Source organism: Propionibacterium acidifaciens, from assembly GCF_003798325.1.
Classification (GTDB): domain Bacteria; phylum Actinomycetota; class Actinomycetes; order Propionibacteriales; family Propionibacteriaceae; genus Propionibacterium; species Propionibacterium acidifaciens.
Genome location: NZ_CP033719.1, coordinates 921,424 through 1,151,292, shown reverse-complemented (window position 1 = coordinate 1,151,292; position 229,869 = coordinate 921,424). Strand labels below are relative to the sequence as shown.

Genomic DNA, 229,869 nt, shown 5'->3' with positions numbered 1-229,869 from the left:
GAGGGGAACACGACCCGGCTGGTACGGGACCCGGCCGGGCGTGTCAACGCTGTGGTGCGGCCGTCGGGGGCTGTCACCCGGTACGGCTACGACGTCTGCGGCCGGCTCGCGCGGGTGACCGACCCGGCGGGCGGGGTGGCCTGTTTCGTCTATGACGGGGATTCGAGGCTTGTGGAGGAGGCCCGCCCTGGTGGGGAGCGGGCCTGGTGGTCCTACGACGAGTGCGGGCGCGTGACCGTGAAGCACGCCCCCGGGTACGGCACGACCCGGTACGCCTATGACCGGTCGGGCCGTGTGACGGGTCTCGCCGATCCGGTGTGCGGGCGGCGCCGGTTCCGGTACGACCGGGCCGGGAACCTCGTCGAGGCCGTCTCCGGGACGGGCGGGGTGACCCGGTACGGCTACGACACGGCCGGGGCCCTGGTGCAGGTCACGGACCCGGCCGGCGGGGTGACCCGGTACGAACGCGACGAGCTCGGCCGGGTGGTCAAGCTGGTGGACCCGTTGGGCAGGGTCACGGTCGGCGAGTACGACGCGGCGGGCCGGCAGACGTCCCAGACCGGCCCGGACGGGCATGTGACCGGCTGGTCCTACGACCGCACGGGCCGGTTCGAGGCCCTGTCCTGGGACGGGGCCGTGCACCACCGAGTCGTGCGCGACTTCGTGAACCGCTTGATGCGGGTGACCGAGACCGGCGGTGTCACCCACACGGTCCGGTGGGATCATGCGGGCCGGCTCGTCGAGCGGGCCCGGGACGGCCGGGCCGTGTCCTGGGGCTATGACGCCGACGGGCGCAGGGCGTGGATGCGCACCCCCGACGGCCGGTCTGTCCGTTACGGGTACGACCCGGCGGGCAGGCTCACCCAGGTCACCAGTTCAGCGTTCGGGCGGGTGGTCTACGAGTACGGCCCGTCCGGGCGGATGGTCGCCGCGACCGCCGGCGGTACCCGCCAGGAATGGGAGCACACCGACGGCTTCGTCACCGGCCACATCGTCCGCCACGGCGGTGTGGTGTCGCACACGGCCGTGGGCCGCGACGAACAGGGCCGGGTCGCATGGACCAGCCGGGACGGGGCCCACACCGCCTACACCTACGACGGCGCGAACCAGCTCACCGCCACCACCGGCGACGGCGGCACCACCGCCTTCACCTGGGACCCGGCAGGTCGACTCGTCGCCGAAACCACCCCCGACGGCGGTCGCGTCGACTACACCTGGGACGCGGCCGGACAACTCACCCGGGTGGACACCACCGGCCGGGACACCGGCCGGGATGACGGCGGCCGGGACGCCAGCCGGGATGGTGACGGCCGGGATGGTGACGGCGGGGAGGGCCTGTCGGTCTGGTTCTCCTATGACGCGGCCGGCCGCAGGGTCCGCGAGGAGCACGCCGACGGCACCATCCGCACCTACGGGTGGGGGCCCCTGGCCCGCCTCGAGACCGTCACCATCGACTCGGCCTTGGAACGGGCCCGCACATCACTGTTCACCGACGCGCTCGGTGAACTCGCCGCCCTCGACGGCCGGCCCCTGGACTGGGACACCGCCGTCGGGTTCCCGTCCCTGCTGTCGGCCGCCGACACCAGCATGATCAGCGTGCCGGGGTTCACCGCCACCACCGGCGCCGGCTGGCAGACCCCCGGCTGGCGCACCACCCGCACCACCGGCGGCACGGACCCGTGGGCCGCCGGCGCCGGCACCCCACTCGACACCACCCCGGCCGCCGGCGGTGGGCTGCTACTGGGCAGGGCCGGTGAGTTGGTGCTGCCCGGAGGCCTCGAGCTGCTGGGCGCCCGCGTCTACGACCCCACCACCCGGGCCTTCCTCAGCCCCGACCCGCAGGACCCCACGACCGGGGCCGGCTGGGCCGGCAACCCGTACGCGTACGCCGCCAACAACCCGGTCGCCTTCACCGACCCGTCCGGCCTGCACCCGCTCAGCGACGCCGACATGAACGCTTGGCGCGACGCCCACAAGACCGGGGTCGCGGCCGCCGGGGACTGGTTGAAGGACAACTGGGAATACATCGCAGCCGGGGCCGCAGTCGTGGCCGGTGTCGCCCTCATGTGCACCGGCGTCGGCGGGCCCGCCGGGGTCGCGCTCATGAGCCTGTCCGGGGCCCTCACCTCGGGCGGGATCAGCATCGCGCAGCAGAAAGCCACCAACGGGTCCGTGGACTGGGCCCGCGTCGGCACCGAGGCCGCCATCGGCGCCATCCCCGTCCCCGGCGGCGGAGGAGCCGCGGCCGGACGCGAAGCAGCCGAAACAGCCGGCCGCGAAGCCCTCGAGGCCACCGGACGCGAAGTGGCCGAGACCACCGGACGCGAAGCAGCCGAACAAGCCGCCCGCACCACCGGCGAACACGAACTGTCCACCATCGGCACAGACGCCGCCGAAAACGTGGGTGAGCACGCCAGTCAGACGAATTACATATACTCGAGTCGAGTTCTTAATCGTTCTGCTGAAGCGGGTGATTCATTTCATAATTTCCCTCAGAGTTTCGATGAAGAAATCATTTTGCAAGGTCAAAGAAAAGTAACCCCAGGTTTCTGGGAAAAAGATGTACCCAACCTAAGTAATGACAATGTCATGTATCGATTAAGCGGAGAGATTAATGGCCATCCAGGAATATATGAAATTGCAACAAGGCCATCAGTAAGCGAGAGAACCGAAGTTATCATGCACCGATTTTTCAATACGAGGTAATCGATGAACGAAAAAAATTTTGACTCTGATTTCGACGCTACACTTATCGATTTCGCCGACGGTAGAACCGAATATATTATTGGCACTGAGTCACCATTCTCCACTCGACGTAGCGTTCTCATCGACGACCATCGCGGGAACACTTGGGTTGCAACTTTCATATGCCCAGACATGGGAAGAAAGACACTGACTAGACTTGTCGCCATGCCCAATCCAAGAAGACTAGCAGCGGTGATCCGAGGAGTTCTTTTTCTCGGCAACGTGGATGACCCAGCAAGCTTTGAACAGATAGCAGCTAGCGGATCAATCCAGGATATTCGCTCTTATCCAGAAGAGAATGTCGTGGTCGTTACCACTCCGTTGAGGATTCTATGCCTGGACGAAAATGGAGTTCGATGGAGAAGTCATCGACTTGCCCTTGAAGGGGTTTCACTCGGAGAAGCATCAGGAAATCTACTTCACGCAACAGTCGATAATGAAGAAACTCATCAGATAGATTTATTCATCAACAACGGAAAAATAGCACATTCAACATTCACTCTACCGGAAAGTTTTTACACCGGTTGAGGAAAGTTTTATATCAGCTGACATTATGGCCACCATGAAACAAAACTGTGTTTTTCGTGGATTTCCTGTGCCGTTTCGGATATGATTGGAGCATGCAGGTTGAGGTCACCCCGGAAGAAACCGCCGTCCTGATCAGATGGAAGAAGCGTTCCGACAATCATGTGCTGGTTCGGATGAAAGCAGAAGCGATCCTGTACGCCTCTGAAGGAGTCGGAATCGACATCATCGCGAAGAGGGTCGAGCGCACTGAGAGGACAGTGCAGGAATGGCTGGCCGAGTGGCAGGCCACGCGGGTGTGCTCGGTGCTGACCGGCCATGCCGGGAACCAGAACGCGGCGAAACCCGCCCGCGCACAGAAGGAAGAACTCAAGGCCATCCTGGCCCAGCCGCCCTCCCGGACGGGCGTCCACGCCGAGTTCTGGGACGTCCCAGCGATACGTGACGTCGTGAAGACCCTGTCCGACGCCGAACACCAGTCGGACTCCTCGTACCAGCTGCTCCTGCGCTTCTGCGGGCTGAGCCTCGAACTGCCCGACCCGTTCGACAAGCACCGCAACGAGAAAGCCATCACCAGACGCATGACCGAGGTGAAAACCCAAGTCAAGAGCTTGCTGGATCAGGGCTGGGAGGCCCACACCGCAAGGCGAGATCCGCTTGGAGCACGAGGCCGAGACCCACCGCATGTGGCTCCCGAAAGGACAACGCACCAAGCTGTCCGTGAACCGGCAGAGGACGTCCCAGTCCTTCTTCGGCGCCCTCTCGCTGACCAGCAAAAAAGTCAAACTGTACCCGATCGAGGGCAACCAGAACACCGAGCAGACAATCCTCGCGCTGGAACGACTCCAACGCGAAACCGAGACAGAGCAGATCGCGGTCGTCCTGGACAACGTCCGATTCCACCACGCGAAAGCGTTGACCGGCCTCCACGAGCCGGGTCAGCTGCTGGAGCGCATCACCCCTGTTTTCCTGCCGCCGTACGCGCCCGACCACAACCCGGTCGAGCACGTCTGGAACGCGGCCAGGAACAACATCGCGAACATTCAGCACGAGACCCCCGAAGAAACCTTCGGCGCGTTCGCCTCATACATCGCCAGCCGAACATTCGACTACGACTTCGAAAACCTCCCACCCCGCGAAACCAGAAACGATTTTGTTTCATGACGGCCATATGCAGCGACTCGCCTCGATGGACCAGATGGTCCGATTGAAGTTTTTCGCTCTAATAAAGACTGGCACGCCGAGCAGGGGGCTGTCAAACAATATGGTGATCGAATTGTCGAGCTGTACACTGAACGTCAACCCTGTTCGTCTCGATGTGATCCAATGCTCCGAGGAAGAAATATCGATACAACGTATTCTTATCCGTGGACATCAGGAGCAAATGAAACTGCACAAGCAATTAGAGATACGACAAATAGCGCACTTGGCGATGCCGTACGAAATCTGTTCGGGAGGTAACAACTGTTATGGTAGCGATGATCGACAGAAGCCCATGGGGGTTCAGGGCTCAGGATATTTGGGGAAAATTTTGCCCCGACGAAACTCTTAGAAAAATTCCTAAAAGGGTATATGGCGTTTTCGATCGGATTGACGAGCCTGTGATCCGTGGAGATTTTCCAGATAGATTGGTGATTGGAAATCCGAATCGTTGCATTTATATCTGTGAGGGGGATGGATCTGTTATGAGAAGTGGCATCGATAGCCCCGAATTCATCAATTCGGATGTAAATAAGTTTATTTGGTCACTCGAAACTTTTGCCCAATTTTATCCATATTATACAGACGACACTGAAATAGAGTCCATACGCAGAAAAGAAGGTGAAATCAAGAAAGCTTTAGTGAGTATCGATAAAGCTGTTTCTCGCGATACAGATTTTTGGTTTGGGCTCCTAGAGGACTTTGAATCGTATGGCGAATTTTCTACAGAATTTCTTTTTGATGAATATGGGGTTGACGCCGCAACGGACTAACCCCCACCGGTCTTGTAATGGATTGGGGAGTTATCCAAAACTATGGTTGACATGAAACGAAACCGTATTTTTCGTGGATTTCCTGTGTTGTTTCGGATATGATTGAGGTATGCAGGTCGGGGTCATCCCGGAAGAAACAGCCGTCTTGATCAGGTGGAAGAAGCGTTCCGACAATCATGTGCTGGTTCGGATGAAAGCAGAAGCTGTCCTGTATGCCTCTGAAGGAGTCAATATCAGCATCATTGCGAAAATGGTTGAGCGCACGGAGCGGACAGTGCTGGAATGGCTGGCCGAGTGGCAGGCCACCAGGATGTGCTCGGTGCTGACAGGGCATGCCGGGAACCAGAACGCGGCGAAACTCACTCGCACCCGGAAGGAAGAACTCAAGGCCATCTTGGCCCAGCCGCCCTCCCGGTCTGGTGTTCATGCCGAGTTCTGGGATGTCCCGGCGATACGTGAGGTCGTGAAGATCATGTTCGATGTCGAGTACCAGGCGGATTCTTCGTACCAGCTGCTCCTGCGCCTGTGCGGGCTGAGTCTCGAGCTGCCCGACCCGTTCGACGAGCACCGCAACGAGAAAGCCATCACCCGGCGCATGGCCGAGGTGAAGATCGAAGTCAAGGCCCTGTTGGACCAAGGCTGGGAGGTCTACACGGCGGACGAGGTCCGCTTGGAGCACGAGGCCGAGACTCGCCGTATGTGGCTCCCCAGAGGGCAGCGCACCAAGCTGTCCGTGGACCGGAAGAAGACGTCCCAGTCGTTCTTCGGTGCGCTCTCCCTGACCAGCAAGAAGGTCAAACTGTACCCGATCGAGGGCAACCAGAACACCGAGCAGACAATCCTCTCCCTGGACCGGCTCCAACGAGAAACCGAGACAGAGAAGATCGCAGTTGTCCTGGACAACGCCCGCTTCCACCACGCGAAAGCATTGACCGACCTCTACGAGCCGGGTCAGCTGTTGGAGCGCATCACGCCGATTCATCTGCCGCCGTACGCGTCCGACCACAACCCGGCCGGGCACGTCTGGAACGCGGCCAAGAGCAACATCGCGAACATCCAGCGCGAGACCCCTGAAGAGTCCTCGACGTGCTCGCCTCCCACGTCACCGGCCGTGCCTTCGACTACGACTTCGAGCACCTCCCACTCCGCGAAACCAGAAACGATTTTGTTCCATGACAGCCATAGCTAGATCTGGAGGTGGAGGCCACGCTGAAACCAATGCGATAAATCAATATGGCGATAGAATCATTGATCTTTACACAGAAAGACGCCCTTGCTCCAGCTGTATGGATGAGTTAAACAAGATGAAAAACCCACCAGGAATAACATATTCATTCCCATGGACCTCTGGTGATGCAGGAGTTCAAACAGTTTCAAATCAGGCCTTGGGAAATGCTGTACGAGGATTATTTGGGAGATGATTGTGACCCTAATTATAGATAAAACTCCTTGGAGCTCTACTTGCATCAACCCCGAATGGGAAAAATTTTGCCCTCTCGCTGAATTAGAAAGGATTCCCAATGAAGTTTATGGAGTCTTCACTCGTGCTGCAAAGCCTAGTCAGACGGAAGACTCTACGTGTTTAATAATTGGAACACCGCCATACGACATTTACGTAGAAGAGAACAACAATGGCGTGTGGAAGAGACGGGTAACTTCACATGTTTTCGTCAATTCAAGTATTGAGTCGTTTATCTATTTTCTTAACGTATTCGCAGACTCGTACCCCTATTACTCAGATGACGATGATTCAGAGTTCATACAGCTGAAAGCAAAAGAGATTGCCGAAACTTTAAAACCTGTCGATCCACCCGCTTTTTCCCGTGCAGATTATTTCTGGCCGATGCTTCTGGAAGATTTTGTCTCTTATGCCGAATTTTCTACAGAATTTCTTAAAGCCGAATATGGCGTTGATGGAATCGATGGATGATTGCCGGCGGTCGGTTTGGGTTCATCCGTATGACGAAGTCTACGCAATAATGGTATCGGCTGGTGAATTTCTCACCTGTTTCGGCAAGTATGGTTGACACGAAACGAATCCCATTTATAGCGAAACCCTTTTATAAGTTTGCTGCGCTGTTTCGGATGCAATAGAGATATGAGGTTTAGGCCACGCCGGAAGAAATCGCCGTCCTGATCAGATGAATGAAGCTGCCCGGCAGTCACGTGCTCGTCAGGATGAAGGCCGAAGCGATCCTGTATACCTCTGAAGGAGTCGGAATCGACATCATCGCGAAAATGGTTGAGCGCGCTGAGAGGACAGTGCAGGAATGGCGGGGCACGCGGATGTGCTCGGTCCTGACTGGGCACGCCGGGAACCAGAACGCAGCGAAACCCACTCGCGCGCAGGAGCAAGAACTAAAGACCATCCTGACCCAGCCGCTCTCCCGGTCTGGTGTCCACGCCGAGTTCTGGGACGTCTCGGCGATACGTGAGGTCGTGAAGATCCTTGTTCGACGCCGAACACCAGACGGACTCCTCCTACCAGATGCTCCTGCGCCTGTGCGGGCTGAGCCTCGAACTGCCGAGAACCAGTTCGACAAGCGCTGCGACAAGCCGGCCATCACCCGGCGCATGACCGAGGTGAAAACCCAAGTCGAGGCTCTGCTGGACCAGGGCTGGGAGGTCCACACCACAGACGAGGAGTACCTCGAGCACGAAGCCGAGAACCGCAGCATGCAGCTCCCCGAAGGGGTAGCGAACCGAACTTCACGTGGACCGGCAGAGGACGTCCCAGTCCTTCTTCGGCGCCCTCTCCCTGACCAGCAAGAAGGTCACGCTGTACCCGATCGAGGGGAACCGGAACACCTGGCAGACGATCCTCGCGCTGGACCGGCTCCAACGAGAAACCGAGGCCGGCGAGATCGCGGTCGTTCTGGACAACGCCCGCTTCCACCATGCGAAAGCGTTGACCGGCCTCTACGAGCCGGGCCGGCTGTTGGAGCGCATCACACCGGTTTATCTGCCGCCGTACGCGCCCGACCACAACCCGGCCGAGCACGTCCGGAACACCGCCAAGAACAACACCACCACCACCCAGCACGAGACCCCCGAAGAAACCATCATCGCATCCGCCCCACACGTCACCGGCCGCACCGTCGACCACAACTCCGAACACCTCCCACCCCGCGAAACCAGAAACGATTTTGTTTCATGACGGCCATAGTCAGAGCCGGGTTTGTCAAGAGTCTTGAATAGGCTTCCGGGAATTGGGATAACCAACTCGTGAACATCAGACCGACCACGCGTCGTACGACACGCCGCGCCCCGACACCCGGCAACGGTCAGGCGTCCCCATGCAACCAGCACGGGGCGCCTGACCCTGCCATCTGACAGGGGACCCCCACGTATCAGTCGAGCCTGCGGCGGGCGGCGCCCTTGTCGGCGCTCTGGGCGAGCAGGGCGAAGACCCTCAGCGCGTTCGAGACCTCGCGGTCGCGGTGGCGGGGCCGCCAGCCGGCCTCGTCCTGCTCGGCGCGGCGCGCGGCGAGCTCCTCGTCGGGTACCCGCACGCTGATCGTGCGGCCGGGGATGTCGATGTCGATGATGTCGCCGTCGCGCACGAGGCCGATCGCCCCGCCCGCGGCCGCCTCGGGGCTGATGTGGCCCAGCGACAGGCCCGAGCTGCCGCCCGAGAAACGGCCATCGGTGATGAGCGCGCACTGCGGCCCCAGACCCACGCCCTTGAGATAGCTCGTGGGGTAGAGCATCTCCTGCATGCCGGGGCCGCCCTTGGGGCCCTCGTAGCGCACGACGACGACGTCGCCGGCCTTCACCTTGCCGCCGAGGATGTGCTCGACGGCCTCCTCCTGGGACTCGGTGACGTGCGCCGGGCCGCTGAACACGAACTGGTCTGCGGGCACGCCGGCCGACTTCACGACGCAGCCGTCGACGGCGATGTTGCCGTGCAGCACGGCCAGACCGCCGTCGGCGGTGTACGCATGGGCGATGTCGTGGATGCAGCCGTTCACCGGGTCGGTGTCGAGCTCGTCGTAGCGGTTCGTCGAGCCGAACATCTCGGTGGTGCGCACGCCGCCGGGCGCGGCGTGGAACAGCTCGACGGCCTCGGGCAGCGCCGAGCCGCCGCGCACGTCCCAGTCGTCCAGGAAGGAGGCCATCGAGTCGTGGTGCACCGAGTGGACGCCGAGGTCGAGCAGGCCGCCGCGGCGCAGCTCGCCGAGGATCGCCGGGATGCCGCCGGCCCGGTGGACGTCCTCGAGGAAGAAGACGTTGCTGTTCGGGGCCACCTTGCACAGGCAGGGCACGTGGCGCGAGAGCTCGTCGATGTCGTCCTGGTCGAAGTCGACGCCGGCCTCCTGGGCGGCGGCCAGCAGGTGGAGGATCGTGTTCGTCGAGCCGCCCATGGCGATGTCCACCGTCATCGCGTTGGCGAAGGCCTCACGGGTGGCGATCGAGCGGGGCAGCACGGAATCGTCGCCGGCGTCGTACCAGCGGCGGGCGTTGGCGACGACGAGCCGGCCCGCCTCGGCGAAGAGGGCCCGGCGGGCGCTGTAGGTGGCCAGCGTCGTGCCGTTGCCGGGCAGCGCCAGGCCGAGGGCCTCGGTGAGGCAGTTCATCGAGTTCGCGGTGAACATGCCCGAGCAGGACCCGCAGGTGGGGCAGGCGTTGGCCTCCATGCGCGCCAGCTCGGCGTCCGACACGGAGTCGTCGGCCGAGGCGGTCATCGGGTGGATGAGGTCGAGCCGGGAGCTCGTCGTGCCGTCGTCGTTGGTGATCGGCCTGCCGGACTCCATGCCGCCTCCGGAGACGAAGACGGTCGGGATGTTCAGCCGCAGGGCGGCCAGCAGCATGCCGGGGGTGATCTTGTCGCAGTTGGAGATGCACACGAGCGCGTCGGCCTGGTGGGCGTTGCACATGTACTCGACGGAGTCGGCGATGATCTCGCGGCTGGGCAGCGAGTAGAGCATGCCCCCGTGGCCCATGGCGATGCCGTCGTCGACGGCGATCGTGTTGAACTCCTTGGCGACGCCGCCGGCCTCCTTCACCGCGTCGGCGACGATCCGGCCGACCTCGCGCAGCCCGACGTGCCCGGGCACGAACTCGGTGAACGAGTTGGCGACGGCGACGATCGGCTTCCCGAAGTCGTCGTCGCCCATGCCGGTGGCGCGCCACAGGGCGCGGGCACCGGCCATCGGGCGCCCCTCGTACGTGATGCGTGAGCGCAGTGTTGGCATTGCCGGGTCCTTTCCTCGCCCCCAAGAGTAGGGCTCCCCAGGATTACGGACCGCTGCCGACCACAACGTGTCCGGGCGGTCCGACGGGACGATCCCGCCGGGCGCCCGCCGTCCTCAGCCCTGGCCGGCGTCGGCCACCCTCCATCCGGCGCCGTCCCTGACGAGGATCCACTCCCAGCTGCACCTCGTGGTGCGGGTGAACGAGGGATGCGCCCGGCGCCCCGTGGTGAACCTCGAATCGAGCACGAGGACGTTCTCGGCGCCGTACTCGTCCTGGTACTCCGGCTCGCGGTCCGCTCTCCCGTCGAACCACAGATCGGTCAGCGTGCAGTCCTCGTAGCCTCCGGCGAACTCCCGCTCGACGGCGTCCATCGCGGCATCGATGTCCTGCCGGCTGCGGCCCCCGGCGTCGACCACCCGCCTGCTGACATGGCTCGTGTCCCCGTTCCCGGGCGGCAGCAGGAGGAACAGGGCCCCCGCCAGCAGCGCCAGGACGCCCACGGCAGCGGTGACGGCGACCACGATTCCTCTGCGGCTCACGGTTCTCCTTCTCAGCCGTCGCCCCGACCCGGGGCCCCGGCGCGGCTGCGTCCTCGTCGTCCCCGCCTCAGGGCTCCAGCAGCACCTTGATGGCGCGGCGCTCGTCCATCGCCCGGTAGCCCTCGGCCGCCCGCTCCAGCGGCAGGCGCATGGTGAAGACCCTGCCGGGGTCGATCTCCTTCCTCAGGATCCGGTCGATGAGGTCGGGCAGGAAGCGACGCACCGGTGCGGGGCCGCCGTGCAGGTGCACCTCGGAGAAGAACAGGGCGCCGCCGTCGATCTGCTGGTCGTGGCTGACGCCGACGAAACCGATGTTGCCGCCGGGGCGGCAGCAGGCGATGGCCTGATCCATGGACACCTGGTTGCCGACCGCCTCGACGACGCTGTGGGCGCCCAGGCCGCCGGTGAGCTCCTTGACCCTGGCCGCGCCCTCGTCGCCGCGCTCGGCGACGACGACATCGGCGCCGAACTCGCGCGCCAGGGCCGCGCGGTCCTCGTGGCGGGACATTGCGATGACCCTCTCGGCGCCGAGCGTCTTCGCGGCGAGCACCGCGGACAGGCCCACCGCGCCGTCCCCGACGACGGCGACGGTCCGGCCCGGGCCGGCCTCGGCGGCGACCGCACCGAACCAGCCGGTGCCGAGCACGTCGGAGGCGGCCAGCAGGGAGGCGAGCAGCTCCGGGTCGTCGGGTCTGCCGCCGGGCACGACGACGAGGGTGCCGTCGGCCTGCGGCACCCGGGTGTACTGGGCCTGCGTGTCGCCCATGAAGCCGCCGTTGACGCAGCGGGACTGGTATCCGGAGGCGCAGATCTCGCAGCTGTTGTCGGACAGGCAGAAGGAGCCGACGACGAAGTCGCCGACCGCGACGTTCTTCACCTCGGAACCGACCTCGACGACCGTGCCGATGTACTCGTGGCCCATCGGGGACTCCTCGACGGGCTGGAGGCCGCGGTAGGGCCACAGGTCGGAGCCGCAGATGCAGGCGATCTCGACCCTGAGGACGGCGTCGGTCGGTTCGACGACGTGGGGGACCGGGCGGTCCTCGACGGTGACGTCGCCGGGAGCGTGCATGATGACGCCGCGCATGGTCTCGTCCATGTGGTGGTCTCCTCTGATCATGGAAGAAGGGCATGTCACCCGGGACAAGGGATGACGTCTTCCAGACTAGGTCTCATGGGCAAGCCGGGTCCGCAGCCGCGCGGCCGCCGGGCCCGGCGCGCAGCCGGCTGCGCATGCCGGGGCCGGCGGCTCGCGTGCAGGACGCCCGGCCTCGGCGGGGCCGGGCGTCCGGTTTGTCCTCGCGCTCACTCCTGCACGCGCAGCGCCTCGCCCGGCGGGATCCGGCGCACGTGGAGCAGGTGGAGGGCGGCCACCAGCAGATAGGCGCCGAGGGCGATGGCGATCTCCTCGGCCACCATGACCGGGGGCACGGCGAGCACGAAGTTCGCGTCGTAGCCGATGAAGACCCGCGCGATGCCCCACGCGAGGAACCGGACGACGAGCACGGGGCTCACGAGCAGGGAGGCCATGACGGTCAGCGTCACAGTGCGCACGTAGACCGCCGAGACCTCGTCGTCGCGGTACCCGAGCACCTTGAGCAGGGAGATCGTGCGGGCGCCCCGGTCGATGACCGTCTTCGTCAGCAGGTGGACGACGATGACGAAGACGAGGATCGCGAGGACGGCGGCCATCCGCATGATCGTGGAGGCCGAGGCCGAGACCTGGTCGGCGGCGGTGCGCACGTCCTGCTCGGTCATGACCGAGGCGACGGCCTCGGACGGCAGCTCGAGCGCGCTGTCGGACAGATAGCCGTTGAAGGCGTCGGGCGCCTCGCCCAGCATCCCGTTGAGTTCGGCGCGCGACAGGTAGACGCGCACATCGGTGCTGTTGCCCCGGGTGCCCGCGACGGTGAACCGGTACTGCGTGCCCGTGTACCTGTCGGTGAGAGTGAGCTCGTCGCCCACCCGGACGTCCGTCTTGTCCAGCAGACCCGCGCCGACGACGACGCGGCCGTCGGCCACGTCGAGGCCGCCGAGGTGGGGCGAGTCCGGGTCGACGCCGAGGAGCTGCACGTCCATCGGCCCGGCGTCCCAGCGGCGCTCGACCCGCAGGACGGTCGTGGTGATGCGCTCGGCCGAGGCCCCGGCGCCGGGGTCGGGGCCCGCGTCGGCCGGGTCGACCGGCGCGCTCAGCGCGTAGGTGTAGGCGGCGGGCAGATCGGCGATGGTGTCCTCGGTGTAGTTGTCGACGATCGGCAGGAAGGACAGGCCCGCCATGAGGAGGAAGCTGGACAGGACGATGCCGGCGAAGAGCGTGGCGAAGGCGGCCCTGGCCTGCAGCAGCAGGCGCAGGCGGAATCTCGTGCGGAAGGGCAGCCGCGCGGGCAGGTGCACCGCGCGGTGTCCGCGGCGGCGGTGCTCGTGGCGCAGGAACTGGAGCGGGGTGCGGCGCAGCGCGCGGACCAGGCCGAGGGCCGTGATGCCGATGAGGAGGACCAGCGGCAGCACCGTCGTGAGCAGGAGGGCCCGCACCGAGAAGCTCGCCGTGCAGGGCGGCAGGCTGTACATGTCGTAGTAGATGCTCCGCATCGGGGCGGTCAGCACCGTGTGGCCGAGGATGTTGCCGGCCAGGCAGGCGGTCGCGCCGACGAGCGCCGGCAGGGCGAGGTAGTGGCGCAGCAGCTCGCCGCGGCGCCAGCCGGAGGCCAGCAGCGTGCCGATCACCGAGCTCTCGGACTCGATCGTCGCCGAGGAGATGACGATGACGATGAAGGCCACGACGACGACGAGGACGATGAGCAGCCAGGTGATGAAGACCGAGTCGTGGTCGACGTCGTCGATCCCGTAGGTGATGCCCATGTTGTCGTCCGCGTCGATGAGCGAGGTCACCCGGGCCCCGGCGGCGACGAGACGGGCCGCCGCGTCGGTCTCGACGTCGTGGCGCTCGCCGGCGGTGAGGGTGCCGTCGCCGTCGGTGAGCGCGGAGCCGTCGAGGCCGACGTGCGCGGTGGTGTCGGCCGACAGGGCGTCGTCGAGGAAGAAGGAGCCGGTGAAGGCGGTCGGGACGCCGCCGACGCCGTCCAGGCGCTTCCAGCCCTCGGGGGTCACCGTGCCGACCCCGAAGGTCAGGGTGTTCATGACGATGCCCGAGTTCGTCTTGAACAGGGCCGTGTAGTCGGGGAGCGTGACGAGGCCGCTGATCGTCCAGCTCGTGCCGGCGGCGGTGACGGTGTCTCCGACGCCCAGCCGGTGCGCCCTGGCGAAGGTCGTGTCGAGGGCGAGTTCGTCGTCGGCGGCGGGCATCGCGCCCTCGTGGAGCGCTTCGAGGTCGAAGCCGTCGCGCGGCGTGTGGAGGCGCAGGGTGACCGTCGCGTCCGGGTCCTCGCCGTCGGCCAGGTGGGCGGCGTCGATGACCAGGGGCGTGTCGCGGGAGCGGTTGTCGTGCATCTCGAGGCCGGCGTCGGAGAGCACCCGGGACTGCTCGTCGGTGAGCTCCGCGGCCGTGGTGATGCGCCCGTCCTCGACGGCGTAGTCCGCGCGGAGCGTGTGCGTGGTCTTCGTGATGGAGGCGGCCGCGGACAGATAGCCGGTGCCGGTGGCCGAGACGGCGAGCAGGAGCACCAGGATCGCCGCCCAGCGGCCGGCGTTGGCGCGCAGCTGGCGGGGCAACCGGTGACGCAGCGGGCTGCGCGGGCGGGCGGCGGGGGATCCGGTCACGGCGCTCACCACTCGAGCTCGGACGCCGCCACCGGATGCTCGGCGACCTCGTTCTGCACGAGCCGGCCGTCGCGCAGCCGCAGGGTGCGGTGCGCCATGGCGCCGATGGCGTCGTTGTGGGTGACGATGACGATGGTGCAGCCGTGGATGCGGTTGACGCGCTCGAGGACGCCGAGCACCTCCTTGCTCGTCTCGTGGTCGAGGGCGCCGGTGGGCTCGTCGCACAGGAGCAGATCGGGCTTCTTCACCAGGGCGCGTCCGATGGCGCAGCGCTGCTGCTGGCCGCCGGAGACCTGGCGGGGCAGCTTGTCGCGGTGCTCCCACAGGCCCAGGTCGCGGAGGAGCCCGTCGACGTCGAGGGGCTCGGGGACGAGGCAGGCGCAGACCTCGATGTTCTCGCGCACGGTGAGATCGGGGATCAGGTTGTAGAACTGGAAGACGAAGCCGAGCTCGCGGCGTCGGTAGTCCACCAGGCGGCGACCGGTCAGCGCGGTGACCTCCTCGCCGTCCACGGCGACGGTCCCGGAGTCGGCCGGTTCCAGGCCGCCCACGAGGTTGAGGAAGGTCGACTTGCCCGAGCCCGAGGGGCCCAGCAGCACGCAGATCTCGCCCCTGCCCAGTTCCAGGGTGACGTCGTCGAGGACGGTGGTGCGTGCCCCGTCCCGGCCGAAGCTCTTCGTCAGATGCTCCACGCGGGCGAGGTCGGGCGCCTCCCCGCGGGGTGCAGGATCCGGGGCGGTGCAGGATACGGTGGACACGGCGGGCTCCTAAGTTCAGGCTGCCCTAAGCATAGGAATGAACGGGGCCTTCCGACAGGGGAGCGGTCCTCCGTCAGGAGGGGCGATCCTCCGCAGGGAGTGTACCTGTCAGCGGTCGGCTGGCGCCGTCAGGCCCGGTGGCGGCGCTTCCCGGATCATTCGTGCCGGATCGTTCGTGGCTTCCCGGGCCGCGAGGACGTGATCGGCGCTCTCGAACAGGGCGTGGCGGCACTTCCCGGATCGTTCGTGGTTTCCAGGGCCGCGGACGGCGAGACCGTTCTCACCGTGCTGCGCGTGGCGGCACTTCCCGGATCGTTCGTGCGACAGGGGCTGTACGTCATGCCGGGTCCGGCGACCGGCCGTGGCCCCTCCCGACGGGGCCACCACCAGGATGAGGGGACGGGGAGTCTCTGACCGGCTCGGCTCTTGGGTCCTCCGCGCTTCGTCCATCGGCCCGCACTTCGTCCGTCGGCCCGTACCTCGTCCGTCGGTTCGCACCTCGCTTTTCGGTTCGCACCCGGGTTATGTCCGAGGTGCGAGCACAAAGGTGAGGTGGGAATGGTGGGGGCGCCCGTGTCGGTGGGCGCCCCCTCACCCGTTCGAGGGGTCGATGCGGAGCCCGAGCTGGGCGGCGACGGCTTCGAGGGCCTCGTCCTCGTCGATGCCGTCGGCGAGGACGAGCACCTCGTCACCGGGGCCGATGCCGAGCGCCATGACCCTGAGCTGGTTGGTGAGCGAGGCCCGCCCGTCGTGGCAGCTCAGCCACACCGACGACTTGAAGCGCCCGGCGGTTCGCGCCAGGAGCGCCGCCGCCCGCGCGTGCACCCCCAGCGGGTCGCCGATGGTGACGGATCTGCCGATCATCGGCTCAGTTCTCGATGGAGATCGTTGAACCGATCGTCAGCGCAGGGGCCTCGCCCTGCACATGCAGAGTGCCCTCGAGCTGGGCCCGGGCGGCGCCGTCGAAGTTCAGCGTGATGTGGCCCAGCCCGTCCAGGTTCTTGCGGACGAGGCCGCCGACCGCGGTGATCGGGTAGGCGGTGCCGTCGATGACGAGCCGGTCGCCCGGCCTGATGTCGTCGGCGGACCGGTTGATGTCGATGGTGAAGCAGAAGTCTGCGAGTGAGGCGGGGGCCCCGTCGCCGAACAGGACGTACATGCCCTGCTCCGCGAACGAGGCGGCCTCGGGGCCGATCCCCCTGACGGTGGTGGTGTAGATCTGAGCCATGTCGGTCTCCTTGTCGTTGCGCTGCGCCGGGCGCAGCATGCGATCGGGTGGATGAGGTCGGTCGGGTCGGTGAGGGGCGCCGGGGCGTCCCGGCGGGGTCAGGCCGCGTAGAGGCCGACGGAGGCGAGCCAGGCGACCGCCACGCGCGGCACGCCGTTGACGAAGCGCGAGTAGAGCACGGCCGGGACGCCGATCTCGACCGTCTCCGCCTCGGCCTCTGCCAGGCCCAGGGCGACCGGGATGAAGTCGCAGCCGTTCTGGGTGTTGATGGCGAACAGGGCCGGCAGGGACAGGCTCGGGCTGACGGCGCCCTTGCCGATCTCGACGCCGATGAGGGTCCCGATGATCTGGGCGATGACCCCGCCCGGGCCGAGCAGCGGCGACAGGAACGGCAGCGAACAGATGAGGCCGAGCACCAGCAGACCCGGGCCGGAGCCGACGAGCGGGGTCAGGAAGTGGGTGAACCAGTTGCCCAGGCCCGAGGCCTTGATGATGCCGATCAGCATGGCGACGAAGCCCATGAACGGCAGGATCGTCGTGATCATCGTCTGGATGGCGTCGCGGCCGGCCTGGTAGAAGATCGCGATGACTCTGCCCGCCCCCAGGCCGATTCTCTCGAGCAGGTTCTTCCTCCTCTTCTGCGCCAGCGCCTCCGAGACCTTCATGTCGGACGAGTAGTGCACGGCGTCGTCGGCGTCCTGTGCCGCGGGCCCGGCCGGAGTCGTGCTCTCGGCGCCGTCCGGCACCGCGGCCCGTCCGGCCGGGGTCGCGCCCGGGTCGGCGAGGCTCACCTGGTCGGGGCCGACGGCCGAGACGTAGATGGACTCGTTGATGAACTGGGCCAGCGGGCCGGCCCTGCCGGTCGGCATGACGTTGACGGTCGGGATGCCCTTCTTCGGATAGAGCCCGCAGCGCAGGGTTCCGCCGCAGTCGATGACGACGACGGCCGTCTCCTCGTCGGGGACCGAGGTGCCGAAGCCGTTGACCGACTCCATCCCGGACAGCTCCTCCATCCGGTCGACGACCTCGGGCTTGGCGCCGCCGCCGACGATGTAGACGATCTTGTTCCTCGTCCCGCTGGCGCTGACGGTCAGGGGGCCGCCGTAGCCGGAGTTCCCGCGCGTGATGGTGATTGCCTGGTGTGTCATGTGAAGGGTTCCTCTCTTCTCGCGCGGCTACGCGGCGGCCCGGAGTTCGCGGCGGAGCCTGACGCCCTGCTGCCTCTCGACCCACCGGGTGATGAAGTCGGTGCTCCAGCCGCCCAGGAAGTTCATGAGCAGGCCGACGAGCAGATAGCGGATGGCCAACGGCATCGTCGGCAGACCGAGCTGGTCGATGCCGTTGGCGATGCCGAGCCAGACGAACAGCTCGCCCGGGTTGATGTGCGGGAAGACGCCGTTGCTGGTGTGGCAGAACTGCATTCCGGCCGCTGCGTAGGAGGGCTTGTAGAACTCGGGCAGGAAGCGCCCGAGCGACAGGGCCATCGGGTTGCCCAGCATGAAGGCGCCGAGGAACGGCAGAACCATGTAGCGGGTGACGGGGTTGCCGGCGGCGTGCCGGGCCAGGCCGTTGATGCGGTCCTCGCCGATCATGCCGATGATGGAGTTCATGAAGATGATGAGCACGAGGACGAGGGGGACCGTCGTGCCCATCCATCCGATGAAGGTGTTGGCGCCCTCCTGGAACAGGCCGATGAACCATTCGGCCGCCTTGACGATGACGTTCATGAGATCACTCCTTCCAGTCGAGTGGGTGGGGTCGACCGCACGACTCTCCTGCGGGCCGTGGCGGTGGTGGCGGGCCGGCCGGGGGAGCCCGCCCGGCGGCGGGCCCGTCCCGTCCCGGCGCGGCCGGGAAGCCTTTCGAGCAGCCGGCCGAGCGGGCCGGGCGGATCCTCGGGCACGCCCCCGTTCCGGGCCGTCGCCCAGTTCTCCTGGGCGTTCGCCACGGCGAGCCGCAGTCCCCTGGGGCAGCGGCGCAGCGCGGCCGGGTCGAAGTCGTCGATGCGGCGCCCGGTGACGCCGTCCAACGGTTTGAACCGGGCCATGACGGTCAGGCCCGACATGGCCCTGGCGTCGATGACGGTGCCGTCCCCGTCGAGGAGCAGCATCGCGATGGCACCGGCGCTGAAGGCGTTCTTGCGCTTGCCGATCGCGACCCTGCCGCGCCTGCGCAGCGCGCCGTAGGACGATGAGAAGTCCTTCATCTGCACGGCGGCCAGGTGCATCTGGGCCAGACAGGCCGCGCCGAGCGCGGTGAGGACGAACCAGTAGTTCATGTCAGTTCTCCTTGAGGTGGGCCGGATCGTTCGTCATGTGGAAGAAGAACTGCTCGTACGAGGTGAGTCGGCAGATCCGGTCGAGGCCGGGCCGGTCGGCGGCCAGCCGGATGACCTCGTCGTAGATGTCGACGAGGACCGTGTCGTCGTAGTCGCCCTTGTCGGGCACTCCGAGCAGGATGAGGAGGCGCAACCCGTCGGAGTCCCCGCTGCGCGGGACGACGCCGACGGCCAGGACGATGCGGTCCGAGCCCTCGGGCAGGGTGGCGTGCGGGAAGGCGACCTGCGGGCTGAGGAGCATCGACGCCCGCTCCTGGCGCTCTCGGACGCGTTCGCGGAAGCCGGGCGGCACTTCTCCGGCGGCGACGAGCCGGTCGAGCATGCTCGCGAGCAGCTCCTCGTGGTCGTCGGCCGGGTCGAGGACCACGAAGCGCTCGGCGGTGAGCAGACCGGCCAGCAGCGAGCGGGTGCCGGCGCCGAGCAGGACGTCGACGCCCTTGTCGAAGCGCAGCCGGTTGATGTGGTGCAGCAGCTCCTCGCGGTCGAAGACCTCGGTCAGGCGGATCAGCGGGGCGTCCGTGCGCAGCGGCCGGTCGGTCGTCGCGACGACGAGGTCGAAGCCGTCCAGGCCGTCCTCGTCCGCCTCGTCGAGGCTGAGCAGCTCGTAGCGCGTGGACGGGGCCATCACCGTGGCGAGCTGGAGCTGCACGAGCCGGGCCGAGACGCCGCCGCCGCGGGTGACGACGCCCACCCGGTAGTCGGGGCTGGTCAGCGTGCGGTGCTCCTCGATGAAGACCTGGAAGTACCCGGTGAGCAGCTGCATCTCCTCGTCGGGGAGCCGCAGGCGGAGCTCGCGGTCGATGATCCCGGCCGTGATGGCGGCCATCTGCGCGGCGACGGGGTAGGCGCTGCGCAGATCGCTGGTGGGCGCGGCGGGGATGCGGATGCCGAAGCGCAGCCTGTTGACCATGAAGGCCAGGTGGTGGGCGAAGTTCGTCAGCATCTCCGAGGAGGGGATGTCGATGCCCATCTCGGCGGCGATCTCGGCGAGGATCACGTCGAGCAGGGGGCGGACCTCTGCCGAGGTGGGGAACCGGGCGAGGCGGCGCTCGTCGTGCGGGGTGTGCATGCCGATGACCGGCAGCGTCATGAAGACCGCCTCGTTCGGGTGGACGGGCAGCTGCAGCTCTGCGCCGACCGCGGCGATGAGCTCCGCGCCGAAGGCGTGGGCGCTGCTGGCGCGGACGGCCCCGTACTCCGCCGGCAGCGTCTCGAGGGGATGGCCGGTGAGCGTGCGGTCGAGCATGACCGTGTACCAGCGGGTGATCTCCTGGGCCGCGAGGATCGAGATCGAGAAGTCCTCGACGACCCGTTCGACGACCGCCACGAGGTTCTCGTCGAGCGGGTAGCCGGAGTAGACCGCGGGGTAGTGGTGGTCGAGGATGAACAGCCGCTCGCTCAGTTCGTCGCCGTGCCATTCGATGCCCCGGTTGGGGCGCCCGACGATGGTGATGCCGTAGGCGGCGGCGCGCTCGCGCAGCGTGCCCAGGTCGCCGAGGACGGTGGAGCGTCCGACGGACATCTCGTGGGCGAGGTCGTCGACGAGCAGGGGGCCTGCGGCCCGGGCCAGGCGGGCGGTGATGTGCCCGCAGCGGGTGCCGGGATCGTTGAAGGACGTGGAGCCGTCGACGAGTTCGGCGCGCAGCCGCGCGTAGCGGTCCCGGTCGATCACCCACAGGCGGTAGCGGCCCCGGTCGAGACGCACCTGGGCGACCCGGTCGAGGACGGAGTTGAGCTCGCGGACGTCGTTCGTGATCGTCTTCGCGCCGACCCCGAGACGGTCCTGGAGGGCCTCGGGATCGGCGGAGAGATGTCGCTCCAGCTGGAGGAGTATCTCTGCTCGTCTGTTCACGATGATCCTGGTGATGAGAGCGATTCGTGCAACGGTGCATGGGTCGGGCCGGCGGTGGACCGGCGCGGATCGTACGGGGTCGGCGACGGCTCAGCCCCGGGACTTGCCTCCGGTGACGGTGACGGTCGTGCCCGTGATGTAGGCCGAGCGGTCGGAGGCGAGGAAGCACACGACATCGGCCACCTCGTCAAGGGTGCCGGGCCGGCCCAACGGGATGGTCCTGCTGTAGTCGGGCGACAGCCGGTCGACGGTCGTGCTGCGCGTGTAGGCGAGCGCCTCGTTGTAGGCGGGGCTGCGCAGGCCGGTGGGCTCGAGGATGCCGGGGGCCGCGCCCACGACGCGGATGCCCAGCGGGCCGAGCTCCTTGGCCCACGACAGGGTGAAGCCGTTGAGGGCGCCCTTGGTCGCCGAGTACGCCGACTGCCCCTTCGAGCCCTCGGCGCCGGCCTCGGAGGTGATGTTGATGATGGTGCCCGCGCCGGCCCGGACGAGTCGGCGGGTGACGGCCTGGGCCATGAGGAAGGCGCCCTTGACGTTGACGTCGAACATGAAGGCGAAGGACTTCTCGTCCAGCTCGTACTGGGGGGCCTCGCCCCTCGCGTCGACGAGCAGGCGGGGCTGGTTGACGCCGGCGTTGTTGACGAGGGTGGTGATGCGGCCGAAGTGCTCCTCGACGGTGGCGACGGCGGCCTCGACGGCCCCGGCGTCGGTGATGTCCACGCCGACGTCGAGGACGCCGGAGACGTCCACGCCGTCCTCGACGGTCAGGTCGAGGCAGGCGACCTGCGCGCCCGCCGAGCGCAGGCCCTCGACGATGTGCCTGCCGATGCCGGAGTCGCCTCCGGTGACGATGACGACCTTGTCATCAAGATCCAGCCATGTGTTCGACATTGACGACTCCGTTCCGACGGTTCCCGGGTGGTTGCGGAATCGACGCTATTTCGGGCATCCGCTGTTGTGAACGGATCGTTCTGCTGCCGGTTCTCCGGTTCGGGGAAAAAGATCGCACGAATGCCCCGTGGGCTCCCGCGGCGCCCGGCCCCCGCCGGCCCGCTCGTCCGGTTCGCGTCCGGGGCGCGCGTCGTCCCGTCCCCGTCATTGGTTCGCACCTCACTTTTTGGTTTGCACCCGGGTTATGTCCGAGGTGCGAGCACAAAAGTGAGGTGGGAACGGTGGGCCGGGGCGTGGGACGGGTGAGGGGTGCGGGATGGCCGGGCGTGGGACGGCCGGGGGCGAACGGTGGGTCGGAGCGCGGGACGGCCGGGGCCGTGGCGCGAGGGCGTCGACCGCGCGGGCTCAGAGGCGCACCGGGTACTGCGGCCGGGGCACCTCGGGGGTCACCGTGCCGGCGACGAAGATGTCGTACCAGAGCATGAAGCAGACGATCGTCCACACGCGGCGGGAGTGGTCGGCGACGCCGGCGCGGTGCTCGTCCAGCAGCCTCATGGCCGCCTTCGGGTCGATGAACTCGTCGGTGGGGGAGCTCTCGATGATGTCGCGCGCCCAGGCGTAGGAGTCCCCCCTGAGGTAGACGCGGGTCGGCACCGGGAAGCCGAGCTTGCGGCGGTGCAGCACATGCTCGGGGACGATCCGCTCCAGCGCCTTGCGCATGGCGTACTTCGTCGTGCCGCCGGCGAGCTTCTCGCTCATCGGGATGCGGCGGGCGATCTCGAAGACCTCCTTGTCGAGGAACGGCACGCGCAGCTCCAGCGAGTTGGCCATCGTCATCCTGTCGGCCTTGACGAGGATGTCGCCGCGCAGCCAGCTGAACAGGTCGACGTGCTGCATCCGCTGCACCGGGTCCCAGGAGCGGGAGGCCTCGTAGAGCGGGTCGGTGACGTCGTGGAAGCTGATCGACGGGTCGTAGGTGCGCAACAGACCCGGAAGCTGCTCCTCGCGGAAGATGCGGGCGTTGCCGTAGTAGCGGTCCTCGAGCCGCAGGGCGCCACGGCGCAGCATGTCCTTGCCCCGCATGCCGTTCGGCAGTGCCCGGCTGACCGCCCCCAGCCCGCGGCGCAGCGCCATCGGAAGATGCTCGAAGCCGGCCAGCGAGACGGGCTCATGATAGATCGTGTAGCCGCCGAAGAACTCGTCCGCGCCCTCGCCCGACAGGACGACCTTGACGTGCTTGCGGGCCTCGTTGGCGACGAAGTACAGCGGCACGAGGGCCGGGTCGGCGACCGGGTCGTCGAGGTACCAGATGATGAGGGGCAGCGTCCGGGTGAGCTCCTCCTCGGTGACCCAGCGGGTGATGTGCTCCACCCCGATGGCCCTCGCCGACTCGTCGGCGACGTCGTTCTCGGAGTAGCCCTCGGCCCGGAAGGCCGCGGTGAAGGTGAGCAGATCGGGGTTGTAGCGCTTGGCCAGGGCGGCGATCGCCGTCGAGTCGATGCCGCCGGACAGGAACGAGCCGACGGTCACGTCGGCGCGCATGTGCTTGGCGACCGAGTCGTCGAGGACGGCGGCGATCCGGTCGTAGAGGGCCTCCCGGGACTCGGGGCCGGTGACCGGCCGGGAGTCGAAGACCGGGTGGAAGTAGCGGGTCTGCTCCAACCGGCCGTCCTCGACGGTGAACGAGCAGCCGGACTCGATCCTCGTGAGCCCGGCGTCCATCGACTCGGGCTCGGGGACGTACTGGAGGACGAGGTAGTGCTGCAGCGCGCGGGCGCTCACCCGTGCGGTGCCGGTGAGCTCGCGCAGGCTCTTGGCCTCGGAGCTGAACGCGACGCCGTCCGGCGTCGCGGCGGTGTACAGCGGCTTGATGCCGAACCAGTCGCGGGCGCCGAAGGCCCGCTGCTCGCGGGCGTCCCAGATGACGAAGGCGAACATGCCGCGCAGCCTCTGCACCCAGTCGGCCCCGTGGTAGTGGTAGCCGGCGACGATGGCCTCGCCGTCGCCCTCGGTGTGGAAGACGGCGCCGTCGGAGGAGGCCAGCTCGGCGCGCAGCTCGAGGTAGTTGTAGATCTCGCCGTTGAAGACCATCCAGTAGCGGTCGGGGTCCTCGGGCGGGCCCCAGCGCAGCGGCTGGCCGGAGTTCTCGATGTCGATGATCGACAGGCGGTTGAAGCCCAGCACCGCGCGGTCGTCGTGCCAGACCTCGGTGTCGTCGGGGCCGCGGTGCCGCTGGAGGGCCATCCCCGCCCGCACCTGGTCGACGCGCTCGGCGCGCAGGGCGTCGGTGGAGATGAACGTCATGAAACCGCACACGGGATGATGCCTTCCTGAAGATGGCGCGACGACGGGCGGGAGGCCGCTCCCCCAGTATGGCCGATGCCGGCGTCCGGCGCCGTCCAGGGTGCGCACGCACGATCCGCGCCCGCGGGACGATCGCCCGCGGCGGAAGACCTGTCCGCAGCGCTTTCCGTGCCGGGGGCGGACTGGCGGTCGTCCCCCGGCCCACAGGTCATCATCGGGGCCGGGCGGCCGAAGCATGTTCTCCTCGTGGTCGCCGATCCCGCTCCCGCGGCGGGAAGGGTACCGATGATGAAGGATTTCTCGGTGTCACGTCGCTGGTCCCGCGCCCGCGGCGGGAAAGGCGCCGCCGAGGGCGGCTCTGACGCCCCGCGGGATGGATCGTCCGGTACGGGCGGGGCACAGACCCGCGGCACAGGCGGTGGGCGTTCCCGCCCGTGCCCCGCGGATGCGACGGGCTGTCGTCATTTTCGGGACTCACGTTCTCGTTCCGGCAGGGCCTACTATGCCCGCGTGCGCATCCAAGTCATCGGTGTGGATCACCGGACCGCCCCGCTGGCGGCGCTGGCCACCCTGTCCGACGGCGAGGGGCTGTCCCGCGTCCTCATGGCCCGGCAGGCCGATGTCGCCGGGGCCGTCCTGCTGTCCACGTGCAACCGCTTCGAGCTGATCTGCGACACGGACGACTCCCTCGAGCCCGGGCGGCTGCGCGAGCGCGTCTGCGAGCTGGCCCGGGAGCTCGCTCCGGACGTCGACGAGCGCGCCCTGTCCGGCCTGCGCGCGGACGTCGGCGACGCCGCCGTCCAGCACGTCTTCGAGGTGGCCGCCGGGATGCGCGCCGCGGTCATCGGCGACAAGCAGGTCGCCGGCCAGCTGCGCCGGGCCTACGAGCTGGCCTCCGAGCGCGGCCAGTGCACCGGCCGCCTCCACCGCCTCTGCCACGACGCGCTGACCAGCTCGCGCGCCGTCGCCAGCCGCACCTCGCTCGGCGCCGCTGGCCGCTCCGTCGCCGGCGTCGGCCTCGACATGACGGGCCTGCCGGGCGGCCTGCGCGGCCGGCGGGTGCTCCTGGTGGGCACCGGCGCCTTCGCCCGCGTCGTCCTCGCCGAGCTCGGCACGCGCCGCGCCGGCCGGATCAGCTGCTGGTCGGCCTCGGGCCGGGCCGAGCGGTTCGCCGCCCACCACGACGTCGTCCCGCTCGACGACGACGGGCTCGCCGGGGCCGTCGCCGAGGCCGAGCTGGTCGTCACGTGCAGCGGCAACGGCGCCGTGCTCGGCGCCGGGCCACTGCTCGCCGGACGCCCCGAGCTGGCCGCGCCCGGCGCGTTCCCCGTCCTCGACCTGTCCCTCGGCGGTGATCTCACCGAGGAGGCCAGGGCCCTGCCCGGCGTCCGCGTCATCGGTCTGGAGGAGGTGCGCGACCGGGCCGACGAGACCCAGCGCGAGGTCATCGAGCAGGCCCAGCAGGTCGTCGACGAGGGCGTCGCGCGGCACCTGGCCAAGGAGCGCTCCCGCGGCGCCGATCCGGCCATCGCCGCCATGCGCGCCGAGGTGGGCGTCCTCGTCGACCGCGAGATCGCCCGGGTGCGGGCCCGCGAGTCCGAGGAGGTCTGCGCCGCCGTCGAGCGCTCGCTGCGCCATCTCGCCGGCGTCATGCTCCACACGCCCACCGTCCGCGGCAACCAGCTCGCCGAGGAGGGGCGCGGCGAGGAGTTCTTCGCGGCGCTCACCCTGCTGGGGATCGAGGTCGACCGGTGACCGGCACCGGCGGGCCGCTGCGCCTCGGCACGCGCGGCTCCGAGCTGGCCGTCTCGCAGACCCTCACGGTCGCCGGGCGGATCGAGGAGCTCACCGGTGCGGAGACCGAGCTCGTCCGCGTGCGCACCGAGGGGGACGATCTGTCGATCCCGCTGTCGGCCCCGCCGCGTCCGGGGGCCTTCGCCGCCCGCCTGCGCGACGTGCTGACGGACGGCGGGGTCGACGTCGCCGTCCACTCCTTCAAGGATCTTCCCTTCGCGCCGGTCCCGGGCCTGCGGGTCGTCGCCGTGCCCGAGCGCGCCGCCGCCCAGGACGCCCTCGTGAGTCGCGACGGCTCCGGGCTCGCCGCCCTGCCGCCCGGCGCACGGGTCGGCACCTCGAGCCCGCGCCGGGCCAGCGCCCTGCTGCGCGCCCGCCCCGACCTGCGGATCGTCCCGATCCGAGGCAACGTCGGCACCCGCGTGCGCATGGTGCGCACCGGCGAGGTGGACGCCGCGGTGCTGGCGGCCGCCGGTCTGGAGCGCATCGGCCGCGGCGACGAGATCGCCGAGCTCGTCGATCCGCGGATCATCGTCCCCGCGCCGGCGCAGGGGGCCCTGGCCGTCGAGATGCGCGCCGACCACCCGATGGCCGAGGCGGTGGGCCTCGTCGACGACCCCGGCGCCCGCCTGCGCGTGGCCGCCGAGCGGCAGGTGCTCACCGGCGTCCGCGCCACCTGCACCACCGCCGTCGGCGCGTATTGCGAGCTCGAGGGCCCCGGGCTGCGCCTCGTCGCCGATCTCACGGACCACTTGGGCGTCGACCACGCCCACGTCGAGATCGACGCGGAACTCGGCGAGGACGCCCTCTCCGCCGCCCGTGCCGCCGGCGCCCGGGCGGCCGCCGAACTCCTGGAGGTCGCCCGATGAGTCAGCCGGACCGCAGGCCCGTCCTGCTCATCCGCCCCGACGGCAACGAGCGGGACGCCCGGGCGCTCGACGACCACGGCATCGCCAGCGCCACCGACCCCTATCTCGTGACGCGCCCCTGCGACGATCCGATGCCGGCCCACCGGTTCGTCGGCCTGCTCGCCGCGGCCGGCCCCCAGACCGCCCTCATCATCACCTCGCCCCGCACCTGGGGGCATCTCGAGTCCGTGGCCGGGAGGGGGCCCCTCGAGCGGGCGCTGTCGTCGGCCCTCGACCAGCGGATACGGGTCCTCGTCACGGGGCGCGGCACCCGGGGGGCCCTGCCCGGGCCGCTGGCGGAGCGGGCCGAGACCGCGCCGAACGCGGAGGCCCTCGTCGAACTGCTCAACGGCACCGTCCTGCCCCGGCTGCGCGCCCTGCCGGTGCCCGCCGTCGACCCGGTGGCCCTCCTGCCCGGCAGCGCGATCGCCCGCGCCGAGCTGCCCGAGGGCCTGCGCGCCGGGGGCTGGCGCGTCCTCCGGCTGCCCGTCTACACCACCGTCGCGCGCCCCGAGCCGCCGGCCAGCGTCGGGCCCCTGGCCCGCGGCGCCTACTCCGCCGTCCTGCTGCGCTCCTCGAGCGCGGCCCGGGCCCTGGCCGGGTTCGCCGGGCCGGACGGCGTGCCCGCCGGCACCCTCGTCCTCGGCGCCGGCCCCACGACGAGCGCCACCGCCCGCGCGCTGGGCCTCGACGTCGTCGAGTGCACGGCCACCGACCCGACGGCCCTGGCCGTCGAGGTGGCCGCCGCCCTCGGCGCGCCCGGCCCGAGCGGCGGGGCCGCTGATGAACTCGGCCCCGAGCATCCGAGCCGGCGGGCCGACATCGCCGGGAGCGCCTTCCTGCGCGCCGCCCGCGGCGAGCGCCCCGAGCGCACGCCCGTGTGGTTCATGCGCCAGGCCGGCCGCTCACTGCCCGAGTACCGCGCCGCCCGCGAGGGCACGACGATGCTCGAGAGCTGCCTGACCCCGGCTCTCGCCGCCGAGCTGACCCTCCAGCCCGTGCGCCGCTACGGGGTGGACGCCGCGATCCTCTACTCCGACATCATGGTCCCGCTCGGGCTGGCCGGGGTCGGCGTCGACATCGTCCCCGGCGTCGGGCCGGTGCTCGACCGGCCGGTGCGCACCGAGGCCGACGTGGACGCCCTGCCCGCCCTGACCGACGAGGCCCTCGAGCCCATCCGCGAGGCGGTGCGCCTCGCCGTCGCCGAGCTGGGCGCCACCCCGCTCATCGGTTTCGCCGGCGCCCCGTACACGGTGGCCTCCTATCTCGTCGAGGGCGGCCCCTCCCGCGGGCACGAGCGCACGAGGGCCCTCATGCACGAGCGGCCCGAGGTCTTCGCCCGGCTGCTCGACCGGGTCGCCGAGCTCGACATCGCCTTCCTGCGCGCCCAGGTGCTCGCCGGTGCGAGCGCCGTGCAGCTCTTCGACTCCTGGGTCGGGGAGCTCGCCGAGGACGACTACCTCGCCCACGTCCAGCCCGCCTCCGGCAGGGTGCTGCGCGCGATGGGCCGTCTCGGCGTCCCCCGCATCCACTTCGGCACGGGCACGGCGGCGCTGCTGCGCGCCATGCGCGACGCCGGCGCCGACGTCATGGGGGTGGCCCGCGATCTCACGCTCTCCCGGGCCGACGAGCTCCTCGGCGGGGCCACCCCGCTGCAGGGCAACCTCGACCCGGCCCTGCTGTCGGGGCCCCTCGCCGACCTCGACGCCGCCCTGGCACGGATCCTCGAGGAGGGGCGCCGGGCGCCCGCCCACATCGTCAACCTGGCGCACGGCGTCCCCAAGGACGCCGACCCGCAGGTGCTCGCCCGCATCGTCGACGCCGTGCACGCCGGCCCCCACAGGAAGGAGGGGCACTGACCATGCCTCGACCCGCAGGAATAGGTTCCGTCAAGCCCGTCGACTGGGCCTACGACCGCGCGCCCATGATCATCTACTGGGAGCTCACGACGGCCTGCGCCCTGGCCTGCCGCCACTGCCGCGCCAGCGCCCAGCTCGAGCCGCCGCCCGGCGAGCTCACCCACGACGAGGCGCTGCGCATCCTCGACCAGGTGGCCGACTTCGGCAGCCCCATGCCGCACGTCATCATGACCGGCGGCGACCCGATGCGCCGCTTCGACCTGGACGGGCTCATCGCCGGCGCCCGCGACCGCGGCATCGGCGTCTCGCTGTCCCCGGCCGTCACCCCGCTGCTCACGAGGGAGCGCATCGCCGACATGGCGGCCCTCGGCGTCCAGGCCATGTCGCTGTCGCTGGACGGCTCGACGGCGGCCCACCACGACGGTGTCCGCCAGGTGCCGGGCACCTTCGACGCCACCCTGCGGGCCCTCGCCGACGCCAACGAGGTCGGCATGCCCATGCAGATCAACACGCTCGTCACCGACACCACCGTCGCCGACCTCGACGACACCTACGAGCTGCTCAAGGGCTACGAGCTGTTCCAGTGGAGCCTGTTCTTCCTCATCTCGGTGGGCCGCGGCGCCCAGCTGCGCGAGATGAGCCCCGGCGACGCCGAGCGCACCCTCATCAAGTGGAACAGGCGCCGCCCCGACGCGCCCTTCCGCATCAAGACGACCGAGGCCATGCAGTACCGGCGCATCGCCGCCCAGCAGATGCTGCGCGCCGGCCGGACCGAGCAGGAGATCCTCGACTCGCCGGCCTCGCGGGGCTTCGGCATCCGCGACGGCAACGGCATCATGTTCATCTCCCATCTCGGCGAGGTCATGCCGTCGGGCTTCCTGCCGATGAGCGTCGGCTCCGTGCGCGAGCACTCGATCGTCGAGCTGTACCGCGACACCGAGCTCATGCGGGCCCTGCGCCGCCCCGACGGTTTCAAGGGCGACTGCGGCCTCTGCGAGTTCAGCAAGTGGTGCGGCGGCTCGCGCTCGCGGGCCTACGCCTGGACGGGCGATCCCCTCGAGTCCGACCCGCTGTGCCCCTACAAGCCGGCCGAGGCGAGGGCGGGTGTCCACGCGGGACGCCCGGCCGTGAGCGGGGTCGGGGCGTGAGCGGGGCGGACGACGACGGCTGCGCCGGGCCGCGCCTCGTCGTGGTCGGCGGCGGTATCACCGGCCTGTCCGCCGCCTGGCAGGGCGCCGCGCGCGGTGCGCGGGTCACCGTGCTGGAGGCCTCCGGGCGCTTCGGCGGCAAGATCGTCACCGAGCGCCGCGACGGCTTCGTCATCGAGGGCGGCCCCGACTCGTACGTCGCTTACCGGCCGGCGCTGGCCCGGCTGCTCGACGAGCTCGGCATCGCCGACGAGGTCATCGCCCCCGGCGGCGGCCGCCGGGCGGCGCTGCTGGCGCGCGGGGCGCTGCGCCCGATGCCCGCCGGCATGGGCATGGTGCTGCCCACCAGGCTGTGGCCCTTCGTCACGACCCGGGTGCTCGGCTGGCCCGACAAGCTGCGCGCCGGCCTCGACCTGGTCATCCCGCGCCGGCTCCGGGACGGCCGGGACGTCTCCATCGGCGCCTTCCTGCGCTCCCGGCTGGGCGACGGCATCGTCGACCGCTACGCCGAGGTCATGGTCGGCGGCATCTACGGCGCCCGGGTCGACGAGCTGAGCCTCGACGCGGTGCTCCCGTCGCTGCGCCGCAACGAGCGGGAGCACCGCTCCCTCATGGTCGCCTCCCTTGCGCAGGGCCGGGCGGCGCGGCGCGGGCGCGCGACTGCCCGCGGCGCCGTCGGCTCGCCCTTCCGCAGCCTGCGCGGCGGCCTGGGCCGCGTCGTCGAGGCGCTCGTCGAGGGACTCGGCGCCCGCGGCGTCGAGCTGCGCGCCGGCGCCGCCGCGGCCCGGCTCACCGACGCCGGCGTCGAGCTGGCCGACGGCTCCCTCGTGCCCGCCGACGCGGTCGTCCTCGCCGGCGGGGCCGCCTGCTCGGCCCTCCTGCTCGCCGGGCCGGCGCCCGACGCGGCCGCCGTCCTCGACGCGATCCCGCTGGCCTCGACCACCGTCGTCTCGCTCGGCTTCCGCGTCGACGACTTCGACCGGCCCCCCGACTCGCAGGGCTGGCTCGAGGTGGACCCCGGCCCCGTCTCCGGGGTGACGACCAGCTCCGTGAAGTACGCCGGCCGCGCCCCCGACGGGCAGGCGCTCGTGCGGGTGTTCATCCCCGACAAGCGCGGCCCGCTCACCGGCGCGCCCGACGACGAGCTGCTGCCGGCGGTGCTCGACCACGTGCGCCCGCTGCTCGGCGTGCACGGGGAGCCCACCGTGACGCGCATCGACCGCTGGCACGCGGTGATGCCGAAGTACACGGTCGGCCACCTCGACCGCGTCGCCGCCGTCGACGGCTGGCTCGCGGCGCACCGCCCGACGTGGGCCGTCGCCGGCTCGGCGCTCCACGGGGTGGGCCTGCCCGAGTGCGTCGCCGACGGCCGCGCCCGAGCCGACGCCGTGCTCGACGCGGCGGCCGGCCGCGCGCGGGGCGAGGGGCCCTCCGGCGCGCCCGAGGCCGGGACGGTCCCGGCCGATGGATCCGGGGCAGCCGTCCCGGCAGCGAAGGGAGCATGAGATGACCACCCACTACGACGCCCTGCTCGTCCTGGGCTTCGGCGGCCCGGCCTCGGCCGAGCAGGTCGGGCCCTTCCTCAGGCACATCACCGGCGGGCGCATCACGCCTCAGCGGATGGCCAGGGTGAGCGCGCACTACGCCCACTTCGGGGGCGTCAGCCCGCTCAACGGGCAGAACCAGAGGCTCGCCGACGAGCTGGGCGCGCGCCTGCGCGCCCGGGGCGTCGACGTGCCGGTCGCCGTGGCGCACGCCCATGTGGCGCCCTTCCCCGACGAGGTGCTCGCCGACCTGGCGGCCCGCGGGCACCGGCGCGTCCTCGCGCTCGTGCCGGCCGTCTACTCGTCGTACGTGGGCTGCCGCTCCTACCGCGAGGCCCTCGCCGCGGCGATCCCCTCCGGCCCGGACGGCGCCCCCCTCCTCGAGGTCGCGAAGATCAACCCGTTCCACGACATGCCGGCCTTCGCCGACGCGCAGGCGGGGCTGCTGGAGCCCGTCGTGCGGGCGCACCCGGACGCGACGGTGCTGTTCACCACGCACTCGCTGCCCACGGGGCTCGCCGAGAGCTCGGGCGTGGGCGGCGGCGCCTACCTCGCCCAGCACCGGGACGTCATCGACCGCATCCTCGCCCGGCTCGCCGACGGCGGGCTGCGGCCCGACTGGCGGCTCTGCTACACCTCGCAGGGCGGCGCCCCCGGCGACTCCTGGCTGACGCCGGACGTCAACGACGTCATCGACGCCCTCGCCGGCGAGGGCGTCGGCGGGGTCGTCGTCGTGTCGATCGGCTTCCTGTCGGACCACATGGAGGTCATCTGGGACCTCGACAACGAGGCCGCCCAGACCGCCCGGGGCCACGGCATGGACTTCCGGCGGGTGCCGACCGTCGGCACGGAGCCGGTCTTCCTCGACGGCCTGACCGAGCTCGTCGCCCGGGGACTTGCCGAAGAGGACCGCAGGGGCGACGATGACTGCGGCGGTGACGACTGCTGCCCCAACCCCGGCGGCGCAGCGCCCGCCGTGAAGGGGGTCACTCCGTGAGCGGGAGCCAGTACCGCATCGTCCAGCGTCCGCGCAGGCTGCGCCGCACCGCGGCCATCCGGGAGCTCGTGGCCGAGACGCGTCTGCACCCGGCCGACCTCATCGAGCCGATGTTCGTCGTCGAGGGCCTCGACGCCCCCCGCGAGATCGGCTCGATGCCCGGCGTGCGCCAGCACACGAGGGCCTCGCTCCAGCGGGCCGTCCACGAGGCGGCCGATGCGGGCGTGGGGGCCGTCATGCTCTTCGGCACCCCGGCCGAGCGCGACCCGATGGGCTCGCAGGCCTGGAACCCCGACGGGGTTCTGGCCAACGCGGTGCGCTGGGCGCTCGAGGCCGAGCCGCAGTTGCCGGTCATCGCCGACGTCTGCCTCGACGAGTTCACCGACCACGGTCACTGCGGGGTGCTCGACGCCGACGGCGAGGTCGACAACGACGCGACGCTGCCGCTCTACGCGAGGATGTCGGTGACGCTGGCCGAGGCGGGCGCCACGATGCTCGGCCCGTCGGGCATGATGGACGGCCAGATCGGCGTGATCCGCGAGGCCCTCGACGGGGCCGGGTTCACCGGGACGGCGCTCATGGCCTACTCGGCCAAGTACGCGTCGGGCTTCTTCGGGCCGTTCCGCGAGGCTGTCGACTGCCGGCTGACCGGCGACCGGCGCGCCTACCAGCAGGACCCGGCCAACGCGGTCGAGGGCCTGCGCGAGATCGAGCTCGACCTGGCCCAGGGCGCCGACATCGTCATGGTGAAGCCGGCCCTGCCCTACCTCGACGTGCTGGCGAAGGCGGTGCGCATCGCGAACGTGCCGGTGGCCGCCTACGTCGTCTCCGGCGAGTACGCGATGATCGAGCTGGCCGCCCGGGCCGGCGCGATCGACCGGGAGCGCTGCATCATGGAGGCCCTCACCGGCGTCAAGCGCGCCGGGGCGTCGATGATCGTCACCTACTGGGCCACCGAGGCGGCCCGTCGGCTGGCGCGGTAGAACCGAACCGTCGGAATCCGATCACGAACCGCCGCCGGCGCGCGGCGGAGGAACCCGAGGAGCCCTGATGACCCGTAGCGAGGAACTGTTCGCGCAAGCCTGCACGGTGATGCCCGGGGGCGTCTCGAGCCCGGTGCGGGCCTTCGGCCGGGTGGGCGGTGCGCCCGTGTTCGCCGCGAGCGGCCGCGGCAGCCGCATCACCGACGTGGACGGGCGGCAGTACCTCGACCTGGTCAACAGCTGGGGGCCGCTCATCGCCGGCTACTCGCACCCGGCGATCGTGGCGGCGGTGCAGGCCGAGGTGGCCCGGGCGACGAGCTTCGGGGCCCCCTGCGAGGTCGAGCTGCGGCTGGCGCAGAAGGTCGTCGAGCGGATGGCCGGGGCGATCGGGAGGATCCGGTTCACCTGCTCGGGCACCGAGGCCGTCATGACGGCGGCCCGCATCGCCCGCGGCGCGACGGGGCGCCCGCTGCTCGTGAAGTTCGTGGGCTGCTACCACGGGCACGCCGACTCCTTCCTCGTGGCGGCCGGCTCGGGCGTGGCGAGCCTGGGCCTGCCCGACTCGCCCGGCGTGCCGTCCGAGATCGCCGCCGACACGCTCACCGTGCCCTACGGCCGCCTCGACCTGGTCGAGCGGGTCTTCGCCGAGCGCGGCGACGAGATCGCGGCGGTCGTCACCGAGTCGGTGCCTGCGAACATGGGTGTCATCGTGCCGCCGGAGGGCTTCAACAAGGGCCTGTACGAGATCGCGCACCGCCACGGGGCGCTCATGATCCAGGACGAGGTGCTCGCCGGCTTCCGGGTGAGCCCGACGGGCGGCTGGGGCCTCCAGGGCCGGCTCGAGGGCTGGACGCCCGATCTGTTCACCTTCGGCAAGGTGATCGGCGGCGGCATGCCGCTGGCGGCGGTCGGCGGGCGCGCCGAGCTGATGGACCGGCTGGCGCCGGTCGGCCCGATCTACCAGGCCGGGACGCTCTCGGGCAATCCGGCGGCCTGCGCGGCGGGCCTGGCCACCCTCGAGCTCATGGACGACGCCGCCTACCAGAAGCTGTACGACATCGCCGACCGGGTGTCGGGCATCGTCTCGGCCGCCCTGGCGCGCGAGGGCGTCGCCCACCGGCTCAACAAGGTGACGAGCCTGTTCAGCTTCTTCCTCACCGACGAGCCGGTGGTCGACTTCGCCTCGGCCTCCCGGCAGGACCACGAGGCCTTCGCCCGGTTCTTCCACGCGGCGCTCGACGAGGGCGTCTGGCTCCCCCCGAGCGGCTTCGAGGCGTGGTTCTGCTCGACCGCCATCACCGACGACGACCTGGAGCACCTGGAGCGGGCCATGGCGGTGGCGGCGCGGGCGGCGGCGCAGGCCTGAGGGGCCAGAAGGCGCCGGGATCGTGACCAGTCGACGGCTCAGATCGTCGATGCCGTGCGGGAGAGCCGCCGGTGATCGTCGTTGACGCGTCCGCCGTGGCGGGACAGCTTGTCGGAGGGGATCCTGCCCCGGTCTCTGGCGGGAGCTCGAGGGGGAGCTCGCGGTGCCCCATCTTCTCGACATCGAGGTGCTGTCCGCCCTGCGCGGCCTGGTCCGTGGCGGGGCCCTGGGCCTCGACCGCGCCGGGGAGGCTCGCCGTGCCTGTGCCGATCTCACGATCACGCGCTACGGGCGGCGCCCGCTGCTGACCGCATAGGGGGCCCTGCGCGCCCAGTGCACCAGCTGTGGCGCGGCATATCTGGCTCTGGCTGAAGGCCTCGGCGTCCCGCTTGTCACCTGTGACGGCGAGTTGGACGCCGGTGGGCACCGTGCTGAGGCGGGGGTCTACTCGCGAGGGGCCTGAGAGCGGGTCTTCGCGGCCGGACGGGCGCCCTCGACCGCGGACAGCCAGCCGATGAGCTCTTCGACGCCCTGGCGCACAGGGAGCAGGTCGGCGCGCCCGCTCGGCCCAGTGGTAGCGGCCGTCGATGTCCTGGCGCACAGGGAGCAGGTCCTCGCCGGGTCCCGCGTCGTACCAGTTGCGCAGGGCCGCCGCGGCCCGCCCCGGTCCGCAGCCCCCGTTGTTCGGTCGGGCGGAACAGCTGGGCCAACCGGACGGGTGAGCGGGATGGAGCGACGGAGGCATCCGGGAGGGGTTTCATCCGCGGCCCCGATGTGTCAAAACCGCACACATGGAGCATGCCGACGTGGGACGGCGCATCCTCGAGGCGAGGATGACGAAGGGTCTGAACCAGACGCAGCTGGCCCAGGCGCTGGGCATCGACCGCACGGCCCTGGTGCGCATCGAGAAGGGGGAGCGGCGCGTCACCGCGCTGGAGCTCCTCGACATCGCGGGGGAGCTCGGGCGCCGTGTCGAGTGGTTCCTGACTCCACGGGCGTCCGCCATCGTGCGGCACCGCGGCACCGACCCCGAGGATCTCGCGGCGGTGCGTCCCATCGACGTCGAACTCGAGACGCTGTCCGGCGACGTGGCGCTGCTGGAGGAGCTCGGCCGTCTTCAGCTGGACGACCGGCCGACGGTGCTCGCGCGTCCCGGGACGTCCGCCGAGGCGGAGGAGCTGGGGCTGAGGATCCGTGCTCTCGCGGGGGTCGAGGACGGTCCTGTCAGTGACCTGGTCGGGGTCGGGCAGCGGCTCGGCCTGTCGGCCTTCTCCCTCGATCTCGGGCGGGTCGATGCGGATGCAGCGTCGATGGTGCAGGGCGGGCACGGCATCGCCCTCATCAACGGCTCGTCCGCGGTCGGGGTCGGGCGGCGCAGGCTGGCGCTCGCGCACGAGCTGGCCCATTTCATGGTCGACGACCAGTACCAGACGGACTTCCGGGTCGACGCGCGGGCCGAGGCCGACAGGCACGAGAACCGCATGGACAGGGCCGCCCGTGCGGTGCTTCTTCCCGAAGAGGCTCTTCGCAGCGCCTGGGAGGAGGCGCGGGGGTTCGGGCTCCGGGGCGCCGCGGTGCGGACCGGGAGTCGGTTCCGCGTCGACATGACGACTCTGGCCGGGCGTCTCGGGGAGCTCGGGCTCGTGGACGGCGCGGAGTCCGATGCCGTCCGTGAGGTACGGACGCGCAGGGCGGACATCGTTGAGCTGAACCTCCACGTTCCCCACGATCTGGAGGGGACCAGCCTGCCTCCGGCCTTCACGAAGGCGGTGATCGGCGCCTACGACGCCGAGGACATCACCATCGAGCGTGCGCTCGGGCTCATGAGGGGCCTCTTCGACGCCGACGACTTCGCCCCCAGGCGCGAGCTCGACCCGGATGCCCTGTGGGGCGTCGTGTCGTGACATGGGTCGTCGACACCGGCCCGCTCAGCCATTTCGCGAAGGCCGGATGGCTCGGGGTGCTGAAGATGCTGGCGCCCGAGCATCGGATCATGATCCCCGACGTGGTCGATGCAGAACTCGGGAGAGGGGCGGCGCAGCAGCCCGGTCTGAGCAGCAGCCCGGTCTGACGCATGTGCATGCCCAGGACCGGATCGAGGTCAGGGCGATCGAGTCGGATGCCGAGCTCATCGCCTTCGGTGAATGCCACGGATCGCTCGTGGGCGACAATGGCCGGGACGTGGGGGAGTGCGGGGTGCTCGCCCCTGCCGAGGCTCATCACCGGACTGCTGTCATCGATGACCAGGAGGCCTGCAAGGCTGCCAGGAGAACTGGATCGGTGAAGGTCCGTCGCACCCTGGGGTGCTGTGCGATGCGGTCCGTCAGGGTCTGCTGACGAGGGAGACGGTCTCGGCCGTGGCCGATGATCTTGTGCGGAGCAAGTACCGGGTCCCCTTCGAGCCGGGTGCCTTCATCCGGTGGGCGGAGGAGAAGGGGCTGCTCTGATTCCCGTAGCGGCGAGGCCTGCCCGCGACATCGACGGATGGGGGCATGACGAGGAGGAACGCTTCCGAGTGGGCCCCTGCGGACAGGCCTCGGTGAGTCGTCGTCCAGTTTGCTTCGGTTCTGGCCCTCTCCTGTTCGCGTGTTCGTGCCCCGCCATGGATTTCAGGTTGTTGCACTCGGCGTTTCCGTTCCCATGCATTGCAGTGCACGGTGCGCTTTCCGATCCGCGTGTCGGTCCGATCCGCCACGCGCGGAACACCGGCAGGGCCGTCGGCACCGCGATGCACGCGACGTCGATGGCGTGCCGGGGCGCGGTCGTGCGGGCCGGCCGGCAGGCCCCGGCGTCCGGCTCCTCGTCGCGCGCCCCGGCCCTCCGGAGCGGCTGCAGGGCGATGACGACGGCGACGGTCGGCGGATGGGCGGTCACGACGCCTCCGGACGGGGCGCCCGCAGGGGCGCGAGGCACGAACGCAGGTACTGACCGGCGCGCAGACGCTCGTCGCCGAGCCTGCGGCGGTCGAAGAGGAGGGGGCCGAAGCGCAGGGGGAGGACGTCCGTCTGCTTCGCGGAGCGGATGAGCCTGCTGCGCGTCCCCAGCAGGCCGAGGACGGAGGCGAGGCAGCCGCCGTACTGCGGGGGCGGCGCGGCGATGAACTGCGTGGCGAAGACGTGCGAGAGAGCGACACCGTGGAAGGAGTCGGTGACGACGAGGGAGGCGTCCCTGATGAGGGCGAGGAAGTCCTCGACGGTGGGCAGGACGATCCGGCGGGCGAGGGGCATGCGGGCCGTCGGCCAGTGGCCGATCCGCACGACGGGCAGGCCGGTGCGGGCGGCCAGCCGTGAGACCGCCTGGGTCAGCAGCGGGTTGCGGTTGAGCTGGTGGACCAGCAGGTACTCGTGGTTCAGCACGGCGTCCGAGGCGAGACCCCGCCAGTAGGCCGGCGGGATCGCCAGGGTCGGGTCCACGTGCTGCTGGACGTCGAGGCCGAGGCCGGCGAGGTAGTCCCGGGCCGAGGGCTCCCTGACCGAGAGCGCGTCGAAGGCCGACAGGGCGCGGACGGCGCGCTCCTCCTCGAGGGCCGGCAGCGTCGGCGTCCCGGGGGAGGACGCGAAGGAGAAGCGGTGGACGCCGGGCGGCAGGAAGGAGAGGTAGAACGGTCGGTTGTCCAGGTTGCGGGCGATGTTCCAGACCTGGTCGGAGCCCACGCAGAAGGAGTCGTACTGGTCCGCGGTGCCGCGGAGGCTCTCGTAGGAGTCGTAGTGCCTCCGGGTGAGGTTGATCCGCCGCGCGAGGAAGTCCTGGAAGACCAGTGCCCGTCTGCGGGCCTCGCGTTCGTGCACGAGTCCGTACGCCCGTCGCATGAGCGGTCCCCGGCCGTGACGGCTCCCGGCGAGGCGGTGGAGGGCGTCGTCACCGGCGTTCTCGCGGCGGAAGTCGAGCACCGTGCAGCGCGCCCCCGCGCTCTCGAGGAGCACCTGGGTCGCCAGCGTCTGGAGGACCGATCCGTAGTCCCGGACGGCGTGCAGGGTCAGCAGGGCGACGCTCGGTGACCCGGGACCGGCGGGTCGGCCGACGCTCGGTGACCCGGGACCGGCGGGTCGGCCGACGGCGCTGGGGAAGGAGGGGGAGCCGAAGGGCCCTGCCTGCTGCTCCGGGGCGCGGATGTGATCGGACATGGTCTTCTTCTCGCCGGGCCGCTCCACCGCTTCGCGATGGCACGGCGACCGACCCCGCAGGGGGTGCGGGAGGGGTTCTTCCAATGCCGTGATCATACGCCCCTGAAACCCGCTTCGACTAGGGTCGTCCGTGCCTGGGTGGGGCCTTTCAGGGCGCTGTGCCGGGGCTGTGCCGGGGCCCGCCGCAGGGCGTCTTGCTGAGTCCCCGCCGTGCGTCGTCCCCGCCGTGCGTCGGCGGACCCGGCGCCGGGCCCGCCCGGTTCGCCGCGGCCCCGACCCGGTCACGGGCCCGCCACCCGACCGCTCAGCCGGCCCGCCCGGGTCAGCGAGCCCGGGGCCGCCCGGCGCGGTGTCCGCGGGCCGTCGACGGCCGCATCGCGCGAGCCGCCGGCGCGGGGCTCCCGGCGCGGGGTCCCCGGCCCGCACCGACCGGGGCTCAGCGCGCGCCCGCGACCCTGTTGACCAGCTGCCCGGCCGCGTCGCGCAGGAACTTCGCCGGTCTGCGGTGGTGCAGGTTGAGCTCCCTGCCCGCCCGGGCGACGAATTCGCCGCGCGGGGCCCGCCAGAACCAGGAGCCCCCGTCGCTGACGACGCCGAACAGCCGCTGGAAGCCGAAGTCCTTCTCGGCCGGCAGGTGCCACAGGCTCAGCCGGTCCTCGCGGCCGGTGACGGTGCGCACGCGCGAGGTCGTCCAGATCCGCTGGCACCAGGGCGCCAGATCGGTGGTGGGCAGGCCGCGCAGGGCGTAGCTCAGGAGGTGCTCCTCGGTGACGAAGTGCGGCAGTCCCGCCGCGTGCCGCTCCAGCGCGAGGCGCCAGGCCCGTTCGACCCGTTCGCGCAGGGGCCCGACGAGGTCCCGGCGCACCAGGTAGACCTCGCCCCCGTAGTAGGTCCACGGCTCCTCCGGCTCTCCCAGCAGGCGGTGCAGCTCATCGCTCTGGGCGATGGTGAGGCCGTTCATCGCCTCGTCGGGGCGCAGCTCCAGCCCGAGCGCCCCGAGGCGTCCGGCGGCGCCCTCGTCCAGACCGGTCAGGGCGTCGACGCACAGCACGTCGGGGTCGATGAACAGGACGTCGTGCCGGGCGGCGAGCTGCAGGGCGTCGAGCAGGTACAGGCAGCCGGAGAAGGTGTTCATGAAGCCCTCCGGCGCCCGGTGCCCGAAGGGGACGTCCTCGGTGCGGACGCCGCAGCGCTCGAACACGGGCCGCACCTCGGCCGGCACGTCGGCCCCGGTGACGAGCGTGAGCCGCAGGTCGGGGTTCCACCGGCGCACGGAGGAGAAGGCCACGGCCATCGCGTGGAAGTAGGTGAGCAGCTGCGTCTCCCGTGCTCGGGTGTTCGGATTCTGGCCGGGGTCCGAGACGGCGAAGACGACGGCGATCTCTTCAAGTCCCATGAGGGGCTCCTGGACTGGGATAAGGGGACTGTCCTGGTGCGGGCAGCGCGTACACCCGCCAGGGGTCACAGTAGCCCTCGAAGAGTCATCGAAACCGCGGTGACAAGTGATTCCTTCCGAATCCCGGGGGTGTTCCGGGGGCGCGGACGCGCAGCACCCCGGCTCGGTCCCCAGGGGTCCGAGGCGCACCACGGCGTCCTCCGGGCGCGGACGCGCAGCACCCCGGCCCGGCCCTCGGGCCGGCCATCGGGGCCCGAGCCGCTGCCGCGGGTGGCCGCGGCCCCGGTTCCCCGGATGCGAGGACGGTCTTCGCTCGGGGCCGGTTCCAGCCCACCGCCTCCTCCGGGCTCCCCCCGGATGCAGGACGGATCTCGGCGGGCCCGATCGCTCGTCCTCGTCCCGCCGGAGTGCCGGGGCTCCGCCGTAGCCTGGAAGCATGAGCACCGAGGACGCCCCCGCACTCTTCGACGCCCCGGCGACGGGCGATGGCCGCCCCGTCCCGGACCGTCCCTTGGCCGACCGGCTGCGTCCGCACGCCCTGGAGGAGGTGGTCGGGCAGGGCCACCTGCTTGCCCCCGACGCCCCGCTGGGGCGGATGGTGGAGGCCGGTCGGCTGTCCTCGATCATCCTGTGGGGCCCTCCCGGCTGCGGCAAGACGACGATCGCCCGGCTGCTCGCCGCGCGCGTCGGACTCGACGTCGAGCAGGTCTCGGCGACTTTCTCCGGGGTGGCCGATCTGCGGAGGATTTTTGCCGCGGCTGGGAGACGCCGCCGGGGCGGCCGGGGCACGCTTCTGTTCGTCGACGAGGTGCACCGTTTCAACCGCGCCCAGCAGGACTGCCTGCTGCCCTACGTCGAGGACGGCACGGTCGTGCTTGTGGGCGCGACCACCGAGAACCCCAGCTTCGAGCTCAACGGTGCGCTCCTGTCGCGCTGCCAGGTCCTCGTCCTGCACCGCCTCGACGGCGTCGGCCTGGCCGAGCTCCTCGAGCGCGCGCAGCGACTCACCGGCAGGCGGTTGCCGCTCACCGAGAGCGCTCGCGCCTCGCTGATCGCCATGGCCGACGGCGACGGACGCCACCTGCTGGGCATGGTCGAGCAACTCCTCGAGGCGCCGTCGTCCGCACCGCTCGACGAGACGGGTCTCGCCGCCGTCGTCGCCACTCGCGTCCCCTCCTACGACAAGTCCGGCGAGGAGCACTACAACCTCGTCTCCGCGCTCCACAAGTCGATGCGGGGCTCCGACCCGGATGCCGCCCTGTACTGGCTGGCCCGGATGCTGGCCGGCGGCGAGGACCCGCTCTACGTCGCCCGCCGTCTCGTGCGCTTCGCCAGCGAGGACGTGGGTCTCGCCGACCCCGGCGCGCTCCAAGCGGCGTTGGGCGCCTGGACGGCCTACGAGCGGCTCGGCTCCCCGGAGGGCGAGCTCGCCATCGCCCAGGCGGTCGTTCACCTGGCCACCGCGCCCAAGTCGATCAGCATCCACCGGGGCTTCGCCCGGGCGCGGGCCGCGGCGCGGCGAACGGGTTCCCTCCGTCCGCCGGCCCATGTCCTCAACGCGCCCACCGAGCTCATGAAGGACCTCGGTTACGGGGCCGGTTACCAGTACGACCCGGACACCGCCGACGGATTCTCGGGCGCCGACCACATGCCCGAGGGCTACCCGCCCCCGGACGAGCGCGAGCGCTTCTACGAACCGACCGGCAACGGCGTCGAGCGCCTGGTCCGCGAGCGCCTCGACCACTGGGATCGACTGCGCCGCCGCAGGCGGGGCGACACCGGCTGCTGAGCCCCGAGTCCCGGTGCGCCGCCGGGCGGTCCCGGTGCGCACCGAAGCGGCGCCGACGAGGCCGTCCCGTTATCTTGCTGGTGGCCCCGTTGGGAGGGGTCATGCGGGCGACGGCTTCCTTCCTCCGCCGGTGCGCACTCAGGGCAACGGATCGGATGCCCGGGTCCGCGCCGGAGTGCCGTCGGCGGACCGCCCCTCAGCGGTGCCGCCGCCGCTTGGCGAGGAGGACCGCGATGGCGAGGAGGACGCCGATGATGAGGGGGGCGGCGGTCCTCCGCCGACGGGCCGGCCCTGGATCGTCCCGGGCGGGCCTCCCGCCCTCCGCGCTCGTCGAACCGCGGGCCTCGGTCGCACCGGACCCGTCCCCGGGCTCCCCGGAGGGGGGCTCCTCGGCGGCCCCGCCGATCGTTCGCCCGTCGGCCCTCTCCCCGACGGTCCCGGCCTCGACGGCGGTGGTGGGGGAGGGCTCCTCCGGCCCGGCCGGTTCGCCCCCGGCGGTCTCCTCCGACGGGGCTCCCGCGGCGGTCACCTCCGCCTCGACGATCCCGTCCTCGGCCGGTCCGGCCCCGCGGGGCTCCCGCGGCTCCGCCCCGGTCCCCTCCGGTTCCGTTCCCGCGGGCCCCTCCGGCCCGGCCGGTTCCGCGTCGTCGTCCGGCGCCGTCGAGCCCCCGGCGGCGGCGGTCCCCGCCGGCCTCTCCCGGGCGGCGGTCTCGGCGGCCTCGGCCTCCTCGACGATCACCTCGGCGGCCTCGGCGGGTTCCGCCTCGTCGGCGATGATCTCGGCGCTCTCGACGACCCTGGCCTCGTCCTCGATCCGCTCGGCCTCGGCGACGACCTCCTCGGCGGATTCCGCCTCGTGCGCCTCCTCGGAACCCGCCTCTTCGGCGTCCGGCTCCTCGACGGGCAGCTCCTCCTGGGCGGGCCGCTCGGCCCCGACCGGTTCGGCGGGGGCCTCGGCCCGCTGCACCAGGACGGCGAGCCCGTCCTGGGCGTCGGCGACGCCCTTCTCCTCGCGGCGGGCGACGGCCTCGGGCGTCCACAGCGAGGCCCACACCCTGCGGACCAGCTCCCAGGTCGCGTCGGCTCCCCGGACCGGGCCGAGCACCTCGCGGCTGACGCCCAGGTCGCGTCCGGCGGGGGAGGCCTGGACGCTCACCCAGGCGTCGCGGCCCAGCGCGGCGATGCTTCCGGCCAGGTCGTCCACGAGATCGGCGGGCAGCTCGGCGGCCCCGATGACCTCGGCCGCGATGGCGGCGGCCTCCTCCGGGGACGCGCCCTCGAGCCGCGCCGGGAGCTGCTCGCGCTCGGCGAGCTCGGCCAGGTCGTCGGCCGTGACGACGAAGCCCGGAGCCACCTCGACCCCGTTGCGCAGGCGCTCACCGAGGCGGGCCGCTGTTCTGCCGACCGAGTCGGTGTCGCTGGAACGGATGTAGGAGAGCTCGACGATCATGACCCCAGTACACCGCATCGCCCCGACCGGACGCGACCCCGTGCCAGGCGCGGCGTCGCCGGACGACCGGGCGCGACTCCTCTCGCCGGGGCGCCCGCTCCCGGCCGCCGCTCGGCGCAAGCGGGGCCCCGATGCTGCCGGAACGATCGGGACGTGGAAGGATGAGCCCATGAGTCCGCGAGAAATTGAGGTTTCCGAGCCGCGCGAGATCGGTGTCACCGAGCTCGTGCTGCGCGATGCCCATCAGAGTCTGTTCGCCACCCGTATGGCCATGGAGGACATGGTCGATGCCTGCGCCGACATCGATGCGGCCGGCTACTGGTCCGTCGAGTGCTGGGGCGGCGCCACCTACGATTCCTGCATCCGCTTCCTCAACGAGGATCCGTGGGAGCGTCTGCGCACCTTCCGCACGCTGATGCCGAACACCCGCCTCCAGATGCTGCTGCGGGGCCAGAACCTGCTCGGGTACCGCCACTACAACGACGAGGTCGTCGACCGCTTCGTGGAGAAGTCGGCCGAGAACGGCATGGACGTCTTCCGCGTCTTCGACGCCATGAACGATCCGCGCAACATCGAGCACGCCATGGCCGCCGTCAAGAAGGCCGGCAAGCATGCGCAGGGCACCATCTGCTACACGATCAGCCCCGCCCACACCACCGAGGGCTACGTGAAGCTCGCCGGTCAGCTCCTCGACATGGGCGCCGACTCCATCGCCTTCAAGGACATGGCCGCGCTCCTCAAGCCCCAGCCCGCCTACGACATCGTCAAGGGCATCAAGGACACCTACGGCACGGACGTCCAGATCAACGTCCACTGCCACTCCACCACGGGCGTCACCCTGGTCTCGCTCATGAAGGCCATCGAGGCCGGCGCCGACGTCGTCGACGCCGCCATCAGCTCCATGTCCCTCGGCCCGGGCCACAACCCGACCGAATCGGTCGTCGAGATGCTCGAGAACACCGGCTACACCAGCGGCCTCGACATGGACCGCCTCCTCAAGATCCGCGACCACTTCCGCGACATCCGCCCGAAGTACCGCAACTTCGAGTCGAAGACGCTCGTCGACACCAACATCTTCAGCTCGCAGATCCCCGGCGGCATGCTCTCCAACATGGAGTCCCAGCTGCGCGCCCAGGGCGCCGAGGACCGCATCGACGAGGTCATGGCCGAGGTCCCGAAGGTCAAGGAGGCCGCCGGCTACCCGCCGCTGGTCACCCCGTCCAGCCAGATCGTCGGCACCCAGGCCGTGTTCAACGTCCTCATGGGCCCCTACAAGCGCATGACCGGCGAGTTCGCCGACCTCATGCTCGGCTACTACGGCGCCAGCCCCGCCGAGCGCGACGCCGACATCGCCAAGCTCGCCGCGGAGCAGACGGGCAAGAAGCTGATCACCTGCCGCCCCGCAGATCTGCTCGAGCCCGAGTGGGACAAGCAGGTCGAGGAGGCCTCGAAGCTCCCAGGCTTCAACGGCACCGACGAGGACGTCCTCACCTACGCGCTGTTCCCGGGGGTCGCCCCGACCTTCTTCGAGCACCGCTCCGAGGGCCCCAAGAACGTCGGCCTGTCCGAGGCCCAGCTCAAGGCCGAGGCCGAGGGCACCACGTCGGCAGCAGTCTCCGGCCCCATCAGCTACAGCGTGACCGTCGGTGGCACCAGCCACGAGGTCACCGTCGAGCCCGCGTGAAGGTGATCGCCAACCATGGCTAACAACAACATCAAGCTGGCCGATACCATGGCCGGGCGTGTGGAGCAGCTCGCCGAGCAGCGCCGCACCATCGAGCTCGGCGGCGGCGAGTCCCGCTTGCAGAAGCAGCGCGAGCGCGGCAAGCAGACCGCTCGCGAGCGCATCGACAATCTGCTCGACTCCCATTCGTTCGACGAGGTCGGCGCCTTCCGCAAGCACCGCACCACGTTGTTCGGCATGGACAGGGCCGTCGTGCCCGCCGATGGCGTGGTCACCGGTCGCGGCACGATCTTCGGCCGTCCCGTCCACGTCGCCTCCCAGGACTTCACCGTCATGGGCGGCTCGGCCGGCGAGACCCAGTCGACCAAGGTCGTCGAGACGATGGAGCAGGCGCTGGTCACCGGCACGCCGTTCCTGTTCTTCTACGACTCGGGCGGCGCCCGGATCCAGGAGGGCATCGACTCGCTGTCCGGCTACGGCAAGATGTTCTTCGCGAACGTCAAGCTGTCCGGCGTCGTCCCGCAGATCGCCATCATCGCCGGCCCCTGCGCCGGCGGCGCCTCGTACTCACCGGCGCTGACCGACTTCATCATCATGACGAAGAAGGCCCACATGTTCATCACGGGCCCCGCCGTCATCAAGTCGGTCACCGGCGAGGAGGTCACGGCCGACCAGCTCGGCGGCGCCGACGCCCACATGACCACCAGTGGCAACATCCACTTCGTGGCCGAGGACGACGACGCGGCGGTCCTCATCGCCCGCAAGCTCCTGAGCTTCCTGCCGCAGAACAACACCGAGGAGGCCGAGTTCGTCAACCCGAACAACGACGTCTCCCCGTGCGAGGGGCTGCGCGACATCGTCCCGATCGAGGGCACGAAGGGCTACGACGTCCGGGACGTCATCGCCGAGATCGTCGACTGGGGCGACTACCTTGAGGTCAAGGCCGGCTGGGCGACGAACATCGTCACCGCCTTCGCCCGCGTCAACGGCCGCACGGTCGGCGTCGTGGCGAACCAGCCGAAGGTGATGTCGGGCTGCCTCGACATCGACGCCTCCGACAAGGCCGCCGAGTTCATCAACTTCTGCGACTCGTTCAACATCCCGCTGGTGCAGTTCGTGGACGTCCCCGGCTTCCTGCCCGGTGTCCAGCAGGAGTACGGCGGCATCATCCGCCACGGCGCGAAGATGCTGTACGCCTACTCCGAGGCCACCGTACCGAAGGTCACCGTCGTGCTCCGCAAGGCCTACGGCGGGTCCTACCTGGCCATGTGCAACCGCGACCTGGGCGCCGACGCCGTCTACGCCTGGCCCACCGCCGAGATCGCGGTGATGGGCGCCGACGGCGCCGCCAACGTGATCTTCCGCAAGGAGATCGCGTCCGCCGAGGATCCCGAGGCCATTCGCGCCGAGAAGATCGAGGAGTACCGCGATGCGTTCAACACGCCGTACGTGGCCGCAGCCCGAGGCCAGGTCGACGATGTGATCGATCCGGCCGACACCCGCCGCAAGATCGCCGCCGCGCTGGAGATGTACGCCACCAAGCGTCAGCCCCGTCCGGCCAAGAAGCATGGCAACATGCCCTGCTGATCGGAAGGAGTTGAACATGTCTGACAGTGAGAAGGACCTCGTGATCGCGACGCTCACCAAGCGTCTGTCCGCTCTCGAGGCCGAGGTGCGTTCGTTGAAGGCGGCCAGCCCGGGGGTCCCGGAGGACGTCTTGGTGGCCATCTCGGCTGCCGTGTCCGCCTATCTCGGCAACGACGGATCGGTCCAGGCCGTTCGTTTCGCCCCGAGCCCGAACTGGGTCCGCCAGGGCCGCAGGGCTCTTCAGAACCATTCCATTCGTTGATCCGGAAGAGACTGACATGAAGCTGAAGGTAACCGTCAACGGCGTCGCGTACGACGTCGATGTCGACGTCGACAAGACCCAGAACAATGCGATGGGCACGATCCTGTTCGGGGGCGGCGCCGGCGGCCCGGCCTCGGCCCCGGCCCCGGTCTCGGGAGGCGCCGCAGGCGCGGCCGGCGAGGGCGAGATCCCCGCGCCGCTGGCCGGCACCGTGTCCAAGATCCTCGTCGAGGAGGGCGACGCGGTGAAGGCCGGTCAGGTCGTCGCGACGCTCGAGGCCATGAAGATGGAGACCGAGATCCAGGCCCCCACCGATGGCACCGTCGAGAAGATCCTCGTCGAGGTCCGCCAGGCCGTCCAGGGCGGCCAGGGTCTCATCAAGATCGGCTGAGTCCGAGCCGCGGCGGAGGAGGGGCCCCGCACCGAACCGGTGCGGGGCCCCTCCGTTGTTCATGCCTCCCGCCCCCTCCTCGCCCCGGTCCGTACCGCGTCGTGGCGGGCTCCGAGGGGACTCCCCGCGCTCCGCGCCCCGCCGGGAGGTCGTCACGCCGGACGGGACGACCGTCGGCCGATCCTCGGGGATCCCGGGCCGTGGTGGGCGCTCGGCGCGTCGCAGGGGCACGACGCCGACGGACGCGGGGGACGGGCCGCGGGCGCTCAGCCCCGCTCGGACTGGTCCCTGTGGACCGTGAAGTTGTTCACCTGGGCCCGGGGGCGGATGATCATGCGGTCGATGTTCACATGCGGGGGGCGGGTGACCGCCCAGGCGATCGCGTCGGCGATGTCCTCGGCGAGCAGGGGCTCGGGCACGCCGGCGTAGACGTCGTCGGCGGCGGATCGGTCGCCGCGCAGGCGCACGAGCGAGAACTCCTCGGTGCGGACCATGCCCGGGCAGATCTCGAGGACGCGGACCGGGCGGCCGCCCAGTTCGAGGCGCAGCGCCCCGGCGATGTTGCGCTCGGCGGCCTTGGCCCCGCAGTAGCCGGCGCCGCCGGGGTAGGGGTACTCCGCGGCGGTCGAGGTGACGACCATGATCGTGCCCTCGGCCCGTTCCAGCGCGGGCAGGAGGCCCTGGATGACGCGCGCCGAACCGGTCACGTTGATGGCGTACATGCGCTCCCAGTCGGCCATGTCGGCGTCCTCGACGCGGTCGACGCCGAACGCGCCGCCGGCGTTGTTGACCAGCACGTCGAGACGGCCCCCGACCGCCTCGACGAGGCCCGCGACGGATTCCGGCGAGGTGACGTCGCACTCCACGGCGGTGCCGCCGATCTCCTGCGCCAAGGCGGTGAGGCGATCGAGGCGGCGCGCCGCGCAGAGGACGTGGAGGCCCTCGGCGGCGAGCCTGCGCGCCGTGGCGGCGCCGATACCGCTGGATGCTCCGGTGACGACTGCTGTCTTCGTGGTACTCATGCCCTCATCGTGGCACGCCCCGCGCGGTCCGGTCCGCACCGACCGCCCGCTCGTCCCGGTGATCCGGGTCGGTCGTCCGGGCGGGCGCCCGGTCCTGCGCCGGACTCACGCCGGTCGCCCGCCCGCCCCGATGATCGGGGGCAGCGGGCGGGCGCCGGCGGGCAGCGTCATCGGATCGGTCAGCCAGGGGCCCACGACCTGTTTGACGAGTGCGAACGACTGCTCGTTGATGTTGGCGGCGCCCGCCCCCGGGAAGGGCGGGGCCAGGGCGTGCATGATCATGCTGCCCTCGAGCGCCTCGGCGAGCAGCTCCGGCGAGGCCTCGGGGCGCAGCCTGCTCGTGACGTGGGCGTCGCCCAGCAGGATGCGCAGGCCGTTGCGGAACCGCGAGAGCGTCCCCTTCCAGATCTCGCCGACCTCGTCGGGGCCGCAGTGGTGCTCGACCTGGAGGCGGATGATCGCCGTGCCGGTCGGCGTCGTGTACGTGTAGAGGCGGCGCTGGACCATCGTGAGCAGCTGCTCCTGGAAGGGCAGCCCGGCGACGCGGCTGTCGTCCAGCTCGAAGAGCAGGGCCGTGCGCTCGAAGGCCGCCGTGAGCAGCTCGACGCGGTCGGGCCAACGGCGGTAGATGGACGACTTGCCCACGCGGGCCAGCATCGTCACGCGGCCCATCGTGAAGCCGGACCAGCCGTGCTGGCCGTAGATCTCGAGGGCGGCGGTGAGCGCGCGCGGCTCGACGAGCGGGTCGCGGGGGCGCCCCGGGGAGTCGTGGCCGGTGGAGCGTGTCACCGGCGACATCTCGCCCTGCGTCATGACTCTCCCCGCTGCCTGTCGCGTGCCGATGGCGCCGCGCCGGGGGCGCCGCGCCATGATTCATCCCAAGGGTAGTACGGGCCGAGGGTCCGTCCCGGGTCGTGGACGCCCCGATTCGGGGTCTCGGACGAGGGCCCGGCCGCTAGACTCGGGCCATGACCTCGAAGCTGATCCTGCTCCGCCACGGCGAGAGCGAATGGAACTCGAAGAATCTGTTCACCGGCTGGGTCGATGTCGATCTCAACGAGAAGGGCGTGGGCGAGGCCACTCGCGGCGGCGAGCTGCTCGCCGAGCAGGGCCTGCTGCCCGACGTCGTCCACACCTCGCTGCTGCGTCGCGCGATCCACACCGCCTGTCTCTCGCTCGACCGGTGCGATCGCCACTGGATCCCCGTGCGTCGCAGCTGGCGCCTCAACGAGCGCCACTACGGCGCCCTCCAGGGTCTCAACAAGGCCGAGATCCGCGAGAAGTACGGCGAGGACCAGTTCATGGCGTGGCGCCGCAGCTATGACGTGCCGCCGCCCCCGATCGACCCCGACGGGCAGTGGAGCCAGTTCCACGACGCCCGCTACGCCGACGTGCCCGAGGCCGAGCGTCCGCTCAGCGAGTGCCTCAAGGACGTCGTCGCCCGCATGCTCCCCTACTGGGAGTCCGACATCGTCCCCGACCTGAGGGCCGGGCGCACGGTCCTCGTCGCCGCCCACGGCAACTCGCTGCGCGCCCTCGTGAAGCACCTCGACGAGATCGACGACCAGACCATCTCGGGCCTCAACATCCCCACCGGCATCCCGCTCCTCTACGAGCTCGACGACGCCCTGCGGCCCGTCGTCGAGGGCGGACGCTACCTCGACCCCGAGGCGGCCGAGGCCGGTCAGAAGGCCGTCGCCAACCAGGGCAGGAAGTAGCGCCGAGGTCGCGGCGCTCCGGCGGGGCCGGCGGTGCGGGCGCCGACCGGCCCCGCCCCCTGCTCGTCCGGCCCGCGCCCGTGCGACGCGCATCCCCTCCGGGGCGCGGGGCCCGTCCCGAGCGCTCGGGGAGGGACGCGGGGAATCGCTCGAAGTCGCCGAGCACGCGCACCGTGCCGCGCGCGTTGTCCCGAGCGCCCCGGGGAGGGATGCCCGGGAATGCGCGCATCACCGGGCGCGGGGCGTCGGCGCGGTCGGGACGCCTGCCGTCCGGGCGCATCGCCGGGCCCGGGGTCAGTGGTTCGCCGCGAGCAGCGCCTGCGCGAGCACGTCGTCCACGACGAGGATGTCGAGCGCCCCGGTGCGCAACGCGCCGAGGGTGCCGGTGGTCTTCGCCCTGCCGGTGGCCAGGCCGATGACCGTCCGGATGCGCCTCAGGTCGTCCAGGTCGATGCCGATGACGCGCTCCGAGGCGGGCGGGCCGAGGGGGACGCCCTCGATCGTGAAGTAGCGGCCGAGCATGTCGCCGACCGGGTGGGCCGCCTCGACGGCCGACTTCTCCTCGAAGCTGAGCCGCATGGCGCTCATGACGGCCCGCGAGGTCTGCACCTCGTAGTTCCCGATGCCGACGAAGCCGAGGTCGCAGGAGCGGGCCTCGGCCAGCGAGGCCTGCACCGAGGACTCGCTCATCATGGCCTGCTGGGTGAGCGCCGACTCCACGATCGCCGGCGCGTCGAAGCGCCCGGCCACGGCGCCGCACTTGTCGGCGAGGATCTGCAGGTGCGAGTTGCCCGAGGGGGCGCTGTCGAGCGTCGGCATGCCGCCCACGAGCGGAACGATCCGGGTGTCGGGGCGAAGCCGGGTGTCGGGCAGCAGGTCGATGAACCGGGCGACGGTGAGGCCCCAGCTGAAGCCGATCCGCGAGGCCCCCGAGGCCAGCCGGGGGAAGGCCTCGCCGGCCAGCCGGGCGACCGAGGCGCCGGGGTCGGCGCTGGTCGAGGTGTCGGCGACGAGGGCCTCGCGCAGCCCGAAGGTGCGCACGAGGCGCCGCTCCAGCTCGCCGTCGCGCACCGTGCGGTCGTCCCCGACGATGTGGATCTGCACGAGGCCGCTGGAGCGCGCCTCGTGGAGGATGCGGGAGACGCTCGAGCGCGAGAGGCCGAGCCGCTCGCCGACCTGGCCCTGGTCGAGCCCGTCGACGTAGTAGAGCCGCGCGGCGTCGATGAGCAGCTGCTGGTCTCTCTTGGCAGGCATGGGCTCTTCCTCATCCCCGTGGGCTCGGGCGCCGGTGGGGAGGTCCGGCATGGACGATGGGGCCGGGACCGTGCGGGTCCCGGCCCCATCATTGTAGGGAGAGGATCGTCCCCGGCGAGGACCGTTGGACACGACCGGCCGCCCCGACGAGGGCCTTCTCCCGTCGGCGGGGCGGCCGGTTCGGCGAGGGGGGCGTCGGTCAGCCGAGGACGCCCCGGGCGACCATGGCGTCCTGGAGGAAGCGCATGGCGACGAGCGGGCGGGCGCGGTCGAGCTCGATGTCGTCGTAGAAGATCATCTCGTCGACCTTCTTGCCGACCTTCAGCTTCGAGTGCTGCAGCAGGCCGATCGGCACGAGATTCAGCTCACGGGCCTTGTCGGCGGGCATGGCGTAGCCGTAGAAGTGGTGCCCGCCCATGCCCTCGAAGGTGAGGCCGGCCGCCAGATCGGTCTTGGCCCGGCCGACGACCTCGGTCGTGACGTGCGTGGACTGGAAGTCCGGACGCCCGGTCGTGACGGCCTCGTAGATCGACAGATGCGCCTCGATCGAGGCGATGTGCCATGGACGGTGGAGGAGGTAGTAGGGACCGTGGCCGAGCCTGAGGTAGTCGAGCTCGGCGGTGACGACGTCCGAGGTGGACTTCACGATGCAGAAGACGCCCGGGGCGACATCGCCGGTGACGTACTCGACGCACGGGCCCTTGTCGAACTCGAGGATGCCGCCGTCGGCCCTGGGGACGAGCTTCGTGGCGAGTTCGGCCAGCGGGATCTCCCGCCCGTGCATGCCGTCCACCTCGATCGGGATGCCCGTCGCGTTCGACAGGGCGGTCATCTCGAGCTGGGTCTTCGTGCCGTCCGTGAACTCCGTGAGCATGCGCGGGTTCATCCCCTTGCGGCGGGCGTCCTCGATGTTGTCCTCGGGCATGCCGTGCGGGATGTTGACGTTGTTCTTGCCCTTGCCGACGCACACGACCTCGAGGCCCAGATCCTGGGCGTACTCGACGAGCTTGAGGCACTCGACCGGCTCGTCGCCGCGCATGACGGTGTACACCGAGCCGCCGGCGTTGGCCATCGACGACAGGAGGGGGCCGACGGTGATGTCGGCCTCGACCGTCATGAGGGCGACGTCCGTGGAATGCGTGATGCACGTGTAGGCGATCTGGGCGGCGATCCCGGGCACCCCGGAGACCTCGACGACGATGTCGACGGGCAGCCCGGGCATCCGCAGGCCGTCGGAGACGACGGCGGCCCGGCCGTCCCGGATGGCCTGCTCGGCCGCCGCCAGGTCGGTGTCGGCCACGACGACGTCCTCGCGGCCGGCGTTGCGCAGGGCCGAGACGGCCTTGTCGATGACGATGTCGGCGACGGCGACGACGGCCAGGCCCGGCGCGCGCTCGATCGAGGCGATGAGGCCGGAGCCCATCTGGCCTGCGCCGACGACGCCCACCCGGACCGGACGGCCCAGTTCCTGCTGGCGTTCGAGAAGAGCCTTGGTGTAACCCATGTCGGTTTCCTTTCGGGATTCATGCGTCCCGGGCCCTGTCCGGGTTCGGGACGGTGGTGCGGGGGACGCGCCTGCGGAGCGGCCGTGGCCCGGCTGCGAGAACGGGCGCGTTGCTCGTGGTGGATGTGGTGGTGGACGCGGGCCCGACCGCCGGGGCGGAGGCGCCGACCTGGGCCAGCGCCATCTCGACGGCCGCCCTCAGCTGCCTGCCCCGGACCCGGTCGACGGCCCCGTCCAGGTCCCCGACGAGGCCGGGCGCGTCGTGGAAGCGGGCGAAGACGCTCCGACCGGCCAGGGCGCGCGCCCGGATGATGCGCCGGGCGGCGACGTCGATGATCGCGATGACGATCGCCCCGCCGCCGATGGAGCGGCCGCGGCCGGAGACGAGCACGAGGTGCTCGCCCCGGACGGCTCGCAGGGCGCGGTTGAGCTCGGCGTTGTAGGAGCGCATCTGGACCCAGGTGAGCAGCAGCCCGAGCATCATGGCCGCCACGAGGATCGCGGGGAACCGCCAGTCGAGGGCGTTCATGGCGGTCAGGCCTCGAGGAACTCGACGGTGCCGCCGACGGCCGGGGGGACGAGCTGCGGGCCGGTCGCCAGGACGGCGCCCGGCAGGAGCTCCTGCTCGGGCTGGTTCACGTAGATGACCACGTGGCCGAGCTCGGTGAGGTTCGCGCAGGCGCGTTCGCCGATGGCGTCGACGGTGTACTCCCGGCCGGCGATCCGGAGGACATCGCCCGCGGTGATGTCGCGGGTCGGGGCCGTCGTCGTGCGGTGCACGATGCTGACCTCGGCCAGCGCCTCGGGGACGGGCTCGCCGAACAGGATGACGACGCCGCCGTCGATCATGTCGCTCGCGTCGGGCCCGATCGCGGTGATGTCAGCGCTCCACAGGGTGGACATTGTCCCTCCTCCTGGGTAGGGGTGGGGCGGCCGGGCCGCCCCACCCGGGGGTGTCGGTCAGATGAGCAGGAACGAGGCGAGGTAGGCGATGATGACCGCCACCGGCGAGGTCACGAGGCGGGTGAACAGCACGGCGGAGACGCCGACGGAGATCGTCTCGGGCTGGGCCTCGCCGAGGGACAGGCCCACCGGGACGAAGTCGCAGCCGACCTGGCCGTCGATGGCGAACAGGGTGGGCAGCGCGTACTGCACCGGCAGCGCGCCGGCGCCGATCTGCTGGCCCATGAGCACGCCGATGACCTGGGCGATGGCGGCGCCGGGGCCGAGCACCGGGGACAGGAACGGCAGGGCGACGATGATGCCCAGCAGGACCAGACCGATCGGGTTGCCGGCCAGCGGCGTGACAGCGTGGGCGATCAGGTCCGAGACGCCCGTGTAGTTCACGATGCCCATGAGCAGGCCGACGTAGGCCATGAAGGGCAGGACGGTCTTCAGGATGATGTCCAGCGCCTGGCGGCCCGACGACAGCAGCGTGTTGATGATGTAGCCGACCGCGTTGCCGAACTTCACGATGACCGACATGAAGCCGCCCTTGTCGGCCTGCCGCTGCGAGACGGTCCTCGGGCGCTCGGTCCCGGCCCGCGCCGCGGCCGCCTCGTCCGCCTGGGCCGCGGTCGCGGTCGCAGCGGCCCGGTCGACGGCCTCGGCGTCGGCCGGACCGATCTGGTCCAGTCCCACCGCCGAGACGAAGATGTCCTCGGTGATGTACTTGGCCAGCGGTCCGGTCGGCGAGCCGGGGTAGATGTCGATCGTGTTGATGCGCTTCTTCGGGTAGACGCCGATCCGGGCGGTGCCGCCGCAGTTGATGACGGCGGCCAGCACCTTGTCGTCCTCGACGCTGTTCGTGAAGCCGTCGACGGCCTCGGCGCCGCTCAGCTCGGCGATGCGCGCCGCGACCGGGTGGATGCCGCCGCCGGTCACCGACAGGACGATGTTCTTCTCGTCGGTGGGGGTCAGGATCATGTCGTCGCCCCAGCCGCCGTTGCCCTTGACGACCTTGACGCTCTGGTGACTCATGCCACGCCTCCCTGGATCTGGCCGGCGGCGTACGCCTCGTCGTACTTCGTGAAGGTCTCCCGGTGGCCGCCGCGGCGGATCAGGATGGCGGTCATCCACTGGGTCGCGAAGCCGCGGATGAGGATGACGACCAGGCCGACGAGGAAGTACAGGACCGCGAGCAGTGCGTACTCGTCGGGGGCGACCGCCGTGACGCCGGCCGAGACGCCGGTCCAGACGAAGACCTCGCCCGCGTTGGCGTGCGGGAACAGCGAGGTGATCGGGTGGCAGACCGACACGGCGGCGTCGTAGAAGGCCGGCTTGTAGCGCTCGGGCAGGAAGCGGCCGAAGGTGTAGGCCATCGGGTTGGTCAGCAGCAGCATGGCCAGGAAGGGCATGACCGTGTAGCGGGTCACGGCGTACCTGCCGGCCCACCGCACCGCGTGGTTGACGCGCTCCTCACCGATCCAGGTGGTGATCGCGTACATGGCGGTCAGCATGACCATGAGCAGCGGCAGGATGCCGGAGGCCAGGCTCAGGAACTGCTCGGCCGAGGCGTTGAACAGCCCGATGAAGTGTTCGGCGAACCAGGTGATCGCCTTCATCACGGGATTGTCGTCCACGATGACTCCTTGTCTGCGTGTGGTTGGTGCGGCGACGGACGGGTGCCGCCGCCGGGTGCGCTCCATCGCGCGAGGTCCTCAGTCGAGGGACATGGCCTCCCTCACCCGGGGGTCGAGCAGCTCCTGGACGGCCGAGACCGCGGCCGCCGCGTCGGGGGCGTCGATGGCCGCCCGCGCCATCGCCCGGCAGGTCGCCAGCGAGGTGTGCCGCAGGGCGAAGCGGACGGCGGGCACGGCCGGGGTCGACATCGACAGCGACGTGATCCCCAGCCCGCACAGCACGAGCGCCATGAGCGGGTCGGAGGCCGACTCGCCGCAGACCCCCACCGGGGTGCCGGAGGCGGCGCCGGCCCGGGCCGTGGCCTCGACGAGCCTGAGGACGGCGGGCTGCCAGCGGTCGATGAGGTCGGACAGCGCGCCGAGCTCGCGGTCGGCGGCCATCGTGTACTGGGCCAGGTCGTTCGTGCCGATCGACACGAAGTCGACGTGCTGCAGCACCTGGTCGGCGCACAGCGCGACGGCCGGCACCTCGACCATGACGCCGATCCTGGCCCTGGCGCCGAGCCCCGCCTCGTCGGCGCGGCGGCGGAAGTCGGCGGCCTCGCCGGCGGTGGAGATCATCGGCGCCATGACCCACGCCTCGGTGTCGGGGCAGTCGTCGATGGCGGCCGCCAGGGCCCTCAGCTGGTGCTCCATCAGGTGCGGCACGGAGCGGACGAGACGGTAGGCGCGCTGGCCCAGCGCCGGATTCGACTCGTGCGCCGGGTTGGCGTAGGCCAGCGGCTTGTCGGCGCCGGCGTCGAGGGTGCGGACGACGACCTTGCGGCCGGTGAAGGCCTTGAGGACCTCCCGGTAGATCCCGGCCTGCTCGGCGACGCCCGGCTCGGCGGCGGCGTCGAGGAAGACGAACTCGGTGCGGAACAGGCCCACGCCCTCGACCGCCTTGCCGGCCGCCGACCGGGCGTCCGCGACGCCGCCGATGTTGGCCAGCAGCTGGATCGGGTGGCCGTCGGACGTGGCGCCGGGCGCGGTGTCGGTCGCCAGCGCCCGGTGGCGCTCCATGCGGCGGACGATGGCCTCGCGGGTGGCCTCGTCGGGGGCCACGACGACCGAGCCCCGGGCGCCGTCGACGGCGACGAGCGCTCCCTCGGGGATCTGCGTGGCACCGGCCGCCCGCACGACGCAGGGCAGGCCGAGCTGGCGGGCGATGATCGCGGTGTGCGAGGTGGGGCCGCCCACCTCGGTGACGAGGGCGATCACCTTCGTCATGTCGAGGCTCGAGGTGTCGGCCGGGGTCAGCTCGTGGGCGATGACGACGGCCGGCTCGTCGATCGTTCGCAGGCCCGGCGTCGCCGGGCCGAGCAGCCTGGCCACCGTGCGGTCGCGCACCGAGTTCAGGTCGGTGACGCGCTCGGCCAGGTAGCCGCCGATCCCGGTGAGCGTCGCGGCGAACTCGGCGACGGCCTTCGTCATGGCGTTCGCCGGGCCGTTGCCCTCGGCGATGATCTGGGCGGCGCGGTCGGCCAGGGCCGGGTCGTCGGCCATCTCGGCGGTGGCCGAGAGCACGTCGCCGAGCGTCTCGCCGGGGTGCTCGGCGGCCGCGGCCCGCAGTTCGGCCGAGACCTGCTCGAGCGCCTCGGCGAGTGCGGCGCCCGCCGCGGCGATCGCCTCGGCCCCGGACGGGACGGGCTCGTCGGCCGGCGCCGCGGGCGGTGCCGCGAACCGTGCGCACGGGCCGACGGCGGCGGTCGAGCCGACCCCGATGCCGGGGTACTCCCGGGGCTCGGGCATCACTGCGCCTCCGCGAGGACGGCGACCAGCGCATCGAGAGCCGCCTCGGCGCCCTCGCCCTCGGCGCTCAGGACGACGGTGTCGCCGCAGTGCGCGCCCAGGCCGAGCACGGACAGCATCGAGGTGGCGGGGACCGGGCCCTTGTCGCCCATGGAGATCTGGACGGGCACGCCGCACTTCTTGGCGGCCTGGACGAAGGTCGCGGCGGGGCGGGCGTGCAGGCCCTCGGTGGCGGCGACGACGGCTTCACGGGTGGACATCATTGGCCTCACTTCGGTGGATTCTCTGGACGGCGGTGTCTGCCCGGTGAGCCGGGCCGACGGCGTGGGGAGCGGTGTTCGATGGACTGGACGCCAACCGGTCGGTCGCCGGACTCGGCACCGGGTCCGGACGACTCGGCTCATGGTGACATGAGCGCCACAGTATATGCAATTAAAGGTCAAATGAATGCAATTATTTGCATTTCATGGCAGGGGTTCGTCCTTTCACTCGCCGATGACCGTGACCCGGCAGGTCCGTGTGCGGGGCCGGTCGCGGTCCCAGTCGACGAAGAAGATGTAGCCGGTGACGCCGAACCCGAGTTCGCCGTCGATGAGCGGGAAGGTCTGCGAGGAGCCGACGATCGACGCCTTGAGGTGCGCGTCGGCGTTGAGCAGGGCGCTGCGGTCGCCGCCCGGCAGGTACTCCTCGGCGCTCGGCCAGCTCTCGACCTCCTCGAAGTGCCTGGTGCCGGGGTAGGAGTAGCCGTCGGAGGGCGGGAACCGCGTCTGATCGGGGCAGATGAGGCCCAGGACGCGGTTGAGGTCGTGCTGGAGGAAGTCCGAGCCGTCCTCGACCGTGTCGTGCGCCCACTCGTCGTAGTACACCGAGCAGGTCGTGTGGGGGCTCATCACCGCGACGATGCCGTTGCCGATGCCCGAGGCGGCGATGGCCCCGCGCACCTGGCCGGTGACGTCGAGGAAGCTCGGCGTCCCGCCGTGGGACTCCAGGGCCAGCGCTGCGTGGAAGACGGTCATGGTGCTCCTCCTCGTGGTTCCGGGGGTTCAGGCCGTGGCCCTGAGGACGTCGATGAACCTCTGGGCGTCCTCCTCGACGGCTCTGCGCGCCGCCCGGGCGAGATCGGAGAAGAGGATGACGTCGGGGTCCTCGACGAGCGGCGGGCAGGCGTCGTAGGCGGCCTTCGCCGAGTAGGTGTAGTAGTTGATCTTGCGCACGCCGTGACGGATGCACTCCTGGTACTCCTGCGGTTCCAGCCCCGACCCGCCGTGCATGACGATCGGCACCCCGGTCGCCTCCCGCAGCCGGGTGATGAGCTCGTAGTTCAGCTTCGGCTTGCGCCGGTAGACGCCGTGGACGGTGCCGAACGAGGCGGCCAGTGCGGTGACGCCGGTGGCCCGCACGAAGTCGGCGGCCGCCTGCGGGTCGGTGTACAGGGCGGCGTCGGCGACGCCCTGGTCGGGGTCGCCGTTCTCGTTGCCGGTCATGACGCCGATCTCGCCCTCGACGCCGGCGCCGCGCTCGGCGGCCAGCTCGACGACCTCGCGGGTGACGCGGACGTTCTCGTCGTAGGCGAGCTTCGAGCCGTCGATCATGGCCGAGGTGAAGCCGATGTCGAGGCCCTTGCGGATGTAGTCGATGTCGAAGCCGTGGTCGACGTGCAGGACGAACGGGGCGCTGGAGCGGCGGGCCAGCTCGACCATCGCCGGGCCCATGTCCTCGATGGCGACGATGGACTCGTGCACCTGGGCGAACTGCAGAATGACGGGGACGTCGGTGCGCTCGGCGACGTCGATGACGCCGAGCAGTCCCTCGAAGAAGGGCGTGTTGATGGCGGCGAGGCCGATGCCGTTCCGCTCGGCGTACTCGAGCGCGGCGGGAAGACCGATGATCATGAGGATTCCTTGGGTGAGGCGGGTCGCGGCCCCTGCCGGGCCGGGTTCAGGGGAGGGCGTCCCTGTGCGCGGCGAGGGCCGTGAACATCTCGGTGAGCACCCGGCGCCAGTCGGGGTGCTTGACGATGCCGCTCGTGCCCCCGGAGCCGTCGGCGCCCTGGTCGAGCACGCGGGCGATGTCGGCTGCGCCGGTCACGCCGGCGGCCTGGATGACGAGGATGCCCGGGTCGGCGTCCTTGACGATCCGCGTGGTGCGCTCGACGTAGTCGCCGGCGTCCATCCGGCCGGTGCCGATCGAGGCCGTCGGCTCGCAGATCATGACATCGGGGCCCATGGCGGCGACGGCCCGGCACTGGGCGTCGGTGTCGGCGCAGACGACCGTGGCCAGGCCGACCTGGCGGGCCCTCTCCATCGTGGCGTCGAGAACGGCCAGCGGGAGCGGGTGCTCGGCGTGGTTGAGGACGACGGCCCGGGCGCCCGCCTCGACGAGCGATTCGGGGAGGATGCGGCCCATGCCGCGGCCCGGGGTGATCGGGTCCATGTGCTGGGCGGTCACGCACAGGCGCCCGGTGCGCCCGGCGACCATGCGCAGGTCGACGTGCTGGGCGGTGAAGAGGACGTCGATGTCGAACCGGGCGGCCAGCTCGTCGGTGAGCAGGGCCAGCCGGAGGGTCTCGGAGCCGCCGAGGTGGGCCTTCGGGTTGACGATGAGGAACGGTCCGGTGACGGGCTGCGTCGTTGCTGCGCTCATGGTCCTGCCTTTCCATGTGTGCAAAAAGTTGCATAAAATTGAGAAAGTATGCATATGAACGACCCGATGTTCTCACAACGCACAAAGTTTTGCAATAGCGGGATTGTGTGCAGACGCGGTTCCTCGCCGGGCCGTGATCGCCGGTGCGGCCGGTGGGCGGGCCCGTCCTGTGGCAGACTCATGGCCATGTCACAGCCGGTGGTCGCCGTCATCCTGGGTGCGGGCCTGGGGGTCCGGTACGGGGGGTCGGTGTCGAAGCCGGCGCTCAAGATCACGGGCCACGCGCTGATGAACATGTCGATCGAGGCCATGGCCGCCGGCGGCTGCACGCACGCCGTCGTCGTCGTGAACGACAAGGCGGCCAGGGAGCTGGGGCTGACGAAGGCGGCCCTGCCGATCCCCGTCGTCCAGGTGCCCGGCGGTGCGAGCCGTCAGGAGTCCGCCCGCAACGGGCTGAGATTCATCCGCGACGACCCGGAGCTGAGCGGCGCCGAGGTCGTCCTCATCCACGACGCCGTGCGGCCCATGGTGCCCGCCCATGTCGTCGAGGCCGTCATCGGGGCCGTCCGGGGCGGCGCCGAGGCCGTCGCCCCCGTCGTCGACGTCGTCGACTCGATGCGCTCCGTGGACGATCCGGGCCGCAGCGCCCCGATCGACCGCTCCACCCTGCGCGCCGTGCAGACGCCCCAGGGCTTCCCCCTCGACGTCATCCTCGCCGCGCACGAGCGCATGGCCGCGGCCGGCGAGCGGTTCACCGACGACGTCTCCTGCGCCGAGCTCGCCGGCGCCGAGGTCGTCCTCGTGCCCGGTTCGCGCATGTCGATGAAGGTCACCGAGCCCGCCGACATGACGATCGCCGAGGCCCTGTGGAAGGCGCGCGCGACGCTCGGCCGTCACAGCGGCCGCCGCGTGCTGCGCCACGTCCCCGGCGGCCAGTACCTCGAGAACCAGATCGTCGAGATGGAGCGAGAAGTCATCGAGAAGGAGCGCGAGCGGAAGTTCCGGCCGCGCGAGTCCTGAGGGGCCCGGGGGGATGGCGGCCCCCATGTCATGCATCGCGAGGCGTGGCCACGACACCGGCGGACGAGGCTGCGACAATGGATGGCGCCTCCGGAGGGCTCCTCGGGGCGGGCCTCCGCTCCTCGTTGCGTCCTCGCGGTGGGGCGATGCGCTCGCGGGACCCGAGACGTCGGCGGATCCGCATTCCGGATCACCCGGCAGGACACGATGCGGCGAGACCGATTCACGGGGATCCGGTTGGGGTGCCGTTCGTGGATGATCCCGATCTGCTCGCCCGCGTCCGACGTTGCTCGTGGGAGGTCATGAGGAGCATTCACGATCCTCGAGGAGGGCGTTCTGGCCGGGGGGACGTCCTCCTCGGGCCAGTTTCCTGGGAACAGGCCTCGGCGTCAAGCGCACCGCACGCGACGTGCAACGGGCCGGCCCCGGGGACCTGGAGCATCGGTCCCATGCTCCAATCCTCTGTCGTCGACACTCGATGGAGGGCATGATGAGGTTCAGCGCTGAGCAGGACATCCACGATGGGTCAGCCGAGGCTGATGAGAGTTTCGTCAGAAAGGAGATCGAACGGATCCGGGGATTCGTCGGAAACCTCTCGATGGGCGATCCGCGTCAGGGTACATGGTTCGTCAAGCTGTTGGCGTTCTCCCTCGACGGGTACGTGCAGGAGGTGGATGCTGCATGTTTCCGGGAGAAGTACCCTGATCTTTCGGCTGATGCTGTCGTCGACGCTCGTGTCCGGATGGCGGCCAATTATGCCGGCATTGAGGGCGGCCTCAGCGCCGCGGCCTACAACGGTGCGGTCGCGGCGACCATCGGGTCCGGGGGTGCGGCTTCGCCGCTGACTCTTCCGACGGGTGGGGGTCGGCTTCGTGGTGGACATGTCGTACACGACGTATCTTCAACTGCGCATGGCCCATGACATCGCTGTTCTCCACGGAGTCCCTCTCGACATCGAGGATCCTGATGACATGTGGAAACCCGTCAGGATCGCCTTCGCGATCAGAGTCGGCGAGACGGGTGGCAACGCGACTCTCAAGTTCACGCCCGCCGTGGTGCGTCCGGTCCTGAAGAAGATGTTCAGTGGACAGAGATTGGCGATGGTCAAGGGTCTGCCGATCGTCGGGAAGCACCTGCTTCAACGGAACATCATCAAGTTCGGCATTCCCATTGTGGGCGTGCCGACGGCAGTCCTTGTGAACCGCTGGACGACCAGGGTCGTGGGCGACCAGGCCAAGGAGATCCTCAGGAAGGAGGCCAGAATCCGCGAGGCGGCCTCGCGTCTGGTCTCCAGTACGGATGCACGCGAGGAGTTGGTCTGGGTGCTCTGGCTGGTCATGCGAGTGGACGGGTGCGCCAAGGATGATGAGCTCCTGCTTCTTCACCACGTCACCGAAGCCATGAAGAAGGCGGGTTGCGACGAGTCCCTGCTGAAGGAGCTCCGCGAGCCCGTCGAGCTCGATGAATCGATGGTGTGGAGGAGGATCGACTCCCTCGAGGGCGCGAAAAAGGCTCTCCACGATGCTGCCGTGGTGGCCGCTGCTGTGGACGGGAGGATCGTTTCCTCCGAGATCTCTGCGCTGAAGGAGCTCGCCGTCCGATGCGGGGTTGAATACGATTCGGAGGGCATCGAGGACTGTGAGAATTCCTGGAGACGACTGCGCGGCTGGTTCTTGCGCCTGCGATGCGACCCGTGGGGCGTGGGTCCGGGCCGGCCGCCCGTGCCGGTTCGTGGGGAGGGACCGCAGGATTCTTGAGGCCCCTGGCTCATCGGGTTCCCGTGAGCCATTTTCAGGGGCCGGGGCCCGCTCTCGTCCCCGCCGCTCCTGCTCGTCGGAGTGGGACGGGCGGCGCGCCGCCCTCAGGTGGTGGGCCAGTCCTCGCCCTCGGGCGCCTCGCCGGTGATGACGTAGATGATGCGCCCGCCCATCGCCACGGCGTGGTCGGCGATGCGCTCGTAGTAGCGGCCGAGCAGGGCCGTGTCGACGGCCGTCTCGGCGCCGAACGTCCAGTCGTCCGAGGCGATGAGGCGGAACTGCTCGTTGCGCAGCTCGTCCATCTCGTCGTCCTCGCCGGCCAGGGTCGCCGCGGCGTCGGTGTCGCGCTCCAGCAGCGTGCGGCCGGCCTTGCCGACCATCTCCTGGGCGACCTGCGACATGCGCGTGAAGTTCGGCACGAGCGGCTCGGGCACGGCGTGCTCGGGGTAGCGCATGCGCGCGATCTCGGCGACGTGGGCCGCCAGGTCGCCGGTGCGGCCGATGTCGGCGATGACCTGCATGGCGGCGACGATGGTGCGCAGCTCGCCGGCCACCGGCGTGGAGCGGGCGAGCAGGCTGAAGCAGCGGTGCTCGAGCCGGTCGTGCATGGCATCGATGCGGGCGTCCCCGCTCATCACGCGCTCGGCGATGGAGGCGTCGGCCTCGAGGAGGGCCCTGGTGGCGTCGCGCACGGCGACGCGCACCGAGTCCGACATGGTCACGAGCTCGTGGACGATCTCGTCCAGCTCGGAGTGGTAGGACTCCGCCATCATCCCTCCTCCGCGCGTCGGGCCGCCCGCTCGGTCGCGCCGTACCCCGCCAGTCTCGCATTCCCCGCGGGCGCAGCCAAGACGGCGGCCGGGCGCGGCGCCACGGCGCTCCCGTAGAATTCCACGCGTGGGTCCCGTGGTGACAGTGCTCCTCGGCTTCGTGCTGGGCGCGATGGTGGGAGCGGCGCTCGCGCTCGTCCTCGCCTGGGGCCACCGGGCCAGGGTGCGCATGGCCGAGCCGCCGCCCGTGGTCGATCCCGAGGTGCCCGAGGTCCTCGACGCCTTCCGCCAGCCCGTCGTCGTCGCCGGCCCCCACGACGAACTGCTCTACGCGAACGCCCCGGCCCGCACCATCGGGCTCGTGCGCGGCACCCGCATCGGCATCGCCGAGGTGCTCGAGGCCGTGCGCGCCGCGCGGCGCACCGGCGAGGGCGCGGACCGGGAGGTGATGCTGGGCGCCGCCGACGACGCCCCCTCCCGCCAGCTCCAGGTGCGCATCCGGCCCCTGGCTCGCGAGGCCGTCCTCGTCGTCGGCGACGACCGCAGCGCCCTCATCCGGGTGGACGAGTCCAAGCGCGATCTGGTCGCCAACATCTCCCATGAGCTCAAGACCCCGGTCGGGGCCCTCCAAGTGCTCGCCGAGACCGTCCAGGAGGCGGCCGACGAGCCCGAGGCGGTGCGCCACTTCGCCGGCCGCATGCTCGTCGAGAGCACCCGCCTGGGCGAGCTCGTCCAGCAGATCATCGAGCTGGGCCGCCTGCAGTCTGACGATCCGCTCGGCGACGCGGCGCCGGTCGACATCGACGAGATCGTCCAGACCGCCGCAGGGCGCGCCAGGGAGGCCTGCCAGGCCCGCCGGATCAGCTTCTCGATCGCCGGCGACGAGGGGCTGCGCGTCATCGGGGACCGGCACCAGCTCCGCGTGGCGCTGTCGAACCTGGTGGAGAACGCCATCAGCTACTCCGACCCCGGGGCCCGCGTCGCCGTCACGGTGAGGGACGTCGACGAGGACGGCGATCGCTGGGTCGACATCGCCGTCACGGACAACGGCATCGGCATCGGAGAGGAGGACCAGGAGCGCATCTTCGAGCGCTTCTACCGGGTCGACTACGCGCGCTCGCGCGAGAACGGCGGCACCGGCCTGGGCCTGTCGATCGTCAAGCACGTCGCCGTGGCGCACGGCGGCGGCATCCGCCTGTGGAGCCGCCCCGGCCGCGGATCGACCTTCACGATGAGACTGCCCGCGCTCGTGGACCCCGTCGAGCACAATGACGGCACCGGGCACGACGACATGGTCGGGCGCGGTGACGGCGCCGGGCGGCGGGAGGAGGTCGCATGACGAGGATCCTGGTCATCGAGGACGAGCAGTCCTACCGCGAGGCGATGGCCTTCATGCTCTCCCGCGAGGGCTTCGAGGTGGGTCGGGCGGCCGACGGCCGGCTCGGGCTGGCCGACTTCGAGGCGCACGGCGCCGACCTCGTGCTGCTCGACCTCATGATGCCCGGCATGAGCGGCACCGAGGTGTGCCGCACCCTGCGCCGCCGCGCCGACGTGCCGATCATCATGGTCACCGCCCGGGACGCCGAGATCGACAAGGTGCTCGGCCTCGAGCTGGGCGCCGACGACTACGTGACGAAACCGTTCAGCCACCGCGAGCTGGTGGCGAGGATCCACGCCGTCCTGCGCAGGCGGCACGGGGAGGGGCCCGTCCCCGAGGTCCTCGAGTCCGGCGGCGTGCGCATGGACGTGACGCGGCACGAGGTCACGGTCCGCGGCGGGGCGGTGAAACTGGCCCTCAAGGAATTCGACCTGCTCGAGGAACTCATCCGCAACGCGGGGCGCGTGCTGACCCGGGCCCAGCTCATCGACCGGGTGTGGGGCTCCGACTACGTGGGCGACACGAAGACGCTCGACGTCCACGTGAAACGGCTGCGCGGGAAGATCGAGCGGGACCCCGCCCATCCCGTGCTCCTCGTCACCGTGCGCGGCCTCGGCTACAAATTCTCGGAGGCCTCTTCGCGGCACCAGTGAGGCTTATTCACAGGAGTCGTCCGCAGGGGCGCCTCCCCTTGTCAGGTCTTCGTCCTGTCGTGCTGTGAATAAGCCTCGATGAATCAGGCCTGACCAGGGATCGCGTCTCCCGCCGGGCCTCCTGCGGAAGCCCCTCGGAGGGGATCTCCCCGATGAATTCGTCGAAGCGGGCCCGGGACGGCCCGTCGAGGAGCGCCTCCCCTCATCGGGGTCATGTGCGCCCACGCCGTGGGCGAACCTCATGGAATTCATCGGCCCTTCTCTGGCGCGGCATTCCAGGAATTGCTCCGAATGGTCCGGGGATTCATTCCCGGACCGAGAATTCCGTGGTGTGGTAGAATGCTCCCCAGGAGAGGGGTTGTACACATGGATTATGCAGTCGGTGAGACCGTCGTGTACCCGAATCACGGGGCGGCTGTCGTCGAGTCCACTGAGACGCGCACGGTGAAGGGCGAGGACCGGCTCTACTTGGTCCTGCGCATCCTCGGCCAGAGCGACCTGGTCGTCCGCGTCCCCGCCGACAACCTCGACCTGGTCGGTGTCCGCGACGTCGTCGACGAGGCGGGCCTCGAGAAGGTCTTCTCGGTGCTGCGCGCCCCGCAGGTCGAGGAGCCCGCGAACTGGTCGCGCCGCTACAAGGCCAACGTCGAGAAGCTCCACTCCGGCAACGTCCTCAAGGTCGCCGAGGTCGTCCGCGACCTGTGGCGCCGCGAGAGGGATCGCGGCCTGTCCGCGGGCGAGAAGCGCATGCTCGCCAAGGCCCGCCAGATCCTCGTGAGCGAGCTCGCCCTGGCCGAGAAGGTCGAGGAGGAGCGCGCCGAGGTCATGCTCGACGAGGTTCTCGCCTCCTGAGCGAGGTCGGGAACCGGAGCCGCTGAGCACCGTGCGCCCGCCTCCGGGCGCGCCGCGACGACATCCTGTGCCAGGAGGACGCATGACCATCGACCCGTCCGGCCTCCGCACCGGCATCGGCACCGACGTGCACGCCCTGCGCGAGGGCGTCGAGATGCACTGCGCCGGGCTGCACTTCCCCGACGAGCCCGTCGGCCTGGCCGGCCACTCGGACGGCGACGTCGCCGCCCACGCCCTGTGCGATGCGCTGCTGGGCGCCGCCGGGCTGGGCGACATGGGCTCCAACTACGGAACCCGGGAACCCCGGTGGTCCGGCGCGAGTGGCGTCTCGTTCCTCGCGGAGACCGCCCGCCGCCTGGCGTCGGCGGGCTGGCGCCCGGTGAACGCCGGCGTGCAGGTCATCGGACAGCACCCCCGCATGACGGCCCGCCGCGCCGAGGCCGAGTGGGTGCTCTCGGAGGCCCTCGGCGCCCCGGTGTCGGTCTCGGCGACGACGACCGACCGCCTCGGCGCGCTCGGTCGCGGCGAGGGCGTCGCCGCCGTCGCGACCGCGCTCATCGTCCGTGCGCAGCGGGAGTGAGCGGTCCGGCTCGTCCGGCGCAGCGATCCGGCCCGGCCGGCCCTGATGGCCCGGCGGGAGCGGGCCCGTCGCCCCTCGTTCGCCCGCGATGCTCGGGGCCCTTCCGCGCAGTCCGCCGCGTCGGTGCTCCCGTGCTCCACCGCCCGCGCGAACGACCCCGGCCCGGGCTCACCTCACTCGCGAGTCGGCCGCGGTGAACGCGTTGCAGGTGGCGAGCGAGCGGTCGTCCAGGCCGTCCTGGAACCACTCCCGACGGTTCGTGCCGTGCCCGTGGCTGCCCCTGTAGGAGCTGTCGCCGGTGAGGACGTCGTCTCCGAAGGCGTAGAACATCTGCGAGAGGCCGTCGGTGTCGGAGGGCGTGAGGGCGAGCGACTCGGAGACCGAGCCGATGAACTCGCCGGCGAAGCAGTCGGCCTGCACCTCGGTGCGCCGGCTGAACTCGTCGGCCTGGGACGAGCCCACTCTCGACTCCCACGCCTTCTCCGAGTAGAGGATGCCGGTGCGGGCCTGGACGGCGTGGCCGAACTCGTGGGCCATCACGGCGTCGGCGGTGTACGGCACGCCGCTCAGCTCGTCGGGCACGACCTCGGCCAGGTCGGTGGCGTAGTAGACCTGCTGGTCGACCATGCAGTAGGCGGCGTTGCCCATCGGCATGTCGCCGCACGGGGTCGAGATCTCGCTGTCGTAGACGGTGACGGTCGGGCGGACGGCCTCGTAGCCGGCGTCCCGGAGGGTGGGGCCCCACACCCGCATGAGGCAGGCGGTGAGCTCGTTGAGGTGGTCCTCGAGCTGCGCATCGGTCGCGGTGGACATGTCGAGCGCATCCAGGTCGCAGCGCACCGGCTCGGCGACCGAGGCGCCGTAGACGGGGTTGTCCTCCATCCACTGCGTGGCCTCCGAATAGGTCTCGGGCTGGGGGATCTCGGACGGGCTCGTGTCGGCGGGGGGCACCTCGTAGTCCTCGTTGGCGTAGCTGCCGTTGCGCGAGCCGCTGGAGCCGTCGGAGCTCGAGCCGTTGCCGCCGTAGCTCAGGAGGACGTAGGCGAGCACCATGATGGTGAAGGTGCCGAACAGCGCGGCGAGGAACTTCAACGGGCTCGGCCGACGACGCCTCGGCGGGACGGGCGCGCCGCCGTACTGCGGGAACGGTCCGCCCTGCTGCGCCGCGTAGCCGAAGGGCCCCGCCTGCTGGCCGAACCGGCCGTCCTGGCCGGGCCACTGGCCGTAGCCCGCGCGTCCGGACGGTGCGGGCCAGGACTGGCCCGGCCACTGCTGGTTCGGCTGACCCCATTGACTCACAGGCCACAGACTAACGGACGCCCGCCGGCCGGGCGCCGGGCCTCGGCCCCCGAGGCCTCCCGCCGTGCTCCTCCCGGCGCCGGCCCCGCCGTGGGATAGTTTTTCCACGGGGCTCCCCGCCGTCCCGGGCGGCGCCCCCGGCCCGTCCCGCACCCGCGCGCCGGGTCGTCCACGCAGCGCCGAACGGATCGGCGGAGCAGAAAGGTGCCCCCATGGCTCACAACCGCAACGCCCGCGTCGCGCGCTCCGTGCGGCGCGGTGCGGCGGCCGCGCTCGCCGCGGTCCTCGCCGGGCTCGGCCCGCTCGTGCCCGGCACGGCGCGGGCCGACGACCGGGCCTCCTCGCTCGACGTCTCCGCCGTCGTCTCCGGCGACGGCTCGCTGCGGGTCACCGAGGAGTTCGTCTTCGACGACGGCGCGCTGCCCGATCAGCTCACCCAGCGCCTGGCCACCACCCGCGACGGCCTCAACGACACCGTCTACTCCTACGAGATCACCGACGTCACCGTCGACGCGGGCGGCTCCCGGGTGGGCGTCTCCGGCGCCGACGACGGCGACTACCGGGTGATCACGGTCGACGCCTCGCAGGCGAGCGGCGACCGCATCACCGTCGCCTACACGGTGCGGGGAGCCTCCCTGGCCGGCGCCGAGGTCAAGGGCGCCGACACCCTCACCACCGTCCAGTGGCGCATGGTCCAGGGCCTGTCCATCGGCGTCGGCGAGGTCAACGGCAGGTTCACCGTCGACTCCGACACGCCCGCCGCGCTCGCCGACGTCGACTGCGAGGCCGGCGCCCCCGCCGCGCTCACCAGCTGCGCCAGCGTCCGGGGCGGCACGGCCGAGAACCCGTGGCCGGTCTTCACCCACGGCGCCCTCGGTGCCGGCCAGGTCCTCGAGCTCACCGTCAAGGTGCCGGCCTCGGCCGTCTCGCCCGACCAGGTCCTCGCGCAGCGCTGGAGCCTCGACCGCGCCTTCACCGTGCGCCCGCTCCAGCTCGTCGTCGGCCTGGGCGCCCTCGTGCTGGGCGCCGCCCTCCTGTGGGGCCTGCACCGCCAGCTCGGCCGCGACCAGGTGAACGCCACCAATGCGACCTCCGTCGTCGCCCGCTGGAAGCCGGTCGCCGCCGGCCAGGTGCGCTTCTCGCTCGAGGAGGACGTGCGACCCGGCGAGATCGGCACGGTCGTCGACGAGCACGTCGACCCGGTCGACCTCACCGCCAGCGTCCTCGACCTGGCCATCCGCGGCCACCTGCGCATCACCCAGCTGCCCGACGAGGGCCCCAACAGGCCCACCGACTGGCTGCTCGAGCGCACCAGCCCCTCCGGCGAGTCGTCGGGCCCCGACGAGCTGCGGCCCTACGAGCGGAAACTGCTCGACGTCCTCGTCACCGAGGACGCCGCCGCCATCCGCGTCTCCGAGCTCGCCCCCGCGATGGGCTCGGTCGTCCACGCCATCCAGGACGACCTCTACGACGACGTCGTCGCGAAGGGCTGGTTCTCCGGCCGGCCCGACGCGGCCCGGAGCCGCTGGGGCATCGCCGGCTGGGTCATGCTCGTCCTGTCCCTCGCCGCCACTGTCCTGCTCGCGGCCCTCACCACCTTCGGCCTGCTGGGCCTGTCGCTGACCATCGTGAGCCTCGGCCTCATCTACACCGCCCAGAGGATGCCGCGCCGCACGCTGGCCGGCGTCCGGGTGGTCCGGGGGCTGGAGCTGCTGGCCATGGAGCTCACCACCGAGCCCACCGACTCGTTCGCTAAGCAGGACGCCTACGACCAGATCTCCTCGGTGCTGCCGTACGCGGTCGTCCTGGGCGGCTTCGGCCGCTGGCTCGACGCGCTCGCCGCGGCCGATGACGACCCCGGCGTGCCCGACCCGGAGGACCTGTCCTGGTACCGCGCGCCCGAGGACTGGAACCTGTCCGACCTGCCCGATTCGCTGCGCAACTTCGTCACGACGATGCAGGGGCGCCTCTACTCGCGGGGCTGAGCGATCCCGGCCGTCGAGCCGGGCGTCACCGGCCAGGGGCGCCTCTCCCCGCGGGTCCGTCACCGTCCGCCCGCGCCGGCGGGCTCGGCGGCCGGCTCGGCGGCGGGGCCCTGCTCGGTCGTGCCGACCCGGGCGTCGACGAAACGGCAGCCGGTGAGCAGGCCGCTCATGCCGCGGACGTCGACGAGGGCGGCGACGACCGCGGCCGTCGCCCACAGGCACGCCAGCGCGGGCAGCGGCACCGTCAGCAGGCACTGGAGGCCGCCGACCGCCATGGCGCGGGCGACCAGCCGCGGACGGGCCGCGGGCGCAGGACGGAGGTAGACGGTGCGCTGGCCGAGCGAGGCGCCGCTGCCGACCAGCGCGGGGACGACGATGACGCCGAGCTCGGCCGCCATCGCCCCGACGAGACCCCAGGGCACGACCTGCTCCGGGTGGACGAGGCGGGTGTTCATCGGCAGGCCGTGCACGCCCGTCCAGGCGACGGCCCCGCAGGCCATGCCGAGCAGGGCCGCCCACGTCCAGTAGAGGCCGTCCAGCGCCATGCCCAGCAGACGGCGCCCGCGCGTGACGGGGCGGGCCTCGCCGCGGTGCGCCGCGAGGTGGTCGGCGCTTGCGACCAGGCGCGGGGTCAGGGCCGCGATGCCGATGCCCACGCCGGTGCCGACCGTGTTGGTGATGAGATCGTTGATGTCGGCCACGCGGTACTGGCAGGGCGCGAGGCCCCAGTTGCCGGTGTACTGGGTGAGCTCGATGGCCAGCGAGACGCCGAAGCCGGTCGCGAGGCTGCGCAGGGCGCCCCATTCCAGGAAGTCGCCGCAGAGGAGGCCCAGGGGCGCGAACAGCGCCACGTTGAGGACCATCTGGCGCACGTCCCAGCTGGCCAGGGCCGTCTGGAGCGGCTGGCCCGCCAAGTGCCGGGCCATGTCGGAGAAGTAGGCCGTCGGGTCGAGCAGGAACTCGTGCGGGCGGTGCGCGCAGTACTCGGCCGACATGTCGGGCAGCGGGAAGAGGGTGTAGGCGATGAGCGCCGTGAGGTAGACGACGGCGCCGACGGACCAGGCCGCCCGGCCGGCCGAGAAGCGACCGAAGCGGCGGTACTGGTGGATGACCAGGGGCGCCGACAGCGCGAGGGACAGGGCGCCGCCGATGACCACGGACAGGATCGCTTGGTTCACCATGACTCGATTCCATCGTCCCGCCTCGTCATCGGGCATCCCTCGCGGGGCGGAGACGACGGTGGACGAGTCTGCCACGCGATCCCGGGCGGGTCCACGGGCACCCCGCCGCCCGCCGCTCACCGGCCGATCCATCCCCATGGGGCCGTGGAGGCCTGTCCGCAGGGGGCTCAGCGGCGCAAGCAACCCCTGGTCATGGCCTGTCCATCGGTGTCGCGGACTGGCCTCGCAGTGCACGGAAGTCGTGGAGCGCTCCGGTTCCACCCGACCTGCGGGAACCGGCCGTCCATCGCATGCTCGTGGCCGGCGTCCCCGATCGGTGCGGCCGGCGGGCCGGTCCCAGGACCATGACTCCGGCGTCCTCTCGGCCGTCGACCGGGACGAAGCCCTCGGAGGAGTAGGGGCGTTCGGCCCGATTGCCCTGCTCCACCGACAGTGAGAGCGAGGCGAGGCCTCGCTCGCGCGCCTCGCCGATCATCTGCCGTGTCAGCCGCCGCCCGATCCCCCGGCCCAGGAAGGGCGCGTCGACCCACACGCTGACCTCGGGGGTCGCGTCGTCGACGAAGCCGTACCCCGGCCGCCGGGCAGGAGGACCGCCCGGACGACCCCCACGGGCGCACCATCGACCGTCGCGACGACTCCGAAGTCGCCCCGGGCCGGGTCGACGGTCGTGTAGTGGGCGAAGCCGGCGTTGGCGTGGAGGTCGGGGACGGTGAACCGCTCCCCGCACCAGTTGAGGTCGTCCGGAGCCGCTCGTTCGAGCAGCGCTGTCTCGTCGTCTGCGAGGGGGGCGGAATCCGGGCGTCATGGCATGCGGCCTTTCGGCGAGGATCGGACGGACGGTCTGACAACGTGCGGCGCGTCGTCGGAGGGGCGTGGGGGAGGTCGTCTCCGCAGCGGCTCCGGGATGCTCGAGCAGGGTGTGGGCATCGGCGTCGCGGCCCTGGCCCCGCGCTTGGTCGCCGGCGTGGACCGCCTCGCGGCGCGCCGCGGCGAGGTCCGCCCCGTCACGCGCGGGCGCCGTCTGCTGGGCATGGCGCCGGATGGCGTCCACTGGACGTGGGCGTCCCTGCTCGGCATGGCCTGCGGGGCCGTTCGAGCCGGGCCGGGCAGTTCGCACGACCGGGCGAGGTGCCGACCCGAGCGGGGGCCGTCCCCGTTTGCGCGGGGTCAACGAGGTTGAACACGGCGAGGTGCGGACCCGCGCGGGGCCGTCCTCGGTCCCGTGGTCCGGGCCGGTCACAGGATGATGGGCGCCCACAGGAAGCCGAGTGCCACGATGACGGCGATCGACACGGTTCCCGGCACGACGAACGGGTGGTTCAGCACGAATTTGCCGACCCTCGTCGAGCCGGTGTCGTCCATCTCGATGGCGGCGACCGTGGTCGGGTAGTTCGGCAGCAGGTAGTAGTTGGCCACGGCCGGGTAGCAGGCCAGGATCGTCGTCGCGCCGAGCCCGATGGACACGGCCATCGGCATGAAGACCTTCGTCGTCGCGGCGTGCGAGAACAGGATCGGCGAGGCGAAGTAGAGCACCACGGCGAACAGCCATGGCACCGCGTGGAGGGCGTCGCCGGTGGCGTCGACGATCGTGCCCTCGTAGGCGTGGAAGAAGACATTGCCCATCCAGGCGACGCCCATGATGCAGATGGCGGCGCTCATGCCGGCGCGGAAGGTGGGCTCCGTGGCGATCTGCGCCACCTGGTGGCGGGAGACGAGGCAGATCACGGCGGCGCAGGTGAGCATGATGAGCATGATGGCGGAGGTCGCGTCCATCGGCGGGTCGCTCATGATGCCCAGCTGCTTGGAGCTGATCGTCGCGTAGACGATGATGAGCAGCACCGCGGCGAGGAAGATCCACAGGCTGGAGATGGCGCCCTTGGCGGGCCGGTAGTCGGCGCCCAGCGTCGAGGCGGAGCTGTGGGAGACCAGCCCCTTGGCCTCGCGCTCCTTGTACACCGGGTCGTCCTCGAGCTCGCAGCCCTGGCGCGAGGCGACGACGGCGCCGGCGACGCAGCCGAGGAAGGTCGTGGGGATCGTGATCGCGAGGATCTGGAGGTAGCCGACGCCGATCTTCTCGACCGAGGTGAGCAGGGCCGCCGTGGTGGCCGAGATCGGTGAGGAGGCGACGGCGATCTGCGAGGCGACGACGGCGATCGACAGGGGCCGGGAGGGCCGGATCCTGTTCTCCTTGGAGACCTCGATGATGACCGGCAGCACCGAGTAGGCGGTGTGTCCCGTGCCGCACAGCAGCGACAGGAGGAAGGTCGACAGGGGCGCCAGGTAGGTGATGTACTTCGGATGCCTGCGCAGCATCACCTCGGTGAGGTGGACGAGATGGTCCATCGCCCCGGCGGCCTGGAGGGCTGCGATGGTGCAGATGACGGGCATGATGATGCCGATCACCGTCCACGGCACGTCCTTGTCGACGTCGGTGGACAGCCCGGTGGCGATGAGGACGAGGGTGCCCGCGCCGCCCGCCAGGCCGACGCCGACGCCGCCCAGCCGCGATCCCGCGAACAGGAAGACGAGCAGGATGACGAGATGAATCCAGATCATGGGGATCTCCGTGAGGTGTGCGCCGGGCGCCTCTTCGCGCCTGTCAGAACGACTTTATCCCTCAGCGGGGCGCGGCGCGGGGCCGGTCCGCACTGTGTGCGCCCCGCGCATCCTCGCCCCGGGCCCGGCGGCACGCGGGTCCGTCACCCGCCCCTGCCGCCCGTCACCCGCCCCGGCGGGCCGATCGCCTCGGTGCGACGGGGCCGGGCTCACAGCTCCAGGCCCGGGTACAGCGGGTTGGCGCCGAGCAGCTCATCGGCCTCGGCGTGGACGCGCGCGGCCAGGCCGTCGGCCATGTCGTACTTGGCCTTGCCGGGCGCGCCCGCGCTCGTGGTCGCCGGCCTGGTGCCCGTCAGGGCCTCGCAGATGAGCCCGGCGACCTTGTCCATGTCGTCGGGGGAGAAGCCGCGGCTCGTCAGCGCGGGAGTGCCCAGCCGGATGCCCGAGGTGTACCAGGCGCCGTTCGGGTCGCGGGGGATCGAGTTGCGGTTGGTGACGATGCCGGCGTCCAGCAGCGCCGACTCGGCCTGGCGCCCGGTGAGGCCGAAGCTGGTGGCCGCGTCGAGGAGCACGATGTGGTTGTCGGTGCCGCCGGTGACCAGCGTGGCGCCGCGGCGCAGGAGGCCCTCGGCGAGCGCCCTGGCGTTGGCCACGACGCCCTCGGCGTACTGCCGGAACGCGGGCGTCCTCGCCTCGGCCAGGGCGACGGCCTTGGCGCTCATCATGTTGCCGAGCGGGCCGCCGAGCACCATCGGGCAGCCGCGGTCGACGTCGGCGGCGAACTCGTCGTCGACGAGCACCATGCCTCCGCGCGGGCCGCGCAGTGACTTGTGGGTGGTCGTCGTGACGACCTGCGCGTTGGTCACGGGGTCCTCGTCGCCGGTGAGGACCTTGCCGGCGACGAGGCCGGCGAAGTGCGCCATGTCGACCATGAGGGTGGCGCCGACCTCGTCGGCGATCTCGCGCATCGTCGCGAAGTTCACGCGGCGCGGGTAGGCGGAGTAGCCGCCCACGAGGATGAGCGGCCTGAACTCCCGGGCCTGCTCCCGGACGGCGTCGTAGTCGATGAGCCCGGTGACCGGGTCGGTGCCGTAACTGCGCTGGTGGAACATCTTGCCGGAGATGTTGGGCCGGAAGCCGTGCGTGAGGTGGCCGCCGGCGTCGAGGCTCATGCCCAGCAGACGCTGGGAGCCGAGGCGGCGGCGCAGGTCCTCCCAGTCCTGCTCCGACAGGTCGTTGACGGTCCGGGCGCCCAGCTCGGCCAGGCCGGGGGTCTCGACGCGGTGCGACAGGATCGTCCAGTAGCCGACGAGGTTGGCGTCGATGCCCGAGTGGGGCTGGACGTAGGCGTGGTCGGCGCCGAAGAGCTCCTCGGCGTGCCGGGCCGCGACGGCCTCGACCGTGTCGACGTTGCGGCAGCCGGCGTAGAAGCGGTGCCCGACGGTGCCCTCGGCATACTTGTCGGAGAACCACGTGCCCATGGCGAGCAGCGTCGGGAGCGAGGCGTAGTTCTCCGACGCGATGAGCTTCAGCGAGTTGCGCTGATCGGCCAGCTCCTGGCGGATGGCCTCGGCGATGGCGGGCTCGGAGGCCTCGACGACCTCGAGCATGGCCTGGTAGGCGATGCTCGCCTGCTGCATGACGTCGGTTCCGGTCACTGGGACTCCTCGGGTGGTGGTTCGGTCCGGTGCGCGCGCCGGATCCGTTCGCCCGGCCCCGCCCCGGAGATGCTCTCCGAGCCCCAAATCTAGCGGAGCGCACTCATCCGGCGGGGGCGCTCCTGACCGGTGAGCGCCGCGTCATCCTGCTGCTCGGCCGGCTCGGGCGCGGCGCGGGCCGCGCGGGCCGGACCCGTCCCGGCCTGCGGGGCCGGGGCCGGGGACACGGGGCGGTGGGGCTGCGTCAGGGGCCTGGGGGACGGGGACTGCGGGCCGTCGGGGCGCGTCTGCGCCGCGGCGGATCGGCCCGCCCCCGGGGCCGGCTGCTCGTCCGCCGGCGCGGGCCGGGGGTCGAGCCGGAGGAGCTGCGCGGCGGGCCGTTCCGGCTCGTCCTCGGGCCGTGGCGGCCCGGCCTGCGGCCCGGCGGGTGCGGTCTGCGGCCGGGGGGAGCGCGCCCCGGTGTCGGCGGGTCGGTCCTGCCACCGGGAGGGCTGCTGGCCCGTCGGCGCGTTCGGCTCCGGCCGGTCGTCCGCAGGGGCCGAACGCCCCTGGGCCGGGACGGGCCGGAGCGTCCGGTCGGGCCGCCGCTCGCCCTCGGCGGACCTCTGCTGCGGCGCGGAGGGCCGCGCCTCGGGCCGGGACGCCTGCGGCGGCGGGGGCTCGACCGGCGTGGGTGCGGTCTGCGGCCGGGGGGAGCGCGCCGGCGGCATGGTCGGCCGCTCCGGGGCCGTGGCGGACTGGGTCGGGGCGGGGGCCGGCCGCGTCGTGAACCCGGCGGTCTGCTCCGGCCCCGCCGACGTCGGCGGGGCCGTCTGCTCCCGGGTCGTCTCCGGTGGGGGCGCCGTCCCCTGGGCCGGGGAGGGCCGGGCGCCGTCGCGGACCGTCCGGGTGATCCCGGTCGGCCAGCCCTCGTCCGGCGGGGCCTGCAGCGCGAGCAGCTCGCCCAGACGGGTGGTGACCAGCTCGAGCGTCGGCGCCAGGACGCGGTCGGCCGGGTCCGGGCGGACCGGCCCGTCGGCGCCGAGGACGGGGGAGCGGGGCAGTTCGATGTCGGGGCGCAGGATCGCGCGCGCGGTCTCCCCGTCGCGCCGCCGCGCGGCGGCCGTCGTGTTCGCGACCACGAGGATCCGGCGGCGGGCCTGGGGGCCGAAGCGCTCGAGCAGGCCGGCGAGGGCCGCCCGCCCGCCCTCCGCCTGGGCGATGCCGGAGCCGCTCACGAGGCACAACGCGAAGTCGGGCACCTCGAGGGCGTCGGCGATGGCCGTCGTCATGCGGCCGGCATCGGTGACCCGCACCTCGTCGACGCCGGCGATGCGGCGCGTCGCGGGCCCCTCGTCGTCCGCGAGGTGCCCGCCGAGCGTGCCGTCCGAGTGGTCGCAGGCGACGACCCGGATGCCGCGGGAGCGCAGCAGGGCGACGACGAGCGCGGTGACGACGGTCGTCCCGGCGCCCCCGCCGGTGCCCGCCACGAGAAGGGACCTGGTGCTCATGCCGCCTCACCCCTCCGGCGCTCGCCCGACGCGGTGCGCGGCTCGTCCGCCGCCTGGACGACGACCGGTCGCCGGCCGCGGCGCAGCAGCTGGCCCCGCCCCGGCGGCATGGCCTGCGCGTAGACGCGCGGCATGATCTGTCCCTCGGAGCGGTCGCCGGACATGAGGAAGGTCGTGCCGCCGGTGTCGCGCAGGGCCTGCATCGTCTCGCCGTACATGGCCCTCGTGACGCCGGCCACCGTGCGGGTGAGGACGACGTTGAAGCCGAGGTCCCTCGCCGAGGGGAGGTAGGGGACGATCGGGTGCAGCGGCTCGGAGCCGCCCGCGTTGAGGATGTCGTAGTCGTCGACCATGAGGACGACGCGCGGCGAGCCGGCCCGCTCGGCCGGGCTCATCGCCGAGCGCGACTCCAGCTCCCGGGCGATCGAGGCGGCCAGGCCGGCGGCGTCCCGGTTGCTCCTGGCGTGGCCCGCGAGGTACTCCTCGGGGATGGCCGGCGGGACGGTGCCGCGCGGGTCCATGACCGCGATGACCAGCTCGTCGCTGCTGAACCGCTTCGTCAGGCCGCGGGCGAGCGTGCGCAGCAGGGTCGACTTGCCGCACCGGGCGTCGCCCAGGACGAGCAGGTGCTGGTCGTCGTCGAGCGGCTCCCAGAAGGCGTCCTCCATGGAGTCCTGGCGGATGCCGAAGGGGACGGCGTCGGGCTCCTGCTCCGGGCCGGTGAGCTGGTCCGGGTCGAGCGAGGTCGGCAGCAGGCGGATGGGCGCCGCGGCGGGGCCGCCCCAGGCCCCCGCCACGCGCTGCGCCAGCTCGGACAGGGCATCGCCGAGGTTCTCATCGGCGGTGTCGTCCAGGACGGGCAGGCACAGCTGGGCGAATCGCCGGTCGTCGGTGAGCATGCGGCCGTGCTGCTCGGTGCCGATCGTCTGCGAGAGCCTGCGGTCGATGACCGAGTCGATCGGGTCGTTGAGCCGGAACTCCAGGCGGGTGCCGAAGCGGGACTGCTGGTTGACGCGCAGCTCGTTCCAGCGCCCGAGCGCGATGACGACGTGGATGCCGTAGCTGCCGCCGCGCACGATGAGGTCGTTCACCTGGTCGGCCAGCTCCTCGAACTCGGTGCGCAGCAGGCCGAAGCCGTCGACGAGGACGACGACGTCGGCGCTCGGCAGCTCGCGCAGACCGCCCTGGCCGTGCAGCCGGCGCAGGTGCGTCATCGACTCGATGGCGTGCTCCCGGAAGAGTCGCTCGCGCCGGGCGAGCATGCCCGTGAGCTCCTCGACGAGGCGGTGCAGCCGGTCGTGGTCGCCGCGCGTGGCGACGCCGCCGACGTGGGGGAAGCCCTCGAGGCGGGCCAAGCCGCCGCCGGTGAGGTCCATGCCGTAGACGCTCACCTCGTGAGGGGTGTGCGTGAGCGCCAGCGAGGCGGTGAGTGTGCGCAGGAAGGTGGAGCGGCCCGAGCCGGGCGCCCCGATCACCGCGACGTGGCCGCCGCTCCTCGTGAGGCCGAGGCGCCACGGCTGCTGGGACTGGTGCGCGGGGTCGTCGAGGAGGCCGATCACCGCCGACAGGCCCGGGTCGGGCTCGGCCTGGGTGAGGACGTCGTTGAGGGTCAGGCGGTCGGGCAGCGGCGGCAGCCACACCGGGCGGACCGCGCGGGCGTCGTCCCGCAGGCGCGCGACGCAGGCGTCCACGAGGCTCTGGCCCACCTCGGGCTCGGTGAGCCGGGGCGAGTCGTCGCTGTCGTCGCCGCTGCGGCCGGCGGCGATGGTGTTGTAGACGGGCAGCGCGAAGGGCTCGGCGGCCTCGGGCTGGTCTCCGGCGGACCCCTCGTCCTCGGCGACCGGGCCGGAGACGCGGCCCGCGCGGAAGCGCCGGTAGACCGAGGTGTCGACCTTCAGGTAGCCGTAGCCGGGCGCGGCGGGCAGGTGGAAGGCGTCCTTCGTGTCGAGGACCACCTGCGACTCGCTCTCGGAGAAGGTGCGCAGGCCCAGCCGGTAGGACAGGTAGGTGTCCAGGCCGCCGCGCAGCCTGCCCGACTCGATGCGCTGGCTCGACAGCAGCAGGTGCACGCCGATGGAGCGCCCGATGCGGCCGATCTGCAGGAAGAGCTCGCCGAACTCGGGCTCGGCGGTCAGCAGCTCGCCGAACTCGTCGATGACGACGAACAGGTGCGGCATCGGCGCCAGCGCGGCGCCCTGACGGCGGGCCTCCCGGTAGTGTGCGATGGACGCCGGGTGACCGGCGTCCCTGAGCATCTGCTGGCGGCGCACGATCTCGCCCTGGATGCTTGCGCGGGCGCGCTCGGTCAGGTGGGGGTCGTCGGCCAGGTTGTCGATGAGGCCCGCCAGGTGCGGCAGATCGGCGAAGGGCGAGAAGGCGCCGTCGCCCTTGTGGTCGACGAGGATCATCGACAGGTCCTCGGGCGGGTGCGTCATGGCCAAGGCCAGGACGAGGGTCCGCAGCATCTCGGACTTGCCCGAGCCGGTGGCCCCGATGCAGAGGCCGTGCGGGCCCATGCCGAACTGGGCGCTCTCCTTGAGATCGAGGAGCACGGGGGCGCCCTGGTCGTCCAGGCCGATCGGTACGCGCAGGAAGTCGGCGGGCGGGCGCGGGGCCCAGCCGGTGTTCTTGTCGATGTCGTCCGGCGTGCGGATGCCGAGCAGCTGGTGGACGCTCATGGCGGGCGTCTCCTGCTCCTCGTCGCGTTCCTCGGGACGCAGCCGCAACGGGCACAGCGTGCGGGCCAGCGAGGTCATGCGGGCCGGGCTCGTGCGGTCGACGGCGATGGCCTCGACCGGTTCGGCGCCGGAACCGACGAGCTCGAGGCGCGCGCCCGTCCCGTCGAGTGTGAGACGGGCCGAGACGTCGTCCGGCTCGTGCAGCCGGTCCGACAGCAGGTGGATGACGGTGATGCCCGCATCGGCGGCCGAGAAGGCGCTGTCGGGCAGCGGCAGCGGGACGGCGGTGGAGCCCCACTCGTCCATGAGGACGAGCATGCGGGGCGTGTGCGCCGGCGCCGCGCTCATCGGGCGGCGGTTCAGCCCGGCCTGTGCGACGCGGTCGGTCAGCTCGGCTCCCAGCACGCGGGCCAGGGCGGCGCCGTCCGGGGCGATGCGGCGGGCCGGCACGGGCCCGTCGAAGAGACGGGCGTTGACCATGTGCGGCAGTTGATCGACGCCGGCCCAGTCGTCGATGCGCGGGCGCGGGCAGGCCAGCGCGATCTGCAGGTCGTCGGGCGAGTGGAGCGCCGCCGCCTGCGACAGCAGCGACCTGGCCGCGTCGAGCACCTCGTCGCGGCCGCCGATGACGGAGATGTCGCCCGCCGCGTCGGCCGGCAGCAGGACGGGCATGCCGGCGATGACCCGGTGCTCGGCGACGAGCCGCTCGGCCTCCCCGGAGAGCACGGGGTCGGCCGGGTTCATGGGCGAGGCCGTCCCGTCCATCTCCAGCCTGATCCACGGCAGGTCGGCCGTGCCCACCCGCAGCGACAGGAAGTCGGGGTCGCTCATGCGGCGCTCCCACAGGCGTGTCGGGTCGGTGATGATCGACATGAGCCCGCCGGGGGTCGGGCAGCTCGTGACCGCCTGCTCGCGGGCCCGCTGCACCTGCGCGTCCAGCTCGGCGTGCATGCCCTCGAGGTAGTCGAGGTAGAGCTCGCGCTGGTGGGCGCGCTGCCGGATGGCGTGGCCGCGGCTGCTGAAGGTGATGACGACGCCGCTGATGACGGCCACGAGCAGCACGACGGCGGCGATGAGCATGTACACCGGCTGGCCGTCGCGCATGACGACCATCATGAGCGTGGAGCTGAGGGCCCCCACCATCGGCAGCAGCAGCTGGGTGGACATGCCGCCGCTGGGGGCGTCGCCGGCGGGTGGCGGCGTCGAGATCGTGCGCGGCCTGGGCCGGGTGGGCGGCTCGGTGATGCGGGCCGGGCGGTGGACGATGCGCAGACTCATGCCGGTCGCCCCCGTCCGTCCGCGGGCGGCCCCTGTCGGCAGGCCCGCATGAGGGCTGTGGTCAGCGCCAGGACGGCGCTGCGGCTGCGCTGGGCCAGGACGGCGCTGCGCGCCGGCTCGGGGCCGAGGCGCGCCGGGTCGTGGGGCACGAGGACGGCCGGGCGGGCCAGGGCCCGGCTCAGCAGGCGGAGCTGGCGCCTGCTGGCGCCGCCGGCGACGTCGTTGATGCAGACGAGCGGCGCGGCGCCCTCGTCGGCGAGCCGGGCGGCCAGGGCGATGGCGCGGGTGAGGCGCTCGCGCGAGGTGCCGGCGACGATGCACGTGGCGTGGTTCGACGCGGCGATCGTGCCGAGCTCGTCCCGGTCGCGCACGCCGAAGTCCGTGACGACGAAGTCGGGGAAGCGCGCGACGGGCGCCAGCGCATCGGCCCAGCCGTGCACGCCGAGGCAGCCGGGGGAACCCTCCCGGGTGAGGTCGAGGCAGGCGAGCCCGGAGGCGGTGCGGGGCAGGCCGGTCATGGCCTCGGCGAGGGTGGCCGGCGGGCGGGGCCCGCCGTCGGCGTCGCGGGCGCGGGCCGCGGCGAGCTCCTCGGCGGCGGCCCGGCGCGCCTCGTCGGTGAGGCCGGCGCGCGTGCAGGCGTTCGGCCCGTTGCGCCCGGCGTCCACGAGCATGACCGGCCCGCTGCGGCGCCCGGCCATCGTCGTGGCCACCGAGGCGGCGATCGTCGAGCACCCGGTGCCGCCGTCGGCGCTCACGATGGCGATGCGGCGCGCCAGCGGGACGGCGTCGTGCAGGGTCCGGTCGGCGTCGAGGAGGAAGTCGAGGTGGGCCCCGGAGACCGGGACGAGCAGTGCGGTGGCCATCATCGGGAGAAGACCTCCAGCAGATCGGAGAAGACGCCGAAGTAGCCCAGCAGCAGCGGCACTGTGGCGATGACGGCGACCAGCTCGACGAGGTTCGCCCAGGTGCGCGCCCGCGCCTCGACGTGCTCGGGCACCGGTTTGACGAGGACGAGGGCGAGCGCCGCCGCGATGACGGCGATGACGGCTCCGCGCACCGGGGCGGTCACCGGCATGCGGACGAGCAGCGCGGCGACCAGCGCGACGATGACGCCCGCCAGCGCGATGACCTCGGCGGTGAACGGGAAGAAGCGCGCGCGGCAGATGACGATGACGCCGACAGCGCAGGCCAGACCCCAGCCCCACTGCGAGGGGTGCGATCCGACGAGCAGGCACAGGGACCCGGCGGCGAGGACGGACAGCGCCAGCGTGAGGCCGGTCATCGCGCGGAAGGAGTCGTCGATGGCCTCCTCGGCGATGCGGCGGCCCGGGGGGCGGCCGGCGACCGCGTCGTCCTCGAGGGCGGTCAGGCCCGACAGCGACAGGGCTCCGGCGGGCACCAGGCCCAGCCCGAAGGCGGCGGCGGTGGCGATGACGGCGCCCGCCCCGGGGGCGCCCATGCCGGCGGCCAGGAGGAGGGGCAGGAGCTCGGAGCCGACGGCCCCGACCACCCCGGTGGCGAGCATCGGGCGCCTCCCGCCGGCCAGCCCGCCGGTGAGGGCGATGACGAGCCAGGCGCAGGCCAGGCCCGTCGCCACCGGGACGAGGGCCGGGTGGGACTGGGCGATGCCGTGGCCGGACACGGCGCCGGCCCCGACCATCGCGGAGGCGCCCGCGGCCGCGGAGACGACCGCCGTGGCCGGCCAGGCGCGCCAGATGCGGCAGGCGATGATGGCCAGCAGCACGAGGATGACGGTCGCAGTGGCCGTCGCGGCGGGGAAGGACGAGCCGAGCTGCCAGGCGGCGAGCCCGGCGAGCGGGGCCTCGAGGAGCACCGCGCACCGGCGCGCCGTGCCCGTCGTCCAGCGTCCGCTGTGGGAGCCGCGGCGCTCGGCGAGGGCGCCGACCAGGTCGGAGACCTGCGGGGGCGGCGGGGTCTGGTCGGCGGGCACGACGAGCAGGAGCTGGCCGTCGCGCACCTCCTGCTCGGCGAGCGAGCGCTCCAGGTCGAGCTGGAAGCCCTCGGGGGTGGTGAGCGCCACTCCGGCGCCGCCCGGGCAGGTCTCGGAGAGCATCTCGAGCAGACGGGGGAGGACGGCGATGAGCGGCTCGGAGCTGGGCACGACGAGATCGCCGCGGTGCGCCGAACCGTGCACCGTCACTCGCGTGTAGTCCATCAGCGGCGCTCCTTCGGGTGGACCTGCAGCGTCTGGGGGTCGATCTCGTACTTCGTGGTGGGGTCGATGAGCCGTCCGGTGCCGGTGTCGACCTGCCAGCCGCTCCTCGGGTCGTAGGCCGTCCCGTCGGGGGCGACGGCCCAGCCGGTGTCGGCGTCGAGGGGGTAGCCGGTGCGGGGGTCGGCCGTGGCGCCCGCCTCGAGCTCCGCCGCGCCCTGGACGGCCGAGCGGTAGTCGTTGGAGGTGGTCGTCATCCTCTGCTCCTGCAGCGTGTCGACGATGAACGAGCCGCCGAGGCAGCCGGCGCCGATCGCCGCCGCCAGCACGGCCGAGCCGACGAACCGGCCGATGTTGTCGGTGACGGTGCGTCGGTCGGGCAGCCCGCCGAAGGTGAGGGCCGACATGAGGCGCTGGCGGCGGGTACGGGTGGCCTCGACGAGGATCTTGTCGCGGTCGATCATGCGGCGGCCCTCCTGCCATCGGTGATGAGCAGGCTCTGCTCGCCGCAGTCGATGCGTGTGCCGAGGACGACCGGCATCCGCAGGCGCGCCGTCATCGTCACCGACGGCTCGCCGGGGCGCTGGATGCGGGTGCCGTTGCCCGACCCCAGGTCGGTGGCCCACAGGCGCCCGTTCTCGTTCTCGAGCAGGACGTGCGTGCGGCTCATCGTGCGGGTGAAGTCGGGCAGCTCGAGCGTGGGCAGGGGCTCGGCGCCGAGCTGGCGCACCGGGTAGCGGCCCACGAGCAGGGTGCCGGTGAGCGGGGTGAGGCTCTGGCCGGCCGCGACGAAGCAGTCGTGGGGGCGCGGGGCCGGCGGGGGCTGGGGCGCCCGGACGGGCGCGGGCTGCGGCGCCGGCCCCGCGCCGGTGCCCGGCTCGGCCGGCCGGGGGACGGCGATGACCAGGGGGTCGGCGCCGTTGCGGGCGTCGGCGACGAGCAGCCGGTCGGGGGTCACGAAGCGGTCTGGGGCCAGACCGGTGAGGCCGTCGAGGGTCCGCAACCCGAGCAGGGCGCCCCCGGCGAAGCGCCCCCAGCCGCGCAGGCACCACAGGCCGAGGGCGACGAGCAGGCCGAGGATGACGAGGCAGACCAGGACGACGGCCCACGCGTGCCAGCCGCCGAGCGCCGTCGCGACGGCGAAGGCGGCGGTCGGGACGACGAGGCACAGGGTGTCGGCGACGGCGGCGCCCAGGACGCGTCCCCGCTCGGCGGGGCGCAGCTGCGCGCGCCATGCCCCCGTGTCGAGGGGCCGGCTCGTCGCGGTCGGATGGCCGCAGTTGCCGCAGACGGCCGTCCCGATGAAGGGCGTGCCGCAGCGTCCGCACACGATGGTGGGGACGGGGACTGGCATGAACGACCTCATTCCTGGTCTGCCTGGGGGGACCTCCCCAGACTAACCGGTGCCCGCCCGCCCGGGGCGCGCGCCCGTGCTCCCCGCGGGGGGCGGCCGCCGGGGCGGAGACGCCCACCGGCCCTCTGGCGAGCGGTTGCACGGTCTCCGGAGAACTGGTCTCAGGGTGTTGCCTCGGGGTTGTCTGGGGGCGGATGTCGGGGTCCGGGCGCTCTCGGGAAGGGCGCGAGGGCGGGAACGTGCGATCCGTTGCGTCCGACTCGGAAGGGATCGTGCACGCCCCGGCGGGGAGGATTCATCGACGGAGGAGTTCGTGCCGTGGGTGTGAAGTTCTCGATGCGGAGTGCGGCCCCGTCGGACCATGCGAGGCGGACGGAGTCGTCCGGCGTCGACCCGGGGGCGATGGCGGCGCCCTTTCCCGAGGCCGCCGAGCCTGTGGCGACGAGCACGAACGGGCCGGTGAGCCGCGTCCAACAGCATCGGGCAGAACGCCGATTCCGTGACCGGCGCCCTGAGCACGTCCTCGCAGGGCATCGTGAACCCCACGAACGAGCAGCGGAGGGCCTTCTTTTGTGCACATCGGGCGGGCTGCCAACAGCTTCGCCGCCGGCTCCGAGGCGGCGCGATTCCCGACACTGCCGCGCCCCGTGACGGTTGATCGCTTCCCAGGGTTCTCCTCGGTTCGTCTTCCCGACCGGGTCCGCTCTTCGTGGTGCTGCCCAGGTCTCCGATCCTCGTCAGTATCTGTTCCGTGGTCGTCCGGGGTGTGTCGTCATGGATCGCTCGGGTTCTGGCGATGCGAATGATGCTGGCCGCAATGATTGCGGCACGCTGATTCCCGGGCGGTCGGGGTGAGCGGGAGGGCTGCTGCTCGGCTGGTCACGGTGCGCGACTCCCGCGATGATGATGCGAAGTCGCCCATGACGGACCGTGACGCCGACGAGATGTCTGCCCGTGCCCCGGCCCCGATGATCGTCTGCTGCCGGCATCAACCCCCGCCCGCCGGCGCCCCTTCCGGACCGCCTCCGGGGTCCCGGCGCCGAGCGGCCCGGCGACCCTCGACATCGCCGCCCACTCCGACTCGTGACCGGCCCGGATCTCAGCGACCATCCGGATCGCCCGCTCACCCGGCTCGACCGGGCACCCCTTCGGCGCACTCCCCGGCATGACCCCGTCCTCCCGAGGAACGGAGTCTCCGGACATGCCGGGGCCTCCGGACGTATCGGGACGGTTCATGACGTCTCACTGCTCGAGTGCGACGCGACGTCGCATGCGGCACTGTGCTCATGCGGATACGACGGCTTGCCGAGCTGACCGGGACGACCGTCAGGGCAGTGCGCCGCCACCGTTCTGTCGGCCGCTCGACGTGCCGGAGACGCGGGACGCTTGGCGCGACTACACCCTCGAGCATGTGGCCGAGCGGGGCGAATCCGGTGGCTGCTGGGCGCCGGTCTCCCGCTGTTCGCGATCGGGGAGATCCTCGACGCGACGCCGGCGAGCGTGGTCGACGACCTGCGCAGCACCCTGGCGGGGATCGACGAGCAGATCCTCGGGCTCCAGGAGCAGCGACGCGGACTCCGCGTGCTGCTGGACGCCGCCGAGCAGGGGCACGCGCTGACGCCCATGCCGGACGCGGCGGCGACGTGTTGCGCACGCATGGGGGCTGATGCCCCCCGACGAGCGGACCGCACGCGCGATCCGAGCCGAGAGGGACTTCGTGGAACTGGCCTGCTACCGGGGGGATGCCCGAGGGCGCCGAGTTGATCTTCGCTCACCTGGACCCGGCCACGACGGCCGAGGCGCTGGCGGCCTGCGGACGCGGCCTCGACGCGATGGACGTCAGCAGATCGAGGAGACGGCCAGGCACATCGTCGCCCGCATGGTGACGGCTCTGGGGGAGCGGGCGGGCTCCATGGCACGTGAGCTCACTGCGGGCGACATCGACAAGGTCCATGACCTGTTCGGGGCGACCAGTTCCCACGGACGGAGGGAGCTGGGAGAAGCGGTTCGGCGCCACCTCAAGGCCGCTCTCGGCGAGAGGCAGGCGTCATGACCGAGGGCGGCAGGCTCGTGGACAGCGGGGAGGTTCAGGCCATGAAGCACCTGGCGGCCTCGACGATCACCGCCTCGCTCGCGAGCCGCGAGATGCCGACGGGCATGCCGCCCTCGGCGCGGCTGGACGGCGGCCGATTCACCGTCCAGGCCCAGGCCGTGGAGGCGCCCGTGGTGCTGCAGGCCCTGCTCGCCTCGGGGGCGAGCAGCACATCACCTGCACCCCCGCCGGCCTCGACGAGCTCTTCCTGCGGCACTACGAGGTGGGGGCACGATGGGGCTCTTCGGCCTGGTCATCCGCGACACCGTGCTCCGGGTGCTGGCCTGGCTGGTGGTGCTGGGCGCCATGTGCGGGGCCGCTCCGGGCCTCCTACCGGACGAGCTTCCCCTCGGCCGTCCTGCGTGAGGCCGCCGTCGAGCACTCCTTGGCCAGTGATCTCGGTTTCCTGGGGCTGCATGACGTCGTCGCCCCCTTCACGGACCGGCGCTTCTGGGTGCTCGGCGCCTGGCTGGGCGTCTGCCTGCTCCTGCGCGTCCCGGCCTTGCTGCTGCAACGAGGACGAGAGTACGGCTCGGCCCTGCCGCGCCCCCGGGGCGGCGCGTCGCGACGGATGCGGGTGCGCGGACCGTGGGGCCTGGCCGTCCGCCCGGGATGGATCTCGGGGCTGACGTGGCTGCTCGGGACGGGCGTCGCGGCCGCCCTGCTCACCGGCATGGGGCGCGGAGCGGTCGGGCGGGCGCGGTCGGCCCCGCTGGACGGCGGCGTGCTCGGAGCCTCGCTCGGCGGTGATGACCCGGCCCTCAGCCATGTCCACTTCCGAGGGCTGTTGATGGGTGCGCTCATCGCCGTGGCGGGCATCCTCGTCCTGCAGGCCGTCGTCGCCGACGAGCGCTCGGGACGCGCCGAGGTCGTCCTGGCAACGGGCCGTCGGCGCTGGGAGGTGGTGCTCTCCCGCGCGGGATGGTCACTGCCGGTGACCCTGGTCCTGTGCGCGACCACTGCGCTGGTTGTCGGTCTGGTTGCCGAGAGCGAGCTCGGGGGCGAGGCCAACCTGTCCGCCGCGGCATGGCGCGACGTGCTGGGGCAGTGGCCCGCCGTCGCCCTGGTCGTGGCGCTCGCCACGCTGCTGGTCGCCCTGGGCACGAGATTCTTCCCCGCGGCCTGGTTCATCTGGGGGCCGCTGCCTTCGTCTCGCTCCCGGGCGAGGCCGTCGATCCCCCGGACCGTGTCATCGGGGTCGGTCCCTTCGAGCACTCACCCGCCGGGAACGCCCTGGTCGACTTCCAGGGTTGTGCCATCCTCACGGGCCTCGCCCTGGTCGCACTGATGGTCGCCGTGATCGTGTACGCGCGACGGGACCTCCACGTGGGGTGAGGGCGTCCTGTCGGCCCGCCATGGTCCGTCGTCGCGGCCCGAGAGGCCCGGTCGGGGGTGTTGTGATCCCGCCCATGCCGGTCGCGGCGCCTCCCGTGGCCCCGGTCAGGGCCGGGGTCCTCGTCCGCCGAGCAGGGCTTTGCCCAGTGGTAGCAGTGAGAGTGCCATCATGACGGCGCCCCAGGTCGGTTCGCTGCCGCGCAGCACGATGCCCCCGACGAGCAGCCCGGCGAACACGACGGCCGCCGTGACCCGTCCCTGGGCCCGTTCGGAGCGGCGGATCTCGCGGAGCGCGTCCGGCGTCTGCACGCTCAACTGGCCCCGTTCGATCATCGTGAGCACACGGTCGATGCGTCGCGGCAACCCGACGACGAGCGAGGCCAGTGACTTCGACTCATCGAGCACCACACCCAGTTGCGAGCCGGGCGTGCCCTCCACGAGACTCCGGGCGTAGGGCTCCACCGAGTCCCACAGGTTGTACTGCGGGTGGAGCTCGACGCACAGCCCGTTCATGAGTGAGGCCGCGCGGATGAGCAGCAGGAAGTTCTCGGGCAGCTGGAACGGCATCGATGCCATGAGTTCGCGGAACTGCATGCCGAAGGCCACGAACTCCTTCGGGTCGACGGTGCGCATGTCGGCCAGGCTCATGCCGCCGAAGCGGTCGAAGAGCTGGCTTACCGCGCGCTCGACAAGCGCCAGATCGGCGGAGGGCAGGAGCATGCCGAGGTTCTTCATGCAGCCCAGCAGCCGGTGGCTGTCGCGCAGTCCCACCGCGACGACGACTTCCTTCAGCTCGTCGCGCAGGTTGTCGGGCACCTCGCCCATCATCCCGAAGTCGATGAAGGTGAGTCGCCAGCCCCGGCCCGCCTCGGCGGCCTGGGCGGGCGGCAGGGGAGTGATGAACAGATTGCCGGGGTGGGGGTCGGCGTGGAAGAAGCCCTGGTTGAAGACCTGCTCGATGTAGGCGTCGGCCACGGCGAAGGCGGCCTCCCTGCGGTCGATGCCGGCCGCCTCGATGGCCTCGACGTCGCTGATCTTGATGGCCGTCACGTCGGACAGGGTGAGGACGCGCCGGCTCGTCCGTTCCCACACGACGGACGGGCAGCCCACCTGGGGGCTGTCCTGGAAGGACTCGGCGAAGCGCTCGGCGTTGCCGGCCTCGTTGAGGTAGTCGAGCTCCTCGGCGGTCGTGCGGGCGAACTCCTCGACGAGTGCGGGCATGTCCGTGCGCTCGGCGATGGGCCGGTAGCGGGCGATCCAGCCGGCCGCCCTGCGCAGGGCCGCCAGGTCGACGTCGGTCACCTCCTTGATGGCGGGACGCTGGATCTTCACGACCACGTCCCGGAAGCCCACGTCGCGGGCCTCGGAGCGCGCCAGCCGCGCCCGGTGCGCCTGCCCGAGCGAGGCGGCCGCCAGCGGCTCGGCCTCGAACTCCTCGTAGGCCTCCGACAGGGGCAGGCCCAGCTCCGCCTCGGCGACCCGCCGGATCGCGTCGAGGGGCACCGGCGGCGCCTCGTCCTGGAGGCCGGAGAGCTCGTCGGTGACGGTGGCCGGCAGCACGTCGAGGCGGGTCGACATGAACTGGCCGAGCTTGATCATGAGCCCGCCGAGCTCGGCGGCCAGCGCGTGGAAGCGCACCGCAGCGGTGCGCAGGCGCTTCTCGCGGCCCCGTTCGGCCAGTCTGCGCAGCCCCAGGCGCGGCAGCACTGCGTCGAAGAACCACAGCTGCGCGGTGAGCCGCGCGAAGTAGCCCAGGATGCGCCGGTAACGGGCCCGAAGGCTTCTGCTGCCACTCATGCGACCTCCGCTGGCGCCGGCCCCCGGGCTCGGCCCTCCACTAGTCCTCGGCAAGGATGGTGTAGATCTTCCGGCGCGCCTCGTCGATCACATCGGTGACGTTGCGGGCCTGCACCGCCGTGCCGCTCGTCGCGACCTGGGCGACGGCCTGCACCAGACGGATCGTGGCCCGCGGAAGCACCATGGACTCGGGGACGTCCTGCTCGGCCGCCGTCCTCCAGGGCGCCGGCCTTCCGCTCGCCGCCTCCGCCTGGCTGCGGCCCTCCTCGGTGAGGCTGTACACCTTCTTGCCGTCCTGCTCGCTCACCTCGACGAGCCCCTCGTCGGCCAGCATCTGCAGCGTGGGGTACACCGACCCGGCGCTCGGCTTCCACACGCCGGCGCTGCGCTCGGTGATCTCCCGGATGATCTGGTAGCCGTGCATCGGCTCCTCGGACAGCAGCGCGAGCACGGCCGCCCGGACGTCGCCGCGCCCGGCGCGTCCGCCCCGCGGGGCGGCGAGACCCCTCAGCTGCTCCTCGATCGCCTCGAAGGGGGACATTCTGTCGTCGCGGCGGCCCCGGCGCCCCGGACGCCCACCCGTGGGGAATGTCGAGTACATGATGGCTCCTCTCCTCGTCCGGCTCTGGGACAGCCGGATCACGCCACCGACGATACATCGAAAGCTATCGTTGGTCGAGGGGCGGTGGCTCGCCGCACCATGGGCGCGCGGAATCAGACGTCCTCGCCGAAGACGCGGAACATCACCTTCAGACGTTCGGCGCCGGTCTCGCGCATCACCTCGAAACCGGCCGCCGCCTCGTCGAGCCCGAACTCGTGGGTGACGATGCTCTCCGGCGGGGCCGGGGCATTCGCCAGCACCCGCACCGCATCGGTCCACTCCCGGCCCGGGAACGGGCTGGAGTACGACAGCCATGACCCCCTGACGGTGAGCTCCTTGCGCAGGATTTGCTCGAAGGCGTCGACGTCCATCTCGAACGGCCGGGTCGGTTTGCCGACGTGGACGATCCGCCCGCGCCCGGCCGCCAGCCGGGGGGCCTGACGGATCGTGGCAGCAGCGCCGGCCGTCTCGATGACCAGCTCGGGGGCGGGCTCGCCCGAGAGGGCCTCTGCCACGTCCTGTTCCGCCGAGTTGATCGTCCGGCTCGCACCCATCGTGCGGGCCACGTCGAGCACCCACGGGTTGATGTCGACGACGGTGATGTCGTCGTCGACACCCCTGTCGCGCAGCGACAGCACCGTCATCAGGCCGATCACGCCGCTGCCGAGCACCACTGCGCGCATGCCGGAACCGGCGTCCGCCTGGTCCACCGCGTGCAGGGCCACGGTCAGTGGTTCGACGAGTGCCGCCGATCTCAGCGAGAGCACGCCGGCCGGCACCAGGTTCTCGGCCGGAGCGAGCACGTACTGCGCCATCGCCCCCGGCCCGCGGGAACCGATGAACGAGTGGTTCTCGCACAGCGTCGGGTTGGCGTCACGGCACTGCCCGCACCGCCCGCACGGGATGTGCGGGGCGACCGCCACGCGCGTGCCCACCGGTGTGCTGCAGCCCGGGCCGGTTGCGGCGACCGCCCCGGAGAATTCGTGGCCGAGTACCTGCGGGAAGGCGTGCACCGCGCCATCGAAGTAACGGGGCACGTCGGAGCCGCAGATGCCGCAGTAGGCCACTCGGACGAGCGCCTGCCCCGGGCCAGGAGCAGGCACCGGGGCTTCGACGGCGGTGAGACTCTCCGCGCCCGTCACGGCGATGGACGTCATGGCTGCGGTCATCGTGGTCCTCTCAGTCGTTGTTCCTCACAGGACGGCGACGGAGACCCGAGGCAGCAGCTGTTCCGCCACCTCGAGGTCCAGTTCGCCCGTTCGCAGGGTGAGCACCGCGGCGGCCGAGACGGCTGCCGTCCATCGCGCGGTCCCGGTCCAGTCGTCGCCCAGCGCCCGGCGCCAGGCCACGGCCGACGAAGCCGAGTCGCCGGCTCCTGCGGCGTTGACCGCGAGCTGCCGTGGGGCGACGGCCCGCACGATCTGGTCCTTCGTCGCGATGAGCAGGCCCTCCGCCCCGCAGGTGACGATGAACGCCGAGCAGCCCGACCGGGACAGCCGTTCCCGCAGGTCCGTCACCACGGCCTCGATGCCATGACCGGATGCGGACGCCAGGCCGAAGGCCTCGGCGTACTCGTCGTCATTGCACTTCACGACGGCATCGGTCGCCGTTGCGCGCTCGACGAGCACCTGCCCGGAGCAGTCCACGAGGGCGGGCACCCCGGCCTCGCCGGCCAGGTCGACGAGTTGCTCGTACGCCTCGGGCCCCAGGCCCCTCGGCAGGCTGCCGGAAGCGATGAAGAAGGCGGCGCCGTCGAGTGCCCGCCGCAGCGTCCTGGCGAACTCCTCGAAACCGGTGGCCGTGGTCTCGAGCGTCCCGCAGGTGATGTGGCTCATCTCACCGGTCGCCGTCTCGACCACGACGTGCGACTCACGCGTCGAGCCGCCGACTCGCACGGGGCGCACGTCGATGCCGTAGCCCTGCCCCAGGGCGATCACCCGGTCGCCGGCCGGCCCGGCCACGTTGACCACCCCGGTGGCCTCCTGCCCCATGCAGGTCAGGGCGACGGCACTGTCCATGCCCTTGCCCCCCAGGCACTCGACGACTGCTGGACCGCGCATGTCGATGCCTGGTGTCCACCGCTCGATCCGGATGATCCGGTCGATCGCGCTGTTGAGGGTGGCGGTGACGAAGCGGGCCATGACCTCACCTCCCCGCGCGCAGCTGCTCGACCAGCGGTCTGGCCAGCAGCACCATGGCGTTGGTGTTCAGCCGTTCGACCGAGTCGATGAGGGTGTCGAGATCCAGGCCGATGATGAACACGCCGTGCCCAGGAATCAGCACCGGCGCGCCGTGCTCGCCGATGCGCTCGCGGTGGCGGTCGACGAGCCTGATGATCTCGTCGGACTGTTCCTCCGAGTACGGCTCGACCTCGGGAATGATCTCAAGGGCGCCGAAGGTCTGCGTCGACTTGAGCACGGCCTCCATCGGCAGGCCGAAGGTGGCGAAGGGGAGCGTCCACGGCGAGTGCGCGTGGATGATCGCGGTGGCCTCGGAGAAATGACGGTAGGCGTGAACATGGGAGACGCCTTCGCGAGTGAAACGGGGGTTGTCGAAGATCTGCTCGTCCCACAGGGAGCCGGCCATGATGTCCTCGGGCTGCAGGTCCCAGTGCCGGCGGGCGCCGGCGTAGCGGGGGGTCGTGTAGATCGTGTCGCCCTCGCGCACCGAGATGTTGCCGCCTGCGAGGTCCGTCAGGTGCCGGTCGAACATGAGGTGGGCGATCTGGACGATCTTCTCCTGGGGTGTCATGGTCATGATGTTCTCCGTTCGGTGTTTCGGAGGTTCATTCACGGCGCCGACAGACACGGCCATGACAAGGGTGGCGCTTCTGCTGAAGGGTCCTGTGAACAAGTTCTCGGGTACGGGTCGGGTGGTTCTGCGGTGTCTGCTCGGCCAAGGGTCGAGCGGTGACCTGGGGAGATCGGATGGCCCGTCGGGGTGTTGTCCGTCCGGTCAGGGGTCGAGCACTGCCCGGGTGCGTTCTACGATGCCCGGCGTCGAATCGGAGGCCAGGAGCTCTTCGACGAAGTCGGTGTTCCGCAGGTTCTTCATCATCTGCTGAAGCACCGTCAAGTGATCGTCGGATTCGTGCAGGGCGAGCATGAGCACCAGCCGTACAGGAATCTCCTCGTCGTCGCCGCCCATCTGGCCGAACGGAACCGGGGACTTCAAGGTGGCGATGGAGATGCAGCTGGAGCGGACGTGCTCGGGGTCGGTGTGGGGGATGGCGACGCCGCCGCTGATGGGCAGCCCGGTGGGGAACCTGCTCTCACGGGCCAGCAGCCCTTCCAGGAAGGTGCTGCGTATGTAGCCGAGTCTTTCCAGCTGCGCGGCCATGGTCGTGAAGAGTTCTTCTCGGCCCGCGACCGACAGCCCGACGTGCACGAGCTCTGAGGGGATGGAAACAGTCACGATGGTGGAATCCTTCATCTCGATGTCAATGATTTTCTCCGGGTCGGGCTCGGGGAACACTGCTCCCCGAGCCCGACGATGTCCGTCAGCCGAAGATCTGGTGCAGGGTTGCGATGATGACATTCGGCAGGCTGAAGCCGAAGTAGGCATCGGTGACCATGCCGTTGACATCCACGCCCATCGTCGACATCATGGCGGTCGCCTCGGGGGCGAAGATGTTCGCCAGCCATTCGACGATGAACAGGAACAATGCACTGATCGTGACCGTGCGGAACAGATTGCCCTTGCCTGCCAGCGAGATGAGCGGAACCATGTAGACGATGTTCGTCAGCACGCCCACCGGGAAGTAGGTCATGTTCGGGATGATGAAGGCGAACACTATCGACAGCGGGATCATGAGCACGGTCGTCGTGATCGCGGCCGGATCACCGAGGGCCAAGGCGATGTCCATGCCGATGTTGAGCTCCCTGTCCTTGCCGAGATGACGCTTCATGAACTCCTGGGCGCCATCGCCGACAATGCTCAGGCCCTCCATCATGACCGAGACCATGCGCGGCAGCAGCACGAGTGCGGCGGCAATGCCGATGCCCATGGTGAGCACGCCCTGCCAGCCCCGACGTGTGAGCAGACCGAGGAAGACCCCGACGATGACACCGATGAATGCCGGATCGCCGAAGAAACCGAGTCTCGCGCCGACCTTCTCCATGGACAGGTCGATCTTGCGCAGTCCGGGGATGCGGTCGATGAGCCTGTTGAGAAGGATGCCGAATGGCCAGGCGAACGAGATGAACGACAGGGTCGAGCAGGTCGTGCCCTCCAAACCGTAGTACTCCTGCCAGTACGGGGCGATGACCTGGGCCAGCAGCAGCGTGATGACGGCCAGGACCAGCACGATACCCAGCCCGATCCACAGGTTCCCGGTCAGGGCGTAGGTCATGGAGCCCGGGATGAGGAAGTGGATGTAGTTCCAGATGTCGACGTTGAGCACGTTCGTCCACTTCAAGGCGATCATGATGATGTTGATGACCACGATGATGAGGACGGCGGGCGCCGCGAAGGGGGCCGCCCACGAGGCCGCGCCGACCGCGGCCCAGCCGACGTCGACGGTGGTGAACCCGCCGCCCTGCAGGCCGCGGTAGTACCCGATGGCCGGTTCGACGGTGGCCATGAGGGCATTGATCACCATGACCAGGCCCGAGAATCCGATCCCGATCATGAGGCCGGCGCGGACCGACTTGCCGATGCCCATGCGGAAGATGAGGCAGAGGATGCACATGACGATGGGGAGCATCACTGCCGCACCGAGGTTCATGATCCCCTGGACGACGCTGAGCATGGTTGTTCTCCTCCGTTCCGATCAGAATTCGTGCGAGCGGTTCAGGCGTCGAGGGCGGCCCGGCAGACGTCGACGACCTGCTGCGCCACCTTGTCCTCGTTGATGCCCGAGATGAGACCGAAGACCTGCACGACGGGCTTGTCGATCGTGCCGGGGTACTTCGTCGTCACCATGACGACGTCCACGCCGTTCGCCAAGGACTGGATCTGCGAGACGGTGCCCTTGGTGATCCTGGCCGGGATCCCCGCCTCGGCGAGGATCCTTTTCACCTTCTCCTGGGCGACGGTGCTCGTGGCGATGCCGCTGCCGCAGGCGATGAGGATCCTGATCTCCTTGCTCATTGCTTCACTCCTTCTCGGGGTTGGGTTGCAGGACGACCTTGAGGGCCTCGCCGGAGCGGGCCAGGTCGATCGCCTCGTCGATGCTGCCCAGCGGGAGGACATGGGTGATGAACTTCTCGGCGGGGAACACCGGGTCGATGGCGAGTTCGAAGGCGCGCTGCACCTGCATGCTGTTCGCGCCGTAGTGGCCGCGGATCAACAGGCTGTTGTAGTGCACGGCGTTCGAGTCGATCTCGGTCAGCGCCCCCTCGGGGACCCCGCCGAAGAAGACGACTGCGCCGCAGGGCCGGGTCATGGCCAGCGCCTGCTGCTGTCCGGCCGTCGTCGGATTGGCCGAGATCGCCTTGTCGGCGCCCAGGCCGCCGGTGAGGCGCTTGACCTCCTCGACGGGGTCGACCGTGTCCGAGTCGATGCGGTGGTCGATGTCGAAGGCCAAGGACCTGTCCAGACGCTCCTGGGCCACGTCGATGAGGATGATCTTCGAGGCGCCGCGCATCCTCGACAGGACCGCCAGGAAGACGCCGATCGGGCCGGCTCCGAGGATCGCCACGGTGTCGCCGAGCCGCACGTTGATGTTCTCGACGCACGCGTAGGTGCTCGACAGCGGCTCGGCCAGGCTCGCGCGCACCGGGTCGACGCCCTCGGGCAGGGTGAAGGTGGCGCCGCGCTCCACCCGTTTGGCCGTGTAGGCGATGTACTGGGCGAAACCGCCGGGACGTGTGGTGTACGACTCGACGTCGGTGCAGTGCTCGTGGTGGCCGGCACGGCAGTAGTCGCACCTCAGGCAGTGCGCCTCGGGATAGACGTAAATGCGCTGGCCGGGCTCGTACGCGGTGACCCCTGACGACACCTCGGCCACCGTGCCCACGACCTCGTGCCCGTAGATGTGCGGGTAGTCCCCCCTGCGGGAGTCGGTCGTCAGGTTCCTGATGTCGGAGCCGCACAGGCCGACCGCGTCGACCCTGAGGACGAAGCCCCCGCCAGGACACTGCGGCCTCGGCACCTGCTCGAACCGGATGTCGCCGGGGCCGTGCATGACGGCCGCGTCCATCACGTCACTCATCGATGAGCTCCTCCTTGTCCTGCGGCGCTCGCCCGGTGGTGAGTCGCCGCGCTGAGGGCCGGTCTCCGGTGGCCGGTCCGAGTTTCCCCGGGACGAGTTCAGTCTTGCGTGCACCCCGAGCCGGGGGCACTTGACTTCTGCCGCATGTGTTGCAACGACCCTTTGCCTGACCCGTGGCAAGCCGCCCTGCCCAGCTGGACGGCAGGAACCAGGTGCCGGATCCGCCGGGTGCGCTGTTATGGTGCTGGCACCTGGAGGTGTCAGAGATGATTCTTTTCTCCGAGCGTCAGTCTCTTCTCATCGAATTGCTCAGCGAGCTCGACCACGTCATCACGGGCCGTGAACTGGCTGATCTGCTGGGAGTCAGTCCCCGGACCCTGCGCTACGACATCTCGAGGATCAACGGCATGGCCAAGGCGGATGTCATCGAGGCGTCCCCGAAGGGGTACCTGCTGAACCGCCCCATCTACAACGACCTGGTCGCCAGGAATTCCTTGCTGGGTACGGAACTCGGGCACCAGGAACGCATTCTGCTGTATTTCTTCAATTCCCCGGTCACCGATGTCTACGACATCATGCGCGACTGTTATCTCAGTGAGTCGGTCACCAGGGCCGCGCTCCAGCGCCTGGTCCCCAGGGCGGCGGAGTACGGGCTCCTGCTGAAGACCGCCGGGGCCCGCGTCGAGCTCATCGGCGACGAGCTCGACCTGCGGCGGCTGCTCGGCGAGCTCGTCCACAACGCGATGGACGTCGCCGTCGGCCGCGCCGAGAAGATGAGCCGCTACCTGCCCGACGTCGATCTGGGCGTCGTCGCGCGGGAACTGCGCGCAGCCGTCGAGGAGTCCGGGGCCGACATCAATGACATCCGGCTCTCGAACACCGTCGTCGGCCTGGCGATCTGCCTGCAACGCTTCGACCACCCGCCGGCCGGTTCGCAGCTCCCGCACGCCAGCGGCCCCGGGGCGGACGAGCTGACCGAGCGGCTGCTCGCCGGGCTCGAGAAGGCCTATCCGGACAGGATCTTCGCCCCGTCCGACCGCGAGTACGTGCGTGCCCTCCTCGGTCTTGCCCTCAACCATGGGACGGCCACGCCGGGCGGGGGGCCGAGCACGGACGAGAGCGGCACGACCGAGGCCGTCCGGGCCTGTCTCGACGAGACCATCAACCACTTCAACCTCGACGCCGACTACGGGAGACTGTCCCGGAGCATCCACGACCACGTACTGCGCCTGGTGGCCCGGCCCCGCAAGCCGCCCTACTTCCGCAACAACCTGCAGGAATCACTGCGGGCCCGTTCGCCCTTCCTGTACGACGTGGCCGTCTACCTGGCCGACAGGCTCTCGAAGGCGCTGTCCATCAGCTTCTCCGACGACGAGATCGGCCTGCTCGTCATCTACCTGGGACTGCACGCCGCACAGCCGACGACCAACGAGCGCGCCGTCTCGGCCGTCGTGGTCTGCCCGCGGTACCACGCGCTCCAGGACCGGCTGCTGGCCGAGCTCGTCGAACGGTTCCCCGACCGGCTGCGGATCGTCGACGTCGTGGCGAGCAACCGGGAGGCCGACGACATCGCCTGCGACATGGTCATCACCGCGACCGACGAGGCGCCCGGCGCGCACCCGAGCGTGCGGATCAGCGCCGTGCTGTCGGATCTGGACTGCACCGCCATCGACGCCGCGATCCTGCGCGAGTTCTCCGCGAAGATGAGAGCACGCATGGCGGCGATCATCTCGAAATTCCTCGACCCCGACCTGTTCTTCGCCGGCCAGTCCTTCCCGGACGCGGAGAGCACGATCCACTTCCTCTCCGGCGCCCTGCACGACAAGGGATGTGTCCCCGACGAGTTCGAGGACAGCGTCCTGCTGCGCGAATCCTACTCCCCGACGGCCTTCGCCCGCAGATTCGCGCTGCCGCACTCCATGGATTTCATGGCGTACGAGACGAAGGTCGCCGTGCTCATCCCGTCCTCACCCATTCCATGGGAGACGGCCGAGGTCAGCCTCGTCTTCATGCTCGCCATCAACGGCGCGGACTACGACGAGTTCATCCAGTTCTACCAGCCGCTCATCAGCCTCCTCTACGATCCGCGGCTCTTCTCCGAATTGAAACGGGTCGCCGACTTCGAGGCATTCACAAAATTGCTGGGCAACCAACTCGTTGCCCCCGACAGGGATCAGCTGGGCTGATCCGAGGAAGGGAGGACCATGATTCTCGGGGAAGAACGTCGCGCCGTCGTACGGACCTGCCGTCAGATGCAGCGGCTCGGCCTGGTCGTCGGGACCGCGGGGAACGTCTCGGTCCGGGTGGGCGACCGGGTCGTCATCTCCCCGTCGGCGATCGACTACCAGGACCTGACGCTCGAGATGGTCGGCGTGCACGACATGGCAGGCGCCGCCGTCGACGCCGAGCTCGAACCGTCGAGCGAGCTGCCCCTGCACCTGGCCGTCTACAAGGGCACCGGCGCCACGGCCATCACCCACAACCATGCGCCGGCCTCCACGGCGCTCGGCCTGGTCGTCGACGAGGTGCCCTGCTCGCACTACTACTCGGGCATGTTCGGCGGACCGATCCGCGTCGCGCCGTACGCCCGCTTCGGCACCGACGAGCTCGCCGGCAACGTCTGCGCCGCCCTGCAGGGACGCCTCGGCGCGCTCATGTCGAACCACGGGGCCGTCACGATCGGCCCGAGCCTGCGGAAGGCCTTCTCGCTGCTGCCCTACCTGGAGTACGTCTGCGAGATCCAGCTGCGCGCCATGAGCACCGGGCTGCCGGTCAAGACGCTGGACGAGGGCCGGATGGCCCACGTCCTCAACGGGCTGAAGACCTATGTGCCGACGCGAATTCGATGAGCTGGAGCCGGGCGCTCCGGCGTTGCGCATGCGGAGGCCGGAGGGGCCGCGGCGCCGTCCTCGGCGCGGCTACTGGGTGAGGGGCTGGTCGGGGTCCGTCGTGAGCTCCCCGGCGATGTTGCGGCCCATCGCCTCGACGAGTCCGGCGCCGCTGAGCCCCTGGCACAGCAGGAAGACGAGCTTGGCGTAGAGCGCCTCCAGGGTCATGTCGTGGGCCCCGATGGCGCCGGACTGCGCCAGCGCGTAGCCGGCCTCGTAGTGGCCGAGCAGCACCTCGGCCTGGACGCACTGGGAGGCGACGGCGATCGGGACGCCGGAGGCGATGGTGCGGGCGAGCAGATCGGTGAGCCCGGGCTCCTCGCTGGGCACGTTGCCGGTGCCGAAGGCGCGCAGCACGACCGCCTCGGGCGGCGGGTCGAGCGCCGCGGCCAGGCGCGCCGCGGTGACGCCCGGCACGAGGTCGAGCACGAGGACGTCGTGACGGCGGTACGGCGCGGGATCGGGCCAGCCGGTGGCGCCTTCCGCGGGCGGCGTCCACTGCCACGGGGCCCCGGTGAGCGCCAGCGCCGGCACGGCCGGGGAGTCGAAGCCCTGGTAGGACCACGACGAGGTCTTCGTCACGCGGGCCCCCGCCAGCAGCTTGTGGCCGAAGAACACCGCCACCCCGCCGACCTTGCCGCTCGTGGCGGCGCGCAGCGCCCCGGTCACGTTCGGCGCCGCGTCGGTGCCGACGACGCCCAGCGGGTACTGGGCGCCGGTCATCACGACCGGCTTGCCGAAGCCGGTGAGCGCGTACGAGAGGGCGGCCGAGGTGTAGGCCATCGTGTCGGTGCCGTGCAGGACGACGAAGGCGTCCGCCGAGTCGTGGTGGGCCCACAGGTCCTCGACGATCGCCCGCCAGTCGTCCGGCGTCGCATTGGACGAGTCGATGAGGTGCTCGAAGCTCGTCATCTCGACCGTGCCGGCCATCTCGGTGCCGTCCAGGAGGCGGTCCAGCCAGCCGGCCAGGTCGGCGCCCGGCGCGAGGCCCTGCGGGGTCTCGACCATGCCGAGCGTGCCGCCGGTGTACAGGATGTGCGTGCGCATCTCAACCCTCCTCGTCCCCGTCGGCGATCATGCTCTCGAGCAGGTCGGCCCTGATGCTGCCGCGCACGGCGAACCAGCCGCCGATCATGGCGACGACCACGACGGCGAACAGCGCGAGCGTCCAGCGTCCGGAGGCCGAGGTCAGGTTCGAGGCGACGACGACGATGAAGAAGGCCAACGACAGGTAGTTCGTGAACGGCGCGCCGGGCATGCGGTAAACCGGGCGCTGCTCCTTCCCGGCCCTCACCCTCCGCAGGAAGCTCAGGTGCGTCACGAGGATCATGGCCCAGGTCCCGGCGATGCCGATGCCGGCTAGGTTCATGACGATCTCGAAGGCGTCCTCGGCGAGGAAGGCGTTGAGGGCCACGCCGAACAGACCGAGCGTCGAGGTGATGATGATGCCGCCGTAGGGCACGTGGTGGCGGTTGAGGCGGGCCGCGAAGCCCGGGGCCTCGCCCGCCACGGCCATCGAGCGCAGCGTGCGGCCGGTCGAGTACAGGCCGGCGTTGAGCGAGCTCAGGGCCGCGGTGAGCACGACGACCTGGATGATGTCCCCGGCGTGCGGGATGCCGATGCCGGAGAAGAAGGTGACGAACGGCGACTCGTTGGACGAGTACGCGGTGTAGGGCAGCACGAGGGCCATGAGGATGACCGAGCCGACGTAGAAGACGAAGATGCGCAGGATCATCGAGTTGATCGCCTTGGGCAGGACCCTGCTGGCCTCGGCCGCCTCGCCGGCCGCGACGCCCACCATCTCGGTGCCGCCGAAGGCGAAGATGACGCCCAGCGTCAGCGCGAAGACCGGGGCGATGCCCAGCGGGAAGAAGCCCCCGCCGTCGGTGATGTTGTGGAAGCCGGCGGTCGTGTCGGCGACCGGGGCGCCGACGATGATCGCCCAGATGGCGATGAGCATGAAGGCGACGATCGCCGCGACCTTGATGAGGGCGAACCAGAACTCCGCCTCGCCGAACATGCGCACGCTGAGCATGTTGAGCACGAAGACGATCGCCAGCGCGACGAGCGCCAGCACCCACTGCGGGACCGGCCGGAACAGCGACCAGTAGTGCAGGTAGAGCGCGACGGCCGTGATGTCGGCCATGACGGTGACGGCCCAGTCCAGGAAGAAGAACCAGCCGGTGACGTAGGCGCCCCTCTCGCCCAGGAACTCGCGGGCGTACGAGACGAACGCGCCCGAGGAGGGGCGGCGGATGGCCAGCTCGCCGAGCGCCCTGACCATGAGGAAGGCGAAGACGCCGCAGATCGCGTAGGCGATCGCCAGGCCCGGGCCGCCCTGGGCGAGGCGGCCGCCGGCGCCCAGGAACAGGCCGGTGCCGATCGACCCTCCGATGGCGATCATCTGCAGATGGCGGTTCTTCAGGGCCTTGTCGTACCCGGCATCGCCCTTGTCGGCCAGCCTCCCGGGGCTCTCGGCTGTGGTGGCGTCGTCCACGGTGCGTCCTCTCCGCGCTGAGGGGCCGCGGCGGGCCCGCGATCCCCGTTGAGGGGCCAGTATTGCACCGGGGCCCGGCGCCCGCGCCTCAGCCCATCCCCGACCCGAGCAGGTGCAGCGCGGCGACGAGCCATTCCGCAGCGCCCCGGCCGGGTCGGTCATGAGGGCGCGCGGCGGCGGCGAAGGGCGGTGACGGGCGCACGCGCACGTACGAGGCGGCAAGCCCCGGGCGCACGCGGCGGCGGAACGGCCCCGCCGGTGCAGACGATGCGACATGGGGCTCCCCGCCGCACGACTGGATCGCACGTCGTGCATCTGCCCGATGCGCATCCCGTGTCTGCGCATCTTTTGTCGAGGGGCGTTCCCTCAGCCGCGCGACCGGCTCACCTCGTACAGCGCGATCGCCGCCGCGACCGAGGCGTTGAGGCTCTCGACCAAGTCGGTGACAGGCACCGCCACGAGCACGTCGCAGTGCTCCCGGGCGAGTCGCGACAGGCCCTGGCCCTCAGAGCCGACGACGAGGGCCAGCGGGCCGTCCGCGCCCGGCACGCCGGCCACGTCGGTGTCGCCCTCGCCGGCCAGGCCCGCCACGGTGAAGCCCGCGTCGGCCATCTGCCCGAGGGCCCGGTTGAGGTTCTTCACCCGGGCGACCGGGATGCGCGCGGCGGTGCCGGCCGAGGACTTCCAGCTCGCCGCGGTCATCGCGGCGCTGCGACGCTCGGGGATGACGACCGCGTCGGCGCCGAAGGCGGCGGCCGAGCGGATGATCGCACCGAGGTTGTGCGGGTCGGTGATGCCGTCGCAGGCCACGAGCAGGCCGTGGTCGTCGTCGCGGCCGAGCGCCGCGGCCATGACCTCCGCCAGGTCGGCGTACTCGAACTCCGGCAGCTGGACGGCCACGCCCTGGTGGGCGACCCCGCCGGTGAGCCGGTCGAGCTCGGTGCGCGGCACCTGGAGGAGCGTGAGCGAGTGCCCGGCGGCGAACGCGAAGATCTCGCGCAGCCTGTCGTCGCGCTCGGAGCCCTCGGCCACGAAGGCGCGGCGCACCGGCAGCCCGGCCCGCAGCGCCTCGAGCACGGGGTTGCGGCCGACGACCCAGTCGGGGCCGGCGCCGCGTCCGGAACCGGCCCCGACTCCGGGGCCGCTCGCCCCTGCCCGCCTCCGGGGCCGGGCGACGTCACGGGCGAGCCTCTCCTGCTTGGCCCTGCGGGCCTTGTGCCAGACGCGGTCCTCCGCCTTGGGCGTGGGCCCGCGGCCGGCCAGCCTGCGGCGGCCCTTGCCGCCGGATCCCTTGGTCGTCGCCATCAGCGGTTCACGCTCCACCGCGGCCCGTCGGGCGTGTCCTCGATGCGCACGCCGACCCCGGCGAGCGCATCGCGGATCCGGTCGGCCGATGCGTAGTCCTTGCGGGCGCGGGCCTCGGCCCGCTGCTCCAGCACGAGCCGGACGAGCCCGTCCAGCACGGCCGGGTCGGCGCCGCCCGTCCCGGCCCACTCCGGGTCGTGCGGGTCGAGGCCGAGGACGTGGAGCATGGCGCGCACCCGGCGGAGCGCCTCCTCGGCCGCCCCCCGGTCCCCGGCGTCGAGGGCCCTGTTGCCCGCGGTGATCGTCTCGTGGAGGACGGCGAAGGCGCCCGGCGTGCCGAGGTCGTCGTCCATGGCCTCGACGAAGGCCGTGGGCAGGTCGTCGACGGCGAACGCGACGGGTCCCGCGGCGCCGGCGCGCGCGCAGAAGGCGTCGATGCGCTCGAGCTGGGCGGCGGCCTCGGCCAGCGATCCCTCGGAGTACTCGATGGTGGAGCGGTAGTGCGGCTGGGCCAGGTAGAGGCGCACGGCGCGCGGCGGGAAGCGCGTGGTGACCTCGGTGACGATCGTGCCGTTGCCGAGCGACTTGCTCATCTTCTCGCCGGCCATCGTGACGAAGGCGTTGTGCATCCAGTAGCGGGCGAAGCCGTAGCCGGCGGCCCGGGACTGGGCCTGCTCGTTCTCATGGTGCGGGAAGCGCAGGTCGAGGCCGCCGCCGTGGATGTCGAAGCTCTCGCCGAGGTACTTCAGGCTCATCGCGGAGCACTCGAGGTGCCAGCCGGGCCGGCCGGGGCCCCACGGGCTGGGCCAGCCGGCGGTGGCCGGCTCCCCGGGCTTGGCGCCCTTCCACAGGGCGAAGTCGCGGCGGTCGTGCTTGCCGCGCCCGTCGGACGACTCGTCGGAGGACATGTCCTCGGGGCGCTGGTGCGACAGGGAGCCGTACTCGGGCCAGCTGCGCACGTCGAAGTAGACGTCGCCGGAGCCGTCGTCGGCCGGGTAGGCGTGGCCCCGGTCGATGAGGCGCCGGGTGAGCTCGATCATCTCGGTGATGTGGCCGGTGGCCCGGGGCTCGTAGCTGGGCGGGATGCAGCCGAGCGCGGAGTAGGCGCGGTGCAGCTCGAGCTCGACGGCGTAGGCCAGCTCGTACCACTCGAGGCCCGCCTCGGCGGCCCGGGCCCAGATCTTCTCGTTGATGTCGGTGATGTTGGCGACGACCCTCACCTCGTAGCCGCTCGCCGTGAACCAACGGCGCAGGACGTCGAAGACGACCTCCTTGCGGATGTGCCCCAGGTGCGGTGAGCTCTGCACGGTGAGGCCGCAGTGGTAGATCGACACCCTGCCCTCCACGAGCGGGGTGAAGGGTACGACGGCGCCGGTGGATTCGTCATAGACGTGGAAGGACACGCCGGCAGTCTACCGAGCGCCCGGGCTCCCCACGAGAGCCCCGGGCGGGGCGGGTCAGCCGTGCGTGCCGCTTTCGGCGGGGGCGGCGCCGTCGGGCAGGAGCACCTCGTAGGAGTGGCGGATGTGCTTCTCGACGAGCTCGGACGCCAGGTTCGCGTCGTGCACCCGGACGGCCTCGAGGATCGCGCGGTGCTCCGCCACGAGCCCGGAGCGCACCTCGTCCCAGTCGTCCAGGCGCTCCTCGGCGCGGCGGATCGGCGCCGACAGCGTGTGCCGGATGGCCGCCGAGAGCATCGACAGCATGTGGTTGCCGCTCGCCTCGATGACGGCGATGTGGAAGGAGGTGTCGAGCTCGTTGAACGAGTCGGGGTCGGTGCGGCGCTCCATCCGCTCCACGAGCAGCCCGGCGCGGCGCAGCGCCGCGTTCGGCCCGTGGTGGGCGGCCGCGACGGTCGCCGCCTTCTCGACGACGATGCGCGTCTCGGTGAGGTCCTCGACCGAGGTGATGTCCAGCGCCAGCTGGAGGCGCAACATCCGGCCGAGCGCGTCGCCAGGGGTTGCGCGGATCCGGGTGCCGTTGCCCGGGCCCGTGCCCGAGACGACGATGCCCTGGGCCTGCAGGACGCGGATGGCCTCGCGGACGGCGCCGCGGCCGACCGACAGCCGCGCGGCGAGCTCCCGCTCGGGGGGCAGCTGCGTGCCGGCCACGTAGTTGCCGGCGAGGATCTCGGACTCGATGTGGTGCAGCGCCACGTCGAAGCCCGACATGCCCTTGGCCTGCATGATGGCGCAGTCGTGGCAGCGCTCGGGCCGGTCCAGCCCGACCCCCGCGTCGCGTGTCCTGGGCATGGGCCCATTGTGGCCGACGTGTCAAGACCGCGGACGGTGCCGCAGAGGCCTCCCCGGACGGCGCCGGGCCGCGGCGGTCCCGGAGTCCTTCCTTGTCGGAAAAGGTTTCTTGACCCCGATAATTGGTAGGACCTATTGTCGTCCCAGAATGGTGGCCGTCTCGCCGGAGAGGCATTCATCACTCATCGTCCAAAGAACATCGAACGGGGGGTTCTCGTGGTACTGCTCGAAGCGTTCACGCCCAGCACCAACCCACTTGGCCACCAGTGGGCTTCCGCCCTCGTGGCTCTCATTCCGATCGCCTGCATGCTCATCACCCTCGGCGCACTGCGCTGGAAGGCGCACTGGGCCGGCCTCGCCTCATGGGCGCTGGCCCTCGTCGTGGCCATCACCGCGTACCACATGCCCGTCACCATGGCCGTCTCGTCCAGCGTCGAGGGCTTCCTGTACGGCCTCTTCCCGATCGGCTGGATCCTGCTGGCCGCCATCTGGATGTACCAGGTCACCGTCATCTCGGGTCGCTTCGACGACCTGCGGCGTACCTTCTTCCTCATCTCCGACGACCCGCGCGTCCTGGGCATCCTCATCGCCTTCTGCTTCGGCGGTCTCCTCGAGGCCCTCGCCGGCTTCGGCGCCCCCGTCGCCATCGCGGCGGCCATGCTCATCGCCGTGGGCTTCGGCAAGCTGCGCGCCGCGGTCACCGCGCTCGTCGCCAACACCGTCCCCGTCGCCTTCGGCGCCGTGGGCCTGCCCGTCCTCATGGCCGCCCGCACCGGCGGCCTCGAGGTCTCCCAGGTCGCCCCGGTGACCGCCCGCATCTGCGCCATCCTCTGCCTCGTCGTGCCCTTCCTCATGCTCGGCATCATGGACGGCAGGCAGGGCATCAAGCAGTGCTGGCCCTTCGGCCTGTTCGTCGGCTTCATCTTCGGCGCCGTCAAGTGGATCGTCGCCGGCACCGGCCTGTACAACCTCACCGAGATCTTCGCCGCCGTCATCTCCGTCGGCCTGGCCATGGTCTTCCTGCGCTTCTGGAAGCCCAGGGGCGGAGCCGAGGCCGCGGAGCGCATCGGCATCCCGATGGACCCCTCCCTCGAGACCGGGCCCGCCGGCAGGACCGAGGAGGGCGGCGACAAGCTCACCGCCGGCCGCATCGTCATGGCCCTCGTGCCCTACATCCTCGTCATCGTCATCTTCGGCATCGCCGCCGTCCCCTCGGTCCAGGCGCTGCTCAAGAAGGCCGACGTCAAGATGGCCTGGCCGGGTCTGGGCGAGCTGCTGAGCACCACCGGGAAGGCGAGCGCCCACCAGAGCTACACGTGGCCGTGGCTGAGCACGCCGGGCTTCCTGCTGCTCATCGTCGCCCTCCTCGTGGGCATCATCTACAGGGTCTCCATCCGGGACCTGTTCGGCGAGCTGCTCGTCAACCTCAAGAAGATGAAGTTCTCGCTCATCACCATCGGCTTGGTCGTCGCCCTCGCCTACGTCATGGGCGACTCCGGCCAGACGATGGCCCTCGGCCTGTTCATCGCCGGCGCCGGCGCCGTCTACCCGTTCCTCGCCCCGATCCTCGGCTGGATCGGCACCTACGTGACCGGCTCGGACACCTCGGCGAACATCCTGTTCTCCGGCCTGCAGTCGGGCATCGGTGAGCAGATCGGCGATCCCGCCAACCTCGAGGCCATGCGCTCCCTGCTCGTCGGCTCCGGTGCCGCCGGCGGTGTCGTCGGCAAGATGATCTCGCCCCAGTCCCTGACCGTCGCGGCCACCGCCATCGGCCTGGCCGGCGGCGAGTCCACGATTCTCCGCAAGGTGTTCAAGTACTCGATCGTCCTCATCGTGTTCATGTGCATCATCGCCGGCCTCATGTCGACCCCGGTCCTCGGCTGGCTGCTCCCCTGAAACCGATTCCTCGCCCATCATCGTCAACGGAGGTTCTTCCATGACCACCACCACCTCGCCCGGCACCCGGGCCGGTGCACCGGGTCTTCCCGGCGCCGGTCTGGACGTCGCGGTGTTCATCACGTGCATCAACGACATCCTGTTCCCGCAGACCGGCATCGCCATGACGAAGCTGCTGGAGCGGTTGGGCTGCAGGGTCCACTTCCCCAGGGAGCAGACCTGCTGCGCGCAGATCACCACGAACACCGGCTACTTCACGGAGTCGATGGACATGGTGGAGTCGTACGTGAAGGCCTTCAGCGACTACGACTACGTCGTCGCCCCGTCGGGCTCCTGCATCGCCGCCGTGCGCGACCAGCACCCCATGCTGGCCGAGCACGCCGGCGACCAGGGCCTGATGCGCGACGTCGAGCACACGAGCAGCATCTCGCTGGACATCAGCGAGTTCCTCGTCGACGTGCTCGGCGTCACCGACGTGGGCGCCTACTTCCCGCACCTGGTCACCCTCCACCCGAGCTGCCACGGCATGCGCCTGCTCAAGCTGGGCGACCGCCCCTACCGCCTGCTCGAGAACGTGCGGGGCATGACGACCGTCGACCTGCCCGCCGCGGAGCAGTGCTGCGGCTTCGGCGGCACCTTCTGCGTGAAGAACCCCGACATGAGCTCCACGATGGCGGCCGACAAGGCCCGTCACATCCGCGAGACCGGCGCCGAGTACGTCGTGGGCTGGGACAACTCCTGCCTGCTCAACATCGGCGGCGTCCTCTCCCGGCAGAACGCCGGCGTCAAGACCATCCACCTCGTCGAGGTCCTGGCCAACACAGAGGAGGACTGAGTGCCATGACCACCGAACTGCGTCGCATCACCGAGGGCAACTACGGCGTCGCCCGCCTGACTCCCGCCCCTGAGCACGGCGGCACCTTCCTGGGCCAGCCGAAGTTCACCAAGGCCGTCAAGAAGGAGCTCAAGCTCGTCGTCCAGCGCAAGAACATGCGCAACGCCACGACGACCATCCGCAACAAGCGCGCCCTGCGCGTGTCCGAGACCCCCGACTGGGAGGACATCCGCGAGGCCGCCTACGAGGTGAAGAACCGCGTCGGCCGTCACCTCGACCACTACCTGGAGGAGGCCGAGAAGTCCCTCACCGCGCACGGCGTCCAGGTGCACTGGGCCCGCGACGCCGACGAGGCCAACCGCATCGTCGGCGACATCGCCAAGGCCAAGGGCGTCGAGGAGGTCGTGAAGATCAAGTCGATCACCACCCAGGAGACCGACCTGAACGAGTACCTCGAGGAGCAGGGCATCGCGGCCTGGGAGACCGACCTGGCCGAGCTCATCGTCCAGCTCGGCCACGACCGCCCCAGCCACATCGTCGTACCGGGCATCCACCGCAATCGCGCCGAGGTCCGCGAGATCTTCCTGCGCGAGATGAAGAACTACGGCCGCCCGTGCCCCGAGGATGTCACGTCCAATCCGCCCGAGCTGGCCAACGCGGCCCGCCTGCACCTGCGCGAGAAGTTCCTGCGCGCCAGGGTCGCCGTCTCGGGCGCCAACTTCGTCCTCGCCGACACCGGCTCGCTCGTCATCGTCGAGTCCGAGGGCAACGGCCGCATGTGCCTGACCCTGCCCGACACGCTCATCTCCCTCGTCGGCATCGAGAAGGTCCTGCCGAGCTACGACGACCTCGAGATCTTCCTCAAGCTGCTGCCGCGCTCGGCCACCGGTGAGCGCATGAACCCGTACAACTCCGTGTGGAGCGGCGTCACCCCGAACGACGGTCCGCAGGAGCAGCACGTGATCTTCATGGACAACGGCCGCACGAACGTGCTGGCCGACCCCGTCGGCCGCGAGGTGCTGCGCTGCATCCGCTGCGCGTCGTGCATCAACGTCTGCCCGGTCTACGAGCGCGCCGGCGGTCATGCCTACGGCTCGGTCTACCCCGGCCCGATCGGTATCACGCTGACCCCGCAGCTGCGCGGCATCGACGACCCGGTCGACCGGACCATGCCCTACGCGTGCTCGCTGTGCGGGGCGTGCAACGAGGTCTGCCCGGTCAAGATCCCCTTCACCGACATCATCGTCCACCTGCGCAACCGGGTCGCCGACGCGGAGCGCAAGGAGCTCTCGAAGGACGTCGATGTCAACGGCGAGAAGGTCATCATGAAGGCGGCCGCCTGGGTGCTCGGCGACTACAAGCACTGGGAGACGGTCATGTACGCCTCCCGCTCCGCCAGCCGCATCCTCGGCCCGCACAAGATCGGCCCGTTGCCGGTGCCGGTCGCCAACCGCTGGCTCGACTACCGCAACATCGACCACATCCCAAGCCAGACGTTCCGCGACTGGTGGAAGGCCAACCGCGGAGAGGAGAAGTGACCATGGACGCCAAGCAGGAGATCCTCGCTCGCATCCGTCGGGCCACGGTGGACATCACCGAGAGGGACCCGGTCAAGGACCAGCCCGTCAACTGGACCTACGGCCTGGGCATCGAGATGGACGATGTCGTCGGCACCTTCGAGCAGAAGGTCATCGACTACTCGGCCACCGTCGTGCGCGCCAAGCCGGCCGCGGTGCCCGAGGCCGTCGTGACCGGCCTGAGGGCCACCGGCGCCAAGGAGTCGGTCGTCGTCCCGTCCGGGCTGGAGAAGTCCTGGCAGGACGCGATGACGGCGGCGGGCTTCGAGGTCCGCGTCGACGACCCGCAGCTGACGCACGGGACTCTCGACGGCACCGACGCGGTCGTCACCGCCGCGGCGTCCGGCATCGCCGACACCGGCACGATCGTGCTCGACCACACCGCCGACCAGGGCCGCCGCGCCCTGTCCCTGGTACCCGACCGCCACGTCTGCGTGATCAGGGCCTCGCAGGTGGTCTCCGACGTCCCCGAGTCGGTGCAGGACCTGCGCCCCTCGGTGGAAGCCGGCCACCCGCTGACCTTCATCTCCGGCGGCTCGGCCACCAGCGACATCGAGCTGTCCCGCGTGGACGGCGTCCACGGCCCCCGCACCCTCTACGTGGTGCTGGTCGAGGACCAGGGCTGAGTCCCACCCGCCGACCGATCGACGCAGGCCGGGACCGCCCCGAGGGGCGGGCCCGGCCTGCGTCTCGTCCGGGGCCGCCGTCCGACGTGCGGGCCCGGCGGCGCCCGCCGGGCCCGGCCCGGTTAGGGTGGTTGCCCGTCACCGCGGGCGGCGCGCCGTCCGCCCAGGAGCACGCCAGGAGGACCCATGGCCGAGACGCGCAAGCACAACCCGCGCACCAGCAGCATCGGCGAGCGGGTCCGCGAGGCCATCGGCGGGGTGCCGCGCGTGAGCCCGCCGGAGCCCGTCGACACCGATGCCGCCGGCGACGACCCCTACGTCACCGCGCCCGAGCCCGCGGTCGACGAGGCGCCGCTCGTCGGGGCGGCGGCCGACCCGCTGGGCGGCTACACGCTGCTGGCCGGCGACCAGCCGGGTCTCATCGCCGTCAGCGCCGACCAGCTCACCCGGATGAGGACGGTCATTCGCAGCGTCGGGGACCGGGACGCGGAGGATGAGCTCTGGGACGACGAGGACGACGGGCCCGGCGCCGAGGACATCGAGCCCTGAGCCTCGCCCGGTCGGGCCCACGGATTCCGCTGTTCGTGTCCGGGCCGGGCACTGCTGCGGCGTGAGGGGCGAGCGGCGCAAGGGCTGTGCGCGGCCACCGGGCCGTGCTCGACGTCGGAGAAGCCGGAACGCCCCACCGGAACAGCGTCATGCGGTACCGGCCCGCGAACATCGGACCGACCACGCGTCGCACGACATGCCGCGCCCACCCGGCCCGCCGATCAACGAACAGGTGCCCCCGAGCAATCGGCCCGGGGCGCCCTGCCCTGCCGCGCGGTTGGAGGAACCGGCATGTCAGCCCTTCTCGCGCAGCGCGTCGATGTCGAGGACGCCGTCCGGGCCGGCGTCGGCCTGCGCGGCGGCGTCCTCCCACGGATCGTGGGCGGGCCCCTCGTCCTCGTCGTCCTCATCGGCGTAGCCCATCGAGGGGTCGTAGGGATTGGCGAGCCGTCGCCCCCCTCCCTCGACCTGCACCATCGCGTCGCCGCTCATCGCCTCGTCCGGCAGCGTCCTCAGGACGTCGTTGATGTAGCCGGCGGTGGCCTCCAGCAGCGGCACCTCCCGGTTCTCGTGCTGGGACATGTACCAGCGGTAGTCGAGGACCTCGTGGTAGAGCTGGGCGGGGTCGCGCTTGCCCTGGAGCTCGGCCGGGACCGCGTTGACGACGGGCTCGAAGCACTCGGTGAGCCACTGGTGGGCGACGACCGCCTCGTCGACCTCCTGGAGCTGCCGACGGGCGCGGAAGGTGTCCAGGTCGTTGAGCAGCCGCCGGGCCTGGTTCTCCTCGGTGTCGAGGCCGGTCAGGCGCATGAGGCGCCGCGAGTGGTGGCCCGCGTCGACGACCTTCGGCTGCATCGAGACCGTCCGCCCGTCGGGACTCGTCTGGATGTCGAGCTCGGCCACGTCGAAGCCGAGGGCGTTGAGGCGCCGCACCCGCGACTCGATGCGATGCAGCTCGGAGCCTGAGAACTCCTCGAGGCCGGTCAGCTCGTTCCACAGCTCGTGGTAGCGCGACTCGATCGTCTCGACGAGGCCGAGCGGGTCGAGGGACTCGTCCAGCAGCCCGCCGGCCTCCAAGTCGCAGAAGTCGCCGAAGATGTTGACCCGGGCGATCTCGAGGTCGTGGGCGCGCTGGCCGTCGGTGAGCCGGTCGTGCAGCTCGCCGGTCTCGGCGTCGACGAGGTAGGCCGCGAAGGCGCCGGCGTCGCGGCGGAAGAGGATGTTCGACAGCGAGACGTCGCCCCACATGAAGCCCAGCAGGTGGAGCCGGACCAGCAGGACGACCATGGCGTCGAGCAGGCGCAGGACGGTGTCGTGGCGCACGCCCGGGCTGAACAGCGAGCGGTAGGGCAGCGCGAAGTCGAGGTGCCGGGTGATGAGCACCGAGTCGAGCGGCTCGCCGTCGGCCCCGACGCGCCCGCTCACCACGGCCACGGCCTCGACCGAGGGGGTGCCCAGGCGCATGAGGTCGTGCAGCAGCCGGTACTCGTGGATCGCCAGGTGCTCGGCGACCTCCTTGGCCGCGTAGACCTGGTCGTCCACGGTGACGAAGCGCACGACGTGGCGCGAGATGCCCCGCGGCAACGCGACGAGGTGCTCGATCGGCCACTGCGCCAGCGGCGTGTCCCAGGGCAGGGGGATGAGCCGGGCATCCGGCTTCGCTGACAGGAATCGTGGCACGGGACAAGTGTGCCACCGGCGCCTGAGGAACGGGGTCAGGCCCGGGCGGCGCGCTCGAGGGCCGCCGCCAGGTCGGCCCTCAGGTCGGCGATCGGCTCGATGCCCACCGACAGGCGGAGCAGGGAGTCGGTGATGCCGGCCGCGGCGCGCGCCTGCGGCGTCATGCCGGCATGGGTCATCGTCGCCGGGTGGGCCAGCAGTGACTCGGTGCCGCCCAGGGACTCGGCCAGGTCGATGGCCCGCAGGTCGCTCGAGAAGGCCTTGACCGCGTCGAGCCCGCCGGCCAGCTCGAAGCTGAGCAGCGCGCCGAAGCCGCGCTGCTGGCGGGCCGCCAGCGCGTGACCGGGGTGCCCGGGCAGGCCCGGGTAGTGGACGCGGGCGACGGCGTCGCTGTCCGCCAGCTGCTCGACGACGGCGGCCGTGTTCTCCTCATGGACGCGCACCCGGGCGTCGATCGTGCGCAGCCCGCGCAGCGTCAGCCAGGAGTCCCAGGCGCCGCCGGTCAGACCGAGGGCATTGGCCCAGTGCTGCACCTGCTCGCCGAGCCCGGCCGTGCCGGAGACGACCACGCCGCCCACCACGTCGGAGTGGCCGTTGATGAACTTCGTGGTGGAGTGCAGTACGACGTCGGCGCCCAGGTCGAGGGGGTTCGACAGGACCGGCGAGCAGAAGGTGTTGTCCGCCACGAGCAGCGCGCCCCGGGCGTGGGCCAACTCAGCGGTGGCGGCGATGTCGGTGATGCGCATGAGCGGGTTCGAGGGCGTCTCGACGAGGACCAGCTCGGCCGGGCGGGACAGCGCCGCGCGGGCCCGCCCGAGGTCGGACATGTCGATGAAGTCGACCTCGATGCGCTCGCGCGCCGCGAGGTGGTCGAGCAGCCGCCAGGTGCCGCCGTAGCAGTCGGCCGGGGCCACGACGCGCCCGTGCGGGCCGACGAGGGCCTCGACGGTCGCGGTGATCGCGCTCATGCCCGAGCCGGTGACGGTGGCGTCGGCGCCGTGCTCGAGGTCGGCGAGCGTGCGCGCCAGCAGGGCGCGCGTCGGATTCGCCGAGCGGGAGTAGTCGAAGGCCGGCTTGTCCTCGCCGATCCCGGCGAAGCGGTAGTTGGTGCTCGGGTACAGGGCGGGGGTCACCGAACCGTACTGGGAGTCGGTGTCGAAGCCCGCGCGCACGGCGCGGGCCAGCGGGGACAGCTGTCCGTCCTGGCTCATGTGCGGTGCCTCCTCATCGTCCTGCCGGCGCGCCCCGGCGCCGGTTCCGACGGTAGCCCCTCGTCCGCCCGGCCGGGGCCCGGTCCACGGGCGGGACGGCGCTTCCGGTTCGGGCCCCGCGGGCGGTCACGAGATCCGCTCGGTGGACTTCTTGTCGAAGACGTGCACCTTCGTCGGTTCGACGTGCAGGACGACGCGGTCGCCGCGGGGCGGGGGAGTGCGGGTCGTGACGCGGGCGACGACCTGCTGGTCGTCCGGGTCGTTGGCGAGGGTGCCGTAGAGGTAGGAGTCCGCGCCGGTCTCCTCGACCGCGCCGATCGCCATCGTGACCCCCTCACCGGTGGTCGAGACCTCGAAGCTCTCGGGTCGGATGCCGAGCACGACGTCGGCGTCGCTGGCGCGCTCGGTCGCCTCGCGCGGCATGGCGATCACGTGCCCGTCGATCTCGACGCCGCCGTCCACGACCGTCGCGGGCAGCAGGTTCATCGACGGGGAGCCGATGAAGCCGGCGACGAAGAGGTTCTTCGGACTGTCGTAGAGGGCGAGCGGACGGTCCACCTGCTGGAGCACGCCGTCCCTCATGACGGCGACGCGGTCGCCCATCGTCATGGCCTCGACCTGGTCGTGGGTGACGTAGACGGTGGTGACGCCGAGCCTGGTCTGCAGGGCCGCGATCTGGGTGCGGGTCTGCACCCGCAGCTTGGCGTCGAGATTGCTGAGCGGCTCGTCCATGAGGAAGACCTGGGGGTCCCGGACGATGGCGCGGCCCATCGCGACGCGCTGGCGCTGACCGCCGGACAGGTTCTTGGGCTTGCGGCCGAGCAGCGCCTCGAGGCCGAGGAGCTTGGCGGCCTCGAGGACGCGCGCCTCGCGCTCGTCCTTCGGCACGCCCTTCATCTTGAGCGCGAAGCCCATGTTGTCGGCGACGGTCATGTGGGGATAGAGCGCGTAGTTCTGGAAGACCATGGCGATGTCGCGGTCCTTGGGCGCCAGGTCGGTGACGTTCTTGTCGCCGATCCACACCGAGCCGGAGTTGACCTCCTCGAGCCCGGCCAGCATGCGCAGCGACGTCGACTTGCCGCAGCCGGAGGGGCCGACGAGCACCATGAACTCGCCGTCGCCGATCTCGAGGTTGAGCTTGTCCACCGCGGCGTGGTCGGCGCCGGGATAGACGCGGGTTGCATCCTTGAAGCTGACAGTGGCCATGATCGCCACCAAATCCTTTCCACGGGCAGGAACGTGCCCGACGATCCGTCGTAGAGAGGACGAAGGACGTCCTCGCCCGTACTCATTCTCGCACATCCTCCCCGCGTCCCGCCTCCGCGACGCCCCGCCGGGCCCATCCCCGCGGGGCCCGCTTGCCACGGAGGGCGGTCTCGGGCATCATGGGTCCGTGGAGTTCTCCCTGATGCGCACCGTCGTCGTTGGTCGTCGAATGACCAGCGCCATGTGTCGCGTCCGCTGAACCCCGGTTCTCGCGCCGGCCGCCGAGGCCCGAGCGCAGCGATGCATGGCGTCCGGGCCCGATGCGCCCGTCCTCGCGAATCCTCGTCCGGTGAGGGTGCGAGTGCGCCGCCGGCCCCCTCTTCTCCGCTTCATCCATCACGGCCGCACTGCGGCCGGCAACGGGAGGTACAATCCAGGTGATCGAACTCACCGGTGTCAACGTCACCTTCCCCGGCCACCGCCCGGGGGAGACGATCCGCGCCGTCCGCGACGTCGACCTGACGGTCGACGACGGCGACGTCTACGGCATCGTCGGCTACTCGGGGGCCGGCAAGTCGACCCTCGTGCGCACGATCAACCTGCTGCAGCGGCCCACGTCGGGCTCGGTGCGCGTGGACGGGCAGGAGATGACCGGGCTCTCCGCGGTCCGGCTGCGAGGCGCCCGCAAGCGGATCGGCATGATCTTTCAGCACTTCAACCTGCTGGGCTCGCGCACGCTGTTCGGCAACGTCGCCTACCCGCTCAGGGGGGGCGGGCGGACGAAGCCGCAGGTGCGCGAGCGCGTCATGGGGCTGCTCGACCTGGTCGGCATGGCTGATCGGGCGAGCGCCTACCCGAGCCAGCTGTCCGGCGGCCAGCGCCAGCGCGTGGCCATCGCCCGGGCCCTGGCCAACGACCCCTCGGTGCTGCTCTGCGACGAGGCCACCAGCGCCCTGGACCCGAAGACCACCGGCGGCATCCTCGACCTGCTCGGCCGACTCAACGCCCAGACCGGACTGACGGTCGTCCTCATCACCCACGAGATGGGCGTCGTCAAGCAGATCTGCTCGCACGTGGCCGTCATGGAGGAGGGCCGCATCATCGAGCGCGGCTCCACCGTCGACGTCTTCACCGACCCGCACGAGCCGCTGACCCGCGACTTCATCGACACCGCCAACCACGTCGAGGCCGGGATCACGACGGTCATCACCCACCCCGACCTCGTGAGGCACGGCAGCGGGGACCGCCTCGTCTCCCTGCAGTTCGCCGGCGCGACCACCGGGGATCCCGTGGTCGCCGCCCTGACCCGCGACTACAACGTGAACGCCACCATCCTGTTCGCCAACGTCGAGGTCATCTCGGGGACGCCGGTCGGCAACCTACTGCTCGGCCTGTCGGGCTCCCAGCCCGACCTGGACGCGGCCGAGGGCTGGCTGGCGGGCTCCGGGGTACGCGTGCACAACTACAGTGACGCCGAGATCGAGTCCATCCGAGAGCGCGCGGCGGCCGAGGCCGCCGACGTCGACGGGGGCCGTGACGAGGAGGACCACCGATGACCGACTGGCTCGGACGCGTCGCCCACGTCCTGCTGCCGAACGTCCTGAAGAGGCCGGACGACCTGTGGGACGCCACCGTCGAGACCCTCTACATGACGGCCGTCTCGGCCCTCATCGCCGGCGTGCTCGGCATCGTCCTGGGCACCGTCCTCGTCGTCACGGACAGGCGCGGCATCGGGCCCCATCCGCGGCTGTACTGGGTACTCGACAAGCTCGTGAACCTGTTCCGCTCGATCCCGTTCGTCATCCTCATCGCGCTCGTCGGACCGCTCACCCGCATCATGACGGGCACGACGATCGGCACCACCGCCGCCCTCGTCCCGCTCGTCATCGGCACCGTGCCGTTCTACGCCCGGCAGATCCAGAACGCCGTCCTCGAGGTCGACCCGGGCGTCGTCGAGGCGGCCCAGGCGATGGGCTCCAGCCCGATGGAGGTCATCTTCCGCGTCTACCTGCGCGAGGCGCGCCCGGGCATCATCCGCGTCTCGGCGCTGACGATCATCAGTCTCATCGGTCTCACGACGATGGCCGGCATCGTCGGCGGCGGCGGCCTGGGCGACCTGGCGATCTCCCGCGGCTACAACCGCTTCCAGAACGACGTCACTGTCGTCTGCACGCTCATCATCCTCGTCCTCGTCTACGTCTCCCAGGCGATCGCCGATCTCCTGGTCAAGCGCGTCACCCACTGACGACCGATCCCCATTCCGCACGAAGGAGAACTCCATGAAGCGCGCACTCGCGGCAGGGCTGGCCCTGGTCGTGGCCGTCGGGCTGGCCGGCTGCTCCGGCTCGTCGACGGGCTCGAACGGCTCCGGCAAGGACGGGGCGACCGTCAAGGTCGGCGTCGTCGGAGACAACAACGAGCCCTGGGAGACCGCGGCCGACTCGCTGAAGGAGAAGGAGAACATCGACGTCGAGCTCGTGAAGTTCTCCGACTACGTCCAGCCGAACCAGGCGCTGAGCGACGGCTCGGTCGACCTCAACAGCTTCCAGACCGAGATCTACCTCGACACCTACAACAGCGAGCACGGCACCGACCTCACCTCGATCGGCTACACGATCATCGAGCCCATGGGCCTGTACTCGCACAGGGTCTCCTCGGTCGGCGATCTGGCCGACGGCGCCACGGTGACCATCCCGAACGACGTCTCCAACGGCGGCCGGGCGCTGAAGCTGCTCGAGAAGGCCGGGCTCATCACGGTGAACCCGGACGCCGGGCTCACCCCGGGCCTCGACGACGTCACCGGCAACCCGAAGAACCTGCGGATCACCCAGCTCGACGCCGCCCAGACCGCCCGCTCCCTCGACGACTCGGATGCTGCCGTCGTCAACTCGGGCATCGCCGTCGACGCCGGGCTCACCCCGAGCACCGACGCGATCTTCATCGAGGAGACCGGCGAGGCCTCGAGGCCGTACTACAACGTCATCGCCGCCCGCGCCTCCGACGTGGACGACGAGACCTACCGGACGGTCGTGCGGTACTACCAGTCCGACGAGGTCGCCCGGACGATCGCCGACAGCACCAGGGGCTCCCAGATCGCCGTCTGGGACGGCGCCCCCTCGGCGTCCCCGAGCGCCACCGCCTCGCAGAGCAAGGCCGCCTGAACGGCATCCCGAACACAACCATGCAGTGAAGGAGAATCTCATGAAGCGCGCACTCGCGGCAGGGCTGGCCCTGGTCGTGGCCGTCGGGCTGGCCGGCTGCTCCGGCTCGTCGACGGGCTCGAACGGCTCCGGCAAGGACGGGGCGACCGTCAAGGTCGGCGTCTACGGCGACAACAACGAGCCCTGGGAGACCGCCGCGGAGAACCTCAAGAACGACGAGAACATCGACGTCGAGCTCGTGAAGTTCTCCGACTACGTCCAGCCGAACCAGGCGCTGAGCGACGGCTCGGTCGACCTCAACAGCTTCCAGACCGAGATCTACCTCGACACCTACAACAGCGAGCACGGCACCGACCTCACCTCGATCGGCTACACGATCATCGAGCCCATGGGCCTGTACTCGCACAGGGTCTCCTCAGTCGGCGATCTGGCCGACGGCGCCACGGTGACCATCCCGAACGACGTCTCCAACGGCGGCCGGGCGCTGAAGCTGCTCGAGAAGGCCGGGCTCATCACGGTGAACCCGGACGCCGGGCTCACCCCGGGCCTCGACGACGTCACCGGCAACCCGAAGAACCTGCGGATCACCCAGCTCGACGCCGCCCAGACCGCCCGCTCCCTCGACGATGCCGACCTGGCGGCCATCAACGCGGACATCGCCGTCGACGCCGGGCTCACCCCGAGCGCCGACGCGCTGCTGCGCGAGGAGGTCGGCGAGGCCTCCAAACCGTACTACAACGTCATCGCCGCCCGCGCCTCCGACGTGGACGACGAGACCTACCGGACGGTCGTGCGGTACTTCCAGTCCGACGAGGTCGCCCGGACGATCGCCGACGTCTACAAGGGCTCGCAGTTCCCGGTGTGGGACGGCGCCCCCTCGGCGTCCCCGAGCGCCACCGCCTCGCAGAGCAAGGCCGCCTGAACAGCCGACGACAGCAGGACGCCGTTGGTCCGGGCCGGCGCGGCCCGTTGCTCCGGACTCGGCGAGCAGGAGGAATCATGGTCTTCGACCAGCAGCGCATCCACGCCGAGATCGAGGCGCTCGCCCCGCGCATCATCGCCGACCGCCGCCATCTTCACCAGCACGCCGAGACGAGCCTGAAGGAGTTCGGCACGGCGCAGTACATCTCCGACCGCCTCGACTCGCTGGGCATCGACCACGTCGGGGTCGGTGAGACGGGCCTGCTCGGCACTCTCACCGGCGCCGACGAGGGGCCGACGATCCTGCTGCGCGCCGACATCGACGCCCTGCCGCTGCGCGACGACTGCGGCGCGCCGTGGGCCAGCACGGTCGGGGCCAACCACGCCTGCGGCCACGACGGCCATGTCAGCGCCCTGCTGGCGGCGGCCGAGGTCCTCGCGGCGCACCGCGCCGACTTCGACGGCACCATCGAGTTCGCCTTCCAGCAGGCCGAGGAGATCGGCGCCGGCGGCCTCATCTTCGAGAAGCAGGGCGCCCTCGAGGGCCTCGACCAGGTCTTCGGCTTCCACTTCGCCTCGGACCTTCCGGTCGGCACGGTGAGCACGACCGCCGGCCCGCAGTGGGCCAGCGTCGACCACTTCTCGATCGATGTCCACGGCAGGGGCGGTCACGTCTCCAAACCGCACCTGTGCCGTGACGCGCTCGTCGCGGGAGCCTCGATCGTCGTCGAGGCCCAGCAGATCGTGGCCCGCGAGCTGAGCCCCTTCGACGAGGCCGTCGTGGGCATCGGCACATTCGCCTCGGGCGAGAACTACAACATCATCGCCTCCTCGGCCCACCTCGAGGGAACCGTGCGGGCCTTCGACGAGAAGGTGCGCGCCACCGTGCTGGCCTCGCTCGAACGCATCGCCGATGCCACGGCCCGCGCCCACAACACGACCGCCGAGTTCACCCGCACCGTCTACGCCGACGTCCTCGACAACGACCCCGAGGCCTCGCGCTTCGCCACCCGGGTCGCCCTCGAGGTGCCCGGCGTCGAGCGGGTCATCACGGACAACCCCAGGAGCGCCGGCGGCGACGACTTCGCGGTCTTCCTCCACCACGCGCCGGGCGTCTACGCCCGGGTCGGTTCCGGCGGCACCCCCGCCACGAGCCACCCGCACCACACCTACGAGTTCGCGCTCGACGAGGCCGCTCTGCCGATCGGCGCCGAACTCCACGTCGGCTACGCGCTGCGCTGGCTTGCCGGCGGCTACGAGGGCTGAGGCGGGCCGTCTCACCGAGTGGGCCGGGCCCCCCGCCCCGGCCCGACGGGATCGCGGGCGGGAGAGCCCGCCAGGGGCCCGCCCGGGCCCCATCGTCCCGGGCCGGGATTCAGCGCACGCTCCAGCGCGCCGTCTGCGAGAAGTCCTGCACCAGCTCGGCGAACATGCCGTCCCCGGCCGCCAGCTCGGCCGGGGAGCCGTGCTCGACGATGCGGGTCGGGATGCCGCGCTCGCGTCCGGACAGGACGTAGACGTGGTCGGCGGCCATGATCGTCGACAGGCGGTGGGCGATGACGACGACCGTCCGTCCGGCCGCCAGCTCGGCGAGCGCCTGCGTGATGGCCGACTCGTTCTCGGCGTCCAGCGCCGAGGTGATCTCGTCCAGCAGGAGGATGGGGGCGTCCTTGAGGAAGGCGCGGGCGATCGAGACGCGCTGGCGCTCGCCGCCGGACAGCCTCAGCCCGCCCTCGCCGACCCGCGTGTCGAGCCCATCGGGCAGCGCGGCGATGACGGGCTCGAGACCCGCCCGGGCGATGGCCTCGGCCAGCTCCTCGTCGGTGGCCCCGGGACGCGAGATCCGCACGTTCTCGGCGATCGTCGTGTCGAACAGGTAGACGTCCTGGAAGACCATCGAGACCATGTCCATGAGCTCGGCCGAGTCCATGTTCCGCACGTCGACGCCGCCGACGGTGATCCGGCCGGAGCCGACGTCCCAGAAGCGGGCGATGAGCTTGGTGACCGTCGACTTGCCGCAGCCGGACGGGCCGACCAGCGCGGTGATCCGCCCCTCGGCGGCCTGCAGCGACAACTGCTCGAAGAGCGTGTCACCGGTCGTGTAGCCGAAGGTCACGTCGTCCAGGCGGATGTCGGTGCCCGCCGGGTGCCCGGGGCTCGCCGGTTCGGGCAGGGTCGGGGCCTCGACGATCTGCTCGATCGCGTCGAGGCTGACCATGTCCTGCTGCAGGGCGGCGGCGTAGAAGATCGACTGCGAGATGGGCGTGGTGAAGCGGGCGGCCATGACGCCGATCGCGACGAAGGCCGCGGCGTCGAGGCCGCCGCCGAGCACGATGCCCAGGCCGGCGGCCAGCACGGCGGCGAAGAAGGCCTGGGCGAGCAGACCGAAGGCGATGGTCGGGCGTCCCTGGGCCGCCATGATCGCGTTCATCTCGTCGTTCTCGTCCGACAGGGCCTCGGCCAGGGGCCGCCAGGCGGTGCCCGAGATGCCCTGGGCGCGCAGCACCGGCTGCAGGTGGGCGTGCTCGATGGCGACCGAGGCGGTGCGCGCGGCGATGGCGGGGGCCCGCCGGTGCTCGGCCATGAGCAGCCGCGAGGCCCAGTTCCACAGCAGGGCGACGACCGGCACCACGAGGAGCATGATGAGGCCGAGGCGCCATTCGTAGCAGAGGGTGACGACCAGCACCGTCAGCGGGGTGACGATCCCGGAGATGAACTGCGGCAGCACGATGGGTGTCAGGTGCGAGAGGTTGTCGGTCTCGGTCGAGATGGCCGAGGAGACCCGCCCGACCGAACCCGAATCGAACCAGCCCAGCGGCAGCCGCACGACGTGGGAACCGATCCTGGCCACGGCGTTGCCGCAGACGTCGTAGGCGCTCACCTTGTTCGCGCGGATCAGTGTGGCGGCCTGGATGAGGAAGGCGGCGGCGCCGAAGCCGACGAGCAGCCACATCGGGCCCCACGCCTGCCCCGGGTCGGGCCCGAGGAGGGCGCGCAGGAAACCGATGAGCGCGCTGAAGGCCAGGCCCTGCAGGACGGCCGCGACGACATAGCCGGTCACCAGCAGGTGGATCGTCGAGGGCCGGTCGAAGAAGGAGTTGAACCGGCTAAGCATCGTGGACTCCTGCCATGGTCTGGTTCTGCGCGGCCCACAGCGCGGCGTACTGCCCGCCGACCGCCAGCAGCTCGTCGTGGGTGCCGGTCTCGGTGATGCGCCCGTCGTCGACGACGGCGATCTGGTCGGCGCTGCGGATGGTCGACAGGCGGTGGGCGATCATCACGACCGTGCGCCCCTGCGCCAGGCCGGTGATGGCCCGCTGGATCTCCAGCTCCGAGTGGGCGTCGGCCTGGGCCGTGGCCTCGTCCAGGATGAGGATCGGGGGAGCGGCCAGGAAGGCGCGGGCGATGGTCAGACGCTGGGCCTCGCCGCCGGACAGGAAGCCGGCGTTCTCGCCGAGCGTCGTGTCGTAGCCCTCGGGCAGGGTCATGATCCGCTCGTGGATGCGCGCCGCCCGTGCCGCCGCGACGATCTCGTCGCGGGTGGCGTCGGGCCTGCCCAGGGCGATGTTCCCGGCGACCGTGTCGGTGGCGGTCATGACCTCTTGGAAGACGAGCGACATCGAGCTCATGAGCTGCTGGTTCGTCTGGGCGCGCACGTCGACGCCGCCGACGCTGATGGAGCCCGAGTCGACGTCCCAGAAGCGGGCGATGAGTTTGGCCAGCGTCGACTTGCCGCCGCCGGAGGGGCCGACGAGCGCGGTGACGGTGCCGGGGCGGCAGGTGAGGCTGACGTCCTCGATGACCGGCGTGCCGGGCTCGTACGAGAAGGAGACGTTCTTCAGCTCGATGAGTGAACGGTCGGCCGTGAACTCGGCCGGCGCGTCGGGCTCGGGCAGCTCCCCGGTGGACAGCACGTCGAGCGTGGACCGGGCCGCCTGGGTCGCCGCATAGACCTGCTGGAAGATCTGCACCAGCGCCTGGAGGCCCTCGGGGATGCCCACCCAGACGAGGGCGAAGGCGAGCACCGTCAGGGGCTGCGCCCAGCCCATGCGGACGAACCAGTAGCCGGTGCCCGCGGTCAGGGCCAGGGTCGTGGCCGGCTGCATCGCCGCGCCGACGATCGCCATGCCGATCCCCGCGGCGTTCATCCACTCCATCGAGACGTCGGCGTGCCGCTTGCGGGCCGCGTCGAAGCGGCCGAACACCGTGGCGGTCATGCCGAAGTTCTTGACCTCCTTGATGCCGTCGACCATCTCGACGGTCACCGCGGCGAGCTCGCGCTCGGCGGCCGAGTAGTCCTCGAATCTCCTGCCCATGGCGCGCAGGCTCGGCAGCATGCACAGGGCGAGCAGCAGCACCCAGCCGGCGATGAGCGCGCCGGCGAAGCGGGCGTCCAGCCACAGCAGGTAGCCGAAGCCCACCACGACGACCCCCAGGGTGTTCGCCAGGTCGCCCGACAGGTGCGCGACGAGCGAGTGGACCGAGCTGGTGTCCGAGGTGATCGCCTTGCGGACCACGCCGCTGGACCGGTCGTTGAACCAGCCCAGCGGCACGCGCTTGAGCTTGTCGACCAGGCGCCGGCGCAGCTGGTAGCGCAGCCCGGCCTCGGTGCGGTGGTTCGCGCCGACGGCCCCCGTGTAGGCGACGCCGTGGACCATCATGGCGATGACGGCCGCGATCACCCAGCCCCACAGTCGCGCCGCCGGGGCGCCGGACAGGAGCCCCCGGGCGATCTCGACCAGCCCGACGTACGGCACGATCTTCAGGGCCGAGCCGACGAAGGCGACCAGGCCGCCCAGCAGCATCGAACGGTGCGCGCTGGCGGTCAGTTCCCAGATGTTCCTCGGCGGCGGCTGCCCGGCGTCCGGTGCCGGTTGTGCGCTCATGGAATGCCTCCTCCTCGGCGGCTGGTGGTGACCGTGCCGGTCAGACGATGCCGGCGCGCTTGAACTGCTTGCGCGTCAGCGCACGGCCCCAGTAGCAGCCGATGACGGCGGCCGCGACGCCCAGTACGCAGAACAGGGCCATCGTCAGCGGGTTCAGCAGGTTCGTGCCGACGCGGGCCACCTCGAGGGCGGCGTTGTCGGCGTACTGGTCCAGGTAGGCCTGCTTCATCCAGACGAAGGGGATGTACTCGCCGATCGAGTAGCAGGCGATGAAGGCGCTGTAGGCCAGGGTCATCGAGCGGAAGGAGCGGCGCCCGAGCCTGGAGTGGATGAGCTCGCCGATGATGCCGCCGAGGATCGTCATGTAGCACATGGAACCGCCGGGCGCCATGGTGATGAGGCACAGGCCGAGGACGAGGCCGGTGATGAGGAAGGAACCGGGGCGTTGCACCTTGCCGAGCAGGACGGTGAAGATCAGGCCGCCGAAGAGGCCGAAGATCACCGGCAGCAGCACCATGATGATCGGCACGGCGGCCATGATCATGCCGCAGAACATGAACAGCACGATGTACAGGGCGATGAAGACGCCCATCGTCACGTAGTCGCGGACTTTGGAGTTCTTGCGCTGCACGGCCTGCTGGGCGGCCGTGGTGCCCTGGGGTGCGGCGGGATCGTTCTGACTCATCGGTTGTCTCCGTTCTCTCAAGGTGTGCGTGCGGCGCCTGGGCGCGTGCGGGTGGTGACGGTCTCCAGGCGCATCCTGTGGTCGTCGATGCGGATCACGTGGTCGAAGGTCTCGGCGGCGAACTCGGTGTCGTGGGTGATGACCAGCACGAGCGCGCCGTCGGCGGCCACCTGCCGCAGCAGTTCCGACAGGGCGCGCATGCTGCCCGCGTCGAGGCCGCCGGTCGGTTCGTCGAGGCAGATGACCGGGGCCTGTTTCATGCAGGCCAGGGCGATGCCCAGGCGCTGCTTCTGGCCGCCCGAGAGGGTCAGCGGGTGCTGCCCGGCGAGGGCGCTGAGGCCCATCCTCGCCAGCAGCTCGTCGGCCAGCCGGAGTGTCCGCTCGCCCGGTTCGGGGCCGATGAGCAGCTCGGCGCGGACCGACTCGCCGAGCAGCTGGTACTCGACGTCCTGCATGACGTAGGCGCTCTCGCGGGTGCGCCGGCGGCGCGGCCAGTCGGCGTCGCCGAGCCGGATCCGGGCGCCCCGGCAGGCGAGCAGGCCGAGGATGACCCGGACCAGCGTCGTCTTGCCGCAGCCGTTGGTGCCGGTGATGCCCACCACGCCGCGGGCGGGCAGGCACAGGTCGTCGATCCTCCACAGCATGTCGTGGCCGGGGTAGGCGAAGGCGGCCGAGGAGATGCGCAGGCCGTCGCCGGGGACCGGCCCGGCTGCCGGGCAGGACTCGACGGCCTCCGGGCGCAACTGGCGAAGGCCCTGGTCGGTGAACCACTGCGCATCCTTGGCGGCGATGTCTTCGGCGCCGAGGTCGGCGACGATGCGTCCGGCGTCCATGATGACGGCACGGTCGAGGACGCCGTCCAGGTAGCTGAGCCGGTGATCGGCGACCAGCGCGGTCACGCCCCGGGCCTTCAGCGAGCCGATCACCTCGGTCAGCATCGCCAGGCCCTCGGTGTCGAGATTGGCGGACGGCTCGTCGAAGAGCAGGATGCGCGGGCGCGGCATGAGGGCGGCGCCGATGGCGACCTTCTGCTTCTCGCCGCTGGAGAGCTTCGACAGGCCCCGGCCCAGCAGCTCCTCGATGCCCACCGCCGCCGCGGTCTCGTCGATCCGTCGGGCGATCTCGTCCGGTTCGACGCCCGCGTTCTCGCAGGGGAAGGCGAGTTCGCTGCGCACGTCGAAGGTGAAGAACTCCGACCGGGGGTCCTGGAAGACGTAGCCGACCCGGGAGGCCAGTTCGGCCGTGGTGTGCTGTGCGACGGGGAAGCCGTCGACGAGGACCCGGCCGCTCACCTGCGCCTCGTGGAAGCCGGGGACGAGCCCGTTGATCGAGCGCAGGGCGGTGGTCTTGCCGCACCCGGAGGGGCCGGTGAGCAGGACGGTCTGGCCGTCGGGAACCAGCAGGTCGATGCCGTCCAGGGCCGGGGGCAGGGGGCCGTCGTCACCCAGGTAGGCGACGCTGAAGCGCTCGAACTCGACACCCATCTCAGCCGACCAGCAGCTTCAGCAGGATGACGACTGCGACGCAGGCGCCCGCCAGCGCCACGTCGACGGGCTGGATGCGCGGCGCGACCATGCTGGTGCGGTGGGCGTCGGGGTCGAGCCCCTTGCAGACCGCGGCGGCCGAGAGCTCGTCGGCGATCCGCCCGGTGCGCATGAGCACCGGGACGACGAGGTGCTCGCACTGGGCGACCGGGTGGCGCGACCAGCGCTTCCAGCCCGGCTGGGTGTGGCGCAGCCGGGCGCCGGAGCGGATGACCCGGATCTCGCCCACGAGTGTGGGCACGTAGCGGTAGATGACGATGAGCACGACCAGCAGGGTGCCCCTGACATGGATGCGGTCGAGAGTGGCCATGACCTCGCTCATCGGCAGCCTGCGGAGGACGAGCCAGGCGGTGACGTAGATCGGGTAGGCCTTCACGACGAGGGTGAGGGCGATGCCGAAGAAGGGCACCAGGGGGATGGCGCCACCGGCGACGCACAACTGCTGCGCGGCCACGATGAGCGCGTAGGCGGCCGCCGGCCTCCAGGTCCTCCGGCCCATGCCGAGCACGAGGCACAGGGCGAGCACGAAGGCAGTGGCCAGCACGGAGCCGAGAAGGGGGCCGATGATGGTCGACTCGACGGCCATCGACGCGATCATGACGAAACCGGCCCGCAGGTCGGGCTTGACCGGGGATGTCGTCCGGACGACATCACAAAGAACCGGTGACAGCGTCCTTGGTGTGCTGGTCATCACGTCCATCTGTCTGTCTGAGAGACTGAACAATCTCAGGTGAGTCTAACCTATCGCTTAGGTGAGTCTAACCTATTCCTGTCCGGTGTCATCGGCCACTGTCTGCTTGATGTCTCCGATGCGAGTGGTTCGACCGGTTCAGAAGGGGTTTCAATGATCGATCGACGTGGTCAGGCCGCATGCCCGGTGCTCCCCGGGTCCGGTGAGGGGGTCGCCGGGGCGGTGCGCTGGCGGGTGGTGCTGGCGGCGGCCGCCGCGATGACCGTCGAGGGCTATGACCTGGGCGTCTACGGAAGCGTCCTGCCCCTCCTGACGGCCGATCGGGGGCTCGGCATGACGACGGGGGCGGCCGGCCTGGTGGGTTCGGCGGTGTTCTGCGGCATGCTCGTGGGGGGCCTGACCGTGGGCCGGCTCGCTGCTCGACTGACGCAGCTCCGGGTGCTGCGCTGGGGGATTCTCGTCTTCTCCGGAGCCATGCTCGCGGCTGGCCTGGCTCCGAACGCGGGCTGGTTGGGCGCGGCGCGGCTCGTCGCAGGAACGGCCCTCGGCGTGGTGATGCCGATCTGCATGGCGATGGCCAGGTCCGCGAGCGGCCTGCGCCTCGGCCCGCTGTGCATCTCCCTGGTCATGGGCGGCATCCCGGCCGGTGGCATCATCGCCACCTGCCTGTCGTATCTGTGCGTCTCCTGGACGGGCTGGCGGGTGCTCTTCGCCGTGGGGGCCTTGCTGGGTCCGGCGGTACTCCCGGTCGTCGTTGGCGTCATGCGCTCCGGCGCAGCCGATCCCCCGCCGCGACCGTCGAGGGACGTCACTGCTCGGCGGGGCGTCGTGACCAGGGGAGTCGTGCAACCGGCCATCGCCGGGGCGCTGGCCACCTTCTTCTTCCTGCTCTCCTTCTACGGGCTGGTCACATGGCTCACCAAGCTGATGACCGAGATCAGGGTGCCGCTCGACGGCGCTCTTCAGCTGACACTCGTGCTGAACATCGGCGCTGTTATCGGCTCCGCGCTCACCGGGCTGCTCGCCATGCGCTACGGCGCCTGGGCGCTGACCGTCGTCTCGGGCACGGCCTGCGCGGTCTGTCTCGTGCTGGTGCCCTCTGGGCTGTTCTCCGGCGTTCCCCTCATGGTGCTCGTCGCGCTGCTGGGCATGTTCTCGCCCTCGACCCAGAACCTGGTCAACTCCCTCGTCGCCGACTCCGTCGGACCGTCGCTGCGCGCCGCGGTGCTCGGCGTCACCCTGGGGGTCGGTCGGCTCGGTGCTGTGGCCGCCCCGGTGATCGGCTCGTTCCTGCTGCTGAGGGCCGGCCGCGGACAGGGTCTCGCCAGCCCCGCGGGTGCGGTCTTCCTCGCTTTCGCGGCCTCCTGCGTCGCCGGGGTCGCGGCCGCCTGCTGGCTCGGCGTCCTGGCGCGGCGCGGTCGAGCGCTGGAGGCAGCTCGGTGACGGGGCCAGTCCTGGTCCAGGTTTGCCAACTCGTTGTCCGGAATGCCAGAGTAGGTAAGGTTAACCTAAAAACATTGTTGCTCTGTTCAGGGAGGTCCGTTGAGCGCAGAACAGGAGGGCGAGGCGATGGATCGTCCCGGTGAGATCGCACAGCTGCACGCTCTCATCGCAGAGCTGCTGAATGCGACCGTCGACGAGATCGGGGAGATCGATCCCGATGAGCCGCTCATGAACTATGGCATGGACTCCCTGCGCGTCATGTCCTTGGTGCAGCGTCTCGATGCGGCGGGTCTTCCCTCCGACTTCATCGCGATGATGACCGACCAGACGCTGGCCAGTTGGGAGTCCATCGTCGTCGGAGAGTCTTCGCGGAACTCGGTTCGTCAGATCGAGTTCGCAGCCTGGCATGGTGGGCACGCCGAGCGCGGTGGGCTCGCGATGTCGGTGGAGACCTCGGCCGCATCCCGCCAGTGGGCTCCTCTCGAGCAACCCCGAGCCGGTTTCTGCCCGATGCCCCCCGATCGCGCTGAGCATTATGTACGGCAGGGGCTGTGGCGCGGGCTCACCTTCGACGACGTCCTCGCCCGGGTCGTGCGTGATCATGAGGACCGGGTGGCCCTCACCGATGGGGCGAGGTCCCTGAACTACGCGCAGTTGTGGGAGCAGATCGATGCCGTGGCCGAGAATTTCGCTGCGTCGAGTGTTCGGCCGGGCCAGTGCGTGATCCTGCATCTGCCCAACACGATTGAGTTCTACCCGCTCTACCTCGGTCTCCTGCGGCTGGGGGCCATGCCGCTGCTGGCCCTGCCGGGGCACCGTGAAACCGAGCTCGAGGCCTTCGCCCGTTCCACTGCTGCGGTGGGTGTCGTCACTGTCGAGACCTGGCTCGGCGTTGCGCACGCCACGATTGCCCGCAACGTTGCCGATCGGCTGGCCCGTGAAGGGCGCACCCTTGAGCTGTGGACTGATCCTGCTGCTCTCACTTCAGCATCGTCCGGTCAGACGGCGGATCGCTCGGGTTGGGGCGTTCATCCGCAAGATGCCGCGTTCCTTCTCGTCTCGGGCGGTTCCACGGGTGTCCCCAAACTCATCGCCAGGGCCATCGACCCGTATCTTCTCACGTTGGAGCTGTCCGACAGGATCTGCGGTGTCGATGACTCCACGGTCTTCTTGGCCGCTTTACCGGTGGCGCACAACTACGCCAATTCCTCGCCGGGGGCGCTCGGCGTGCTCCTGGCCGGTGGAACTGTCGTTCTGGCCCCTGCCCCGTCGCCCGACATCTGCCTACCGCTCATCGAGCGGTTCGGCGTGACCATGGTTGCTCTTGTCCCGCCGCTGGCCATGATCTGGGTTGATGCGCTCGGAGACCGACCCGCTCCAGAATCCCTGCGTACGGTGCAGATCGGCGGGGCGAAGCTCACGGTTTCCGCTGCCGAGCGGGTCGAGAAGGCGTTTCCCGGTCGGGTGCAGCAGGTCTTCGGCATGGCCGAGGGGCTGGTCTGCTACACGCGCTTGGACGATGACGACGAGGTGCGCTTGGGTACACAGGGCAGGCCCATGTGCAGCGCCGATGAACTGCTCGTCACGGATTCTGATGGTTGTCCGGTGCCGCAGGGCGAGGTGGGTGAGCTGCGTACGCGCGGGCCATACACGATCAGTGGTTATTATGCGAACCCCGCTGCCACGGCCAAGAGCATTGATGACCGAGGCTACTACCGGACGGGGGACTTGGTGCGGGTCCGTCCGGACGGGAACCTCGTCGTCGAGGGTCGTGCAGTGCAGGTGATCAATCGTGCTGGCGAGAAGATCCTGGGTGAGGAGGTCGAGAACGTCCTGCTCGAACTGGATGATGTCATCGATGCGACAGTCACCGGGCGGCCCGATGACTTGACCGGCCAGTGCATAGTCGCTTTCCTCATCCTCCGCCAGGGTTCTGCGCTCGGTGAGATCGACCTGCGCCGCCATGTGCAGGGCAGCGGATTGGCCGCCTTCAAGCACCCGGATCGGTACGAGATCGTCAGTGCGATCCCGACCACCGCCGTCGGCAAGAACGACCGTGCCCTGCTGTCGGGTGGGAGGGCTACGTGACGACATGGAATCTCGCTGTTCCGGAGATCCCGGCGGAAAGGGCGGAACGGTACCGCGCCGCTGGGCTGTGGTCATCTTCCACGATCACCGGCCTCGTGCGTGAGGCGGCGGTCAGGGTGCCCGGAAAACCAGCCGCGGTCGATCAGCATCGCTCTCTCGACTATGCCGGACTCTGGCAGAGGTGCCTGGCGGTGGCGGGCAGATTGCGCGGCGAGGGGATAGCGGCTGGCCAGACAGTCGTCCTGTACCTGCCGAATTCGGTCAGTTGGCTCGAGTGCTTCCTGGGGCTCGTGCAGTGCGGTGCCCTGCCGGTCATGGCAACCGAGTCCTTGCGCGCCCGGGAACTGATCGAGATCATCGAGGCTTCTCGTGCTGACCATGTGGTGACGGTGGCCGATGACGGGCGCTTCCCCTCCCTGCACCGTGCGGTGCACGATGCGATCGGGCTTCTGCCCGCCTGCGGTCCGTCCCCTGTCGTGCATGAGGTGGAGGTACCGGGCGGCTTGGCTGTCGATGCGGCTGACGCCGAGTCCGGCGAGGCTCTCCATCAGATGCTTCCCAGTGATCCTGCGCTCGTCCAGCTGGGCGGGGCGCGCTGCGCCGCGTGTCTGCTCATCGGGCGTACGCACGAGGATTACCTGTGCTCCGTCGAGCTGTCGAACCGCCGCTGCGGGGTCGGACCCGACACGGTCATGCTCATCGGCATACCCGCATCTCACAACTTCGCGATGGCCTCACCGGGGGTCCTCGGCGCGCTCATGGCGCACGGCACCGTCGTCTTCGCCCCCGACCCCTCGCCGAGCACCTGCGTACCATTGGTGCACGCGCACGGGTGCACGCACATACCGCTTGTTCCTTCGTTGCTGGGCCTGTGGTCGGAGGAGGCCGGGCGGGACCCCGAACCGCTCCGCTCCCTGCGCATGGTACTGGTCGGTGGCGCTCCGCTGGATCTGGACCTTGCGGCCGCAGCGCAGACCAGGTTCGGAGCGCATGTGCAAGAGGTCTTCGGTACGGCCGAGGGACTGGTCGCCTACTCGCCCCTTGAGATGGACCGCGTCCTCGAGCCTCGTGCGCATCGGCTCGTCCCGCTGTCCGAGCAGGACGAGATCCTCTTGTCCCGTGTTGTCGCACCGGACGGCACCGAAGGCCAGGAGTTGCTCAGTAGAGGCCCTTACACGGTCCCCTCCTTCATCGATGATCCGCCGCAGGCGGCAGGTGTTTTCGACTCAGTCGGCTGGTACCACAGCGGTGATCTGGTGGAGATCGAACGGGCCGCGGGCCCTGCCGGGCCTCTCGAGTTCCGCGTCGTCGGTCGGTGCAAGGCGCAGATCAACCGTGCCGGTGAGAAGATCTTCCCCGGCTATGTGGAGACTCTCCTGGAGGAGCATCCACAGATCCGCCACGCCTCGGTCGAGGGGGTGGCGCACCCGGTGCTCGGCCAGGCGATCAAGGCCACCATCCATCTGGTCCCCGACGAAGAAGGCGGCTGGTTGCGTCCCCTGGCGCTGCGCAGATACCTCCATGAGAAGTCGGTCGCAGGGCACTGCGTGCCCGACACATTCGATCTTATCCGTGACGAGGACCAGGTCTGAGACCGGGAAGAATGGGCTGAACAGAGATGATTGAGGAAGCACCGCAGATCGAGCATGCGATACTCGAGGTCCTAGACATTCACAAGAGTTTCGGCAGGGGGAACAGGCGTACGGAGGTCCTCAAGGGGTTGACCTTCAATGTGCTGGAGCATCAGGTGGTCTCCCTGCTCGGCGCCAATGGTGCCGGCAAGACGACCCTGGTGAACATCGCCTCGACTCTCCTGCTGCCGAGCTCGGGCAGTGTACGGGTCTGCGGCGACGATGTCGTCCGTGCGCCTCGACGGGTGCGCGAGAACATTTCATTGACGGGTCAGTTCGCTGCCGTCGATGGTGAACTGAGCGGGCGGGAGAATCTCATCTTCTTCGCCCGGCTGCACGGTATGGGCCATAGCCAGGCCAGGGCCCGGGCCGATGACCTGCTCAAGCAGTTCAGACTCGCCGACGCGGCTGCTCAGCGTGTCAGCAAGTACTCCGGGGGCATGCGTCGACGTCTCGACATTGCGGCCTCACTCATCGTCGAACCTCGCCTGCTCTTCCTCGACGAGCCCACGACAGGGCTTGATCCGCTTTCCCGTCGCGAGCTCTGGGAAACCGTTGAGGGGTTGCGTGATCGCGGCGTTGCCATCCTGCTCACCACGCAGTATCTCGACGAGGCTGAACGACTCTCGGACGACATCATTCTCATCCGTGAGGGTCGGAAGGTGCTCCAGGGCCCGCCGGTCGACCTTCGTCAGCAGTTCGGCAAACCCGTTTGCTCGATCACCTTCGACAGCGCTCAGGAGGCGTACCGGGCGGCGACGGAGCTGCTGCCCGGTGCTGTTGCGCTCGGGGTCGAGAAATTCACCGTCGAGGGCTTGGCGCTCTCGTTCACCGCTGCGCGGGGAGCCGATGATCTGACCGATGCTCTTGACATCATGCGCCGAGAGGGGGTCGAGGTGCAGTCGGCCGCGTTGAACCCGCCGTCACTGGACGACGTGTTCCTCGGCATGGCCTTCACCAAGGATGAAGCATCCGAGGCCTCCGGGGGACCGGCTCTCCAAGAAGCGCGAGGAGAATCATGACGGCAGTCCTCGGATCCAGTGCACAGCGATCGCGGACAATGCGGCCCAGCAGCTGGCGGGCCTTTTCCGGGGCGGCATGGCGCAACAATGTGCGGCTTAGTCGCAACGGCGCCTCCATCGTGTCGGCCTTCGTCATTCCGGGTATGTTCATGCTCGCCTTCTGGGCCGTCTTCGGCCATGCGGCGAGCAGTTCGGGCTTCGACTACGCTCTTTTCCTCATGGCGGCCTCGATGTTCCAGGCAGTCATGTTCACCGCCGGCGGCTCGGCCATGGCTCTGGCCGTCGATGCGGAGAGCGGTCTCCTGTCGAGGATGCGGGCCATGCCGATCAATGCTGGCGTGGCGATTGGCGGTCGTATCGCCACCGACGTGCTGCGCTCGATCCTCTCGCTGCTCACCGTCGTGGTCCTCGGTCTTCTCTGTGGTGCGCGACCGGACAGTTTTCGGGGATTGCTGCTGGCCTTCCTCGTCGCGCTGGCGATGGGCGTCGTGCTCGGTCTCGCTTTCACCGGCATCTGCCTGCGCGCAGCCAGACCCGTGCAGCTCGCGGGCCTCATCCAGGGCATCGAAGTGCCGGTCCTCATGTTCTCGACGGCGTTCATCCCGGTGACGACTCTGCCGGACTGGCTCGAGCCCGTAGTGAAGCACATGCCGTTCTCTCCGCTCATCGACACGAATCGCGCCCTGCTCAACGGTTCAGATCCTGGCGGAGCCGGCTGGGAGGCCCTGGCCTGGCTGAGCGCTGGGCTGCTCCTCGGCTCGGTGTGGGTCATCGGAGCATTCAGGAGGAAGTCGTGAGCACTCGGTCCCGGATGATCGGAAGAGCCAACTGGTTCGGCTCCGTGCCAGTTCATGCGGGCCGGCTCCTCAAACGCTGGCTCCGCTCACCATCGCTGCTCGGCTCGATGATCGGCATGCCCTTCATCATGGTCGTCATGATTGATGTGCTGTTCAGCGGCATGATCGAGCAGTTCACCGGACGTGAGGTGAACATGACCGGCATTGCGATCATGATCGGCGTCTCCCAGGCCTTCACAGGTGCCCTCATGGGAGCCGGTGACACTGTCCACGAACGTCACCAAGGGCTCCCCGACCGTCTCGCGACGATGCCCGGTCCATCATCTTCGGGTTTCGTCGGTCGAATCCTCGCGGAGGGGCTCCGGGCATTCGTCTCGGCTCTGGTCGCACTTCTCACCGGATTTCTCTACGGCGCCGATTACGGGAACGCGACGAGCCTGATCCTGATCCTGGTCATCCTGTTCGCCATCGCGGTGGTGGCGGGTGCAGTGGGAGTCATGCTCGGCTATCTCGTCGACACCCCGCAGGGCGCGATCACCTTCGCTCCGCTCATCATGGCGGCCATGTTCTTCAACACGGCCATGATGCCGCGCGAGATGTATGCGAAGGCCTTGCGCCCGCTTGTCGACGCCTCACCGATGACAGCAGTCGTCCAGCTCGTGCACGATGCTGTCACCGGTGATTTCGATGGCGGACATCTGATTGTCTTCCTGGCCTGGTTCGGAGGGCTGCTCGTGTTGAGCGTCGGTGTGCTGCTGCGGAAGAACCTTCGACGAAGATGACCCGTGCGCTGCCGTGCGACGGGCCGGGCGGCTTGTCCGCGAATGGGGGGAGGAGCTCCACTGCACCGGTGCGCACCGGCTCCTCCCCACATTCGCGCAAGAGAACCTGTATGAACCTGTCTGTCGTCGAAGATGACCCCGTGCGGTGCGTGCGGCGGGCCGATCAGCTTGTCTGCGGCTGGGGGAGGCGCTCCACTGCACCGGTGCGCACCAGCTCCTCCCCCCATTCGCGCAAGGTTACCTTGTCCGTCTTCTTCAGCGCAGAACGCTGTGGCAGAGCGTCCACGAACTGAATGTACGACGGTCTGGACCACTTGCTGACCCGTTCCTGTATGAAGTCGGCGACGGCTTCCTTGTCGATGGTGGCCCCGTCCTTGAGGCGCAGCCAGGCGAAGACCACTTCCCCGGCATAGGAATCCTCGACAGGGTGGACGACGGCATCGCGTACACCGGGGTACTCGACCAGGGCTTCTTCGATGGGCCTGGTGGGAACGTTGTAGCCGCGATAGAGGACCATGTCGCGTTTGCGGCCGGTTATCCACAGGCGGTTGTTCACGCGACGGGCCAAGTCGCTGGTGGCCATCCAACCGTCTTCCGCGACGATTGTGACGTGGGTGCGTTCGGGTGTCCAACGCTCGGCGTTGATGTAGCTTCCCCGTACATAGATCTCACCGGACACCCCGTCGGGGACGACCCGGCCATTGTCATCACGAATTTCGACGTCCGCGGGCGAGAATATGACTCCAGCGCTGCTCAAGATTTCAAGATCCCCGGACTGATGGTCATCCTTGTCGAGTGCGGAGAGCATGCCTGATTCCGTTTGTCCGTAGACCTGCACCAGCTTGTCCCCGCCGATGGCGGCTATGGCTTCGGACAGATCGGTGGGGCTGATCGTCTGTCCGGCGTAGACGACCGTGCGCAGGTGGGAGAGATCGGTGAGTTCGAAGGAGGGATCGCGAACAATGGCGGTGAGCTGACTGGATGGCAGGAAAACGTCGGTGATCCGGTAGCGTTCCAGCTCGCTGAGAATACCAGCTGGTGTTGCGCGGCCGCGATAGACGCAGGGCACCAGACCCGCGGTTGCGAACATCTGGGCCATGCCGTTGCCTTCCAGTGAGGACAGCGGCATGGTGCAGAGGAAACGACCTGTGATGCCGACGCCACCGCAGCGGCTGATGTAGTTGTACGTCATGTCCTCGGTGCTCTGCGCACGCAGGTACATGCCCTTGGGCTCGCCGGTGGAGCCCGAGGTGTAGCGCAGTGTCATCCAGTCCTCGCCGCAGATCCGTTCCGCGTAGGGAGTCAGCTCGGCCGGGGACAGTTCTTGGGAGAAGTCGATGAAGGACTCCTCCTCGACGATCGGAACTCGGTAATCGGCAGTCATCACATCCTCGGCCATGTGACGGGTCTTGGCGTCCACGAGGACTAGCCTGGCGCCCGACTCGCTGAGCATGTGTTGTCGTGCCGGGGCGGAGGCGAAGGGGGCCAGGGCGGAGGTCACACGGCCCGCGAGCAGGATGCCGATGTTCATCGGGAATTTTGCGAGGGTGTCGGACCCGGTGAAGGCGATGATGTCCTCATGGGCAGTGCCGTGTTCGGTCAACATGTCGATGGTCGCCTTGGCTGCGGCAGCGGCCTGACGGCCGGTGAGCGTCCTGGTGTCATCGATGACGGCCGGCTCATCGGCCTTCTCCGACCAGGAGCGGATGATGTCCTTCAGGAATTGCAAGGGGTGTTCCTTTCGTCTTCTGCTTCTCGGGGGATTCGAGCAATGATGGATTCGAGGATCTCGCCGGCTGCTGCTTCGCTGCCCAGGTAGAAGTGATGTCCCGGATGGGCCAGCAACTCGGTGCCGGACGACGTGAACCGCTCCCAAGCGGGGGCGTCCTCGGCGCTGAAATCAGGATCTTCCGTCCCCATGTGGAGAATGATCGGTATGGCCAGCGGGAGCGGCGCCCGGTGGTGCGTCTCGGCCAATCTCATCTCCAGGCGGACCTGCGGGAGCAGCACGGCTGCGAGCTGCTCGTCCTCGAGCGGACAGGGCTCGTCCGGGGACATCGCCGCGATCGAGGCGACCAGCCTCTCGTCGGGCAGCTCATGCCTTGGGTTGCTCACCGGCTGGTCGGGTGCCCTGCTCCCCGAGATGTGGAGCCCCAGCAACTCACGGTCCTGACCGGCCAGCGCAATCGCAGTCTCGTAGGCGAGCAGCCCGCCCATCGAGTGGCCGAAGAGCACGGTGCGCTCGGCCTCGTTCCGAATGGTTTCGCCCACGATCAAGGACATTTCTTCGAGTGTGCTGGCTGGCGCCTCGGAGAAGAGCTCCTCGTGGCCCGGGTACTGCACGACCGTCAGTTCGACTCCGAGCCGCTGAGCGGCGGGGACCCAGCATCGGAAGTACGAGGCGCTGCCGCCCGCATGGGGCAGGACCGTGACACTGACAGTGGGGTGCCCGGGCCGTGTGAACCGGTGCAGCGCGGTGCGTGTCAGCATCCCTCCTCCATGCGCAGGATCGTCTCGGCCAGACGCTTGACCAGAGGCGGCCGTACGCAGCTGAAATGATCTCCCGGAGTGCTGTAGTGCCGCACTTCGCCCACGGTCGCGGAGTCCCAGAACGCGGTGCGCTGTTCCTCCACACCCGGCATGTACGAGTTGTCCTGTGCGGAGGTGACCAGATGAATGTTGGTGAGGAGCACTGGGGGTCCAGCGAAGGAGGCCTCGTAGCTGTGTGAGAAGAGCGCGTGTTCGGATGACAGCCATTGCTGGTCGATGGTCTCGCCGGTCAGGCGGCGATGGTTCCTCGCATAACCGGCCAGGCGCTGTTCCTCGCTCATCCGGTAGAAGTTCTGGAGGCGTTCGATGGCTCCGGTCAGGGCCGGCTCGCCCGTCGCGGCGTCCTCGATCATCGCCGGGATGTCGATCGGTCCCTCGGAGCCGCTCGGCCGTTTGACCAGAGAGGCCATCGACATCAGGTCCTCGGGCTGCAGGCCGAGGATCGCGGGGGGCAGGCCGAGGGCAGACAGGAAGAACATGTCCTTGAGCATGGGGTCATTCCCGGCCAGGGTCGGTGGCGTTGCGTTGATGACGACCGGTGCGCGCGTCTCGACACCCAGATCGGCAAGTGCTCCCGAGATGGCTGCGGCAATGAATCCCCCGATGCTGTGCCCGACGACCCGCACCTGCTCGGGAACCAGATCGGTGATGAGTGGTGCGATGGCCTGCGCGAGTTCGGAGAAGGTCTTCGCGGGATCGAGCGTCAGATACCAATCCGGGACGGACGACCTGACTCCGATGACGGGGCCGTCGGCCAGTTGCTCGGCCAGGGGCTGCAAATAGGCGGAGTCCAGCAGCGCCCCGGGCGCCATGACCGTGAGTAGCCCGCCTTGGGCCGGGCCGGCCATCCGCATCAGCGCGATGCCGTGCTCGGAATCCTCCGGGAGTTCGAGGGCCGGCCGTTCTTCGGCGGGACCTCCAGAGGCCGCCGAAGCGTTGGCCAGGAAGGAGTCCAGACCGATGGGGCGGGGATCGTCCATGAGGGCGCGCAGGACGGCGTCGAAGGGAAGGCCTCGGGCCTGCTCGAGCTGTTCGCGGACGGCCGTCACCAGCTGGGCCATGACGAGCGAGTCCGCGCCGTGCGCGAACAGATTGTCGGTGCTGGTCAGCTCGGGACGGCGCAGGACTGAACGGCACAAGTCGAGGCACCGGGATTCTTCGCTGGGGAGTTCTCGGGACGCGGCGCCCGCATGCAGTCCGTCTGCGATCGTGATCAGTTTCTCCCGATCGATCTTGCCGTTGCCGGTGAGAGGGAGTTCGGTGCGGACGCAGATGCTGGCCGGTATCCAGCCAGAAGGGAGATTCGAGGCGAGCAGCTCGCGCACATGCTGCTCGACCAGCTCCGAGCGACTGCGGTCGATCGTTCCGACAAGCAGAGTCATCGAGTCGGTGGCCTCGCCGATCATGTGCACGGCATCGACCCCGGTCGTGCTCAGCGCGGTGCGCACCTGCTCGACCGAGTCCTGTGCAGTGGTGACGACGATGCAGGCCACGCCGGCCGTGCCGACCGGTAGCCCGCGGAGAAGTGATGCCGGGTCGGCGGCGTCGATGATGATGAGGTTCGCCCTGCCCAGCTGCTCATCCCGGGGGACGGTCCCGTCCCACTCATGCCACTCGTGCGCTTCGAAACGCATGTCGGGGCCGAGTCCGGCGTGAACAGCCGGGTCGGGGACGAACAATTGGTACTGGTAGTCGAAGCCATGAATAACCGGTGTGACCGCGCCGGAGAAAGGAGACTCCCGGGCGAATTCGCAGCAGGTCATCGTGTGGCGCTCCTGCCGGGACAAATAAGCGGCCAAGCGCTGGGCCAGTGCTGCCACGCTCCGCTCCAGGAATTCCCGGCTCCCGGACTCGGCGTGTCCGGCCGCGACCCGTCGGGCCAACGCGATGGAGGTGGACATGTACTCGTCGAACTCGCAGTCCCGCGCATCGGGATCGGGAACGACGAACAGGGCGAGAGCCAGATCTCTCGGTCTCTCCGCCCGAGGCGCGTGGGCGACGGTGACAGCTCGGGCGACGTCGGGCGCACGCGTCGCGAGTGAGTCGATCTCTTTGAGTTCGATGCGGTGCCCGTGGACCTTGACCTGCGTGTCAGTGCGCCCCAGGAACTCGATCTCACCGGACGGGAGCCACCGACCCCGATCCCCGGTCCGATACCAACGAACCCCCTCGACAACCACGAACTTGGACGCGGTCAACTCCGGATCCGACTCATAACACCTGGCCAAAGAACCACCCGAGATCACGATGTCACCGGCTACCAAGTCCGGACGCGCCCGCCACGAACCATCCACCACATCCATGCACTGACCCGACAACGCCACCCCATACGGAATCGAGGAGCCCACCTCATCCCCCGCACGCAACACATGAAAATTCGACCAGATACCAGCCTCAGTCGCGCCACCCAACGCGACCACCCGCATCACCGGATTGTGAGCCCACAACCTCACCCCCAGATCAACCGGAACCCAATCCCCCGACACCAGGACCAGACGCACAGAAGACAACCGCCCAACCGGCGCAGCCTCCAGAACCATCGACAACTGAGCCGGCGCAGAATTCCACACACTCACCCGGTACCGGGCCACGAGATCGGCCCACACGACCGGATCCGCATACCGCCCAGCAGGCGGAATCACCAACGACCCGCCCCGGCCCAGCACGCCGAACAGATCGAACACCGACAGATCAAAACCCAACGACGACACCAGCAACGCACGATCATCCGCGGTCACAGCCCACCGGGCCACCACATCCGCAATCGTGTTCATCGCCCCCTCATGCGTCATCACCACACCCTTCGGCTCACCAGTCGTCCCCGACGTGAACACCACATACGCATCGAGCGACGAATCCAACGAGACCTCGACCCCGAACGGATCCTCGAGCACCGGAACACGAGCCAACCACGACTCATCCACCACGACACGAGCCCCGCAGATCCCGGCAATGCGCTCACGCCGAGCACGCGGATGCCCCACATCCACCGGAACATAACAACCACCAGCCGCCAGCACCCCCAGCACCGCGACGACCTGACCCACACCACGAGGACAGGAGACCAACACACGATCCCCCGGCCGAAGACCCCCGCCCCGCAGCACCGCAGCAACAGCCAACGCCCGCCGAGCCACCTCACCGAAACCATGCTCACCCTGCTCATCAATCACCGCGACCCGACCAGGATCAGCCCCCGCCACCTCGAAGAACCGCCCATGAAGACAACACCCCCCACCACCAACAAACGAGGGCGATTCCGCACGCGCCATGCCGAGCGCCCGACCGTGCATGGCTTCGCTTCCCGAGAGGGTCTCGCCGGCCTCTCCCGTCAACCAAACGGTGAAGCGCCGGAACATCGCGTCGACGACTGAGGGCTCGATCGTGCCATCGCGCACATCCCAGTTCACGCACAGGCAACCGCCGAGCACCGAGACCTGACAATCGATGAACACCTGAGGGGTCTGTGTGATGCCGCCGGTGATGCGCCAGGCCAGTGACTGCCCGGCGCGACGGCCGGACGCTGTATCGATGGCAGCTGTGAAGACATAGGGGAATGTCAGCTGTGTGCCACCCGACAGACGAGCGAGATCGCGCATGACCGCTACACCGGAGTAGGCGCGATGGTCGAGCACATCAGCGAGTTCCTGGGAAATGGTGCGGGCGCGTTCTGCATCTGTCGTGTCCGTCCGACTGACACGCACCAGGCCCGTGGAGGTGAAGTCTCCGACCAGGGCATCAATGTGGGGGTGCAGGGCCTGGCGGTCCAGCAGCGTGGCGACGAGCGTGAACTCGGGATCCTGTGCCCACTCGCCGAGCACCTTCGCGTAGCCGCTCATGGCCAAGGCGGCGGGGGAGACGTTGATGCTGCGGGCCAGATCCATGAACCTGCACGTGGCATCGACGTCCAAGGCGTGCGCGTGACGAGTGAAGGAGACGGGGCCGTCGAGTCCGGTTGCGGTCGGTGCTGGCAGTTCCGGGGCCCTGGGGATGTTCTTCAGTCGATCGGCCCAGAACCGGTGGTCCTGCGCAGCCCGGGGGCTGTCCTCGTCCAGCTCCGTCGAGACGACGTAGTCCCGGAAACTCGGGCCCTCGGGGCCCAGGTCTGCGTGCGGATCAGCGTGCAGGGCGACGAGCTGATCGATCATGAGGGTCATGCTGGTCCAGTCGGCGACGAGGAAATCGATCGACAGGTGGAGTCGATCATCGGTGGGGCGTTCACCACGGCTGATCGCCAGCTCCATGAGAGGGGGATGGTCCGCGTCGAGGATCTGGTGCGAGAGCCGATCGCGCAGTCGGGGGAGCTGCGCGGTGTCAACGACGGTGATCGGGCGGCGTCGGATCTCATGGCGGGGATGGGTCTGCTGATAGCCGGACCGGTGGAAGCTGGTCCGTAGCATGCCGTGACGCTCGATCAGCCTGTCGAATGCATTTTCCAAGCTGGCGGCGTCGATGGGGCCCATGTCGATCTCGAGATAGGCGTGGCAGGCGGTGCCGCCGCCTTGGAAGCTGCTCGACCTGCCGAGCAGGTAGGCGGTTTGGATGTCGGTCAGGCTGAAGGGCTCGTACTGATGCTCCGGGTCCCCGCGGAGGACGGGCGCGTTCTCCGCGCGTAGTGTGTCGATGATGGCCTTCCTGTTGGCCTTGATCCGGTCTCTCAGCTCGGTTGTCATGGCGCCCGCCGGGGCCCTGAACCGCAGCGAGCCGTTCTCCTCCCAGAGCTTGATGCCGGACGCCCGGGCGGCGGCTACGAGGTGATCGATCGAATGCGTCATGGAGTGCCCTTCCTTCGGGAGGATTCATCAATTGTTCAAATACATGGACGAGTCTTACCTGCTGCATACTATATTAGGACAGACTTCCCTAATCACTTTTGTACGCCGATACCGAGGAGTCCCCGTGGGTGATCATCCCGTGCCTCTTGAAGGACTGATCCAAAATGCTTCTGACAAGGTAAGAGAGTTGCTGGCGGGCAAGCTGGACGCGGACCCGGAGGAGATCGGTTGGGACGATGAGTTGACGGCCATAGGGGTCGACTCGATCGCCCTGATGGCGGTGCTCGAGTGGTTCCTGGCGGTTTCCGGCGTGCGGGTCCCCTATGCGGATGCGGTTGCCTCGCGCACCGTTGCGGGCTTGGGTCGGCTGCTGGCCTCGTACGGTTCCGAGCCCTGCCGGGTCGATCCTGGGAGGGCGCCGGCCCCCGTGCCGGCGCAGGTCGATGATGCACAGCCGTTCGCCCTGTCCGTGATGTCGCAGGCGTACTGGGCGGGCCAGCACATCGATGAGGGTGCGGAGTCGGTTGTCGCGCATTTCTACCACGAGTTCGATGGCGCTGCCATTGATCCGCGACGCATGGAGCACGCCTGCCGGCTGCTGTATGAGCGCAACCCGATGCTGCGTGCGGTGGTGACGGCCGACGGTGCCCAGTACGTTCGCCCGCTACCCGATGACTGGGCCCTGCCAGTGGATGACCTGCGCGATTTCGACGAGGCCGGGCTCACCGCCAGGCTGCAGGAGATCCGTGAGCAGAGGGCGCAACAGAACATGCGTCCTGACCGCGGCGAGGTCTTCCAGGTGTGGCTCGCTCTGCTGCCGGAGGGGCGGAGCAGGACCTTCGTCAAGCTCTACATGGGGGTCGGCGATGCGCTGAGTTTCAAGATGGCGCTCGAACAGCTCGCCGCACTTTACAAGAACCCGGATGAGCCGTGGGATGAACCCGGCATGACCTATGCCCAATACATCACCGCCATGGCGGCTGGCGGTGATCCCGCGCGTGAAGCCGACAGGCAGTGGTGGCTCGAGCGCCTCGACAGGATGCACGAGGCGCCCTCGTTGCCAGCTGGTGACCTCGGTGCCCCGTTGCATTCGCGCCGACTGGCCCACCGTTTCGAGGCTGATGAGTGGGCAGCTTTGCAAGGGCTCGCAGCTGACTTGGGCGTGACCCCCACAGTCCTGCTGCTCACGGTTTTCGGTGAGGTGATCGGAGCCTGGAGCGAGAACCGCGATCTGGTCATCAACATGCCGGTCTTCCGCAGGGAGGAGTTGCACCCGGATGTCATGCGTATCGTGGGTGATTTCACGGGCAGCCTACTGGTCGACCTGAGCACCGGGGGCGACGAGTCGCTGGCTGAGAAGGTGCGGATCAACGCCGTGCAGGTTGCCGATGCGCTGGGCCACAGCCATTACTCGGGCGTCGAGGTGCTTCGTGATCTCAACCGCTCCAGTGTCGAACGGCGCACTGCGCCGATCGTCTTCACTTCGGCCATCGGTATCGGCGAGTTGTTCGGGCCGGACTTCATGGAGGTCTTCGGTCCGCCCAGCTGGGTCGTGTCGCAAGGGCCGACTGTCCTCGTCGATTGTCAGGTCTCGGTGCTCGGCGGTTGCCTGTGCGTGAACTGGGATGTGCGCGAGCACGTCATCGATGATTCGGCCGTTGATGCCATGTTCGCCGCCTTCACCACGTGGCTCGATTCGATCGCGAGGAATGGTGCTGCCGACGGGCCTGCGGTGGTTCCTGAGACTCAGCTGTCGGTTCGTCGCGACCGCGTCGCGGCGTTGAACCGTGTTTCCGGGGATTCGAGCTCCTCGTTTGTTGGTGGTGGGGGGTGTTGTCTTCATGGGCGGTTCTTCGAGGTGGCGGGGGCTGATCCTGGTCGGGTCGCGGTGATTGATGAGCAGGGTGAGCATGGTTTCGGTGAGGTGGCTCGGCGGGCGTTGGCTGTTGCTGCGGTGCTGCGGGGCGGGGGTCTTCGGCCGGGGGATCGTGTGTTGGTCTCCTGTCCTCGTGGTGTGGGTCAGGTCGTCGCGGTGCTGGGGGTGCTGGCGGCTGGTGGTTGTTATGTTCCGGTGGATGTGGGGCATCCGCGTGCTCGGCGTGAGCGCATTGCCGGGATCTGCGGGGCTCGTGTCGTGGTGGATGAGTCGTGGTTGGCTCGTGTTCCGGTGCTCGAGGATCCGTTCGGGGTCGAGGTCTCGTTGGATTCGTCGCTCGATGCGTATGTGGTGTTCACGTCGGGGACGACTGGTGAGCCGAAGGGTGTGGTGATGACGCATGAGGGGGCGATGAACACGATTGCGGATGTGGTGGCCCGGTGGGCTGTGACCGCGGATGATCGTGCGTTGCTGGTGTCGTCGTTGGGTTTTGATCTGTCGGTGTTCGATCTGTTCGGCGTGCTGGGCCGGGGCGGGTCGTTGGTGATTCCGCCTGCTGGGCGGTATGCGGATCCGGTCGTGTGGGCCGATCTCGTGGCCCGGTACCGGGTGAGTGTGTGGAATTCTGCGCCGGCTCAGTTGTCGATGGTTCTGGAGGCTGCGCCGGTTGGGCGGTTGTCTTCTGTGCGTCTGGTCCTGGTGTCGGGGGATTGGGTTCCGGTTGATCTGGGGGTGAGGTTGTGGGCTCACAATCCGGTGATGCGGGTGGTCGCGTTGGGTGGCGCGACTGAGGCTGGTATCTGGTCGAATTTTCATGTGTTGCGTGCGGGGGATGAGGTGGGCTCCTCGATTCCGTATGGGGTGGCGTTGTCGGGTCAGTGCATGGATGTGGTGGATGGTTCGTGGCGGGCGCGTCCGGACTTGGTAGCCGGTGACATCGTGATCTCGGGTGGTTCTTTGGCCAGGTGTTATGAGTCGGATCCGGAGTTGACCGCGTCCAAGTTCGTGGTTGTCGAGGGGGTTCGTTGGTATCGGACCGGGGATCGGGGTCGGTGGCTCCCGTCCGGTGAGATCGAGTTCCTGGGGCGCACTGACACGCAGGTCAAGGTCCACGGGCACCGCATCGAACTCAAAGAGATCGAGCATGCGATCTCGACTCACCCCGAAGTCATGGAGGTCGCAGTTGTCGCTTCCGAGGGACGCACCCGTCAGATGTATGCAGCGGTCGTCACCCGTCCCGGTGCACGGCTGACCGTCGACGAGCTCGTCGGTTGGCAGGAACAGCAGATCCCGTGGCCGTGTACGCTGCTGTCCTTCTTCGACGAGTTGCCACTGAACCGCAACGGCAAGGTCGATCGCGAGGCCGTGCTCGCCAGGCTCATGGCAGAGCACCCGGACGGGGGCCCGATCGCCGGGAGTCCACTCGGTCCGCTCGAGGCTGCTGTCGCCGCGTACTGGTACGAGTACTTGTCCGTCCCGGTCCGCTCGGCCGACGATGATTTCTTCTTGCTCGGCGGCGATTCCCTGATCGCCTCCAGGGTCATTGCCGCAATGCGTCGCGAGGGCTGGACGACGAGTCTCGCCGAGGTCTTCACCCACCCGAGACTGGGCGATTACGCGAAAACCTGCGTTCCCCCGCAGGGGATCCGGGAGGATCAGGCGTCCGCACTCGCCCACGATGCTGATCACGCGTACGAGCCCTTCGGGCTCACCGAAGTGCAACGCGCCTACCTCGTGGGACGAGATCCCGAGCTGACACTGGGCGGCGTGGACTGCATCTTCTACCGGGAATACCGCGTGGAGGAGGTTGACGAGCAGCGCCTCGGCAGGGCCATCGACACGGTCGTGGCCCGGCACCCGATGCTGCGCACCGTATTCGAGGGGACGAGCCAGCGGGTTCTGGCCGAGGTGGGGCCTTACCGCGTCGTGCGATCCGCCGGCGCCGAGGCCGAGCGCATGCGCCGTGAGCTGTCCGGCCGCGCCTTCGAGCCCGACAGGTGGCCGCTATTCGATGTGCGAGTGCTCGAATTCGACGGTTCCCCGCACATCTGCGTGACCACGGACTCGATCGTCATGGATGCCGCCTCCGTGCTCATCTTCCAACGCGAGGTGGACGCGGCCTATGCGGGTCATGAGCTGGAGGCGCCGCCCGAGATCGACTTCCGCGACTACGTCGTCGGGTACCTCGAGGACGAGGCCCTCTCTGGTGAGCGCCGCTCGGCGGCCCTCACCTATTGGCGGGAGCACGCCCGCGAACTCCCCCCGAGCCCCGCTCTGCCCTTGGCGCGTAGTCCCGAAGAGCTCGGCGTGCCCGGCATCGAACGCCGTACGATCCAGATCGACGCCGGGCAGTGGGAGCTGTTGCGGGAGCGCTGTCGCCGGGAGGCGGTCACTCCGTCGGTTCTCGTCCTGGCCTCCTTCTGCGAGGCGATGCGCGCCTTCAGCGGGCAGTCGGCCGTCTCTGTTGCGGTTACCGTGTTTGATCGCCCTGAGGTTCACCCCCAGATCGATCGCGTGCTCGGCGACTTCACGTCGCTGGTTGTCGCCGCGTACCGTGCGAGCGGCGAACAGGATTGGGCCACCAGGGTGAAGGACGTTTCGCATGAACTGGCCCATGATCTCGAGAACTTCAGCGTCGGCATGGGGGCCATCGGGCGCCTCGCCCAGGAAGCCGGAGCCACTTCTGCCTTTCCGGTCGTGTTCACCTCGGCGCTGGGCATCGAGCAGACCTTCGGCGGGGACAGGGGCCTCTTCCGCGAATGCACCGGAGGAACATCCGCCACGCCCCAGGTCTGGCTCGACCATCAGATCAGCGACGACGGACAGGGCGGTGTGCGTATCAACTGGGACCATGTGGTCGGTCTCTTCCCCGAGGGCCTCATCGAAAGCGCCATGGCTCATCAGAAGGCACTTCTCGACTTCGCTTCGGAACAGAGCTGGGATACCAGCCCGCCTGCGGCCATCACTGAACGGGAGCGTGAGACCCGCCGATGCTTCGAAGAGCCGGCAGAGACGGAGCCCCGCCTCCTCCACGCGGATCTTGTCGCACTGGCCCGAACGGTCCCCGACGAACCGGCGCTTGTCGGTCCGGACGGGAGGATCCTCTCCAGAGGCGCCCTGATGGACCGTGCCTCACGCGTGTGCGCGGTGCTGAGTCACGAAGGCGTCGGGGCTGGGGAACAGGTGATGATCAGACTGTCCGATCCGGTGTCACGGGTGGCCGCGATCTACGGCGTCCTCATGGCCGGGGGCTCCTACGTACCGGTCAGTGCGGATCACCCGCGTCGGCGGGTCGACTCGATCATCGCCCAGACCGGGTTGCGCACGGTCATCGACGACGACTGGATGCTCCGTCTCGAAGGCAGTGCTGGACCGACTGCCACGTCGTGGGGGCCCGGTCCGGCCCGGCCCGAGGATCCCGCGTACACGATCTTCACCTCGGGCTCGACCGGCGAGCCCAAGGGCGTGGTCCTTTCGCATGAAGCCGCTGCCGCCACGATCGACGCGGTGCACGCCCGTTGGAAGCCGCGGGAGGGCTGGCGGGGTCTCGCTGTATCGGCCGTCGACTTCGACCTCTCGGTCTTCGACCTGTTCGGCTGCCTGGGCTCGGGAGGGCTGCTCGTACTGGTAGGGGAGCAGCACCGTCGAGACTCGCAGAGCTGGGCGCGGTTGGTTCGTGAGCATCAGGTGAATTACTGGAACACCGTGCCGACTCTGCTCGAGATGCTGCTCGTGTCGGCCGGGCCGGGTGATCTGACCAGCCTGCGTCCGGTCCTCGTCTCGGGCGACCGGGTGCCGCTCGATCTTGACAGCAGGCTCATCGAGGCGTCACCGCGGGCCATGCTCGTCGCCCTGGGCGGCGCCACCGAGTGCGCCATCTGGTCGAACTGGTTCGAGCCGACTGGTGATGAGTCCTGGCGCCAGCAGTCACCGGCTTGGGACAGTGTGCCGTACGGGCATCCGCTGCCGGGTCAGCGCTTCGATGTGCTTACTGCCGAGGGAGAGCCGTGCCCGGACTGGGTCGTCGGCGAGTTGACCATCAGCGGCTGCGGCGTGGCAGAAGGCTATGTCGGCGAGGACCAGGGCGGCTTCCGCGTCGACAGTGCGGGCCGGAGGAGCTATCGGACAGGCGACCTGGGGCGCTTCCGCCCCGGCGGTCTCCTCGAGATCCTGGGACGCCTCGACGATCAGGTCAAGGTGCGTGGCCATCGCATTGCCACGGGAGAGGTGGAGGCCGCCGCGGAATCCCTCCCGGGGATCGAACGTGCCGTAGCCGGTGTGATCGAGGGCGAGGACGGGGCGATTCTCGCCCTGGCCTGCGTGCCGACCACGGCAGCCCTCAGAGGGGAGACCGGTCGGGTCGAAGTCGATCCGGTGCACGCGGAAGGCAGCCCGAGTCATTTCGGTCTGCCTGCCAGGGCGATTCGGGTTGCGGCTGTGCTGCGTGAAGTCATTTCTCGCACGCACCGCGACGACGGCACCCTTCGTGTCCTGGAGTTCTGGGAGGCGTGGCTCGCCGGTCAGGAGATCGGCCGGCTCTTGGTCGAGGACATCCCGGTTGTCGAGCTGCTTGCCGATGTGCTGGCCCGGCGCCGTCCTCTGGCCGACCTCGGGACGGAGCGGGCCACGGATGTCATGGCTCAGATGAATGACCAGGAGGAGTCCGCATGCGCGCTGGAGTGGATGCTTCGCAGCGCCCGCAAGATCATCGATGGGTCCAGCGCGTCGTACGTTGGGTTGTGGGCGTCCACCGCCGTTGCTCATGAGCTGGCCGGACGCATTGGCGGCATCGAGGCGGATCGCGATCATCTGGTTCCTACCGGCGAGTCCGAGGTCTGGGCGGGCCGGGGGTTCGATCTGGTCCTCGCCCCGTTCAGCATGCACACCTTCGCCCGGCCCGAACGGGCCATGCGCCGCGCGGTGAGGGCCCTGCGTCCCGGTGGGCATCTGGTGATGACTGAGATCGGACGCCTGGCCCCCGAAGCCCTGCTCTCGGCAGTACTGCTCGAGGACGGATTCGGCCCCGACGGGAGCAGAGCGTCCGATCCGATGCGGGGGCACTGTCATGATCTCGACGAGTGGGCCGAGCTGGCCGTCCGTTTTGGCTTGCGTCCGACTGCGGCGATCTCGGTGGAGGGGAGCACCGTGTACGGGCTCGTCCTGCAGCGTCCGGGCGAGGACGAGGAGCTGGACGGAGAGCGGCTCCGCGCTCAACTTGCTGAGCGTCTGGCCGCACCATATGTGCCCCGGCTGTGCGAGATCATCGACGCCGTCCCCATGACGCGCAATGGCAAGGTCGACCGGATGACCGTCATGGCCGCCCTGCGAGTCGGCGGCGCCGGAGCACTCGGCGGCGGGGAGGCCCCGGGCGCGGGCCTGGAATCATTGGTCGCCGAGTGCTGGCAGTCGCTGCTCGGTGCCAGCGGGATCAGCCGGACCGATTCCCTGTTCGACCATGGCGGCGACTCGCTCTCCGCAGCCCGGCTGGTGGTGGAGCTGGAACGTCGCACCGGAGTGCGGCTGTCCCTGCGCCGGATACTGGAGTCCCCGACCGTGCAGGGCATCGCCGAATCCTTGGCCATCGCCGGAGCCGATGACAACGGCGAGGGTTTCGAGGAGGGCGAACTGTGAGCAGGATCGGTGTGCTCGGTTCCTCGGGAGGGGTTGGGCGGTGCATCCTGGCATCGCTCAAGACCGCAGGGCATGAGACCTTGGCCGGGGTACGCCGCTCTCCTGGTCCCGGCCAGGTGAGAGTGGACGAGGATCTCGGAGCGGCCCTGGCCGGGGCCGTCGACGTGGTCATCGACGCCTCCCCCTCCCGAGCAGATAAATCCACCGTAGCCGCCATACTCGACGCCGGAACGCCGGTTGTCGGGGTCGGTCACGCACTGGTTGGAGGCAGGAGTCTGCACGTACGCTGCGCCGGAGCCCTGCCGGGCATCCTCACCGCTGCGCCGCTGCTGCTTGACCATCGGGGTGGTGGCGTCGAGTACCACGCGCTGCTGGCCGGCGCCCTGAGTCGCACTTCCGCCCGTGACATCCTCGAGGGCGCCCGCCGAAGCGTCGGCACCGAGGTCCAGCGGGACGCCCGCATGCCTGGTGTCGACGCGGAGGTTGATCTGGTGGCTTTCCAGGACGAGGACACTCGCGCTGTCGATGCTCTGTTCGGGGCTCCGATTCGCTGGCTGAACGCATGGGCCGGCCGTGCCCTCCGCGAGGCCCTCTTCCGCGCTGTCGGAATGGATGCTGAGGAAGCCTCGGCGAGTCTCGCCGCCGCCTCGCTCAGGCCCGTTCTGGAAGGCGGTTCCGAAGTCATCGTCCACGTTGCAGGGGCCGGTGAGAGGATCCTCATCGAGGCTCCCAGCATCGCCGGGATCTGCGCGTGGACGGCTGTTGCCTGTGCTGTGGAAGCAGCGGCCGATCCCGGCCCGGCGCGTTCGACGACCGCCGTCGAGTTGCTCGGGGAACGGGCCGGCGACCATCTGAAAAACATTCTCACGAGGGCGGGGGCCCGGCTGCTCGATGATGTCGAGGAGCAGGAGGAGGGCGAGCTGTGAATCGGGTCTTGGTGTGCGGATCGACCTTCGGGGCGGTCCATGCCTGTGCAGTCGATCGGGCCGATGATCTTCAACTGGCCGGGCTCTTCGCTTCGGGGAGCGAACGGTCGAAGACCTTGGCGCGTGCATACGGCGTCCCGCTCTGGACCGGAGTCGAGCATGTGCCGCGTGAGAGCGACGCCGTGGCCTCGGTCGTTCTACGCAGCGCCGCTCTGGGCGGTCATGGTACGGAACTGGCCGAGAAGCTCATGGACAGCGGCTGGAATGTTCTTCTCGAGCAGCCCGTCCGAGCGGATGAGATCAAGCATCTGCTGGCCAGTGCCACTCGCAACAAGGTGATCCTGCACGTGGGGAATCTCTACCTGCGCCTGCCGGCAGTGGCAATGGTCACCAGGGTCGCCGGACGGATGCGCGGACGGATCAGATCGGTTCGCATCAGTGCCTCGTCCCAGACCCTGCTGCCGGCCGCGGCTTTGTTGCGTCGGCTCGTGCAGGGCGGGAGCCCGAGGATCGAGCATGTCTCGACTCACGCGGGTGTGACCACATGCATCGGGTGTTGTTCGGACACGGGCTTCACCCTCACGGTGCACAACGAGCAGGATTCCGTCAACCGAGACGACGGGCTGCTGGCCCTGTTGGGCGCCGAGATCATCACCGATGCCGGTGTGCTCGCCATGGCGGACTGCTCCGGTCCTGCGCTGTGGTACCCGAGGCTCGAAATGGGACGACTCGACGCCTTCGGTCTGCCTGCCGGGCTGCCTGGCAGCCCGCACCGGGGCCTTGTCCTGAGCTCCTCCCCCGGATGGTCGCTCGACGATTTCATCAGGATCGCCTGGACCGCTGCGATCGCTGAGGACATCAGGGCCTGCGCACGTGCCTCCGTCGGCTCGGGCTCCGACCGCAGGGAGTTGGCCCGGAGCATCGCCGATGCCACATGGTGGACCCTGCTGTCACGCGAGATCGGACTGCCGGCCCAGGCTGAGAGGGAGGCCTGGAGGCTCGATGCGGCATGGTTCGAGCAGGTGCGCGCGATCGCGGAACCGGAGTGACATCCGCCCGCCGCCATCGGTTCCTCTCCGAACCGGTCGAATCCTCGTCTCCGGTCCGGTCCGGTGCGGAGCGGGTCTGGGCCGCCCCTGTCCGCCTGCGGGGGCGCTCGTTTCGGGCCCGCGGGTAGCCTTGATCATGTGAGTCATGAGCCCCAGGGCGCTGAGGACGCCGTCCAGGACGCGTCCGGCGATGCCGTCGCCCTGCACGGGGCCGACGCCTTCGCTGGCGGTCCCGGCGCAGCGCAGGAGTGGTGGGACGATCCCGCCATGCCCTGGAAGCACCGGCCCGGCAGGTCCGACATCTCCTGTCTGGTCTGGATGGGCGCCCTCGGCGTCTTCAGCCTCGCCATGATGCCGCTGCGCGCCTGGCTGCTCGGTGCCCCCAGCCGCATCCCCGCGCTCGTCGCGGCGACCGGCTCGCGCACCGGCAGCGCAACTCTCGGCGCGCTGGTGCGCGAGGGCGACTACCGCCTGGTGATCCCATGGGTGCTCGTCCTGATGGCCGGAACCGTCATGAGCTGCAAGTTCGACTGGGTCTACTGGTGGGCCGGCAAGCTGTGGGGTCGCGGCATGATCGAGGTCTGGGCCGGTCGCTCGGAGCGCGCCCGGACCCGGTACGAGAAGGTCGAGCGCTGGGCCGACCGGGCCGGCTGGGTGGGCATGCTGCTCGCCTACCTGCCCGTTCCGCTGCCCCTCATGGCCGTCGTCTTCGTCCTGGCCGGCGCCAACCGGATGAGCGTCCGCCGCTTCGTCGCCATGGACTGCGCCGCCTGCTTCATCTGGCTGCTCGGCTTCACCGCCATCGGCTACCTGGTGGGCGCGCCCATCACCTCGCTGCTCGCCGGCTACGCGAGGATCGCCAACTACGTGTCGATCGCGCTCGTCGTGGTCGTTCTCGTCGCCGCCCTCACGAGCTCTTGGCGCAGGGCGAGGGCCCAGGGTGCCAGGAACTGATTCCCGCGTCCTCAGTCCCTCAGTTCGGCGAGCGCCCTCGTGCAGTCCTCCTGGGCCCGCCGGCCGTAGGCGACGAGGATCGCCTCGTCCACCTCCGTCGGCGTCGCGGCCAGCGTCCGCACCGCGATGCGCGCCGCGTCGTCCGGGGGCCACCCGTAGACGCCGGCGGAGATGAGGGGGAAGGCGACGCTGCGCGCCCCCAGTTCGTCGGCCACCGCCAGGGCGGCGCGGTAGCAGTCGGCCAGGATCCCCGAACGGTCCTCCGTGCGGGAGAAGACGGGGCCGACGGTGTGGATGACCCAGCGCGCCGGCAGCCGTCCGGCCGTCGTCGCGACCGCCCGCCCGCGGGCCAGCCCGTCGGGCAGGCTCGTCGCCCGCAGCGCTCGGCAGGCCTCGAGCACGGCGGGCCCGCCGGCCCGGTGGATGGCCCCGTCCACCCCGCCGCCGCCCAGCAGCGAGGGGTTCGCGGCGTTGACGATGGCGTCGGCCGCGACGGTGGTGATGTCCGCGCGCACGATCCGGATGTCCATGGGCCCATTGTGGCGCGCGGCGCCGCCGTCCCGCGCGGGTTCCGGCGCCCGCACCGAGCCGTTCGTAATAGTGTGTGCCAGAGCGTCAGATGGGAGTGCCATGAACCTGGAAAAAGTCGTCTTCGGCTTCTTCGTCACCCTTGCCGCGGCACTGAACCTCGGCTTCTTCCTGGGCCGGATCGACGATCCGGCCCTCCACAACGGCTACGAGCTGGCGGCCGCGCTCGTCGTGAGTCTCATCACCACCGTCCTCAAGTTCGGCGACCGCACCCAGCTGGGCGCGGTCCACCTGGCCACCTCGCTCGTGGCCGATCTGCAGCTGGCCGTCGCCGCGGTCATCTGGGTGTGGGCCACCCAGGTCGTGGCGACGACGATGACGCCCGCCCACATCTCGCTCATCGTCTCGATGTCGGGAGGCGCCCTGCTGGCCAACCTCGTCTCGGTCGTCCTCATGATCAGCGAGATCATCCAGATCAGGCGCTGATCACGCCATGCCCGCCAGCTCGACCCGGCAGCGACGCCAGGGGGCGCTCACCGACGTCTTCTACCTCATCCTGCGAAGGATGCGCTTCCCCCTGCTCCTGCTCATCGGCATCTATGCGGTGTGCACCCTCGGGCTGAGCCTCATCCCCGGCGTCGACGCGCAGGGCGGGCCCGCCGACCCGATGGGCATGTTCAACGCCTTCTACGTCGTGAGCTTCACGGGCACGACGATCGGTCTCGGAGAGATCCCCCAGGCCTACTCCACCGCGCAGCGCATGTGGATGCTGGGCACGATCTACGCGACCGTCATCGGATGGTCCTATTCGCTGGTGAACATCCTCGCCCTGCTCCAGGAGGACGCCTTCCAGAACGCCCTGCGCCAGGCCCGGGGTACGCGCAAGATCTACTCGATCCGCGAGCCCTTCTACATCGTCGTCGGCGCCGGCGAGACGGGCATGCTCGTCTGCCACGGCCTCGACCGGCTGCACCTGCGCTTCGTCGTCATCGAGCGGGACGAGGACCGCCTGGCACGCCTGCGCCTCGAGGAGTTCCACCAGGACCCGCCGCTCATCGCCGCCGACGCCTCCCAGCCCCAGGTGCTGTCGAACGCCGGGCTCGTCTCGCCGCACTGCCGCGGCGTCATGGCGCTGACCGACGACGACGAGAAGAACCAGGCCGTCGCCGTGACGACCCGGCTGCTCGCCCCCAGGGTGGCCGTCCTGGCCCGCATCCGCAACCGGGACGCCGAGACCCACATCGGGGTCTTCGGCGGGGACCTCGTCGTCAATCCCTTCCAGCGCTTCGCCCGTCAGCTCGCCTCGGCGATCACCGCCCCCGAGCGCTACCGCCTGCGCGAGACCCTCATCGGCTTGGAGGGGGAGTCGATGCCCGAGCCCCACCAGCCGCCGCGCGGCAAGTGGATCATGTGCGGCTTCGGGCGCTTCGGCCACGCCGTCGTCGACGAGCTGCGCGGCGCCGGGATCGACGTGACGGTCATCGACGTCGCCCACTACGACGAGGGCGGCGTGGACGTGCGGGGCTCCGGCATCGACTCCGAGTCCCTGCTGGCCGCCGGCGTCAAGGAGGCCGACGGCATCGTCGCCGGCAACGCCTCCGACACGAAGAACCTCGCCATCGCCGTCACGGCGCGCGACCTGAACCCCGGGATCTTCGTCGTCACGCGCCAGAACCAGACGGCCAACGCGCCCCTGTTCGACACCTTCACCGATGACCTGTGCATGGTGCCGAGCCACATCGTCGCCCAGGAGTTCCTGGCTCGCATCACGACGCCCCTGCTCGGTCAGTACCTCAGACGCATCAGCCAGTACTCCGAGAAGGAGTGCAAGCTGCTGTGCGACCGTCTGGCCCGTTACGGACGTGGGCGCATCCCCGAGCTGTGGGACGTCGTGCTGCGCCGCAACGGGGCCGAGGCGGTCTGCGCGGTGCTCAAGCAGGGGGGCCCGGTCACGGTGGGCCAGCTGCTCACCGACCCGAGCTCGCGCGGCTGGCGCAGCGAGGCCGTCGTCCTCATGGCCCGCCGCGGCAACCGGACGATCGACCGCCCCGGGCCCGAGCACGAGCTGGCCCTCGGCGACCGGCTGCTCATCGCCGGCTCGGACCGCGGCCGCCGTGACGTCGAGTCCGTGCTGCGCAACCCGAATGCGTTGAGTTATGTGCAGACCGGGCAGGAGGGCAATGGGGGCGCCCTGTGGCGCTGGGCCAGCCGGCTCGCCGGGCGCTGAGCAGGGCCTGACGAGCCCCTCAGGCGCGGGCCCCGCGCCGACGTGGACCCGCCTGATCTCGGCCTTGCGAGCTCCGGGGCCCCGGAGGCGGCCGGGCCGTCACCGGCCCTCCCGGGGGACGGGAGGGCCGGTCATCGCCGATCATCCGGCTGATCGCTCACCCCTGCCGACCGAGGTACGCGTACAGCCCGGCCAGCGGTTTCGGCGCCCACCAGTTCCACTGGCCGAGCACGGTCATCGTCGCCGGCACGAGCAGCAGCCGCACGAGCGTCGCATCGGCGGCGACCATGATGGCCAGGCCCACGCCGATCTGCTTGATGGCGATCATCTCGCCCGAGACGAAGCCGAGGAAGACGGCGATGATGATCGCGGCGGCCGAGGTGATGATGCGGCCCGAGCGCTGCAGCCCGCGGGCCACGGCCTCGTCGTTGTCGTACCCGGCCCGCCAGTACTCGCTGATGCGGGCCAGCAGGAAGACCTCGTAGTCCATCGCCAGGCCGAAGCCGAAGGCGGCCAGGCAGGCCACGATGAAGGTCTCAAGTCCCGAGGTCCTCGGCAGTCCGAGGTGCCCGCCCTCGAAGAGCCAGGCCGTGGCGCCGAGCGAGGCGACGAGGGAGAAGCCGTTGATGACGAGCGCCTTGAGGGGGACGACGAGCGAGCCGGTCATGCAGAACAGCAGGACGAGGACCGCCACGACGATGATGAGCGCCGCCCAGGGCGCCCCCTGCTCGATCGAGTCGATGAAGTCGGTCTGCTGGGCCGCCGCCCCGCCCACCCAGAACGGGTGGTCGGCGGTCATCGCGCGGATCCGGTCGACGGCGTCGACGGCCTGCTGGCCGACCGGGTCGTCGACGTCCATGAGGACGCTGATGAGCGTCATGTCCTCGTGGCCGGGCAGCGGCGCGGCCGTCACATGGGTGACGTCGTCCATGGCCCGGATGTCGGAGACGAGTCCGGCCGCTCCGGTCGTGTCGGTCTGGGCGACGATGCTGATCGTCGGGGTGGCCAGCGCCGGGTAGTCGTCCTGCACGATGTCGTAGCCGGTGCGCACGGAGGAGTTCGCGGGCATGTACTCGGTGAAGTTGCTGCGCACGCGCAGTGAGCCGACGGGCGTGGCCATGAGGGCCAGCAGCGCCACGATGACGACCATGACGGCCCACGGGTGCGCCACGACCCGGCGCGACAGGCGGCTGAAGACTCCGTCGTCCGAGGAGGAGTCGCCCACGGCGGCGAGCACGCGTCGCACGCCCGGTACCCTGCTCAGCGCGCTGGGCCGCACGAGCCGACGGCCCAGCAGGGTGATGACGGCCGGCACGAGCGTGAGTGTGCACGTCACGGCGAGCAGGGTGACGACGACCGCGCCGGCGGCGATCGTCCTCAGCACGGGGGAGCGCATGACGAACAGGCCGGCGATCGAGCAGGCGATGGTGAGCGCCGAGAACGAGACGGTGCGCCCCGCGGTGGCGACCGTGCGCACGACGACCTGCCGGACGAGCCCGCCCATGACGGCGCCCCGCGGCGGCTCGGCCCCGGCGAGCCGGGCGGCCATCTCCTCGCGGTAGCGGCTCACGAGCAGCAGGCCGTAGTCGATCGACAGGGCCAGGCCGATGATCGAGATGACGTTGAGGGTGAACGAGTTGATGTCGAGGACGAAGGTGAGGCACCACAGCGCGCCCATGCCGACCAGGATCGAGACGATCGCCCCGATCAGCGGCAGTCCCGCCGCCAGAAGGCCGCCGAAGACGATCACCAGCAGGACGAGCGCCACCGGCAGGCTCACCGACTCGCCGCGCACCAGGTCCTTCTCCACGAGCCCGGTGATGGAGTCGGAGATCAGCGTGGCCGACACGGCGTGCGCGTCCGCGCCGGCGTCGTGGGCGCGCAGCGCGTCGAGGCAGGCGTCGCGGGCGGTCTCGGCCACCCGGTCGTTGGCGGTCTGCGAGGCGCGGTCGTCGAGCCCTTCGTCGAGCTCGACGAGCTCGACGAAGCCGTCGCCGTCGGCGGACAGCAGCGCCCGGGCCTGCTGGGAGGTGGGGTCGGGCATCGTGAAGGCGTCCGTCACGGATGCGACGCCGTCGAGGCCGGCCAGTTCGCCGCGGACCGCCGAGGCCGCCGCCGCGGCGCTCGCCGGGTCGCCCGCCACGTCGACCCCGCTCACGACGACGGTGATGCTCTCCCCGCCCTCCCCGTCCGTACGGGTCATCGAGTACACGACGTGGGAGTCGGTGTCCGGGGTGGTGGCCTCCGCGCTCGCCAGCCTCTCGAAGAGACCGCCGGCGCCCAGACCCTGGAACGCGAGCCCGGTCATGACGGTGAGGAGCAGTGCCCAGACGGCGAGGACGACCACCGGGTGCCGGGATACGGCGAGGCCGATGCGGGTGAACATGAGGGCTCCCTGTGTCTCGTTCGCCAAGAGTTTTGCCATGCATTATGGCAGCGGCCGCCGACCGGACCGGGGTCGGCTCGGGCGCGCGGGGGAGCCCCTTCCCGGTTCCTCTGGTCACTTGGTCTTCGGCGGGCCGGCTCGATGCGGGGGAGTCCGCCAGGACGGCCCCGTTGGAACGCGCCGGCGCCGGGGAGCTCGGAAGCCGGGGAGTCCGCGCGTCCCCGGGCGTCACCGATCCGACCGGGCCACGGCACGAGTGCCCACAGTGGGAATCCGTGCCCCGGACGTCACTTGGCCGACGAGGACCAGACCCATCCTTGCCGCGGGGAGTTCCGCGCGCCCGGACGTCATGGCGGGGCCGGAGGGGGGAGCCCCCGGAGGGAGTCGAACCCTCGACCCTTCGCTTACAAGGCGAATGCTCTGGCCGCTGAGCTACGGAGGCGGTGCCGGGCCCTCGGGCCCGGCGTGCTCGTGCGGCGGCGCCGACAGCGGGGCCGCCGCACGAGCAGGACCATTGTGCCGTCCCGGGGGCGGGGACGGCCAGTCGACGCCGGCCGGATGCTCAGCCGAGGTCGCCGGAGGCGGCGAGGAAGGCCAGGCAGTTGCCGCGCAGCACGGCCCGCTCGGAGGCCTCGAAGAAGACCGATTCGCCCTGCCTGATCCCGCCGAGCTCGGCGCCCTGCTCGTCGAGGATCGTGACGTGCCCCTCGATGACGAGCAGGATCCGCGCGCGCCCGTCGCCGGGCAGCACCGCCGGACGGTCGGGCACCAGCTCGACGCGCCACAGCGAGAACTCGGGCTCGGCGGTGGGGTAGTGGCACACGCCCGCCCCGACGGGCGAGGGCGTGATGATGTCGGGCTCGCTCGGCGCGAAGTGCAGCAGCGAGACGAGCGCGTCCACGTCGATGTGCTTCGGCGTCAGGCCGCCGCGCACGACGTTGTCGGAGCTCGCCATGATCTCGATCCCGGTGCCGCTCAGGTACGCGTGGAGGACGCCGGCCGGTACGTGCAGGCCCTGGCCCTTGCTCAGGTGCACGTGGTTGAGCAGGAGCGCCGCCAGGATCGTCGGGTCGCTGGGGTAGAACTCGTCGAGGGTGAGGGCCAGGCGCGCGAACCCGCCCACCTCGTCGCGGTCCTCGGCGTGATCGAGCGCCGCGCTGAGCACGCCGTTGATCATCGCCCGGTGCACCTCGTCGGGGCACAGGCACTCCAGGAAGACTTCCGCCAGGCCGGCCTCGGCGCCCCTGTGACGCAGGGGGCCGATGAGCGGCTCGAGGGACTCGCGCGGTTCGAGCGCGTCGAAGAGCTCGGCGGTGCGCAGCGGGTCGCGGAAGCCCCACAGGGCCTCGAAGGGACCGAGGGCGACGAGCATCTCGGGTTTGGGCCAGGTGTCCTTGTAGGTGCGCGTGGGGTCGTCGAGGGGGACGCCCCGGGCCTGCTCGGACTCGAAGCCGGTCCTGGCCTGGTCGCCCGAGGGATGGGCCTGCAGACTCAGAGGCTGGGCGGCTGCGAGGATCTTGAGGAGATAGGGGAACTGCCCGTCGAAGCGCTGCTCGGCCTCCCCGAGGATTCCGGGGCGGGAGATCACGAGGCGGTCCAGGGTCGTGCCGCCGATGGCCGCCGGCCCTCCCCGGTGGGCGCCGAGCCAGTACTCGGCCTGCGGCGTCCCGTCGGCCTCGGTGCCGAGGATGGCCGGTATGGCGTCGGGAGAGCCCCAGGCATAGTTCTTCACGGTGCCCGTCAGTGGTTGCATGGGTGTCCTCTTCACTCTCTCCCGCATAGGTGTGGTGCGCACGGACCGACCGACTCCGGGGTCGTCGTGCCGGGCACGATCGGATCCATCGTGTCACGGACCCGGGCCCGCCGCCATGGGAACGGGGCTCGGCAAGGGCATTACCCGGGCAGACCACGAATGACATCGGTGTCATTCCATGGGATAGGATCGGGGCATGTCCCAGCTGGTGCACGAGAAGAGTGAGTCGGGCGTCCTGTCCGGGCGCGATGCCGCCATCCTCGACTTCGAGAAGTCCTGGTGGACGGCCCGCTCCTCCAAGGAGCAGGAGATCCGTGACCGCTTCGACCTGTCGGCGGCGCGCTACTACCAGATCCTCAACGCGCTCATCGACCGCCCCGAGGCCCTCGAGCACGACCCCCTGCTCGTCAAGCGCCTGCGCCGCCTGCGTGAGCAGCGGCACCGCGAGCGCTCGGCCCACCGCCTGGCCCGCTGACCAAGCGGGTCGGCCCGCCCGGCCCCGCCCGTCCTCGCGGCAGTGGGCGGGTGCGTCCGCGACCCCGCGCGGTCCATCCCGCGGCACTGGCCGCCGAGGGGCGTCACGGGTTGAGCCGGAACCGCTCAGCCCGGTGATGAAAGACTTTTGCACTCCATGGGTTCGAGTGCTAAGAATGTGCTTAGCACTCGGTGTGGCTGAGTGCCACTCGGGGATCGGGGGTGAGGCTCGCAAGAGCCGTCCGTCGCGGGCATCGTCGATCCGCCTCACACTGACAATGAAGCGCTGGCTCGCCGGCGCGGACAACGAAGCGCCGGGCGACCGGCGCGGGAGGATTCCCACCGAACATGGCAAAGCTTATTGAATTCGACAGCGAGGCCCGTCGCGGCCTCGAGTCGGGCATGGACACCCTGGCCGATGCGGTCAAGGTGACGCTCGGCCCCAAGGGGCGCAACGTCGTCCTCGAGAAGGCCTGGGGCGCTCCCACGATCACGAACGACGGCGTCTCCATCGCCAAGGAGATCGAGCTCGCCGATCCCTACGAGAAGATCGGCGCCGAGCTGGTGAAGGAGGTCGCCAAGAAGACCGATGACGTCGCCGGCGACGGCACCACCACCGCCACCGTCATCGCCCAGGCCATGGTCCGCGAGGGGCTGCGCAACGTCACCGCCGGCGCCAACCCGATCGAGCTCAAGCGGGGCATCGAGAAGGCCACCGAGGCCATCAGCGCCGAGCTGAGCAAGCTGGCCATCGACGTCGAGACGCGCGACCAGATCGCCCAGACCGCCTCCATCTCCGCCGGTGATCCCGCCGTCGGCGACCAGATCGCCGAGGCCATGGACAAGGTCGGCAAGGAAGGCGTCATCACCGTCGAGGACTCCAACACCTTCGGCCTCGAGCTCGAGCTCACCGAGGGCATGAACTTCGACAAGGGCTACATCAGCCCCTACTTCGTCACCGACGCCGAGCGCATGGAGGCCGTCCTGGACGATCCTTACGTGCTCATCGTCGACGGGAAGGTCTCCTCGCTGAAGGACCTGCTGCCCATCCTCGAGAAGGTCCAGCAGACCGGCAAGCCGCTCCTGGTGATCGCCGAGGACGTCGACGGCGAGGCCCTCGCCGGGCTGGTCGTCAACAAGATCCGCGGCACCTTCAAGTCCGTCGCCGTCAAGGCGCCGGCCTTCGGCGACCGCCGCAAGGCCATGCTCGGCGACATCGCCACCCTCACCGGCGGCCAGGTCGTCTCCGACACCGTCGGCCTCTCGCTCGACACCCTGCCGATCGAGATGCTCGGGCGCGCCCGCTCGGTCTCCGTCACGAAGGACGCCACGACCATCGTCGACGGCGCCGGTGACAAGGACCAGATCCAGGGCCGCATCAAGCAGATCCGCACCGAGATCGAGAACTCCGACTCCGACTACGACCGCGAGAAGCTCCAGGAGCGCTTGGCGAAGCTCGCCGGCGGTGTGGCCGTCATCAAGGTCGGCGCCGCCACCGAGGTCGAGGCCTCCGAGCTCAAGCACCGCATCGAGGACGCCGTGCGCAACGCCAAGGCCGCCGTCGAGGAGGGCATCCTTCCCGGTGGCGGTGTGGCCCTCATCCAGGGCGCCGCCGCTGCCGAGCTGCCCGCCGACCTGACGAGCGACGAGATGATCGGCGCCCAGATCGTCTTCACCGCAGCCGAGGCCCCGCTGAAGCAGATCGCGGTGAACGCCGGCCTCGAGGGCGGCGTCGTGGCGGAGAAGGTCAAGGGCCTGCCCAAGGGTCAGGGCCTGGACGCCGCCACCGACGAGTACGTCGACATGGTCGCCGCCGGTATCATCGATCCCGCCAAGGTGACGCGCTCCGCCCTCCAGAACGCCGCCTCCATCGCGGGGCTCTTCCTGACGACCGAGGCCGTCATCGCCATCAAGCCCGAGCCGAAGCCCGCTGCTCCGGCCGGTGACGACGGCATGGGCGGCATGTACTGAGATCCTCGTCCGGGGCCCGCGACGGCGCCCCGGACGATGGTCCCGGGTGAGGGGCCGGCCGGAAGGCCGGCCCCTCACCCTTCTCATCCTCTTCGTCGGGGCCCGTTCCGTCGGGGCCGCGCTCGCTCGTCCCGGGCCCTCCGTGTGTTGCCGGGGAGCGGTCGTGCTCGTCGGGGCCCGGGGCCCCGACCGGACCGCTCGCTCGGACTCCGGGGGCGCTGCCCGTTCGTGGACCGTCGCTCCCGGGGCCGCCCGCTTCCGCGGTTCCCCTCGGGCCCCGCCGGATGCCGCCGTGGCCGTTCCTCGTGGGGCACCGTCCGGTTCCGGCCGAGAACGGACGGGCCCCGTCCGAGTCGCCGTCGTGGCGCGCGTGTCCGTCCGATCGGTCCCGTCCGGTCGCTGGAGAAGGGGCACGACCGCCTTCGTCGGCCGCTCCGCCGGGCGGTCCCGTCGCCGCAGGGCCACCCGATTTGCGCGTCCAGGTCGACGGGGGTAGTGTTCCTCGAGCTGCCGCACGGCGGCTGACACCTGAAGAGGGCCGTCGGAAACGGGCCCCATCGTTCTCGACGAGGGGGCTTGACGCCGGTTCGGCCCTCGGACGCGGAGAGGATCCGGTTTTGACTCCGGATCGGACCGGGTCTACAGTAGTCGAGCCGCCTGTCGGCGGTGACAAGAGAACAAGCGGTCGACGGGGAATCGCCGTGAGGCGCACCTCCCGTTCCTCCCGAGGAGCCGGAGAGCGGTTTTGATCCTGAGGGGAGATCGACTAGACTTGCTCGAGTCACCGTTTCGCGGTGGTGTGAAGTGGGGATTCGGGTGGCCTGCTTTTTGGTGGGTTGTTCGGGCCGTGTGCGTGGCTGGGGCTTGTGTGGTTCTGGTTGTGTTGTGCGGTTGTTTCTTGATAACTCAACAGCGTGTTTTTCAGTCAGTGTTTTCTGTGTTGGCCTGTTGTGGGCCGGCATGGTTTTTCTTTGAGTGGACTTTTCTGTCCTGTCCGTTTTTCTGGATGGGGTCGGGGTTGTTCTCTTGTTGTTTTTGTCGGGCCGGGTTCTTCGTGGGTCTGGTCCGGTGGTTTTTACGGAGAGTTTGATCCTGGCTCAGGACGAACGCTGGCGGCGTGCTTAACACATGCAAGTCGAACGGTAAGGCGCTTTCGGGCGTACACGAGTGGCGAACGGGTGAGTAACACGTGAGGAACGTGCCCTTGACTTTGGTATAGCACTTGGAAACAGGTGGTAATCCCGAATATTCAGTTTCCCGGGCATCCGGGTTGTTGGAAAGCTTTTTGCGGTCAGGGATCGTCTCGCGGCCTATCAGCTTGTTGGTGGGGTAGTGGCCCACCAAGGCCTTGACGGGTAGCCGGCCTGAGAGGGCGACCGGCCACATTGGGACTGAGATACGGCCCAGACTCCTGCGGGAGGCAGCAGTGGGGAATATTGCACAATGGGCGGAAGCCTGATGCAGCAACGCCGCGTGCGGGATGACGGCCTTCGGGTTGTAAACCGCTTTCACCCATGACGAAGCGCGAGTGACGGTAGTGGGGGAAGAAGCACCGGCCAACTACGTGCCAGCAGCCGCGGTGATACGTAGGGTGCGAGCGTTGTCCGGAATTATTGGGCGTAAAGAGCTTGTAGGCGGTTGATCGCGTCGATAGTGAAATCCCGGGGCTCAACCTCGGGCTTGCTGTCGATACGGGTTGACTTGAGGAAGGTAGGGGAGAATGGAACTCCCGGTGGAGCGGTGGAATGCGCAGATATCGGGAAGAACACCGGTGGCGAAGGCGGTTCTCTGGACCTTTCCTGACGCTGAGAAGCGAAAGCGTGGGGAGCAAACAGGCTTAGATACCCTGGTAGTCCACGCTGTAAACGGTGGGTACTAGGTGTGGGTCGCATTCCACGTGATCCGTGCCGTAGCCAACGCATTAAGTACCCCGCCTGGGGAGTACGGCCGCAAGGCTAAAACTCAAAGGAATTGACGGGGCCCCGCACAAGCGGCGGAGCATGCGGATTAATTCGATGCAACGCGAAGAACCTTACCTGGGTTTGACATGTACTGGAAGCACTCAGAGATGGGCGTGCCTTTTCGGCCGGTTCACAGGTGGTGCATGGCTGTCGTCAGCTCGTGTCGTGAGATGTTGGGTTAAGTCCCGCAACGAGCGCAACCCTCGTCCAATGTTGCCAGCAGTTCGGCTGGGGACTCGTTGGAGACCGCCGGGGTCAACTCGGAGGAAGGTGGGGATGAGGTCAAGTCATCATGCCCCTCATGTCCAGGGCTTCACGCATGCTACAATGGCCGGTACAAAGAGTTGCGAGCCTGTGAGGGTGAGCGAATCTCGGAAAGCCGGTCTCAGTTCGGATTGGGGTCTGCAACTCGACCCCATGAAGTCGGAGTCGCTAGTAATCGCAGATCAGCAACGCTGCGGTGAATACGTTCCCGGGGCTTGTACACACCGCCCGTCAAGTCATGAAAGTCGGTAACACCCGAAGCCGGTGGCCTGTCCCTTGTGGGGGGAGCCGTCGAAGGTGGGACTGGTGATTAGGACTAAGTCGTAACAAGGTAGCCGTACCGGAAGGTGCGGCTGGATCACCTCCTTTCTAAGGATGCCTGTCTTCTCGTGTCTGCTGGGGTTTCCTGGTGGGTGCGGGGCCCGTGCGCCGGCTCGTGCCGGTGGTGCGGGTCGGGCTTGTTTTTTTGTGGAGGGCTGGCTGGGGGCACGCTGTTGGGTTGTGAGGGAGCGGCCGTGCGGTGGCTTCTTCGTCGGCGGTCGTGTGTCGGGCGGGTTCGTCCCGTGCGGCGTGCGGTTCCGTGCGTGTGTTGAGAACTTCATAGTGGACGCGAGCATCTTTGTAGTTTCGATTGACATGTGTGTTCGACAAGCTACTGAGTGCGATCGGTGGATGCCTAGGCACCAAGAGCCGATGAAGGACGTTGTGACCTGCGATAAGCCCCGGGGAGCTGGTGGACGAGCTTTGATCCGGGGATTTCCGAATGGGGGAACCTCGAAGGTGACCGGTCGTGAGGCCGGCGACTGCTCCCTGAATGTATAGGGGGGTGTGAGGGAACGTGGGGAAGTGAAACATCTCAGTACCCACAGGAGAAGAAGACAACAGTGATTCCGTGAGTAGTGGCGAGCGAAAGCGGAGGAGGCCAAACCGTGCGTGTGTGGACAGCTGGCAGGCGTTGCACGTGCGGGGTTGTGGGAGTGTTCTTGCCCGAGCTGTCAGGAGGGCGGGGAGTGACAAAGCGGTGTTGAAGTGGAAGCGGCTGGGAAGCCGTACCGGAGTGGGTGACAGTCCCGTACACGTATGACATCGTCTTCCTTGGGCACGTCCCAAGTAGCGCGGGACCCCTGAAATTCCGCGTGAATCCGGCGGGACCACCCGTCAAGCCTAAATACTCCTTGGTGACCGATAGCGGACCAGTACCGTGAGGGAACGGTGAAAAGTACCCCGGGAGGGGAGTGAAATAGTACCTGAAACCGGTCGCATACAATCCGTCGGAGCCCTCTTCGTGGGGGTGACGGCGTGCCTTTTGAAGAATGAGCCTGCGAGTTAGTGGTGTGTGGCGAGGTTAACCTGTGTGGGGTAGCCGTAGCGAAAGCGAGTCCGAACAGGGCGGTCCAGTCGCATGCTCTAGACCCGAAGCGGTGTGATCTACCCATGGCCAGGGTGAAGCGACGGTAAGACGTCGTGGAGGCCCGAACCCACCAGGGTTGCAAACCTGGGGGATGAGCTGTGGGTAGGGGTGAAAGGCCAATCAAACACTGTGATAGCTGGTTCTCCCCGAAATGCATTTGGGTGCAGCGTCGTGTGTTCCTTGTCGGAGGTAGAGCACTGGATGGTCTAGGGGGCCCATCAGCTTACTGAAATCAGCCAAACTCCGAATGCCGGCAAGTTGGAGCACGGCAGTGAGACGGCGGGGGATAAGCTTCGTCGTCGAGAGGGAAACAGCCCAGACCATCAGCTAAGGCCCCCAAGGGGCGGCTAAGTGGAAAAGGATGTGGAGTTGCGGTGACAACCAGGAGGTTGGCTTGGAAGCAGCCATCCTTGAAAGAGTGCGTAATAGCTCACTGGTCAAGTGATTCCGCGCCGACAATTCAGCGGGGCTCAAGCCGTCCGCCGAAGCTGTGGCGTCCGCGCGTGTGCCGGGTGCCGGGCCTTGTGTCCGGTGCCGGGCGTGTGGATGGGTAGGGGAGCGTTGTGCGTGCCGTGAAGCGTCGGGGTGACCCGGCGTGGAGTGCGCGCGAGTGAGAATGCAGGCATGAGTAGCGTTTTGACGGGTGGGAAACCCGTCCGCCGAATATCCAAGGGTTCCGGGGTCAAGTTGATCTGCCCCGGGTGAGTCGGGTCCTAAGGCGAGGCCGACAGGCGTAGTCGATGGTTGACGGGTTGATATTCCCGTACCGGCCCAGCAACGGTCCTGTCGAATCGGGTGATGCTAAGCACGCGAGATGTCTCCGGCGCTTTCGGGTGCCGGTGGCGTCGAGTCTGTGAACCGAGTCTGTAGTAGACAAGCTGCGGAGGGACGCAGGAAGGTAGCTCGACAGCCGTCATGGTAAGGCTGTCAAGTCTGTAGGGTGACTGGTAGGCAAATCCGCTGGTCGTGTGCCTGAGAGATGATGAGAGGGGCCCTGTCAGCAGGGTCCGTGTTCGAGTGATCCTATGCTGCCTAGAAAAGCTTCGTGAGCGAGTTGTTGTGCCGCCCGTACCCCAAACCGACACTGGTGGATAGGTAGAGAATACCGAGGCGATCGAGATAATCGTGGTGAAGGAACTCGGCAAAATCCTCCCGTAACTTCGGGACAAGGGAGACTTGAGGCGTGAGGGGCCCGCGCGGCCCTCAGCGCCGGGAGTCGCAGTGAATTGACCCAAGCGACTGCTTACTAAAAGCACAGGTCCGTGCGAAGTCGTAAGACGATGTATACGGACTGACTCCTGCCCGGTGCTGGAAGGTCAAGGGGAACCGTCAGCCTCTCGGCGAAGCGGTGAACTTAAGCCCCAGTAAACGGCGGTGGTAACTATAACCATCCTAAGGTAGCGAAATTCCTTGTCGGGTAAGTTCCGACCTGCACGAATGGAGTAACGACTTGGGTACTGTCTCCACCACGAGCTCGGTGAAATTGCATTACGAGTAAAGATGCTCGTTACGCGCAGCAGGACGGAAAGACCCCGGGACCTTCACTACAGTTTGGTATTGGTGATCGGTGCGGCTTGTGTAGGATAGGTGGGAGACTGTGAAGCGGCCACGCCAGTGGCCGTGGAGTCGTCGTTGAAATACCACTCTGGTCGTTCTGGTTGTCTAACCTCGGACCGTGACCCGGTTCAGGGACAGTGCCTGACGGGTAGTTTGACTGGGGCGGTCGCCTCCCAAAGAGTAACGGAGGCGCCCAAAGGTCCCCTCAGCCTGGTCGGCAACCAGGTGTCGAGTGCAAGTGCACAAGGGGGCTTGACTGTGAGACGGACACGTCGAGCAGGGACGAGAGTCGGGACTAGTGATCTTCTGGTGGCGTGTGGAAGCGCCAGAACTCAACGGATAAAAGGTACCCCGGGGATAACAGGCTGATCTTGCCCGAGCGCTCACAGCGACGGCATGGTTTGGCACCTCGATGTCGGCTCGTCGCATCCTGGGGCTGGAGTCGGTCCCAAGGGTTGGGCTGTTCGCCCATTAAAGCGGCACGCGAGCTGGGTTAAGAACGTCGTGAGACAGTTCGGTCCCTATCCGCTGCGCGCGTAGGAATCTTGAGAAGGGCTGTCCTCAGTACGAGAGGACCGGGACGGACCAACCTCTGGTGTGCCAGTTGTTCCTCCAGGAGCATGGCTGGTTGGCCACGTTGGGAAGTGATAACCGCTGAAAGCATCTAAGTGGGAAGCACGCTTCAAGATGAGGATTCCCCAGCCTCGTGCTGGTAAGGCCCCCGGCAGACCACCGGGTTGATGGGTCGGACGTGGAAGCGCCGCGAGGCGTGGAGCTGACCGATCCCAAACGGCCGAGAGGCTTGCCCCACGCACCCCGCCCCACGAAGAGGGGGTGGGCCCGTGACTGCTGGTGCTCGCGTCCACTGTGTTGTTCTGGACACACGGACAGGAAACCCCGGCCAGGGGGCTCCGCCGTCCGGTGTCAGAGACCGTGCCGGTGGCCATGGCGGAAGGGAAACACCCGGTCCCATACCGAACCCGGAAGTTAAGCCTTCCAGCGCCGATGGTACTGCACGCGGGAGCGTGTGGGAGAGTAGGAGACCGCCGGACCACACACCATCCCCCGCAGGCACACGGAACCCCCGACAAGGGGCTCCGAAACCCTGCGGGGGATAACCATTCAACAACCACACCAGCACCAGACACCCCACCAGACAACCGGGACCACCAGACAACCGGGCAGCCGACCGAACACGACACGACAGCACCACCAACCACCAACCAAACCCACAGGCGCGCGCCGTGGTGCCGCGCCGCAGGGGCTAGCCTGAGGGCCATGCACGTCGATGATGATCTCGAGCGCCGTCCTTTCGTCACCGTCGAGCCCGGTGAGCGCGTGATCCGCCGGCGCAGGGGCGCCAGGGTCATCGTCCTCGCAGACGAGCGGGTGCTCCTGGAGCAGGACACCGACCCGGGCCTGCCCGGTGTGCACTGGTGGGTCACCCCCGGCGGTGGCCTGGACCCCGGTGAGAGCTTCGTCGAGGCCGGCGTGCGCGAACTGCGCGAGGAGACGGGCCTCGTCGTGACGGGGGCCGATCTCATCGGTCCCGTCGCCCGTCGCCTCACCCATCACGGCTACACCGACCAGGTGCTCGTGCAGACCGAGGAGTTCTTCGTCGTCCGCACCGAGCGCTTCGAGGTGGACACCTCCGGCTACACCGACGAGGAGCGCCGGACGCTGCTCCACACGGCGTGGATGACCCGCGAGGAGGTCGCCGCCAGCACCGTCTGGCCCAGCAGGATCCTCGAGCTCTGGGACGCCGGACGGGGCGACTTCCTCGACCTGGGCAGTGTCGAGGAGTCGACAATCCCGTTGACCGCCGAGCAGCGGGCCTTCCTCGGTCTGCGCTGAGGGGACGGACATGCGGCGGGGCGCTCAGCGCCGGCCCTCCAGCGGCGCCTCCTCGGCGTCGATGATCCGGTTAGGTGCAGTCCTGCTCGGTGAGGAAGCGCTGACGGTGCTGCGCGAAGTCGGCATCCGCCGCGTCCCGGGCCACGACCGTGCAGAAGCGCGCCGTGCCGTCCTGCGCGTCGCCTCGGCCGGCCATCCGAGGACGAGCAGCGCCTGCTTGAGACGATCGTCATGTCGCACCACTCCTCCACCGGAGGCCCCGCGCGGGGCCTCCGGGGCCGATCCCGTGCCGGCCGGCGAGGACCGTCCGCCCGCAGCCGCGCGCGGGCCCCAGGGGCCACCAGTACAGGGGCCAGTATCCGTCCCTCCGTCGAGCCCGTCCGCCGGACGCCCCGCGCGATCGGGGCATCCGTTCCCCCTCGTGCCGGCTGGCCCGCCCCTGCCGATGCCGACGGGTGCCTGTGAGGGCGGGCGCGAGCCGGGCGGTGCCGGGACGGTCATCGGGCGGGGGAGCCTCCGCGATCCGCCGCGCCTCCCGGACGTCTGCCCGTCGGCGGGCGGACGGCGCGGCCCGCGGGCCGTCGGACGGGGCTCAGGAGTGCGGCTGGGAGAGCTGGCGCGGCATGCAGCTGTTGAGCAGGTCGTCACCGGACAGCGTCGGGTAGAGCGTCGAGCAGACGGCCAGTCCGGCCTCGTAGCTGTCGATGCCGCCCGGGTCCGCGAGCGTCACCCAGGTGTCGGCGGGCAGGGCGACCTGGGTTCCGAAATCGGTGGCCTTGAGCAGCAGGATGTTGTGCAGGCCCTTGCTGCCCGCGTAGCTCGCGAGATCCTGGTAGTGCTGGTAGATGTCCGGGAGCCCGAAGCTGTGCGAGCCGTTCGCCGTCGTCTGCTGCGGGTCGTAGACGCCCTCGTACTTGCTGTCGAGCTGGAGCACCCAGCGCCCGTTGAGCACGAGGTTCTGCATGCTGCGACTGCGCGCGTCGTTCAGATTGTCGAGGGCCTGGGTGCGCTCGTCAACGGTGGGCGTGGGGGTCGGCGTGGGTGTCTGGCTCGCGGAGCTGGCCGGGACCGACGAGGGCGCCGCGTCGGAGGAGTCCCCGTGCCCCCGGACGATGCCGAGGACGACCGCGGCGACGAGCAGCGCGGCCAGGACGATGATGATCGCCGTCGTGATGTCGCCCCTGCGGCGGGTCGGCGGCGCCGGCTGCGGAGGACCCTGGAGGGGGCCGGGGCGGGGGACCTGCCGGGCGCCCGGGAAGCCGATCGCGCTCAGGCCGTTCGCGCCGCCGCCGGGCCAGGACGGGGCCCCGGCGCCGGTCCACTGGCCGGACGCCCCGGCCGCTGTGCCGGGGGCCCAGCCCGAGGTGGATCCCCAGCCGGAGGAGCCCGGGGCGGTTCCGCCGTCGAGCATCGTCGCGGCCCGCCCGGGGGCCAGGACGATGGCGTTCGGGACGTCGACCGGGACGGCCGGCGGAGGAGTCCGCAGCGGCTCGAGCACGGGCAGCACCAGCGTCTGGTCGCTCGCCTCGCGGAGCGCCTGCGCGGCCCGGGCGGCGCTGGCCGGCCGACGGAAGGGCTCCTTGCGGGTCAGCCAGACCAGGACGTCCCAGACACGGTCGTCCAGGCCGGCGGGACGACCGGGGTCGAGGCTCAGTTGGGCCTGCATCGCCGCGGCCGGGGCGCGGTCGGCGAAGGGCGTGACGCCGGTGACCAGCTCGTAGAGCATGATGCCGAGCGAGTAGAGATCGCTGGCCGGCGTCGGCGTCTGGTTCATGAGGAGCTCGGGGGCCATGTAGTGCGGCGTGCCGGCGACGAGCGTCGGGTTGACGGCGCCCGGTCCGGGTTCGGCGAGGCGCGAGACGCCGAAGTCCGTGATGCGGGGGACGAGCTCGCTACCGGTCTCGTCGACGAGCACATTGGCGGGCTTCATGTCGCGGTGGACGATGTGCTGCTCGTGGATGGCCTGCAGCCCGTCGGCCAGCTCGGCGCACACGAGGGCCGCGTCCGACTGGGTGAGGGTGCCCGAGGCCCTGAGGATCTGACGCAGGTCGCGGCCCTCGACGAGGTCCATGATGATCGCGAGGGTGTCGCCTTCGACGACCAGGTCGTGCACCCCCACGACGTTGGGATGGTGCACGCTCAGCAGCAGGTTCCGTTCGGAGACGAAGCGCTTGACCATCTCGGCGTTGTCGCTGATGCCCGGGCGCAGGATCTTCGCCGCGTGGAGGCGGCCCTGCGCGTCCTCGACCCGCCAGACCTCACCCATCGCGCCGTCGTTGATGTGGGAAACCAGCGTGTAGCGGCTGCCCAGGTGCTCGTCGGGGCTGTGCGTCGTCACGGTTCCTCTTCGTGTGGGTGGACTCTTCGCGCGGGCGGGCCGCCGGGAGCGGGTGCCCGCGGAGCGCGGACCTTGCAGGCGGGCGCCCTGCCGCGCCCCTGACATAGTACGGGTAGAGCGACTCGGGGATGACAGGGTGAAGGTCTGGATGACCACCAGGCGAAGGAGCGGCAGGGATGAGCGGACCCGCGACGCAGGTCGACGGGCCGGTCGCCGTCGTCGTCGCGGGGCCTGTCCGCCACCTGCTCGTCGCGGGCTCGACCATCAGGATCGGGCGCGACCCCGGCTGCGACATCGTCGTGAACAGCCCGCCCGCCTCCCGGCGGCACGTGCGGATCGGTGCGGACCGCTCCGGCGCGGTCACGATCCGCGATCTGGGCAGCGCCAACGGCGGCTTCGTCGACGGCCGGCGGCTCGACGAGTTCGTCGTCGGCGACGGCGCCGTGCTCACTCTCGGCGCCCCCGACGGTCCGGCCCTCACCGTCACGCGCACCGCCGGGGGCGCTCCGCGGTCCTCGATCACCCCGCTGGCCACCGCGCCGGCGCGACCGGAGCCGGGCACACCGGCGAGACCGTGCTCGTCGTCGCCGGACGGGCGGTGCAGGGCCGGACGATCACCATCGGCCGTGCCTCCTCGAACGCCATCGTCTTGGACGACCCGCTCGTCTCCCGGCACCATGCGCGCCTGACCGGCGGACCCCGGCAGGGCTACCGCATCGAGGGCCTCTCCGGCCTCAACGGCGTCCGGATCAACGGCCGGCCCGCCCCCGGCGGCAGCGTCTTCCGCGACGGCGACCGGCTCGGCATCGGCCGCACCACGCTGGTCATCAGCGGGGGTCGCATCGTCGCCACCGAGCCCGCCCACACCGCGCTCAGCGCCGACGAGCTGAGCTTCGTCATCAAGGACCACGGGCAGCGCGAGACCCTGCTCGACCGGGTGAGCTTCCGGGTCCGGTCGGGATCGCTCGTGGTCGTCATCGGCCCGTCAGGCGCCGGTGAGTCGACGCTGCTGCGCGCCATCACCGGCTCCCGACCGGCCACGAGTGGCCGCGTCGTCTACCGCGGCATCGAGCTCTACGAGAACTTCGCCAGCCTGCGCCAGCGCATCGGCGTCGTCCCCCAGGACGATGTCGTGCACCGTCGGCTCACCGTCCGCAGGGCCCTGCGCTACGCGGCGCAGCTGCGCCTGCCGGCCGACTACGACGCGCAGGTCCGCGAGCACGAGGTCGACCGCGTCATCGGCGACCTCGGGCCGACCGAGAACGCCGACACGCTCATCAGCCGTATCTCGGGCGGCCAGCGCAAATGCGTCTCGGTGGCCCTCGAACCGCTCACCCGGCCCGAGCCGCTGCTGCTCGACGAGCCCACCTCGGGGCTCGACCCGGGCATGGACAAGTCCGTCATGGAGCTGCTGCGCACCCAGACCGACGGCGGGCGCGCGGTGCTCGTCGTCACCCGCAGCACCGACAACCTCGACCTGTGCGACGAGGTGCTCATCCTGGCGCCCGGCGGCCGGGCCGCCTACCTCGGCCCGCCCCGCCGGGGTGCTCGGCTTACTGCCGGGGTGCTCGGCTACTTCGGCGCCGAGTGCTACGCGGAGGTCTTCCAGTCGCTGTCGGACACCCCGGACCGGCACGCCGAGCGCTACCGCCGACTCCACCCGGGCGCGCCCGCTCAGCCTCCCCCAGACGCCCGACATCGGCCGGCCCCCGCCGCAGCGGCGCGGCCGACGCGGGGCATCCCGCACGGGTGGGGGCCGAGGCTGGGGCCCGCCTGATCATCTCGACCAGGATCGGGGCAGGGGGCCGAGGACGGCGCGGGTGGCCGAGGTGAGGGCCGGCGGTTCGCCCCAGGCGGGTGCCAGCTCGGTCAGGCGCGTGACGGCGTCGGCGATCTCGTCGTCGCGGCCCGTCAGACCGGGGGAGTCGGCGAGCCCGACGGTCGGCGTCTCGTCGCCGCCCTGACGGGCCGCCATCGTCCGGGCGACGCACAGGTCCAGGCGTCGAGGCCCTCGAGGGGCGCGCGAGGTCGAGGCGTGCGAGCAGACCCGTTCGGCGAGGTGGAGAGGGGGCGGGCAGGCCAGGTCGGGGCGCGCCCGCAGCAGGCGCTCGAGCGCCTGCTGCGGGGACCACTGGTGTCGTCCGCCGGCGAGCGGGGCCCGCTCACCAGGTCGGCCCCCTGCCGCCGGGGCCTCCGGGGTACGGCGGCAGGGGGCCCTGGGCGTTCGGCGGCACGGCGCCCCGGGGCGGCATCGTGCCCGGGGACGGCGCGACGGGCGCCACCGGCCCGGGCGCCGGTGCGGCCGGCCACTGCGGCTGCTGCGCGCCCGGTCCCTGCGGGGCGCTGCTCGTGCCGCCGGCCGCCCGCAGGGCCGCGGCCTGCTCCGGTGAGACGAGGCGTCCGCACCGCTTCAGGTCGGAGCGGGTGATCCACGGGCAGGCGAGCACCAGACCCAGGCAGAGCCAGCGCGCGAGCGAGTCGAACGTGTCCAGGAACGTGAGGCCGTCGGACAGCACGAGCCACACGGTGGAGGCCGCGAAGCCGAGCATGATGACGATGCCGATGAATCGCGCCATGCGGCTGCGCGAGCGGGTCGTCGACAGGATCCACGCCAGGATGAGCGCCGCGGCCGCGGCGGGCCGGATGATGAAACCGATGGCGAGGCAGACCAGTACGGCGATGCCGGTGCTGCGCAGCAGACTCCCCGCGGTGCACGGCACGGCCGATCCGTCGTCGGACAGGATGAGCAGGTGCGCGGAGCCCCTGGGCGGTGCGCCGTCCAGGGTTCCCCGGCCGCTCGGGGCCCCCTGGCCGGCAGCGGCGGTCCCGGGCCCCGCCGCCGTCGGCACGACGAGGCTGGAGGCGTCCGGCGGGGCGAACTCGGTGGTCGGGGACGACGACACCGGGTCGTCGGGGAACTCGAACGGGTCGTGCGGATCGTGCTCGCGCGACCGCGGGCCGGTGAGCATCGACGGGCTCTCGAAGGGCTCCCGGGGATCGCGCGGGGCCTGCTCGGCGGGGGCCAGTGACTCGAGGGCGGGCCCCGGCACGGCCGGGGGCCGGATCTCGTCGGGGTGGACGACGACGCCGCTCACCTCGACCCCGGGCTCGTGGGCGGGCTCCGTGAGCGGCTCGGCCTTCGGCTGCGCGAACGCGGCGGGCGCCTCACGGGGAGCACCGTCCAGCGTGAGAGTGTCGAAGATGCGTTGCCCTGCCATGCCAGCGATTCTACGGGCCCGCGACACGGCCGGGCCGGGACGCCCGCGCCGCCCCTCGGCCCGGGGCGGGGTGTGGGGGTTGCTCCTCTCGATAATCTTGAAGATGTCCCGCGCGCCCGCGCGAGCGCCGGGCGGCCACCGGGCCTGGCGTCCTGGAAGGAAGATGAGGTGAGGAGATGCCGAGCGGCAAGGTGCGTTTCTTCGACTCCGAGAAGGGCTTCGGGTTCATCACGAAGGATGACGGCGACGGCGAGGTCTACTTCCGCTCCAACGCCCTCCCGGCCGGCGTCACCGCCGTCAAGAGGGGCCAGCGCGTCGAGTTCGGCGTCATCGAGGGCCGCCGCGGGGAGCAGGCGCTGTCCATCGCGCTGATCGACCCGCCCCCGTCGCTGTCCAAGGCCTCCCGCCGCCGGCCCGAGGACTTGGCCGTCATGATGGAGGACCTCATCAAGCTGCTCGACGGCCTGTCGAACGGATACCGTCGCGGCCGCCATCCCAATCCGAGTCAGGCCACCAAGATCGCGACCATGCTGCGCGGGGTGGCGGACGAGCTGGAGAAGTAATGCCTGCTGCACGAACGACCGCCCCCAAGACCGACACGGTGCTCACCGCGGCCGTCGAGGTTGCGCACGCCGCCGCCGAGCGCCAGGCCGGCGACTTCGGCGTGGGGGAGTACCTCGGCTGCGAGCCCGAGGGCGAGCGCCTCCTCACCCACCACTTCGCGTGCCCCCACCACGGCTACCGCGGGTGGCGCTGGGCCGTCACGCTCACACGCGCCCCGCGGGCCCGCACGGCGACCGTCGACGAGGTCGTCCTCGTGCCCGGCGCCGACGCGCTCCTGGCCGCCGAGTGGGTGCCGTGGGCCGACCGCATCCGTCCTGGCGACGTCACCCCCGGCACCCTGCTGCCCACACCGGACAATGATCCCCGCCTCGAGCCGGGCTTCACCGGCGGCGAGATGACCGAGGACGACGACCCCGCCGAGTGGAGCGCCGTCCGCGCCATCGCCACCGACCTGGGCCTTGGTCGCGAACGCGTCCTCTCCCACGAGGGCCGCTCCCGGACCGCGGAGCGCTGGCTCGCGGGCGAGGCCGGCCCCGACAACGCCTCGACGCGGCACGCCCCCGGCCAGTGCGCCGAGTGCGCCTACTTCCAGCGCATCTCCGGCTCGCTCGGCACGCTCTTCGGGGTGTGCACCAACGAGCACTCCCCGCGCGACGCCGCGGTCGTGAGCGTCGACCACGGCTGCGGCGGCCACTCGAACGTCGTCGCCGACCAGCGCGGCGTCGACCTGCCCGAGCCCGTCTACGACACGATCGGCATCGACCGGGCGCTCTTCGACTGAACCACCGGTCGGCCGAACGCGCCGGTCGGCCGGACGAGCCGAGGCGGCGGCGTCCGCGGGCGCTCGCGGAGGCGGCCCCGGGACCCCCGTTACCATGGCGGCCATGACGTCGTTGTCCCCTGAGAAGACCCTGAAGAACCCCTCCGCCGTGGAGCGCTGGTTCCAGATCTCCGCGCGCGGCTCGTCCATCGGGCAGGAGCTGCGCGGCGGCATGGTGACCTTCTTCACCATGGCCTACATCCTCGCGCTCAACCCCGTGGTCATCGGCACCGCAGCCGACTCGAGGGGCAACCTGGTCTCGGGGGCCCCCAAGTACACCGACGCCGCGGCCGGCATCGTCGACCAGGCGGCGGTCAACCACTCGATGGCCATGGTCGCCGCCGCGACCGCGCTCGTCGCCGGCGTGAGCACCCTCCTCATGGGCGTCATCGGGCGGTTCCCGATCGGCCTGGCCACCGGCCTCGGCCTCAACGCCATGTGCGCCTACGTCATCGCCCCGAACTCCACCTGGCCGCGCACGATGGGCATGATCGTCATCGAGGGCATCATCATCACCCTGCTCGTGCTGACCGGTTTCCGGGAGGCGGTCTTCCGCGCCGTCCCGCGGGAGCTGCGCGTGGCCATCTCGGTGGGCATCGGCCTGTTCATCACCTTCGTCGGCCTCGTCGACGCCCACATCGTCACGCCCGGCTCGGGCACCCCGGTCCAGCTCGGCCTGGACGGCTCGCTCGGCACGACCCCGCAGCTCGTCTTCGTCATCGGCCTGCTCATCCTGCTGTTCCTGTACGTGCGCTCGACGCGCGGCGCCATGCTCATCGCCATCATCGTGACGGCCCTCATCGGCGTGCTCGTCCAAGCGGTCGCCAGGATCCCGGCGACCCTCGGCGACGGCACCACCAATCCCGCGGGCTGGGCCCTCAACGTTCCGGCCTGGCCCGGCGTCTCCGCCTTCACCGTCCCCGACCTGGGGCTCCTCGGCCGCGTCGACCTGGTCGGCGCCTTCGCCGCCGCCGACGGACGGTTCACCCTCGCCAGCGTCCTGGGCGCCGTCATGATGATCTTCTCGCTGCTGCTCGCCGACTTCTTCGACACCCTCGGCACCGTCGTGGCCGTGGGCGCCGAGGGCGGCATCCTCGACGAGAGGGGCGAGCCCCCGCACCTGCGCGGCATCCTGCTCGCCGACTCCCTGGCCGCCCTGCTCGGCGGCCTGGGCTCCACCTCGTCCAGCACCTCCTACATCGAGTCCACCGCGGGCGTCGCGGAGGGTGCCCGCACCGGCGTCGCCTCGATCGTCACCGGCGTCCTCTTCCTGCTGGCGATCTTCCTGTCGCCGCTGACCAACATGGTGCCCTCCGAGGCCGTCGCGCCGGTGCTCGTGGTCGTCGGCTTCCTCATGATGCAGCAGGTCGGCGAGATCGACTGGCATCACCTGGTCGACGCGATCCCGGCCTTCATCACGATCGTGCTCATGCCCTTCAGCTACTCGATCTCGGTGGGCATCGGCGCCGGCTTCGTCGTCTTCATCGCGCTGAAGATCTTCCACGGAAAGGCCCGCCACGTCCACCCGCTCATGTGGGTGGTCGGCGCGCTGTTCGTCGTCTACTTCGCCTCGGACGTCATCAACAGGGCGATCTCGGGGGCCGCCTGAGCAGCCCTTCCGCGCCGCGGCTCGGGGCCCGGTCCGGGTCCGCCCCGGAGGGTCTGCGGGCTCCCGGCGCGTCCAGCGCATAAAGTTGCCGACGTGGACACGCAGGACAGCGCAGGAACCTCGGGCGCCCGTCGGGTGAGGACGGTCCTCGCGGGCGCGGTGCTCGCGGTCGGTCTGCTGGCGCCGGTCCCCGCGGCGGCCCAGCCCGTACCGGCCCAGCCGACGCCCCACGCCACGGCGACCGCCACCGCGACGGGCACGACCGCGCAGCAGGCCTCCACGACGCCCCAGCAGGCCGGCAGGACGGCCGAGTCCACCGTGTCGAGCGGCTCGCTCAGCCGCAAGAAGACGGTCGCCGCCCTCGTCCTCGGCTTCGTCGTCGCGCTCGCCGCGGCCGTCCTCGTCTACCGTCGCTCGGCCCGGGACAACCGCCTGGGCTGACCGCGTCCGGGCGGGCCGGTCTCAGTCGACGATGCGCTCGAGCACCCAGTCGATGCAGCCGAGGAGTCGGCTCACGTCGTCGGGATCGACGGAGGCGAAGACCCCGACGCGCATCTGGTCGGTGCCCAGCGCCCGGTAGGGCTCGATGTCGAGGATGCCGTTGGCGCGCAGCGTGCGGCACAGCAGCGGCGCGTCGACCGTCCCGTCGAAGACGACGGTCACGACGACGGGGGAGCGCAGCGCCGGATCGGCGACGAACGGGCGGGCGCACGGGCAGGCCTGCGCCCACTCGTAGATGCGCCGCGAGGAGTCGGCGGTGCGCGCGGTGACGAAGCCCATGCCGCCGTGCTCGAGCATCCAGCCGAGCTGCTCGTCGAGCAGGATCAGCGTGGCCAGGGCCGGCGTGTTGAGCGTCTGGTCCTTCGCCGCGTTCGCGGCGGCCAGCGTCAGGTTGAGCGTGTCGGGCACCCAGCGGCCGTCATGGCCCGCGGTGAGTCGGGCCGAGCGCTCCAGCGCCGCCGGGGAGCAGAAGGACAACCACAGGCCGCCGTCGGAGCCGAGGTTCTTCTGCGGCGAGAAGTACAGGGCGTCCGCCTGGGTCAGGTCCGCGTCGATGCCGCCGGCCGCGCTCGTCGCATCGATGAGCACGAGGGCGTCGTCGGCGGCGCCGGCCGGACGCCCGACGGGCATGGCCACGCCGGTGGAGGTCTCGTTCTGGGCCCAGGCGTAGACGTCGATCCCGTCCTCGACGGCCGGGAGGCAGCCCTGGCCGAAGGGGGCCTCGGTGACGAGGGGCGGTCTCAACCACGGCGTGCGCGAGGCCGCGGAGGCGAACTTCCTGCTGAAGGAGCCGTACGAGGCGTGCGAGGAGCGGCGCTCGATGAGGCTCACGCAGGCCAGGTCCCAGAAACTCGTCGCGCCGCCGTTGCCGAGGATCACCTGGTAGCCGTCGGGCATCCGGTAGAGCTCGGCGAGGCGCTCACGGATCCGGGCCACGACACCGCGCACGCCCGGCCTTCGGTGGGACGTGCCCATCAACGGGCTGGACGCCAGGGCGGCGAGGGCCTCGGGGCGCACCTTGGCCGGGCCGGAGCCGAAACGGCCGTCCTCGGGAAGAAGCTCGGCGGGAATCACGAGTTCGCTCACCCCCCCGATTCTTCCACCTCGCCCGCGGAGCGCCGGGCCGGTCCCGGGCCCGTGCCGTCCACCACGGGCCCGGAGCGGCAGCCCGCCCGGCTCCTCCGCGTCTGCCGGCGCAGTGCCGACCGCGGGCCCGCAGGGGCGGCGAGGGCGCGCAGGGGGGAGGAGACGACCCGCCCATCGGCGCCGGGTGCTGGCGCGGAGCGCTCGCTCAAGGCGAGACTGATCCTGCGGGGAACAACCACCGGTCCCCGCCGGTTAACCTGTGAGAACCGCGAAGTGAGGAAACGAGGGGCATGGAATGAGCGGCGAGCTGATCGACACCTCCCAGATGTATCTGCGCACCGTCTTCGAACTGGAGGAGGCCGACATCGAGCCGAGGCGCGCACGCATCGTCGACCGGCTCCACCAGGCCGGTCCCACGGTCTCCCAGACCGTCGCGAGGATGGAGCGCTACGGCCTCATGAGGCTGACCGAGGAACGCACCATCGAGCTCACCAGGGCCGGCTTCGAGGAGGCGCGCGACGTCATGCGCCACCACCGACTGGCGGAGTGCTTCCTCGTCGACGTGCTCGGACTCGACTACGCGCTCGCCCACGAGGAGGCCTGCCGCTGGGAGCACGTCATGAGCGACGCCGCCGCCGAACGCATGGCCGTGTACCTCGGCAACCCCGAGACCAGCCCGTACGGCACCCCGATCCCCGCGGCGAACGCCCGCAAGGTGCACCGCCTCGCCGACCACGGCCAGGAGCTGAGGACCGCCGCGGCCGCCGGATCGGACGAGGTCGTCTTCGTCATGGTCGACGAGCACCCGCAGACCGATCCGTGCTTCATGGCCGAGCTCGACGCCTCCCTGATCCGCCCCGGCTCGGTCGTGACCCTCACTGCGCAGGGCGAGGACCTCGTGCTCACCGGCGAGGACGGCCGGCACTCGGTGCGCGTCCCCGCCGAGTACACGGGCTCGTTGCGCGTCAGGGCCCGCCACTGACCGGGGCCCGGACGCCCGACGGGAATACCCCGGTGACCGGGCATGTTCTACAGGCGTCAGCGCCTCGGCGGAAGCGAGGCGCCTCTTCGTGGAAAGGACGACCATGGCCACCACCGCACTGAGCGAGGCCACCTTCGAGAGCACCGTGACCGGCAACAGCATCGTGCTCGTGGACTTCTGGGCCGACTGGTGCGGCCCCTGCAAGCGTTTCGGCCCGATCTTCGAGGCGGCCAGCGACAAGAACGAGGACATCGTCTTCGGCAAGGTCGACACCGAGGCGGCGCAGGAGCTGGCGGCGCAGCTCCAGATCCAGGCCATCCCCACCCTCATGGCCTTCAAGAACGGCAAACTGCTGTACCGCAACGCCGGTGCCCTCAACGCCTCCCAGCTCGACGGCCTCATCGCGCAGGTCCGCGAGTACGAGGGCCAGGAGGGTCAGGAGAAGACCTCCGGGCAGGCCTGAGCCCCGACCCCGTGCATGCGTCCCGCGGACGTCCGGTGAGGGACGTCCGCGGGACGTCGTGGGTGGTTGGTTTCGGGGCGCGTCTGCGCTCCGCTTCGGCGGCCCCGAAAGGATTCGAACCTTCGACACGCGGTTTAGGAAACCGCTGCTCTATCCCCTGAGCTACGGGGCCTCATCATTCAGCCTAGCCGCACTGACCGGGGCGGGACAAAAGGATCCCGGTGCCGCCCGGCGGGCCGGACGGCGGCGCGCCCCGGAGGGGCCGGAGGGGGGCATCGCGGGGGAACCGCTTTTCATAAACACTTCCTGAGGATTTCTCTCAGCTCCTTGTCTTGCGCCCAGCCGGTCATATGATCGCTGATGAAGGCGGCGCCTTGCTGTTGTAGGTCTCCTGGGGGTGGGCAGACGGCTTCGGCTCCTCAGCAGGCGTCGTCTTCTTCCGCCCCTCGTTCCCCCCTCCCGTTCGCCGGTCCCGGCCCGGGCGTCCACCAGCAGGGCCATGAGCACGACAGTCCGGCTCTGGCTAGGCTGAGGGCATGAGCGAGCAGGGACTTCAGCAGGCCAGGCGGAAGATGACCGACGCAGGCGTCGGCCCCACGGCCATCGACGTGTTCAGTCACTACTACGAGCGGGTCGCCTCGGGCGCCACCGGCCTGATCAGCGAGGACTCCATCCGGCCGGTCGGCGAGGTCCCGGCCCTCGACGACATCGGCGTCGACGAGCAGCAGGCCCGTGAGGCCCTCGACAGGACCGTCTTCATCAAGCTGAACGGCGGGCTCGGCACCTCGATGGGTCTGGCCCGGGCCAAGTCCCTCCTCGAGGTGCGCGACGGCAGCACATTCCTCGACATCCTCGTCCGACAGGCGCTGTCGGCGCGCCGCAGGTACGGTGCGCGCCTGCCGCTGCTGCTCATGGACTCCTTCAACACCCACGAGGACACCCTCGCCGCCCTGGCGAAGCACCCCGGGCTCCCCGTCGACGGCCTGCCGCTCGACTTCCTGCAGAGCAAGGAGCCCAAGCTCCTGGCGAGCGATCTCACGCCGGTCGAATGGCCCGCGGACCCCTCGCTCGAATGGTGCCCGCCGGGGCACGGCGACATCTACGCGTCCCTCCATGACAGCGGTCTGCTCGACCGGTTGCTCGCGGCGGGCTACCGCTACGCCACGGTCTCCAACTCCGACAATCTCGGTGCGATCCCCGATGCGAGGATTGCCGGCTGGTTCGCCGCCACCGGCGCCCCCTGGTGCTCCGAGGTCTGCGAACGCACGCCCAACGATCGCAAGGGCGGCCACCTGGCCGTCCGCAGGGTCGACGGCCGGCTCATCCTGCGCGACACCGCGCAGACCGCCGAGGCGGACATGCGGTTCTTCACCGACGAGACGGTGCACCGCTACTTCAACACCAACAACCTGTGGTGGAACCTCGAGGCCCTCAGGGCCAAGCTCGACGAGACCGGAGGGGTCCTCGGCCTGCCGCTCATCCGCAACACCAAGACCGTCGACCCGACCGACCCCGGGAGCCCCGCCGTCATCCAGGTGGAGAGCGCCATGGGCGCGGCCATCGAGCTGTTCGACGACGCCAGGGTCCTCAAGGTCGGCCGGGACCGCTTCGTGCCGGTCAAGAAGACCAACGAGCTGCTCCTGCTGCGCTCGGACGTCTACGAGATCGGCGACGACGGCGTGCTCAGGGCGCGGGTGGGGCGCATCCCCGGCATCGACCTCGGCCCCGCGTACACCTTCGTGGACGAGTTCGACCGGCGCGTCCCCCACCCGGTGCACCTGCGCGAGGCGAACTCGCTGACGGTCACCGGCGACTGGAGCTTCGGCTCCGACGTCCGGGTGGTCGGCGACGTCGTGCTCGGCGCCGAGGGGGGCACCGTTCCTGACGGGGCGGTGCTGCGGGCGCGATGAGCGCGGTTCCCCGGCTCGTGATCGCCGCCGCCCACGCCCTGGGCGGCGCTGATGCCGCACGCGCCATGGCCCGCGGCGCCGACACGCCCGATGAGCTCGTCTCGCGCCTGCACGAGGCCGGCTGGACGGCCGGGCGGCTGCGCGCCTTCCGCGATGCCTGCCGCGCCGAGGGCGGACGCTGGCCCCTGGCCGTGTCCGACGACATCCGGGCGGGGATCGGCCCCGCCCAGCTGCACGCCTGGGTCGGCCGGTGCGAGGCGCTGCTGGCCCTCGACGCGGTCGAGGCCGGCGTGCGGGACCATTCCCGCCCGCTCGACCGTGAAGACCTGCGCCTCATGGCCGAGCGGCCGCCGCATCACGGCTCGGTCGGCTGAGCGCCGGAGGTCGTTCCGCGACTCCGCTCGGCCATGAGGCGCGAGGGTTCGGGCCCCGAGGCGATCGGGGCCAGCGGACCATCGGGAGAACTCCTCGTCGGGCGCTGCGGGACGGCGACCCGGGGACCCTCCCGATGGTCCGGACTTCCGGGCTCAGGCCTGGACGTCACCGGCGGAGCGCTCGGCGCCCCTCTTCCCGGCGAGCAGGTCGCGGATCTCGGTGAGCAGGTCGGCCTCGGTCGGGGGGATGCCCTCGTCCTCCTGACCCTTCTTCCTGCGGGCCTCAAGAGCGTTCATCGGCTTGACGATCGCGAAGTAGACCACTGCGGCCACCATGAGGAACGAGATGAGTGCGGTGAGGAAGGTGCCGACCGGGATGCCGCCCGGGGCCCAGTTGTCGAAGTTCGGCTCCCTGCCGCCCAGCACCAGGGCGATGAGGCTCAGGATGACATTGGTGAACGTGCTCACGACCGCGGCGAACGCGGTGCCGATGATGAAGGCGACGGCAGTCTGGATCAGATTGCCGCGCATGATGAACTCTTTGAAACCCTTCATGGTTCTCCTCGTGGGATGACTGGAATGGGGATGGATCGGGACGGGAATGGACATGGCGTGATGAGGATGCCTTCGAGAGGAAGGTGCTCACCCGGGTCTCAACGCCGTGGGGGAGCGGGTTGTTCCCAATCCCCTGAGTCTAGAGGGGCCCGGCATCGGGCCGGGCCCCTCGCCCGAGTGATGACATCACGACAGTCGACAAGGGTATTCGTTGCCCGCGAGGAGGGCCGCCCCCATCCTTGCCAGGTGCCTCCCCTGCCGTGCCGAGCTGCGCGCCACGTGGGGAGGACCGGCCCCGTCCCCGTCAGGGTGCCTCCAGGATGATGCCCATCTCGTACGAGGACGAGGCCGCGGCCAGCAGCGCCGCCTGGTCGGCGTCCGCCGTGACGACGACCAGAGCGCCGCTCGACCCGGAGCCGCCGATCGCGCTGGCCTCGGCCGGGGCCGGCAGCGCCGCGATGCGCACGCGGTCGACGACCGGGACCGACTGGCCGTCCGGGCCGAGGGTCACGACCGAGATGAGATCGCCCACCTCGAGGATCGACGCGATGGCCGCGTCGGTGATGCGGAAGGGCACGAGCGACAGGCCGTCGGAGGCGGACACGAGGGACGAGCTCACGACGTCCTCGTTCAGGAGCGTCGCCCCGCCCGGGCGGGGCGCGGCGAGGAGCTGCCCGACGATCTGGGCCGGATCGGTCAGCGCCGAGGCCGGCACCGCGCCCACGGGCAGCTCGGCGGTCGTCACGTCGTCGGCGCCGACGACGACGCCCGCCGCCAGATCGCGGGCGCTGACGACCACCGTGCGCGTCGGCCCGGAACCGGGGGACAGGGCGGCCAGGGCGAGGACCAGGGCGCAGGCGGCCGCGACGACGGCGAGGCCGCGGCGGTGCCAGCGCACCGCCCGCAGGACGGAGGAGATCCAGCTGCTGACGTTCATGCCCGCAGTGTGCTCGCGGGCCGCCCCGGACGATCAGTTGTCCACAGGTCTTCTCCGGGTGGGATCCGGAACGGGCCCCGGCGGAGCCGGTCCGGGCCGTGCAGGGCCCGAGCCCTGGGAACACGTCCTCGGCGTCTGCGCATCGGGCCGGTCCGGGCCCGTGTCGGGTCTCAGGCGGCGGAGTCGCCCGGGGCCGAGCCCGTCGCGACGGTCGAGCCGGCCTTCGCGGCGCCCGTCTCGGAGCCCGACCCGTCCGACGAGCCGCCGGACTCCGCGTCGTGGTGGGAGGCCGCGGGGACGGCGGCCGAGGCGGCGCCGTGCGAGCGGTTGTCGGTGGCGTAGAAGCCGGAGCCCTTGAAGACCACGCCGACGGCGCTGTACACCTTGCGAAGACGACCCCTGCAGCTGGGGCAGACGGTGAGGGGATCGTCCGTGAACTTCTGGAAGACCTCGAGCTCATTGCCGCAGGCGTTGCACTGGTACTGATAGGTGGGCATGTGCTCCCTCGTCCTCACAGCCCGGCAGGGTGCGCGGGCCGCAGGTCATTCTACGTGCGCGCCCGCGGCGGTCGAAGCCGTTCGTCGCAGAGCGGGACCCGCGGGCCCGACGGTCACGGACCCGGCGTGGCCACGGCGCGGGTGCTCGTGATGATGCCGTCCACCGGGCGGTCGTGCGGCTCGCGCGGCATCCGGCCGGCGACCTCGTCGTCGTTGACCAGGGCCCAGCAGGGCGTCCCGGGCCGGACGTGCCGCAGGGCCCGGTCGTACCAGCCGCCGCCGGTGCCGACGCGGCTGCCGTCCAGCCCCACCCCGAGCGCCGGGACGAGGACCAGGTCGGCCTGCGCGAGCGCCCGTGCCGGAAGGGCCTCGCCGGTCGGATCGGGGATCGACCACAGGCCGGGCGCGAGGGCCTCCGGGCCCTCGTACCAGGCCCAGGCGACGTCGTGGCGGGGCCTCCCGTCGGGGAGCCCGCCGAGGACGGGCGCGAGCACCCGGTGGCCCCCGGCGCGCAGGGACTCGACCAGCCCCAGCGTGCCCGGCTCCTCGGCCGTGGACAGATAGCAGGCGATCACCGAGCCGGGTGCCAGGAGCTCGTCGACCAGCGCGAGCGCCCGCGCCGCACGGGCCCCGTCGGCGGCCAGACGCCGGGCCTCCGGCGCCGCGCTGCGCGCCCTGCGGACGGCCCTGCGGACCGCCTCCTTGCGTCCGGCCACGTCGTCCCCGGCGGCGATCGCGTCGAGGGGGGAGCGCCGCGCGGTGGGTCCGTCCGGATCGAGCTGCGACATGCACATATCGTAAGAGGCATGGCACTGTTCGGTCGCAGCAAGAAGCCCGTGACGGTGGAGCCGCCCCGGCCCGACCCGGCGCAGCTAGCGCCCCCGCCCGCGCCGGGCCCGCACGGGACGCGCACGGTCGAGGGCCAGCGCGACTGGATCTGCTCGATGCTCGAACCGCTCATGCCCTTCGGCATGAGGCTCCTCGACGCCGCCGGGCTCAGCCTGTGCGAGAACCTGACCGCCGACGGCGACCTGCCGGCCCTGCCCGAGGCTGCCTGCGACGGCTACGCGGTGATCTCGGTCGACGTGCGCGACGTCGATCCTGGGACCGGCGTCGTCCTCACGGTCGCCGCCGACGTGCACGAGGAGGCCTCGGCCGTGCCGGTGCTCGTCGGTCACCCCATGCCCCCGGGCGCCGACGCCGTCGTGCCGCTCGACGCGGCCGTCGTCGACAGCGGGAGGCTCCTCGTCGACCACTCGGTCGACGCCGGCGACAACGTCCGCCAGGTCGGTTCCGACGTCGCCGACGGCGCCGTCATCGCCGCGCCCGGCACGATGCTGGACGAACGGCTGCTCGGCCTCATCGGCGGTGCCGGCTTCGACAAGGTGCTGTGCCGCCCGCGCCCGCGCGTCGTCGTCCTGTCGCTGCGCGAGGGCGGCCCGACCAGCCAGGCCTTCGAGGTGGCGGCTCGGCAGCACCGCGACGCCGCCTCGTTCATGGTGGCCTCGGCGGCCCGCGCCGACGGCGCCCAGGTGTGGCGCGAGAACTCCGACGCCCAGGACGCGGACTCCGTCGCGGAGGCCGTCACCGACCAGCTCATCCGCGCCGATCTGCTCATCACCGTCGGCGGCGTCGAGAGGGGCGCCGACGGTCTGCTCGCCGAGGCTCTCGATGGGCTCGGCCCGATCGACTTCTCGACGGTCGCCCTGCACCCCGGACCGGACCAGGGCTTCGGTCTCATCGGCGCGGACCGGGTGCCGGTCCTCATGCTCGGCTCCGATCCCGCGAGCGCCTACACCGGCTACGTGGCCTTCGGCGGTCCCATGATCCGCGTGCTCATGGGCGCCGGCGCCGGCGGCGTCGCCGCCCGGGTGCGGCTCGACGCGCCGGTGAGCGGCAGCAGCGGCTTCTGCGAGTACATCCCCGCATGGGTCACCATCGGGCCAGAGGGCCCGCATGCGCTGCCGATGACCGAGCGGCTCGGCGACCTCGGCGTCATCGCCCGCTGCAACGGCCTCCTCGTGCTCGACGAGGGCGTCTCGTCCGCGCGGCACGGCGACCACCTCGACTGCCTGGTGCTCGGCCCCCGGTGAACGGGCCGTCCGTCCCGCCGGTGGCGACCGCTCGGGTGAGCAGCACCATGGTCGCCGGCCCCTCGTGGCCGGTGATCCTCCACCACGACGGGCTCGTGCTGCGTCCGCTGCGCGCCCGGGACGCCGGACGGTGGGCCGAGCTGCGCACCGCCAACCGCGACTGGACCGGCCCGTGGGACTCGACCCTGCCGCCCGGCTCCGGCGAGGAACCGCTCGACTTCCCCCGACTCGTCCGCCGCTATCGGCGGCTGGGGCGTGAGGGATCGGCCCTCGGCTGGGCCCTCGCGCTGAGCGAGGACGGCCGGACCGGCGGGCGCGCCCTCGGCAGGGCCCCGATGATCGGTCAGGTCACCGTGGCCGGCATCACCCGCGGCGCGGCCCAGCTCGCCTCGATCGGCTACTGGGTCGACGAGCGCCACGCCGGGCGCGGTCACACCCCGAGGGCCGTGGCCATGGCCGCCGACTTCTGCTTCGACGTCGTCGGCCTGCACCGCCTCGAGATCTGCATCTGCCCCGAGAACGGGCCGAGTCACCGCGTCGTCGCCAAGCTCGGCTGGCGCTACGAGGGGCTGCGGCCGCGCTATCTGCACATCGCCGGCCACTGGTGCGACCACGACGTCTACGTGCGGACTGCCGAGGAGCGCCCGCCGCACGGGGAGCTGGCCCGGCTGCTCTCCCGCGCCGGTCGACCCTCTGACAAGCCATGATGATGAACCCCGAGTCGTCCCTGTGAGGGTTTTCACAGGGACCCGAAAACGGACCGGCGGCGTGTGCGGGCGACCGTCGGAGCCGTGAGGCCCTAGCTTGTCTCACATGGGTCTGACGGGGTTGATCTGGCTGGCGATCGTCGCCGGCTGGTTGGCGTACCTCGTCCCGCGCTTCGTGCTGCACCGCGACCCGCGCCTGAGCGTGCACGAGGCCGGCGTGGGCGACTTCACCGAGTCGATGCGCGTCGTGCGGCGCGGCAGGGACGGCCGGGCCGGCGAGCCCATCGATCCGGCGCTCCAGATCTCCACGCCGCTCCAGCGCGACGCCGTCCTGTTCGAGGTGCGCCGCGCCGCGCAGATCGCGATGCGCCGGCGCCGTCTGGGCCTGGTCGGCTCGCTGGTCCTCATGGTCTCCTCGGTCGTCATCGCGGCGCTCACCTCGGCGCCCTGGTGGCTCTCGCTCGTCGGCGTGGCCCTGCTCGTCGTCTTCGTCGTGACGAGCCGCATCAGCGTGCGCACCGTCGACGCCATGATCGACGGGAAGCTCGACTCCGTCTGCCAGGACTGGCAGGAGGACACGGTCGCGGTCAACACCGTCGACCTCACCGGCGTGCACGACGAGGAGACCGAGATCTCCATCTCGCTCGAGCTGCCGGTGGCCTCGACGATCGGCTCGCTGTGGGAGCCGATCGCCGTGACGCCGCCCACCTACGTCTCGAAGCCGCTGGTGCCGCGCTCGGTGCGCACCATCGACCTGTCGGCCCCGGTGCCGCCGGTCGCGGCCCCGCAGGTGCCCGTCACCGCCGAGCCCCCGCAGGCCGAGGGCGACGAGGACCGCGGGCAGGACGAGCGCCGGCGCGCGGCGGGCGAGTGAGCCGCGGCGGCCCGGCGCGGGTGCGCTTGGACCCGGCCGGGCCGGGTGCTAAGCTCAATCCTGCTTCGGCGCCCCGTTCCGGGCGCGGCGGCAAGGGGCTATGGCGCAGCTGGTAGCGCGTCTCGTTCGCAATGAGAAGGTCGGGGGTTCGAATCCCCTTAGCTCCACGTACGTAGTGAAGATCGGAACTCGTCTCGCCTGTTTGGCGGGCGGAGCGTTCCAAACCGCGCCAGGCATGGCCTAGGCACTGGTGCGACGGTGGAGCTGCACCGAGGGTAGGTTCGGCAGAGAGAACCCACCGTCAAGGGCGATCACCTGTCCGGTGACGGACTGGGATCGCGAACTGAGCAGGTACGAGGCGAGGGGGACGATCTCAGTCGTGGTCCCCGGTCGTCCCATCGGGATGCGGGCGAGCCAGGACTGGAGGAAGGTCTCGTCAACGGCGTTGGCCAGCCGGGTCCGGATCAGCCCCGGCGCTACGGTGTTGATGCGGCTGCCCTGGGCTGCCATGGTCAGGGCCATGGTCCGGGTGAAGTGGTCCATCGCCGCCTTGGAGGTCCCGTAGGCCTGCAGGTGCGGCACCATCGCCCGAGAGCCGCCGACCGAGCTGATGCCTACGATCGACCCGCTGGTCCCAGTACCACGCCACCGCTCCCAGAGGGTCTGAGCGGCCTCTGCGTAGGGGAGGAAGTTGATGCTCATGCACCGGTCCAGCGTTGCCCGCGTGGGCTCATCCCGGGAGGTCAGCGCGAAGACTCCGGCAGCGTGGACCAGTCCGCCGATCGGGCCGAGCTCCTCCCATGCGTGTTCGACGACGGCGCGGGCCGCGCCTGGGGTGCCGAGGTCCACGGAGTACAGCTGTCCGGACCCACCCGCGGCGCGGATCTGGTCCAGCTGCTCGCCGAGTTCCTTCTCCCGGCGGGCTGCGAGGATCACCTCGGCTCCGCGGGCTGCCCATGCTGTGGCGATGGCTGCGCCGATGCCGCTGCTCGCTCCGAGGACGAGGACACGAGCGGGATCAGAAGAACGAGCAGGATCAGAAGGAACGGTGCGGTGGGAGGGCAACGTGGAGATGGAGGCTGCTGGGGCGATCCAGTGGAGTCCGAGGCCGCCGTCGACGCGCAGCTCTTGGCCCACGCAGTACGTGTTCCTCGGGTGCAGGAGAGCCAGGACGGCCTCGGCGACCGCGCCCGCCGAGAGCCCGGCTGCGCCGCGGCTGCACGCCTGAACGCGGCGGACGAGCATGGGCTCGTGCCCGAGCAGGGTGGAGGCGCCAACGGAGATCCGGTTCAGCAAGACCCCGGACGTCGCTAGCCGGGCAGTCCGGTGCGGCCAGTGGCGCAGGACCTCCTCACGTGTTCGACGCGTGTCGCCTACCAGTGCCTCAGCAGCGATCTCGTCGGCCTCGGTGATGACCACCGCGCGGCCGCCACCGTTCTGCGCCAGTGCTGCGAGGTGCTCATCAAAGCGGGGATCCAGGTCGGCCGCCGAACCAGCCAGCACGAGGACGAGCGCGGGTGCCGCAAGCTCGCTCGCGCGCGGGGCGAGGCACGACACGAGGGCGTCGGCGAGCGGCCCCGAGCCCACCAGCTGGACAGCTTCGTCGATGTACCGCGAGGGGGGAGCGGCTGTGGGAGACATCTCAGAGCGACCCTGCGTCGACATCCAGGACGTGGCCGGTCATGGCGCTGGAGGCCGGGCCCAGCAAGAAGAGCGCGGCCTGAGCCACCTCGTCCGGCTCGACCATCTTGCGCAGTGCGGTGGACGCCACCGCACTGCGCAGGTAACGCTCCCAGGTCAGGGACTCCGGTCCGTGATGCTTGCGCAGGCTGGCCATGAACTGTCCCCCGTAGAGGCTCTCGTCGGTGACGCTGGGGGCCCTGGTCAGCCCAGGGGCGAGCGCGTTGACGCGGACGCCTGCGGGCCCTGCCTCCAGGGCCAGCGCCTCGGTGAGGCCACGTAGGCCGAATCGAGCAGCGCAGTAGGCAGTGTTCGCCGGCAGGGCGCGTCGACCGGCCACGGATGACATGAGCACGATAGAGCCGCGTCCGAGGTCGAGCAGAGCGGGTAGGACGGTCCGGCACACGCGGAATGCACCATTGAGGTTGATGTCGATGGAGGCGGTCCATGACTCCTCCGTCTGGTCGCACAGGAAGACCTGGTCGCGTCCGCTGCCAGCGGCGTGCACGACGAGCTCGGGCGGTCCCCACCGGGCGCAGAGCGTGCTGTGCGCCTGCTCGAGGGAGGCCATACTCGTCACATCTCCGGCGATAGGCAGGACTTCCCAGCCCTGCTGCTCGGCTGAGCTCGCCAGATCGATCAGCTTGTCCTCTCGTCGGGCCAGAATCCCCACCCGACACCCGGCGGCTGCGAGGTGGCGGCTGATGGTTGCTCCTATACCGCTGCTGGCACCGGTGACCAGCGCGGTCCTGCCACGGAAGAACGAGGGCTCCGGTGAAGTGAGCATGATGGTCTCCTTGGGGGCTCAACGACCGGTGAAGCGTGGCTGACGGCGCTCGATGCGAGCGCGAGGTCCTTCACTTGCGTCGTCGACGTTCGCCAGGACGGTCTCGTGGAGTTGCTGCTGCGACAGCACGGCTTGGTCGGCACTTTGGTGCTCGGTCTGGGCGCGGAAGGACTTGTAGCAGCCGATGGCGCCCGTAGCGCTGCGGGCCAGGTCCGCTGCCAGGGCCAGAGCGTGCGGCACCAACTCTGTTTCTGCGTGGACGCTGCTGACCAAGCCGATGCGATGCGTCTCGGCGGCGTCCATCCACCGGCTGGTCAGGAAGAGCTCGGTGGCCCGAGGCCAGCCGATGACACGCGGTAGCAGGGCGGCACAGCCTGCGTGGCCGATGGAGAGCACCTTCACCCCGAACCGGGCTGTGTCAGAGCAGAGTCGCAGATCCGCGGCACAGGCGATCTCGAGGCCGGCTCCCGCGACGGTCCCGTTGATCGCGGCGACCACCGGCTGGGGTGCTGCGCGCAGCGCGCTGCAGATCAGCGGGTAGTAGAACTGGCCGCTCTCGTCGGCCGCCGCCGCGCTCAGGTCTTCTGCGCCGGTCAGGGCGAGTACTCCAGCGATGTCGTCCCCGCTGCAGAAGCTGCGTCCAGCTCCGGTGAGCAGCACGGCGCGGACCGAATGGCTGTGCGCGGTCTCTCGCACCGTCTCGAGCAGCGCCTTGCCCAAGCGGGCATCGAGCGAGTTGCCCCGCTCCGGCCGGTTCAGAGTGATCACCCGGATAGGTCCCCGGTCCTCCACGATGAGTACCTCGGACGTCATGCTGCGCCCTCCTGCAGAAGTCGAGTGGCGTTGTCGTGGAGCCAGGCGCGAGCCACCTGGGGGTCGAGGCCCAGCTCGTGGACCTCCGCGGCCACGTGGTGCCGTGGCTTGCGGTGGACCCAGGGCCCCCCGGATCCGAAGAGCACCTGTCCCGCTACGGTGCTGCCCCCGAACTCGATCAGGGGTGCGAACCCGGAGCCAGGCCTGGGCATGCGTGCGGGCCGGTGGGTGGAGATCTCCAGGTACACCTGAGGGTGTCTCTGCATCACCGCCACCATCTCGCGAAGCCAGGGCCAACACCCGTGTCCGGCGACCAGCGTCAGGTCCGGCCAGCGCTCGGCAAGGCGGTCGAACTCCTGCCAGGAGCAGATGTCCATCGCGACGTCGGAGCGCAGGTGCGCGCCGCTGTGCAGCCACACCGGCACACCGATCTCCGACGCGGTTCGGAAGAACCACTCGCACGCGGACGCGCAGGGGCTGATCGCCTCGTCGAAGGGGGAAACCGTGAATCCTCGCGCGCCTTCCTCCACGAGCCTCAGCATGGTGCTGGGCTGGTCAGCCGTCAACGAGATCCCGGCCCACACCTGGGCCCCCGGCACCTCGCGACTGGCCTCGAGCAACCGATGGTTGACGGTCGAGCCGTCGGGAAGCACCTCGGCCATGCCGTGCAGGACCTCTGCGGTGATCCCCTCCTGCTGGTTCTGCTCCGCGCGTTGCGCCGGATCCAGGTCGACCGGCAAATCAGCGACCAGGACGTCCACGACGCGATCCAGGTCGCCCGCGTCCAGCAGCCTGATGACGAGGGCAGGGTCAGCCTGGGCCCACCGGGTCATCAGCGGGGCGAAACGTGTGAGGTAGCGGGGGCCGAACCCGGCCAGGCGCTGGATCAGGGCACGCCAGCTGTCCCGATCCAACCACAGCGCGCAGACGTCCACCACGGGTTCAGGCATGGAGGGATCCGCTCGCGTGCATCTCGCTCGCCAACCGTGGCCAGACCGATTCCAGAGCTGTTCCTGGATGGGTGGGGGAGACTCGCAGCACCGGGCCGAGCGTGAGCCTGACCGGGCTCTCGACGAGCCATCGCACTGTGGCGGCGACGTCCTCTGGGGCGAGCAGTTCTTGGGGGTCGACGCCCACTTTCTCCGGTGGAGCAGCCATCTCCGTGGCGACCCATCCCAGGCAGAGGCAGGCAGACCGGACGCCGGCGTCACCGTTCTCGGCGGCGAGCAGCTCGGTCAGCGCGTTCAGACCTCGCTTGGCCACTGCGTACGGACCGGCGAACGCGTGAGCCTGGAGTCCGCTGACCGATCCGATGTTGATGATCCAGCCGTTTCCCGCGCGGCGCATCGCAGGGATGACTCCACGGGCGAGCTCGAAGGGCACGGTCAGATTGAGGCGCATGGACAGGTCCCAGTGCCGCGGGTCCAGGCTCGCGATCGGTCCGGAGCGGGGGACGGCCGCGTTGTTCACCAGGACTCTCACTGGGCCCCATAGCCCCGTCATGGAGTCCAGCACCTGCTGGGTGGCGCCGGGCTGGGCGAGGTCGGTGGTCAGGACCAGAGCCTGGGCGCCTCGGGCCCGGACCTGTTCGGCGACTCGCTCGAGGAGGTCACCACGGCGGGCTACGAGGGCGACATCGTGGCCCGCCTCGGCGAGTTCGAGGGCCACGGCGGCGCCGATGCCGCTGGAGGCGCCGGTGACTAGGGCGATGCTGGACCGGGAAGTCATGATGCGTACTCCTTGACGTGGGGGAGGGGGACTGGGGGCGCAGGACGCAACGTGCTGACGCCACCGCACAGGCGGACTGGACGGCCGGCGAGCATCGCTGAGCCGGGGCGGAGGAGATAGGAGACGACGGCGGCGACCTCGTCCGGGGTGCTGAATCTGCCGGTGGGAACTCGTTCCACGGCGGCCTCGAGGTAGCTGTCGTGCTGCTCCCGGGCCATGGTGGTGTCTGCGACGCCACCGGGAAGCACTGCACCGGCCCGGATGCCGTAGCGCCCATAGGTGACAGCCAGGTAGCTGGTCTGCTGCACCATGGCGGCCTTGCTCGCCGCGTAGCTGGCGAGCCGAGGTCCGGCGACGGTGTCGGCGGAGAGCGAGCCGAGAGCGACCAAGGCGCCGGGACGCTCCGCGGCGCGCCAGCTCTCGGCAGCCAGCTCGGCCAGCGTGGCCCAGGAGAGGTGGTTGAGCTGGAAGAGCTGCTGCCGTTCATGCGCTGAGGACGGGGGATCCAGCTGCAGGGCGCCTGCGCCGTAGACGACGCCGGTGACGGGTGTCGCTGCCAGCTCGGCCCAGAGCTGCTCCGCTCCTCCTGGCTGGGAGAGGTCCGCCGGGACGATGCGGCAAGGGAGACCACGTTCACGCACGGCGCCGGCCAGCTCGGTGAGGTTGTCCTCGGAACGGCCGCTCAGGACGAGGGAACATCCCTGGTCGGCCAGCCGCTCCACGATGGCGCGGCCGATCTTCGAGCTCGCCCCGGTCACTAGGACGGTCTCGTCCTCCTGACGCGGGCCACCGGGCTCCGGCTCGAAGACCGCGGTACGGCTGGACCCGCTGCCCGCGCGCACGAGCGGCCAGGAGAGCCCGCCGTCGAGGGTGAGGGTTTCTCCGACGAGGTTCTCGGGGCCCTGTGCCAGGAAGCGGATCGTTGCTGCCAGATCATCGCGGGTCACGTCTCGCCGGATCGCCAGGAAGCTGCGCAGGTGTCGCAGCTCAGCCTCGGGCAACCGGTGGCCGAGGGCCGGGCAGTACCCGACTCGGCAGATGTTGATCCTCACGCCTCGGGGGGCCAGGTACGAGGCAAGCCTGCGGGCCTCGAGGAGCGTCGCCTCCTGCTCTTCCGCGTCCGAGTTGTCCTCGCCTGGCGGCAGGTGCTCGATGGCGTCGCTGATCAGGACGAGTCGTCCCCCGCCGTGGTCCGCGAGTCGGAGCGCACGGGCGCGCAACGTGCTCGGGGACGTACGGTGCCTGGGCGAGCCGCCTCCGAGATGCTGGTTGCCCAGGTCCCAGTAGCAGGTCGCCTGCGCAGGAACCATCGGGTCGGGCAGGAAGAAGAGCTCCTCCATCCCCTCGGGCACCCAGTCCGTGGCGATGCGAGGGCCGCTCACAGAGCCTCCACGAGGACTGCGCTCGAGACCATCCCGGTGCCGTAGTTGAACGAGAGCGCGTAGCGCAGGTCAGCATCCCGCGGCGCGTCTCCCGTGACCACGTCGAAGGTGCAGTCCGGGTCGACCTCGCGGCATCCGGCGGTCGGACAGAGCTGTTGCCGCTGGAGCATCATCGTGGTCGCGGCCACGCCGAGGACACCCAGCGGTGCTCCCGAGTGGCCGAAGCACGCCTCCTGCGAGCTGACCGGGAGCGTCGCGGCGCGCTCGCCGAAGACCTCGCGCAGGGCGTGGAACTCCATCTTCTGCAGCGAGAGGTCTCCTTCGGCGCCACCGTTGATGTAGTCCACTTGGTCCGGGGTAGCCCCCGCCACGGCCAGGCAGCGACGGGCAGCGGCGACCGCGCCCCAACCCTTCAGGTCCACCGCCATGGCGCTGCGGAGAGGCCCGCGCCTGGTGCTCTGAGCCGTGATCCGCGAGAGGGGCGCAGCCCCGCGCTCGCGGGCGCTGGTCTCGCGCTCGAGGATGATCGTCGCGGCACCGTTCCCCACATTCGGGCCCCCGGGCGCGCGGTCGTAGGGGCGCATCTGGAGAGCGTCCACGACGCCGGTGAACGAACCATCGAGGTCTGCGACGGCGGTCTTGGCCAGCTCCTGGAAATGGGCCATCCGGTCCGGGTCGTAGTGATCGGCACCGGTGACGACCACCAAGTCGGACTCTCCGGTACGAATCAGCTGGAGGGCCGAGCCGATCAGGATGCCGGTGGTCGCGCACGAGGCCGAGAGCGTGAACGCCGGGCCGGTGCTGCTCAGGAGCGTGGCTTGGGCGAGGAAGACGTCCATCGTGTTGCCCGCGAGCATGGTGCGGGCGATCAGGTCGCGCGCGGCCTCGGCAGTGGTGGACGAGTCAGCCGCGAGGGCGTTGCTGTACGCGACCACCGGCTCGTCGAGGCCGTGGCGCCCCGTCAGGACGGCGGCCCCGCTCAGCTCGGGACTCGTTGGGGTCAGCTCGGCCTGGGCGAGCGCCTCCAGCATCGACACCAGCCCGTAGTGCTGAGCGTGGTTGTACTTGTCCAAGTACCGGGCTTTCAGGTCGGGGCAGCGCTCGGAGACGAGGTCCCGGACGTCGCCGGGGACGACCCCGAAGAATCTGCCGTGGTGGTCGAGGTTCACCGCCCCTGTCGACATCTGCTGCCAGGCGTCCTTGCTGGTGCAGGTCGCTGTTCCGGGCCCTGGCAGGCAGAAACCCATGCCGGTGACGACGACGCGGTCCCGGGGCGACTGCTGCGTCTCCTTCGTCTCGTGGGTGCTCACGGATCAGTCCCTCGTCGTCTCGTCGGGCAGGATTCGATAGAGCAGGCAACCGTAGGACCACACACCGCCGCCCAGCGAGGGAGAGGCGATGAGCTCGCCGCGGTGGGCGCGACCCGTCTCCAAAGCTTCGGAGAGCGTCGACGGGATGGACGCGCTGGAGGTGTTTCCGCGGGTGAAGAAGTTGCTGAGGATCTTCGCGGGCGGGAAGGCCAAGCGTTGGCGCAGCCCTTCCTGGAAAGGCTCGGTCGCCGCATGCGGGATGAGCCAGTCGACCTCGTCGTGCCCCAAGTCATTGCGTTCCAAGATCTCCTGGAACGCGTCGGCGATCGCGATCACGGCGAGGTCGTTGAGCTGGCGCTGGCTGCGGACCCAACCGGTGCGGGGATCGACCGTGGTGGTATGGGCCAGCGTACCAGTGGTGTGCATGACCGAGTCGATCAGCCCGTCCCGGCCGTTCCGGGAGAGCACCGCGGCCCCTGCCGCGTCGCTGACCACCAACTCTCCGGTGGACCCCGGCCGGACACGTCGCGAGAAGCGCTCAGAGCCAATCACCACTGCGTGCTGGTAGTCTTCAGCGGACAGGTACATCGCAGCAGTGTGGACGCCGTGGACGAATCCAGCGCAACCCTGGCAGATGTCGAAGGCCAGGGCCTTGTCGGCACCGATCTGCATGGCGATCAGTGGAGCCCACTCCGGGGCGCACCACCGGTCGGTCCAATTGCTCAGGATGAGCAGGTCGACGTCCTTCGGGTCGAGCCCAGCTGCGCGGCACGCCTCCCGAGCGGCCTGCGCTGCCATGTAGCCGACGTCTTCGGTGTCGTCCGCAACGTGGTGCGCCGTGACGCCCCCGGTACGCCCCAGCACCTTCACCTCGTCGGGCGTGGTGCTGATTCCGGAGACCGCGCTGTTCTCCACGCGGCGCCGGGCGAAGTAGTGTCCGAAGCCGCAGAGCTCGAGACCCTTCCCGATCCATCTGCCCTGATGCATGCTCTCCCTGTCCTTACTTCGGAGTCGAAACATCTCGGCTCGGCCAGAACCTGCTCCGCGTCGAACCTAGGCGATCAGGGTCGCGCCCGGACAGTCACGACTAGTACCTCGCCAGGACTTTCCCGGTACTCCGGGTACTGGTACCCGGAGTACCGCGGCCCGGATTTCCGAGTACGTCTCGACTCTGGCTCGGGCGCCCGGGGCGTCTCGACGATGGTTCGGGCTGATTCGGCCTCCCGTACCGGGCGGACGAGGACCTGAGAAAGGGGCAGAGATGAGGAACTACGAGGGAGATCACGTCGTGATCTCCGGGATGGGTGCGATCCTGGCCAACGCAGGTTCTTGCGAAGAGGCCTGGAGGAATCTCCTCAAGGGGCATTGCGGGGTCGACCGGTTCGACTACACCGGGACGGATGGTCTCCTGCACACCGCGCTGGCTGCACAGACCCGGGACACGGATTATCGCGCTCTGCTCCCCGATCTCTCCGAGCGCCATCTGCGCAAATGCTCGAGAGACATCCTGGTCACCATGGCTGCTGCCGAGATGGCGGTGCGGGACGCCTGCCTGTGCGGTGAGACCCCTTCCATCTCTGCCACGATTGAACCGGGGCGGGCAGCGATCTACGCGTCGACCTCCCGGGGGCCGCTCCAATGGTGGCACCAGCACTACACCACGAGCGGCATCGACTGCGGCGGCGCCCTTCAGCCGCACGACGGGATCCTGGCGTCGATGGCCGGCTCACCAGCCACGATGACCGCCATCCGGTTGGGCGTCGTGGGAGAGGTGCTCACGCTGAGCAACGCCTGCATCGGCGGGCACCAGGCCCTGCGGCTGGGAATGGACAGCATCGCGAGCGGTCGTAACGACGTAGCGATCGTCATCGGTCACGAGTTCCCGATCGTGCCCGGCGTGCTGGACATCTACTCCGCGGAGAAGACTTGCGTGCTCTCCCGGGCGGTGGCAGCACCGAACGGGGCCATGAAGCCGTACGACGTCAACCGGGACGGTTTTGTCCTCGGTGAAGGAGCGGTGGTTCTGGTCCTCGAGCGCCAGAATCGTGTGCGTGCTCGAGGCATGTCGGGTTATGCGGTCATCGAGGACGTGATGAGTGCCAGCGAGGCAGCCCATCCCACTCGGATGGACACGAGTGGTTCCTTCATGGCGAAAATGGTCGAGCAGCTGTTGGCGCGGAACGGCAAGACCCCGCGTGACGTCCAGTACGTCTGCGGACACGGCACGGCCACCCGGCTGAACGATCTCGCAGAGGCGCGTGCGCTCACCCGTCTCTACGGAGAGGACCCGAGGACCTCGCCGCCGCTGACCTCGATCAAGCCGGTCTTCGGTCATCTTCTCGGTGCCTCGAGCTTGCTGAACTGCATGGCCACCGCGCTGATGATAAAGAACCAGGTGATCGCGCCGACGGCCAACTGCGCCGAACCGGATCCCGAGTGTCCCCAGGACCACGTCACCGGCGGTCCGCGCGAGACGAGCATCGAGAACGCGCTGTCCTTCGCCTTCGCGATCGGGAGCCTCAGCTCAGTGACCTTGATGCGCAGGGTGGGGGTCTGAGATGGCCGAGTTCTGCACCCCTGATGAACTCGTGGCTCGGTGGATCGAGCCGGAGGATCATGTTCACCTCGCTTCCACCATGTCGCGTCCCAACGCACTGATCCGGGTGCTGGCCAGGACCTTGGCGGGCCGAGCGAGCCTGACGGTGAGCGCCAACGCGATCCATGCGATGGGGCACTGCCTGACGATGGCCGGCGTCGTGGGGCGGGCTCGGACCGCGTTCGTCGGTGACACGATCCCTTCTCCCCGACCGAACGCGATGTACAACCGGCTTCCGTGGGGCGATCCCTACCCCGTGGAGGAGACAAGCCTGCTCTCACTCAACCTTCAGCTCCTGGCAGGAGCGTGCGGCTTGACAGAGATCGCGGTGCCCGCACTCGTCGGGTCAGACCTGGATCCGGACCCGGAGGTCGGGCCAGCGCCACGGACCCTGCCCGCACTGCGCCCTGACGTCACGCTGGTGCATGCTCACTGCGCGGACCGCGCGGGGAACCTGTACCTGTGCGGGCCTTCCGGTGAGGGGATATGGGGGAGCCTGGCTGCTCGACGCGGTGTCCTGGCAACCGTGGAGATCATCGTCGACCAAGCGCCCCGCGGTGGGTGGAGCATCCCTGCTCAACGGGTGCTCGGGATAGCCGTCTGCCCGATGGGCGCGCACCCGCAGGGGCTACCGGCTTTTCCTGAGGTGGGTCTCGCTGGTTACCTCGACGACTCCGAGTTCCTGGTGGACCTGGCTGATGCGTGTGGCACAGAGGAGACCCGTCAGGCCTGGTATCACCGGTGGGTGGAGAGACCTCAAGACCAGGAGGCCTACTTGGTCGCCTTGGGCGAGGAGCGGGCTCGCGAGCTCCTCCTGAACGAGGACGGGACTGGAGAGGCCGGTGATGGCCAAGTCACGGCGAAAGGCTTCTCGTACAGCCTGCGCGAGCTCACGGTGGTGGTGGCGGCACGAGAGATCGTCGAGTTGGTCCGTTCTCGTGGCTACCGCTCCATCCTCACGGGCATCGGGACGGCCCAGCTCGCCTGCTGGCTGGCGGCCGAGCAGCTGCGGGCCGAGGGGGTCGAGATCACGCTCCTCACCGAGCTGGGCATGGTGGACTACCGCCCTGCGGAAGGGGATGGCTTTCTCTTCAGCCAGCACCACGTCGAACGCAGCAGGGTCTGGGCCGGGACGCTGGAAGTCCTGGGTGGGCTGGTCTCGGGCGGGAAGGGTGTCCTCGCCGTGCTGTCGGCCGCGGAGATCGACCCGCAGGGGCGGCTCAACGCGAGCCGACGCGCGACGGGCGAGTTCCTCGTCGGCTCCGGGGGCGCCAACGACATCGTGACCAGCACCGACACCTTGGTGGTGGCGCGCGGCGGTCGCGAGCGGCTGGTGGCGGAGGTGGGTTTCGTCACCTGTCCTGGGGAGCGTGTCACCGGGCTGGTGACGGAGCTGGGGCGCTTCCGGCGGTCTCCCGAGGGCGACCTGAGGTTGGCGAGCTGGTGCGGGGCGCAGGTCCCGACCCGGGAGGCGGCAGCATCCGAGGCGCTGCGAAGGACCACCGCCTGGCCCACGCGACCAGGACCGGATCTGGAGCAGGAGGCCCAGCCCTCGCGCGCGGAGCTGGAGGCCCTGCGCGCCTTGCAGGCAGGAACGAGATCGAGGACGAGCGAGCCGAGGAGTGGATCATGAGAATGGGCTCGAACGTCCCCGTGAGGCTGGCAGGGATCGGGCACTACTTCCCGGGAGAGCCGGTGACGAATCGCTTCTTCGAGGAACAGGAGGGGCTCGGTATCGATGATCGTTGGATCGTCGAGCACACGGGGGTCTCCGCACGGCACTGGGCCGGAGATGACGAGCGCCACATGGACCTGGCGGCGCGAGCGGTCCGTATGGCGCTTGCCGATGCCGGAACAGAGGCTTCCGAGGTGGACCTGCTCATCGGGACCACGGCGACGGCTCGCCCGTCGACCAACCCGACGACGCGCGAGAACTCTTACGCCGACCTCAGCCTGCCGCTCCAGGCACAGCTGGGCATGACGAAGGCGGCCTGTTTCGACGTGTCGGCCCTCGCGTGTGCAGGCTTCCTGCACGCCAGCCTGGTGGTCCAGGCCCTCCTGGGGGCCAGCGATGCCCAGACGGCCGTCGTGGCCTGTGCGGAGAGCCCCCGTCCGATCCTCAACCTTCACTACCGCAACAGCGTGCTCTTCGGCGGTGGTGCGGCAGCTGCGGTCTGGACACGAGCGTCATCGGGTGCCTGCAACGACCTCCGCGCCGGCGTCATCGGGTCTGACGGTCGGCACTTCGGAGCCTTCGACATCGATCCGACCGGTGCGGTGATAATGCGAGGCAAAGATGTCAGCGCCTTCGCCCCCGACTGCCTGGTGGATGCGGCGCGGGCCGCCGCCGCCGAGGCGGGGACGCAGGTGCAAGACATCGCCTGGTTCGTCCCGCACCAGGCGAATATCAACCTGATCGACGAGGTGGTCGAGCGCTTGGGCATCGCTCAGGAGCGGGTGGTGACCAACCTCAGTCGACGCGGGAACACCTCCAGCGTCGGAGTTCCGGGGTGCCTCTCGGAGGCCGTCCACGGGGGCGTCATCCGCCCGGGGGACAGCGTCTTGACCTGCAGCGTAGGTCGCGGGTTCAGCTGGGCGGGGATGGTGCTCAGCTACTCCGGAGCGACGGCAGCGGGGGTGTGGCGTGACGGGCATGCCTGAGCCAGGACGGCCGACCGGGTCGGACCCGCTGGTGATCACCGGGTACGGGCACTACTTCCCCGAGGATCGAAGGGCGCTCGATGGATTTCCGGCGCTGCGTCCCGGACATCCGGAACAGGCAGTGGTCGGTCACGCGGTCCCGAACTCACGGCACGTGTGCGCACCGGGCGAGGGAGTGGAGGAACTGGCCCTGGCTGCTGGGCGGCAAGCGTTGCAGGATGCGGGTCGTCAGCCGAACGAGGTCGACCTGCTGATCCTCTCCTCCTGGACGAACCCGATCCCGTTGCCGGCCCGAGCGCCGGCAGTCGCCGCGCGGCTCGGGTCCTCGCGGGCCCTGGCCTTCGATCTCAACGCAGCCTGTCTGGGTTTCCTGCTCGGCCTGCGACTGGCAGGAGAGCACCTCCGGAGCAACCCCAGCTCGGTGGTGCTCCTGGTGGCTGCAGACCGGTTCAGTCAGAGGGTGCGTCCCGGCAGCCGCGGTGAGCTCGTCTGCGGCGACGGTGCGGGCGCGGTGGTGCTCGAGTCCGGCGCGGCAGAGGGGAGCACCGTGCTGGACGTCGCTCTGCGCTCGGAGGGAGAGCTCGCTGGTGTGGTCACGGTTCGTGGCAAGGGCCAGTGGATCACCAGTCGCGAGGACGTCGCCGAGGTGGCCTCGGGAGCCATGATCGCCCGGGCGACAGAGGTGCTCGAGCGCTGCGGGCTTGGCCTGCCCGATATCGACTGGGCCGTCCCGCACTCCGGGACGGCCCAGGTGCTGGAGAGCCTGCACGGCCGTCTGGGGCTTCCCCCGGAGCAGGTGCTCACCAACTACCAGCACCGGGCCAACACCGGGAGCGCCACGATCCCGTCGAGTCTTTCGGAGTTTCGACGCAGTGGCCATCTCCGGGCCGGGGACCTGGTCCTGGCCCCGTCTGTCGGTTCCGGCTGGTACTCCGGGGCCATGCTGCTGAGGATGTGATCCGGGCCATGCCGGAGAGACACGCCGCTCGCCGCGCGGTGGTGGTGGGTGGTAGCCGAGGGATCGGCGCCGCCACCAGCCTTCGCCTCGCTCGTGAGGGCTGGCAGGTGGTCGTCCTGTCACGCGACGAGGAGGTCGGCGGACGCTTGGTGCGACGTGCGGCTGACGTCGGGTGCAGGGGAGTCGAGTGGCGATTCGGTGACGTGACCGACGCAGGACAGATGGATTCTGCCTTCGACAGGCTCCGCGAGGAGGGAGGGGTGTCCGCCTGCGTCGTGACCGCGGGTCGGAACCTTTCGGCGCCCCTACTGCGGCGCACCCCGACAGGCTGGCAGCGGCACGATCCAGAGGCGTGGCGGGAGCTGGTAGACCTCAACCTGACTGGCACCTTCAACGCCGCACGCAGCGCCGCGCCGTTGCTCGCAGAGGCGGGCGACTCGACTCTGGTGCTCCTGTCGAGCTGCTCACGGCATGGGTCGGCAGGCCAAGGGGCGTACTCGGCGACAAAGGCGGCGATCTCCTCGCTCGCTCGCACGTGGGCCTTCGAGTTGGGCCGGCTCGGTATCCGGGTGCTTGCGGTGGCGCCCGGAGTGGTGGACGGAGAGGCCTTGGCCCGCCGTTTCACCGCGGAGCCGATGTATCGGCGGTACATGCAAGATCTCGCAGACCACCAGGCGCTTCCCGGCTTCGTGCCGGAGGAGGAGGTGGCTTCTGCTGTCGCTTTCGCTCTGGAGAGCACGTCGATGACGGGAACCACCCTGGAGATCGACGCGGGCGGCTTCCCGGCTCGGCTGGTTCGCAGCTCCGTCAGGGGTCGATGAGACCGACGCGTATCGCATAGCGTGTCAGCTCCACCCGGTTGGTGAGGCCCAGCTTGGTCAGGATCCGGCTCCGATGACGCTCCACCGTCTTCTCGCTGAGGAAGAGCTCCTCCGAGATCTGCCGTCCAGACCATCCCTCCGCGATGAGCGCGAGGACGTCGCGTTCGCGCTCGGTCAGGATAGCGTGGTCACCGTTGATGAGGTGCTGCTTGAGCAGGGTGCGGATCGTGCCGGTGAACAGGACCGGCTCGTCCCTGAAGGCTGCGAGGCAGGCTTCGGCGAGGTCTTCGCCGCTCACCGACTTGTGCACGAAGCCGGAGGCTCCGACCCTGAGTGCTTCGAAGAGATAGGGATCGCTCTGGTTGATCGACATGAGAAGAACCCGTGTGCGGGGCGACGCGGCGGAGATCATCCGGCTGGCCTCGAAACCGGACAGGCCCGGCATTGAGACGTCGAGGAGCGCCAGGTCGGCCCGGTGGGTCTGTACCGCCTGCACCGCCCGCGCCCCATCCTCGCACTCAGCCACGACCTCCAGCCGAGGGTCATTGTCCAGCATCAGACGGACGCCTTGGCGCAGCATGGCATGATCATCGGCCAAGACGATGCGGACGGGTCCGCTCGCGGCGGTCACGGCTCGGTCCTCACAGATCCGGATGAGGGCGGGAGAGGAACTCGCACTTCGACGCTCGTACCGATGTCGGGGATGGCCACGATCGAGAGCTCACCGTGTATCATGGCGGCGCGTTCCTGCATGCCCTGCTGTCCGCTGCCCGGTGTGCCGGTCCGGCCGGTCCCGTCGTCCCGGATGCTCAACAGCAGTCGGTCTGCGTGCTCGCAGAGAACCATGGTCGCTCGTGTCGTGTGTGCATGGCGCACGACGTTGGTCACTGCCTCTTGGGCGATCCGGTACAGCGCGAGCTCGGTGTTCGGCGGCCAACGTCTGGGGCTGGGGCTTCGCTGCAGGCTGCAAGTGAGCTGGAGGTCGGTGGTCTCGTTGATCCGGTGGCAGAGCTCGCGCAGCGCGGGGACGAGCCCGAGGTCGTCTAGCGAGCCGGGACGGAGCCGGGTGGATATCGTCCGCACCGTGTCGAGCGTCTCGCGGAGGGTACTGCTGAGCGCACTCATCTCCGGGTCGGGGGCGTGCAGAGCAGAGCCGTTGATGCTTGCGGAGCGCACTTGGTGGAGCGCGAGGGTAAGGCTCTGACCGACCTCGTCGTGCAGCTCTCTGGCGATGCGGCGCCGCTCGGACTCCTGAGCCTCAAGGGCGAGAAGGGCCGCGTGATGCCGTTGCCGGCCCATGCGGGTCACGAGCAGGTTGAATTCGGACGCCAGTCGGCCCACCTCGTCGTCACGGTAGACGCGCACGGGCATGTTCGGCCGCTCGGTGCTCTCCTGCAAGGCGGTGTGCAGCTCGCGCAGAGGGTCGAGGCTGCTGCTGACCAGCAGCGCGGAGATCGTGAGCGCGACGAGTGAGCCGAGCGCCGTCAGCGCCAGCCCCAGCGTGACGTTGCCCGGTTGATTCCAGACCGCGACGATGACGACCGCTGCCGCAATGAGGCATGTCACCAGCGGAGGAAGATACAGGCGCCAGAAAAGTGACATCATTATCATTCTAGCAAATGTCGAAAGCCTCTCGGGGCGCCGAGCCAGCTCTTGTGCCACGAAGTTTTCTAGGGAGTGGCCGATCACCGCGCCCGATCCTTCCCGATCTCGTCGAGGAGGTGGGGGACGTCTCCGACGAGGTCCACCGGCTCGGTGGACTCGCACCCGGGCGGCCGTCGTGCCCGCGCAGGTCGAGCACGAGGCTGCGGCAGCCCGCCTCGACGAGGGGCGGGGATCTGTGGGTCGGACATGTGGTGGTCCATCCCGGCGTCATGGAGCATCACGATCAGCGGACCGTCGCGAGGTCCGGTCTGGACCGGGCAGCCTGATCGAGGGCAACGAGGCTGACGGGGGAACGGGGGCAGGGGGAGAGCGCACGGCGCGGAGTGTGGACGGTGGCGGGGCGGCGGTCGTTCTTGGGCCCTGCTCCTTTCAGGATTGGGGGTAAACCCCCTGTTCGTCGTGTCGTTTCCTCGGGAGGATGTCTGTGGTGAGCGGAACCGGGCCAGCACGAGGAGCCGATGCATGCAGGGCGTGGGAAGCGGTCGAAGGACTTCGATGAGACGTCGGGAGGACACGGTGGTGGCTGCTGCGGTGGTCGATACTCGGCCGACAGCGCGGATCGGGGCGATGAGTGTGCTCGAGAAGCAGTGGCCCACTTGGCAGGTCTTTTCAGCGTCATCGGAGGAGGAGTTCGGCCGTCTCGCCGGGGAGCAGCATTTCGATCTCGTGCTCACCGATCTGCACCTGCAGCGGAACCTCGACGGCTTGGACCTGTGCAGGTTCGCCAAGCGGTCCTGGGAGGGGACATCGACTCTTGTCTTCGCCGAGGACCAGGACCCGGACACGATCCTCGCCGCCATTACCTCGCGGGTCGTGGACGGGATAGTGCAGCGGACGGCGTGCGTCTCGAGCCTGGTCAGCGCCATCGCCTCGGTGCTGGAGGGTTATCAGGCCTGGCGGTTCGATGCCCCGACGCCGGGGAACGCCCTTCCCAACGAGCCCGGACCGGCCGATCTGACTCGGCGTGAACGCACCATCCTCGTCCTGCTGTGCAGGCGGTGGAGCAACCGGGAGATCGCGCAGGAGCTGCACCTAGCGGAGCAGACCGTCAAGAACAACCTCAGCACCATCTACGGCAAGCTCGGCGTCAATGGTCGAACAGAGTTCTATGCCAGTGCCAAGGGGCAGGATCTGCCCATTTACCACGTCTCCTCGGAGGTGATCTCTGTATGACCACTCCTCTTCTTGAGTGCGTCTCCCTGACCAAGCGGTTCGGTGACCTCACCGCGGTCGACAGTGTCGACTTGGCGGTGTACCCCGGGCAGTTCTTGGGTTATGCCGGACCGAACGGAGCCGGGAAGACCACGACCATCCGGATGATGATGGGCCTCACCCGGCCGACCGAGGGCCGCGTCAGGATCCTCGGTCAGGACCCTTTTGCCACGCCACGGGTGCGGCGGCGGGTCGCGTACCTGCCGGCCGAGCTCCACTTGGACAGCCATCTGACCGTGGCCCAGACGCTCGATTTCTGGGCGCGGGTGCGTTCTGACGTCGATCCTGCCTATCGGGACGAGCTGTGCCAGAGGCTGGCTCTGGACCCGAGCCGCACCACCCGCAACCTCTCGACTGGCAACAAGCGCAAGATCGGGCTCGTCGGAGTCTTCATGGGCCGGCCCGACCTGCTGATTCTGGACGAGCCGACGAGCGGCTTGGACCCCCTGCTGCAGGAGGAGTTCCAGACCATGGTCAACGAGTGCAAGTTCCGCGGTCAGGCGGTGCTGCTGTCCTCGCACATCCTCTCCGAGATCGAGGCCGTCGCAGACTCGGTGGCGGTGATCCGTGCCGGTCAGATCCTCGCACGCGGTCCGATGTCGGAGCTGCTCCAGCGCTCCGATCGTCATGTGCGGGTCCGGCTGAACGCACCGGCAGTGATCCCGCAGTCGATCAAGCAGCTTCCGGGGCTGCAGTCGGCCGAACTGCTCTCCAGCGACGTCATTGATATCGTCTGGCGCGGTCCGGTCAAGCCGTTGCTGCAGGAGCTGGTCCGCCTGCCAGTCGACAGCATCCTGGCGCCCGAACCAAACCTGGGTGAGGCGTTCATGTCCTTCTACTCGCAGGGGTCCGGCGCAATGCCGGCCGCCGAGACGGCCTAGAGGAGGTTCAGCAGATGTCACTTTCATACCTGAGGTTGACCCGGCACTCGTTGCGGACTCAGCGCCGTACCCTGATGGTCTGGGTCGTCGCCATCTTCCTGCTCGGGCTGCTGACCGTGACGGTCTGGCCGTCCATGAAGGACAACGATGCCTTGTCGAGCTTCTCGGAGGGGTTGCCACCTGACCTTGCCGCCTCCCTCGGAATGACGGACATGACCACCCCCAGCGGGTATCTCATGGGCAACCTGTACGCGATGCTGGTGCCCCTGCTCTTGGCGGTGGCGGGCATCGCCACGGTGTCCTCCTCTGTGAGTCGGGACGAGTACGACGGGCGTCTGGAGGTGCTCTTCACCTTCGCGGTGTCCCGGGCGACGATTCTGCTCGCTCGCCTCACGGCGGCGTGCCTCCTGGTCCTGGGGACCTCCTTGGCGCTGTTCGCCGCGGTCGTGGTGGGCCGGCAGTTCTTCGAGGTGGACGTCCCTTGGAGGGGGCTGTTGGCGATCACCCTGGTCACCTTGTTGTTCGCCGTGTTCCATGCCTGCCTCACCTATGGGTTCGCAGCGTGTGGTGCTCCGCCGGCGGTCAGTCTCGGCGTGCCGCTCGTCGTCCTCGTCGGCGGCTACATGCTCCGCTCGCTGGCCCCCCTGGTGGAGGGGACGGATGATCTGCGACGCCTCTCGCCCTGGGAGTGGGCTCTGGCAGAGGACCCACTGGCTGGAGATGTGTCTGGCGGAGGGCTGCTCCTGCTGGTCCTGCTCGCGGTGGTCGCCGTGGTGATCGGTACCGTCGTCGTCGTGAGGCGTGATGTGCATGCGCCGTGAGACGCAGCCGGAGACTTCCGGCCCATGCCCGTTGGACGGAGTGCGTGTCCTGGAGCTGGGGGGCATCGGTCCGGTGCCCTTCTGCGGGCTCCTGCTGACCCAGCTAGGGGCGGATGTGGTGCGGGTGGACCGGCCGGGGGGCGTGCCGTCGCCGCTGACTTCCCTCGCCGGTTTCGCCGAGGCAGATCCGCTGGCCGCCGGCCGCCGGTCGGTGGAGGTGGATTTGAAGTCCTCCTCCGGCGTACAGACGGTGGTCGCACTCGCAAGCAGGGCGGACATCCTCATCGAGGGCTGGCGCCCTGGGGTCGCGGAGCGGCTTGGGGTTGGTCCCGCTGCGTGCCATGAGGCCAACCCTGCACTGGTCTACGGGCGGATGACCGGGTGGGGGCAGAGCGGGCCCCTGTCGGCCTCCGCGGGGCACGACATCAACTACGTAGCCCTGACTGGGCTGCTGAGTGCGATCGGCCCGGCCGATGGCGGCCCCGTGGTGCCGCTGAACCTGCTCGGAGACTTCGGCGGGGGCGCGATGTACTTGGCGGTCGGTGTACTTGCTGCCCTCCACCGCGCACGCCGGACGGGCCGCGGGGACGTGGTGGACGCCGCGATCGTGGATGGCGTCAGTCACCTGAGCACGATGGTCCATGGGCTTGCTGCTGCCGGGTTCTGGCAGGAGGGGCGAGGCCGCAACGTCGTGGACGGTTCCCTGCCGTACTACACGGTCTACGAGACCGCTGACGGAAAGCACATGGCGGTCGGTGCGCTGGAGCAGCGCTTCTTCGAGGAGATGTGCAGGGTCTTGGAGATCGAGGTTCCGCCGAACCGCGAGGATCCGCAGATGCACTCTGAGCTGCGTGAGCGTCTGGCGAGGCGGTTCCGGGAACGTTCGCAGGCCGAGTGGGAGAGGCTCTTCAGCGGTGTGGACGCCTGCGTGTCTCCCGTACGCAGCCTGGTCGAGGCTCGACGGGACTCGCACCTGCGAGCCAGGGGCGTGTTCGCCCAGCCCGGTGCCGCGGTGCCCGCCGCTGCCCCTCGGTTCTCATGCTCCATGGCGCAGCCGGTCGCTGCCCCGCCCCGCCCTGGGCAGCACCAGACGGAGGTGTTCCAGGAGTGGGGCGTCGCCGTGCCCGAGGCTGGCCGAGGTGCAGCGGAGCACAGCGGAGGGAAGGGATGAACAGCAGGGAGATTCTGTGCGAGAAGGACGGCCCGGTCGTCGTCGTCACGCTCAACCGCCCCGAGGTGCACAACGCGCTCTCGACCGCGATGATCCATGATCTGGTTGCCATCGCCGAGGAGTACGACCGGGACGAGTCGGCACGGGCACTGCTGATCACCGGTGCGGGCGACCGAGCCTTCTGCGCGGGCCGGGACCTGCGGCTCGGTCACGAGCGGGGGGTCGGGGAGCGCCACGATGCCTACAGCCCTGAGCAGCGGCTCTTCTCAGAGGTCGGGAAGCCCATCATCGCAGCGGTCAATGGCGCAGCCATCGGCGGGGGAGCGGAGGTGCTACTGGGGACTGATCTGCGCGTGATGAGCGAGCGTGCCGTCATCGCCCTGCCCGAGGCAACCCTCGGCCTGGTCCCCTACGGCGGTGCGCACGTGAGGCTGCCCCAGCAGATCCCATGGGCGCACGCCATGGAGATGCTTCTCACGGGCCGGCGTTATTCCGCGCAGGAGGCCTTTCGGCTGGGCCTGGTCAACTGCGTGGTGCCGCCGGAAGAGGTGCGCGATCGCGCGATGGGGCTCGCTGCCAGGATTGCGCAGAACGCGCCGGTTGCTCTGCGCAAGATCAAGGAGGCTGTCCGTGCTGCGTACAACCTCAGCTTCCGAGACGCCTTCCACGTCGAGTGGCAGATCGCGACCGAGGCGCTGGCCACCCAGGACGCGCAGGAGGGTGTCGCTGCATTCCTCGAGAAGCGCGAGCCCGTGTTCCGGGGGAGGTAGCGTGCCGGTTCCTCAGCGGCACGACGCTGGCAGCCCGAGCCCGGTGGTATGGCCGTCATGAAACAAGATCGTTTCTGGTTTCGCGGGGTGGGAGGTGTTCGAAGTCGTGGTCGAAGGCGCGGCCGGTGACGTATGGGGCGGATGCGCCGAGGGTTTGTTTGTTTGGAGTGCTTGGTGTTTTTCGGACAGTGGGTGAAATGATCGTGAGGTAGAATTAGATCATGTCGGCACCGAAATATAGTGCGGGGTTTGAGGAACAAGTCGTTCTCGGGATCGTCCGGGGGTCCGGGCCGATGGCCGGGGTAGCCGGATCGTACGGTCTTGTGGCGCAGACAGTCGGGAACTGGGTCGCAGGATGGCGGGGGGCACCCCGGCCTCAGCGCTGATGCCATGACCGCGAAAGAGCACGCCGAGATCAAACGTCTGAAGGCAGAGCTCCGGGAAGCCCGCATGGAAAACGAGTTCCTGGAAGAAGCGGCGGCCTTCTTCGCCCGGGAGTCCGGGTGAGCGCGGAACACCGCCGCATCCACCGCGAAGAAGGCAACTATGGCTGACATGAAACGAAACCGTATTTTTCGTGGATTTCCTGTGCCGTTTCGGATATGATTGGAACATGCAGGTTGAGGTCATCCCGGAAGAAACCGCCGTCCTGATCAGGTGGAAGAAGCGTTCCGACAATCATGTGCTGGTTCGGATGAAAGCAGAAGCGATCCTGTACGCCTCTGAAGGAGTCGGAATCGACATCATTGCGAAGATGGTTGAGCGCACTGAGAGGACAGTGCAGGAATGGCTGGCCGACTGGCAGGCCACCAGGATGTGCTCGGTCCTGACCGGCCATACGGGGAACCAGAACGCGGCGAAACTCACCCGCGACCAGAAACAAGAACTCAAGAAAATCCTCGCCCAGCCGCCCTCCCAGACGGGCATCCACGCCGAGTTCTGGGACGTCCCAGCGATACGTGACGTCGTGAAGATCCTGTTCGATGTCGAGTACCAGTCGGACTCCTCGTACCAGCTGCTCCTGCGCTTCTGCGGGCTGAGCCTCGAACTGCCCGACCCGTTCGACGAGCACCGCAACGAGAAAGCCATCACCAGACGCATGACCGAGGTGAAAACCCAAGTCAAAGCTCTGCTGGACGCCGGCTGGGAGGTCTACACGGCAGACGAGGTCCGCTTGGAGCACGAGGCCGAGACCCGCCGCATGTGGCTCCCGAAAGGGCAGCGCACCAAGCTGTACGTGGACCGGCAGAAGACGTCCCAGTCCTTCTTCGGCGCCCTCTCGCTGACCAGCAAAAAAGTCAAACTGTACCCGATCGAGGGCAACCAGAACACCGAGCAGACAATCCTCGCGCTGGAACGACTCCAACGCGAAACCGAGACAGAGCAGATCGCGGTCGTCCTGGACAACGCCCGATCCCACCACGCGAAAGCGTTGACCGCCCTCTACGAGCCCGGCCGGCTGCTGGAGCGCATCACCCCTGTTTTCCTGCCGCCGTACGCGCCCGACCACAACCCGGTCGAGCACGTCTGGAACGCGGCCAAGAACAACATCGCGAACATTCAGCACGAGACCCCCGAAGAAACCTTCGGCGCGTTCGCCTCATACATCGCCAGCCGAACATTCGACTACGACTTCGAACACCTCCCACCCCGCGAAACCAGAAACGATTTTGTTTCATGACGGCCATACCCATCCAGTCCATGTGCCGGTGGGTGAAAGTATCCAAGTCCGGCTACTACGCCTGGCGAAACCGACCCGAGTCCTCGACAACCCAGCGGAGGGAGGACCTGACGGCCATCATCGTCAAGTTCTTCGACGAGTCCGAACAGACCTACGGTTACCGCCGGATCCACGCGGGGCCGGCCCGAAGCGGCGTCATGGTCTCACTCGGCATGGTCCGCGATCATGGCGGCAGCAGGTCCCGTTGCCCGTCAGCCCCGGGGACAGGCCAAGACGACCGTGCCGGCGCCAGACTTTCCAGGCCGGCCCGGCCGGTTGCGCCGAGACGTCACCGCCACCGCGCCCGGAATGAGACGGGTGGGCGACATCACGTATATTCCAACCTGGCAGGGATTCGCCTACCTGGCGGTCGTCATGGATTGTTTCTCGAAAAAGATCGTCGGGCGCGCGATCGCCGGTCGCATGCGCGCCGGACTCGTCACCGAGGCCTTGGCCATGGCCGTGCGGAACTGTCCACCGATCCGTGGTGTCACGGTCTTTCACTCGGATCGAGGGGCTCGATGCACGTCGGCCGAATACACGAAATTCATGACCGACCGCGGGATTCTCCCGTCCGTCGGGCGGACCGGTAGCTGCTGTGACAATGCCGTCGCTGAGTCATTCACCGCGATCTTGAAGAAAGAACTCGTGAACCGTGAGGTCTACTCGACCCGAAACCATGCAATCCGGGACGTGACAGCCTGGACCGGGTCACGATGCAATCACAGACGTCTCCACTCGGCGATCGACTACCAGACCCCGACCGAGTCGACACAGAATGGAGACAACAACACAAGGCAGCAGCCTAAAACCAACCATTAACCACTGTCTGAAAACCTATATCACTCCACGGCACCCTCCGCCAAATCACCGACCAGAAGGTCGTCGGACCCTCAGACGTGGGGGACGTTCTTCCTGGACCGGCACCACGTCCAGATCCTCACCGACGATCACTTGTCCGTCGAAACCCGTGACAGCGTCCCGCCAGGCATCCGCCGGCAGGTCCCCGGGCACCAGATGGGTGAGTACCAGGGTCGGCACGCCGGCCCGGGCGGCGATGTCCCCGACCGCTCTCACCGACGTGTGCTTCGCGAAGACGTGGTCGAGCGACTGCTGCTGCGCCGCATCGTAGGGCGGCGCACCGAATCTCGATGCGGCGAAGTGCGGGCTGATCGCTTCGTGGACGAGGACGTCCGCGCCGACGGCGAGTTCCACCAGCGCATCGCAGGGCCCGGTGTCGCCACTGATGACGACGGCTCCCCCGTCGAAGTCGAACCGGTATGCGTACGCCGGAGCCATGTCGCCGTGCTCGACGAGAGTCGCCGACACCCGGACGTTCGCGTCCTCCAGTACCGGTGCGGAGCCGGCGGTCGTCTCATCCCTGCCTGGAACGGGAACCTCCCGGACTCGGACGAGATCCTCGAGGGGCGGACGGCCCGCGCCGAGAACCCGGTCGATCGTGTCCGCCCGGAAAGCATGCACCAGTCCCTTGACGAGGGACGCAGTTCCGGGGCGTACGGCGCCCCCGGTGGCGATGCCGGCTCGTCGCCCCGCGTATGCCCGGGTGGACAGGGGCAGCGGTCCCGGCCCGATCAACGGAACCGGTTCGGGCGGCCATCCCTGTTCGCGGCCCCAGTGCAGGAGACACGGGAGGTCGACGATGTGGTCCGAGTGGAGGGGGGTGATGAGCAGCGCTCCGAGATCGCGGAGGACGGAACCGCGGCCGCGCCCCAGCGGATCCGCGATGGTGAGCTGTCGGGTCGACCCCGCCCCCTGATCGACGACGTAGATGCGATCGCCGACGACGACGGCCGTCGAGATGCCGTGACGAGCGGGACGACCATCGGCCCGCGGCGACCATGTGGTGGTTCCGCCCGCGGTGCCGAGCAGGACCACGCGGGGTCGTCGACCGCGATCGCACGAGGCGGTGCACGAGGACGGCGCCCGGCTGCTGCTGGCGTTCACGAGTCATCTCCTGCTCTAGACGGCTGCACCTTCGCCGTCGTACTTCTTGGGGCTGCTGCGAACCGGCGCGACCCGCACCTCGACCCCGGCCCGAAGCAGCATGCCGATCTCGTCCGAGGTGGTTCCCGAGTCCACGATCGCGAGGTCGAAACTGTCCACACTGCACATCGCATGCAGCGCGCGGCGCCGGAACTTGGTGTGATCCGCCACCAGGACGCGCGTGGAGGCGCATTCCAGCATCGCCTTCTTCACGAGGACCAGCTCCGGGTTCTGGTGGTAGCACGCTCCGTTGGTGATCGCCGGCGTGGACATGAAGTAGATGTCGGTACTCATCTGACTCAGCGCGGAGAGGGCGACCGCCCCCTTGTAGGCATCGCACAACTGGTAGTACTCGCCCCCGGTCGAGATGAGGGAGATGCTGGGCCTTCCCTTCAGCTCCTTGATCACGCGCCCGAAGTTCGTGATCACCGTCAGAGGGGCCTTCTGCGGCAGCATCCTGGCGAGATGGAGACCCGTTGTGGAGTCGTCGAGGACGATGGCCTGCCCCGGCTCGACGAGCTCGAGGGCGCATCGGGCAATGGCGTCCTTCTCCGCGACGGACTGCCGTATGCGATAGTCGGTCGATGCCTCGAACAGGCTCGAGGACACGGAGGTCACGGAGCCGCGCGACTTCCGCAGGATCCCGCGCGCCTCGAGGGCATCCAGGTCCCGGTGGATGGTCATGCGGGAAACGCCGAAGTGGCTGACGATGTCCTTGATCTTGACGGAGCCGGAGGACAGCACCAACTCCGTGATGGCATCCTGCCGGTCGACCTGCTTGAGCGAGGGGGCCTGCTCGGGACGCCCGTCATCAGTCGTTCCGACGGGATCCCCCGTCGGGACGTCCCGAGGCGTCGCGACCGATTCGTCCTCGTCCATCATGCCCATTCACGCTCTCCTCACGACCGCGGCGGCACGCCACCGCACACCCATTGTCGCTCATGGGCGAATGCGTGGCGTGACGGTCCTCACACGCGTGAGCACCGTCACGCCACGCATCGGCGGTCCTTCTCACTCCTGCTCAGGCGGCCCGTTCAGCGCCACGTTGACCCAGCCGACGGCCGAGCCCAGCAGGCATGACAGGACCGACACGATCACGGCGCCGCAGAGAAGGGCGTAGGGGTTGTCCGAGGTCCGACGTAGCCGGCCCCTGCCCGGTGAAGATGCAGGCGAGGGTGATGGCGATCCCCTGGAAGCAGGCCGGCGTCCCGTCGCGCAGCACACGGACGAACCGCATGATGTGGACGGCGATGCCGAAGCCCGCGGAGTAGGCCACGGCGACCGCGAGGTCTCCGGCGGTCACGAGCTCCGCCGTGCCGAAGGGATCGGCGAGCGCCATCGCGAACGACTGGACGATGCCGGCCGCGAGTGCCCCGATGGTGAACGCGGGGATGAGCTGGCGCAGTCCGGCGAGCTTGCCCCCGAAAACGAAGCACTCGCCCCACACGACGAACGCCACTCGGAGAGGAAGGTCGTAGTCCCCCAGCCACAGCCCGAACGGAAGACTGAACATCACCGCGAGGGGTACGGCCAGCCATTCGGCATTCGCTCCGTCGTTCCCACTCCACTCGACTCCTTCGTCGATGCTTGAATGACGCACGATGCATCTTGTTACAAGTGTGGTCCATCATGCGTGGAATGTCAACTTATAAAAGATACGTCACCGTCCGGGTAGAGTCGGGCTTCCGCGAGGTTCGTGCCTGTTTGCCTGGATGGATGTGCAGAACACTGTGGTTGACCTGGGCATTTGTCTCGTTACGGATGAACGTTGTATAGTTCAGAGTGTTAGGACTTGGCTGGAGGGTGACGACCGATGCTGTGTGGTCGACGACCGGGAAGCGAGGGTGACATGGGGTGGGTGGTTGCTGAAGCGGCTCGTCGGACGGGCGGGCGCTTCGTCCTTCCTGCGCAGGCGAGGAGCGAGCACGATGTGCTCGCCACGTACTGTCTCGTCGCTCCACGCGGCGTGGACGTGGTGCCGCTCGCCCAGCGATTCGCCGTCGGACAGAGCCTCGGGACGTGGGTGGAGGTCCCGGGCGCGACCGATGAGATGCGCCGACTGTACGAGGGCCGGGTCGCCTCCATCGTCGCCGTGCCGGCCGCGGATCTCACCTACCAGCTTCCCGACGAGGTGTCTTACCTGATCCAGATCGCGATCCCCGTCGCGAATCTCGGTTCTGACCTCGCCCAACTCATCACGACGTTCTTGGGCAATGATGCTTCGACCTCCATCCGGGCGAAGCTGGTGGATCTCGAGCTCCCCCCGGAGTTGGTGGACGCCTGCGGCGGCCCCCGCTTCGGCACGGCTGGGATCCGCGAGCTCACGGGCGTGTTCGACCGCCCACTCGTCCTGAACATGATCAAGCCCTGCACCGGGCTCAGTCCTGACGCCGGGGCGGCGGTCTTCTACGAGACGGCGCTCGGTGGTCCCGACATGATCAAGGACGACGAACTGCTCGGGAGCACCGACTTCTCGCCGCTGGTCGAACGTGTGACCGCCTTCACGCGTGCTGCGGAGAGGGCCGCGGAGGTGACCGGCCGGCAGACGCTCTACATTCCGAACGTCACCGCGCAGGGGACCGTACTGCTGGACAATGCTCGTCGGGCCGTGGATGCCGGTGCGCGGGCGGTGATGGTCGCCTACGGCTCTGTCGGCCTGGGAATGCTTGCTGAACTTTCGCGGACGGTGGGAGTCCCGGTGCTGGGCCACTACGCGGGCTCGGGAATGTGGTCGGAGGGCGCTCGGTCCGGGATGACCGCTGGCCTCGCCGCGGGTTTCTTCCCGCGGCTCTGCGGGGCGGATCTCGCAGTGGTGAACACCCCGTACGGGGGGTACTCCATGACGCGCTCGAGTTACCTCGAGGTCGTGAACAGGCTCTCTCTGCCCATGGATGGGCTCAGGCCCACGATGCCCGTCGTGGGAGGCGGGGTTCATGCGGGTGTGGTCGAGCTTTATCTTTCGGAGCTCGGCCCTGATGTCGTGCTCGCCCCCGGAGGCGGGGTCCAGGGTCATCCCGATGGCCCCGCGGCGGGAGTCCGTTCCATTCTGCGGGCCATCGAGGCATGGCAGGCGAACATCCCGACCGACGAGTACGCCGCAGGCTTCCCGGAACTGGCGGCGGCGCTGGCAGCCTTCGGGTACCGGAAGGAAGGCGGAATCTGATGCGCGTCGATGTGCACACCCACATGTGGGCCGGTGAGGGCGTTCCCATGTTCCTGCGCTCCTACGCGGACGGGCGCGGTGCGGGCAGTGGTGTCGATTCCGGTGCCGCACGCCTTCTCGAGTCGATGAACGAGAACGGCATCGGTGCGGCTGTGACCGTGGCGCTCGCCCACAGCCGCGACATGGGGTCGGACGAGCTCGACCGCATCAACCATTACGTGTCCGAACAGGTGGCGCTGGCACCCGACCGGCTGATCGGATTCTGCGCGGTCGATCCCCGGGCGGACGACCCCGTGGGCGACCTCCGTGCCGAGATAGAGGAGCGCGGTGCGCGCGGGCTGAAGCTGCACGGGTCCATGCAGCAGATCGCGGTCGACGATCCGCTGCTCTGGCCGATCTACGAGACCATGCAGGAGTACCGGCTCCCCGTCCTGCACCATGCGGGTGACATCGGGGTCCTTCCCTGCCGTGACGGCTTCACGCGGGCGACCCGGTTCGACGAGATCGGATGCTCCTTCCCCGAACTCCCGGTGATCCTCGGACACGCCGGACGAATCGATTTCAGCACGGTCGCGGGACTGCTGCGGAAGCACAGGAACTTCTATGTCGACGTGAGTTCGCTGATCGGGCGCGACCCCGGCTCCCGCTCGTTCCAGCTTCGCCAGCTCCTCGAGCTCACGAAGTCGTGGGCGGGCTCGACGGGACAGGTGCTGCTCGGGTCCGACTTCCCGCTCTACTCGCAGGACACGACCCTCGCCGTCATCGACGAACTCGTCGAACTGGTCGGGGACGCCCCGGCCGGATCGACCCCGCTCGTCGTCGAGGACGTCGTCGCGGTTCGTGACCGGAACGCCGCCACATTCTTGTCCGACCTCGGGATCCTGCCTGGTCCCGGGTCGGGATGAAACCCATCCGCCAGTGACTCGAAGGAGAGGGAAATGGCACAGGTGTACACGGCGACCGAAGTGGTCGCACGCCTCCGGAAGGAGATCTCCGGGGGCAGGCCGCTCTTCGTCCCCAACTGCGGCTCGGGTCTGACGGCCAAGCTGCAGGAGATGGGCGGCTCGGACATGATCGTCATCTCAGGAACGAGCTACTGGCGGTTGAAGGGTCAGGGCTCCTTGGCCGCGCTCATGCCCAACTCCGACGTCAACCAGGTGATCTTCGATCTCGCGCCGGAAATCGTCGCGAACATCGAGGACACGCCCATTCTCTCGTTGTCGGGGGCGTTCAATCCCCTGCTCCCCCACAGGGACCACCTGCGACGGTTGCGCGATGCAGGGATCAGCGGGATCAACCCCTTCATGATCATGATCTACGGCGATGCCACCGTGCAGCAGATGGACAAGATCGGGATCGGGTGGAGGCGCGAGGTCGAGTTCGTCGAGGCCGCTGCCGAGGAGGACATGTTCGCGCTCGCCTATGCGTTCAACCCCGATGAGGCCAGGATCATGGCCGAGGCGGGCGCCCATGCGATCGCCACGCACTTCGGTTCCACCGTGGGCGGCGTGACGGGCGCGAAGTCCGAGGTGACGCTCGAGGAGGCGACGGAACGCAGCCAGGAGATGTTCGAGACCGCGTTGGCCGTGAACCCGGACGTGATCCTGTTCGCCCATGGCGGCCCGATCGAGGGGCCGGAGGAGGCCGCGCACGTCATGCGGAACACGGCTGCTCACGGATTCATCGGAGGGTCCGCGGCGGAGCGCGTTCCGATCGAGAAGGCGATCCTCGCGATCACCGAGGAGTACAAGCGGGCTCTTCAGATCCACTGAGCCACGACCAGCAGGAACGCGAGCGAAGGAGCATCGCCATGAGTGGTGAGAGACCCGTCATCGTATGTGCGGGAATGTGCAACACCAAGGGGAACGAGATCAGGTTCCTCGCGGAGAAGGTGAGAGGGTTCGGCGGCGATCCGCTGATCCTCGACCTGTCGCTCGGGGCGTCGGTGGACTTCGCCGACATCCCGGTGAGGGAGGTGCTCGCGGCAGTCGGCGTCGAGCAGGCGAGCACCGTGTTCACGGCGCCGCGGTCCGAGGCGATCGAGACGGTCGGCGCGGCGGGCGCGGCGATGGCGCAGAGACTGGTCGAGGAGGGGCGGCTCGACGGCATCATCTCGTGGGCCGGCTCGGTCGGCACCACGACCGTGACGCGCGTCATGAGGGCCTTGCCGTTCGGCGTCCCGAAGATCATGCTCACGGACATGGCGAGTGCGGACGTGTCCATGTGGCTCGGGAACAAGGACATCTTCATCGCGTCGCCCACGGCGGAGCAGGGGATCAACGCGGTGACGTACCGGATCGTCTCCAATGCGTGCGCGGCCGTCGTCGCCATGGCGAAGGTGCCGAACGAGGCGCCCGACGTGAAGCCCCTCGCCGCGGTGACCTCCTACGGCACGACAACGCCCACCCAGCTCCACATCACGAGGTTCTTCGAGAGCAAGGGCTGGGACTGCGGGACGTTCCACGCCGTCGGAGTGGGGGCGACGATGGAGGACCTCATCCGGTCCGGTGTGATCACCGCCGTCGTCGACATGACTCCGGGCGAGCTCACCAACAACATGTACGACTCCTTCTACGGCATCCCGAAGACGTGGGACGGTGAGCGCATGACGGCCGCCTCCGACGTCGGCATCCCGCAGGTCGTCGCGCCGGGCGGTCTCGATCAGGCCGCTTACAACGGAATGGCCCAGTTCGCCCCGGAGTACCTGGAGGACTTCAGAACCGGGAAGCGCCGCGGGCCGCACGGGTCGGACAAGCCGTACGTCCACAACGAGGGCGTCACCATCATGGTGCCGACCCTCGACGAGATCGTCGAGCTCTCGGCGTACATGGCGGAGCGCCTCAACAGGACGACGGGCCCGACCTGTTTCATCATCCCCATGCGGGGGTGGTCCGCCTACGACCAGTCCGAGGAGATCGCGACGCGTGACCGCGGCTGGGCCGAGGGCAACGGCGACGGGCCCGTCTGGGAGCCGGACGAGAAGTACCCGCGGTGGTCGCGCAGGGCGACACTGATGTGGAAGGAGCTCCACGAGCGTCTCGACCCGGAGAAGGTGGACCTGATCGCGATCGATCACCACATCCTCGATGAGGAGTTCTCGGAGCTCGCCGAGACCATCGTGTGGGACATGATCAACGGCGACTGGCGGATCGGGAAGTACGAGGACGTGGGCGACAAGGTGCTCGATTTCGAGGACTACGACCTCTGACGACGCGCTCCCCGGCGGAACTGGGAGGGCGGGTGGCGGTCTCCCGCACGGGCGACCGCCCACCCGCCCTCGGGCCGGTTCTGCCCCCGTACCCCCGCGGATCCTCCGAGTTCCGGATCGGGGCCGGGACCCTCGCGAGGAGCTGCTCGGCGGCCACGACCCCGTCCACGACATCCACCGGGGCCGGCACTGCTGCATCCGCCGGCCCGGACGTGATCGCCCGGGAGGCCATGACCCGGGGCGGAACGGGGTGCGGGCCTCCTGCACCACGCGGTGGAGTGCCCCTCCAGGAGGGCAGGGGCCTGCTCATGGGGCTGCCCGACTGTTCCGGACAGTCGTCGATCGAGCGTGTCATGAGGCGGCTTCTCGCCTCCCGAGGGGCCGCCGGCGCCCTCACCGGGACGGGGCGGGGGAGTCCGCGGCCCCGGCGTCACTGATCTCGGCGGCCATCGCGGCGAGCTGCTCCTCGGTCGCGGCGATGTGCTGCGGGGTCCACTCGACGGCGGGGTCGGGCTCGAGGTGGGTGAGCAGCACCGTCATCATGGCGATCTCCGGCTGCGACCACGGCGCCGGACGGCTCGTGCCGAACAGGGTCAGCCCGGTGCGCCGGTCGAGCCAGTCGGGATCGCTCAGCGCGCGCGAGAGCACCCCGCGCATGGTCAGCCCGGCCAGCTCCGAGAGCATCATGAACCCCTCGTCCCCGCTCCACGGCGCGCACTGGCGGTAGCCGATGAGCTCCGCCATCGCCGCGTAGATCCTCGCGCGCCGCTGCACGAAGGCGCGCTCCAGCTCGGCGAGGGAGCCGGCCACGACGTCGCGGAGCCCCTCGTCGGGCAACGTCCGGTGGGTCACGGACAGGGCCAGGAGGAGCCGCCACTTCGGCGAGGCGAGCGTGCGGCGGATGTCGGCGTCCAACGAGATCCGCAGCGCCTCGACGACTACGTCGCGCCGACCCTGCTCGGTGCCCAACTCGTCCCGACGCGCCTCGAGGACGCCCAGGAGCCGATCGATGTCGTCGTCGTCCTCGGGGATGAGCCGGGTGCGGCCGATGGCGTGGACGAGCACGTCCGCGAGGAAGCCCTCCCGGTGCGGCCAGCAGCGGTAGGCGCTCGCCCGCGAGACGCCCGCGTCGGCGATGATCCGCTCCATGCCGACGGCGTCCAGCCCGACGGACAGCCCGTGCTCGACGAGGCGCTCGCCCGCCAGGTCGAGGACGCGCTCGCGCGTCTCCTGCTCGCTGAGCCGGCGTCGGGGCCGGGGATCGACAGCCATGAGACACAGTGTATCTTTTCTCTCATGAGACATGATGTATCAAAAAAGGGGAGGGGTCGTCTCATGCGCTGGATCATCATCGTCGTCCTCGTGCTCGTGGCCCTCGCGGTCGCCTGGATGCTGCTGCACCCGTCGAACGCCGGGGACCGCACCAAACTGGACCGGCCCTTCACGAGCGCCGAGCGGCAGACCCTCGACACCGTGGACGTCACGGCGGACCAGCTGGCGCAGGCCGCCTGCACCGGCGGGGCGCAGTGCTGGATCGCCGTCAACGGTGTCGTCTACGACCTGGGCTCGTCGCCGGCATGGAAGGACGGGTCGCACCACGGGGTGCGCGCCGGCACCGATGCCACCGAGGACTTCGTCAGGTCCGGGCACGGCAGGCGGATCCTCGAGAAGCTGCCCGTGGTCGGCCGGTACCGGCCGTGAGCCGTGCCCTTGGTCCGTGCCTCGTCCAGGGGTGCCCGTGCCGTGGGGCCCCTGCCGAGGGCCGCTCCCGACACCCGACGCCGTCGGTCGGGCGTCGGATCATCGGCGCCGGTGCACGGCCGTGGAGCTCGGACCGATCCGCGTTCCGGACGGCGTCCCGGCGCTCTCCGCCGGTGGCAGGATCGGGTCATGACGGTGATCCGGGGTGTCGACGTGGACGAGCGGGGCCGGTGCGCCCACTGGCGCACCGAGCGCGACGTCGTGGCGCACCGGTGCGAGACCTGCGGGCGGTTCTGGGCCTGCCACGAGTGCCACCGGGCGCTGGCCGACCACCCGTTCGGGCGGGCCGACCCGGCGGCGCCGGCCACGGTGCTGTGCGGGGCCTGCGGGCATCTGAGCTCGTACGGGGGCTACTCCGCGGCGCCCTTCTGCGCCGGCTGCGGGCACCCGTTCAACCCGCGGTGCGCGCTGCATCGGGGGCTGTACGTGACATGATTGCTCGCCATGACCACGCCATGACGGGGATGGCGACCGTGCCGATGGCTGTACGGGGCGTGGGTTCAGCCCCGTGACGGATGCGCCTCGATCCGGCACAGGAGCCGCAGATGCGCGGGGGCCTCGGCGTTCGCCTGCGCCACGCGCACGGCGGTGTTCGGGAGGCCCCAGCCGTGGACGTCGCCCAGCAGCCAGTCCGGGACGTAGCCGACCGGATCCTCTCCCGCGTCGGTCAGCAGCACGGCCTCGGAGTCGACGGTGTTGTCGGGCTCGGGGAGCAGCCGGAGCCGATCGCCCGGGGCGAGGCGGCTCAGGGATCCGTTGCCCTCGACGCACCGCACGCCCGAGGCCAGGAAGTGGCCCTCGACACGCCCGTTCACGGGGATGAGGCCGTCGACGACGTGGAAGGTGTCGGTGGCGCGGCCGCCGCCGCTGCGGGCCAGGAACTCCACCGGGGTGGGGAACTCGGCCAGCCCGAGCCAGTGGCAGTAGGTCGGGTACGAGGCCCGCCGCGGGGACATCACCCTGTTCAGGAAGAAGGCCGGCAGCCCGGTGAACGAGTAGGTGCGAGCCGGATCCGGGAACTCGGCCAGGAGGACGAAGTTGTCGTGCCGAGCCCCCTCCTCGTAGCGGAACGCGAAGGAGTCCGCCTCGATCTGGTCGAGGGTCGCGACATGGATGAACCGTCGACTGCATCCTGCCAGATGAGGCGAAGGGCCCGGAGGCGCGGTCGTGCCTCGGTCGGGATCGGTGCGTCCAGTACATGAGCCGATGGCATCGAGGATCCTCCTTCGGTTCGTCCTGAGCAGCTCTTCGATGCAGCTGCGCCGGGGCTCTGACAGAATCTCGTCCGGCGGCGCGTGCAGCATCTCCTTCCCATGATCCTCCGAGGCGTCCCTCAGACGGCGCAACCAGTACTCCCCGGCGCGGGGGGCTGCACAAGGCCGAGGGCCTCGGCCGCGAGCGCGACCGGAGGCCTGGATCCTTCTCCTTCGTCCCCATGGGCTCGTCGGCTGGTTCGCCGCCGGTCCAGGGCTCGCGGCCGAGATCCTAGGGACTCCACGTGCATGGCGGCGGGCCGAAGCACCGCGGCTGCTGCGCGTGCGCGGAGTGAGTGCACGCCCCGACCGTGCCGCCCGATTGCCCGGAAGCGGCTGCTGCGCGTGCGCGGAGTGAGTAGCTGACCGGGCTCGGGCATTCCGCGGATGACGGCGGCTGCTGCGCGCGCGCCGAGTGGGCGCTCATGGCGCCGACCCCGGTCCCGGACGATTGGGCTCGTCCCGGGTGAGGCGCCTCGGCTTGGGGACCTGCCAGTGGAAGCGCAGGGCCAGTACGCGCAGGCCGAGGACGAGGACCACCAGCGTCCACAGGGTGATGGGGTTGAGGACCCCCATGCGCACGCACAGATCGGTGCCGGCGCAGCCGAGCAGCGCGGGCAGCGCGTAGACGTCCTGGGTGAGGACGCTCGGCACGAGCCCGGCGAGCACGTCGCGCATCATGCCGCCGCCGATGGCGGTGATCGTGCCCACGAGGATCGCCTCGATGCCGGGGTGGCCGTGCCGGATCGCGAGCATCGTCGCCGAGACGGCGAAGGCGCCCAGACCCGCCGCGTCGGCGATGAGGATGAGCTTGCGGATCCGGTCGAGGCTGCCCGAGAACCGGAACGCGATGAGGCCGGCCACGATCGCCGTGAGCATGAACGGGACGTTGGACAGGTTCGACGGGGGATCGATGCCCAGCAGCAGATCGCGGATCACGCCGCCGCCCAGGGCCGTCACCAGTGCCAGGACGAGGATGCCGAAGACGTCGAAGCGGCGGCGGACCCCGACGAGCCCGCCGGAGACGGCGAAGGCGAAGACGCCGACGAAGTTGAGCAGCTCCACCCCCCAAGGGTACGGATGGTGCGGGCGGTCTGCGCGGTGCAGGGCGCGGTGCCGGATGGGCGAGGACGAGGACCGACGGCGCCGCGCGCCCGGGGCCGGGGCGGGCCCGGGCAGCCGGGGCCCGGACGTGTCGCCGTTCGCCGCGAAGCCGGCGCAGGAAGCGGACTCGTGCAGTCGGGGCCGTTCCCCGGCCACGAATCGGGTCCGTCGCGGACCGACCGCCCGCGCCGCATCGGGTCCCGCCGGGCGCCCGTCAGCGGGCACAATTGCTCCGTGGACGACGTGGCGACGCGGATCTGGCAGCAGCTCGGCGCGAGCCTGCACGCCGGGCCGTCGCCGCACGCCACGGCCGCAGCCGTCGCAGTCGCCGCGGCCTTGGCGACCGTCCTCCTCGGCCCCGCTTGGCGGGTGCTGCGGGTCGTCGTCACGCTCGTCCACGAGCTCGGGCACGCTCTCGTCGGCCTGGCCGCGGGCCGCCGGTTCGCCGGCTTCACCGTCAATCCCGACATGTCGGGCGCCACGACGACGAGCGGCGCCACCCGCGGGCCGGGTCTCGTGCTCACGACGCTGGCCGGCTACCCGATGCCCGCCGTCGTCGGGGCCGCCATCGTCCACGCCGCGACGGGCGGGTACGCCCGCGGCGTGCTCGTGGGGATCGCCGTCGTCCTCCTGCTCGTGCTGGTCCGCGCCCGCTCGGCCCACACCGTGACGGTCCTGCTCGGCGCGCTCGCCGCCGACCTCGCCCTCTGGTGGTTCGCCGGCTCCGCGCCGGTGGGCGCCGCGGTCCTCGGACTCGGCGTCTTCCTTCTCGCCGGCGCATGGCGCCAGCTCGTCAACGTCGCCCGACACGGCGACCGCTCCCAGGACCCCGGCGTCCTGGCGGCCCGGACGCACGTTCCCGCCGCCGTTTGGGTGCTGTGCCTCGGCGCGGTGCTCGCGGCCGCCACGTGGTGGGCCGGGTGCTCGCTCGCGCCGTTCCTGCCGCTGCCCTGAGGCGCCCGGCGGCGCGTCGGGGACGATGCGGTGGGACCCGGATCCCGTGCGCCTGCGAGGCCGGGTGCGCGGACGAACCGGTGCGGCTGCCCCTCCGCCTGTCGGGCCCCTCGCCGTCGCCTCTCGGGCGGAGCCGGTCACTCGCCGAGGGTGGAGGCCCTGGCCATCAGGGTCGGTGGGAGCAGGACCCGGCGGTGCTCGTGCCCGACCGTCTCCTCGAGCTCCTCCTCGACCAGCTCCACCCCCGTCGCGCCGATCCGCGGGGCCGGCTGGGCGACCGAGCTCAGGGCGACCACGGCGTTGGTGCAGAAGTCGATGTCGTCATAGCCGATGATGGCGATGTCCTCGGGGATGCGGAAGGTGCGCGCCATGGTGAGGGCTTGGAGCAGGCCAATCGCCAACAGGTCGTTCGTGGCGAAGAGGGCGTCGGGGCGTTCGGTCCGCGGGCGGGCCGCCAGCAGCTCGCCGATCCGACGGCCCTCCAGGATGGTCATGTCGCGTGTGCTCAGGAAGTCGATCCGCACCCGCGGGCGCTCCTCGGCCGCCGCCAGGGCGCCGTAATGACGGCGCACCACTTGGGGGTGCCGGCTCGGCTCTCCCACCACGGCGATGCGGCGCCGTCCCAGGTCGATGAGGTGCTGCGCCGCGAGCCGACCTCCGACGTAGTCGTCCACGCCCACGCGGCAGAAGTGCGGGTCGTCCGCGTCGAGCAGGACAACGGGGGTGCCCCGGTCGGCGACCTCGCGCGCCGTCTGCAGCTCGATGCCGACCGGCGCGAGCAGGATGCCCCGCGCGCGCTGCTGCTCGAAGCGGTGCAGGTAGTCGGCCTCGCGTTCGGCGTTCTGCTCGCTGCTCGCGCTGAACAGCCCGAGACCGGCCCGGGCCGCGGCCTGCTCGGCCCCGAGACCGATCGTGCCGTAATAGGGGTTGCAGGCCTCGACGATCACCAGGCCGAGCATGGTCGACAGGCCGACCTTGAGCTGTCGCGCCGCATGGTTCGGCACGTAACCGAGTTCCCGGATGGCGCTCTCCACGGCTCGGCGGCGCTCCTGCGAGACGGCTCCGGGATGGTTGAGCACGTTCGACACCGTGCCCACCGAGACGCCTGCGCGCGCGGCGACGTCCTTGATGCCGACTTGGCGGGCGGTCGGTTCGGTCACTGATGCCCTTCGGTGCAGGAGACGTTCCGCGGGGCGCCTCGTCCCCGCCTGACGGCATGAGCCTAGCCAACGAGGCGTCCCCGGCGCCGTCATGAGCGTTGCGGAGCGTCGGGACAGCCTCGGGCCGAACCTCCTCCGTGAGTGTATGAAACGATACAGAATTATTTTGCCTGGCCTTTTCTTCTATGAAGTTGCTACGGTCAATGGGGAGAGGTTGCGGTTTGAAACGATTCGATCTACGCTCATCCCATCGTCGATCCGAGGGCGGTCCGCCCCGGAAGGATCTGAACGAGGGAGTCCAGATGACTGATCGACTGTCCACCAGCGCGGCACGTTCGCCGCAACGCGCCTGCTTCCTGCTGCGGGGCCGCCCGGAGCTCCTTCCGGAGTATGTGGAGGCGCACCAGCACGTGTGGGAGTCCATGCGCGAGGCGCTCAGCCGATCGGGGTGGCGGCGCTACTCGCTGTTCCTGAGGACCGAGGACGGGCTCGTGGTGGGCTACTTCGAGTCCGACGACGTCACCGCCGCCATGGCGGCGATGGATCGGGAGGAGGTGAACGCCCGGTGGCAGGCCGAGATGGCGCAGTACTTCGTCCCGCCGAACGGGGGCGCACCCGAACTCCTGGACGAGTACTTCCACCTCGCCTGATCCCATCAGCACACGAAGGAGCGCGACATGCCGAAGCGCCACATCACCGGCTGGAAGGCGACGATCGCCGTCTCCATGTCGAACTACATCGACTCCGGATCCATCATCGCCATTGCGACGTCACTGGGCTTCTGGAAGGCCGCCTACTTCCCGAACGACGACGGGACGATCACCGGCCTGCTGGCCGCGTTCAGCTCCAACGCGTTCGGCGCCGCGATCGGCGCGCTCATCGGGGGGCCGCTGTGCGACAAGTACGGCCGCAAGTTCATCTACACCTACGACCTGCTCGTCTACGCACTGGGCGGCCTCATCATCACGGTCACCGCGAACCTCGGCATGCTCTTCGCCGGCTTCGTGATCATCGGCCTGGCCGTGGGCGCCTCCGTCCCGGCCGGGTGGACCTACATCGCAGAGTTCGCGCCGGCCGACAGGAGGGGACGTCACATCGGCACGACCCAGCTCGCCTGGTCCTTCGGCCCCTTCATCGGATACGGCTTGGCCGCCGCGCTGACGCCGCTGCACCTGCTGGGGAGCCGGCTCATCTTCGCCCACCTCGTCGTCATCGCCCTCGTCACCTGGTACATCCGGCAGGGCCTCGACGAGTCCGAGGCGTGGCAGCAGGCCAAGGGCGGCGCCACGGCGAAGCCGCCCTCGGTCCTCGCCTCGTTCAAGGCGCTGTTCAGCCGCAGGGTCAACATCACGGCACTCGTCTTCCTGGCCTGCATCTACACCTTCTGGAACCAGGCCGCCAGTCAGAACGGCATCTTCCTGCCGACGATCCTGTCGTCCATGGGCTACAGGGCCCTCCAGTCCGATCTCTTCTCGATGCTCTCGTGGGGCTTCGTCATCGTCGCGACCGTCTTCTTCATGGCCCTGGTCGACCGGATCCCCTACCGGGTCCACTACTGCATCGGCGGCGCGATGGCCCTCGTCGCCTGGATCATCCTGGTGTTCGGACCGCCGACCTCGGCGTGGACCGCATTCGGGTACGCCATCGTCTGGGGCCTGTCCGCCGGGCCCTCGGCGCAGGCCTTCTACTCGGTGTGGTCTCCCGAACTCTTCGCCACGCCCTACCGCTCCGGGGCCCAGGGCATCGTGTTCTTCGCGGTGCGCCTCGCCAGCGGGCTCATCTCGCTCATCTTCCCGGTGATCCTCGCGGGGGAGAACGGCCTGCTCATCGATGGCCTCATCCTCATCGGCTTCCTTCTCGCCTCCCTCGTCATCGGAACCGTCGGCGCCCCGCGGACACAGGGGCGCACCCTCGAGGAGATCGAGATCGAGCGGTACGGGGAGGTCGTCTCGAACGTCGACGGCGGGGCCCGGGGCCTCTAGGCGTGCCATCCGGCCCCGCCCGAGCCCCCGGGCGGGCCCCGGGGGCGAAGCGAATCTCAGGAACCGCACATCCCAGAATCCAGGAGAGAACCATGGTGTCATTGTCCGACCTCGACCCGCAGGCCCGGAGCCTGCTCGAGCAGCAGACCATCGAACTGCCCAGCTGGGCGTTCGGGAACTCGGGCACTCGCTTCAAGGTCTTCACCACGGCGGGCACCCCCCGCGACCCGTTCGAGAAACTCGCCGACGCCGCCCGGGTGAACGCGTACACCGGCGCGGCCCCCCGCGTCTCGCTGCACATCCCCTGGGACAGGGTGGACGATTTCGAGGCGCTCAAGGTCCACGCCGAGTCCCTCGGCGTACGGATCGGCATGATCAACTCGAACGTCTTCCAGGACGACGACTACAAGTTCGGCTCGCTGTGCAACCCGGACGAGAGCATCCGGGCCAAGGCGATCAGAGCCCATCTGGACTGCATCGACGTGATGGGCGCAACCGGCTCGGACTCCCTGAAGGTCTGGCTCGCCGACGGCATCAACTATCCGGGGCAGGACGACCTGCGGGCCCGCCAGGAGCGCCTGGACGACTCGCTCGCCCAGATCTACGCGGCACTCAGCAGGAACCAGCAGATGGTCCTGGAGTACAAGTTCTTCGAACCGGCCTTCTACGCCACCGACGTGCCCGACTGGGGCACCTCGCTCATGCACTGCCAGGCGCTCGGTCCCCGGGCCAAGGTGGTGCTCGACACCGGGCACCACGCGCCGGGCACCAACATCGAGTTCATCGTCATGCAGTTGCTGCGGGCGGGCAGGCTGGGCGCCTTCGACTTCAACTCGCGGTTCTACGCCGACGACGACCTCATGGTGGGTGCGGCCGACCCCTTCCAGCTGTTCCGCATCCTCCACGAGATCGTGCGCGCCGACGCGCTGCGACCTGATTCGGGGGTCACCTTCATGCTCGACCAGTGCCACAATCTCGAGGACAAGATCCCCGGCGAGATCCGCTCCGTGATGAACGTGCAGGAGGCCACCGCCAAGGCCCTGCTCGTCGACCGCGAGGCACTGACGGCGGCCCAGCTGGCCGGCGATGTCCTCGCTGCGAACGGCGTGCTCATGGACGCCTACAACACCGATGTGCGGCCTCTGCTCGCCGAGCTGCGCGAGGAGAAGGGCCTGGCACCCGACCCGCTGGCCGCCTATCTCGCCTCCGGGTACCAGGCCAGGATCGAGGCCGAACGCATCGGCGGCGCGCAGGCCGGCTGGGGCGCCTGAACCATGGGCCGCTACGCCGCCGTGGACCTGGGCGCCGGCTCGGGCAGGGTGATCGTGGGGGAGCTGACGGAGGGGTGCCTCCTCACTTGTGAGGTGCACCGCTTCCGGAACGATCCCGTGCCCCTGCCCGAGGCCGGCGGGGTGCGCCTGTGCTGGAAGGCGACCGAGCTGTTCGCCCAGGTGCGCGCCGGTCTCTCCAAGGCCGCCGCGCAGGGCCCCCTCGAAGCGATCGGCATCGACACCTGGGGGGTCGACTACGGGCTTCTCGACGTGGACGGCGTCCTCACGGCGCCGGTCGTGAGCTATCGCGACCGGCGCACCGCGGGGGTGCCCTCCAGGGTCTTCGAGCAGATCGACCCGGCCGTCCTCTATGCGCGCACCGGCACCCAGGTGCAGGAGTTCAACACCGTCTTCCAGCTCCTCTCGTCCACCGGGAGTCGGGCCCTCGCCCGCGCCGATCGTCTGCTCCTCCTGCCCGACCTGCTGGCCTACTGGCTCTCCGGGGTGGCGCGCACCGAGGTGACCAATGCCTCGACCACCGGGCTGCTCGACCCAGTCGGCAGACAGTGGTCGGACGAGGTGCTCGACGCACTCGACCAGGGGCCGGCCATCCGTCGGCTGCTGACCCCGCTGTCCGAGCCGGGGACTGTGCTCGGCCCGGTACTGCCCCGGATCCTCC

198 protein-coding genes, 3 tRNA genes, 3 rRNA genes and 2 pseudogenes (2 of these 206 cut by a window edge) are annotated in these 229,869 nt (G+C 69.9%); 105 read left to right on the top strand and 101 right to left on the bottom strand.

Features of this window, described 5'->3' with window-relative positions; genetic code table 11:
- Both EGX94_RS04915 and EGX94_RS04910 read left to right on the top strand, forming a co-directional pair.
- Positions 1-2,706, top strand: the 3' end of a protein-coding gene (locus EGX94_RS04915) for a DUF6531 domain-containing protein (RefSeq protein ID WP_021798817.1). 2,775 nt of this gene lie to the left of the window's left edge; only the last 2,706 of its 5,481 coding nucleotides appear in the window; its start codon lies beyond the left edge, outside the window; the stop codon is at positions 2,704-2,706.
- Between the two features lie 204 nt (positions 2,707-2,910).
- Complete coding sequence (locus EGX94_RS04910; protein ID WP_123825969.1) at positions 2,911-3,273, top strand: hypothetical protein; 363 nt, start codon at positions 2,911-2,913, stop codon at positions 3,271-3,273.
- Positions 3,274-3,296: 23 nt separating this feature from the next.
- Here EGX94_RS04910 and EGX94_RS13355 read toward each other — a convergent pair whose 3' ends face one another.
- Complete coding sequence (locus tag EGX94_RS13355) at positions 3,297-3,908, bottom strand: hypothetical protein (protein WP_155948354.1); 612 nt, start codon at positions 3,906-3,908, stop codon at positions 3,297-3,299.
- Between the two features lie 19 nt (positions 3,909-3,927).
- On the opposite strand from EGX94_RS13355, the gene EGX94_RS04900 reads away from it, so the two are divergent.
- The 7 genes from EGX94_RS04900 (at position 3,928) to EGX94_RS04860 (ending at position 8,400) form a co-directional block, all read left to right on the top strand.
- Entirely contained in the window at positions 3,928-4,434 is a 507-nt protein-coding gene (locus EGX94_RS04900) for an IS630 family transposase (RefSeq protein ID WP_043123375.1), read from the top strand.
- Between the two features lie 42 nt (positions 4,435-4,476).
- Positions 4,477-4,731: a nucleic acid/nucleotide deaminase domain-containing protein gene (locus EGX94_RS14290; protein WP_081660868.1), complete on the top strand. Its 255-nt coding sequence runs from the start codon at positions 4,477-4,479 to the stop codon at positions 4,729-4,731.
- A gap of 17 nt (positions 4,732-4,748) precedes the next feature.
- The gene (locus EGX94_RS04890; protein WP_123825867.1) at positions 4,749-5,243 is read left to right on the top strand and encodes a hypothetical protein; all 495 of its coding nucleotides are present in this window, start codon (positions 4,749-4,751) and stop codon (positions 5,241-5,243) included.
- A gap of 109 nt (positions 5,244-5,352) precedes the next feature.
- Complete coding sequence (locus EGX94_RS04885; protein WP_021798832.1) at positions 5,353-6,432, top strand: IS630 family transposase; 1,080 nt, start codon at positions 5,353-5,355, stop codon at positions 6,430-6,432.
- Positions 6,416-6,664 carry a nucleic acid/nucleotide deaminase domain-containing protein gene (locus EGX94_RS04880; protein ID WP_123825967.1) on the top strand — a complete coding sequence of 83 codons (249 nt, stop codon included), beginning with the start codon at positions 6,416-6,418 and terminating at the stop codon, positions 6,662-6,664. Before EGX94_RS04885 ends, EGX94_RS04880 begins: the two co-directional genes overlap by 17 nt.
- Entirely contained in the window at positions 6,661-7,173 is a 513-nt protein-coding gene (locus tag EGX94_RS04875; RefSeq protein WP_021798826.1) for an SUKH-4 family immunity protein, read from the top strand. The genes EGX94_RS04880 and EGX94_RS04875 overlap by 4 nt, the downstream gene beginning before the upstream one ends.
- Before the next feature lie 783 nt (positions 7,174-7,956).
- On the top strand, positions 7,957-8,400 hold the full coding sequence (locus EGX94_RS04860; RefSeq protein ID WP_021798815.1) for a transposase: 444 nt from the start codon (positions 7,957-7,959) through the stop codon (positions 8,398-8,400).
- A 193-nt stretch (positions 8,401-8,593) separates the two neighbouring features.
- Here the strand turns inward: EGX94_RS04860 and ilvD are convergent, their stop codons facing one another.
- The 13 genes from ilvD to asnB form a co-directional block, all read right to left on the bottom strand.
- Positions 8,594-10,438: a dihydroxy-acid dehydratase gene (ilvD, locus tag EGX94_RS04855; protein WP_021798816.1), complete on the bottom strand. Its 1,845-nt coding sequence runs from the start codon at positions 10,436-10,438 to the stop codon at positions 8,594-8,596.
- A 114-nt stretch (positions 10,439-10,552) separates the two neighbouring features.
- Positions 10,553-10,978, bottom strand: coding sequence for a hypothetical protein (locus tag EGX94_RS04850; RefSeq protein WP_021798837.1), 426 nt, complete (start codon positions 10,976-10,978; stop codon positions 10,553-10,555).
- Between the two features lie 67 nt (positions 10,979-11,045).
- Positions 11,046-12,065: a zinc-dependent alcohol dehydrogenase family protein gene (locus EGX94_RS04845; RefSeq protein ID WP_028707111.1), complete on the bottom strand. Its 1,020-nt coding sequence runs from the start codon at positions 12,063-12,065 to the stop codon at positions 11,046-11,048.
- 218 nt (positions 12,066-12,283) lie between these two features.
- Positions 12,284-14,695: an ABC transporter permease gene (locus tag EGX94_RS04840; RefSeq protein WP_021797459.1), complete on the bottom strand. Its 2,412-nt coding sequence runs from the start codon at positions 14,693-14,695 to the stop codon at positions 12,284-12,286.
- Positions 14,696-14,700: 5 nt separating this feature from the next.
- Positions 14,701-15,453, bottom strand: coding sequence for an ABC transporter ATP-binding protein (locus EGX94_RS04835; RefSeq protein WP_021797466.1), 753 nt, complete (start codon positions 15,451-15,453; stop codon positions 14,701-14,703).
- A 591-nt stretch (positions 15,454-16,044) separates the two neighbouring features.
- Positions 16,045-16,317: an HPr family phosphocarrier protein gene (locus EGX94_RS04830; RefSeq protein ID WP_021797464.1), complete on the bottom strand. Its 273-nt coding sequence runs from the start codon at positions 16,315-16,317 to the stop codon at positions 16,045-16,047.
- Positions 16,318-16,321: 4 nt separating this feature from the next.
- Positions 16,322-16,681: a PTS glucitol/sorbitol transporter subunit IIA gene (locus EGX94_RS04825; RefSeq protein WP_028707106.1), complete on the bottom strand. Its 360-nt coding sequence runs from the start codon at positions 16,679-16,681 to the stop codon at positions 16,322-16,324.
- A 98-nt stretch (positions 16,682-16,779) separates the two neighbouring features.
- Entirely contained in the window at positions 16,780-17,829 is a 1,050-nt protein-coding gene (gene srlE / locus EGX94_RS04820) for a PTS glucitol/sorbitol transporter subunit IIB (protein WP_021797463.1), read from the bottom strand.
- 27 nt (positions 17,830-17,856) lie between these two features.
- A complete protein-coding gene (srlA, locus tag EGX94_RS04815; RefSeq protein ID WP_021797462.1) occupies positions 17,857-18,408 on the bottom strand; it encodes a PTS glucitol/sorbitol transporter subunit IIC in 552 nt (183 codons plus the stop codon).
- Entirely contained in the window at positions 18,405-18,959 is a 555-nt protein-coding gene (locus EGX94_RS04810) for a transcriptional regulator GutM (RefSeq protein ID WP_021797458.1), read from the bottom strand. Before EGX94_RS04810 ends, srlA (EGX94_RS04815) begins: the two co-directional genes overlap by 4 nt.
- Position 18,960: 1 nt before the next feature.
- Entirely contained in the window at positions 18,961-20,871 is a 1,911-nt protein-coding gene (locus EGX94_RS04805) for a BglG family transcription antiterminator (RefSeq protein WP_021797467.1), read from the bottom strand.
- A 90-nt stretch (positions 20,872-20,961) separates the two neighbouring features.
- Complete coding sequence (locus EGX94_RS04800; RefSeq protein WP_021797465.1) at positions 20,962-21,762, bottom strand: sorbitol-6-phosphate dehydrogenase subunit; 801 nt, start codon at positions 21,760-21,762, stop codon at positions 20,962-20,964.
- 405 nt (positions 21,763-22,167) lie between these two features.
- Positions 22,168-24,066, bottom strand: coding sequence for an asparagine synthase (glutamine-hydrolyzing) (gene asnB / locus EGX94_RS04795; protein ID WP_081707393.1), 1,899 nt, complete (start codon positions 24,064-24,066; stop codon positions 22,168-22,170).
- Positions 24,067-24,576: 510 nt separating this feature from the next.
- Between asnB and EGX94_RS04790 the strand changes: the two genes are divergently transcribed.
- The 11 genes from EGX94_RS04790 (at position 24,577) to EGX94_RS13695 (ending at position 36,736) form a co-directional block, all read left to right on the top strand.
- Complete coding sequence (locus tag EGX94_RS04790) at positions 24,577-25,821, top strand: glutamyl-tRNA reductase (RefSeq protein ID WP_192962697.1); 1,245 nt, start codon at positions 24,577-24,579, stop codon at positions 25,819-25,821.
- Positions 25,818-26,729 (top strand): hydroxymethylbilane synthase, encoded by a 912-nt coding sequence (gene hemC, locus EGX94_RS04785; protein ID WP_123825963.1) that lies wholly within the window; start codon positions 25,818-25,820, stop codon positions 26,727-26,729. The genes EGX94_RS04790 and hemC overlap by 4 nt, the downstream gene beginning before the upstream one ends.
- On the top strand, positions 26,726-28,627 hold the full coding sequence (gene hemE, locus EGX94_RS04780) for a uroporphyrinogen decarboxylase (RefSeq protein ID WP_123825961.1): 1,902 nt from the start codon (positions 26,726-26,728) through the stop codon (positions 28,625-28,627). Before hemC ends, hemE begins: the two co-directional genes overlap by 4 nt.
- Positions 28,628-28,629: 2 nt before the next feature.
- Positions 28,630-29,775 carry a TIGR04053 family radical SAM/SPASM domain-containing protein gene (locus tag EGX94_RS04775; RefSeq protein ID WP_021798100.1) on the top strand — a complete coding sequence of 382 codons (1,146 nt, stop codon included), beginning with the start codon at positions 28,630-28,632 and terminating at the stop codon, positions 29,773-29,775.
- Positions 29,772-31,280 (top strand): protoporphyrinogen oxidase, encoded by a 1,509-nt coding sequence (gene hemG, locus EGX94_RS04770; RefSeq protein ID WP_123825959.1) that lies wholly within the window; start codon positions 29,772-29,774, stop codon positions 31,278-31,280. Before EGX94_RS04775 ends, hemG begins: the two co-directional genes overlap by 4 nt.
- Before the next feature lies 1 nt (position 31,281).
- A complete protein-coding gene (locus tag EGX94_RS04765; protein ID WP_021796191.1) occupies positions 31,282-32,316 on the top strand; it encodes a ferrochelatase in 1,035 nt (344 codons plus the stop codon).
- Positions 32,313-33,299, top strand: coding sequence for a porphobilinogen synthase (gene hemB, locus EGX94_RS04760; protein WP_021796188.1), 987 nt, complete (start codon positions 32,313-32,315; stop codon positions 33,297-33,299). Before EGX94_RS04765 ends, hemB begins: the two co-directional genes overlap by 4 nt.
- Positions 33,300-33,366: 67 nt before the next feature.
- Positions 33,367-34,665: a glutamate-1-semialdehyde 2,1-aminomutase gene (hemL, locus tag EGX94_RS04755; RefSeq protein ID WP_021796192.1), complete on the top strand. Its 1,299-nt coding sequence runs from the start codon at positions 33,367-33,369 to the stop codon at positions 34,663-34,665.
- Positions 34,666-34,828: 163 nt separating this feature from the next.
- Entirely contained in the window at positions 34,829-34,981 is a 153-nt protein-coding gene (locus EGX94_RS13700; protein ID WP_021796186.1) for a PIN domain-containing protein, read from the top strand.
- Between the two features lie 475 nt (positions 34,982-35,456).
- Positions 35,457-36,569, top strand: coding sequence for a helix-turn-helix domain-containing protein (locus tag EGX94_RS04750; protein ID WP_043119989.1), 1,113 nt, complete (start codon positions 35,457-35,459; stop codon positions 36,567-36,569).
- Positions 36,566-36,736 (top strand): hypothetical protein, encoded by a 171-nt coding sequence (locus EGX94_RS13695; protein WP_226906050.1) that lies wholly within the window; start codon positions 36,566-36,568, stop codon positions 36,734-36,736. The genes EGX94_RS04750 and EGX94_RS13695 overlap by 4 nt, the downstream gene beginning before the upstream one ends.
- A gap of 799 nt (positions 36,737-37,535) precedes the next feature.
- Here the strand turns inward: EGX94_RS13695 and EGX94_RS04740 are convergent.
- Together EGX94_RS04740 and EGX94_RS04735 are read right to left on the bottom strand one after the other, a co-directional pair.
- Positions 37,536-38,789 carry a polysaccharide pyruvyl transferase family protein gene (locus tag EGX94_RS04740; RefSeq protein WP_196807714.1) on the bottom strand — a complete coding sequence of 418 codons (1,254 nt, stop codon included), beginning with the start codon at positions 38,787-38,789 and terminating at the stop codon, positions 37,536-37,538.
- Positions 38,790-39,225: 436 nt separating this feature from the next.
- Entirely contained in the window at positions 39,226-40,185 is a 960-nt protein-coding gene (locus EGX94_RS04735) for a hypothetical protein (RefSeq protein ID WP_021798158.1), read from the bottom strand.
- Between the two features lie 436 nt (positions 40,186-40,621).
- On the opposite strand from EGX94_RS04735, the gene EGX94_RS04730 reads away from it, so the two are divergent.
- Positions 40,622-41,974, top strand: coding sequence for a replication-associated recombination protein A (locus EGX94_RS04730; RefSeq protein ID WP_021798292.1), 1,353 nt, complete (start codon positions 40,622-40,624; stop codon positions 41,972-41,974).
- Between the two features lie 196 nt (positions 41,975-42,170).
- Here the strand turns inward: EGX94_RS04730 and EGX94_RS04725 are convergent, their stop codons facing one another.
- The gene (locus EGX94_RS04725; protein ID WP_021798284.1) at positions 42,171-43,424 is read right to left on the bottom strand and encodes a PEP/pyruvate-binding domain-containing protein; all 1,254 of its coding nucleotides are present in this window, start codon (positions 43,422-43,424) and stop codon (positions 42,171-42,173) included.
- 169 nt (positions 43,425-43,593) lie between these two features.
- On the opposite strand from EGX94_RS04725, the gene EGX94_RS04720 reads away from it, so the two are divergent.
- The 4 genes from EGX94_RS04720 to EGX94_RS04705 are packed head-to-tail and all read left to right on the top strand — an operon-like array spanning position 43,594 to position 47,348.
- On the top strand, positions 43,594-45,108 hold the full coding sequence (locus tag EGX94_RS04720) for a methylmalonyl-CoA carboxytransferase subunit 5S (RefSeq protein WP_021798290.1): 1,515 nt from the start codon (positions 43,594-43,596) through the stop codon (positions 45,106-45,108).
- Between the two features lie 15 nt (positions 45,109-45,123).
- Positions 45,124-46,695, top strand: coding sequence for an acyl-CoA carboxylase subunit beta (locus EGX94_RS04715; RefSeq protein WP_021798291.1), 1,572 nt, complete (start codon positions 45,124-45,126; stop codon positions 46,693-46,695).
- A gap of 16 nt (positions 46,696-46,711) precedes the next feature.
- Positions 46,712-46,957 carry a hypothetical protein gene (locus EGX94_RS04710; RefSeq protein WP_021798286.1) on the top strand — a complete coding sequence of 82 codons (246 nt, stop codon included), beginning with the start codon at positions 46,712-46,714 and terminating at the stop codon, positions 46,955-46,957.
- Between the two features lie 16 nt (positions 46,958-46,973).
- The gene (locus tag EGX94_RS04705; protein ID WP_021798285.1) at positions 46,974-47,348 is read left to right on the top strand and encodes a biotin/lipoyl-containing protein; all 375 of its coding nucleotides are present in this window, start codon (positions 46,974-46,976) and stop codon (positions 47,346-47,348) included.
- A 266-nt stretch (positions 47,349-47,614) separates the two neighbouring features.
- On the opposite strand, the gene EGX94_RS04700 is transcribed toward EGX94_RS04705, so the two are convergent.
- Entirely contained in the window at positions 47,615-48,370 is a 756-nt protein-coding gene (locus tag EGX94_RS04700) for an SDR family oxidoreductase (RefSeq protein WP_021798288.1), read from the bottom strand.
- 105 nt (positions 48,371-48,475) lie between these two features.
- Positions 48,476-49,183 carry a TetR/AcrR family transcriptional regulator gene (locus tag EGX94_RS04695; RefSeq protein ID WP_051245537.1) on the bottom strand — a complete coding sequence of 236 codons (708 nt, stop codon included), beginning with the start codon at positions 49,181-49,183 and terminating at the stop codon, positions 48,476-48,478.
- 155 nt (positions 49,184-49,338) lie between these two features.
- Between EGX94_RS04695 and EGX94_RS04690 the strand changes: the two genes are divergently transcribed.
- Positions 49,339-50,088 (top strand): phosphoglyceromutase, encoded by a 750-nt coding sequence (locus EGX94_RS04690; RefSeq protein ID WP_021798289.1) that lies wholly within the window; start codon positions 49,339-49,341, stop codon positions 50,086-50,088.
- Between the two features lie 294 nt (positions 50,089-50,382).
- On the opposite strand, the gene EGX94_RS04685 is transcribed toward EGX94_RS04690, so the two are convergent.
- The 11 genes from EGX94_RS04685 to EGX94_RS04635 all read right to left on the bottom strand — a co-directional run bounded on the left by EGX94_RS04685 (position 50,383) and on the right by EGX94_RS04635 (position 59,862).
- Complete coding sequence (locus EGX94_RS04685) at positions 50,383-51,342, bottom strand: sugar-binding transcriptional regulator (protein WP_021796196.1); 960 nt, start codon at positions 51,340-51,342, stop codon at positions 50,383-50,385.
- A 199-nt stretch (positions 51,343-51,541) separates the two neighbouring features.
- Entirely contained in the window at positions 51,542-52,846 is a 1,305-nt protein-coding gene (locus EGX94_RS04680; RefSeq protein WP_021796201.1) for an NAD(P)H-dependent oxidoreductase, read from the bottom strand.
- Between the two features lie 19 nt (positions 52,847-52,865).
- Complete coding sequence (locus tag EGX94_RS04675) at positions 52,866-53,375, bottom strand: glucitol operon activator protein GutM (RefSeq protein ID WP_021796200.1); 510 nt, start codon at positions 53,373-53,375, stop codon at positions 52,866-52,868.
- A gap of 5 nt (positions 53,376-53,380) precedes the next feature.
- Positions 53,381-53,749 carry a PTS glucitol/sorbitol transporter subunit IIA gene (locus EGX94_RS04670; protein WP_021796197.1) on the bottom strand — a complete coding sequence of 123 codons (369 nt, stop codon included), beginning with the start codon at positions 53,747-53,749 and terminating at the stop codon, positions 53,381-53,383.
- Positions 53,750-53,806: 57 nt separating this feature from the next.
- Positions 53,807-54,826, bottom strand: coding sequence for a PTS glucitol/sorbitol transporter subunit IIB (gene srlE, locus EGX94_RS04665; RefSeq protein ID WP_021796198.1), 1,020 nt, complete (start codon positions 54,824-54,826; stop codon positions 53,807-53,809).
- A complete protein-coding gene (gene srlA / locus EGX94_RS04660; protein ID WP_043119996.1) occupies positions 54,823-55,428 on the bottom strand; it encodes a PTS glucitol/sorbitol transporter subunit IIC in 606 nt (201 codons plus the stop codon). The genes srlE (EGX94_RS04665) and srlA (EGX94_RS04660) overlap by 4 nt, the downstream gene beginning before the upstream one ends.
- 78 nt (positions 55,429-55,506) lie before the next feature.
- Positions 55,507-57,219 (bottom strand): phosphoenolpyruvate--protein phosphotransferase, encoded by a 1,713-nt coding sequence (gene ptsP / locus EGX94_RS04655; protein WP_123825957.1) that lies wholly within the window; start codon positions 57,217-57,219, stop codon positions 55,507-55,509.
- Positions 57,219-57,479, bottom strand: a complete 261-nt coding sequence (locus tag EGX94_RS04650) for an HPr family phosphocarrier protein (RefSeq protein ID WP_021797153.1) — start codon at positions 57,477-57,479, stop codon at positions 57,219-57,221. The genes ptsP and EGX94_RS04650 overlap by 1 nt, the downstream gene beginning before the upstream one ends.
- Before the next feature lie 225 nt (positions 57,480-57,704).
- On the bottom strand, positions 57,705-58,235 hold the full coding sequence (locus EGX94_RS04645; protein WP_021797149.1) for a YjbQ family protein: 531 nt from the start codon (positions 58,233-58,235) through the stop codon (positions 57,705-57,707).
- Between the two features lie 27 nt (positions 58,236-58,262).
- Positions 58,263-59,111 carry a class II fructose-bisphosphate aldolase gene (locus EGX94_RS04640; RefSeq protein WP_021797156.1) on the bottom strand — a complete coding sequence of 283 codons (849 nt, stop codon included), beginning with the start codon at positions 59,109-59,111 and terminating at the stop codon, positions 58,263-58,265.
- Positions 59,112-59,157: 46 nt separating this feature from the next.
- On the bottom strand, positions 59,158-59,862 hold the full coding sequence (locus EGX94_RS04635; RefSeq protein WP_021797155.1) for a triose-phosphate isomerase: 705 nt from the start codon (positions 59,860-59,862) through the stop codon (positions 59,158-59,160).
- Positions 59,863-60,048: 186 nt separating this feature from the next.
- Here EGX94_RS04635 and EGX94_RS04630 point away from each other — a divergent pair, with 186 nt between their 5' ends.
- The 3 genes from EGX94_RS04630 (at position 60,049) to EGX94_RS13340 (ending at position 62,639) form a co-directional block, all read left to right on the top strand.
- A complete protein-coding gene (locus tag EGX94_RS04630; protein ID WP_226906049.1) occupies positions 60,049-60,882 on the top strand; it encodes an IspD/TarI family cytidylyltransferase in 834 nt (277 codons plus the stop codon).
- Between the two features lie 487 nt (positions 60,883-61,369).
- Positions 61,370-61,804: a hypothetical protein gene (locus EGX94_RS13345; RefSeq protein WP_192962696.1), complete on the top strand. Its 435-nt coding sequence runs from the start codon at positions 61,370-61,372 to the stop codon at positions 61,802-61,804.
- Positions 61,794-62,639: a hypothetical protein gene (locus EGX94_RS13340; RefSeq protein ID WP_021797154.1), complete on the top strand. Its 846-nt coding sequence runs from the start codon at positions 61,794-61,796 to the stop codon at positions 62,637-62,639. Before EGX94_RS13345 ends, EGX94_RS13340 begins: the two co-directional genes overlap by 11 nt.
- A 104-nt stretch (positions 62,640-62,743) precedes the next feature.
- Here the strand turns inward: EGX94_RS13340 and phoU are convergent, their stop codons facing one another.
- On the bottom strand, positions 62,744-63,409 hold the full coding sequence (gene phoU / locus EGX94_RS04620; protein WP_021797152.1) for a phosphate signaling complex protein PhoU: 666 nt from the start codon (positions 63,407-63,409) through the stop codon (positions 62,744-62,746).
- A gap of 127 nt (positions 63,410-63,536) precedes the next feature.
- Between phoU and EGX94_RS04615 the strand changes: the two genes are divergently transcribed.
- The 4 genes from EGX94_RS04615 (at position 63,537) to ispF (ending at position 66,872) form a co-directional block, all read left to right on the top strand.
- Complete coding sequence (locus EGX94_RS04615) at positions 63,537-64,748, top strand: sensor histidine kinase (protein ID WP_021797160.1); 1,212 nt, start codon at positions 63,537-63,539, stop codon at positions 64,746-64,748.
- Positions 64,745-65,440 (top strand): response regulator transcription factor, encoded by a 696-nt coding sequence (locus EGX94_RS04610; protein ID WP_021797161.1) that lies wholly within the window; start codon positions 64,745-64,747, stop codon positions 65,438-65,440. Before EGX94_RS04615 ends, EGX94_RS04610 begins: the two co-directional genes overlap by 4 nt.
- Before the next feature lie 366 nt (positions 65,441-65,806).
- Entirely contained in the window at positions 65,807-66,292 is a 486-nt protein-coding gene (locus tag EGX94_RS04605; protein WP_021797151.1) for a CarD family transcriptional regulator, read from the top strand.
- 82 nt (positions 66,293-66,374) lie between these two features.
- Entirely contained in the window at positions 66,375-66,872 is a 498-nt protein-coding gene (gene ispF, locus EGX94_RS04600; RefSeq protein WP_021797157.1) for a 2-C-methyl-D-erythritol 2,4-cyclodiphosphate synthase, read from the top strand.
- A gap of 168 nt (positions 66,873-67,040) precedes the next feature.
- Here the strand turns inward: ispF and EGX94_RS04595 are convergent, their stop codons facing one another.
- Positions 67,041-68,171, bottom strand: a complete 1,131-nt coding sequence (locus tag EGX94_RS04595; RefSeq protein ID WP_021797162.1) for a neutral zinc metallopeptidase — start codon at positions 68,169-68,171, stop codon at positions 67,041-67,043.
- Positions 68,172-68,383: 212 nt separating this feature from the next.
- On the opposite strand from EGX94_RS04595, the gene EGX94_RS04590 reads away from it, so the two are divergent.
- On the top strand, positions 68,384-70,156 hold the full coding sequence (locus EGX94_RS04590) for a DUF2207 family protein (protein ID WP_123825955.1): 1,773 nt from the start codon (positions 68,384-68,386) through the stop codon (positions 70,154-70,156).
- 59 nt (positions 70,157-70,215) lie between these two features.
- On the opposite strand, the gene EGX94_RS04585 is transcribed toward EGX94_RS04590, so the two are convergent.
- Both EGX94_RS04585 and EGX94_RS14285 read right to left on the bottom strand, forming a co-directional pair.
- On the bottom strand, positions 70,216-71,337 hold the full coding sequence (locus EGX94_RS04585) for a VanZ family protein (RefSeq protein WP_051245533.1): 1,122 nt from the start codon (positions 71,335-71,337) through the stop codon (positions 70,216-70,218).
- Between the two features lie 190 nt (positions 71,338-71,527).
- The gene (locus tag EGX94_RS14285) at positions 71,528-72,142 is read right to left on the bottom strand and encodes a GNAT family N-acetyltransferase (RefSeq protein WP_226906048.1); all 615 of its coding nucleotides are present in this window, start codon (positions 72,140-72,142) and stop codon (positions 71,528-71,530) included.
- A gap of 99 nt (positions 72,143-72,241) precedes the next feature.
- On the opposite strand from EGX94_RS14285, the gene EGX94_RS13200 reads away from it, so the two are divergent.
- Positions 72,242-72,517 (top strand): hypothetical protein, encoded by a 276-nt coding sequence (locus EGX94_RS13200; protein WP_043120539.1) that lies wholly within the window; start codon positions 72,242-72,244, stop codon positions 72,515-72,517.
- Positions 72,518-72,573: 56 nt separating this feature from the next.
- Here the strand turns inward: EGX94_RS13200 and EGX94_RS04575 are convergent, their stop codons facing one another.
- From EGX94_RS04575 to EGX94_RS04540, 11 genes and pseudogenes are all read right to left on the bottom strand, one after another.
- Entirely contained in the window at positions 72,574-73,893 is a 1,320-nt protein-coding gene (locus tag EGX94_RS04575; protein ID WP_021796772.1) for an anaerobic C4-dicarboxylate transporter family protein, read from the bottom strand.
- A 209-nt stretch (positions 73,894-74,102) separates the two neighbouring features.
- Complete coding sequence (locus EGX94_RS04570; RefSeq protein WP_051383741.1) at positions 74,103-75,533, bottom strand: glycine hydroxymethyltransferase; 1,431 nt, start codon at positions 75,531-75,533, stop codon at positions 74,103-74,105.
- Between the two features lie 107 nt (positions 75,534-75,640).
- On the bottom strand, positions 75,641-77,041 hold the full coding sequence (locus EGX94_RS14035; protein ID WP_192962695.1) for a hypothetical protein: 1,401 nt from the start codon (positions 77,039-77,041) through the stop codon (positions 75,641-75,643).
- A complete protein-coding gene (gene eccCa, locus EGX94_RS04565; protein WP_123825953.1) occupies positions 77,038-80,997 on the bottom strand; it encodes a type VII secretion protein EccCa in 3,960 nt (1,319 codons plus the stop codon). The genes EGX94_RS14035 and eccCa overlap by 4 nt, the downstream gene beginning before the upstream one ends.
- Entirely contained in the window at positions 80,994-81,863 is an 870-nt protein-coding gene (locus EGX94_RS04560) for a P-loop NTPase family protein (protein WP_123825951.1), read from the bottom strand. Before EGX94_RS04560 ends, eccCa begins: the two co-directional genes overlap by 4 nt.
- Complete coding sequence (gene eccD, locus EGX94_RS04555) at positions 81,860-83,173, bottom strand: type VII secretion integral membrane protein EccD (RefSeq protein WP_021798296.1); 1,314 nt, start codon at positions 83,171-83,173, stop codon at positions 81,860-81,862. The genes EGX94_RS04560 and eccD overlap by 4 nt, the downstream gene beginning before the upstream one ends.
- Complete coding sequence (locus EGX94_RS13330; RefSeq protein WP_021798293.1) at positions 83,173-83,634, bottom strand: hypothetical protein; 462 nt, start codon at positions 83,632-83,634, stop codon at positions 83,173-83,175. The genes eccD and EGX94_RS13330 overlap by 1 nt, the downstream gene beginning before the upstream one ends.
- The gene (locus tag EGX94_RS04550) at positions 83,631-84,524 is read right to left on the bottom strand and encodes an FHA domain-containing protein (RefSeq protein ID WP_123825949.1); all 894 of its coding nucleotides are present in this window, start codon (positions 84,522-84,524) and stop codon (positions 83,631-83,633) included. The genes EGX94_RS13330 and EGX94_RS04550 overlap by 4 nt, the downstream gene beginning before the upstream one ends.
- Before the next feature lie 975 nt (positions 84,525-85,499).
- A pseudogene (locus EGX94_RS13685) lies at positions 85,500-85,691 on the bottom strand (IS3-like element IS987 family transposase); the annotation flags it as partial.
- A gap of 228 nt (positions 85,692-85,919) precedes the next feature.
- On the bottom strand, positions 85,920-86,135 hold the full coding sequence (locus EGX94_RS04545; protein WP_043120483.1) for a hypothetical protein: 216 nt from the start codon (positions 86,133-86,135) through the stop codon (positions 85,920-85,922).
- Positions 86,136-86,611: 476 nt separating this feature from the next.
- Positions 86,612-86,833: a hypothetical protein gene (locus EGX94_RS04540; RefSeq protein ID WP_123825947.1), complete on the bottom strand. Its 222-nt coding sequence runs from the start codon at positions 86,831-86,833 to the stop codon at positions 86,612-86,614.
- A 17-nt stretch (positions 86,834-86,850) separates the two neighbouring features.
- Between EGX94_RS04540 and EGX94_RS14030 the strand changes: the two genes are divergently transcribed.
- Together EGX94_RS14030 and EGX94_RS04535 are read left to right on the top strand one after the other, a co-directional pair.
- Positions 86,851-86,982 carry a hypothetical protein gene (locus EGX94_RS14030; protein WP_021796690.1) on the top strand — a complete coding sequence of 44 codons (132 nt, stop codon included), beginning with the start codon at positions 86,851-86,853 and terminating at the stop codon, positions 86,980-86,982.
- A gap of 19 nt (positions 86,983-87,001) precedes the next feature.
- On the top strand, positions 87,002-87,904 hold the full coding sequence (locus EGX94_RS04535; RefSeq protein ID WP_021796700.1) for a hypothetical protein: 903 nt from the start codon (positions 87,002-87,004) through the stop codon (positions 87,902-87,904).
- Positions 87,905-88,056: 152 nt separating this feature from the next.
- Here the strand turns inward: EGX94_RS04535 and EGX94_RS04530 are convergent, their stop codons facing one another.
- The 9 genes from EGX94_RS04530 to EGX94_RS04490 form a co-directional block, all read right to left on the bottom strand.
- On the bottom strand, positions 88,057-89,748 hold the full coding sequence (locus EGX94_RS04530; RefSeq protein ID WP_021796683.1) for an ABC1 kinase family protein: 1,692 nt from the start codon (positions 89,746-89,748) through the stop codon (positions 88,057-88,059).
- A 40-nt stretch (positions 89,749-89,788) separates the two neighbouring features.
- Positions 89,789-90,349: a PadR family transcriptional regulator gene (locus EGX94_RS04525; RefSeq protein WP_021796699.1), complete on the bottom strand. Its 561-nt coding sequence runs from the start codon at positions 90,347-90,349 to the stop codon at positions 89,789-89,791.
- A gap of 113 nt (positions 90,350-90,462) precedes the next feature.
- Positions 90,463-91,518 (bottom strand): galactitol-1-phosphate 5-dehydrogenase, encoded by a 1,056-nt coding sequence (locus tag EGX94_RS04520; protein ID WP_021796684.1) that lies wholly within the window; start codon positions 91,516-91,518, stop codon positions 90,463-90,465.
- 24 nt (positions 91,519-91,542) lie between these two features.
- Positions 91,543-92,490: a 1-phosphofructokinase family hexose kinase gene (locus EGX94_RS04515; protein WP_021796687.1), complete on the bottom strand. Its 948-nt coding sequence runs from the start codon at positions 92,488-92,490 to the stop codon at positions 91,543-91,545.
- Positions 92,491-92,494: 4 nt separating this feature from the next.
- Complete coding sequence (locus tag EGX94_RS04510; protein ID WP_021796694.1) at positions 92,495-93,106, bottom strand: class II aldolase/adducin family protein; 612 nt, start codon at positions 93,104-93,106, stop codon at positions 92,495-92,497.
- A gap of 198 nt (positions 93,107-93,304) precedes the next feature.
- Positions 93,305-93,823, bottom strand: coding sequence for a PTS sugar transporter subunit IIA (locus EGX94_RS04505; protein ID WP_021796681.1), 519 nt, complete (start codon positions 93,821-93,823; stop codon positions 93,305-93,307).
- A gap of 25 nt (positions 93,824-93,848) precedes the next feature.
- On the bottom strand, positions 93,849-95,099 hold the full coding sequence (locus EGX94_RS04500; protein ID WP_021796697.1) for a PTS transporter subunit IIC: 1,251 nt from the start codon (positions 95,097-95,099) through the stop codon (positions 93,849-93,851).
- A 41-nt stretch (positions 95,100-95,140) separates the two neighbouring features.
- A complete protein-coding gene (locus tag EGX94_RS04495; protein ID WP_021796692.1) occupies positions 95,141-95,440 on the bottom strand; it encodes a PTS sugar transporter subunit IIB in 300 nt (99 codons plus the stop codon).
- A gap of 4 nt (positions 95,441-95,444) precedes the next feature.
- A complete protein-coding gene (locus EGX94_RS04490) occupies positions 95,445-96,503 on the bottom strand; it encodes an alcohol dehydrogenase catalytic domain-containing protein (RefSeq protein WP_081707306.1) in 1,059 nt (352 codons plus the stop codon).
- Positions 96,504-96,769: 266 nt separating this feature from the next.
- Between EGX94_RS04490 and EGX94_RS04485 the strand changes: the two genes are divergently transcribed.
- Together EGX94_RS04485 and EGX94_RS04480 are read left to right on the top strand one after the other, a co-directional pair.
- Positions 96,770-98,689 carry a BglG family transcription antiterminator gene (locus EGX94_RS04485; protein WP_043120479.1) on the top strand — a complete coding sequence of 640 codons (1,920 nt, stop codon included), beginning with the start codon at positions 96,770-96,772 and terminating at the stop codon, positions 98,687-98,689.
- 18 nt (positions 98,690-98,707) lie between these two features.
- Complete coding sequence (locus tag EGX94_RS04480) at positions 98,708-99,352, top strand: class II aldolase/adducin family protein (protein ID WP_021796702.1); 645 nt, start codon at positions 98,708-98,710, stop codon at positions 99,350-99,352.
- Between the two features lie 69 nt (positions 99,353-99,421).
- On the opposite strand, the gene EGX94_RS04475 is transcribed toward EGX94_RS04480, so the two are convergent.
- From EGX94_RS04475 to EGX94_RS04455, 5 genes are all read right to left on the bottom strand, one after another.
- Entirely contained in the window at positions 99,422-100,438 is a 1,017-nt protein-coding gene (locus EGX94_RS04475) for an asparaginase (RefSeq protein WP_021796696.1), read from the bottom strand.
- 1 nt (position 100,439) lies between these two features.
- Positions 100,440-101,888, bottom strand: coding sequence for an amino acid permease (locus tag EGX94_RS04470; RefSeq protein ID WP_021796698.1), 1,449 nt, complete (start codon positions 101,886-101,888; stop codon positions 100,440-100,442).
- A 366-nt stretch (positions 101,889-102,254) separates the two neighbouring features.
- Positions 102,255-103,193: a 23S rRNA (guanosine(2251)-2'-O)-methyltransferase RlmB gene (gene rlmB / locus EGX94_RS04465; protein WP_123825945.1), complete on the bottom strand. Its 939-nt coding sequence runs from the start codon at positions 103,191-103,193 to the stop codon at positions 102,255-102,257.
- Complete coding sequence (cysS, locus tag EGX94_RS04460) at positions 103,193-104,596, bottom strand: cysteine--tRNA ligase (RefSeq protein ID WP_123825943.1); 1,404 nt, start codon at positions 104,594-104,596, stop codon at positions 103,193-103,195. The genes rlmB and cysS overlap by 1 nt, the downstream gene beginning before the upstream one ends.
- Before the next feature lie 54 nt (positions 104,597-104,650).
- The gene (locus EGX94_RS04455) at positions 104,651-105,343 is read right to left on the bottom strand and encodes a FadR/GntR family transcriptional regulator (protein WP_051383793.1); all 693 of its coding nucleotides are present in this window, start codon (positions 105,341-105,343) and stop codon (positions 104,651-104,653) included.
- A gap of 318 nt (positions 105,344-105,661) precedes the next feature.
- Between EGX94_RS04455 and EGX94_RS04450 the strand changes: the two genes are divergently transcribed.
- The 5 genes from EGX94_RS04450 (at position 105,662) to EGX94_RS04430 (ending at position 110,931) form a co-directional block, all read left to right on the top strand.
- Complete coding sequence (locus EGX94_RS04450; RefSeq protein WP_043121693.1) at positions 105,662-107,344, top strand: L-lactate permease; 1,683 nt, start codon at positions 105,662-105,664, stop codon at positions 107,342-107,344.
- Positions 107,345-107,384: 40 nt separating this feature from the next.
- The gene (locus tag EGX94_RS04445; protein WP_021797623.1) at positions 107,385-108,179 is read left to right on the top strand and encodes a (Fe-S)-binding protein; all 795 of its coding nucleotides are present in this window, start codon (positions 107,385-107,387) and stop codon (positions 108,177-108,179) included.
- A 5-nt stretch (positions 108,180-108,184) separates the two neighbouring features.
- Positions 108,185-109,717 carry a LutB/LldF family L-lactate oxidation iron-sulfur protein gene (locus EGX94_RS04440; RefSeq protein WP_021797618.1) on the top strand — a complete coding sequence of 511 codons (1,533 nt, stop codon included), beginning with the start codon at positions 108,185-108,187 and terminating at the stop codon, positions 109,715-109,717.
- A 2-nt stretch (positions 109,718-109,719) separates the two neighbouring features.
- Complete coding sequence (locus tag EGX94_RS04435; RefSeq protein ID WP_021797622.1) at positions 109,720-110,382, top strand: LutC/YkgG family protein; 663 nt, start codon at positions 109,720-109,722, stop codon at positions 110,380-110,382.
- Between the two features lie 186 nt (positions 110,383-110,568).
- Complete coding sequence (locus tag EGX94_RS04430) at positions 110,569-110,931, top strand: hypothetical protein (protein WP_021797610.1); 363 nt, start codon at positions 110,569-110,571, stop codon at positions 110,929-110,931.
- Positions 110,932-111,225: 294 nt separating this feature from the next.
- On the opposite strand, the gene EGX94_RS04425 is transcribed toward EGX94_RS04430, so the two are convergent.
- The 3 genes from EGX94_RS04425 to EGX94_RS04415 all read right to left on the bottom strand — a co-directional run bounded on the left by EGX94_RS04425 (position 111,226) and on the right by EGX94_RS04415 (position 115,028).
- A complete protein-coding gene (locus EGX94_RS04425) occupies positions 111,226-112,611 on the bottom strand; it encodes a DUF4032 domain-containing protein (RefSeq protein WP_021797597.1) in 1,386 nt (461 codons plus the stop codon).
- Positions 112,612-112,646: 35 nt separating this feature from the next.
- The gene (gene metB / locus EGX94_RS04420) at positions 112,647-113,822 is read right to left on the bottom strand and encodes a cystathionine gamma-synthase (protein ID WP_021797616.1); all 1,176 of its coding nucleotides are present in this window, start codon (positions 113,820-113,822) and stop codon (positions 112,647-112,649) included.
- Positions 113,823-113,948: 126 nt separating this feature from the next.
- A complete protein-coding gene (locus EGX94_RS04415) occupies positions 113,949-115,028 on the bottom strand; it encodes an ABC transporter ATP-binding protein (protein WP_028706806.1) in 1,080 nt (359 codons plus the stop codon).
- Between the two features lie 437 nt (positions 115,029-115,465).
- On the opposite strand from EGX94_RS04415, the gene EGX94_RS04410 reads away from it, so the two are divergent.
- From EGX94_RS04410 to EGX94_RS04390, 5 genes are all read left to right on the top strand, one after another.
- Positions 115,466-116,584 (top strand): methionine ABC transporter ATP-binding protein, encoded by a 1,119-nt coding sequence (locus EGX94_RS04410; RefSeq protein ID WP_021797598.1) that lies wholly within the window; start codon positions 115,466-115,468, stop codon positions 116,582-116,584.
- Positions 116,581-117,273 carry a methionine ABC transporter permease gene (locus EGX94_RS04405; RefSeq protein WP_021797613.1) on the top strand — a complete coding sequence of 231 codons (693 nt, stop codon included), beginning with the start codon at positions 116,581-116,583 and terminating at the stop codon, positions 117,271-117,273. The genes EGX94_RS04410 and EGX94_RS04405 overlap by 4 nt, the downstream gene beginning before the upstream one ends.
- A gap of 34 nt (positions 117,274-117,307) precedes the next feature.
- Positions 117,308-118,189 carry a MetQ/NlpA family ABC transporter substrate-binding protein gene (locus tag EGX94_RS04400; RefSeq protein ID WP_021797593.1) on the top strand — a complete coding sequence of 294 codons (882 nt, stop codon included), beginning with the start codon at positions 117,308-117,310 and terminating at the stop codon, positions 118,187-118,189.
- A 40-nt stretch (positions 118,190-118,229) separates the two neighbouring features.
- Positions 118,230-119,111: a MetQ/NlpA family ABC transporter substrate-binding protein gene (locus tag EGX94_RS04395; RefSeq protein WP_051383792.1), complete on the top strand. Its 882-nt coding sequence runs from the start codon at positions 118,230-118,232 to the stop codon at positions 119,109-119,111.
- A gap of 77 nt (positions 119,112-119,188) precedes the next feature.
- Positions 119,189-120,376 carry a M20 metallopeptidase family protein gene (locus tag EGX94_RS04390; RefSeq protein ID WP_021797595.1) on the top strand — a complete coding sequence of 396 codons (1,188 nt, stop codon included), beginning with the start codon at positions 119,189-119,191 and terminating at the stop codon, positions 120,374-120,376.
- A gap of 109 nt (positions 120,377-120,485) precedes the next feature.
- On the opposite strand, the gene EGX94_RS04385 is transcribed toward EGX94_RS04390, so the two are convergent.
- From EGX94_RS04385 to EGX94_RS04365, 5 genes are read right to left on the bottom strand one after another with little or no spacing between them, the layout of a single operon-like run.
- On the bottom strand, positions 120,486-122,225 hold the full coding sequence (locus EGX94_RS04385; RefSeq protein ID WP_021797612.1) for an ABC transporter ATP-binding protein: 1,740 nt from the start codon (positions 122,223-122,225) through the stop codon (positions 120,486-120,488).
- A complete protein-coding gene (locus EGX94_RS04380; RefSeq protein ID WP_021797594.1) occupies positions 122,218-123,996 on the bottom strand; it encodes an ABC transporter ATP-binding protein in 1,779 nt (592 codons plus the stop codon). The genes EGX94_RS04385 and EGX94_RS04380 overlap by 8 nt, the downstream gene beginning before the upstream one ends.
- A gap of 40 nt (positions 123,997-124,036) precedes the next feature.
- Positions 124,037-124,681 (bottom strand): MptD family putative ECF transporter S component, encoded by a 645-nt coding sequence (locus EGX94_RS04375; RefSeq protein ID WP_021797600.1) that lies wholly within the window; start codon positions 124,679-124,681, stop codon positions 124,037-124,039.
- A gap of 17 nt (positions 124,682-124,698) precedes the next feature.
- On the bottom strand, positions 124,699-126,165 hold the full coding sequence (locus tag EGX94_RS04370; protein ID WP_021797599.1) for an ABC transporter ATP-binding protein: 1,467 nt from the start codon (positions 126,163-126,165) through the stop codon (positions 124,699-124,701).
- 1 nt (position 126,166) lies between these two features.
- A complete protein-coding gene (locus EGX94_RS04365) occupies positions 126,167-126,916 on the bottom strand; it encodes an energy-coupling factor transporter transmembrane component T family protein (protein ID WP_162142606.1) in 750 nt (249 codons plus the stop codon).
- A gap of 153 nt (positions 126,917-127,069) precedes the next feature.
- Here EGX94_RS04365 and EGX94_RS04360 point away from each other — a divergent pair, with 153 nt between their 5' ends.
- The 6 genes from EGX94_RS04360 to EGX94_RS04335 all read left to right on the top strand — a co-directional run bounded on the left by EGX94_RS04360 (position 127,070) and on the right by EGX94_RS04335 (position 134,679).
- The gene (locus EGX94_RS04360; RefSeq protein ID WP_081707400.1) at positions 127,070-128,359 is read left to right on the top strand and encodes an MFS transporter; all 1,290 of its coding nucleotides are present in this window, start codon (positions 127,070-127,072) and stop codon (positions 128,357-128,359) included.
- Between the two features lie 99 nt (positions 128,360-128,458).
- A complete protein-coding gene (locus EGX94_RS04355) occupies positions 128,459-130,447 on the top strand; it encodes an AMP-binding protein (protein ID WP_123825941.1) in 1,989 nt (662 codons plus the stop codon).
- Entirely contained in the window at positions 130,444-132,039 is a 1,596-nt protein-coding gene (locus tag EGX94_RS04350) for an AMP-binding protein (RefSeq protein ID WP_021797601.1), read from the top strand. Before EGX94_RS04355 ends, EGX94_RS04350 begins: the two co-directional genes overlap by 4 nt.
- Before the next feature lie 26 nt (positions 132,040-132,065).
- The gene (locus EGX94_RS04345) at positions 132,066-133,100 is read left to right on the top strand and encodes an ABC transporter ATP-binding protein (protein WP_021797611.1); all 1,035 of its coding nucleotides are present in this window, start codon (positions 132,066-132,068) and stop codon (positions 133,098-133,100) included.
- The gene (locus EGX94_RS04340) at positions 133,097-133,897 is read left to right on the top strand and encodes an ABC transporter permease (RefSeq protein ID WP_021797596.1); all 801 of its coding nucleotides are present in this window, start codon (positions 133,097-133,099) and stop codon (positions 133,895-133,897) included. Before EGX94_RS04345 ends, EGX94_RS04340 begins: the two co-directional genes overlap by 4 nt.
- The gene (locus EGX94_RS04335; protein WP_043121657.1) at positions 133,894-134,679 is read left to right on the top strand and encodes an ABC transporter permease; all 786 of its coding nucleotides are present in this window, start codon (positions 133,894-133,896) and stop codon (positions 134,677-134,679) included. The genes EGX94_RS04340 and EGX94_RS04335 overlap by 4 nt, the downstream gene beginning before the upstream one ends.
- A 163-nt stretch (positions 134,680-134,842) precedes the next feature.
- On the opposite strand, the gene EGX94_RS04330 is transcribed toward EGX94_RS04335, so the two are convergent.
- Genes EGX94_RS04330 through EGX94_RS04320 form a run of 3 tightly spaced genes read right to left on the bottom strand, consistent with a single transcriptional unit; the run spans position 134,843 to position 142,004 of the window.
- Positions 134,843-136,408 carry a class I adenylate-forming enzyme family protein gene (locus EGX94_RS04330; RefSeq protein ID WP_021797603.1) on the bottom strand — a complete coding sequence of 522 codons (1,566 nt, stop codon included), beginning with the start codon at positions 136,406-136,408 and terminating at the stop codon, positions 134,843-134,845.
- On the bottom strand, positions 136,396-137,169 hold the full coding sequence (locus EGX94_RS04325; protein WP_021797609.1) for a thioesterase II family protein: 774 nt from the start codon (positions 137,167-137,169) through the stop codon (positions 136,396-136,398). The genes EGX94_RS04330 and EGX94_RS04325 overlap by 13 nt, the downstream gene beginning before the upstream one ends.
- Entirely contained in the window at positions 137,163-142,004 is a 4,842-nt protein-coding gene (locus tag EGX94_RS04320) for a non-ribosomal peptide synthetase (protein WP_123825939.1), read from the bottom strand. The genes EGX94_RS04325 and EGX94_RS04320 overlap by 7 nt, the downstream gene beginning before the upstream one ends.
- Positions 142,005-142,128: 124 nt before the next feature.
- Here EGX94_RS04320 and EGX94_RS04315 point away from each other — a divergent pair, with 124 nt between their 5' ends.
- From EGX94_RS04315 to EGX94_RS04300, 4 genes are all read left to right on the top strand, one after another.
- Positions 142,129-149,511, top strand: a complete 7,383-nt coding sequence (locus tag EGX94_RS04315; protein ID WP_021797046.1) for a non-ribosomal peptide synthetase — start codon at positions 142,129-142,131, stop codon at positions 149,509-149,511.
- A gap of 122 nt (positions 149,512-149,633) precedes the next feature.
- Positions 149,634-150,437, top strand: coding sequence for a hypothetical protein (locus tag EGX94_RS04310; protein ID WP_123825937.1), 804 nt, complete (start codon positions 149,634-149,636; stop codon positions 150,435-150,437).
- Positions 150,434-151,486: a Gfo/Idh/MocA family oxidoreductase gene (locus tag EGX94_RS04305; RefSeq protein ID WP_021797041.1), complete on the top strand. Its 1,053-nt coding sequence runs from the start codon at positions 150,434-150,436 to the stop codon at positions 151,484-151,486. The genes EGX94_RS04310 and EGX94_RS04305 overlap by 4 nt, the downstream gene beginning before the upstream one ends.
- Positions 151,487-151,624: 138 nt before the next feature.
- On the top strand, positions 151,625-152,440 hold the full coding sequence (locus EGX94_RS04300) for a DedA family protein (RefSeq protein ID WP_021797043.1): 816 nt from the start codon (positions 151,625-151,627) through the stop codon (positions 152,438-152,440).
- Between the two features lie 11 nt (positions 152,441-152,451).
- On the opposite strand, the gene EGX94_RS04295 is transcribed toward EGX94_RS04300, so the two are convergent.
- A complete protein-coding gene (locus EGX94_RS04295; RefSeq protein ID WP_028707152.1) occupies positions 152,452-152,970 on the bottom strand; it encodes an O-acetyl-ADP-ribose deacetylase in 519 nt (172 codons plus the stop codon).
- A gap of 100 nt (positions 152,971-153,070) precedes the next feature.
- Between EGX94_RS04295 and EGX94_RS04290 the strand changes: the two genes are divergently transcribed.
- Together EGX94_RS04290 and EGX94_RS04285 are read left to right on the top strand one after the other, a co-directional pair.
- The gene (locus EGX94_RS04290; RefSeq protein WP_021796424.1) at positions 153,071-153,454 is read left to right on the top strand and encodes a DUF6394 family protein; all 384 of its coding nucleotides are present in this window, start codon (positions 153,071-153,073) and stop codon (positions 153,452-153,454) included.
- 7 nt (positions 153,455-153,461) lie between these two features.
- On the top strand, positions 153,462-155,195 hold the full coding sequence (locus EGX94_RS04285) for a potassium channel family protein (RefSeq protein ID WP_021796422.1): 1,734 nt from the start codon (positions 153,462-153,464) through the stop codon (positions 155,193-155,195).
- Positions 155,196-155,352: 157 nt separating this feature from the next.
- Here EGX94_RS04285 and EGX94_RS04280 read toward each other — a convergent pair whose 3' ends face one another.
- The 3 genes from EGX94_RS04280 to manA all read right to left on the bottom strand — a co-directional run bounded on the left by EGX94_RS04280 (position 155,353) and on the right by manA (position 159,334).
- Positions 155,353-157,608 (bottom strand): MMPL family transporter, encoded by a 2,256-nt coding sequence (locus EGX94_RS04280; RefSeq protein ID WP_226906047.1) that lies wholly within the window; start codon positions 157,606-157,608, stop codon positions 155,353-155,355.
- Between the two features lie 342 nt (positions 157,609-157,950).
- Positions 157,951-158,023, bottom strand: a tRNA-Thr gene (locus tag EGX94_RS04275).
- A 120-nt stretch (positions 158,024-158,143) separates the two neighbouring features.
- On the bottom strand, positions 158,144-159,334 hold the full coding sequence (manA, locus tag EGX94_RS04270) for a mannose-6-phosphate isomerase, class I (protein ID WP_021798676.1): 1,191 nt from the start codon (positions 159,332-159,334) through the stop codon (positions 158,144-158,146).
- A 196-nt stretch (positions 159,335-159,530) separates the two neighbouring features.
- Here manA and EGX94_RS04265 point away from each other — a divergent pair, with 196 nt between their 5' ends.
- The 6 genes from EGX94_RS04265 (at position 159,531) to EGX94_RS04240 (ending at position 168,826) form a co-directional block, all read left to right on the top strand.
- The gene (locus EGX94_RS04265; protein ID WP_021798675.1) at positions 159,531-159,809 is read left to right on the top strand and encodes a DUF3263 domain-containing protein; all 279 of its coding nucleotides are present in this window, start codon (positions 159,531-159,533) and stop codon (positions 159,807-159,809) included.
- Between the two features lie 347 nt (positions 159,810-160,156).
- A complete protein-coding gene (gene groL / locus EGX94_RS04260) occupies positions 160,157-161,779 on the top strand; it encodes a chaperonin GroEL (RefSeq protein WP_021798678.1) in 1,623 nt (540 codons plus the stop codon).
- A 1,074-nt stretch (positions 161,780-162,853) separates the two neighbouring features.
- Positions 162,854-164,373, top strand: a 16S ribosomal RNA gene (locus EGX94_RS04255).
- Between the two features lie 276 nt (positions 164,374-164,649).
- Positions 164,650-167,782 (top strand): 23S ribosomal RNA (locus EGX94_RS04250).
- Between the two features lie 125 nt (positions 167,783-167,907).
- A 5S ribosomal RNA gene (rrf, locus tag EGX94_RS04245) occupies positions 167,908-168,024 on the top strand.
- Together the 16S, 23S and 5S rRNA genes form the textbook arrangement of a ribosomal RNA operon.
- Before the next feature lie 226 nt (positions 168,025-168,250).
- Positions 168,251-168,826, top strand: a complete 576-nt coding sequence (locus EGX94_RS04240; protein WP_021796891.1) for an NUDIX hydrolase — start codon at positions 168,251-168,253, stop codon at positions 168,824-168,826.
- A gap of 70 nt (positions 168,827-168,896) precedes the next feature.
- On the opposite strand, the gene EGX94_RS14025 is transcribed toward EGX94_RS04240, so the two are convergent.
- Positions 168,897-169,022: a hypothetical protein gene (locus tag EGX94_RS14025; RefSeq protein ID WP_264291255.1), complete on the bottom strand. Its 126-nt coding sequence runs from the start codon at positions 169,020-169,022 to the stop codon at positions 168,897-168,899.
- A 396-nt stretch (positions 169,023-169,418) separates the two neighbouring features.
- Entirely contained in the window at positions 169,419-171,164 is a 1,746-nt protein-coding gene (locus tag EGX94_RS04235; RefSeq protein ID WP_192962694.1) for a serine/threonine-protein kinase, read from the bottom strand.
- A gap of 176 nt (positions 171,165-171,340) precedes the next feature.
- Here EGX94_RS04235 and EGX94_RS04230 point away from each other — a divergent pair, with 176 nt between their 5' ends.
- Together EGX94_RS04230 and EGX94_RS04225 are read left to right on the top strand one after the other, a co-directional pair.
- Complete coding sequence (locus EGX94_RS04230) at positions 171,341-171,853, top strand: FHA domain-containing protein (RefSeq protein ID WP_021798552.1); 513 nt, start codon at positions 171,341-171,343, stop codon at positions 171,851-171,853.
- On the top strand, positions 171,739-172,941 hold the full coding sequence (locus tag EGX94_RS04225) for an ATP-binding cassette domain-containing protein (RefSeq protein WP_081707473.1): 1,203 nt from the start codon (positions 171,739-171,741) through the stop codon (positions 172,939-172,941). The genes EGX94_RS04230 and EGX94_RS04225 overlap by 115 nt, the downstream gene beginning before the upstream one ends.
- Here the strand turns inward: EGX94_RS04225 and EGX94_RS04220 are convergent, their stop codons facing one another.
- Both EGX94_RS04220 and EGX94_RS04215 read right to left on the bottom strand, forming a co-directional pair.
- Positions 172,942-173,139, bottom strand: a complete 198-nt coding sequence (locus EGX94_RS04220) for a hypothetical protein (RefSeq protein WP_043122992.1) — start codon at positions 173,137-173,139, stop codon at positions 172,942-172,944.
- Positions 173,140-173,326: 187 nt separating this feature from the next.
- On the bottom strand, positions 173,327-174,382 hold the full coding sequence (locus EGX94_RS04215; RefSeq protein ID WP_028706896.1) for a hypothetical protein: 1,056 nt from the start codon (positions 174,380-174,382) through the stop codon (positions 173,327-173,329).
- Positions 174,383-174,558: 176 nt separating this feature from the next.
- Between EGX94_RS04215 and EGX94_RS04210 the strand changes: the two genes are divergently transcribed.
- The 4 genes from EGX94_RS04210 to EGX94_RS04195 all read left to right on the top strand — a co-directional run bounded on the left by EGX94_RS04210 (position 174,559) and on the right by EGX94_RS04195 (position 177,816).
- Positions 174,559-174,945, top strand: a complete 387-nt coding sequence (locus tag EGX94_RS04210) for a cold-shock protein (RefSeq protein ID WP_021798785.1) — start codon at positions 174,559-174,561, stop codon at positions 174,943-174,945.
- Positions 174,945-175,727, top strand: coding sequence for a DUF3027 domain-containing protein (locus EGX94_RS04205; RefSeq protein ID WP_021798781.1), 783 nt, complete (start codon positions 174,945-174,947; stop codon positions 175,725-175,727). The genes EGX94_RS04210 and EGX94_RS04205 overlap by 1 nt, the downstream gene beginning before the upstream one ends.
- Before the next feature lie 103 nt (positions 175,728-175,830).
- Entirely contained in the window at positions 175,831-177,375 is a 1,545-nt protein-coding gene (locus EGX94_RS04200; RefSeq protein WP_051383867.1) for an NCS2 family permease, read from the top strand.
- A gap of 93 nt (positions 177,376-177,468) precedes the next feature.
- Positions 177,469-177,816, top strand: coding sequence for a hypothetical protein (locus EGX94_RS04195; RefSeq protein ID WP_021798783.1), 348 nt, complete (start codon positions 177,469-177,471; stop codon positions 177,814-177,816).
- A gap of 21 nt (positions 177,817-177,837) precedes the next feature.
- Here EGX94_RS04195 and serC read toward each other — a convergent pair whose 3' ends face one another.
- Positions 177,838-178,962 carry a phosphoserine transaminase gene (gene serC, locus EGX94_RS04190; protein ID WP_021798786.1) on the bottom strand — a complete coding sequence of 375 codons (1,125 nt, stop codon included), beginning with the start codon at positions 178,960-178,962 and terminating at the stop codon, positions 177,838-177,840.
- A 295-nt stretch (positions 178,963-179,257) separates the two neighbouring features.
- Here serC and EGX94_RS04185 point away from each other — a divergent pair, with 295 nt between their 5' ends.
- Entirely contained in the window at positions 179,258-179,944 is a 687-nt protein-coding gene (locus EGX94_RS04185) for a metal-dependent transcriptional regulator (protein ID WP_021796896.1), read from the top strand.
- 103 nt (positions 179,945-180,047) lie between these two features.
- On the top strand, positions 180,048-180,407 hold the full coding sequence (trxA, locus tag EGX94_RS04180) for a thioredoxin (RefSeq protein WP_021796898.1): 360 nt from the start codon (positions 180,048-180,050) through the stop codon (positions 180,405-180,407).
- A gap of 99 nt (positions 180,408-180,506) precedes the next feature.
- On the opposite strand, the gene EGX94_RS04175 is transcribed toward trxA, so the two are convergent.
- Positions 180,507-180,579: transfer RNA gene (locus tag EGX94_RS04175), tRNA-Arg, on the bottom strand.
- Between the two features lie 364 nt (positions 180,580-180,943).
- Between EGX94_RS04175 and EGX94_RS04170 the strand changes: the two genes are divergently transcribed.
- Complete coding sequence (locus EGX94_RS04170) at positions 180,944-182,317, top strand: UTP--glucose-1-phosphate uridylyltransferase (protein WP_021796895.1); 1,374 nt, start codon at positions 180,944-180,946, stop codon at positions 182,315-182,317.
- On the top strand, positions 182,314-182,691 hold the full coding sequence (locus EGX94_RS04165; protein ID WP_123825933.1) for a hypothetical protein: 378 nt from the start codon (positions 182,314-182,316) through the stop codon (positions 182,689-182,691). The genes EGX94_RS04170 and EGX94_RS04165 overlap by 4 nt, the downstream gene beginning before the upstream one ends.
- Positions 182,692-182,844: 153 nt before the next feature.
- Here the strand turns inward: EGX94_RS04165 and mscL are convergent, their stop codons facing one another.
- From mscL to EGX94_RS04145, 4 genes are all read right to left on the bottom strand, one after another.
- Entirely contained in the window at positions 182,845-183,246 is a 402-nt protein-coding gene (gene mscL, locus EGX94_RS04160) for a large conductance mechanosensitive channel protein MscL (protein WP_021796897.1), read from the bottom strand.
- A 304-nt stretch (positions 183,247-183,550) separates the two neighbouring features.
- Positions 183,551-184,183, bottom strand: coding sequence for an SAF domain-containing protein (locus tag EGX94_RS04155; protein WP_021796893.1), 633 nt, complete (start codon positions 184,181-184,183; stop codon positions 183,551-183,553).
- Positions 184,184-184,353: 170 nt separating this feature from the next.
- Positions 184,354-184,680, bottom strand: a complete 327-nt coding sequence (locus tag EGX94_RS04150; protein WP_021796892.1) for an FmdB family zinc ribbon protein — start codon at positions 184,678-184,680, stop codon at positions 184,354-184,356.
- 113 nt (positions 184,681-184,793) lie between these two features.
- Positions 184,794-185,468, bottom strand: a complete 675-nt coding sequence (locus tag EGX94_RS04145) for a 5-formyltetrahydrofolate cyclo-ligase (protein WP_123825931.1) — start codon at positions 185,466-185,468, stop codon at positions 184,794-184,796.
- 18 nt (positions 185,469-185,486) lie between these two features.
- On the opposite strand from EGX94_RS04145, the gene EGX94_RS04140 reads away from it, so the two are divergent.
- From EGX94_RS04140 to EGX94_RS04125, 4 genes are all read left to right on the top strand, one after another.
- Complete coding sequence (locus EGX94_RS04140) at positions 185,487-186,773, top strand: molybdopterin-binding protein (protein WP_021797789.1); 1,287 nt, start codon at positions 185,487-185,489, stop codon at positions 186,771-186,773.
- 35 nt (positions 186,774-186,808) lie between these two features.
- Positions 186,809-187,480 (top strand): GNAT family N-acetyltransferase, encoded by a 672-nt coding sequence (locus tag EGX94_RS04135; RefSeq protein ID WP_196807764.1) that lies wholly within the window; start codon positions 186,809-186,811, stop codon positions 187,478-187,480.
- 106 nt (positions 187,481-187,586) lie between these two features.
- On the top strand, positions 187,587-188,354 hold the full coding sequence (locus tag EGX94_RS04130; protein ID WP_123825929.1) for a hypothetical protein: 768 nt from the start codon (positions 187,587-187,589) through the stop codon (positions 188,352-188,354).
- Positions 188,355-188,448: 94 nt separating this feature from the next.
- Positions 188,449-188,521: transfer RNA gene (locus tag EGX94_RS04125), tRNA-Ala, on the top strand.
- Between the two features lie 73 nt (positions 188,522-188,594).
- Here EGX94_RS04125 and EGX94_RS04120 read toward each other — a convergent pair.
- The 8 genes from EGX94_RS04120 to EGX94_RS04085 are packed head-to-tail and all read right to left on the bottom strand — an operon-like array spanning position 188,595 to position 197,041.
- The gene (locus EGX94_RS04120; protein ID WP_192962693.1) at positions 188,595-189,995 is read right to left on the bottom strand and encodes an SDR family NAD(P)-dependent oxidoreductase; all 1,401 of its coding nucleotides are present in this window, start codon (positions 189,993-189,995) and stop codon (positions 188,595-188,597) included.
- A gap of 1 nt (position 189,996) precedes the next feature.
- A complete protein-coding gene (locus EGX94_RS04115; RefSeq protein WP_021797842.1) occupies positions 189,997-190,821 on the bottom strand; it encodes an SDR family NAD(P)-dependent oxidoreductase in 825 nt (274 codons plus the stop codon).
- Between the two features lie 18 nt (positions 190,822-190,839).
- The gene (locus EGX94_RS04110) at positions 190,840-191,634 is read right to left on the bottom strand and encodes an enoyl-CoA hydratase/isomerase family protein (RefSeq protein WP_021797837.1); all 795 of its coding nucleotides are present in this window, start codon (positions 191,632-191,634) and stop codon (positions 190,840-190,842) included.
- Positions 191,631-192,584 carry an amidohydrolase family protein gene (locus EGX94_RS04105; protein WP_051245608.1) on the bottom strand — a complete coding sequence of 318 codons (954 nt, stop codon included), beginning with the start codon at positions 192,582-192,584 and terminating at the stop codon, positions 191,631-191,633. The genes EGX94_RS04110 and EGX94_RS04105 overlap by 4 nt, the downstream gene beginning before the upstream one ends.
- The gene (locus tag EGX94_RS04100; protein WP_021797859.1) at positions 192,577-193,362 is read right to left on the bottom strand and encodes an SDR family NAD(P)-dependent oxidoreductase; all 786 of its coding nucleotides are present in this window, start codon (positions 193,360-193,362) and stop codon (positions 192,577-192,579) included. Before EGX94_RS04100 ends, EGX94_RS04105 begins: the two co-directional genes overlap by 8 nt.
- Positions 193,359-194,744: an SDR family oxidoreductase gene (locus EGX94_RS04095; RefSeq protein WP_021797850.1), complete on the bottom strand. Its 1,386-nt coding sequence runs from the start codon at positions 194,742-194,744 to the stop codon at positions 193,359-193,361. The genes EGX94_RS04100 and EGX94_RS04095 overlap by 4 nt, the downstream gene beginning before the upstream one ends.
- Entirely contained in the window at positions 194,741-196,054 is a 1,314-nt protein-coding gene (locus EGX94_RS04090; RefSeq protein ID WP_021797843.1) for a beta-ketoacyl synthase N-terminal-like domain-containing protein, read from the bottom strand. The genes EGX94_RS04095 and EGX94_RS04090 overlap by 4 nt, the downstream gene beginning before the upstream one ends.
- Positions 196,055-196,057: 3 nt before the next feature.
- Positions 196,058-197,041 carry a ketoacyl-ACP synthase III gene (locus EGX94_RS04085; RefSeq protein WP_021797867.1) on the bottom strand — a complete coding sequence of 328 codons (984 nt, stop codon included), beginning with the start codon at positions 197,039-197,041 and terminating at the stop codon, positions 196,058-196,060.
- Between the two features lie 274 nt (positions 197,042-197,315).
- On the opposite strand from EGX94_RS04085, the gene EGX94_RS04080 reads away from it, so the two are divergent.
- The 6 genes and pseudogenes from EGX94_RS04080 to EGX94_RS04060 all read left to right on the top strand — a co-directional run bounded on the left by EGX94_RS04080 (position 197,316) and on the right by EGX94_RS04060 (position 203,090).
- Positions 197,316-198,611 (top strand): beta-ketoacyl-[acyl-carrier-protein] synthase family protein, encoded by a 1,296-nt coding sequence (locus EGX94_RS04080; protein ID WP_021797871.1) that lies wholly within the window; start codon positions 197,316-197,318, stop codon positions 198,609-198,611.
- Between the two features lies 1 nt (position 198,612).
- A pseudogene (locus tag EGX94_RS14280) lies at positions 198,613-199,134 on the top strand (CoA-transferase); the annotation flags it as partial.
- Positions 199,135-199,395: 261 nt separating this feature from the next.
- Complete coding sequence (locus EGX94_RS13675) at positions 199,396-200,283, top strand: hypothetical protein (RefSeq protein ID WP_226906118.1); 888 nt, start codon at positions 199,396-199,398, stop codon at positions 200,281-200,283.
- A complete protein-coding gene (locus EGX94_RS04070) occupies positions 200,280-201,311 on the top strand; it encodes a ketoacyl-ACP synthase III (protein WP_021797851.1) in 1,032 nt (343 codons plus the stop codon). The genes EGX94_RS13675 and EGX94_RS04070 overlap by 4 nt, the downstream gene beginning before the upstream one ends.
- Before the next feature lie 31 nt (positions 201,312-201,342).
- Complete coding sequence (locus EGX94_RS04065) at positions 201,343-202,269, top strand: 3-oxoacyl-[acyl-carrier-protein] synthase III C-terminal domain-containing protein (protein WP_192962692.1); 927 nt, start codon at positions 201,343-201,345, stop codon at positions 202,267-202,269.
- 8 nt (positions 202,270-202,277) lie between these two features.
- On the top strand, positions 202,278-203,090 hold the full coding sequence (locus EGX94_RS04060) for an SDR family NAD(P)-dependent oxidoreductase (protein WP_123825925.1): 813 nt from the start codon (positions 202,278-202,280) through the stop codon (positions 203,088-203,090).
- Here EGX94_RS04060 and EGX94_RS04055 read toward each other — a convergent pair.
- Together EGX94_RS04055 and EGX94_RS04050 are read right to left on the bottom strand one after the other, a co-directional pair.
- Positions 203,077-203,721 carry a response regulator transcription factor gene (locus tag EGX94_RS04055; RefSeq protein WP_021797855.1) on the bottom strand — a complete coding sequence of 215 codons (645 nt, stop codon included), beginning with the start codon at positions 203,719-203,721 and terminating at the stop codon, positions 203,077-203,079. The two genes, EGX94_RS04060 and EGX94_RS04055, sit on opposite strands and share 14 nt — an antisense overlap.
- Positions 203,718-204,695, bottom strand: coding sequence for a sensor histidine kinase (locus EGX94_RS04050; RefSeq protein WP_051383811.1), 978 nt, complete (start codon positions 204,693-204,695; stop codon positions 203,718-203,720). The genes EGX94_RS04055 and EGX94_RS04050 overlap by 4 nt, the downstream gene beginning before the upstream one ends.
- 579 nt (positions 204,696-205,274) lie before the next feature.
- Between EGX94_RS04050 and EGX94_RS04045 the strand changes: the two genes are divergently transcribed.
- The 7 genes from EGX94_RS04045 (at position 205,275) to EGX94_RS04015 (ending at position 212,152) form a co-directional block, all read left to right on the top strand.
- Complete coding sequence (locus EGX94_RS04045) at positions 205,275-205,928, top strand: response regulator transcription factor (protein ID WP_162142597.1); 654 nt, start codon at positions 205,275-205,277, stop codon at positions 205,926-205,928.
- On the top strand, positions 205,925-206,848 hold the full coding sequence (locus EGX94_RS04040; protein ID WP_021797840.1) for an ABC transporter ATP-binding protein: 924 nt from the start codon (positions 205,925-205,927) through the stop codon (positions 206,846-206,848). The genes EGX94_RS04045 and EGX94_RS04040 overlap by 4 nt, the downstream gene beginning before the upstream one ends.
- 74 nt (positions 206,849-206,922) lie before the next feature.
- A complete protein-coding gene (locus tag EGX94_RS04035) occupies positions 206,923-207,669 on the top strand; it encodes an ABC transporter permease (protein ID WP_192962691.1) in 747 nt (248 codons plus the stop codon).
- 40 nt (positions 207,670-207,709) lie between these two features.
- On the top strand, positions 207,710-208,840 hold the full coding sequence (locus EGX94_RS04030; RefSeq protein WP_043121983.1) for a CaiB/BaiF CoA transferase family protein: 1,131 nt from the start codon (positions 207,710-207,712) through the stop codon (positions 208,838-208,840).
- The gene (locus tag EGX94_RS04025) at positions 208,837-209,610 is read left to right on the top strand and encodes an enoyl-CoA hydratase/isomerase family protein (RefSeq protein WP_021797865.1); all 774 of its coding nucleotides are present in this window, start codon (positions 208,837-208,839) and stop codon (positions 209,608-209,610) included. The genes EGX94_RS04030 and EGX94_RS04025 overlap by 4 nt, the downstream gene beginning before the upstream one ends.
- A 613-nt stretch (positions 209,611-210,223) precedes the next feature.
- Entirely contained in the window at positions 210,224-211,291 is a 1,068-nt protein-coding gene (locus EGX94_RS04020; protein ID WP_081707414.1) for an IS630 family transposase, read from the top strand.
- A gap of 225 nt (positions 211,292-211,516) precedes the next feature.
- Positions 211,517-212,152, top strand: a complete 636-nt coding sequence (locus tag EGX94_RS04015) for an IS3 family transposase (protein WP_021797861.1) — start codon at positions 211,517-211,519, stop codon at positions 212,150-212,152.
- A gap of 45 nt (positions 212,153-212,197) precedes the next feature.
- Here EGX94_RS04015 and EGX94_RS04010 read toward each other — a convergent pair whose 3' ends face one another.
- From EGX94_RS04010 to EGX94_RS04000, 3 genes are all read right to left on the bottom strand, one after another.
- A complete protein-coding gene (locus EGX94_RS04010; RefSeq protein WP_081707415.1) occupies positions 212,198-213,295 on the bottom strand; it encodes an MBL fold metallo-hydrolase in 1,098 nt (365 codons plus the stop codon).
- A 15-nt stretch (positions 213,296-213,310) separates the two neighbouring features.
- On the bottom strand, positions 213,311-214,222 hold the full coding sequence (locus EGX94_RS04005; protein ID WP_021797846.1) for a DeoR/GlpR family DNA-binding transcription regulator: 912 nt from the start codon (positions 214,220-214,222) through the stop codon (positions 213,311-213,313).
- Positions 214,223-214,355: 133 nt separating this feature from the next.
- Positions 214,356-214,847, bottom strand: coding sequence for a DUF1097 family protein (locus tag EGX94_RS04000; protein ID WP_123825921.1), 492 nt, complete (start codon positions 214,845-214,847; stop codon positions 214,356-214,358).
- Positions 214,848-215,264: 417 nt separating this feature from the next.
- Here EGX94_RS04000 and EGX94_RS03995 point away from each other — a divergent pair, with 417 nt between their 5' ends.
- From EGX94_RS03995 to EGX94_RS03980, 4 genes are read left to right on the top strand one after another with little or no spacing between them, the layout of a single operon-like run.
- Positions 215,265-216,497, top strand: a complete 1,233-nt coding sequence (locus EGX94_RS03995; protein WP_211223479.1) for a RuBisCO large subunit C-terminal-like domain-containing protein — start codon at positions 215,265-215,267, stop codon at positions 216,495-216,497.
- A gap of 47 nt (positions 216,498-216,544) precedes the next feature.
- Positions 216,545-217,402, top strand: coding sequence for an amidohydrolase family protein (locus EGX94_RS03990; RefSeq protein WP_264291248.1), 858 nt, complete (start codon positions 216,545-216,547; stop codon positions 217,400-217,402).
- Positions 217,403-217,435: 33 nt separating this feature from the next.
- Complete coding sequence (locus EGX94_RS03985; RefSeq protein WP_021797870.1) at positions 217,436-218,269, top strand: phosphoenolpyruvate hydrolase family protein; 834 nt, start codon at positions 217,436-217,438, stop codon at positions 218,267-218,269.
- Between the two features lie 38 nt (positions 218,270-218,307).
- A complete protein-coding gene (locus tag EGX94_RS03980) occupies positions 218,308-219,705 on the top strand; it encodes a Tm-1-like ATP-binding domain-containing protein (protein WP_021797848.1) in 1,398 nt (465 codons plus the stop codon).
- A gap of 393 nt (positions 219,706-220,098) precedes the next feature.
- On the opposite strand, the gene EGX94_RS03975 is transcribed toward EGX94_RS03980, so the two are convergent.
- Complete coding sequence (locus tag EGX94_RS03975; RefSeq protein WP_043121986.1) at positions 220,099-220,977, bottom strand: TetR/AcrR family transcriptional regulator; 879 nt, start codon at positions 220,975-220,977, stop codon at positions 220,099-220,101.
- Between the two features lie 63 nt (positions 220,978-221,040).
- Here EGX94_RS03975 and EGX94_RS03970 point away from each other — a divergent pair, with 63 nt between their 5' ends.
- Together EGX94_RS03970 and EGX94_RS03965 are read left to right on the top strand one after the other, a co-directional pair.
- Entirely contained in the window at positions 221,041-221,406 is a 366-nt protein-coding gene (locus EGX94_RS03970; RefSeq protein WP_021797852.1) for a cytochrome b5 domain-containing protein, read from the top strand.
- A gap of 189 nt (positions 221,407-221,595) precedes the next feature.
- Positions 221,596-221,901 carry a CHY zinc finger protein gene (locus EGX94_RS03965; RefSeq protein ID WP_021797853.1) on the top strand — a complete coding sequence of 102 codons (306 nt, stop codon included), beginning with the start codon at positions 221,596-221,598 and terminating at the stop codon, positions 221,899-221,901.
- 65 nt (positions 221,902-221,966) lie between these two features.
- On the opposite strand, the gene EGX94_RS03960 is transcribed toward EGX94_RS03965, so the two are convergent.
- Entirely contained in the window at positions 221,967-222,770 is an 804-nt protein-coding gene (locus EGX94_RS03960) for a hypothetical protein (RefSeq protein WP_021797873.1), read from the bottom strand.
- A gap of 372 nt (positions 222,771-223,142) precedes the next feature.
- The gene (locus EGX94_RS03955) at positions 223,143-223,784 is read right to left on the bottom strand and encodes a trimeric intracellular cation channel family protein (RefSeq protein WP_021797849.1); all 642 of its coding nucleotides are present in this window, start codon (positions 223,782-223,784) and stop codon (positions 223,143-223,145) included.
- 273 nt (positions 223,785-224,057) lie between these two features.
- Here EGX94_RS03955 and EGX94_RS03950 point away from each other — a divergent pair, with 273 nt between their 5' ends.
- Entirely contained in the window at positions 224,058-224,777 is a 720-nt protein-coding gene (locus tag EGX94_RS03950; protein WP_043123478.1) for a M50 family metallopeptidase, read from the top strand.
- 137 nt (positions 224,778-224,914) lie between these two features.
- Here EGX94_RS03950 and EGX94_RS03945 read toward each other — a convergent pair whose 3' ends face one another.
- Positions 224,915-225,937 carry a LacI family DNA-binding transcriptional regulator gene (locus tag EGX94_RS03945; protein WP_021798885.1) on the bottom strand — a complete coding sequence of 341 codons (1,023 nt, stop codon included), beginning with the start codon at positions 225,935-225,937 and terminating at the stop codon, positions 224,915-224,917.
- A gap of 302 nt (positions 225,938-226,239) precedes the next feature.
- Between EGX94_RS03945 and EGX94_RS03940 the strand changes: the two genes are divergently transcribed.
- The 4 genes from EGX94_RS03940 to EGX94_RS03925 form a co-directional block, all read left to right on the top strand.
- Entirely contained in the window at positions 226,240-226,587 is a 348-nt protein-coding gene (locus EGX94_RS03940; protein WP_021798887.1) for an L-rhamnose mutarotase, read from the top strand.
- Between the two features lie 27 nt (positions 226,588-226,614).
- Positions 226,615-227,919 carry an MFS transporter gene (locus tag EGX94_RS03935; protein ID WP_021798880.1) on the top strand — a complete coding sequence of 435 codons (1,305 nt, stop codon included), beginning with the start codon at positions 226,615-226,617 and terminating at the stop codon, positions 227,917-227,919.
- A 92-nt stretch (positions 227,920-228,011) separates the two neighbouring features.
- Positions 228,012-229,190: an L-rhamnose isomerase gene (rhaI, locus tag EGX94_RS03930; protein WP_021798882.1), complete on the top strand. Its 1,179-nt coding sequence runs from the start codon at positions 228,012-228,014 to the stop codon at positions 229,188-229,190.
- A gap of 3 nt (positions 229,191-229,193) precedes the next feature.
- On the top strand, positions 229,194-229,869 hold the 5' end (the start) of the coding sequence (locus tag EGX94_RS03925) for a rhamnulokinase (RefSeq protein WP_021798889.1). Its footprint extends 848 nt past the window's final position; 676 of the gene's 1,524 nt are visible here — the first part of the coding sequence; it begins with the start codon at positions 229,194-229,196; its stop codon lies beyond the right edge, outside the window.

Excerpts from the sequence above, each read along its gene's own strand:
- EGX94_RS04585 (WP_051245533.1), bottom strand. The coding sequence starts at position 71,337 with ATGGTGAACCAAGCGATCCTGTCCGTGGTCATCGGCGGCGCCCTGTCC.
- EGX94_RS04675 (WP_021796200.1), bottom strand. The coding sequence starts at position 53,375 with ATGAACGCCCTCGACTGGCGGTTCCCCGCGATCCTCGTGGCGGCCATG.
- EGX94_RS04530 (WP_021796683.1), bottom strand. The coding sequence starts at position 89,748 with ATGAGTGGCAGCAGAAGCCTTCGGGCCCGTTACCGGCGCATCCTGGGC.
- EGX94_RS04445 (WP_021797623.1), top strand. The coding sequence starts at position 107,385 with ATGACCACCACCACCTCGCCCGGCACCCGGGCCGGTGCACCGGGTCTT.
- EGX94_RS03935 (WP_021798880.1), top strand. The coding sequence starts at position 226,615 with ATGCCGAAGCGCCACATCACCGGCTGGAAGGCGACGATCGCCGTCTCC.
- EGX94_RS04670 (WP_021796197.1), bottom strand. The coding sequence starts at position 53,749 with ATGTCCACCCTGTGGAGCGCTGACATCACCGCGATCGGGCCCGACGCG.
- EGX94_RS04370 (WP_021797599.1), bottom strand. The coding sequence starts at position 126,165 with ATGGGTGTCGAGTTCGAGCGCTTCAGCGTCGCCTACCTGGGTGACGAC.
- EGX94_RS04845 (WP_028707111.1), bottom strand. The coding sequence starts at position 12,065 with ATGCGCGGCGTCATCATGCACGCTCCCGGCGACGTCACCGTCGAGGAC.
- EGX94_RS04375 (WP_021797600.1), bottom strand. The coding sequence starts at position 124,681 with ATGAGTCAGAACGATCCCGCCGCACCCCAGGGCACCACGGCCGCCCAG.
- manA (WP_021798676.1), bottom strand. The coding sequence starts at position 159,334 with ATGCAACCACTGACGGGCACCGTGAAGAACTATGCCTGGGGCTCTCCC.
- EGX94_RS04480 (WP_021796702.1), top strand. The coding sequence starts at position 98,708 with ATGATTCTCGGGGAAGAACGTCGCGCCGTCGTACGGACCTGCCGTCAG.
- EGX94_RS14025 (WP_264291255.1), bottom strand. The coding sequence starts at position 169,022 with ATGGCCGGCCGAGGCGACGCGCAGGACGGCACGGCGCGCTTCTGCACG.
- EGX94_RS04475 (WP_021796696.1), bottom strand. The coding sequence starts at position 100,438 with ATGCGCACGCACATCCTGTACACCGGCGGCACGCTCGGCATGGTCGAG.
- EGX94_RS04485 (WP_043120479.1), top strand. The coding sequence starts at position 96,770 with ATGATTCTTTTCTCCGAGCGTCAGTCTCTTCTCATCGAATTGCTCAGC.
- asnB (WP_081707393.1), bottom strand. The coding sequence starts at position 24,066 with ATGACGTTCATCTCCACCGACGCCCTGCGCGCCGAGCGCGTCGACCAG.
- EGX94_RS04430 (WP_021797610.1), top strand. The coding sequence starts at position 110,569 with ATGGCCGAGACGCGCAAGCACAACCCGCGCACCAGCAGCATCGGCGAG.
- EGX94_RS04385 (WP_021797612.1), bottom strand. The coding sequence starts at position 122,225 with ATGCTTAGCCGGTTCAACTCCTTCTTCGACCGGCCCTCGACGATCCAC.
- srlA (WP_021797462.1), bottom strand. The coding sequence starts at position 18,408 with ATGAACGTCATCGTCAAGGCGGCCGAATGGTTCATCGGCCTGTTCCAG.
- EGX94_RS03970 (WP_021797852.1), top strand. The coding sequence starts at position 221,041 with ATGCGCTGGATCATCATCGTCGTCCTCGTGCTCGTGGCCCTCGCGGTC.
- EGX94_RS04570 (WP_051383741.1), bottom strand. The coding sequence starts at position 75,533 with ATGCAGCAGGCGAGCATCGCCTACCAGGCCATGCTCGAGGTCGTCGAG.
- EGX94_RS14030 (WP_021796690.1), top strand. The coding sequence starts at position 86,851 with ATGGGGCTCTTCGGCCTGGTCATCCGCGACACCGTGCTCCGGGTGCTG.
- hemE (WP_123825961.1), top strand. The coding sequence starts at position 26,726 with ATGAGTCAGCCGGACCGCAGGCCCGTCCTGCTCATCCGCCCCGACGGC.
- eccCa (WP_123825953.1), bottom strand. The coding sequence starts at position 80,997 with ATGAGTCTGCGCATCGTCCACCGCCCGGCCCGCATCACCGAGCCGCCC.
- EGX94_RS04630 (WP_226906049.1), top strand. The coding sequence starts at position 60,049 with ATGTCACAGCCGGTGGTCGCCGTCATCCTGGGTGCGGGCCTGGGGGTC.
- EGX94_RS04680 (WP_021796201.1), bottom strand. The coding sequence starts at position 52,846 with ATGGGTTACACCAAGGCTCTTCTCGAACGCCAGCAGGAACTGGGCCGT.
- EGX94_RS04140 (WP_021797789.1), top strand. The coding sequence starts at position 185,487 with ATGGCACTGTTCGGTCGCAGCAAGAAGCCCGTGACGGTGGAGCCGCCC.
- EGX94_RS04830 (WP_021797464.1), bottom strand. The coding sequence starts at position 16,317 with ATGATCGGCAGATCCGTCACCATCGGCGACCCGCTGGGGGTGCACGCG.
- EGX94_RS04705 (WP_021798285.1), top strand. The coding sequence starts at position 46,974 with ATGAAGCTGAAGGTAACCGTCAACGGCGTCGCGTACGACGTCGATGTC.
- EGX94_RS04715 (WP_021798291.1), top strand. The coding sequence starts at position 45,124 with ATGGCTAACAACAACATCAAGCTGGCCGATACCATGGCCGGGCGTGTG.
- EGX94_RS04100 (WP_021797859.1), bottom strand. The coding sequence starts at position 193,362 with ATGACTTCCCGGTCCAGCATCGCCCTAGTCACCGGCGCCTCCAGCGGC.
- rhaI (WP_021798882.1), top strand. The coding sequence starts at position 228,012 with ATGGTGTCATTGTCCGACCTCGACCCGCAGGCCCGGAGCCTGCTCGAG.
- EGX94_RS04070 (WP_021797851.1), top strand. The coding sequence starts at position 200,280 with ATGAGAATGGGCTCGAACGTCCCCGTGAGGCTGGCAGGGATCGGGCAC.
- ispF (WP_021797157.1), top strand. The coding sequence starts at position 66,375 with ATGACCATCGACCCGTCCGGCCTCCGCACCGGCATCGGCACCGACGTG.
- EGX94_RS04110 (WP_021797837.1), bottom strand. The coding sequence starts at position 191,634 with ATGACGTCCGAGGTACTCATCGTGGAGGACCGGGGACCTATCCGGGTG.
- EGX94_RS04325 (WP_021797609.1), bottom strand. The coding sequence starts at position 137,169 with ATGCTGACACGCACCGCGCTGCACCGGTTCACACGGCCCGGGCACCCC.
- EGX94_RS04590 (WP_123825955.1), top strand. The coding sequence starts at position 68,384 with ATGGCTCACAACCGCAACGCCCGCGTCGCGCGCTCCGTGCGGCGCGGT.
- EGX94_RS13340 (WP_021797154.1), top strand. The coding sequence starts at position 61,794 with ATGGCCCATGACATCGCTGTTCTCCACGGAGTCCCTCTCGACATCGAG.
- EGX94_RS04500 (WP_021796697.1), bottom strand. The coding sequence starts at position 95,099 with ATGCTCAGCGTCGTCCAGGGGATCATGAACCTCGGTGCGGCAGTGATG.
- EGX94_RS04690 (WP_021798289.1), top strand. The coding sequence starts at position 49,339 with ATGACCTCGAAGCTGATCCTGCTCCGCCACGGCGAGAGCGAATGGAAC.
- EGX94_RS04825 (WP_028707106.1), bottom strand. The coding sequence starts at position 16,681 with ATGGCTCAGATCTACACCACCACCGTCAGGGGGATCGGCCCCGAGGCC.
- EGX94_RS03990 (WP_264291248.1), top strand. The coding sequence starts at position 216,545 with ATGTTCCTGCGCTCCTACGCGGACGGGCGCGGTGCGGGCAGTGGTGTC.
- EGX94_RS04380 (WP_021797594.1), bottom strand. The coding sequence starts at position 123,996 with ATGAGCGCACAACCGGCACCGGACGCCGGGCAGCCGCCGCCGAGGAAC.
- eccD (WP_021798296.1), bottom strand. The coding sequence starts at position 83,173 with ATGGACTACACGCGAGTGACGGTGCACGGTTCGGCGCACCGCGGCGAT.
- EGX94_RS13330 (WP_021798293.1), bottom strand. The coding sequence starts at position 83,634 with ATGATCGACCGCGACAAGATCCTCGTCGAGGCCACCCGTACCCGCCGC.
- EGX94_RS03960 (WP_021797873.1), bottom strand. The coding sequence starts at position 222,770 with ATGCTGCACGCGCCGCCGGACGAGATTCTGTCAGAGCCCCGGCGCAGC.
- EGX94_RS04435 (WP_021797622.1), top strand. The coding sequence starts at position 109,720 with ATGGACGCCAAGCAGGAGATCCTCGCTCGCATCCGTCGGGCCACGGTG.
- groL (WP_021798678.1), top strand. The coding sequence starts at position 160,157 with ATGGCAAAGCTTATTGAATTCGACAGCGAGGCCCGTCGCGGCCTCGAG.
- EGX94_RS04150 (WP_021796892.1), bottom strand. The coding sequence starts at position 184,680 with ATGCCCACCTATCAGTACCAGTGCAACGCCTGCGGCAATGAGCTCGAG.
- EGX94_RS04490 (WP_081707306.1), bottom strand. The coding sequence starts at position 96,503 with ATGAGTGACGTGATGGACGCGGCCGTCATGCACGGCCCCGGCGACATC.
- EGX94_RS03980 (WP_021797848.1), top strand. The coding sequence starts at position 218,308 with ATGAGTGGTGAGAGACCCGTCATCGTATGTGCGGGAATGTGCAACACC.
- EGX94_RS04360 (WP_081707400.1), top strand. The coding sequence starts at position 127,070 with ATGATCGATCGACGTGGTCAGGCCGCATGCCCGGTGCTCCCCGGGTCC.
- EGX94_RS04170 (WP_021796895.1), top strand. The coding sequence starts at position 180,944 with ATGAGCGAGCAGGGACTTCAGCAGGCCAGGCGGAAGATGACCGACGCA.
- EGX94_RS04200 (WP_051383867.1), top strand. The coding sequence starts at position 175,831 with ATGACGTCGTTGTCCCCTGAGAAGACCCTGAAGAACCCCTCCGCCGTG.
- EGX94_RS04390 (WP_021797595.1), top strand. The coding sequence starts at position 119,189 with ATGGTCTTCGACCAGCAGCGCATCCACGCCGAGATCGAGGCGCTCGCC.
- hemL (WP_021796192.1), top strand. The coding sequence starts at position 33,367 with ATGACCCGTAGCGAGGAACTGTTCGCGCAAGCCTGCACGGTGATGCCC.
- EGX94_RS04040 (WP_021797840.1), top strand. The coding sequence starts at position 205,925 with ATGACCACTCCTCTTCTTGAGTGCGTCTCCCTGACCAAGCGGTTCGGT.
- EGX94_RS04685 (WP_021796196.1), bottom strand. The coding sequence starts at position 51,342 with ATGCCTGCCAAGAGAGACCAGCAGCTGCTCATCGACGCCGCGCGGCTC.
- EGX94_RS04015 (WP_021797861.1), top strand. The coding sequence starts at position 211,517 with ATGGCGGCAGCAGGTCCCGTTGCCCGTCAGCCCCGGGGACAGGCCAAG.
- EGX94_RS04035 (WP_192962691.1), top strand. The coding sequence starts at position 206,923 with ATGGTCTGGGTCGTCGCCATCTTCCTGCTCGGGCTGCTGACCGTGACG.
- EGX94_RS04240 (WP_021796891.1), top strand. The coding sequence starts at position 168,251 with ATGCACGTCGATGATGATCTCGAGCGCCGTCCTTTCGTCACCGTCGAG.
- EGX94_RS04730 (WP_021798292.1), top strand. The coding sequence starts at position 40,622 with ATGAGCACCGAGGACGCCCCCGCACTCTTCGACGCCCCGGCGACGGGC.
- EGX94_RS04405 (WP_021797613.1), top strand. The coding sequence starts at position 116,581 with ATGACCGACTGGCTCGGACGCGTCGCCCACGTCCTGCTGCCGAACGTC.
- EGX94_RS04605 (WP_021797151.1), top strand. The coding sequence starts at position 65,807 with ATGGATTATGCAGTCGGTGAGACCGTCGTGTACCCGAATCACGGGGCG.
- trxA (WP_021796898.1), top strand. The coding sequence starts at position 180,048 with ATGGCCACCACCGCACTGAGCGAGGCCACCTTCGAGAGCACCGTGACC.
- EGX94_RS04560 (WP_123825951.1), bottom strand. The coding sequence starts at position 81,863 with ATGATGGCCACCGCACTGCTCGTCCCGGTCTCCGGGGCCCACCTCGAC.
- EGX94_RS13200 (WP_043120539.1), top strand. The coding sequence starts at position 72,242 with ATGCTCGAGCAGGGTGTGGGCATCGGCGTCGCGGCCCTGGCCCCGCGC.
- EGX94_RS03985 (WP_021797870.1), top strand. The coding sequence starts at position 217,436 with ATGGCACAGGTGTACACGGCGACCGAAGTGGTCGCACGCCTCCGGAAG.
- EGX94_RS04510 (WP_021796694.1), bottom strand. The coding sequence starts at position 93,106 with ATGACCATGACACCCCAGGAGAAGATCGTCCAGATCGCCCACCTCATG.
- EGX94_RS04230 (WP_021798552.1), top strand. The coding sequence starts at position 171,341 with ATGAGCGGACCCGCGACGCAGGTCGACGGGCCGGTCGCCGTCGTCGTC.
- EGX94_RS04890 (WP_123825867.1), top strand. The coding sequence starts at position 4,749 with ATGATCGACAGAAGCCCATGGGGGTTCAGGGCTCAGGATATTTGGGGA.
- EGX94_RS04340 (WP_021797596.1), top strand. The coding sequence starts at position 133,097 with ATGACGGCAGTCCTCGGATCCAGTGCACAGCGATCGCGGACAATGCGG.
- EGX94_RS04525 (WP_021796699.1), bottom strand. The coding sequence starts at position 90,349 with ATGTACTCGACATTCCCCACGGGTGGGCGTCCGGGGCGCCGGGGCCGC.
- EGX94_RS04365 (WP_162142606.1), bottom strand. The coding sequence starts at position 126,916 with ATGACCAGCACACCAAGGACGCTGTCACCGGTTCTTTGTGATGTCGTC.
- EGX94_RS04000 (WP_123825921.1), bottom strand. The coding sequence starts at position 214,847 with ATGTTCAGTCTTCCGTTCGGGCTGTGGCTGGGGGACTACGACCTTCCT.
- EGX94_RS14035 (WP_192962695.1), bottom strand. The coding sequence starts at position 77,041 with ATGAGCACCAGGTCCCTTCTCGTGGCGGGCACCGGCGGGGGCGCCGGG.
- EGX94_RS04165 (WP_123825933.1), top strand. The coding sequence starts at position 182,314 with ATGAGCGCGGTTCCCCGGCTCGTGATCGCCGCCGCCCACGCCCTGGGC.
- EGX94_RS04155 (WP_021796893.1), bottom strand. The coding sequence starts at position 184,183 with ATGAACGTCAGCAGCTGGATCTCCTCCGTCCTGCGGGCGGTGCGCTGG.
- EGX94_RS14285 (WP_226906048.1), bottom strand. The coding sequence starts at position 72,142 with ATGACGCCCGGATTCCGCCCCCCTCGCAGACGACGAGACAGCGCTGCT.
- EGX94_RS04910 (WP_123825969.1), top strand. The coding sequence starts at position 2,911 with ATGCCCAATCCAAGAAGACTAGCAGCGGTGATCCGAGGAGTTCTTTTT.
- EGX94_RS04885 (WP_021798832.1), top strand. The coding sequence starts at position 5,353 with ATGCAGGTCGGGGTCATCCCGGAAGAAACAGCCGTCTTGATCAGGTGG.
- EGX94_RS04495 (WP_021796692.1), bottom strand. The coding sequence starts at position 95,440 with ATGAGCAAGGAGATCAGGATCCTCATCGCCTGCGGCAGCGGCATCGCC.
- EGX94_RS04515 (WP_021796687.1), bottom strand. The coding sequence starts at position 92,490 with ATGGCCCGCTTCGTCACCGCCACCCTCAACAGCGCGATCGACCGGATC.
- EGX94_RS04060 (WP_123825925.1), top strand. The coding sequence starts at position 202,278 with ATGCCGGAGAGACACGCCGCTCGCCGCGCGGTGGTGGTGGGTGGTAGC.
- EGX94_RS04720 (WP_021798290.1), top strand. The coding sequence starts at position 43,594 with ATGAGTCCGCGAGAAATTGAGGTTTCCGAGCCGCGCGAGATCGGTGTC.
- EGX94_RS04650 (WP_021797153.1), bottom strand. The coding sequence starts at position 57,479 with ATGTCCACCCGTGAAGCCGTCGTCGCCGCCACCGAGGGCCTGCACGCC.
- EGX94_RS04740 (WP_196807714.1), bottom strand. The coding sequence starts at position 38,789 with ATGTCCGATCACATCCGCGCCCCGGAGCAGCAGGCAGGGCCCTTCGGC.
- EGX94_RS04115 (WP_021797842.1), bottom strand. The coding sequence starts at position 190,821 with ATGCTCACTTCACCGGAGCCCTCGTTCTTCCGTGGCAGGACCGCGCTG.
- EGX94_RS04810 (WP_021797458.1), bottom strand. The coding sequence starts at position 18,959 with ATGAACTACTGGTTCGTCCTCACCGCGCTCGGCGCGGCCTGTCTGGCC.
- EGX94_RS04550 (WP_123825949.1), bottom strand. The coding sequence starts at position 84,524 with ATGCCAGTCCCCGTCCCCACCATCGTGTGCGGACGCTGCGGCACGCCC.
- EGX94_RS04130 (WP_123825929.1), top strand. The coding sequence starts at position 187,587 with ATGGGTCTGACGGGGTTGATCTGGCTGGCGATCGTCGCCGGCTGGTTG.
- srlE (WP_021797463.1), bottom strand. The coding sequence starts at position 17,829 with ATGACACACCAGGCAATCACCATCACGCGCGGGAACTCCGGCTACGGC.
- srlE (WP_021796198.1), bottom strand. The coding sequence starts at position 54,826 with ATGAGTCACCAGAGCGTCAAGGTCGTCAAGGGCAACGGCGGCTGGGGC.
- EGX94_RS03965 (WP_021797853.1), top strand. The coding sequence starts at position 221,596 with ATGACGGTGATCCGGGGTGTCGACGTGGACGAGCGGGGCCGGTGCGCC.
- rlmB (WP_123825945.1), bottom strand. The coding sequence starts at position 103,193 with ATGGCGACGACCAAGGGATCCGGCGGCAAGGGCCGCCGCAGGCTGGCC.
- EGX94_RS04080 (WP_021797871.1), top strand. The coding sequence starts at position 197,316 with ATGAGGAACTACGAGGGAGATCACGTCGTGATCTCCGGGATGGGTGCG.
- EGX94_RS04145 (WP_123825931.1), bottom strand. The coding sequence starts at position 185,468 with ATGTCGCAGCTCGATCCGGACGGACCCACCGCGCGGCGCTCCCCCCTC.
- EGX94_RS04400 (WP_021797593.1), top strand. The coding sequence starts at position 117,308 with ATGAAGCGCGCACTCGCGGCAGGGCTGGCCCTGGTCGTGGCCGTCGGG.
- EGX94_RS04020 (WP_081707414.1), top strand. The coding sequence starts at position 210,224 with ATGCAGGTTGAGGTCATCCCGGAAGAAACCGCCGTCCTGATCAGGTGG.
- EGX94_RS03975 (WP_043121986.1), bottom strand. The coding sequence starts at position 220,977 with ATGGCTGTCGATCCCCGGCCCCGACGCCGGCTCAGCGAGCAGGAGACG.
- EGX94_RS04205 (WP_021798781.1), top strand. The coding sequence starts at position 174,945 with ATGCCTGCTGCACGAACGACCGCCCCCAAGACCGACACGGTGCTCACC.
- mscL (WP_021796897.1), bottom strand. The coding sequence starts at position 183,246 with ATGAAGGGTTTCAAAGAGTTCATCATGCGCGGCAATCTGATCCAGACT.
- EGX94_RS04320 (WP_123825939.1), bottom strand. The coding sequence starts at position 142,004 with ATGACGCATTCGATCGATCACCTCGTAGCCGCCGCCCGGGCGTCCGGC.
- EGX94_RS04415 (WP_028706806.1), bottom strand. The coding sequence starts at position 115,028 with ATGGCCACTGTCAGCTTCAAGGATGCAACCCGCGTCTATCCCGGCGCC.
- EGX94_RS04700 (WP_021798288.1), bottom strand. The coding sequence starts at position 48,370 with ATGAGTACCACGAAGACAGCAGTCGTCACCGGAGCATCCAGCGGTATC.
- EGX94_RS04285 (WP_021796422.1), top strand. The coding sequence starts at position 153,462 with ATGCCCGCCAGCTCGACCCGGCAGCGACGCCAGGGGGCGCTCACCGAC.
- EGX94_RS04120 (WP_192962693.1), bottom strand. The coding sequence starts at position 189,995 with ATGTCTCCCACAGCCGCTCCCCCCTCGCGGTACATCGACGAAGCTGTC.
- EGX94_RS04185 (WP_021796896.1), top strand. The coding sequence starts at position 179,258 with ATGAGCGGCGAGCTGATCGACACCTCCCAGATGTATCTGCGCACCGTC.
- EGX94_RS04640 (WP_021797156.1), bottom strand. The coding sequence starts at position 59,111 with ATGATCATCGGTCTTCCCGCCGCGCTCGAGTACGCCGAGCGGAACGGC.
- EGX94_RS04875 (WP_021798826.1), top strand. The coding sequence starts at position 6,661 with ATGATTGTGACCCTAATTATAGATAAAACTCCTTGGAGCTCTACTTGC.
- phoU (WP_021797152.1), bottom strand. The coding sequence starts at position 63,409 with ATGGCGGAGTCCTACCACTCCGAGCTGGACGAGATCGTCCACGAGCTC.
- EGX94_RS04775 (WP_021798100.1), top strand. The coding sequence starts at position 28,630 with ATGCCTCGACCCGCAGGAATAGGTTCCGTCAAGCCCGTCGACTGGGCC.
- EGX94_RS04710 (WP_021798286.1), top strand. The coding sequence starts at position 46,712 with ATGTCTGACAGTGAGAAGGACCTCGTGATCGCGACGCTCACCAAGCGT.
- EGX94_RS04610 (WP_021797161.1), top strand. The coding sequence starts at position 64,745 with ATGACGAGGATCCTGGTCATCGAGGACGAGCAGTCCTACCGCGAGGCG.
- EGX94_RS04575 (WP_021796772.1), bottom strand. The coding sequence starts at position 73,893 with ATGATCTGGATTCATCTCGTCATCCTGCTCGTCTTCCTGTTCGCGGGA.
- ptsP (WP_123825957.1), bottom strand. The coding sequence starts at position 57,219 with ATGCCCGAGCCCCGGGAGTACCCCGGCATCGGGGTCGGCTCGACCGCC.
- EGX94_RS04800 (WP_021797465.1), bottom strand. The coding sequence starts at position 21,762 with ATGTCGAACACATGGCTGGATCTTGATGACAAGGTCGTCATCGTCACC.
- EGX94_RS04725 (WP_021798284.1), bottom strand. The coding sequence starts at position 43,424 with ATGATCGTCGAGCTCTCCTACATCCGTTCCAGCGACACCGACTCGGTC.
- EGX94_RS04025 (WP_021797865.1), top strand. The coding sequence starts at position 208,837 with ATGAACAGCAGGGAGATTCTGTGCGAGAAGGACGGCCCGGTCGTCGTC.
- EGX94_RS04765 (WP_021796191.1), top strand. The coding sequence starts at position 31,282 with ATGACCACCCACTACGACGCCCTGCTCGTCCTGGGCTTCGGCGGCCCG.
- EGX94_RS04635 (WP_021797155.1), bottom strand. The coding sequence starts at position 59,862 with ATGAGCGCAGCAACGACGCAGCCCGTCACCGGACCGTTCCTCATCGTC.
- EGX94_RS04105 (WP_051245608.1), bottom strand. The coding sequence starts at position 192,584 with ATGCCTGAACCCGTGGTGGACGTCTGCGCGCTGTGGTTGGATCGGGAC.
- EGX94_RS04265 (WP_021798675.1), top strand. The coding sequence starts at position 159,531 with ATGTCCCAGCTGGTGCACGAGAAGAGTGAGTCGGGCGTCCTGTCCGGG.
- EGX94_RS04520 (WP_021796684.1), bottom strand. The coding sequence starts at position 91,518 with ATGACCGCAGCCATGACGTCCATCGCCGTGACGGGCGCGGAGAGTCTC.
- EGX94_RS04220 (WP_043122992.1), bottom strand. The coding sequence starts at position 173,139 with ATGGCGGCCCGTCAGGGCGGCGACGAGACGCCGACCGTCGGGCTCGCC.
- EGX94_RS03940 (WP_021798887.1), top strand. The coding sequence starts at position 226,240 with ATGACTGATCGACTGTCCACCAGCGCGGCACGTTCGCCGCAACGCGCC.
- EGX94_RS04880 (WP_123825967.1), top strand. The coding sequence starts at position 6,416 with ATGACAGCCATAGCTAGATCTGGAGGTGGAGGCCACGCTGAAACCAAT.
- EGX94_RS04440 (WP_021797618.1), top strand. The coding sequence starts at position 108,185 with ATGACCACCGAACTGCGTCGCATCACCGAGGGCAACTACGGCGTCGCC.
- EGX94_RS04695 (WP_051245537.1), bottom strand. The coding sequence starts at position 49,183 with ATGACGCAGGGCGAGATGTCGCCGGTGACACGCTCCACCGGCCACGAC.
- EGX94_RS04735 (WP_021798158.1), bottom strand. The coding sequence starts at position 40,185 with ATGGGACTTGAAGAGATCGCCGTCGTCTTCGCCGTCTCGGACCCCGGC.
- metB (WP_021797616.1), bottom strand. The coding sequence starts at position 113,822 with ATGAGCCAGGACGGACAGCTGTCCCCGCTGGCCCGCGCCGTGCGCGCG.
- EGX94_RS04085 (WP_021797867.1), bottom strand. The coding sequence starts at position 197,041 with ATGCATCAGGGCAGATGGATCGGGAAGGGTCTCGAGCTCTGCGGCTTC.
- EGX94_RS04750 (WP_043119989.1), top strand. The coding sequence starts at position 35,457 with ATGGAGCATGCCGACGTGGGACGGCGCATCCTCGAGGCGAGGATGACG.
- EGX94_RS04215 (WP_028706896.1), bottom strand. The coding sequence starts at position 174,382 with ATGGCAGGGCAACGCATCTTCGACACTCTCACGCTGGACGGTGCTCCC.
- EGX94_RS04295 (WP_028707152.1), bottom strand. The coding sequence starts at position 152,970 with ATGGACATCCGGATCGTGCGCGCGGACATCACCACCGTCGCGGCCGAC.
- EGX94_RS04395 (WP_051383792.1), top strand. The coding sequence starts at position 118,230 with ATGAAGCGCGCACTCGCGGCAGGGCTGGCCCTGGTCGTGGCCGTCGGG.
- EGX94_RS04005 (WP_021797846.1), bottom strand. The coding sequence starts at position 214,222 with ATGGGCATGATGGACGAGGACGAATCGGTCGCGACGCCTCGGGACGTC.
- EGX94_RS04345 (WP_021797611.1), top strand. The coding sequence starts at position 132,066 with ATGATTGAGGAAGCACCGCAGATCGAGCATGCGATACTCGAGGTCCTA.
- EGX94_RS04050 (WP_051383811.1), bottom strand. The coding sequence starts at position 204,695 with ATGATGTCACTTTTCTGGCGCCTGTATCTTCCTCCGCTGGTGACATGC.
- EGX94_RS04210 (WP_021798785.1), top strand. The coding sequence starts at position 174,559 with ATGCCGAGCGGCAAGGTGCGTTTCTTCGACTCCGAGAAGGGCTTCGGG.
- EGX94_RS04645 (WP_021797149.1), bottom strand. The coding sequence starts at position 58,235 with ATGACCGTCTTCCACGCAGCGCTGGCCCTGGAGTCCCACGGCGGGACG.
- EGX94_RS13345 (WP_192962696.1), top strand. The coding sequence starts at position 61,370 with ATGATGAGGTTCAGCGCTGAGCAGGACATCCACGATGGGTCAGCCGAG.
- EGX94_RS04290 (WP_021796424.1), top strand. The coding sequence starts at position 153,071 with ATGAACCTGGAAAAAGTCGTCTTCGGCTTCTTCGTCACCCTTGCCGCG.
- ilvD (WP_021798816.1), bottom strand. The coding sequence starts at position 10,438 with ATGCCAACACTGCGCTCACGCATCACGTACGAGGGGCGCCCGATGGCC.